This window comes from Vreelandella aquamarina (assembly GCF_044805175.1).
GTDB classification, from domain to species: Bacteria; Pseudomonadota; Gammaproteobacteria; order Pseudomonadales; family Halomonadaceae; genus Vreelandella; species Vreelandella aquamarina_B.
In genome coordinates this window covers 57672-286869 of the sequence record NZ_CP085232.1, presented here as the reverse complement: position 1 = coordinate 286869, position 229198 = coordinate 57672, and the positions used below count along the sequence as shown (strand labels likewise).

The 229198-nt window shown below is 56.1% G+C and carries 219 protein-coding genes, 4 tRNA genes, 3 rRNA genes, 1 CRISPR repeat array and 1 riboswitch (2 of these 228 only partly in view); of the genes, 89 read left to right on the top strand and 137 right to left on the bottom strand.

The features are described 5' to 3' along the window. Positions 1–853: the beginning of an AsmA family protein gene (locus tag LG300_RS01390; protein WP_404376637.1), read on the bottom strand. The gene continues 1481 nt to the left of window position 1, outside the view; the window shows 853 of its 2334 coding nt (coding positions 1–853); it begins with the start codon at positions 851–853; the stop codon falls past the left edge of the window. Then, on the bottom strand, positions 853–1335 hold the full coding sequence (locus tag LG300_RS01385; protein WP_404377956.1) for an acetyl-CoA sensor PanZ family protein: 483 nt from the start codon (positions 1333–1335) through the stop codon (positions 853–855). Before LG300_RS01385 ends, LG300_RS01390 begins: the two co-directional genes overlap by 1 nt. Positions 1336–1508: 173 nt before the next feature. On the opposite strand from LG300_RS01385, the gene hisB reads away from it, so the two are divergent. The 4 genes from hisB to hisF all read left to right on the top strand — a co-directional run bounded on the left by hisB (position 1509) and on the right by hisF (position 4384). Continuing rightward, positions 1509–2102, top strand: coding sequence for an imidazoleglycerol-phosphate dehydratase HisB (gene hisB / locus LG300_RS01380; RefSeq protein ID WP_404376635.1), 594 nt, complete (start codon positions 1509–1511; stop codon positions 2100–2102). Between the two features lie 112 nt (positions 2103–2214). After that, positions 2215–2856 carry an imidazole glycerol phosphate synthase subunit HisH gene (hisH, locus tag LG300_RS01375; protein WP_083024475.1) on the top strand — a complete coding sequence of 214 codons (642 nt, stop codon included), beginning with the start codon at positions 2215–2217 and terminating at the stop codon, positions 2854–2856. A gap of 11 nt (positions 2857–2867) precedes the next feature. After that, positions 2868–3614 carry a 1-(5-phosphoribosyl)-5-[(5-phosphoribosylamino)methylideneamino]imidazole-4-carboxamide isomerase gene (hisA, locus tag LG300_RS01370; RefSeq protein WP_404376634.1) on the top strand — a complete coding sequence of 249 codons (747 nt, stop codon included), beginning with the start codon at positions 2868–2870 and terminating at the stop codon, positions 3612–3614. Continuing rightward, complete coding sequence (hisF, locus tag LG300_RS01365; RefSeq protein ID WP_253505706.1) at positions 3611–4384, top strand: imidazole glycerol phosphate synthase subunit HisF; 774 nt, start codon at positions 3611–3613, stop codon at positions 4382–4384. Before hisA ends, hisF begins: the two co-directional genes overlap by 4 nt. A 27-nt stretch (positions 4385–4411) precedes the next feature. On the opposite strand, the gene LG300_RS01360 is transcribed toward hisF, so the two are convergent. After that, positions 4412–5020, bottom strand: coding sequence for a YjaG family protein (locus tag LG300_RS01360; RefSeq protein ID WP_404376633.1), 609 nt, complete (start codon positions 5018–5020; stop codon positions 4412–4414). Between the two features lie 140 nt (positions 5021–5160). Between LG300_RS01360 and LG300_RS01355 the strand changes: the two genes are divergently transcribed. Continuing rightward, positions 5161–5853: a type 1 glutamine amidotransferase gene (locus tag LG300_RS01355; protein WP_404376632.1), complete on the top strand. Its 693-nt coding sequence runs from the start codon at positions 5161–5163 to the stop codon at positions 5851–5853. 19 nt (positions 5854–5872) lie between these two features. Here LG300_RS01355 and mnmH read toward each other — a convergent pair whose 3' ends face one another. From mnmH to LG300_RS01335, 4 genes are all read right to left on the bottom strand, one after another. Beyond that, a complete protein-coding gene (gene mnmH / locus LG300_RS01350; protein WP_404376631.1) occupies positions 5873–6961 on the bottom strand; it encodes a tRNA 2-selenouridine(34) synthase MnmH in 1089 nt (362 codons plus the stop codon). Next, on the bottom strand, positions 6958–7998 hold the full coding sequence (selD, locus tag LG300_RS01345; RefSeq protein WP_404376630.1) for a selenide, water dikinase SelD: 1041 nt from the start codon (positions 7996–7998) through the stop codon (positions 6958–6960). Before selD ends, mnmH begins: the two co-directional genes overlap by 4 nt. A gap of 63 nt (positions 7999–8061) precedes the next feature. Beyond that, entirely contained in the window at positions 8062–9432 is a 1371-nt protein-coding gene (gene radA, locus LG300_RS01340) for a DNA repair protein RadA (protein ID WP_404376629.1), read from the bottom strand. A 106-nt stretch (positions 9433–9538) separates the two neighbouring features. After that, complete coding sequence (locus tag LG300_RS01335) at positions 9539–9988, bottom strand: copper resistance protein NlpE N-terminal domain-containing protein (protein ID WP_404376628.1); 450 nt, start codon at positions 9986–9988, stop codon at positions 9539–9541. 192 nt (positions 9989–10180) lie between these two features. Between LG300_RS01335 and hisC the strand changes: the two genes are divergently transcribed. From hisC to LG300_RS01285, 10 genes are all read left to right on the top strand, one after another. Continuing rightward, complete coding sequence (gene hisC / locus LG300_RS01330) at positions 10181–11242, top strand: histidinol-phosphate transaminase (protein ID WP_404376627.1); 1062 nt, start codon at positions 10181–10183, stop codon at positions 11240–11242. Positions 11243–11492: 250 nt separating this feature from the next. Then, entirely contained in the window at positions 11493–12866 is a 1374-nt protein-coding gene (locus LG300_RS01325) for a hypothetical protein (RefSeq protein ID WP_404376626.1), read from the top strand. Positions 12867–12954: 88 nt separating this feature from the next. Continuing rightward, entirely contained in the window at positions 12955–14160 is a 1206-nt protein-coding gene (locus LG300_RS01320) for a CaiB/BaiF CoA transferase family protein (RefSeq protein ID WP_404376625.1), read from the top strand. Between the two features lie 339 nt (positions 14161–14499). Beyond that, on the top strand, positions 14500–15630 hold the full coding sequence (locus LG300_RS01315) for an ABC transporter ATP-binding protein (protein WP_404376624.1): 1131 nt from the start codon (positions 14500–14502) through the stop codon (positions 15628–15630). 44 nt (positions 15631–15674) lie between these two features. Then, complete coding sequence (locus LG300_RS01310) at positions 15675–16955, top strand: ABC transporter substrate-binding protein (RefSeq protein ID WP_404376623.1); 1281 nt, start codon at positions 15675–15677, stop codon at positions 16953–16955. A gap of 65 nt (positions 16956–17020) precedes the next feature. After that, positions 17021–17905 carry a carbohydrate ABC transporter permease gene (locus tag LG300_RS01305; RefSeq protein ID WP_404376622.1) on the top strand — a complete coding sequence of 295 codons (885 nt, stop codon included), beginning with the start codon at positions 17021–17023 and terminating at the stop codon, positions 17903–17905. Next, positions 17902–18744 carry a carbohydrate ABC transporter permease gene (locus LG300_RS01300; RefSeq protein ID WP_404376621.1) on the top strand — a complete coding sequence of 281 codons (843 nt, stop codon included), beginning with the start codon at positions 17902–17904 and terminating at the stop codon, positions 18742–18744. The genes LG300_RS01305 and LG300_RS01300 overlap by 4 nt, the downstream gene beginning before the upstream one ends. A gap of 62 nt (positions 18745–18806) precedes the next feature. After that, positions 18807–20927 carry a DNA helicase RecQ gene (gene recQ, locus LG300_RS01295; RefSeq protein ID WP_404376620.1) on the top strand — a complete coding sequence of 707 codons (2121 nt, stop codon included), beginning with the start codon at positions 18807–18809 and terminating at the stop codon, positions 20925–20927. A gap of 74 nt (positions 20928–21001) precedes the next feature. Beyond that, complete coding sequence (locus LG300_RS01290; RefSeq protein ID WP_404376619.1) at positions 21002–21403, top strand: antitoxin Xre-like helix-turn-helix domain-containing protein; 402 nt, start codon at positions 21002–21004, stop codon at positions 21401–21403. After that, positions 21400–22080: an RES family NAD+ phosphorylase gene (locus LG300_RS01285; RefSeq protein ID WP_404376618.1), complete on the top strand. Its 681-nt coding sequence runs from the start codon at positions 21400–21402 to the stop codon at positions 22078–22080. The genes LG300_RS01290 and LG300_RS01285 overlap by 4 nt, the downstream gene beginning before the upstream one ends. Positions 22081–22093: 13 nt before the next feature. Here the strand turns inward: LG300_RS01285 and mtnA are convergent, their stop codons facing one another. Beyond that, positions 22094–23113, bottom strand: a complete 1020-nt coding sequence (mtnA, locus tag LG300_RS01280) for an S-methyl-5-thioribose-1-phosphate isomerase (RefSeq protein WP_404376617.1) — start codon at positions 23111–23113, stop codon at positions 22094–22096. Positions 23114–23217: 104 nt separating this feature from the next. Here mtnA and mtnB point away from each other — a divergent pair, with 104 nt between their 5' ends. The 3 genes from mtnB to LG300_RS01265 are packed head-to-tail and all read left to right on the top strand — an operon-like array spanning position 23218 to position 25078. After that, entirely contained in the window at positions 23218–23808 is a 591-nt protein-coding gene (mtnB, locus tag LG300_RS01275) for a methylthioribulose 1-phosphate dehydratase (RefSeq protein WP_404376616.1), read from the top strand. Beyond that, on the top strand, positions 23805–24491 hold the full coding sequence (gene mtnC / locus LG300_RS01270; protein ID WP_404376615.1) for an acireductone synthase: 687 nt from the start codon (positions 23805–23807) through the stop codon (positions 24489–24491). The genes mtnB and mtnC overlap by 4 nt, the downstream gene beginning before the upstream one ends. A 38-nt stretch (positions 24492–24529) precedes the next feature. After that, a complete protein-coding gene (locus tag LG300_RS01265; protein WP_404376614.1) occupies positions 24530–25078 on the top strand; it encodes a 1,2-dihydroxy-3-keto-5-methylthiopentene dioxygenase in 549 nt (182 codons plus the stop codon). Positions 25079–25111: 33 nt separating this feature from the next. On the opposite strand, the gene LG300_RS01260 is transcribed toward LG300_RS01265, so the two are convergent. The 6 genes from LG300_RS01260 to LG300_RS01235 all read right to left on the bottom strand — a co-directional run bounded on the left by LG300_RS01260 (position 25112) and on the right by LG300_RS01235 (position 31998). After that, positions 25112–25498 carry a hypothetical protein gene (locus LG300_RS01260; protein WP_404376613.1) on the bottom strand — a complete coding sequence of 129 codons (387 nt, stop codon included), beginning with the start codon at positions 25496–25498 and terminating at the stop codon, positions 25112–25114. A 142-nt stretch (positions 25499–25640) separates the two neighbouring features. Further along, entirely contained in the window at positions 25641–26678 is a 1038-nt protein-coding gene (locus LG300_RS01255; protein ID WP_404376612.1) for a histone deacetylase family protein, read from the bottom strand. A 9-nt stretch (positions 26679–26687) separates the two neighbouring features. Continuing rightward, entirely contained in the window at positions 26688–26963 is a 276-nt protein-coding gene (locus LG300_RS01250; protein ID WP_404376611.1) for a GIY-YIG nuclease family protein, read from the bottom strand. 9 nt (positions 26964–26972) lie between these two features. After that, positions 26973–30461: an EAL domain-containing protein gene (locus LG300_RS01245; protein ID WP_404376610.1), complete on the bottom strand. Its 3489-nt coding sequence runs from the start codon at positions 30459–30461 to the stop codon at positions 26973–26975. Positions 30462–30491: 30 nt separating this feature from the next. Further along, positions 30492–31520, bottom strand: a complete 1029-nt coding sequence (locus tag LG300_RS01240; protein WP_404376609.1) for a tripartite tricarboxylate transporter substrate binding protein — start codon at positions 31518–31520, stop codon at positions 30492–30494. Positions 31521–31542: 22 nt separating this feature from the next. Beyond that, entirely contained in the window at positions 31543–31998 is a 456-nt protein-coding gene (locus LG300_RS01235) for a YchJ family protein (protein WP_404377954.1), read from the bottom strand. A gap of 167 nt (positions 31999–32165) precedes the next feature. Between LG300_RS01235 and LG300_RS01230 the strand changes: the two genes are divergently transcribed. Further along, a complete protein-coding gene (locus tag LG300_RS01230; protein ID WP_404376608.1) occupies positions 32166–32477 on the top strand; it encodes a hypothetical protein in 312 nt (103 codons plus the stop codon). A gap of 87 nt (positions 32478–32564) precedes the next feature. Here the strand turns inward: LG300_RS01230 and argE are convergent, their stop codons facing one another. Beyond that, positions 32565–33734 carry an acetylornithine deacetylase gene (gene argE / locus LG300_RS01225; protein WP_404376607.1) on the bottom strand — a complete coding sequence of 390 codons (1170 nt, stop codon included), beginning with the start codon at positions 33732–33734 and terminating at the stop codon, positions 32565–32567. Between the two features lie 201 nt (positions 33735–33935). On the opposite strand from argE, the gene ugpB reads away from it, so the two are divergent. The 4 genes from ugpB to LG300_RS01205 all read left to right on the top strand — a co-directional run bounded on the left by ugpB (position 33936) and on the right by LG300_RS01205 (position 38164). Continuing rightward, on the top strand, positions 33936–35261 hold the full coding sequence (ugpB, locus tag LG300_RS01220; protein WP_404376606.1) for a sn-glycerol-3-phosphate ABC transporter substrate-binding protein UgpB: 1326 nt from the start codon (positions 33936–33938) through the stop codon (positions 35259–35261). Between the two features lie 86 nt (positions 35262–35347). Continuing rightward, a complete protein-coding gene (gene ugpA, locus LG300_RS01215; protein ID WP_404376605.1) occupies positions 35348–36232 on the top strand; it encodes a sn-glycerol-3-phosphate ABC transporter permease UgpA in 885 nt (294 codons plus the stop codon). A 28-nt stretch (positions 36233–36260) separates the two neighbouring features. Beyond that, the gene (gene ugpE / locus LG300_RS01210; protein ID WP_404376604.1) at positions 36261–37103 is read left to right on the top strand and encodes a sn-glycerol-3-phosphate ABC transporter permease UgpE; all 843 of its coding nucleotides are present in this window, start codon (positions 36261–36263) and stop codon (positions 37101–37103) included. A 2-nt stretch (positions 37104–37105) separates the two neighbouring features. After that, complete coding sequence (locus tag LG300_RS01205) at positions 37106–38164, top strand: sn-glycerol-3-phosphate import ATP-binding protein UgpC (protein WP_404376603.1); 1059 nt, start codon at positions 37106–37108, stop codon at positions 38162–38164. A 21-nt stretch (positions 38165–38185) separates the two neighbouring features. Here LG300_RS01205 and LG300_RS01200 read toward each other — a convergent pair whose 3' ends face one another. Continuing rightward, on the bottom strand, positions 38186–38851 hold the full coding sequence (locus tag LG300_RS01200; protein WP_404376602.1) for an SDR family oxidoreductase: 666 nt from the start codon (positions 38849–38851) through the stop codon (positions 38186–38188). 537 nt (positions 38852–39388) lie between these two features. On the opposite strand from LG300_RS01200, the gene LG300_RS01195 reads away from it, so the two are divergent. From LG300_RS01195 to LG300_RS01170, 6 genes are all read left to right on the top strand, one after another. Then, complete coding sequence (locus LG300_RS01195; protein WP_404376601.1) at positions 39389–40549, top strand: glycosyltransferase family 4 protein; 1161 nt, start codon at positions 39389–39391, stop codon at positions 40547–40549. Continuing rightward, on the top strand, positions 40512–41051 hold the full coding sequence (locus tag LG300_RS01190) for a phosphatase PAP2 family protein (protein ID WP_404376600.1): 540 nt from the start codon (positions 40512–40514) through the stop codon (positions 41049–41051). The genes LG300_RS01195 and LG300_RS01190 overlap by 38 nt, the downstream gene beginning before the upstream one ends. 938 nt (positions 41052–41989) lie before the next feature. Continuing rightward, positions 41990–42121: an entericidin A/B family lipoprotein gene (locus tag LG300_RS01185; protein WP_404376599.1), complete on the top strand. Its 132-nt coding sequence runs from the start codon at positions 41990–41992 to the stop codon at positions 42119–42121. A 5-nt stretch (positions 42122–42126) separates the two neighbouring features. Then, entirely contained in the window at positions 42127–42654 is a 528-nt protein-coding gene (locus LG300_RS01180; protein WP_404377953.1) for a YqiA/YcfP family alpha/beta fold hydrolase, read from the top strand. A gap of 96 nt (positions 42655–42750) precedes the next feature. Further along, positions 42751–42927 (top strand): DUF6435 family protein, encoded by a 177-nt coding sequence (locus LG300_RS01175; protein WP_404376598.1) that lies wholly within the window; start codon positions 42751–42753, stop codon positions 42925–42927. Positions 42928–42931: 4 nt separating this feature from the next. After that, the gene (locus tag LG300_RS01170; protein ID WP_404376597.1) at positions 42932–43798 is read left to right on the top strand and encodes a ChaN family lipoprotein; all 867 of its coding nucleotides are present in this window, start codon (positions 42932–42934) and stop codon (positions 43796–43798) included. Here LG300_RS01170 and ntrC read toward each other — a convergent pair. The 4 genes from ntrC to glnA all read right to left on the bottom strand — a co-directional run bounded on the left by ntrC (position 43795) and on the right by glnA (position 48556). Further along, positions 43795–45225: a nitrogen regulation protein NR(I) gene (gene ntrC / locus LG300_RS01165; protein ID WP_404376595.1), complete on the bottom strand. Its 1431-nt coding sequence runs from the start codon at positions 45223–45225 to the stop codon at positions 43795–43797. The two genes, LG300_RS01170 and ntrC, sit on opposite strands and share 4 nt — an antisense overlap. Continuing rightward, positions 45222–46280 (bottom strand): nitrogen regulation protein NR(II), encoded by a 1059-nt coding sequence (glnL, locus tag LG300_RS01160; protein ID WP_404376594.1) that lies wholly within the window; start codon positions 46278–46280, stop codon positions 45222–45224. Before glnL ends, ntrC begins: the two co-directional genes overlap by 4 nt. Before the next feature lie 206 nt (positions 46281–46486). Continuing rightward, positions 46487–47020 carry a DUF4124 domain-containing protein gene (locus LG300_RS01155; RefSeq protein ID WP_404376593.1) on the bottom strand — a complete coding sequence of 178 codons (534 nt, stop codon included), beginning with the start codon at positions 47018–47020 and terminating at the stop codon, positions 46487–46489. Positions 47021–47149: 129 nt separating this feature from the next. Beyond that, complete coding sequence (glnA, locus tag LG300_RS01150) at positions 47150–48556, bottom strand: glutamate--ammonia ligase (RefSeq protein ID WP_404376592.1); 1407 nt, start codon at positions 48554–48556, stop codon at positions 47150–47152. 643 nt (positions 48557–49199) lie between these two features. On the opposite strand from glnA, the gene LG300_RS01145 reads away from it, so the two are divergent. Then, positions 49200–49721 carry a hypothetical protein gene (locus LG300_RS01145; RefSeq protein WP_404376591.1) on the top strand — a complete coding sequence of 174 codons (522 nt, stop codon included), beginning with the start codon at positions 49200–49202 and terminating at the stop codon, positions 49719–49721. 69 nt (positions 49722–49790) lie between these two features. Here LG300_RS01145 and LG300_RS01140 read toward each other — a convergent pair whose 3' ends face one another. Next, positions 49791–50816 carry an acyltransferase family protein gene (locus LG300_RS01140; protein WP_404376590.1) on the bottom strand — a complete coding sequence of 342 codons (1026 nt, stop codon included), beginning with the start codon at positions 50814–50816 and terminating at the stop codon, positions 49791–49793. Positions 50817–50963: 147 nt separating this feature from the next. Between LG300_RS01140 and LG300_RS01135 the strand changes: the two genes are divergently transcribed. Both LG300_RS01135 and LG300_RS01130 read left to right on the top strand, forming a co-directional pair. Further along, the gene (locus LG300_RS01135; RefSeq protein WP_404376589.1) at positions 50964–51854 is read left to right on the top strand and encodes an alpha/beta hydrolase; all 891 of its coding nucleotides are present in this window, start codon (positions 50964–50966) and stop codon (positions 51852–51854) included. A gap of 113 nt (positions 51855–51967) precedes the next feature. After that, on the top strand, positions 51968–52279 hold the full coding sequence (locus LG300_RS01130; RefSeq protein ID WP_404376588.1) for a hypothetical protein: 312 nt from the start codon (positions 51968–51970) through the stop codon (positions 52277–52279). A gap of 47 nt (positions 52280–52326) precedes the next feature. Further along, a CRISPR array of direct repeats spans positions 52327–55895; the repeat unit is 28 nt; unit sequence TTTCTGAGCTGCCTGGGCGGCAGCTAAC. Between the two features lie 129 nt (positions 55896–56024). Here LG300_RS01130 and cas6f read toward each other — a convergent pair. The 6 genes from cas6f to cas1f are packed head-to-tail and all read right to left on the bottom strand — an operon-like array spanning position 56025 to position 64311. Continuing rightward, a complete protein-coding gene (gene cas6f / locus LG300_RS01125; RefSeq protein WP_404376587.1) occupies positions 56025–56594 on the bottom strand; it encodes a type I-F CRISPR-associated endoribonuclease Cas6/Csy4 in 570 nt (189 codons plus the stop codon). A 3-nt stretch (positions 56595–56597) separates the two neighbouring features. Then, on the bottom strand, positions 56598–57632 hold the full coding sequence (gene csy3 / locus LG300_RS01120) for a type I-F CRISPR-associated protein Csy3 (protein WP_404376586.1): 1035 nt from the start codon (positions 57630–57632) through the stop codon (positions 56598–56600). Positions 57633–57648: 16 nt separating this feature from the next. Next, positions 57649–58632: a type I-F CRISPR-associated protein Csy2 gene (csy2, locus tag LG300_RS01115; RefSeq protein ID WP_404376585.1), complete on the bottom strand. Its 984-nt coding sequence runs from the start codon at positions 58630–58632 to the stop codon at positions 57649–57651. Then, on the bottom strand, positions 58629–59975 hold the full coding sequence (gene csy1, locus LG300_RS01110; RefSeq protein WP_404376584.1) for a type I-F CRISPR-associated protein Csy1: 1347 nt from the start codon (positions 59973–59975) through the stop codon (positions 58629–58631). The genes csy2 and csy1 overlap by 4 nt, the downstream gene beginning before the upstream one ends. A 35-nt stretch (positions 59976–60010) precedes the next feature. Continuing rightward, positions 60011–63340, bottom strand: a complete 3330-nt coding sequence (gene cas3f / locus LG300_RS01105) for a type I-F CRISPR-associated helicase Cas3f (protein ID WP_404376583.1) — start codon at positions 63338–63340, stop codon at positions 60011–60013. Further along, positions 63340–64311, bottom strand: coding sequence for a type I-F CRISPR-associated endonuclease Cas1f (gene cas1f / locus LG300_RS01100; RefSeq protein ID WP_404376582.1), 972 nt, complete (start codon positions 64309–64311; stop codon positions 63340–63342). Before cas1f ends, cas3f begins: the two co-directional genes overlap by 1 nt. 406 nt (positions 64312–64717) lie before the next feature. Here cas1f and LG300_RS01095 point away from each other — a divergent pair, with 406 nt between their 5' ends. The 4 genes from LG300_RS01095 (at position 64718) to LG300_RS01080 (ending at position 68257) form a co-directional block, all read left to right on the top strand. Further along, on the top strand, positions 64718–65452 hold the full coding sequence (locus LG300_RS01095) for a metal ABC transporter ATP-binding protein (protein ID WP_404376581.1): 735 nt from the start codon (positions 64718–64720) through the stop codon (positions 65450–65452). Further along, positions 65436–66326 (top strand): metal ABC transporter permease, encoded by an 891-nt coding sequence (locus LG300_RS01090; RefSeq protein WP_404376580.1) that lies wholly within the window; start codon positions 65436–65438, stop codon positions 66324–66326. The genes LG300_RS01095 and LG300_RS01090 overlap by 17 nt, the downstream gene beginning before the upstream one ends. A 30-nt stretch (positions 66327–66356) precedes the next feature. Next, a complete protein-coding gene (locus LG300_RS01085) occupies positions 66357–67430 on the top strand; it encodes a metal ABC transporter solute-binding protein, Zn/Mn family (RefSeq protein WP_404376579.1) in 1074 nt (357 codons plus the stop codon). Between the two features lie 134 nt (positions 67431–67564). Beyond that, positions 67565–68257, top strand: a complete 693-nt coding sequence (locus tag LG300_RS01080) for a cupin domain-containing protein (RefSeq protein WP_404376578.1) — start codon at positions 67565–67567, stop codon at positions 68255–68257. Here the strand turns inward: LG300_RS01080 and LG300_RS01075 are convergent. Further along, complete coding sequence (locus tag LG300_RS01075; protein WP_404376577.1) at positions 68238–68603, bottom strand: DUF6164 family protein; 366 nt, start codon at positions 68601–68603, stop codon at positions 68238–68240. The two genes, LG300_RS01080 and LG300_RS01075, sit on opposite strands and share 20 nt — an antisense overlap. A 1-nt stretch (position 68604) precedes the next feature. After that, the gene (gene gloA / locus LG300_RS01070) at positions 68605–69138 is read right to left on the bottom strand and encodes a lactoylglutathione lyase (protein ID WP_404376576.1); all 534 of its coding nucleotides are present in this window, start codon (positions 69136–69138) and stop codon (positions 68605–68607) included. A 207-nt stretch (positions 69139–69345) separates the two neighbouring features. On the opposite strand from gloA, the gene LG300_RS01065 reads away from it, so the two are divergent. The 4 genes from LG300_RS01065 to thiE all read left to right on the top strand — a co-directional run bounded on the left by LG300_RS01065 (position 69346) and on the right by thiE (position 71787). After that, positions 69346–69720 carry a DUF2237 family protein gene (locus LG300_RS01065; protein WP_404376575.1) on the top strand — a complete coding sequence of 125 codons (375 nt, stop codon included), beginning with the start codon at positions 69346–69348 and terminating at the stop codon, positions 69718–69720. A 135-nt stretch (positions 69721–69855) separates the two neighbouring features. Beyond that, positions 69856–70200 carry a hypothetical protein gene (locus tag LG300_RS01060; protein ID WP_404376574.1) on the top strand — a complete coding sequence of 115 codons (345 nt, stop codon included), beginning with the start codon at positions 69856–69858 and terminating at the stop codon, positions 70198–70200. 63 nt (positions 70201–70263) lie between these two features. After that, positions 70264–70355: riboswitch (TPP riboswitch) on the top strand. 24 nt (positions 70356–70379) lie between these two features. Continuing rightward, positions 70380–71189 carry a hydroxyethylthiazole kinase gene (gene thiM / locus LG300_RS01055; RefSeq protein ID WP_404376573.1) on the top strand — a complete coding sequence of 270 codons (810 nt, stop codon included), beginning with the start codon at positions 70380–70382 and terminating at the stop codon, positions 71187–71189. Next, positions 71179–71787 (top strand): thiamine phosphate synthase, encoded by a 609-nt coding sequence (gene thiE, locus LG300_RS01050; protein WP_404376572.1) that lies wholly within the window; start codon positions 71179–71181, stop codon positions 71785–71787. Before thiM ends, thiE begins: the two co-directional genes overlap by 11 nt. Before the next feature lie 67 nt (positions 71788–71854). Here the strand turns inward: thiE and yegQ are convergent, their stop codons facing one another. The 49 genes from yegQ to LG300_RS00805 all read right to left on the bottom strand — a co-directional run bounded on the left by yegQ (position 71855) and on the right by LG300_RS00805 (position 109278). Continuing rightward, complete coding sequence (gene yegQ / locus LG300_RS01045) at positions 71855–73225, bottom strand: tRNA 5-hydroxyuridine modification protein YegQ (protein ID WP_404376571.1); 1371 nt, start codon at positions 73223–73225, stop codon at positions 71855–71857. A 137-nt stretch (positions 73226–73362) separates the two neighbouring features. Beyond that, positions 73363–74238: a DMT family transporter gene (locus LG300_RS01040; protein WP_404376570.1), complete on the bottom strand. Its 876-nt coding sequence runs from the start codon at positions 74236–74238 to the stop codon at positions 73363–73365. Between the two features lie 101 nt (positions 74239–74339). Next, positions 74340–75668: a serine hydrolase gene (locus tag LG300_RS01035; protein WP_404377952.1), complete on the bottom strand. Its 1329-nt coding sequence runs from the start codon at positions 75666–75668 to the stop codon at positions 74340–74342. A gap of 257 nt (positions 75669–75925) precedes the next feature. Next, positions 75926–76312: a 50S ribosomal protein L17 gene (rplQ, locus tag LG300_RS01030; protein ID WP_404376569.1), complete on the bottom strand. Its 387-nt coding sequence runs from the start codon at positions 76310–76312 to the stop codon at positions 75926–75928. 39 nt (positions 76313–76351) lie between these two features. Next, positions 76352–77347 (bottom strand): DNA-directed RNA polymerase subunit alpha, encoded by a 996-nt coding sequence (locus tag LG300_RS01025; protein ID WP_016915790.1) that lies wholly within the window; start codon positions 77345–77347, stop codon positions 76352–76354. A 125-nt stretch (positions 77348–77472) separates the two neighbouring features. Continuing rightward, the gene (gene rpsD, locus LG300_RS01020) at positions 77473–78093 is read right to left on the bottom strand and encodes a 30S ribosomal protein S4 (protein WP_404376568.1); all 621 of its coding nucleotides are present in this window, start codon (positions 78091–78093) and stop codon (positions 77473–77475) included. 12 nt (positions 78094–78105) lie between these two features. Continuing rightward, on the bottom strand, positions 78106–78492 hold the full coding sequence (gene rpsK / locus LG300_RS01015; protein WP_009723883.1) for a 30S ribosomal protein S11: 387 nt from the start codon (positions 78490–78492) through the stop codon (positions 78106–78108). Positions 78493–78531: 39 nt separating this feature from the next. Beyond that, positions 78532–78888, bottom strand: a complete 357-nt coding sequence (rpsM, locus tag LG300_RS01010) for a 30S ribosomal protein S13 (RefSeq protein WP_404376567.1) — start codon at positions 78886–78888, stop codon at positions 78532–78534. A gap of 121 nt (positions 78889–79009) precedes the next feature. Next, positions 79010–79123 (bottom strand): 50S ribosomal protein L36, encoded by a 114-nt coding sequence (gene rpmJ, locus LG300_RS01005; protein WP_031384759.1) that lies wholly within the window; start codon positions 79121–79123, stop codon positions 79010–79012. 28 nt (positions 79124–79151) lie between these two features. Continuing rightward, positions 79152–80483 carry a preprotein translocase subunit SecY gene (gene secY, locus LG300_RS01000; RefSeq protein ID WP_054640906.1) on the bottom strand — a complete coding sequence of 444 codons (1332 nt, stop codon included), beginning with the start codon at positions 80481–80483 and terminating at the stop codon, positions 79152–79154. Next, entirely contained in the window at positions 80484–80918 is a 435-nt protein-coding gene (gene rplO, locus LG300_RS00995; protein ID WP_089674586.1) for a 50S ribosomal protein L15, read from the bottom strand. 3 nt (positions 80919–80921) lie between these two features. Next, positions 80922–81104 carry a 50S ribosomal protein L30 gene (rpmD, locus tag LG300_RS00990; RefSeq protein ID WP_009723888.1) on the bottom strand — a complete coding sequence of 61 codons (183 nt, stop codon included), beginning with the start codon at positions 81102–81104 and terminating at the stop codon, positions 80922–80924. Positions 81105–81110: 6 nt separating this feature from the next. Next, positions 81111–81611: a 30S ribosomal protein S5 gene (gene rpsE / locus LG300_RS00985; protein WP_007111990.1), complete on the bottom strand. Its 501-nt coding sequence runs from the start codon at positions 81609–81611 to the stop codon at positions 81111–81113. An 11-nt stretch (positions 81612–81622) separates the two neighbouring features. Then, positions 81623–81973: a 50S ribosomal protein L18 gene (gene rplR, locus LG300_RS00980; protein ID WP_404376566.1), complete on the bottom strand. Its 351-nt coding sequence runs from the start codon at positions 81971–81973 to the stop codon at positions 81623–81625. Positions 81974–81982: 9 nt separating this feature from the next. Next, the gene (gene rplF / locus LG300_RS00975) at positions 81983–82513 is read right to left on the bottom strand and encodes a 50S ribosomal protein L6 (RefSeq protein WP_404376565.1); all 531 of its coding nucleotides are present in this window, start codon (positions 82511–82513) and stop codon (positions 81983–81985) included. A 9-nt stretch (positions 82514–82522) separates the two neighbouring features. Then, positions 82523–82915, bottom strand: a complete 393-nt coding sequence (gene rpsH, locus LG300_RS00970; RefSeq protein ID WP_404376564.1) for a 30S ribosomal protein S8 — start codon at positions 82913–82915, stop codon at positions 82523–82525. 32 nt (positions 82916–82947) lie between these two features. Then, positions 82948–83253, bottom strand: a complete 306-nt coding sequence (gene rpsN, locus LG300_RS00965; RefSeq protein WP_044628827.1) for a 30S ribosomal protein S14 — start codon at positions 83251–83253, stop codon at positions 82948–82950. A gap of 10 nt (positions 83254–83263) precedes the next feature. Continuing rightward, positions 83264–83803, bottom strand: coding sequence for a 50S ribosomal protein L5 (rplE, locus tag LG300_RS00960; RefSeq protein ID WP_044628828.1), 540 nt, complete (start codon positions 83801–83803; stop codon positions 83264–83266). Positions 83804–83821: 18 nt separating this feature from the next. Then, positions 83822–84136: a 50S ribosomal protein L24 gene (rplX, locus tag LG300_RS00955; protein WP_404376563.1), complete on the bottom strand. Its 315-nt coding sequence runs from the start codon at positions 84134–84136 to the stop codon at positions 83822–83824. A gap of 14 nt (positions 84137–84150) precedes the next feature. Continuing rightward, positions 84151–84522: a 50S ribosomal protein L14 gene (rplN, locus tag LG300_RS00950; RefSeq protein WP_146803726.1), complete on the bottom strand. Its 372-nt coding sequence runs from the start codon at positions 84520–84522 to the stop codon at positions 84151–84153. Positions 84523–84572: 50 nt separating this feature from the next. Continuing rightward, entirely contained in the window at positions 84573–84833 is a 261-nt protein-coding gene (rpsQ, locus tag LG300_RS00945; protein WP_009723897.1) for a 30S ribosomal protein S17, read from the bottom strand. A gap of 1 nt (position 84834) precedes the next feature. Continuing rightward, positions 84835–85026 carry a 50S ribosomal protein L29 gene (gene rpmC, locus LG300_RS00940; RefSeq protein ID WP_016915779.1) on the bottom strand — a complete coding sequence of 64 codons (192 nt, stop codon included), beginning with the start codon at positions 85024–85026 and terminating at the stop codon, positions 84835–84837. Further along, entirely contained in the window at positions 85026–85439 is a 414-nt protein-coding gene (gene rplP / locus LG300_RS00935; RefSeq protein ID WP_007112000.1) for a 50S ribosomal protein L16, read from the bottom strand. The genes rpmC and rplP overlap by 1 nt, the downstream gene beginning before the upstream one ends. 15 nt (positions 85440–85454) lie before the next feature. Further along, positions 85455–86159 (bottom strand): 30S ribosomal protein S3, encoded by a 705-nt coding sequence (gene rpsC / locus LG300_RS00930; protein ID WP_018917731.1) that lies wholly within the window; start codon positions 86157–86159, stop codon positions 85455–85457. 11 nt (positions 86160–86170) lie between these two features. Further along, positions 86171–86503, bottom strand: a complete 333-nt coding sequence (gene rplV / locus LG300_RS00925; protein WP_010626471.1) for a 50S ribosomal protein L22 — start codon at positions 86501–86503, stop codon at positions 86171–86173. 18 nt (positions 86504–86521) lie between these two features. Beyond that, positions 86522–86797: a 30S ribosomal protein S19 gene (gene rpsS / locus LG300_RS00920; protein ID WP_009098993.1), complete on the bottom strand. Its 276-nt coding sequence runs from the start codon at positions 86795–86797 to the stop codon at positions 86522–86524. Positions 86798–86830: 33 nt separating this feature from the next. Beyond that, on the bottom strand, positions 86831–87661 hold the full coding sequence (gene rplB / locus LG300_RS00915; protein ID WP_044628832.1) for a 50S ribosomal protein L2: 831 nt from the start codon (positions 87659–87661) through the stop codon (positions 86831–86833). A gap of 17 nt (positions 87662–87678) precedes the next feature. Beyond that, positions 87679–87975 (bottom strand): 50S ribosomal protein L23, encoded by a 297-nt coding sequence (gene rplW, locus LG300_RS00910; protein ID WP_009723902.1) that lies wholly within the window; start codon positions 87973–87975, stop codon positions 87679–87681. After that, positions 87972–88577 carry a 50S ribosomal protein L4 gene (gene rplD, locus LG300_RS00905; protein ID WP_249978952.1) on the bottom strand — a complete coding sequence of 202 codons (606 nt, stop codon included), beginning with the start codon at positions 88575–88577 and terminating at the stop codon, positions 87972–87974. The genes rplW and rplD overlap by 4 nt, the downstream gene beginning before the upstream one ends. A 15-nt stretch (positions 88578–88592) precedes the next feature. Further along, entirely contained in the window at positions 88593–89231 is a 639-nt protein-coding gene (gene rplC, locus LG300_RS00900) for a 50S ribosomal protein L3 (RefSeq protein ID WP_404376560.1), read from the bottom strand. Positions 89232–89383: 152 nt separating this feature from the next. Next, a complete protein-coding gene (rpsJ, locus tag LG300_RS00895) occupies positions 89384–89695 on the bottom strand; it encodes a 30S ribosomal protein S10 (RefSeq protein WP_009098983.1) in 312 nt (103 codons plus the stop codon). A 161-nt stretch (positions 89696–89856) separates the two neighbouring features. Further along, complete coding sequence (gene tuf / locus LG300_RS00890; RefSeq protein ID WP_404376559.1) at positions 89857–91050, bottom strand: elongation factor Tu; 1194 nt, start codon at positions 91048–91050, stop codon at positions 89857–89859. A gap of 29 nt (positions 91051–91079) precedes the next feature. Next, positions 91080–93203, bottom strand: a complete 2124-nt coding sequence (fusA, locus tag LG300_RS00885) for an elongation factor G (RefSeq protein WP_404376558.1) — start codon at positions 93201–93203, stop codon at positions 91080–91082. 167 nt (positions 93204–93370) lie between these two features. Beyond that, positions 93371–93841: a 30S ribosomal protein S7 gene (gene rpsG, locus LG300_RS00880; protein WP_016915771.1), complete on the bottom strand. Its 471-nt coding sequence runs from the start codon at positions 93839–93841 to the stop codon at positions 93371–93373. A 140-nt stretch (positions 93842–93981) separates the two neighbouring features. Continuing rightward, complete coding sequence (rpsL, locus tag LG300_RS00875; RefSeq protein ID WP_009098973.1) at positions 93982–94356, bottom strand: 30S ribosomal protein S12; 375 nt, start codon at positions 94354–94356, stop codon at positions 93982–93984. Between the two features lie 195 nt (positions 94357–94551). Beyond that, the gene (rpoC, locus tag LG300_RS00870) at positions 94552–98766 is read right to left on the bottom strand and encodes a DNA-directed RNA polymerase subunit beta' (RefSeq protein ID WP_404376557.1); all 4215 of its coding nucleotides are present in this window, start codon (positions 98764–98766) and stop codon (positions 94552–94554) included. 10 nt (positions 98767–98776) lie between these two features. Then, a complete protein-coding gene (gene rpoB / locus LG300_RS00865; RefSeq protein WP_404376556.1) occupies positions 98777–102853 on the bottom strand; it encodes a DNA-directed RNA polymerase subunit beta in 4077 nt (1358 codons plus the stop codon). Between the two features lie 361 nt (positions 102854–103214). Continuing rightward, complete coding sequence (gene rplL / locus LG300_RS00860) at positions 103215–103586, bottom strand: 50S ribosomal protein L7/L12 (protein WP_253502939.1); 372 nt, start codon at positions 103584–103586, stop codon at positions 103215–103217. 112 nt (positions 103587–103698) lie between these two features. Further along, on the bottom strand, positions 103699–104205 hold the full coding sequence (gene rplJ / locus LG300_RS00855; RefSeq protein WP_404376555.1) for a 50S ribosomal protein L10: 507 nt from the start codon (positions 104203–104205) through the stop codon (positions 103699–103701). A gap of 300 nt (positions 104206–104505) precedes the next feature. Further along, the gene (gene rplA / locus LG300_RS00850) at positions 104506–105198 is read right to left on the bottom strand and encodes a 50S ribosomal protein L1 (protein ID WP_404376553.1); all 693 of its coding nucleotides are present in this window, start codon (positions 105196–105198) and stop codon (positions 104506–104508) included. A 2-nt stretch (positions 105199–105200) separates the two neighbouring features. Next, a complete protein-coding gene (gene rplK, locus LG300_RS00845; protein ID WP_139527863.1) occupies positions 105201–105632 on the bottom strand; it encodes a 50S ribosomal protein L11 in 432 nt (143 codons plus the stop codon). 122 nt (positions 105633–105754) lie between these two features. Then, positions 105755–106288, bottom strand: coding sequence for a transcription termination/antitermination protein NusG (nusG, locus tag LG300_RS00840; RefSeq protein WP_404376552.1), 534 nt, complete (start codon positions 106286–106288; stop codon positions 105755–105757). An 8-nt stretch (positions 106289–106296) separates the two neighbouring features. Further along, positions 106297–106680 (bottom strand): preprotein translocase subunit SecE, encoded by a 384-nt coding sequence (gene secE, locus LG300_RS00835; RefSeq protein ID WP_404376551.1) that lies wholly within the window; start codon positions 106678–106680, stop codon positions 106297–106299. A 71-nt stretch (positions 106681–106751) separates the two neighbouring features. Continuing rightward, positions 106752–106827, bottom strand: a tRNA-Trp gene (locus tag LG300_RS00830). A 149-nt stretch (positions 106828–106976) separates the two neighbouring features. After that, positions 106977–107051: transfer RNA gene (locus LG300_RS00825), tRNA-Thr, on the bottom strand. A 15-nt stretch (positions 107052–107066) separates the two neighbouring features. Next, positions 107067–107140 (bottom strand) — tRNA-Gly (locus tag LG300_RS00820). 106 nt (positions 107141–107246) lie between these two features. Continuing rightward, positions 107247–107330 (bottom strand) — tRNA-Tyr (locus LG300_RS00815). 128 nt (positions 107331–107458) lie between these two features. Beyond that, positions 107459–108298 carry a type III pantothenate kinase gene (locus tag LG300_RS00810; RefSeq protein ID WP_404376550.1) on the bottom strand — a complete coding sequence of 280 codons (840 nt, stop codon included), beginning with the start codon at positions 108296–108298 and terminating at the stop codon, positions 107459–107461. Next, positions 108295–109278, bottom strand: coding sequence for a biotin--[acetyl-CoA-carboxylase] ligase (locus LG300_RS00805; RefSeq protein WP_404376549.1), 984 nt, complete (start codon positions 109276–109278; stop codon positions 108295–108297). Before LG300_RS00805 ends, LG300_RS00810 begins: the two co-directional genes overlap by 4 nt. A 163-nt stretch (positions 109279–109441) precedes the next feature. Between LG300_RS00805 and typA the strand changes: the two genes are divergently transcribed. The 6 genes from typA (at position 109442) to LG300_RS00775 (ending at position 116996) form a co-directional block, all read left to right on the top strand. Then, positions 109442–111268, top strand: coding sequence for a translational GTPase TypA (gene typA / locus LG300_RS00800; protein WP_404376548.1), 1827 nt, complete (start codon positions 109442–109444; stop codon positions 111266–111268). Positions 111269–111553: 285 nt separating this feature from the next. Beyond that, complete coding sequence (locus LG300_RS00795; RefSeq protein ID WP_404376547.1) at positions 111554–112996, top strand: sodium-dependent transporter; 1443 nt, start codon at positions 111554–111556, stop codon at positions 112994–112996. Between the two features lie 48 nt (positions 112997–113044). Next, positions 113045–113815, top strand: coding sequence for an ABC transporter ATP-binding protein (locus LG300_RS00790; RefSeq protein ID WP_404376546.1), 771 nt, complete (start codon positions 113045–113047; stop codon positions 113813–113815). 106 nt (positions 113816–113921) lie between these two features. Then, positions 113922–114650, top strand: a complete 729-nt coding sequence (locus tag LG300_RS00785) for an ABC transporter ATP-binding protein (RefSeq protein ID WP_404376545.1) — start codon at positions 113922–113924, stop codon at positions 114648–114650. A 16-nt stretch (positions 114651–114666) separates the two neighbouring features. Beyond that, entirely contained in the window at positions 114667–115671 is a 1005-nt protein-coding gene (locus LG300_RS00780; protein WP_404376544.1) for a branched-chain amino acid ABC transporter permease, read from the top strand. Beyond that, positions 115671–116996, top strand: a complete 1326-nt coding sequence (locus LG300_RS00775) for a branched-chain amino acid ABC transporter permease (protein ID WP_404376543.1) — start codon at positions 115671–115673, stop codon at positions 116994–116996. The genes LG300_RS00780 and LG300_RS00775 overlap by 1 nt, the downstream gene beginning before the upstream one ends. A 74-nt stretch (positions 116997–117070) precedes the next feature. Here LG300_RS00775 and LG300_RS00770 read toward each other — a convergent pair whose 3' ends face one another. Both LG300_RS00770 and LG300_RS00765 read right to left on the bottom strand, forming a co-directional pair. Continuing rightward, the gene (locus LG300_RS00770) at positions 117071–118279 is read right to left on the bottom strand and encodes an ABC transporter substrate-binding protein (protein WP_404376542.1); all 1209 of its coding nucleotides are present in this window, start codon (positions 118277–118279) and stop codon (positions 117071–117073) included. Positions 118280–118376: 97 nt separating this feature from the next. Further along, positions 118377–118625 carry a hypothetical protein gene (locus LG300_RS00765; RefSeq protein WP_404376541.1) on the bottom strand — a complete coding sequence of 83 codons (249 nt, stop codon included), beginning with the start codon at positions 118623–118625 and terminating at the stop codon, positions 118377–118379. Positions 118626–118691: 66 nt separating this feature from the next. On the opposite strand from LG300_RS00765, the gene LG300_RS00760 reads away from it, so the two are divergent. Beyond that, positions 118692–119495, top strand: a complete 804-nt coding sequence (locus LG300_RS00760) for a redoxin family protein (protein ID WP_404376540.1) — start codon at positions 118692–118694, stop codon at positions 119493–119495. Between the two features lie 115 nt (positions 119496–119610). Then, positions 119611–122559 (top strand): RNA polymerase-associated protein RapA, encoded by a 2949-nt coding sequence (rapA, locus tag LG300_RS00755; protein WP_404376539.1) that lies wholly within the window; start codon positions 119611–119613, stop codon positions 122557–122559. 16 nt (positions 122560–122575) lie between these two features. Here the strand turns inward: rapA and LG300_RS00750 are convergent, their stop codons facing one another. Next, on the bottom strand, positions 122576–123478 hold the full coding sequence (locus tag LG300_RS00750) for a TIGR01777 family oxidoreductase (RefSeq protein WP_404376538.1): 903 nt from the start codon (positions 123476–123478) through the stop codon (positions 122576–122578). A gap of 185 nt (positions 123479–123663) precedes the next feature. Between LG300_RS00750 and LG300_RS00745 the strand changes: the two genes are divergently transcribed. The 9 genes from LG300_RS00745 to LG300_RS00705 all read left to right on the top strand — a co-directional run bounded on the left by LG300_RS00745 (position 123664) and on the right by LG300_RS00705 (position 132656). Then, a complete protein-coding gene (locus tag LG300_RS00745; RefSeq protein WP_404376537.1) occupies positions 123664–124731 on the top strand; it encodes an NAD(P)/FAD-dependent oxidoreductase in 1068 nt (355 codons plus the stop codon). 234 nt (positions 124732–124965) lie between these two features. Then, on the top strand, positions 124966–125886 hold the full coding sequence (locus LG300_RS00740) for a MerR family transcriptional regulator (RefSeq protein WP_404376536.1): 921 nt from the start codon (positions 124966–124968) through the stop codon (positions 125884–125886). Between the two features lie 70 nt (positions 125887–125956). After that, positions 125957–127369, top strand: coding sequence for a deoxyribodipyrimidine photo-lyase (gene phrB, locus LG300_RS00735; RefSeq protein WP_404376535.1), 1413 nt, complete (start codon positions 125957–125959; stop codon positions 127367–127369). 98 nt (positions 127370–127467) lie between these two features. Beyond that, the gene (locus LG300_RS00730) at positions 127468–127899 is read left to right on the top strand and encodes a nuclear transport factor 2 family protein (RefSeq protein ID WP_404376534.1); all 432 of its coding nucleotides are present in this window, start codon (positions 127468–127470) and stop codon (positions 127897–127899) included. A 65-nt stretch (positions 127900–127964) separates the two neighbouring features. Further along, positions 127965–128750: an SDR family NAD(P)-dependent oxidoreductase gene (locus LG300_RS00725; RefSeq protein WP_404376533.1), complete on the top strand. Its 786-nt coding sequence runs from the start codon at positions 127965–127967 to the stop codon at positions 128748–128750. Next, a complete protein-coding gene (locus LG300_RS00720; RefSeq protein WP_404376532.1) occupies positions 128747–130096 on the top strand; it encodes an NAD(P)/FAD-dependent oxidoreductase in 1350 nt (449 codons plus the stop codon). Before LG300_RS00725 ends, LG300_RS00720 begins: the two co-directional genes overlap by 4 nt. Next, positions 130093–130857, top strand: a complete 765-nt coding sequence (locus LG300_RS00715; RefSeq protein WP_404376531.1) for a DUF1365 domain-containing protein — start codon at positions 130093–130095, stop codon at positions 130855–130857. Before LG300_RS00720 ends, LG300_RS00715 begins: the two co-directional genes overlap by 4 nt. After that, positions 130854–132122 carry a class I SAM-dependent methyltransferase gene (locus LG300_RS00710; protein ID WP_404376530.1) on the top strand — a complete coding sequence of 423 codons (1269 nt, stop codon included), beginning with the start codon at positions 130854–130856 and terminating at the stop codon, positions 132120–132122. The genes LG300_RS00715 and LG300_RS00710 overlap by 4 nt, the downstream gene beginning before the upstream one ends. Further along, positions 132123–132656 (top strand): DUF2878 domain-containing protein, encoded by a 534-nt coding sequence (locus LG300_RS00705; RefSeq protein WP_404376529.1) that lies wholly within the window; start codon positions 132123–132125, stop codon positions 132654–132656. It begins immediately after the preceding gene. Here LG300_RS00705 and LG300_RS00700 read toward each other — a convergent pair. Continuing rightward, on the bottom strand, positions 132653–134491 hold the full coding sequence (locus LG300_RS00700) for a putative bifunctional diguanylate cyclase/phosphodiesterase (protein ID WP_404376528.1): 1839 nt from the start codon (positions 134489–134491) through the stop codon (positions 132653–132655). The genes LG300_RS00705 and LG300_RS00700 overlap by 4 nt on opposite strands. 273 nt (positions 134492–134764) lie before the next feature. Here LG300_RS00700 and fabA point away from each other — a divergent pair, with 273 nt between their 5' ends. Further along, positions 134765–135280 (top strand): 3-hydroxyacyl-[acyl-carrier-protein] dehydratase FabA, encoded by a 516-nt coding sequence (gene fabA, locus LG300_RS00695; RefSeq protein WP_404376527.1) that lies wholly within the window; start codon positions 134765–134767, stop codon positions 135278–135280. Between the two features lie 12 nt (positions 135281–135292). Continuing rightward, positions 135293–136510 carry a beta-ketoacyl-ACP synthase I gene (gene fabB / locus LG300_RS00690; RefSeq protein WP_404376526.1) on the top strand — a complete coding sequence of 406 codons (1218 nt, stop codon included), beginning with the start codon at positions 135293–135295 and terminating at the stop codon, positions 136508–136510. Positions 136511–136611: 101 nt separating this feature from the next. Here the strand turns inward: fabB and LG300_RS00685 are convergent, their stop codons facing one another. The 4 genes from LG300_RS00685 to LG300_RS00670 form a co-directional block, all read right to left on the bottom strand. Continuing rightward, the gene (locus LG300_RS00685) at positions 136612–137346 is read right to left on the bottom strand and encodes a lysophospholipid acyltransferase family protein (RefSeq protein WP_404376525.1); all 735 of its coding nucleotides are present in this window, start codon (positions 137344–137346) and stop codon (positions 136612–136614) included. Beyond that, positions 137343–138236: a sugar nucleotide-binding protein gene (locus tag LG300_RS00680; protein WP_404376524.1), complete on the bottom strand. Its 894-nt coding sequence runs from the start codon at positions 138234–138236 to the stop codon at positions 137343–137345. Before LG300_RS00680 ends, LG300_RS00685 begins: the two co-directional genes overlap by 4 nt. An 85-nt stretch (positions 138237–138321) precedes the next feature. After that, the gene (ssb, locus tag LG300_RS00675; RefSeq protein WP_404376523.1) at positions 138322–138909 is read right to left on the bottom strand and encodes a single-stranded DNA-binding protein; all 588 of its coding nucleotides are present in this window, start codon (positions 138907–138909) and stop codon (positions 138322–138324) included. A gap of 79 nt (positions 138910–138988) precedes the next feature. After that, positions 138989–140368 (bottom strand): MFS transporter, encoded by a 1380-nt coding sequence (locus tag LG300_RS00670; protein ID WP_404376521.1) that lies wholly within the window; start codon positions 140366–140368, stop codon positions 138989–138991. Positions 140369–140538: 170 nt separating this feature from the next. Here LG300_RS00670 and uvrA point away from each other — a divergent pair, with 170 nt between their 5' ends. Beyond that, complete coding sequence (gene uvrA / locus LG300_RS00665; RefSeq protein WP_404376520.1) at positions 140539–143388, top strand: excinuclease ABC subunit UvrA; 2850 nt, start codon at positions 140539–140541, stop codon at positions 143386–143388. A gap of 125 nt (positions 143389–143513) precedes the next feature. Further along, the gene (locus tag LG300_RS00660) at positions 143514–144251 is read left to right on the top strand and encodes a Crp/Fnr family transcriptional regulator (protein WP_404376519.1); all 738 of its coding nucleotides are present in this window, start codon (positions 143514–143516) and stop codon (positions 144249–144251) included. 56 nt (positions 144252–144307) lie between these two features. On the opposite strand, the gene LG300_RS00655 is transcribed toward LG300_RS00660, so the two are convergent. Together LG300_RS00655 and LG300_RS00650 are read right to left on the bottom strand one after the other, a co-directional pair. After that, the gene (locus tag LG300_RS00655; RefSeq protein ID WP_404376518.1) at positions 144308–145066 is read right to left on the bottom strand and encodes a ribonucleoside-diphosphate reductase; all 759 of its coding nucleotides are present in this window, start codon (positions 145064–145066) and stop codon (positions 144308–144310) included. Between the two features lie 109 nt (positions 145067–145175). After that, the gene (locus LG300_RS00650; protein ID WP_404376517.1) at positions 145176–147287 is read right to left on the bottom strand and encodes an adenosylcobalamin-dependent ribonucleoside-diphosphate reductase; all 2112 of its coding nucleotides are present in this window, start codon (positions 147285–147287) and stop codon (positions 145176–145178) included. Positions 147288–147493: 206 nt separating this feature from the next. Between LG300_RS00650 and LG300_RS00645 the strand changes: the two genes are divergently transcribed. After that, positions 147494–148063, top strand: a complete 570-nt coding sequence (locus LG300_RS00645; protein ID WP_404376516.1) for a hypothetical protein — start codon at positions 147494–147496, stop codon at positions 148061–148063. Between the two features lie 2 nt (positions 148064–148065). Here LG300_RS00645 and LG300_RS00640 read toward each other — a convergent pair whose 3' ends face one another. The 27 genes from LG300_RS00640 to LG300_RS00510 all read right to left on the bottom strand — a co-directional run bounded on the left by LG300_RS00640 (position 148066) and on the right by LG300_RS00510 (position 177461). After that, entirely contained in the window at positions 148066–150063 is a 1998-nt protein-coding gene (locus LG300_RS00640; RefSeq protein ID WP_404376515.1) for a diguanylate cyclase, read from the bottom strand. Positions 150064–150086: 23 nt separating this feature from the next. Beyond that, on the bottom strand, positions 150087–150758 hold the full coding sequence (locus LG300_RS00635) for a flagellar motor protein MotB (protein WP_404376514.1): 672 nt from the start codon (positions 150756–150758) through the stop codon (positions 150087–150089). 4 nt (positions 150759–150762) lie between these two features. Further along, a complete protein-coding gene (locus LG300_RS00630) occupies positions 150763–151578 on the bottom strand; it encodes a motility protein A (RefSeq protein WP_404376513.1) in 816 nt (271 codons plus the stop codon). Between the two features lie 39 nt (positions 151579–151617). Continuing rightward, a complete protein-coding gene (locus LG300_RS00625; RefSeq protein WP_404376512.1) occupies positions 151618–152319 on the bottom strand; it encodes an RNA polymerase sigma factor FliA in 702 nt (233 codons plus the stop codon). Between the two features lie 26 nt (positions 152320–152345). Then, positions 152346–152738 carry a flagellar protein FlhE gene (locus LG300_RS00620; RefSeq protein WP_404376511.1) on the bottom strand — a complete coding sequence of 131 codons (393 nt, stop codon included), beginning with the start codon at positions 152736–152738 and terminating at the stop codon, positions 152346–152348. Positions 152739–152866: 128 nt separating this feature from the next. Next, a complete protein-coding gene (locus LG300_RS00615) occupies positions 152867–153469 on the bottom strand; it encodes a hypothetical protein (protein ID WP_404376510.1) in 603 nt (200 codons plus the stop codon). Beyond that, on the bottom strand, positions 153466–155655 hold the full coding sequence (flhF, locus tag LG300_RS00610) for a flagellar biosynthesis protein FlhF (protein ID WP_404376509.1): 2190 nt from the start codon (positions 155653–155655) through the stop codon (positions 153466–153468). The genes LG300_RS00615 and flhF overlap by 4 nt, the downstream gene beginning before the upstream one ends. A gap of 53 nt (positions 155656–155708) precedes the next feature. After that, positions 155709–157793, bottom strand: coding sequence for a flagellar biosynthesis protein FlhA (gene flhA / locus LG300_RS00605; RefSeq protein WP_404376508.1), 2085 nt, complete (start codon positions 157791–157793; stop codon positions 155709–155711). Beyond that, positions 157790–158956, bottom strand: a complete 1167-nt coding sequence (flhB, locus tag LG300_RS00600; protein ID WP_404376507.1) for a flagellar biosynthesis protein FlhB — start codon at positions 158954–158956, stop codon at positions 157790–157792. The genes flhA and flhB overlap by 4 nt, the downstream gene beginning before the upstream one ends. 133 nt (positions 158957–159089) lie before the next feature. Next, entirely contained in the window at positions 159090–159785 is a 696-nt protein-coding gene (gene cheZ, locus LG300_RS00595) for a protein phosphatase CheZ (protein ID WP_404376506.1), read from the bottom strand. A gap of 42 nt (positions 159786–159827) precedes the next feature. After that, positions 159828–160217: a chemotaxis response regulator CheY gene (gene cheY / locus LG300_RS00590; protein WP_404376505.1), complete on the bottom strand. Its 390-nt coding sequence runs from the start codon at positions 160215–160217 to the stop codon at positions 159828–159830. 53 nt (positions 160218–160270) lie between these two features. Next, entirely contained in the window at positions 160271–161959 is a 1689-nt protein-coding gene (locus LG300_RS00585) for a methyl-accepting chemotaxis protein (RefSeq protein WP_404376504.1), read from the bottom strand. A 50-nt stretch (positions 161960–162009) separates the two neighbouring features. Further along, the gene (locus LG300_RS00580; protein WP_404376503.1) at positions 162010–163071 is read right to left on the bottom strand and encodes a chemotaxis response regulator protein-glutamate methylesterase; all 1062 of its coding nucleotides are present in this window, start codon (positions 163069–163071) and stop codon (positions 162010–162012) included. A gap of 84 nt (positions 163072–163155) precedes the next feature. Further along, a complete protein-coding gene (gene cheR, locus LG300_RS00575; protein ID WP_404376502.1) occupies positions 163156–164028 on the bottom strand; it encodes a protein-glutamate O-methyltransferase CheR in 873 nt (290 codons plus the stop codon). Beyond that, the gene (locus LG300_RS00570) at positions 164025–166202 is read right to left on the bottom strand and encodes a methyl-accepting chemotaxis protein (protein WP_404376501.1); all 2178 of its coding nucleotides are present in this window, start codon (positions 166200–166202) and stop codon (positions 164025–164027) included. The genes cheR and LG300_RS00570 overlap by 4 nt, the downstream gene beginning before the upstream one ends. A 70-nt stretch (positions 166203–166272) precedes the next feature. Next, complete coding sequence (locus tag LG300_RS00565; protein WP_404376500.1) at positions 166273–167547, bottom strand: methyl-accepting chemotaxis protein; 1275 nt, start codon at positions 167545–167547, stop codon at positions 166273–166275. 131 nt (positions 167548–167678) lie between these two features. Next, positions 167679–168179 (bottom strand): chemotaxis protein CheW, encoded by a 501-nt coding sequence (gene cheW, locus LG300_RS00560; RefSeq protein ID WP_044629561.1) that lies wholly within the window; start codon positions 168177–168179, stop codon positions 167679–167681. Then, on the bottom strand, positions 168176–170257 hold the full coding sequence (gene cheA, locus LG300_RS00555) for a chemotaxis protein CheA (protein ID WP_404376499.1): 2082 nt from the start codon (positions 170255–170257) through the stop codon (positions 168176–168178). The genes cheW and cheA overlap by 4 nt, the downstream gene beginning before the upstream one ends. Before the next feature lie 43 nt (positions 170258–170300). After that, on the bottom strand, positions 170301–171221 hold the full coding sequence (motB, locus tag LG300_RS00550) for a flagellar motor protein MotB (RefSeq protein ID WP_404376498.1): 921 nt from the start codon (positions 171219–171221) through the stop codon (positions 170301–170303). After that, positions 171218–172087, bottom strand: coding sequence for a flagellar motor stator protein MotA (gene motA / locus LG300_RS00545; RefSeq protein ID WP_404376497.1), 870 nt, complete (start codon positions 172085–172087; stop codon positions 171218–171220). Before motA ends, motB begins: the two co-directional genes overlap by 4 nt. Positions 172088–172300: 213 nt before the next feature. Then, positions 172301–172825 (bottom strand): flagellar transcriptional regulator FlhC, encoded by a 525-nt coding sequence (gene flhC / locus LG300_RS00540; protein WP_404376496.1) that lies wholly within the window; start codon positions 172823–172825, stop codon positions 172301–172303. Further along, positions 172822–173154, bottom strand: a complete 333-nt coding sequence (gene flhD / locus LG300_RS00535; protein ID WP_404376495.1) for a flagellar transcriptional regulator FlhD — start codon at positions 173152–173154, stop codon at positions 172822–172824. The genes flhC and flhD overlap by 4 nt, the downstream gene beginning before the upstream one ends. Positions 173155–173261: 107 nt before the next feature. Beyond that, a complete protein-coding gene (locus tag LG300_RS00530) occupies positions 173262–173555 on the bottom strand; it encodes an EscU/YscU/HrcU family type III secretion system export apparatus switch protein (protein ID WP_404376494.1) in 294 nt (97 codons plus the stop codon). Then, on the bottom strand, positions 173539–174750 hold the full coding sequence (locus tag LG300_RS00525; RefSeq protein ID WP_404376493.1) for a flagellar hook-length control protein FliK: 1212 nt from the start codon (positions 174748–174750) through the stop codon (positions 173539–173541). The genes LG300_RS00530 and LG300_RS00525 overlap by 17 nt, the downstream gene beginning before the upstream one ends. Further along, complete coding sequence (gene fliT, locus LG300_RS00520) at positions 174747–175154, bottom strand: flagellar protein FliT (RefSeq protein ID WP_404376492.1); 408 nt, start codon at positions 175152–175154, stop codon at positions 174747–174749. The genes LG300_RS00525 and fliT overlap by 4 nt, the downstream gene beginning before the upstream one ends. Positions 175155–175161: 7 nt before the next feature. Continuing rightward, positions 175162–175578: a flagellar export chaperone FliS gene (fliS, locus tag LG300_RS00515; protein ID WP_404376491.1), complete on the bottom strand. Its 417-nt coding sequence runs from the start codon at positions 175576–175578 to the stop codon at positions 175162–175164. A 191-nt stretch (positions 175579–175769) separates the two neighbouring features. Continuing rightward, the gene (locus LG300_RS00510; protein WP_404376490.1) at positions 175770–177461 is read right to left on the bottom strand and encodes an HD domain-containing phosphohydrolase; all 1692 of its coding nucleotides are present in this window, start codon (positions 177459–177461) and stop codon (positions 175770–175772) included. A gap of 281 nt (positions 177462–177742) precedes the next feature. Here LG300_RS00510 and LG300_RS00505 point away from each other — a divergent pair, with 281 nt between their 5' ends. Continuing rightward, positions 177743–178108, top strand: coding sequence for a flagellar protein FlaG (locus LG300_RS00505; RefSeq protein WP_404376489.1), 366 nt, complete (start codon positions 177743–177745; stop codon positions 178106–178108). A gap of 144 nt (positions 178109–178252) precedes the next feature. On the opposite strand, the gene fliE is transcribed toward LG300_RS00505, so the two are convergent. Beyond that, entirely contained in the window at positions 178253–178579 is a 327-nt protein-coding gene (fliE, locus tag LG300_RS00500) for a flagellar hook-basal body complex protein FliE (protein WP_404376488.1), read from the bottom strand. A 255-nt stretch (positions 178580–178834) separates the two neighbouring features. Between fliE and fliF the strand changes: the two genes are divergently transcribed. The 13 genes from fliF (at position 178835) to fliR (ending at position 190045) form a co-directional block, all read left to right on the top strand. Further along, complete coding sequence (fliF, locus tag LG300_RS00495) at positions 178835–180598, top strand: flagellar basal-body MS-ring/collar protein FliF (protein WP_404376487.1); 1764 nt, start codon at positions 178835–178837, stop codon at positions 180596–180598. Further along, the gene (gene fliG, locus LG300_RS00490) at positions 180591–181595 is read left to right on the top strand and encodes a flagellar motor switch protein FliG (RefSeq protein WP_404376486.1); all 1005 of its coding nucleotides are present in this window, start codon (positions 180591–180593) and stop codon (positions 181593–181595) included. Before fliF ends, fliG begins: the two co-directional genes overlap by 8 nt. Beyond that, complete coding sequence (locus LG300_RS00485; RefSeq protein ID WP_404376484.1) at positions 181588–182352, top strand: flagellar assembly protein FliH; 765 nt, start codon at positions 181588–181590, stop codon at positions 182350–182352. The genes fliG and LG300_RS00485 overlap by 8 nt, the downstream gene beginning before the upstream one ends. Positions 182353–182356: 4 nt before the next feature. Beyond that, positions 182357–183745 carry a flagellar protein export ATPase FliI gene (gene fliI / locus LG300_RS00480; RefSeq protein WP_404376483.1) on the top strand — a complete coding sequence of 463 codons (1389 nt, stop codon included), beginning with the start codon at positions 182357–182359 and terminating at the stop codon, positions 183743–183745. After that, positions 183746–184198, top strand: a complete 453-nt coding sequence (fliJ, locus tag LG300_RS00475; protein ID WP_404376482.1) for a flagellar export protein FliJ — start codon at positions 183746–183748, stop codon at positions 184196–184198. A 26-nt stretch (positions 184199–184224) separates the two neighbouring features. Then, positions 184225–185514 (top strand): flagellar hook-length control protein FliK, encoded by a 1290-nt coding sequence (locus LG300_RS00470; RefSeq protein WP_404376480.1) that lies wholly within the window; start codon positions 184225–184227, stop codon positions 185512–185514. Positions 185515–185674: 160 nt separating this feature from the next. Next, the gene (gene fliL, locus LG300_RS00465; protein WP_404376478.1) at positions 185675–186151 is read left to right on the top strand and encodes a flagellar basal body-associated protein FliL; all 477 of its coding nucleotides are present in this window, start codon (positions 185675–185677) and stop codon (positions 186149–186151) included. A gap of 21 nt (positions 186152–186172) precedes the next feature. Further along, positions 186173–187228, top strand: a complete 1056-nt coding sequence (fliM, locus tag LG300_RS00460) for a flagellar motor switch protein FliM (protein ID WP_404376477.1) — start codon at positions 186173–186175, stop codon at positions 187226–187228. Then, positions 187225–187743: a flagellar motor switch protein FliN gene (gene fliN / locus LG300_RS00455; RefSeq protein WP_404376476.1), complete on the top strand. Its 519-nt coding sequence runs from the start codon at positions 187225–187227 to the stop codon at positions 187741–187743. The genes fliM and fliN overlap by 4 nt, the downstream gene beginning before the upstream one ends. After that, complete coding sequence (gene fliO, locus LG300_RS00450; RefSeq protein WP_404376475.1) at positions 187740–188174, top strand: flagellar biosynthetic protein FliO; 435 nt, start codon at positions 187740–187742, stop codon at positions 188172–188174. The genes fliN and fliO overlap by 4 nt, the downstream gene beginning before the upstream one ends. Positions 188175–188221: 47 nt before the next feature. After that, positions 188222–188950 (top strand): flagellar type III secretion system pore protein FliP, encoded by a 729-nt coding sequence (gene fliP, locus LG300_RS00445; protein WP_404376474.1) that lies wholly within the window; start codon positions 188222–188224, stop codon positions 188948–188950. A 30-nt stretch (positions 188951–188980) separates the two neighbouring features. Beyond that, positions 188981–189250 carry a flagellar biosynthesis protein FliQ gene (gene fliQ / locus LG300_RS00440; RefSeq protein ID WP_404376473.1) on the top strand — a complete coding sequence of 90 codons (270 nt, stop codon included), beginning with the start codon at positions 188981–188983 and terminating at the stop codon, positions 189248–189250. Positions 189251–189253: 3 nt separating this feature from the next. After that, positions 189254–190045, top strand: a complete 792-nt coding sequence (gene fliR / locus LG300_RS00435) for a flagellar biosynthetic protein FliR (protein ID WP_404376472.1) — start codon at positions 189254–189256, stop codon at positions 190043–190045. Positions 190046–190101: 56 nt separating this feature from the next. On the opposite strand, the gene flgL is transcribed toward fliR, so the two are convergent. The 11 genes from flgL to flgB all read right to left on the bottom strand — a co-directional run bounded on the left by flgL (position 190102) and on the right by flgB (position 200876). Beyond that, positions 190102–191343, bottom strand: coding sequence for a flagellar hook-associated protein FlgL (gene flgL / locus LG300_RS00430; protein ID WP_404376471.1), 1242 nt, complete (start codon positions 191341–191343; stop codon positions 190102–190104). Between the two features lie 18 nt (positions 191344–191361). Next, on the bottom strand, positions 191362–193320 hold the full coding sequence (gene flgK / locus LG300_RS00425) for a flagellar hook-associated protein FlgK (protein ID WP_404376470.1): 1959 nt from the start codon (positions 193318–193320) through the stop codon (positions 191362–191364). A gap of 64 nt (positions 193321–193384) precedes the next feature. After that, positions 193385–194401, bottom strand: a complete 1017-nt coding sequence (flgJ, locus tag LG300_RS00420; protein WP_404376469.1) for a flagellar assembly peptidoglycan hydrolase FlgJ — start codon at positions 194399–194401, stop codon at positions 193385–193387. After that, entirely contained in the window at positions 194401–195456 is a 1056-nt protein-coding gene (locus tag LG300_RS00415) for a flagellar basal body P-ring protein FlgI (protein ID WP_404377951.1), read from the bottom strand. The genes flgJ and LG300_RS00415 overlap by 1 nt, the downstream gene beginning before the upstream one ends. A 114-nt stretch (positions 195457–195570) precedes the next feature. Continuing rightward, positions 195571–196260, bottom strand: a complete 690-nt coding sequence (locus tag LG300_RS00410) for a flagellar basal body L-ring protein FlgH (RefSeq protein ID WP_404376468.1) — start codon at positions 196258–196260, stop codon at positions 195571–195573. 37 nt (positions 196261–196297) lie between these two features. Then, the gene (flgG, locus tag LG300_RS00405) at positions 196298–197080 is read right to left on the bottom strand and encodes a flagellar basal-body rod protein FlgG (protein ID WP_404376466.1); all 783 of its coding nucleotides are present in this window, start codon (positions 197078–197080) and stop codon (positions 196298–196300) included. A 30-nt stretch (positions 197081–197110) separates the two neighbouring features. Then, positions 197111–197869: a flagellar basal-body rod protein FlgF gene (flgF, locus tag LG300_RS00400; RefSeq protein ID WP_404376465.1), complete on the bottom strand. Its 759-nt coding sequence runs from the start codon at positions 197867–197869 to the stop codon at positions 197111–197113. A gap of 31 nt (positions 197870–197900) precedes the next feature. Continuing rightward, positions 197901–199259 carry a flagellar hook protein FlgE gene (gene flgE / locus LG300_RS00395; protein ID WP_404376464.1) on the bottom strand — a complete coding sequence of 453 codons (1359 nt, stop codon included), beginning with the start codon at positions 199257–199259 and terminating at the stop codon, positions 197901–197903. Positions 199260–199316: 57 nt separating this feature from the next. Further along, positions 199317–200006 carry a flagellar hook assembly protein FlgD gene (locus tag LG300_RS00390; protein WP_404376463.1) on the bottom strand — a complete coding sequence of 230 codons (690 nt, stop codon included), beginning with the start codon at positions 200004–200006 and terminating at the stop codon, positions 199317–199319. A 2-nt stretch (positions 200007–200008) separates the two neighbouring features. Continuing rightward, positions 200009–200419, bottom strand: coding sequence for a flagellar basal body rod protein FlgC (gene flgC / locus LG300_RS00385; protein WP_404376462.1), 411 nt, complete (start codon positions 200417–200419; stop codon positions 200009–200011). Positions 200420–200444: 25 nt separating this feature from the next. Beyond that, positions 200445–200876 (bottom strand): flagellar basal body rod protein FlgB, encoded by a 432-nt coding sequence (gene flgB, locus LG300_RS00380; protein ID WP_404376461.1) that lies wholly within the window; start codon positions 200874–200876, stop codon positions 200445–200447. 194 nt (positions 200877–201070) lie between these two features. On the opposite strand from flgB, the gene flgA reads away from it, so the two are divergent. From flgA to LG300_RS00360, 4 genes are all read left to right on the top strand, one after another. Continuing rightward, positions 201071–201787: a flagellar basal body P-ring formation chaperone FlgA gene (flgA, locus tag LG300_RS00375; protein ID WP_404376460.1), complete on the top strand. Its 717-nt coding sequence runs from the start codon at positions 201071–201073 to the stop codon at positions 201785–201787. Positions 201788–201872: 85 nt separating this feature from the next. Continuing rightward, positions 201873–202139, top strand: coding sequence for a flagellar biosynthesis anti-sigma factor FlgM (gene flgM, locus LG300_RS00370; protein ID WP_404376459.1), 267 nt, complete (start codon positions 201873–201875; stop codon positions 202137–202139). 8 nt (positions 202140–202147) lie between these two features. Further along, the gene (locus tag LG300_RS00365; protein WP_404376458.1) at positions 202148–202597 is read left to right on the top strand and encodes a flagella synthesis protein FlgN; all 450 of its coding nucleotides are present in this window, start codon (positions 202148–202150) and stop codon (positions 202595–202597) included. 71 nt (positions 202598–202668) lie between these two features. Next, complete coding sequence (locus tag LG300_RS00360) at positions 202669–203409, top strand: SDR family NAD(P)-dependent oxidoreductase (protein WP_404376457.1); 741 nt, start codon at positions 202669–202671, stop codon at positions 203407–203409. Positions 203410–203507: 98 nt separating this feature from the next. Here LG300_RS00360 and rrf read toward each other — a convergent pair. From rrf to lldD, 4 genes are all read right to left on the bottom strand, one after another. Beyond that, positions 203508–203623, bottom strand: a 5S ribosomal RNA gene (rrf, locus tag LG300_RS00355). Between the two features lie 134 nt (positions 203624–203757). Then, a 23S ribosomal RNA gene (locus LG300_RS00350) occupies positions 203758–206649 on the bottom strand. A gap of 305 nt (positions 206650–206954) precedes the next feature. Next, a 16S ribosomal RNA gene (locus tag LG300_RS00345) occupies positions 206955–208487 on the bottom strand. Together the 16S, 23S and 5S rRNA genes form the textbook arrangement of a ribosomal RNA operon. 495 nt (positions 208488–208982) lie before the next feature. Next, positions 208983–210146 (bottom strand): FMN-dependent L-lactate dehydrogenase LldD, encoded by a 1164-nt coding sequence (gene lldD / locus LG300_RS00340; protein WP_404376456.1) that lies wholly within the window; start codon positions 210144–210146, stop codon positions 208983–208985. A 340-nt stretch (positions 210147–210486) separates the two neighbouring features. On the opposite strand from lldD, the gene LG300_RS00335 reads away from it, so the two are divergent. Genes LG300_RS00335 through LG300_RS00325 form a run of 3 tightly spaced genes read left to right on the top strand, consistent with a single transcriptional unit; the run spans position 210487 to position 214548 of the window. Then, complete coding sequence (locus LG300_RS00335; protein ID WP_404376455.1) at positions 210487–211257, top strand: GntR family transcriptional regulator; 771 nt, start codon at positions 210487–210489, stop codon at positions 211255–211257. Further along, complete coding sequence (locus tag LG300_RS00330; protein WP_404376454.1) at positions 211254–213173, top strand: ATP-binding protein; 1920 nt, start codon at positions 211254–211256, stop codon at positions 213171–213173. The genes LG300_RS00335 and LG300_RS00330 overlap by 4 nt, the downstream gene beginning before the upstream one ends. Further along, positions 213166–214548, top strand: coding sequence for a sigma-54-dependent transcriptional regulator (locus tag LG300_RS00325; RefSeq protein WP_404376453.1), 1383 nt, complete (start codon positions 213166–213168; stop codon positions 214546–214548). The genes LG300_RS00330 and LG300_RS00325 overlap by 8 nt, the downstream gene beginning before the upstream one ends. Here LG300_RS00325 and LG300_RS00320 read toward each other — a convergent pair. The 3 genes from LG300_RS00320 to LG300_RS00310 form a co-directional block, all read right to left on the bottom strand. Continuing rightward, positions 214524–215195, bottom strand: coding sequence for a metal-dependent hydrolase (locus LG300_RS00320; RefSeq protein ID WP_404376452.1), 672 nt, complete (start codon positions 215193–215195; stop codon positions 214524–214526). The genes LG300_RS00325 and LG300_RS00320 overlap by 25 nt on opposite strands. Before the next feature lie 90 nt (positions 215196–215285). Continuing rightward, complete coding sequence (locus tag LG300_RS00315) at positions 215286–215837, bottom strand: gamma carbonic anhydrase family protein (RefSeq protein WP_404376451.1); 552 nt, start codon at positions 215835–215837, stop codon at positions 215286–215288. A gap of 49 nt (positions 215838–215886) precedes the next feature. Next, complete coding sequence (locus LG300_RS00310; protein ID WP_404376450.1) at positions 215887–217227, bottom strand: sodium-dependent transporter; 1341 nt, start codon at positions 217225–217227, stop codon at positions 215887–215889. A 201-nt stretch (positions 217228–217428) separates the two neighbouring features. Here LG300_RS00310 and prlC point away from each other — a divergent pair, with 201 nt between their 5' ends. The 4 genes from prlC (at position 217429) to LG300_RS00290 (ending at position 223370) form a co-directional block, all read left to right on the top strand. After that, positions 217429–219477, top strand: coding sequence for an oligopeptidase A (prlC, locus tag LG300_RS00305; RefSeq protein WP_404376449.1), 2049 nt, complete (start codon positions 217429–217431; stop codon positions 219475–219477). A gap of 53 nt (positions 219478–219530) precedes the next feature. Continuing rightward, the gene (locus LG300_RS00300) at positions 219531–219779 is read left to right on the top strand and encodes a YheV family putative zinc ribbon protein (RefSeq protein WP_404376448.1); all 249 of its coding nucleotides are present in this window, start codon (positions 219531–219533) and stop codon (positions 219777–219779) included. A gap of 301 nt (positions 219780–220080) precedes the next feature. Further along, positions 220081–221064 (top strand): TAXI family TRAP transporter solute-binding subunit, encoded by a 984-nt coding sequence (locus LG300_RS00295; RefSeq protein WP_404376447.1) that lies wholly within the window; start codon positions 220081–220083, stop codon positions 221062–221064. A 101-nt stretch (positions 221065–221165) separates the two neighbouring features. Continuing rightward, on the top strand, positions 221166–223370 hold the full coding sequence (locus LG300_RS00290) for a TRAP transporter permease (RefSeq protein ID WP_404376446.1): 2205 nt from the start codon (positions 221166–221168) through the stop codon (positions 223368–223370). 134 nt (positions 223371–223504) lie between these two features. On the opposite strand, the gene metF is transcribed toward LG300_RS00290, so the two are convergent. Further along, entirely contained in the window at positions 223505–224344 is an 840-nt protein-coding gene (metF, locus tag LG300_RS00285; RefSeq protein WP_404376445.1) for a methylenetetrahydrofolate reductase [NAD(P)H], read from the bottom strand. A gap of 140 nt (positions 224345–224484) precedes the next feature. Between metF and LG300_RS00280 the strand changes: the two genes are divergently transcribed. Beyond that, a complete protein-coding gene (locus tag LG300_RS00280) occupies positions 224485–225420 on the top strand; it encodes an AEC family transporter (RefSeq protein ID WP_404376444.1) in 936 nt (311 codons plus the stop codon). On the opposite strand, the gene ligB is transcribed toward LG300_RS00280, so the two are convergent. Together ligB and metK are read right to left on the bottom strand one after the other, a co-directional pair. After that, positions 225417–227129, bottom strand: a complete 1713-nt coding sequence (gene ligB / locus LG300_RS00275) for an NAD-dependent DNA ligase LigB (protein ID WP_404376443.1) — start codon at positions 227127–227129, stop codon at positions 225417–225419. The genes LG300_RS00280 and ligB overlap by 4 nt on opposite strands. Positions 227130–227317: 188 nt before the next feature. Then, positions 227318–228538 carry a methionine adenosyltransferase gene (gene metK, locus LG300_RS00270; protein WP_404376442.1) on the bottom strand — a complete coding sequence of 407 codons (1221 nt, stop codon included), beginning with the start codon at positions 228536–228538 and terminating at the stop codon, positions 227318–227320. Positions 228539–228784: 246 nt separating this feature from the next. Between metK and tkt the strand changes: the two genes are divergently transcribed. After that, a protein-coding gene (tkt, locus tag LG300_RS00265) for a transketolase (protein WP_404376441.1) crosses the window boundary here: on the top strand, positions 228785–229198 show its start. It continues 1578 nt past the right edge of the window; 414 of the gene's 1992 nt are visible here — the first part of the coding sequence; the start codon lies at positions 228785–228787; the stop codon falls past the right edge of the window.

The window sequence follows — 229198 nt, the reverse complement described above, 5'->3', positions numbered from 1 at the left end:
AACGGGCGACGATTTCAGACGCTTTTAAGCTGAGCTGCTGCGGCTCGCTCGCCTCGCCTTGGCGGGTGTGCGTGGTGAGCTGGGTGTTTTCAAAAATAACCTGCTCATCTTTCAGGCCTAGCCGCAGCCGAGTTTGCAGGTTTACTTCGCTGGTCATATCTGGGGCGCGTTCAAGCTCTTCGGCATCCAGGCGGTTATGCTTGGTGAGGGTGAACATGGCTTTCAGCGGGAAGGGTCGCACCGGATTCACATTGGTGCCAGAAATGTTCAGCGGTTGAACTCGCCATAGCGCTTGGTTCTGCTCATCGCGGTAGCGAATGTCAGCTTCTTTGACTTCGACACTGGCGATACTGAGCACGACAGATAAGTTGCCTGCATCGGCATTCGGGCCTGCGCTGGCAGGAGCCAAGACAGTTTCGGCAGATTCGTTGTTGTGTTCGGAGAGGCGCTCCAGTAGCGGCTGCCAGTTGCCTTCGCCTTCGGCGTTCTTCTCCAGGTTGAGACGCATGCCATCTAGCGTTAGGCCATCCACGGCAATCTCACCGCGTAGCAGCGGGGCAAAGGCAACGCTGACTTCGGCACGGTTAATGGCGGCGAAGGCGGTTTCGTCTTGTGTTTGCTCAGGCAGCCAGGCGCGGGCCTGCTCAACGCTGACGCCAATGCGGGGGTAGAACGACCAGGTAATCGGGCCTTCTAGGGCGAGGTTGAGGCCGGTTTGCTCCTCTACCACGGCGGTTAAGCGCGGTTTGAAGTCTTCCGGGTCTAAAAAGGTGGTGACGTACACCACGGCGGCTACTGCCACAATGGCTAAAATGCCCACCGCAGCCAGCAAAATGCGTAATAGCTGTTTCATTACCCTTTTCCTTGTGGGTCTAGCTCAACAAAATCACTGGCCCCCAGCATGCCCGGCGCGCAAGAGGCGGCTGCGGCAACGGGCCGATAGCCCAGTTTTGATAGCAGCACTTGATCCGCCAGCGGCAGCGTCGTGGTGGCGATACGCAGTACGCGACCATCTTGTTTGGCTTGTTCGCCTATCAGCGCCATTAGCCGCGAACCTACGCCGCGCCGCCGGGTGACTTTTCTTACACATAACTCGGAAAGCCACCAGGCGCGGTCATCGGCTTCCTGAACTGCCACCGCACCTAACAGGCGGTCGTTGAAGTGGGCGCAGGCAAAAAAATGCTGCTCCTTTAAGTGCTGCTCAATAAATGGCAAAACCGTTGGACTGGGCATACGCTCTTGAGGTGCGTCTTCATAAATGCGCACTAAGTCGATGCGCACCTGCTCTTCTGCTTCCCAACGGGCCTGGTCGACATATTGCAGTGTCACCGGCATGGTGAAATCCTCATTGCCAACGCAGCTAGGCTGCTCTGTTAGCGCCGCAAACAGCGGCGACATTTCCCGCATTGTAGCGGATGGGGGTGCCGATTCTCTATAATGGTTGTTTTGGCCGCAGCCGCCGCCCGCCGATTATTCCTCAGAGTGCGCCTCGGCGCAGGAGATGCAACATGTCAGCGCGTATTGCCACGGTAAGCCGTGACACCAACGAAACGCAGATTACGGTCAGCGTCAACCTTGATGGCGAAGGCCGCCTCCGCTGTGAAACTGGCGTTCCATTCCTGGACCACATGCTGGATCAAGTGGCGAGGCATGGAATGGTGGACCTCGATATTCATGCCAAAGGCGACCTGCATATCGACGACCACCACACCGTTGAGGATTTAGGCATCACCCTGGGCCAGGCGTTTAACGAGGCTATTGGCGATAAGCGCGGTATCTACCGCTACGGCCACGCCTATGTGCCGCTGGATGAGGCGCTCTCCCGAGTGGTCATCGATTTCTCTGGCCGCCCCGGCCTGTATATGAATGTCGAGTTCACTCGCGATACCATTGGCCGCATGGATACGCAGCTGTTCTGGGAGTTCTTCCAGGGTTTTGTAAACCATGCCCGCGTGACGCTGCATATCGACAATATAAAAGGCTTTAATGCTCACCATCAGGCAGAAACCATTTTCAAGGCCTTTGGCCGTGCGCTGCGTATGGCCGTTGCGGAAGACCCGCGCATGGCTGGGCAGATGCCGTCTACCAAAGGAAGCTTATAATGCCGAGCGTTGCGACTAGCGGCGGCTTGCCCATAGCCTATGCGCCCAAGACTCTCTCACCCACAACTATCTCGCCCACCACTCTCTCGCCTACGAATTTAAGGAGCGCTTCATGACCATTGCGGTAATTGATTATGGAATGGGCAATCTACACTCTGTGGCGAAGGCGCTTGAGCACGTCACCCATGAGAACGTGATTATTACCCGTGACCCACGTCGCATTCTGGGTGCTACCCGTTTGGTACTGCCCGGCCAGGGCGCCATTCGTGACTGTGTAGGCGAGCTTGAGCGTACCGAGCTGCGCGGGCTGGTGGATGATATTTTGACCCGCCAAGCTAAACCGCTGCTGGGCATTTGTGTGGGCCAGCAGATGTTAATGGAGCGCAGCGAAGAGAACGGTGGCGTGGATTGCCTGGGCTTTTTCCAAGGTAGCGTGGACCGCTTCCCGGCCAATATGCGCGATGCCCAAGAGCAGCGCCTGAAAGTACCGCACATGGGTTGGAACCTGGTGAATCAACACCACGACCACCCGCTCTGGGCAGGCATCGATAATAATGAGCACTTCTATTTCGTGCACAGCTATTACGTGAATGCCGCCGACGATGCCCAGGTATTCGGCACCACCCAGTACGGCAGTGTGAGCGCTCACGTGGCTATTGGCCGCGACGCCACCTTTGCCGTGCAGTTCCACCCGGAAAAAAGCTCCCGTGCGGGCCTGCGCCTGCTGGAAAATTTTGTCACCTGGACGCCCTGAGAGGTTTCACTATGTTGGTAATTCCCGCGATTGATCTCAAAGACGGCCAGTGTGTGCGCTTAAAGCAGGGCCGCATGGAAGACGCGACCTCCTACGGCGACGACCCAGTGGCCATGGCCGCGCGCTGGGTAGAAGCCGGTGCGCGCCGTTTGCACCTAGTGGATTTGAACGGTGCCTTTGAAGGCAAGCCGGTGAACGGAGAAGCGGTCACCGCCATTGCCCGCGCTTACCCGAACCTGCCGATCCAAATTGGCGGCGGCATCCGCTCGGCAGAAACCATTGAACACTATTTGAGCGCCGGTGTTTCCTACGTGATCATTGGTACCAAAGCGGTCAAAGAGCCTGAGTTTGTGGGTGAGATGTGCCGCGCCTTCCCCGGCCATATTATTGTTGGCCTGGATGCCAAAGATGGCTATGTGGCCACCGACGGCTGGGCAGAAGTCTCTACCGTCAAAGCCACCGAGCTTGCCAAGCGCTTCGCCAACGACGGCGTTTCCAGCATTGTGTACACCGATATTGCCCGCGACGGCATGATGCAGGGTGTTAATGTGGAAGCCACTGCCGCACTGGCCCGCGAAGGCGGCCTGCCGGTGATCGCTTCAGGCGGCGTGACTAACCTGGACGATATCCGCGCGCTGTGCGATGTCGCCGATAGCGGTATTTTGGGCGCGATTACCGGCCGGGCGATTTACGAAGGCAGCCTGGATGTCGCGGAAGCCCAGCGTTTAAGCGACCAGCTGAGTGGAGGTAGCGAATGAGCTTAGCCAAACGCATTATCCCCTGCCTGGATGTGGATGCCGGGCGCGTGGTGAAAGGCGTCAACTTTGTCGGCATTCGTGATGCGGGCGATCCAGTAGAGATCGCCCAGCGCTACAACCAGCAGGGTGCCGACGAGATCACCTTTCTCGATATCACCGCCAGCCACGAAGACCGTGCCACCACGGTGGATATGGTCGAGCGGATTGCAGGCGAGGTGTTTATTCCCTTAACCGTCGGCGGCGGCATTCGTACCTGCGACGATATCCGCACCATGCTGAACGCTGGGGCGGATAAGGTTTCGATCAACACCGCTGCGGTTACCAACCCTGAGTTTGTGCGTGAAGCCGCCGAGCGTTTTGGCAGCCAGTGCATTGTGGTGGCGATTGACGCCAAAAAAGTGTCTAAAGAAGGCGAGCCTGACCGCTGGGAGATTTTCACCCACGGCGGCCGTCGCCCCACCGGCCTGGATGCGGTGGAGTGGGCCAAGAAGATGGTCGAGTATGGCGCAGGCGAGCTGCTACTCACCAGTATGGATCGTGACGGCACTAAGATTGGCTTTGACCTGGGCGTCACCCACGCTATTTCTGAGGCGGTCAGCGTACCGGTGATTGCTTCCGGCGGCGTCGGCAATTTAGACCACTTGGTCGATGGCGTGCTCAAAGGCGGTGCCGATGCAGTACTGGCTGCGAGTATCTTCCACTTTGGCGAGTACACCATTCCAGAAGCAAAACGCTATATGGCCGAGCGCGGCATCGAAATGCGTTTATAAGCCGCGCGACGTTTTAGGCTGGGGCAGTTACTCTGCCCCGGCTTCCTCATCCAGTGTTAGCCCCAAATTACTAATGCCGTTATTGCGCCCAAGCGTGCGAATCTCTTTGAGTGTTGTTTTATTGATCGACCCGCTGACCGCTTCCAGCACCGCATCTTGGAAGTCGTTTTCGTCTTCCATCAGTGGGTGATCGCGAATGATCAGCGCCAATGCTTGAGCGTCCACTTCCCCTTCGGTGAGTTCGATGAACGCCCGCACACCAGCCCGCGAGGTGCGGCTGACATCCAGCACGGCTTCGGGGGATTCGCCTTGCAGCGTATCGAGTAACGCAGAGATCGACACGACCGCATCCAGCGCCCGACGTGCGCCAAAACTCTCATCGCCCTCTGGCGGCTCGCACTCGGCCAGCTTTTCCGCTTGGCGGGCAAAGTCGATGCTGGCGTTGGGTACGCTAAGGCGCTCCCATACAAGACCCAGCACAGTGCGCAGGGTGTGCCCATCGCCATGGCCGCTGGTTTGCTCATAAAGGGCGTAGTTGGGTAACAGCCGCTCGCACAGCGCTGCCATAAATGCTTGCTGGGCGGGCAGCGGCAGCAGTTGAAGCCGCTGATAAAATCCTTGGGGTTTAGCCACCATGCTGATTTCCTGGGTCACTATGTTTGTGAAGCTGAGTCTGTGAAACTGAGTTGGTGAAATGAACGCGATGCGTTATCGTCGCACCCACGCAGCGGGCGACCCCGCAGCGTTTGATGTGCTCGGCCGGCGAGGAGATTACCATGCATATTCATCTGCTACAGCACGGCCCTGACCATGGTCCCGCCCGTCTGACCGACTGGCTTGAGAGTATGGGCCATAGTTACACCGTTTTTCACCTCTACGCAGGCGAACTCACGCCTCGCCCTGGGGAGTGCGATGCGCTCATCGTGCTAGATGGCCCCGAAGCCCTGTTTAGCGAGCCTCCCGTTTGGCATAAAGCGGAGCGTAAACTGATTCATCGCTACTTGGACGGCCAAAAACCTATTCTGGGCATTGGCTTAGGGGCGCTATGGATCGCGGAAGCGCTTGAGGCGGTCGTCGCCCCTGGCACCTACCCCGAAACCGGCTGGCATACCGTCACTCTAGCCCCGGAAAGCACCTTCGACCTGCCCGAGCAGTTTGAGGCTTTTATGTGGCACCGCCTGGTATTTAGCCTACCCGATGGCGCGCTACCATTAGGCGGCAGTGCTGCATCCCCGCTACAGGGGTTTAGCTGGGATGCTGGCCGCGTGGTGGGCCTGCTATGCCACTTTGAAACGACCCAGGCCAGCGTAGCACCGCTGCTGAACGCCAACGAGCGGCCCACGGCGAAAAGCCCTTCCACCGGGCGCTTTGTGCAAACCGATGAGCAAATTCTGGAAGACCCTACGCGTTTTCAGCGCTTAGCACCGCTGCTGGATCGCGTCATGACTCAGTGGCTGAAAAGCGCTTAATCTCCTCCCACTGCCGCCGCTAAGCACTCCACTGCTTGGCAGCGGCGAGACAGCTTTCCCAATCGCCTATATGAAGTTCTGGGGGCCGGCTTCCCTGCTGTTTCTCCAAGTGGTAGCGGTAGAGCGGGTCGTAATACTCGGTCAGCAAAGGGGCAAGCCACGCTTCATGGGCCTGGATATCCCCGGCGGCATGGGCACGGAAAGCCATGGCCTGCAGACGTTTAAGCCGCTGCAAGCGGGCATTGCCCAGGCGTTTTGCCAGCCGCTCTAACGCGCTGGCTAACTGGCGTTGCATACGCTGCCAACCCTCCCGCCGACCAAAACGGTCGGTGTAGCCCTGCTCTAGCGCTTCGATATAGTCGCGGCGTAGCTGGTCTAGCCGCCAATCTAGCGGCATTTCGATGCGAATGCGCGGCGCGCGCTGTAGGGCGTGCCAAAAATCGAGTGGGATATTGGCATTGCCAATCTGCCGGGACTCATCCTCTAACACCAGCTTGCCATGCTGCCCAATCAGCCGTTGGGCAAGGGCGTGTTCAAAATCGATTTGAGTGGCGGGGTCGTCGGGCTGCCGCCCAAACGCGGAGCCTTTGTGATTGGCGCAGGCTTCCAAATCAATACCGTTGGGCAGTTGATTAATCAGCTGTGTTTTCGCGCAGCCGGTGAGCCCTGCCACCACCAGCATGGGCTGCTGTGCGGCTTCGTCAATCCGCTGGCAGAGCTGCTGGCGTAGCGCTTTCCAGCCGCCTTCAATGCGTGGCCGATGAAGCCCTGCGTCGGCAAGCCACTGCTGGGCAATTTGCGAGCGCAGCCCGCCGCGAAAGCAGTAGATAATCGCATCAGGGTGCTGGGCTAAGTAGGCCTGCCAAGCGGCGACCCGCGCTTGCTTTACTTCACCGCTGACCAGCCGCTCACCCAGTGCGATCGCGGCCTGCTGGCCCTGCTGCTTGTAGGCAATGCCGACCTGGTGGCGCTCTTCATCCACCATCAACGGTAGATTGACCGCCCCCGGCAAGCTGCCCTGGGCAAACTCTACGGGGGCGCGTACATCAATTAGCGGCGTATTTTCCGCGATAATGTCCAGTGATGCGGGTGTTGTCGGCAGGGTCATCCAATAACCTCTATCTTGGCGTCTCCCTGCGACGCTTTAAGCGTGCCGAACGGCTCAAGGGTTAAGCCGTATTCGCGGCCAATGCGTTCCACGTCATCTTCCCAGGCGGGGTCGACGCTAATCAGTAGCCCGCCGGAGGTTTGCGGGTCGCATAGCCACTGCCAGTGTGCCTCATCCATCGCGGGCAGCGCACTACCCAGCGCGTCGCGGTTGCGCAGTGTGCCACCGGGAACGGCTCCCTGGCGGCGGTAACCTTCCGCTTCGGCTAACCGCGGCAGGCGGCGAAAATCAATCTGCGCCATCACGCCGCTGGCACTGCACATTTCGGTAAGATGTCCTGCCAAACCGAAACCGGTCACATCTGTCATAGCGTTGACGCCTTTCACTTTGGCGAGTGCCACACCAATGGCGTTGGGCTTGAGCATGGTTTCACGGGCGAGGCCGTGGTGCCCGGCTTCCAGCAAGCCACGCTTTTCGGCGGTGGTTAGTAGCCCGACACCCAACGGTTTGGTGAGAAACAGCAGGTCGCCGGGTTTGGCTTGGCTATTGAGTTTCAGGTGCTCAAGATCGACCAGCCCGTTCACCGCTAGGCCAAACATCGGCTCGGGGGCATCGATGGAGTGGCCTCCGGCCAGGGCAATGCCCAGCTCACGGCAAACGGCCTGGGCACCCGCCACCACATCACCGGCAATTTCGGGACCAAGCTTATCCAGCGGCCAGCCTAAAATACCCAGCGCCATCACCGGCGTGCCGCCCATGGCGTACACGTCGCTAATCGCGTTGGTCGCGGCGATACGGCCAAAATCAAAGGGGTCATCCACAATGGGCATGAAGAAATCCGTGGTGGCAATCATACCGCGACCGTCGCCAAGGTCGTATACGGCGGCATCTTCACGCCCCTGGTTGCCGACGATGAGCCGTTGATGCCCCGCCGCAGGCCCGGCCTTGGCGAGAATGCCATCCAGTACGTCCGGAGCGATTTTGCAGCCGCAGCCCGCTCCGTGGCTATATTGGGTTAATCGGATCGAACTCATCATCCCTCTCCTTTGTTTTGAACCATGCCTGCCAGCTTGCCGACCTTTGGCTAAGTATAGCTTACGTCACAGCGCTTCTAGTGCGTCGCTCAATTTATCCACGGGGATCACTTCCATCCCTTTAGGCGCCTGCTTGGGTGCGTTGGCACGAGGCACAATCGCGCGCAGAAAGCCGTGTTTGGCAGCTTCTGCAATCCGCTCCTGACCGCTGGGCACCGGACGTATCTCGCCGGAGAGGCCCACTTCGCCAAATACGACCAGCTCTTTGGGTAGCGCCCGGTTCTGCAGGCTGGAGACCACCGCCAGCAGTACGGCGAGGTCAGCACTGGTCTCCAGCACTTTGACACCGCCTACCACGTTAAGAAACACATCCTGGTCACCGGTAAATAGCCCGCCGTGGCGGTTTAGCACGGCCAGCAGCATCGCCAAGCGGTTTTGATCAACCCCAACGGCCACGCGGCGTGGGTTGCCAAGGGCCGACTCGTCCACCAGCGCCTGCACCTCTACCAAAATCGGCCGAGTGCCTTCCCATACCACCATGACAAGGCTGCCCGGCGCCTGCTCCTCTTGGCGTGAGAGAAAGATGGCACTGGGGTTTTTTACCTCTTTCAGGCCCTGCTCCAGCATGGCGAACACGCCCAGCTCGTTGACCGCGCCAAAGCGGTTCTTCTGCCCACGCAGCGTGCGGAAGCGGGAGTCGGCGCCGCCTTCCAGCAGCAGCGAAGCATCAATCATATGCTCCAAGACTTTGGGGCCCGCCAACGTGCCGTCTTTGGTGACGTGACCCACCAGTAGCAGCACAGTATTGGTCTGCTTGGCAAAGCGGGTGAGCGCAGCGGCGGACTCGCGTACCTGGGCAACGCCACCAGGGGCAGAGCTAATATCCTCCAAATGCATGGTTTGGATGGAATCAATCACCAGTATTTCTGGCTTCTCCCGCTCGGCCACCGCGAGGATCGTCTCTACGCTGGTTTCCGCCAGCATCTTCAGCCCGTTAGTGGGAAGCTGCAGGCGGTGGGCGCGCATGGCCACCTGGGAAAGCGACTCCTCCCCTGTGACATAGAGAATACGCCGCTGCTGGGCAAGCTTGCAGGCGGTTTGCAGCAGCAGTGTCGATTTACCGGCCCCTGGATTGCCGCCCAGCAGCACGGCGGAGCCTGGCACCAAGCCGCCGCCTAGCACGCGATCGAATTCCGCAAAGGTAGAGCTAAGCCGTGGTACCTCGCTTAAATCAACATGGCTGAGGTCAACCACATCTTTAGAAAGGTCGCCTGCGTACCCGGCTCGCCCGGTCGCAGTGCCGCTACCGGGGCGGGCGCTTGTCAGCTTGACTTCCGTTAGGGTATTCCACTCTTGGCAACTCGTACACTGGCCTTGCCATTTACGATACTCTGCACCGCATTCGGTACATACAAAGGCACTTTTTGCTTTTGCCACCGCCTGTTTGCTCCTGTCTATCGCGCCACGTTGAAAAGGACTCAGAAAAGAGTGGGCAGAAATACAAAAGGCGGCCAATGGCCGCCTTTGAGCGTCGTATAGAGAATTACTGACGCTGTAGCTGCAACATCTCGCCATTCTCAAAACGGCGGCGCTCGGGGTCGATCAGCTCCAGGGTACGCTCATCGATACGCTGGAAGTAGTAGATCTGGCCATCGCCGTTTGGCGTTAGTTCGTACACTGTGGCATCGGGATCAGAGGGCGTGCCGGTCAGCACTTCCCAGTTACCGGCATAGTTTTCATCCGGCGGGGTTTGGGGGTGGTTGCGGTAGGTGGCATCCAGTGTGAAGGTGCGCTCTTCCGGGGCGCTTGACTCTTCTCCCACCAACGTCACATCCAGGTCAATGCCGTCACAGTTACGGCAAGGCAGAGTACCTTGGTAGTTCGCCTGTGAGGCGGTCATGCCTGCATCTTCGCGCTGATCCATTGGGCCAGCTGCACAGCCCGCCAACAGTGCCAACATAGCCGAACCGGCTAGCAAACTCCTGAATTGCATTGGGTGTCTCCTTATCGTGTTGGTCATACATTTCTTTTGCGCGCTTATGACAGCATAACCGCTACAAGGTGCGGCGCACACCCCTCAGCTCCCTAGAAGTAAGTTCCCTTCTAGCCTAACGGGAATGCTTGCGCTCTAGCGGCCGTCAAGCGACCATGGGGCCATTAACGCCAGAATAAACAGGTTAACTTTATGAGCCAATACTGGAGCCCCGCCGTTAGGGAGCTTACCCCGTATGTACCGGGAGAACAGCCCCGTGAACGTGTTATCAAGCTCAATACGAACGAGAACCCATATCCACCTGCCCCAGGGGTCAGCGAGGCGCTACGCAGCTATGCCGTTGACCACCTACGTCTCTACCCCGACCCAACCTCTCTGGCCCTGCGCGAAACTTTGGCAGACGCCTATGGAGTAAGCGTAGCAGAAACCTTTGTCGGCAATGGCTCCGACGAGGTGTTGGCATTCGCTTTCCAGGCATTCTTCTGTCATGGGGCCCCGCTGGATGTACCTTCTATTACCTATAGCTTCTATCCGGTATATGCCAACCTATATGGCGTGAAGCTGCGTAAGCATCCGCTCAATGATAAGTGGGAAGTCGATATAGATGCGCTTGCCAGCGCTTCCGAGCGTAGCGGAGTGATTTTTGCCAACCCCAACGCGCCGACGGGACACGCTCACTCTCTGGAGAGCATTGAGGCCCTGCTGACGCGCGTTACCGATCGCGTGGTGTTAATCGACGAAGCGTATGTGGATTTTGGTGCAGAGAGCGCGGTGGCTCTGATTGACCGCTACCCGAATCTGTTGGTCACTGGCACCTTCTCCAAGTCGCGCAGCTTGGCAGGGCTCCGCCTCGGCTATGCGATTGGCTCCCCTGAGCTGATTGAAGGCTTACAGCGGGTGAAGGATTCGTTTAACTCCTATCCAGTCGATAGCCTAGCCAGCGTGGTGGGCATCGAAGCGCTGAAAGATACCCAGCACTTCAACGCCTGCCGGGATAACGTGATCACTACCCGCGAACGTACCCGGCAGCGGCTGGAAAAGCTCGGCTTTGAAGTATTGCCTTCTAAAGCGAACTTCCTGCTGGCTCAGCACCCTGACTTTGCAGGCGCACAGCTGTTTGCAGGCCTCCGTGAGCGGGGGATTTTAGTACGTCACTTCAATACCGATGTACTCAACAACTTCCTGCGTATCTCCATCGGCACCGACGATGAGATGGATAGCTTTATCGAAGCATTAGAGGCTCTCTGCGGTTAATAAAGTGCCTATAAAAACAAAGCGCTAGCAGAGGAGTTAGCGCTTTGTCAGCAACCTGCGGCGCATTCATCATTCATAGCTGCTACAAATACTCACCATATCGACAACCCGATCACCAGTACTTCCAGGTCACTAATACGTTTACTCACCGCAGCGAACGCTAGGTATTCGCGCTCCGAAACTGCCGCCAGGCGACCTCCTTCTGCCACAGAGACTATCCCGCGGCCAGGGAGCCGAAAGAGGAAGTGTTATGACCACCGTCACACGCATTCTTCATGCAACGAGTCCGGATCTTTCGCGTTTGCTGGCGATGTGCCGGACGATGGGGTTCATTCGGGCCGACCTTTGGCGCCGGTACGGTGCCCTTGGTACCGTTGGCAAGAGCGCCAGTGCCGTTCGCAAGGAAATAACCCAGGGTGGCTGGCATACAGACTTGCCACTGGATGGCACGGTTCGCGCCGAATCCACTAAGGATGTGATCAACGACATCCTGACCTACAAGGCGGCTGCCAAGCACAAGGTGCGCCGGGCCGTGGCCGCACGCACCACGGACGAAACCGAACGCAAACACCTCTACACGCTGCTAAAACAGGACAAATGGCTAGAAGATACCTATCTGCATCGCATGATGCGCAAACATTTCAGGCATGGCAAAAGCCAGTGTAGTAACCAGTTCGTCGTCCGTTCCGACAAGCACAGTGAGCGAATCATCGACGGCCAACTGGTTATTACATTGCATCTGTCCAAAAAGGTGGGCGGCAGCATCACGCTATACACCACGACGTCAGGCAAGAACGTCAGCCTGGAAAAGAAGAATCTGCGCGTCATCGTTCGGGAGGGAAAGGTCGAGATCCATTATGCCTACGAGAAACCGCCAGGGCGGCCTCATGGGGACAAGGTAATGGGTGTCGATAAGGGCTACACGGAGGCCTTCACTGACTCGCAAGGCCAGCATCATGGCGAGTCGTTCGGTCAAGTGCTCACTGCGTACAGCCATCAGGTATCCGCCACTGGCAAGGCGCGCAATCGCCTGCACGCCCTGGAAAAGAAGCATCGGGCGGCAGGACGGATCGCCAAGGCCGAACGCATCCGCGCCAATCATCTGGGTAAGAAGAAGCAAGTGGCTCGCCGCCAGCGCACCCAGCAGCACCTTCGCACCATCGCCTATCAGGCGGCTCATACCATCATGGACGAGGCGGCGCTTCTCGCTTCGGAAGACCTGACTCAGCCCATCGCGGGCAAGGTACAGTGGCGGGATTACAACCGCCGCATGAGCCACTGGGCCAAGGGGGTGCTGGCCCAGGCGCTCGACGAAGTATCGCAGCAGCGTGGCACCCGTCACGACATCGTGAACGCCGCCTATACGTCGCAAATGGACTCGATCACGGGACGCCTGGAAGGTGAGCGCCGTGGCGACAAGTTTTACCGTGCAAACGGGGACGTGATCCAGGCGGATGTCAATGCTGCGCGGAATGTCCTGGCAAGGCTTGATGACCCCGACATTACGCGGTACATGCCGCACGGCGAGGTCAAGCGAATATTGTTGGGACGTTTCTCCGGCGCAACTGAGCGTCAAGAGGCCCGAGTTGTTTGCCAGCACGGCATGTCAACCGGGTGCGGATAAATCCTTTTTGGCCAATGATGGCCAAGCTTTAAGGAGCAGATAAACAGTTTAAGAGTGACAAAAACAAAATAAATGGAGGAAAGTCTTGATGAATGCTACCAAAGCCCGCCAGCTTCCTCTCCACGGCTTGAAAGTGCTTGAGCTTGGGCAACTGATTGCGGGCCCTTTCGCTACCAAGCTGCTGGGTGAATTCGGTGCCGATGTGATTAAAATCGAACCGCCGGGCACCGGCGACCCACTTCGCAAATGGCGAATGATAGAAGATGGCACTTCGCTCTGGTGGCACGTCCAAACCCGCAACAAGCGTTCGGTGGCGCTGGACTTGCGCAGTGAAGAGGGCCAAAAGCTGGTGCGCCAGCTCGCCGCCGAGGCTGACGTGGTGGTGGAAAACTTCCGCCCCGGCACATTAGACAGCTGGGGGCTGGGCTGGGAAGCACTCTCCACACTGAATCCACGGCTGATCATGGTGCATATTTCTGGCTACGGGCAAACGGGGCCTTACCGGGACAAACCCGGTTTTGGCGTCATAGGCGAAGCCATGGGCGGGCTGCGCTACCTTACCGGCCAGCCAGGCGAGCCTTCGGTGCGCGTAGGGGTCAGCATTGGTGACTCACTTTCCGCACTCTATGCAGTGATTGGCACTCTCTTGGCACTGCAAGAGCGTCACCGCAGTGGTCTAGGCCAGGAAATCGATGTTGCGCTGTATGAATCGGTATTTGCGATGATGGAGAGCCTGCTGCCAGAATTCGATGCCAGCGGACAGGTTCGCGAACCCAGCGGCAGCGCCCTGCCCGGCATTACCCCTTCAAATGCCTACCGCTGCCAAGGCGGTGATTACGTTCTGATTGCTGGGAATGGCGACAGTATTTTCAAGCGCCTGATGGGCGTAATTGGCCGTGACGATCTCGCCAACGATCCGGCTCTGGCCCATAACGATGGGCGTAGCCAGCAAGCTGAAATGATTGATGCCGCGATTCAAGCATGGACCGAAGAGCGTCCACGGGATGTCATTTTACAGGCCCTGGATGACGCCCACGTGCCCGCAGGCTATCCCTACACGGCCGAAGATATCGCCTTTGACCCCCACTACCTGGCGCGAGAGATGATTCAAACTTTTACACGGCCTAATGGCAAATCGCTAAAAGTACCCGGCGTACTGCCAAAGCTTAGTGCCACTCCAGGGAGAATCGGCGACGGCGGCCCCACCCTTGGTCAGCATACCGACGATGTGTTGGATGAGCTGGGTATTGATCACGAAATCCGCGCTAAGCTGCGCCAAGCGGGCATCATCTAGGGAATGTTTTGATGAAATTGGTAACACCTTGCCCGACCAAGATCGATATCAATCAAGCATTTCGATAACAGTAACAATAGCGACGTATCTACCAACGCCTCCCTCTCGACGACCTTTGGCTGCCCCTTTGCCCCTGGGGCAGCGGGCAATGTATGAACTGAAGATCTAGTGCATATGTTTGAGTCGATAGGCATCGATACAGCAGGCAAGTCGACCCGTCGCTACGAACGATAATCCACCACACTCACACGTCACTCCCCTGCCACACAAGCGTCATTCAACCGCAACACCTCCATCACATGATTAGCCTATCAACCCACGGTCAATCTTGGAGGTGCTATGCCACAACAACCGCAAATACGCCTTCAAAGCGTCTCTAAACAGTGGGGCGCGACCACGGCGGTAAACGATATCTCGTTTGATATTGAAGCGGGTCAATTTGTCATTCTGCTGGGGCCGTCGGGCTGTGGAAAATCCACCACGCTACGCATGATTGCAGGCTTAGAAGAGGCCAGCAGCGGGCAGATTTGTATTGGGCAGCAGGACGTCACGCACCTACCACCGGGTGACCGTGGGCTGAGCATGGTGTTTCAGTCCTATGCGCTGTTTCCGCATTTAAGCGTTGCCGACAATATCGTGTTTGGCCTGCGCAGCCGCAAGGTAGCCAAGGCAGAGCAGCGTGAACGGCTCGCCAAGGTCGCCGCACTGGTCAATCTCACCGATTACCTGAACCGCAAACCGGCTCAACTTTCCGGTGGCCAGCGCCAGCGGGTCGCGCTGGCACGGGCGATTATCTCCGAGCACCCTATCTGCCTGATGGATGAACCGCTTTCCAACTTGGATGCGCGGCTTCGCAGCGATATGCGCAGGGAAATTAAGGCCCTGCAATCACGGCTCAACATGACGGTGGTTTACGTCACTCACGATCAGGTAGAGGCCATGAGCATGGGAGATCGTGTCATTTTGATGCAGCAGGGAAACATCGTACAGGACGGCACACCCGACGAGCTTTATAACCAGCCCGCCAGCGCTTTTGCCGCCAGCTTTATTGGCAGCCCGGCCATGAACCTGCTGCCTCTTGTGCAAGGTGAACAAGGAGCAGTCATTGAGGGCGAATCCACTACGCCAGTGGCTCCCATGGAGGCCGCTGGTGGGCAGTTGGGTGTGCGCCCTGAAGATATCGAGCTACGCCCAGCGTCCCAGGCAGGCATCCCGGCTAAGGTACTTAATGATGAGTACTTAGGTGCAGACACCATTGCCCATGTCGCCGTTGGCAATCACACCGTGCGTGTTCGTCTAAGCGGTAAACAAACGCTCTCTGGCCAGCCTTGCAAACTTTACTGGACGCCTAATAGCGCCCATCTCTTTGATCACCAGGGTCTGCGCCAGCACGCGTTAGCGCCCATTGCATTACCCGCTTCTCATCGAAGCGTACCACGCCCGCCAGCGGTGGGTTCTTTCCAACACTGATCGCTCTCATCCTGACAACATCACAAACACTTGTGGAGTCTCTCATGCGTTCTCAGTTCTCTTTTGCAATGACCGCCCTTGCAACAGGCCTGTTAAGTGCCAGCCAAGCCAGCGCTGACGGTGTCGACTTAACGATGTACTACCCTGTGTCGGTAGGTGGCGCACTCACCGAGGTAGTGGATAGTTTGGTGGCAGATTTCGAGAGCGAACACCCAGAGATCAACGTAGAAGCCATCTATGCGGGCAACTACGATGACACCCGAATACGCGCCATGTCAGCCATGGAAGCGGGTGATACGCCCCAATTGTCGGTGATGTTCTCGATTGACCTCTATGAGCTGATCGAACAAAACGCGGTTGTCGCCTTCGATGACTTGGTCGAAACTGACGAAGAGCGCGAGTGGCTGGACAGCTTCTATCCGGGCCTGATGGAGAACGGTCAATTGGATGGCAAGACCTACGGCATCCCGTTCCAGCGCTCCACCATTGTGCTGTTCTGGAACAAAGACGCCTTTGAAGCGGCAGGCCTAGACCCCGAAACGCCACCTGAGACCTGGCAAGAGATGGCCGAAATGGCCGCCGCCGTGCGTGAGGCCTCTAATGGTGAGCAGTGGGGCGTGATGGTGCCTTCTACTGGCTACCCATACTGGATGTTTCAGGCCTTTGCCTTCCAAAACGGCCACCGTTTGATGAGCGATGATGGCACGGAAGTTTATTTTGACGACCCTGCTGCTGTTGAAGCGTTGGAGTACTGGGTGTCGCTAGCAACTGAGCACGAGGCCATGCCCAGCGGTACCATCGAGTGGGGCACTTTGCGCCAGAACTTCCTCGAGCAGTCCACCGCCATGATGTGGCACACCACCGGCAACCTGACCGCCGTGCGCAACGAGGCTAATTTCGATTTTGGCGTCGCCATGCTACCTATGAAGACCCAGCGCGGCAGCCCCACCGGTGGCGGCAACTTCTACATCTTTGAAGATACCACTGAAGAAGAGCAGCGTGCGGCGATGACCTTTATTCGCTGGATGACCGCCCCCGAGCGCGCCGCCGCGTGGTCGATTGAAACCGGCTATATGGGCGTTAGCCCCGCCGCTTATGAAACCGATGCATTGAAAAGCTATGTAGAAGAGTTCGCGCCCGCTGCTGTTGCCCGCGACCAGCTTGAACACGGCACCGCCGAGCTTTCCACCTATCAAGGCGGCCGCATTCGTCGCGCTCTGGATAATGCCGTGCAAGCGGCTCTAACCGGCCAAATGACACCGCAAGAAGCGCTCAGCCAAGCACAGCAAGAAGCCGATAGCGTGCTACGCCGCTACGCTCGATAAGCGAATTAGTCAAGGTTCAATGCTCGCCGGGGTACGCCCCGGCTTTTTCGACGCACGGCCAATCCATGACTTTAAACAACCATCGAAAAATGCAGCTTTACGGCACGCTGCTGTTGCTACCTGCCGCGGTATTGCTCGCGGCTTTTGCCTATTTGCCAACCATCACCACGCTGATTAACAGTCTATTCCTGCCTGGTTTTCGCGGGGCACCCGCCGAGTTTGTAGGTATCGAAAACTATCAGCTACTGTTTGATGACCCGACTTTCTGGAAAGTGGCCAGCAACAATCTGATTTACGCGCTGGGTACGATTCCCACATCGATTGCACTAGCTCTAGGCATGGCGCTGTTCGTCAACGGCAAGCTGCCAGGGCGTGGGCTAGTGCGTATGGCCTACTTCACGCCGACCATTCTGCCCATGATCGCCGCGGCGAATATCTGGATGTTTTTTTACGCGCCGCAAATCGGCCTGCTTAATGGCTTGCTAGCTACGCTAGGCGTTTCTGGCATCAACTGGCTGGGCGATCCAAGTATTGCGCTTGGCTCGGTCATCGTGATGTCCGTATGGAAAGAGGCCGGCTTTTTTATGATCTTTTATCTAGCGGCGCTGCAAAGTATTCCGCCAGAGCTAAAAGAGGCCTCCGACTTGGAGGGTACCAGCCGTTGGAGCTTTTTCTGGCGCGTCACCTTCCCACTACTCATGCCCACTACGCTGTTTGTATTAATCAACGCGCTGATTAACTCAGTACGGGTGGTAGATCACCTATTTATACTCACCAAGGGCGGCCCCAACAACGCCACCAACCTACTGCTTTACTACGTCTATGAGAACGCCTTTTCGTTCTTTGACCGCACCACGGCAGCCACCATTACCGTAGTGATTCTGCTAGTACTCGCGGTGGTTGCCACGCTGAAGTTCACGATTTTAGATCGCAGGACGCACTACCAATGAATACGACCACTACCTATGCGCCCCGCTCCCGTTTCTTCTCAATGCCAGCGCTGGAAACGGTGGCCGCGTGGCTGTTGGCGGTTATTTGGATTTTTCCACTGTTGTACGCCTTTTGGGCCGCCTTTCACCCCAGCGAATTTATGGCGAATTTCGAGCTTTTCGCCCCGCTCACGCTGGAGAACTTCACCAACGCCTGGGCTCAGGCACCCTTTGGGCGCTACTACCTGAATACCTTTGCCCTCGTCACTGGCGTTGTCGTTGCCCAGTTCGTGGTGTGCACGCTGGCGGCGTTTGCCTTTGCCCGTTTTCCTATTCACGGTAAGAACCTGCTGTTCATGCTGGTGCTGATTCAGCTGTTCGTCTTTCCCGAAGTGCTGATCGTCGAGAACTACCGTATCGCCAGCGATTTGGGGCTGATCAATACTATCACTGGCATTGGCTTGCCCTACGTGGCCAGCGCCTTCGGCATTTTTCTGCTGCGTCAAACCTTCAAGACCATCCCCCGAGAGCTGGAAGACGCCGCCCGGATTGAAGGCTGCGGCTGGCTGGAAATCCTGTGGAAGGTCTACGTGCCGCTGGCCAAGCCCACCTATCTGGCCTACGGGCTGGTGTCGATCAGCCACCACTGGAACAATTTTCTGTGGCCGCTGGTGGTCACCAACTCGGTGGAGAGCCGCCCTCTCACCGTCGGGCTGGGTGTTTTTTCAGCGCCAGAAACCGGCGTTAACTGGGCCACTGTCAGCGCCGCAACGCTGCTAAGTATTGCGCCGCTGCTGGTGGCCTTCCTGCTTTTCCAACGCCAGTTCGTGCAATCGTTTTTACGCGCGGGGATTCGCTAGCCCAACGGCAGCGGGTTTTCGTGCGACAATTCTCCTTCACGCACACGACAAGGAGAGCAGCGATGCACGGCGACTCGGCAGCCCTCAAGGTACTGCAGGAGGTCTTTGGCTACGACCACTTTCGTGGCCCGCAGCAGGCCATCATTGAGCATGTGATGGCGGGAGGCGATTCGTTGGTGCTGATGCCCACTGGCGGCGGTAAATCGCTGTGCTATCAGATCCCTGCGCTGCTACGTGAAGGCACCGCGATTGTGGTCTCGCCGCTCATCGCGTTGATGCAAGATCAGGTGGCCGCACTGATTCAGAACGGGGTGCGCGCCGCCTACCTCAACTCCAGCCTCGATATGCATGAGGCGATGGACGTGGAAAACCGCCTGCGCGCGGGCGAGCTGGATCTTCTCTACGTCGCGCCCGAACGGCTAGCCACGGCGCGCATGCAGATGCTGCTGGAGCAGACCCGCATTGCGCTGTTCGCCATCGATGAAGCTCACTGCGTTTCCCAGTGGGGCCACGATTTCCGCCCCGAGTATCGCCAGCTTTCTCACCTGCACCAGCGCTTTCCTCACGTGCCGCGCATCGCGCTCACCGCCACCGCCGATGTGCCTACCCGGCACGACATCATGGAGCACCTGCAGCTTCAAGAAGCCGCGCTCTACAACAACGGCTTCGATCGGCCCAACATTCGCTACCATATCGCTGAAAATCAGGGCAATGCCAAAGAGCAGCTGCTGAGTTTCATCCGCGAGCATCACGACGGCGAGGCGGGCATCGTCTACTGCCTTTCACGGCGCAAGGTGGAGGAGACCGCCGATTGGCTGGCACGTCAGGGGCTGACCGCACTGCCCTACCACGCGGGGCTGCCCGCCGAGCAGCGCCAGCAGCACCAAACCCGCTTTCTGCGCGAAGATGGCGTGGTGATCGTCGCCACTATCGCTTTCGGCATGGGCATCGACAAACCGGACGTGCGCTTTGTGGCACACCTCAACCTGCCCAAAAGCATCGAAGCCTACTATCAGGAGACCGGCCGCGCCGGACGCGATGGGCTGCCCGCCGATGCCTGGATGGCCTACGGGCTTCAGGACGTGATCACCCTGCGCCAGATGCAGCAGGATTCCGGTGCCGCCGACCAGCAAAAGCGCATCGAACAGCAGAAGCTCGACGCCATGCTAGGGCTATGCGAGATCATCAGCTGCCGCCGTCAGGCGCTGCTTCACTACTTTGGCGATTCATTAGACGAACCCTGCGGCAACTGCGATAACTGCCTCACTCCACCTGACACCTGGGAGGCTACCGTCGCCGCGCAGAAGGCGCTGTCGTGTGTTTACCGCACCGAGCAGCGCTTCGGCGTCACGTATCTGGTGGATGTGCTGCTGGGTAAGCGCAACGAGCGTATCAGCCGCTTTGGTCACGACGGTTTGAGTACGTTCGGCATTGGCAAAGAGCTCACCGCCAGCGAGTGGAAAGCACTCTTTCGCCAGCTGATCGCCAGCGGCTATTTGAGCGTGGATATGGAGGGCCACGGCGGCATCAAACTGACGGCCAACGCTAGGCCAATACTGCGCGGCGAGCGGCGCCTCACCCTCCGTAAGCCCAGCAAGGCTGCACGGCGCGGTGCCAAAGGGGCGTCTGCCGCCAAGGGCCACGGTGCGCTGTGGGAAGCGCTGCGCCAGCATCGCAAGACGCTTGCCGATGCCCAGGGCGTCCCCGCCTATGTGATTTTCAACGACGCCACATTGGCCGAGCTGGTAGAGCAAAAACCGCAGACGCTGCAGGCGCTGGGCAGTATCTCGGGCATCGGAGCACGCAAGCTGGAGGATTATGGCGAAGGCTTTCTGGCAGTGGTTCTGGCACATCCCGACGAACCCGCGGTCAGCCCCTCTGTGGGCAGCAGCGCTCTAGAATCCGCCGCGCTACTGCGCCAAGGGCTAACGCCGGAGCAGGTCGCCGAGCAGCGCGGCCTGGCCGCTAGTACCGTGTACCGCCACCTAAGCGATGTAATCCAAAGCGGCGAGCTGGCCTTGGAAGAGGTGGTCAGCCTAGACCCAGCGACCCTGGCACAGATTCACGCGGCGTTTGAGCAGTTTCCAGACCAAGGGCTGAAAGTGGTGTTTGAAGCGCTGGAGGGCCGTATCGATTATTCGGTTCTGCACTGCGTGCGGGCATCCATGGCTGCCAAGGGTTAGCGCAAACCAAATAATCGTATTTTTTAAAAATCGCTCATTTGGTGTACTCTCTATTCAAGAGAGGAGAACGCGATATGGCTATCCAGCACAAGACTGCTAGCAAGCGCCGTGACATGGGGGCCGCCGCCATGCGTACCTACCCTAATATTTCGCGTAGTTGGGGGCTAAAAGAGAGTGAAGCCGCCCTGTTACTAGGCGTACCCGACTCCACCTACCGGCGCTGGAAGCAGGCCCCCGAGCAAGCCCGCCTGGATGCCAACCATCTTGAGCGCATGTCGCTGATTCTGGGCATCTACAAGGCGTTGCATATTTTGCTTCCCAACCAGGAGGCAGCCAATAGCTGGCTGCTGAGAGCCAACAGCAACCCACTGTTTGCCGGTCACACGCCCATGGAGCGCCTGTTAAGTGGACATGTCTCCGATCTGTATGTCGTTCGACAGCATTTGGATGCCGCACGTGGAGGGGGACATGTATGAACTTCCCGCTCAACAGCGTCACATGGCGGCCAAGCTACCGCGTTATCCCTTCGCGCTTCCCACCGATTGATTTATTCGAAGGCGTCAACAGCAACACTGACGACTGGGACTTGCTCAATGAACTAGAAGGCGAAACCTCTGCCAGGCTTCGTGAAGAAGCGGGCGCGATCCATCTGGTCCGCGATGGCGACCGCCGCTATGGACCTGGATGGACACCCGTCATGGCGGCGTTTTGCCACTTTCCTGCCACCGGCTCGCGTTTTAGCGATGGCACCTTTGGGGCCTACTACTGCGCACTCACCGAAGCCACCGCCATTGCTGAAACCCTGCACCACGCAGAGCGCTTCATGCAGGAGTCCAACGAGCCACCAATGATGCTTCAGCAGCGCGTCTATCTCTCTGATTTGATGGGGCAACTGATAGACTTGCGTAGTCACCGCGATGCGCAAGCACTGCTCGCCCCTGATAGCTGGTCCGCAGGGCAATCATTGGGCAGAAACGCTTGGGAGCAGCAGGCAGATGGCATCGTTTACCCCAGCGTTCGCGACCCAGGTGGCGAGTGCGCCGCAGTGCTAAGGCCCCCGGTACTCTCCGCCACGCGGCAAGGCCGTCATCTCGGTTATGACTGGGACGGCCAGCGCATTCGTCACGTTTATGAGCTAACGCTTCTGAACTGAACCTCCCTTACCGTTAACGCCACCCCCGCAGATGCTCGCCCCGTGCAATCGCCGCTGAGTCGAACACGCCGGTATCCAGAATCCAGGCGGTGACTAGTTTGGCGGGCGTCACGTCAAAGGCTGGGTTCCACACCGGCGCATCGCTGGGCGCCCACACCACCTCGCCAAACGCCCCTGCGGCTCCGCGCACTTCCGCGCCATCGCGCTGTTCGATGGGGATTGCCGCGCCGGTCGCACAGGCGGGGTCGACCGTGGTGTAGGGGGCAACCACATAGAACGGCACCTGATGGTAGTGCGCCGCCACCGCCAGCATGTAGGTGCCCACTTTGTTGGCAAAGTCACCGTTGGCGCAGATGCGGTCCGCTCCCACCATCACTTTGTCCACCTTGCCCGCTGCCATTAAGCTGGCCGCCATGCTGTCGGTGATTAGCTGGTAGGGAATGCCTAAATCGGCCATTTCCCACGCGGTTAAACGGCCGCCCTGGAGCAGCGGGCGGGTCTCATCCACGTAGACATGCAGATCTATGCCGCGCTGTTTGGCGATGGCCAACGCGCCAATCGCGGTGCCCACACCGGCCGTGGCCAGCGCTCCGGTGTTGCAGTGGGTCAGCACGCGGTCGCCGGAGGCCAGCAGGTCGGCACCCCGCTCGGCCATGCGTTGGCACAGCGCGCGGTCCTCTTCGAACAGCGCCTTGGCACGTTCGGCCAGGGCGTCAGCGCCCTGGGCAAAGCAGGCTTCCATGGCATCCAGGCAGTACATCAGGTTCACTGCCGTAGGTCGCGTCGCCCGTAAGCGGTCGCTTACGCCCTGCCACTCGGATTCGGGATGGCGAGCGGCGTACTGGGCCAGCACGAAGGCGGCGCTTAAGCCAATCAGCGGCGCACCGCGAATGGCGAGCTGTTTAACCGCGTGCTGCCACGCCTCGGGGGAGTCGCAGCGCACCCACTCTTCGGCCTGGGGTAGCCGGGTTTGGTCCAGATACTCAAGCGAGTCGGTATACACCCGTAAACTGCGTGACTGTAAATTAACCATGAGGGGCTCCTTGGGTATTGGACGAGCAGAACAGCGGCACGGCTTATCAGGCGCGAAGCTTATCATATAGAATGGCCGCCACTAGACGAGGCGATGCTGACCCGATGAATACGTTACAAACCGAACTGCTGGACGCCATTTCCTGGGCGGCGCAGCAAGGCTGGACCCCCGCCACCGGCGGCAACTTTTCTGCGCGTACCGAGGCTGGCTATTGGGTGACCGCCTCTGGGCGGGATAAAACCCGCATCCAGGCGGATGATCTGCTGCTTTGCGACTTGGAAGGCTGCGTGCTGGAAGGCAATGGCAAACCCAGCGCCGAAAGCGACCTGCACGCTGCCCTGTACCGGTTAGATCCGAACATCCACTGCGTGCTGCACACCCATACCGTCGCCAGCACCGTGCTGTCGCGCCGCTTTCCCAAAGGCATTGAGCTAAGCGGCTTTGAGATGCAAAAGGCGTTGGCGGGTAACGTGACCCATGACGCGACGATTCACCTGCCGGTGGTGCCCAACTCCCAGGATATGGAGGAGTTAGCCGAGCACGTTCGCCAAGGCTGGCCGATGCCCTGGGGCTTTCTGGTCGCGGGCCACGGCATTTACGCCGTGGGCGACAGCATTGCCAGCTGCCGCCGTCACCTGGAAGCAATCGAATTCTTACTTGCCTGTGTACTGGAAGAGAGCCGGTGGTCCAAATGAGTAACCCAACCGTTCGCGCCATCATGACCGATATCGAAGGCACCACTACCGATATCCACTTCGTTCATAAGGTGCTGTTCCCCTACGCCTACGCCAAGCTGCCTAACTTTCTGCGTGAGAATGCAGAAACGCCAGCAGTGGCCGAGCAAATCGATGCAGTGCGCCATGAGATGCAGGACGCCGGCGCCACGCTGGAAGCAGTGATTGCTACGCTGCAGCACTGGATCAACACCGACCAGAAAGTCACCCCACTCAAAGCCCTGCAGGGCATGGTGTGGGCCGATGGCTACCAGCGCGGCGACTTTACCGGCCATTTATACGCAGATGTCGCTCCGGCGCTACGCCAGTGGCAGGCCGCAGGCGTGGCGCTCTATGTGTACTCGTCAGGCTCGGTGCAGGCGCAGAAGCTGCTGTTTGGCTACAGTGACGAGGGTGATTTGACCCCGCTGTTCACAGGTTACTTTGATACTCACATTGGCCATAAGCGCGAGGCCGTGGCCTATCAACGCATTGTCGAGGCGCTTGATCTACCTGCGGAATCGGTACTGTTCCTGTCGGATGTGATCGAAGAGCTGGATGCGGCCAAGCAGGCGGGCATGCAAACCCTGCAGCTCGTGCGCGAAGGTACCCAGGCGGGCACCGTACACGCCTGTGTCGAAAGCTTTGCTGACATTGCCCTTTAACGGCAACGTCTATCCCTTACTTCTTTAGGAGCGTCTCCATGTCACAACTGAAAGTCTTTACCGATCAAAACCCAAACGATGCCCTGCTGAACACCACGGACGGTGAACAGATTGCCGCTGAGCTGAACCGGGTGGGCGTACTGTTTGAGCGCTGGGCAGCGCCGAGTGAAATTGCCGACGATGCCACCCAGGAGGAGATTCTGGCGCTCTACCAGGAGGACATCGACCGGGTCAAAGCCAAGGGCGGTTACCAAACCGTGGACGTGCTGCACATGGTACCCACCCACCCAGACAAAGAGGCCATGCGTCAGAAGTTCTTGAACGAACACCGCCACCATGAAGACGAAGTGCGCTTCTTCGTGAAGGGCCAGGGGCTGTTCTGCCTGCACATCGATGACAAGGTGTATCAGGTACTCTGCACCCGCAACGACCTAATCAGCGTGCCCGCCAATACCCCGCACTGGTTCGATATGGGGCCAGAGCCGGAATTCACTGCGCTGCGCTTCTTCGATAACGTGGAGGGCTGGGTGCCGCACTGGACAGAAAGCGATATCGCCGGAAAGTTTGATCGTCTCGACCAACTATAAACCAGGAGAGTTGTTGCCAAAACTTGGGGGGGCCTAGCCCACGCGGTGTTGATACAGCACCTCAAGGGCTCCTTCAACCGCTTGCTCGTCGGCTGCCGGTGCTTCGGTAGGCTGTTCACTCACAGGGGGGGTAGGCGTCGTTTGCGCAACCGGCTGACGTCCGCCTACCAGCACGTACCACTCCGCTTCGGTCAGGTAGTGCTGGCACCAGCGGCTTAAACCATCTGCGACCGTTTCGCTGCTGCGCCCGCCGCTGCGAAACGCCGTCGCAAGGTGAAGTAAATCCTGACGGGCGGTGCGGGCACGGGCGTTGCCGCCATGTACTTTAGAGAGCGGGCAGCGTCGGTCGTAGGCCGCGTTGGTGAGGGCATTTAGCCAACGCTCTACTTCATGTGCCTGAATACCTCCGTAAACTGCCACGCGCCGCTCCCAACGTTGAACGATAAGGTGAAAAAGTAATAACTGCCTATAGGATAGGCCAAAAAAGCATAAGACTGCCCGAATTTCGTGCGACTGTCACCTTAATGCCTTTATTCACGCTCTATTTCTTACGTTCTAGTTCTTACGCTCTATGCGACTCCTCAAAGCCTTGCAGGACATTCACTACGTTGACACCGATATCCTCGACGGCATAACCCCCTTCCATTAAAAATACACAGGGTAGCCCGGTATCAGCGAGGCGCTTACCAAGGGTAATAAAGTCGGCGTGCTGAAAGGTAAACGCGCTAATCGGGTCGCCTTCAAAAATATCCACGCCGAGCGATACTACCAGTAGCTCGCACTCGGCTTGATGAATTCGCGCCAGCGCGTCTTCCAGCGCAGCCATCCAAGTGGCGACGGACGTACCCGGCGGCAGGGGGTAATTGATCGTGAAGCCTTCGCCTGCCCCTTCGCCGGTTTCGTCGGCGTAGCCTGAGAAGTAGGGGAAGGTGACGTCCGGGTCGCCGTGGAGCGAGGCAAACAGCACATCGTTGCGGCGATAGAAGATCTGCTGAGTGCCGTTGCCGTGGTGAAAGTCTACATCCAGAATCGCTACGCGGCGCTTGCCTGCCTCTAGCGCCCGCTGGGCGGCAATGGCCGCGTTGTTGAAAAAGCAGTAGCCGCCAAACTGATCTACCGCTGCGTGATGACCCGGCGGGCGGCACAGGCCAAAGGTAGGCTCTCCAGTGGCAAGCGTATGGTCAATGGCTGCCAGCGCGGTATCTTTACTCGCCATGGCGGCGGCAAAGGTGCCCTCTGTAATTGAGGTTTCTGCTGCCAACGCGTAATAGCCCAGCTGGCCACTCACCGACTGGGGAATGCGGTCGCCGCGCATGGTGCGGGCTGGCCAAATATTAGGAATAGCCTCACCCGCATGACCCGTCGCTTGCCACGCCTGCCAGCAGTTTTCTAAAAACGTGACGTAATCGGCATCATGCACCGCCAGCACCGGAGCTAGGCCATAATCGTTGGGCGTGCGTACTTCAAACGCTGCCTTGTTCAAGGCTGCCAGTACCAGATCCATCCGCTCGGGGCACTCAAACGGGGTGACTAAAGCACCATCGTGCAGCTCACTCTGAGCTTGGCGTAGACGGCTATCTGGGGAGAAAAACGTTAGCATGCGGGTTCCTTATTGATCGTGATACGGCCACTTGGCAGCCCAGCAACGCTTTTGGGCTGGGGTCTGCTGCTTTAATTGGTACTCTGCCCGGCTGGCCGCAGCACGGTCAGCAAAAGGCTGGGCTCCTAGCAGCGCCAGCGGCGGGTTCGCCCGAGTATAGCGCGCACCCTTACCCGTCGCGTGGGCTTGGTAGCGCTTGGCGAGGTTATTGGTAATCCCTACATAGGTACCGCGCTGGCACTCAAGCAAGTACAAATACCATTGAGAAGTGGCTGTGTTTTCCATAGCGGTTCGTTAGCTGGTCGTTTGCGTAGCTGCTTCCTGTTCGGCCATTAAGCGCTCAAGCTCCGCTAGCGGCATCGGCTTCGCTAACCCAAAGCCTTGGAATAAATCGCAGTGGTAAGCCAATAGCCGCTGATGCTGCTCCTCGGTCTCAACGCCTTCGGCCACCACACTGAGGCCTAAGTGATGAGCCATGGAGATAATTCCCTGAACAATAGCGGCGTCATCTGCGCTATGGATAAGCTCGTTAATAAAGCTACGGTCGATTTTAATCGTATTGATGGGCAGGTGTTTCAGGTAGCTTAAACTTGAGTAGCCGGTACCAAAGTCATCAATCGACACGCTGATATGCATATTGCGCAACTCATGCAAAATACTGATCGCCGTGTCCGTATTGTCCATCAGAATGCCTTCCGTCAGCTCTAGCGCTAACTGTTCAGCTGGCAATCCGGTAGCCTGCAGCGTTTGATGCAACGTCGATAAAAAGCTATCACGATGGAACTGTAGCGGTGAAAGATTGACGGCTACCCGCAACTCCCCAAGCCCGCGCTGCTTTAACTGCAGCATATCGGTACAGGCACGCTGCAATACCCATTCGCTAATTGGCATAATCTGCCCAGTGGACTCTGCCAGTGGGATAAAGCGCGCAGGAGAAATATAGCCTTTGCTGGGGTGCGGCCAACGCAGCAGCGCTTCCACGCTGACAATCTTCCCTTTGCGATTTATCAACGGTTGGTAATGTAGCTCAAAGGCGTGATGGTCGATAGCTTCCTGAAGGTCGTTACGTAAGCTGACCCGCTCACTGGCCATTTCATTGATGTCGTGGCTAAACCACGCATAAGCGTTACGCCCCTGCTGCTTCGCTTTATACATCGCCATATCCGCTTGCTGGATCAGGGTTTGCGGCTGAGGTGTATCGGGCTGGCTTATGGCAACGCCGATACTGGCAGTTAAATAAAGCTCATGACCTTCTATGCAGTATGGCCTTGCTAAGGCCGGTAATAACCGTTCGACGACCTCGATAACCTGCCCTTCCTCGGCGGTGTTGGTAATCAGCAGTACAAACTCATCGCCCCCTAAGCGGGCAACGGTATCTTCCTGGCGCACCTCAGCACTCAGACGCTTGGCGACTTCCACCAGCACTTGGTCACCCACCGAGTGCCCTAGGGTGTCGTTGATGGGCTTGAAATCATCCAGATCCACAAACAGTACACTAATCCGCCCTCCGCGCTCTTGGGCGTCAGCAAACTGTTGATGCAGCGTCTCTTCAAACATCATGCGGTTGGGTAAGCAGGTTAGGTCATCGTGGGTGGCGTGATAGGCAAGACGCGCTTCGTATGCTTTATGCTTTGAAATATCGTGCTGCACGCCTACAAAGTGAGTAACACGGCCCTCCTGATCGCGCACTGGGGCAACGTATAAATCATTCCAGAATGGCGTGCCGTCTTTACGATAGTTGCACAGTGTCACATGAACCTCACGCTGCTCCTCTATCCCCCGGCGCAGCTTGTTTACCATGACAGGGTCGCTGTCAGGCCCTTGTAAGAAGCGGCAGTTCTGGCCAAGCACTTCACTTTGCAAATAGCCGGTCATGGAGCTAAATGCTTGGTTAGCGTACACAATCGGCAAATCAGGCTGGCTGGCATCGGCAATGACCACGCCGTTAACACTCGCCTCCACACTGCGTTCCAGGGTGCGCAGTCGAGCCTGCTGCCTGCGCTTTTCTGTGACATCTTTGGCGATGCCATATACCCCCTCAACACTGCCATTCACCGTGATGGGCAGGCTGATCAGATCCAGAATGCGCGCTTGAGAATCACGGTGATTGATCGTGACTTCATAACGCTCAATACCACCTTCCAGTACGTATTTAAAATACGCGTTGATACGCTCGCGTTCATTATTCGCGAGAAAAGCAGTGAAGTGGCGCCCAATGACCTCCTCCAGCGGATAGCCGGTCACCTTGGCACAGGTTGTGTTAGCCGTTAGGAGGTAGCCGTTTTTATCTAATGAGAAAACAGCATCTGGGTGGTGAACAAACAGCGAACGGTAGCGCTGCTCGCTCTCTTGCAAGGAGTGGCGTGCCGCTGCCAACTCTCTTGCTCGAGCAGTACTCGCCCCGGCTAAGCCCACACTAAATGCCAGCAGCCAGCTCATCGCCAAGCCACCCGTTGCTACGCTGATGGGCATTACCCCTAATAAGTACCAGTTGTAGTGCTGGCCTGGGTAGGCGCGCAGCGTTAAATTAACGCCCCCTGGCAGCCCAGCGATGCGGCTCGCCAATGCCAAGGAGGGGGAGAGGGTGTCATCCCCAGCAAAGCCTGGAGGGTGCAACGTCATAAGCAGCTGCTCACTCCGGCTTACGCCTACTTGGAAGGGGCCTAGTGCCAGCCGCAGCTCACTATTCAGCAGCGTGCTTAAATCCACCGCGGCCAGCAATTGCCGGGCTTGGCTAGGCACGGAAATAGCCATTAACATCATGTTACGCTGCTGGTTATCAGGCACTAGCAGGCGCGGGCGGCCGAAGGGAATACTCAGCCAAGCTTGCACGGTAGACTTGTTAAGCTGGTTTAAAAGCCAGCCCCCGCTCTCGTTATGACGCCCCTGTGACCAGATCAGCCTGCCTTGACTATCCGCTAACGCAACCTCTACTAGGCTCAGCGTATCGCGAAAATAGTTCTGGGCATCTTCCTCAAACAGTTCAGCATTTTGGTTATCAGAGATAATGTCTAACCGCTCAGCCATGCGTTGCATTAGCTGTAGTCGCGCGGTCATGGCCTGCTCAGCATTGAGTTGCACGTTATCCAGTAAATAGCTCGCCTGCTGCTCAATGGTGTTGCGCTGCTGCATACCGAGCAACAGCCACGCCAGACTGCTTGCCAATACGCCCGCCAATCCCACCATTACCGTTAATCGCCCCGGACTTAGGCGCACAGCACGGCGCCGCCACCCCGCGACCAGCAACGCTGCTCCTAACAGCACAATAAAGACCAAAGCAGCGATAGGCGAAGAGCTAAACAGCGGCTGATAAGCTCCACCGCTGTGCCACAGGCGGGCAACCAAGAAGCCACCAAAAAGCAATAACCCTATTCCCGTTCCCCGCCATAACAAACGCCATCGTAAACTGCCAATGCCTACGCCCAAGCAAGCACTGATCCAAAATAGAAAGGACGCTGACAGCGTTGTCATACGCTGTTCGCCAGTGATGAGTGACTCACCGACTCCTTGATCAAGAAAGTTATGGGATAGGGTGTACAGCGTTAGCGCCAATAGCGCGCTGGCACTCCCCCAGCGCAGCCAAGGCCAGTGGCACAACGTCGCCAATAAGCTTGTACCGATGAATAGTGTCGCGAGCGACGCATCGGGTACTAACATGGGGCCAAAGAGTATCTTCGGTAGTACAAGTCCCACCAACAGGCTCGCCCCGCCCATTAGCAGCAGCGTTGCCGAGACCATCAGCAGCAGCGTTTCAGCTGCTAAATCACGCGTATTTAACGGCATGCGAGCCACTCGCTCCTATGCGTCACCAGCCTACTGGTGGCGTTCAAACGAAACAGCATCCGCCAGCGCTTTAAGCTGCTGGTAGTGTTCATCAAGGTAGCGCCCGTAAGCTTCTTGTGGCCGGAAGTCTACGCCGGAACCGTGGGTATGCTGCAGTGTATGGGCAAGCGATGGCTGGGCTAGCGCCTGTTCAAATGCGCCTGCCAATCGCTCAAGACGTTCTGGTGGTGTATCCAACGGGGCGAACAAGCCTCGGTCAGTCGTATTCACTAACTCAACACCTTGCTCCATAAGCGTTGGCACCTGCGGCAATGCCGACAGGCGCGTTTCGCTGGCAACGCCAAGGGGGGTAAGTGCTCCCGCTTTGAACAGCTGGCTTGCTGACGGCAAATTCAGCATAGCGAAATCCAATTCGCCGCCTAACAGAGCCATTACCTGTGCGCCGGTATCGGGATAGTGCACAAACTGCACGTCGTCGATCGAAATACCCGTTTGCTCAAAAAACTGTAACCAGAAAAAGTGATCCGTTGAGTGCGGTATCATGCCAAACAGTAACTCACCGGGCTGCTGCTCCACCATGGCGGCAATTTGGCTGGCCTGAGTAACAGAGTGCCCTGCATAGGTCGCGGGAATATTAACGGTGCGTGTTAATAGTGCCACTGGTGCAAAGGCATCGTGGTAGTAATCCGCAAAACCAGCAAAGTAGGCGAGATCAATCGTTTGGTGGCTGCCAAGCAGAGTGTAGCCATCAGCGGGCGCCTCTTTAACAAACTGCGAGCCAAGCGTTGCGCCATTGCCCGGCATATTGGTTGGCGTAATAGGCACCTCCAGATACGTTTGCGCTTGCTCAGCGATCGCCCGGAATAGCACATCTGTAGCGCCGCCTTCGCCAAACGGCACCACCAGGGTAATATCAGAAGCCGGAAAAGGGGCGCTGTTCAGCCCTGCCTGATCGCTCGCTTGGGTGCTGGCAGGCAGGCCAACGATAATAACGCTCGCCATAGCAGTGCGTAGCAGCACCCCATGAGAAATAGATAACAGTACCTGCAAAGCGCCCATTATTTCTCCTGCCTCATACTACTTAGCCCTGCTGGCAACATACCTTGAATTTTCGGCCACTACTACAGGGGCAAGGCTCATTTCGTCGCGGTTTTAAACGTATTACGCACGGAGCGCCATCCACATACCACCAGCGCCCCTCTTGCCATATAAACCGCGATACTTCCTCTAGCACATGCCAGCCATTGTGCTCACGGAAGGTAGCACGAAAATGCACCGTGCCTTGGCCATCCTGAACGGGCGGGGCGTCCTCGATAGTGAGTGCTACCCACTGGGTTCCAGCGTCAGGCAGTAGCTGTTCCGGCCGAGTAGTGGGATGCCAAGTAGCGAGCAAATAATCACGCTGATCTAACGCAAATGCGGTGTATCGTGAACGCATCAGCGCTTCAGGTGTTGGGGCGACTGCTTCACCGCGATGATAGGGTTGGCAGCAGAGTGCAAGCGAAGTACCGCTACCGCAGGGGCAACTTTTAGGCATTGTGTGAGTCATAGCAGTGGCTCTGGCTTGTGCATGTAACAGGCGGTGTAGATGTTTTGTTTCGGTATCGGCCAAGAGTTAGGTATAGTAACAGAGCAAGATCCCTAGACAGACGGAGTACGACAACACGATCGATCAATCTTTCCAAACGCAGTGGAGGTTCTCCTATGAAGGTTTACAAACCGGAATGGCAGTGCACGTTTAGCGTAAACGAAGGCGCGGAAGAATCAGCAAACTGGAAAGAGCGAATCGCGTGGCGGCTTAGAGAGTTTGCCGACCGGCTAGAAGGCGGCGGCCGCACGGTAAAAATCGACTACAACGTCTCACCCCAGGTGAGCCGTGACGAAGTGGATACCTGCTTGGGGAAAGGGTTTGAAGTCACGCAACGGCTGCTTACCCAGCTTGCCCATCAACAGGCGTGCGAAGTTGTGATGCGCCATGCGAAAGCCGAGCTTTACGAAGAGCAGCATCAGCACTAACAGCTAAACCGTAAGCGTCTTAAGAAAACACCCGCCCTTTGATCACTTCATCAGGCGGGTGTTTTTTATGGCAGGGCATGCAAAGGCTCAGCCTGAAAATGGCGCTTCCATTGCACTGCCTAGGCGTTGCATAAAGGCGGTGCACTCCTCTAGCTGCGCCGTTTCAATATACTCATCTGGCTGATGCGCCTGGGCAATACTGCCCGGCCCCAAAATAATCGCCTGTAGCCCCTGCCCCTGAAACTGCCCCGCTTCGGTGGCATACGCAACAGCGTGTTGGCAACAGCCGTTGGGTAAGTGGTCTTGTGCTAGCCGTAGGACCTGCTGGTTATCACGGTCGGCCAGGCCCGGCACCGTCACATTCAGCGGCTCAGTAATAATTTCCACGGTTTTGCCCTGCGCACTTAATGCCTCACTGAGCGTTGCACAGTAGTCGCTAAACCGTCCGTAAATCTCTTCGAAGGTTTCCGTAGGTAGGTGGCGGATTTCCCACTCGAACTGACACTCCCGCGCCATGATATTGATCGCCGTCCCACCTTTGATTTTACCCACATGCAGGCTGGTATGAGGCACGTTAAAGGCATGATCCACCCGTCCCTCTTCCACTAGCACTGCCATAGTATCTTCAATAAAGGTGACTAGCCTTGCCGCCACATGAATGGCGGACGTCCCTTGATTCACTTGGCTGCTGTGCGCTTCACGGCCAATAACGGTAGTACGCAGGTTAGTGGCCCCTTTTTGCGCCACCACCAGCTGCATACTGGTGGGCTCTCCCACAATCACATGGGCCGTGGTGGAGTAGTGTTCATAAAAGCGCTTAATCAGGCTAGGGGCACCTACGCAGCCAATCTCCTCATCGTAGGAGAAGCCGAAATAGATGGGCTGTTTGAGCGGCGCCTTCACCCAAGTGGGTACCATGGCAAGCGCACAGGCAATAAAGCCCTTCATATCGCAGGTGCCGCGCCCGTATAAGCGCCCATCGCCGCCATCGCGCAGGGTGAACGGGTCACTGCTCCACGGCTGGCCTGCTACGGGCACCACATCGGTATGACCAGACAGCATCACACCACCGGGGGCATCTGGGCCAATTCGAGCAATCAGATTCGCTTTGGTGCCGCAAGGACTCATCACACGCTCAGCGGCAACGCCATAGTCAGCTAAATAGCTTTCTACGAACTCAATCAGAGCCAGATTCGACTCACTGGAGGTGGTGTCAAAAGCTACCAGCTTGGCCAGCAGCGCGGTTGCATCGGTCATGCGTTTCCCACTCGTTAGGCTTTTTGCCACCCTAGCACTGCCTCTTTCGTTTGCCTACCGTGAGTTAACCACTGCCCTAAAAGCATGAGGCGTCATGTTAAGTTCACCGTGCATTCATGAAAACGTCATCTACACTTTTTACTGTTCAGTGCACCCAAAAAAGTTAATAAACGCACTGCGCACGACCCAAAAGGAGCCGTTATGTCTCGTTTCACGTTGCACGCGATTGCCCTCGGTGTGGCTACTGCCACGTTCAGCCTCTCTGCTAATGCCGCTACCGAAATCACTTGGTGGCACGCCATGGGCGGCCAGCTCGGCGAAATTCTGGAAAATATGACGGAGGAGTTTAACGCTTCTCAAGATGAGTACCGCGTCTCCCCGAGCTACCGCGGCAACTATACGGAAACCATGACCGGCGCCATTGCCGCCTTCCGTGCAGGCGAGCAGCCACACATCCTTCAGGTGTTCGAAGTGGGCACTGGTACCATGATGAACGCCGACGGTGCGATTTATCCGGTATACCAGCTAATGGAAGACCACGGCCGTTCGTTTGACCGTGAAGCTTTCCTACCTGCGGTGGTGGGCTACTACACCGATACTAACGGCAATATGCTGTCGTTCCCGTTTAATTCCTCTACCCCCATCATGTACTACAACCGTGATGTCTTCGAGGAAGCAGGCTTAGACCCCGAGCAGCCGCCGCAAACCTGGGGAGAAGTCGCTGAGTACGCCACCCAAATTACCGAGTCAGGCGCAGCAAGCTGTGGTTTTACTACCTCTTGGCCAAGCTGGGTGATGCTGGAGAACTTCTCTGCCATGCATAACTCGCCGCTGGGCACGCTGGAAAACGGCTTTGGCGGCCTAGAAACAGAATTTAACTTCAACAATGAGCTAGTCGCCCGCCACTGGGATAACCTGAAAACCTGGCAAGATGCCGGTGCCTTCAAGTGGGGCGGCCCTGGCTCTGGGCCCGATGCCGAACCGCTGTTTTACTCCCAAGAGTGTGCGATCTTCTTTGGTTCTTCGGCTTCTCGCGCAGATGTCGCCGCCAATGCCGACTTTGAAGTGGGCTACAGCATGCAGCCCTACTATGCCGACGTAGAGGGTGCGCCGCAGAACTCTATCATTGGTGGAGCCACACTGTGGGCGCTGCAGGGCCACAGTGACGAAGAGTACGAAGCCGTCGCCGCCTTCTTTGAGTACCTCTCTCAGCCTGAGGTACAGGCAGAGTGGCACCAGAAAACCGGCTACCTGCCGATCACTCAAGCCGCATGGGATTTAAGTGAAGAGCAGGGTTACTACGATGAGAATCCCGGCGCGGATACTTCATTGAAGCAAATGACCCTGAACGAGCCTACCGAGAACTCGAAAGGTCTGCGCTTTGGTAACTTTGTACAGATCCGCGACATCATCTCTGAAGAGATGGAAGCGGTGATGACAGGTGCTAAATCGGGCCAGGAAGCGGCGGATGACGCCGTCGAGCGCGGCAACCAGTTGCTACGCGACTTCGAATCTGCCAACCAGTAAGTTTCAGCACCCTCCTCGCCGCCTGCCTTATGGGCAGGCGGCGAAGCTGTTTTTAGTGCCGACCGTTGACGCAGGATTCGTCGCCTATGCAAACTAAACGCATGACCTTCCCTGGGCGCTTTCTGCCTTATGCGCTGCTTGCGCCCCAGGTCATTATTACGCTGATTTTCTTTATCTGGCCCGCTGGCCAAGCGCTCTACCAGTCACTGCTGCGGGAAGACGCCTTTGGACTGCGCACCACCTTTGTGGGGCTAGAGAACTTTGCCCGTCTGTTTCGCGACGGCAACTACCTAAATTCCTTATCGGTAACAGCGATTTTCGCCATTGGCACCACCCTGCTCTCCATGGCAGCCGCCCTGCTGCTCGCCTGCACGGTGAATCGCATGATCCGCTCACGCAGCACCTACACCACGTTACTGGTGTGGCCCTATGCCATTGCCCCTGCCATTGCTGGGGTGCTGTGGTGGTTTATCTTCAACCCCTCCATCGGCATTGTGCCCTATATGCTGGATATGATTGGCTACCAGTGGAACCACCGCACCTCGGGGGCGGATGCCATGCTGCTGGTGATCTTCGCCGCCGCCTGGAAGCAGATCTCGTATAACTTCCTATTCTTCCTTGCTGGCCTACAGTCGATCCCTCAGTCGCTGATTGAAGCTGCTGCCATTGATGGTGCTAGCCCCATAAAGCGCTTCTGGACAATCATCTTTCCACTGCTATCGCCGACCACCTTCTTCTTGATGGTGGTGAACGTGGTATACGCCATGTTTGACACCTTCGGCATTATTCACGCCACCACCCAAGGCGGCCCTGCCCAGTCCACCAATACGCTGGTCTATAAGGTGTACGCCGATGGCTTTGTGGGCCTGAATCTTGGCTCATCTGCTGCACAGTCGGTGATTCTCATGGCGATTGTGGTGGCGCTCACGGTAGTACAGTTCCGCTTTATCGAGCGCCGAGTGAACTACTAGCCATTGGCTGACTGTTTGGAGTCTTTTTATGGTTGAAAACCGTCCCTGGGCGAACTTTTTTGCCCACCTAACGCTGCTGATTGGCGTCGCGGTCGTGGTGTTTCCGGTGTACGTGGCGCTGGTAGCCTCTACCCAAGCACCAGGTGACCTGCTACGCGGTACGCTACCAATGTTGCCAGGTGCCTACGGCATCGAAAACTTTACCCAGATGTGGCAATCCGGCGTGTCTAACGCGGGGGCACCGCCTGCCGGCACCATGCTGTGGAATAGCTTTATTATGGCCATGGCCATTACCGTGGGGAAACTATCTATCTCATTGCTGTCGGCTTTTGCGATTGTCTATTTCCGCTTCCGCTTTCGGTTGTTTTTCTTCTGGCTCATTTTCATCACGCTGATGCTACCGGTAGAAGTACGCATTATTCCTACCTTTCAGGTGGTGGCAGACCTTCGCATGCTCAATAGCTTTGCTGGGCTTTCGATACCGCTGATTGCCTCGGCGACCGCTACGTTTCTGTTTCGCCAGTTTTTTATGACGATCCCGGAAGAGATGCTAGAAGCCGCTAGGGTAGATGGCGCAGGCCCGCTAAAGTTCTTCAAGGACATCTTGATGCCGCTTTCGATCACCAACATCGCTGCACTGTTTGTGATTATGTTTATTTATGGCTGGAACCAGTACTTGTGGCCACTACTCATCACCACTGACCCGGACTACTACACCATTGTGATGGGTATCCAGCGCATGACTTCTGAAGAGAACCCTCAGTGGAATTTGATCATGGCTGCCGTCGTCATGGCTGCCCTGCCACCTGTGTTAGTGATTCTGTTTATGCAACGCCTATTTGTGAAAGGCCTGACCGAGACGGAGAAATAACCATGGCCAGTATTACCTTGGAAGGGCTAAAAAAAACCTACGCGGGCAATGTCGCAGCGGTCAAAGGAATTGATTTACACATTCAAGATGGCGAGTTCGTCGTGCTGGTGGGGCCTTCCGGCTGCGGCAAGTCTACGCTGCTACGCATGGTGGCAGGCTTGGAGACCATTACAGAAGGCACCCTAAAAATTGGTGACCGAGTCGTTAACCAGCTAGAGCCTGCCGAGCGGGACATCGCCATGGTGTTCCAGAACTACGCCCTCTACCCCCACATGACGGTGTATAACAACCTAGCCTATGGCCTGAAAAATCGCGGTTTTAAAAAGGACGACATCGACCAGCGAGTTCGCACGGCGGCCAAAATGCTGGAGATTGAAGACTTTTTGGAACGCAAGCCGCGCAAGCTTTCCGGTGGCCAGCGCCAGCGGGTGGCTATGGGCCGGGCCTTAGTACGCGAACCTGCAGCGTTTCTGTTTGACGAGCCGCTCTCTAACCTGGATGCCAAGCTGCGCGTGCAGATGCGCGTCGAAATCAAGCAGCTTCAGCGGCGGCTAAAAACCACCAGTCTCTACGTCACCCACGACCAGCTAGAAGCGATGACGTTAGGCGACCGGCTCGTGGTGCTGAACGCTGGGCAGATTGAGCAGGTGGGCACCCCGATGGAGATCTACTCCCGTCCAGCCACCATGTTTGTGGCGGAGTTTATTGGCTCCCCCGCCATGAATATGCTGCCGTTGGCTTACCTTCAGCAGCAGGAGACCCAAGGCGTGCTTAGCCACCTGCCCAAAGAGACCGATACCGTCGGCATTCGCCCAGACGATATGCAGCTCACCCCGCCAGCCGCACCCTACATAACGCTGGACGCCACCTTGATGCTGTTTGAAGCCGCCGGGGCAGAGAGCCATCTTTACGTCAACCTCACGGGCAGCGAACAGCCCACGGTGATCCGCGCCGCAGGCCAGCCGCCAGTACGTGAAGGCGAAACGCTGCAGGTATACGTCACCAGCGATGCGCTTCACCCGTTCAACAGTGCCACCGGTAAACGCACCGGCGACGCGTAGCGAGCCATAGGCGGCGGTTCATTACCAAGGCAACATTTCGCCATTGGAGTGCCAGAAGCCGCCGCTATTCTCCAGGTTGAGCGCTTTGATACAGGCGGCAATGCCCGTCGCGGACTCCTGCGGGCTAATATGGCCGCCAAAATTGACCATTCGAGTTTTCACATAGCCGGGGTGTAGCTGCGCGACGGCGATCCCACGGGGCTTGAGGTCAATAGCCAGCGACTTACCGAACGCGTTAAGTGCCGCTTTGGAAGCACGGTAGCCATAGCGGCCGCCCGAATCATTATCGGCAATGGAGCCCATTCGGCTGGTAATATTGGCGATTTTGCTACCCTGCTTCATCAACGGCAGCAGCGCTTCGGTGACGCGTAGCGGCGCATAAGCATTGATTTCCATTTGCTGACGTAGACTATCGATCTCGATACTCCCCAGAACGTCGTCACGCAGCAGGCCCGCATTATTGATCAACAGGTCAATGGTGTGCCCTACCAATGACACTTCCAGGCGTGCGATATCATCGTCCTGGGTCACGTCAATGCCCTCTATCACCTTGCTGGCGACGCGTTCTAGCTCATCAGAAGTTTGGCGGCACACGCCAATGACGTTCCATCCTTCCTGTTGATAGTGCTCAGCAAGCGCCAGTCCTACGCCACGGTTAGCTCCCGTAATGACCACTGTCGAAGACATTGTCACTCCTTAAATGCGTTGTTCAATCGTTAAAAGCATAACGCAAAAAGCCGATGTGTCATCAACACATCGGCGAAAGATAAGCTTTCAAAACTCAATACGCTATTTTTCGAAAAATAGCGTATCTCTCTAAAGTAGCCAGTGCTTGTCAACAGCACTTCTTAGGCTAGAGTTAAAGCTATTAGATACATTTGATTGCGCGTTGCGAAGGCACAATAGAGGCATCTACTGCCTCTTCACTGGCTACCTTAGAGGCGTTATATGTCATTCTTTTTAAATTTTTATTTTATTTACCATCTTTTGTTAAAAAACATTTAAACAAAAGTGTCTTTAAAAATTAACGTTTACCTGATAATCGAAAAATACTAATAAACACTGTCCAAACACACCCTTCAGCCAATTTTCAATAGCGCTGTTTTTAATAGCACGGTTTTTAATAGTCACTGTGACTGTCATCGCTTGTTCACTTGGCTGTCTTAGCAGTGTCATTGTGCCCGCGCATGATGGCGTGAAACGTGATAAGGGGATGAATCGCTCATGCGGCTCTGTATCGTCAGCGAAACATGGTTTCCGGAAATTAACGGCGTGGCGCATACCCTTAACCGGATATGCCATGAGCTGCAGCGGCTAGGCGTTACCGTGGATGTGATTCGCCCTAAACCCAAAGCACCTGGCACTGCCGCCTATGCTGCACAGGAGCTCCAGGTGAACCATTTGGCACTGCCCGGTTACCGTGATGTGCAAATTGGCTTCGCTCGTCCATCTACCTTGCAACGTTTTTGGCAGCAGCGACCAGATGTTGTGTACCTAGCCACCCAAGGCCCGCTTGGCTGGGCAGCCCGCCAAGCAGCGCACCAGCTCAGTATCCCGCTGGTGGCGGGCTGGCATACCAATTTCGACCACTACTGCCATGATTACGGCGTTTCATGGCTCTCGGCCGCGACACGGCGCTATTTGCGCTACTTTCATAATGGCTGTGCACTCACTTTAGTGCCTACCCATCAGCAAGCCGCTGCCTTACGCCAGCAGGGTATTCATGATGTGCAGGTACTCTCGCGGGGGATTGATGGCGACAACTTCTCCCCGGCCTACCGCGATACCAAGCTTCGCAAGCAGTGGGGTGTCAGTGAACACCAACCCGTCGCTCTGTATGCCGGCCGCTTAGCACCAGAGAAGAATTTAGCGCTACTGCAGGAAACACTGCAGGCCATGCGTGACGTACGCCCCGATATGGCCCAGGTGATTGTCGGCGATGGCCCGGGGCGGGCGCAGCTAGAAAAGGCACTACCGGAGGCTCATTTCACCGGCTTTGTGGACAAGCCCACGTTAGCTTGCCACTACGCCAGTGCCGATATTTTTATCTTTCCCTCACTTTCAGAAACCTGGGGGAACGTAGTGACTGAGGCGATGGCCAGCGGATTGGCAGTTGTCGCCTACCACCATGCGGCCAGCGCAGAGCTGATTCAAAACGGCTATAGCGGCGTTACCGTAGCGCCCAAAGATGCCCACGGCTTTCAAGAAGCCGCCGTATCGCTTTGCCAACACCCCGCCGATTACGCCCGGATAGGAAGAGTTGCCCGTTTGCGCGCGCTAGAGCAGAGCTGGTCGGGCATCGCTGAGCAATTTCTGCGCTACCTAAACTATGCCCAGGAGGCCCACCATGCGAACTCGTCCGCTTGTCGTATTCGATCGTCTTGACCTGTGGGAGTGGCGGTTTTGCCAACGGGTTACCCATCTATCGCTTTATCGCCCTTGGCGGATCACGCTGCAAACAGCCAGTAAATTAGGCGATTGGCCGGTGTGGGTGCTGTTGATTGCCGCCCAGCCTTGGCTTCAGCCCGATGGCGCCTGGCGGGTGATGCAATACACGCTGATTGCCCTGGTCGCGGTAACGGTTTATAAGCTGGTTAAAACCAAGCTATGCCGAGAGCGTCCCTTTATCACTTACCTGGGTGGCGTGCACTGCGGTGAGCCCGCTCGGGACCGCTACAGCTTTCCAAGTGGCCACACTATGCATGCCGTTATGTTCAGCGTCTTGGTAGCCGCCCACACCCCCTGGTTATTACCGATAGTGCTGCCGCTAAGCCTGTTGATTGCTATTTCCCGGGTAGGGCTGGGGCTACACTATGCCAGCGATGTCTTAGTTGGGGCGGTAATGGGCTACGGCTTTGCGCTGTTAAGCCTGTCTTGGATGGGGTGAGAACAACACAGCAACGTGAAAAGCCACCAACGCGATGGCTTTTTTTATTTTGTATCAGCCGCTTACAACTTAGGCGGCATGTCGTCCCGGTCTTTTACAGCGGTCGTAAATGATGTCTTGAACACCATGTAAACCCCTACTCCCGAAAACCCTAAAAACAGCACGAACATGCATAACATCAATACTATCGCCATAGCGCTTGTCCCTGAAAGTGTGCGGCCACTGCGTTGACGTCTTCTAACCGCTGATTTTTGGTTTACCCAACAGGATAGCCCAAAAATCTTCACATATCTGTACAAGGGCTATGCGGAACACCTAAGGGAAGTATAAAATAAATAAAAATCAAACACTTAAATAAAAATCAAACGCAAAAAAACCACCTCGCAAATACGAGATGGTTATTTTGCATCGTTGCCGGTCCTTGGCCTCGATGATCAGCACGACCTTGTGCTGATAAGAGTGAGCAGGCTAAATGTCCTTTCACGTCCATGATGCTTTCTGGGCGTCCTGCCCTCCTTTACTGCCTGTTAGCCTGCTCACGCTATTGACTAGTTAATCTCTACTTGTCGGTGGCGCTTGTTAGCGGCGACAGTTAAAAATCATTGATGATGACGTTATCAGTGTTGACACCTATCACATTGCAGGCATCAGGCCAATCATGCCAATAAAAATAAAATTTCATAAATATCAATAACTTAATGTTTTATCGAAACAATCCAAACAGGCCCGAGTTGTCAAAAATGTCGAGGGAATATGGATCATATTGACACATGCGACAAACACGCACGGCTCACACCCGCCTAAGTAGAGATAAGCAACGTTGACAAAATGTTCTACCAAACGGCTACTTACCAGTGGCAAGCGATACCAACAGTGCTTATCTTACTTAACACACCATGACGCCCCAGCAGGGCACTGCTGCAGAAAGGAGAGCTTTTATGAAACGCACCATGGCGCTTGGCATACTCTTATTAGCAACGCTATTCACTATTAGCGGCTGTAATACTATTCGCGGTATGGGTCAGGATATCGAGCAAGGTGGTGAAGCCATTCAGCGTTCGGCAGAATAATAATGATGATAACCGTCTACCTTTCGCATGGCTTAGAGAGTGGCCCAGGGGCGCTGAAAATGCAGGCGCTCAAGGGCATTGCTGAACAGTTTGATGACTGTGAGCCAGTTGTCATGGATTACCGTGGTATGAACGAGCCAGCCAAGCGCTTGCAACATCTTAATGCGACCCTGCAAGCACGTGGCGATGACCCTGCTCACTGCGTATTAGCAGGCTCTAGTTTAGGCGGCTGGCTGAGTGCCGCCGTTAGCGCGCAAACACCGGTACTAGGCTGCTTTTTGCTCGCCCCGGCGTTAGGGCTGCCGAAATACCCGGAAACCTCGCCTACGATTCAAGCCCAACATACCCATATTATTCACGGGTGGCGGGACGATGTGGTCCCCCCAGGCCCGGTGATTGAGCGTGCCCGACTGCAGCGCCTTTCACTGCGGATGATTGATGATGACCACCGCCTGCATAGCAGCCTAGACACCATTCTGGCCGACTTCACACGCTTTTTAGCCCAGTGCGCTGACTCTCGGCCATCGGTTTAGCGACAATCGCGCAAAAGAAAACGAAAAGCGCGCGGAGCAGTCGACATAAGCATCCAAAACCTATACAAATAGTATACACGAAAAAGGAGGGTGATTATGTTTGGACTATTTAAGCGCGACCCGAAAAAGAAGCTTCAGCAAGCATACGAACGTAAACTACAAGCAGCGATGGAAGCTTCCCGCAACGGAGATATGCGCGCCAACGCCGCGCTGACAGAAGAGGCCGAGGCAATCCTCGCCGAGATCAACCACCTTAAGGGACAAGGGAGCTAACACAATGCGCATTGGCTTGGGGTTAGCTGCGCTGCTCACAGGCACTTTAACTGCCCATGCCTACGGGGGCTGCCCGCCCACTGGGCAGTGGTGGCAGGGTGAGCGCGCCACTACTCACCAAGCACTGCTTGCCCAAGCAGCCCAGCAGCAAGTCGTACTGCTTGGCGAGCAGCACGATGCCGCAGATCACCACCGCTGGCAGCTGCATACCCTGGCGGGGCTATATGCGCTAAGAGAGGATATGGTGATTGGCCTGGAAATGCTGCCGCGAAGCGCACAGCCGGTGCTGGATAGCTGGGTAGCAGGCCAACTCACCGAAGCGGCGCTATTAACCCAAAGCGATTGGGAAACGGCTTGGGGGTTCGATCCTGAACTCTACCTGCCCATTTTCCACTTCGCACGGCTGCACAAAATTCCGCTGATTGCCCTGAATATCTCACCGGAACTACGTCAGCAACTCTCGCAAGAGGGCTTTACGAGCGTTCCCGCCGAGCAGCGCTACGCGATTCCCCCACCGCTGCCCGCCAGCCCCGCGTATCAAACCCGGCTACAAGAAGTATTTAACCAACATGCCATGGGGCAGAGCCCGGCTATGCTAGAGCGCTTTACCCAAGCGCAGCTCACTTGGGATATTGCCATGGCCCACGGGCTAGCAGGGGCTGCGGAAACGGGAGCGCTAGTGGTTGGTGTGATGGGCCTGGGGCACGTCACGTATGGCCACGGTGTTGAGCATCAGCTTGAAGGTCTCGGTATCCGGCATACCTTCAGCCTACTGCCTTGGGAGCAGGCCGATTGCAATGCCCCCGACCCAGCGCTTGCCGATGCGGTGTTTGTACTCCCCGCCGCTGCCTCCTCCGAGCCGACAAACTAAGCGTCATCTGCCAGCGCAGGCAGCAGCGTTTTTAGTTTACGGGTGAGCGTATTGCGCCCCCAACCCAGCAGTTCGGCTGCTTCACCTTTGCGCCCGCCGGTGTGCTTGAGAGCCGTTTCAATCAGAATGCGTTCAAAGTCGGGTACCGCCTCTTCCAGCAGGTGCGTATGGCCTTCTGCCAAGGCATGATCGGCCCAATCCCGAAATGCCGAGCGCCAATCGCCGTGGGCACTGCTTTCTGTGGCGCTCGTCGAACGCAGCTCTGGCGGCAGATCCTCCACCAGGATTTCTCGGCCAGAGGCCATCACCGTTAGCCAGCGGCAAATATTCTCCAGCTGACGCACGTTGCCTGGCCACGGCAGGCGGGTTAAGTGAGCCTCTGCTTCTGGCGTCAGTACTTTAATGTCGGTGGCAAGCTCCTTCGCTGCTTCGGCTAAAAAGTGCCGGGTGAGGCGAGGAATATCTTCCCGGCGCTCGGCAAGGCGAGGGAGATGAATACGGATAACGTTCAGGCGGTGGAACAAGTCTTCACGAAAGCGCCCATCATCCACCAAGGACTCCAAGTTCTGGTGAGTCGCAGCGATAATCCGCACATCGACTTTTACCGGGGTATGCCCCCCCACGCGATAAAACTCGCCGTCGGCCAGCACGCGCAGCAGGCGGGTTTGCGTCTCGGCGGGCATGTCACCGATCTCATCCAGAAATAACGTACCACCATTGGCCTGCTCAAAGCGCCCTTGGCGCTGGGCAGTCGCCCCGGTAAACGCGCCTTTCTCGTGGCCAAACAGCTCCGACTCAATCAAATCACGGGGAATGGCCGCCATATTTAGCGCAATAAACGGCTTTCCCGCCCGCGGGCTATGCTGATGCAGCGCCTGGGCGACACGCTCTTTACCGGTGCCCGACTCACCGTTAATCAGCACCGTAATGTGCGAGTGCGATAGCCGCCCAATGGCACGGAAAACCTCCTGCATGGCGGGTGCTTCACCGATAATCTCGGCGTTCAGCCCTTCGGGCACGCTCACTGGCCGCTGGCGTTCGCGGGCATGAGCAACCGCACGGCGTACCAGCGCCAGCGCCTCATCCACATCGAACGGCTTGGGCAAATACTCAAACGCCCCACCCTGGTAAGAGGCCACGGCACTGTCCAAGTCGGAGTGGGCGGTCATCACAATCACCGGAAGGTCCGGGTGGGCCTCGCGCACCCGCGACATTAAATCCAGCCCATCGATACCCGGCATACGAATATCGGTGACCAGCACATCCGGCGGACTTTCCAGCAACCGCTTAAGCGCCGTGTCGGCACGCTCAATACACTCAACCTCCAGGTCTGGCTGCGCCAGCGCGCGCTCCAGTACCCAACGGATAGCGCGGTCATCATCGACAATAACCACCCGTGCAACCTCGGTACGTGTCGCCTCAGTCATGACGCTTCTCCGGTGCAATTAATCACTAATGGAATCAGTAAACGAAATTCGGTATGTCCTGGCCGTGAGTCGCATTCGATCAATCCTTGATGTTGGTGCAATATTGACTGAGCGATCGACAGCCCTAAGCCGCTGCCTTCCGCGCGACCAGAGACCATCGGGTAAAAGAGGGTTTCGCGTAGGCTTTCAGGAATGCCAGGGCCGTTATCAATGACGCCCACTTCACTGACCAGCCGGTGCCGCTCCGCGCCTAGGGTGAATTGGCGCCGTGCACGGGTGCGTAGGATAAGCTCCGGCGATGGCGTTCCAGCATCGCTCATGGCCTGAACGGCGTTTCTGGCAACGTTCAACACCGCTTGAATCATTTGCGACTCATCACCGGAGAGATCCGGCAGGCTAGGGTCGTAGTCGCGGTTGACAGTGACATGGGGGTGCTCTGCAAGCAGCAGTGCCCGCACCCGCTCCAGCACTTTATGGATATTGACCGGCTCGTGCTTGATGATGCGGTTGGGGCCCAGCATAGAGTCCACCAGATCCCGCAGGCGGTCGACTTCTTCCACGATGATGCGGGTAAACTCCCGCAGCGCTGGGTCGTCCAAATCCCGCTCCAAGAGCTGAGCCGCCCCACGAATGCCGCCCAAGGGGTTCTTTACTTCGTGGGCCAAGCCTCGCGCCAACACCTTGATGGTCTCTTGGCGAGTGGTGAGCGCCTCTTCCCGGGAGATCTGCATCAAACGGTCCCGCGGCTCGACCTCCAGCAGCAGCTCGTCCGCCGATAGTGGCGTCACCGTGTAATCTACCGTGAGCGGCTCGCTATTAAGCGGCGTAATGCGCGCTTCACGCTGGGTATAAGGGTGAAAAGCGTCCCGCGCCTTGGCTAACACCTCATCGATACTCTCTCCACCGCCTAGCAGAGTGTCTAAGCTAATTCCCTGCACACGGCTGAAGCTCACTGCCAGCAGCGCCTCGGCCGCTGGGTTCATCCAACGGACTCGAAGTTCACCGTCAAGCAGTAGCACTGCGGTAGTGAGGTGCTCTAATAAGCGCTGATACATGGCGTGTCCTGAAACGTCGCTCTAATAATAGGGTGATGAACGATAGCGTGATGAGAGATTTAAGAGGGAAGCTGCAAAAAGCGCGCCAATTAAGCACAAACGGCGTCATGCACGGCTAACGAGCAGCCAGTCAGGGTACCGCAAGCCGTTATCGCGCAGTGCTTGGCAATATCAGCCGCCTTAATGCACCATTATAGTGCATCGAGCTATTCAGCGATAAAAATTGTCACCGGATCGGTGCGGTGTTGAACGCGCCCTTGGCTATCCAACAGTTCGGCCTGCAGCCGGTGCTGGCCCGCCGGTAACCCCGCCAGCCAGAAAACATCGCTATGCAGTGCAGACTGGCTTAGCTCGCCATTCACCAGCAGTTGAATTTGATGGTCGTCGCGCAGCGGCGGTGAAACCGCCACCTCAACCGGCGTTGTGCCACGCTGCAGCGCCGCCCCCGCCGCAGGGCTAGCAATGGTAAAGCGGTCATAGGGCATAAACGGTTGGCCAGGATTCCCCAGAGCACGCGGAGAGGGAGAAGCAGGCCGCACCGCAGTGGGCACGCTTGGCAGTGGAGCCAGCGTAACCGCTTCGCCGCCACGCTCTGGGTTGTCGGTAAACGTCACGTTGCCCTGCGCATCCACCACGCGGTAGACCGTTTGCGCCTGCACGACGCTTACCCACAGGCCCAACAGCAGCGCAGCACCTGTGGAAAAACCTCTTTTTTGACGCAAACGCCATCTACTGATCATTACGTTCACCCTTACGTTGCTCCAACAAAAAACCCCGCCGAGGCGGGGTTTTCAGGCTAATCACACCGCAAGGGTGATGTTAGCACTCTTGTCAAAACGGTTTTTAGTAACCGTTCTTAGCAACCGTTCTTAGCAAGAGTAGTACATATCGAACTCGATCGGGTGAGTGGTCATGCGAATGCGCTCCACTTCTTCCATCTTCAGCTCGATGTAAGCATCGATCATTTCATCAGTAAATACGCCGCCTTCGGTCAGGAACGCGCGGTCGGCATCGAGTGCTTCCAGTGCTTGGTCCAGGCTGTTGGCAACGGTCGGTACGGACTTGCCTTCTTCCGGCGGCAGGTCGTACAAGTTTTTATCCATGGCATCGCCAGGATGAATCTTGTTTTTAATGCCGTCGATGCCCGCCATCAATAGGGCAGCGAATGCCAGGTACGGGTTGGCAGTCGGATCAGGGAAGCGCGTCTCTACACGCTTACCTTTCGGGCTAGCGGTGTAGGGAATACGGATAGAGGCAGAACGGTTACGGGCACTGTAGGCCAGCATAACCGGTGCTTCAAAGCCCGGTACCAAACGCTTGTACGAGTTGGTAGAGGCGTTGGTGAAGGCGTTCAGGGCACGAGCGTGCTTGATAACACCACCGATGTAGTACAGTGCCATTTCAGAAAGACCCGCATACTCGTCACCGGCGAACTGGTTCTGGCCATCTTTCCAGAACGACTGGTGTACGTGCATACCAGAACCGTTGTCGCCTACCAGCGGCTTCGGCATGAAGGTAGCGGTTTTGCCGTAAGCGTGCGCCACGTTGTGGATCACGTACTTCATTTCCTGAACTTCGTCAGCTTTCTTCACCAGCGTGTTGAATTTCACGCCGATTTCGTTCTGGCCCGCGTTGGCAACTTCGTGGTGGTGAACTTCCACGGTCTGGCCAATCGCTTCCAGGGTGTTACACATCGCACCGCGGATATCGTGGAAGCTATCGACCGGCGGTACCGGGAAGTAGCCGCCTTTAACGCGCGGACGGTGGCCAAGGTTACCGGTCTCTACTTTGCTGTCGGTCGCCCAAGCACCTTCGTCAGACGTGATTTTGTACATGGAGCCTTGAATATCAGACTTCCAGTGTACTTCGTCGAAGATGAAGAATTCCGGCTCAGGGCCGAAGAAGGCGGTGTCGCCCAGGCCAGTAGACTGCAAGTAAGCTTCTGCACGCTTAGCGATAGAGCGCGGGTCGCGGTCGTAGCCCTGCATGGTAGCCGGCTCAATGATGTCGCAACGCAGGATCAGAGTAGCGTCTTCGGTGAAGGGGTCCAAGAAACCAGTACCATCTTCAGGGCGAAGAATCATGTCGGATTCATTAATGCCTTTCCAGCCTTCAATAGAAGAGCCGTCAAACATTTGGCCGTTTTCAAAAAACTCTTCATTCACGTCGCGTGCCGGTACGGTGACGTGCTGCTCTTTACCGCGCGTGTCGGTGAAACGCAGATCTACCCACTTAACATCATGCTCTTCGATTAGCGCGAGAGTCTTGGCTGACATAGTGTCCTCCGGTATGAGCGTGGCTTAAAGCTTGTAACAGTAAGCTGTCAATAAAAGTGTTATTCAACAAATCGTTCAACACGCGTGGTGCATGTGGCGCGTTTGTCTTTTTTGTCCGCTTAACGTTTGTCTAATGATGGATAACAAAACGCACAGCGATCATTCAGACCGGCTATCGTTTTAGCACGCCATGAGGCTTCTGCCTACGACCCGCTAGCCGCTGCCAAATATAAAGCACAGAGCGTGCCAACTCTGCACCATAATGGCATCAAAAAATAGTAACCCTCTGTTTTTAAACTATGAAAACCGCCTTTAGCATGCTTCTTCCTGTAGCACATGCCACTTCACTGTGCGCAAACGCTTCATTATTTTCTTATCAGCGCACCATAAATGGGCGCAAAAAATCGCGTATGCACCAACTTGGTTCAACCATTTCCCCATACCGCTAGACACCATCAGAAAACTTTGTCTTGCTACACAAATAAACCAGCACCTACAATAAATTACATTCAGATGGATTTAATAACAAAGGAAGCCGCTTCAAATGGGTACGGTTTGCTTTATTGTTGACGCAGCGGTGACTGGAGCCTGGCTACCGCGGCACTTGCGTTCCATCCGGCAGTCAGGCTTCAGCGAACACGTAATGCCTATTATTGTGACGTGCCATCAAGTAGATAAACGGCTCTCATCTATAGAACAGCGCTACCATGTGCACTGCTTAGTCACCCCTTCCCAAACACTCGGTACACGGATCAACCGGGCGGCCTATATTAGCCAAGCCGAATGGGTGCTGATTGCGCTGGATAAACAGCCGCTGGCAGCACAGCTGTGGTCGCTCCTCTATTCACAGCTACACACCCTAGCACTGGATGCGCTCTTGCTGAGTGCTACCACACCTCGCTTCTCGGAGCGTCTGCTACAGCGCTTCATTGGCTCAGCGGTCACGGTGCCCCCCTACGTCGCCATTCGCCGCACCTGGCTAGAGCGTTTGGGCGGGTTTGACCCAGAACTTGAAGAGCCAGCGCTACTCGATTTCCTACAGCGCCTCTACGCCTGCCCAACGCGATTAAAAACCCTCAGCGGCGAAGCCTTAGGCCTTCCCCGAGGCTCACCCCATAAACGCAGCGCCAATGCTAAGTCCTCTCGCTTGCCGCCCTCCTCCTAAGCCACACCGACCTGTTTTCGCTATCAGCTTCCATTACCATCATCCGCCCGCGCCATCTCTCGCACCCGGTTATACCTTCAGCCGTTTGCCAAATAGCATTGCCCCAAACGTGGTGGTATTCACCGCTTTATTGAGCAATATCGACCCAACGCTGCCTATCAGGATCAGCAGCAGGGCATAAGCCACTAACGGCAGTGTAGAGGGCCCCACCAGCACATCGGTAATGACAAAAAACATTGGATGCGCCAAATAAATACCGAAAGAGTAAGCATTGATATAACGCACCCACCCTGGCGCTTTGCGGCCTTTCAAGCCACGCATCACCACCAGCGTAAACAGCACAAAAAAGGGGATAACCCACACCTCTTTAGAGGAAAAAGCCAGCCAGTGGGCAAAAGTCGCCAGCACAATCAGAGAGATAAACAGCAGCAACCAGCGGGGTTGAGATAAAGTTTGTAGCCAAACAGGGCGCTCATTTAATGTTGCTGAGGGCGTTAACGGATAGTAGCGCACCAGCACCAGCGCTAAGAAAAACAGATACAACCAGCCAAGCGGCGCGACCCACAGCAAATAGCCAGGCGGCTCCACCTCATACCAGTAAGCAGCCCCCCAATAAGCCATGCTCACCACGCAAGCCACCCACAGCCACGGCACAGGGTGAATACGCCACAGCTGCCAGCGGGTAAATGCCCAATATGCTGCATAAAACTGCATCGCAATAATCAGAAAATAGCCATGCCAGCCAGCGTAAATAAAGTAGGCTTTCGCGTTTTCCCAAAAGCCCACAGCGTTATTACTCCCAGCTAAACGCCACCACTCAGCGGTAGAGTAGATAAACCCATAGGCCAAATAAGGCAGCATGACGTACTTAACGCGCTGGAGCAGAAAGCCGGGCGGCACCTGCTTATCGTAACGGACAGCAAACACAAACACCGAGATAAACAGAAACACCGGTGTACCCAACACCAGCGGAATACGCATCAAATCCGTGACCACGTTATCCACCCGCTGGTTAATGTGATCCAACCAGTGAAACAAAAAAACGGCCACACAGCCGTATGCACGCAGCCAGTAAATCTCCTCGATTTTCTGCATTTACCCTCCTGCCAAACCACCACTAAGCTCATGTCAATGAACACCCCGGCTTACAGCGTTGTCCGACCTTTTAAGCGCTCGTAAATTCCTGGAGGCAATGTGCTTAAAAAACCGAGAGTAGCGCACTGCACACGCTGGGCAGGATATGTGTTTAGTTTATTTGGCTGGCTAGCGCTGAGTAACATCGCGCTGGCAGGCGACGTTTCCCGAGAGCAGTTTTTTTCATCCACGCTAGGCGACGACTACCCCTACACTCTCTATTTACCGGATAGTTATGACACGGCGGCGACCTCCCCCTACCCCGTGATTTACCTCCTGCACGGCTCGTTTGGTAACGAACGGGACTGGGTGACCCGAGGCAACCTCCCCCAAGTAGCCGACCGCCTAATTGAGGCCGGGCATTTACCCCCGGCGGTGTTTGTGATGCCCGGCAGCCGCAGCTGGTGGGTAGATGGCCACAACGAAGCAGCCCGCAGCGCCTTCTTTAACGACCTGCTGCCGCATATTGAAGCAACCTACCATGTAGGAGCCACACGCCCATTACGCGGTGTAGCCGGGCTTTCAGCGGGTGGTTATGGGGCGGTGAATTTCGCCTTAGAGCGCCCCGATATGTTTGCCGCAGCGGCCGCACTTAGCCCCGCCAGCTACGTACCCGTACCGCCTAGCAACTCCTCCGCCAACCGGCACCCAGCCTTTTTAAACGAACAGGGCCAGTTTGACCGCGCACTATGGGAACAACTGAATTACACCGCGCATTTAGAGCGCTACCGCCTTCAGGTAACGCCGCGCCCAAACGCCGAACAAAGCGATATTCCGCCCGTACCGCTCTATATAAGTGCCGGGCGCAGCGATGAGTACGATGCAGAATTTCACGCCCGCCAGCTACGCCAAGCCATCGAGCGTATTCAGCCGGGTCAAGTACGGCTGGACCTTTACCCTGGCGGCCACACCTGGCGCGTATGGCGGGCCAGCTTACCCGCGGCGCTCAACTTTATGTTTCAGTATGTGGGGTCAACCAACGCCACTGGCGACGGGTAAAGCATCGCCCAGCCTCACCCAGCGTAGGGTCTACTCACATTGGCCGACGACCGCCAACGCACACTACACTTATTGAGGCTTCTTGTTTTTCACCCACCGTAAGGATACTCACCATGCACAAGCACATTGAATGGGACGACCCCGGCAGCGCCAGCGTAGCAGCCTATTTTAAGGACGACCCCGACCACGCGCCTCCCTACCCAGGCGCCGTGCTTTCTGCCCGTTACCAAGGCCGCATTGTGCGAGTAAAAGTAGAAGCCTACCGCGAAGAAGATGCCGTGAGCATTGGCAGCGTGGCCGCTATTCTCGACCAGCACGGCCGCCGCTTTGATGCACACCAAAAACTCAACGTGGGCGATATAGTGCGACTCCCCGACGACAAACGCGCCATCGAACGCTGGGAAGAGGATGAAGAGAAGGAGTAGCTGCGGTTTTTATGGTGCTTGGCTCACACACCCAAAGGTGCCCCCACTTTCTGAGCTGCCTGGGCGGCAGCTAACTCCACCACGTCCTGGTCGTACCGAATCTTAACTTTCTGAGCTGCCTGGGCGGCAGCTAACCACGTGCGCGGGCTTTTCGCCGCTTTTGTACATTTCTGAGCTGCCTGGGCGGCAGCTAACAAGCCGCAGCTAAAGGATGCCTGCCCGTGGGCTTTCTGAGCTGCCTGGGCGGCAGCTAACACGGCCAAATCCTTTAGAGGTTTGCCCGCCCATTTCTGAGCTGCCTGGGCGGCAGCTAACGCTCATCACTTTGTACGATGCCGCAGCCTCATTTTCTGAGCTGCCTGGGCGGCAGCTAACTGTCTCGGCTCGCCTGCTGTCCCGAGGAGTCCTTTCTGAGCTGCCTGGGCGGCAGCTAACAGGATTTGCTCGGGGGTTTTGTTGTCCCAAGATTTCTGAGCTGCCTGGGCGGCAGCTAACCTGGCAGTCAGCAGGCACTAGCCGACCGATTATTTCTGAGCTGCCTGGGCGGCAGCTAACACGGCTGTGGGATGAAGTTTAACCATAGGGGATTTCTGAGCTGCCTGGGCGGCAGCTAACTGCCCATCAGCCTGGGCATTCACCGCATAGATTTTCTGAGCTGCCTGGGCGGCAGCTAACTAGACGCTCAATGGTGCGCAGACTGGTGTATATTTCTGAGCTGCCTGGGCGGCAGCTAACCAATGCAAAAGGAGCGTGATCCATATCTCCGATTTCTGAGCTGCCTGGGCGGCAGCTAACGTTTCTGGGTCAAAAATTATGTACCAGGCATTTTTCTGAGCTGCCTGGGCGGCAGCTAACGTGATCGCCACGGGCGTTCTCCTGTGTTGCGTTTTCTGAGCTGCCTGGGCGGCAGCTAACGTGCCCGGCGTGTACGCCACGCTAATATTACTTTTCTGAGCTGCCTGGGCGGCAGCTAACGGCTCGCCCTGGCTATCGCGGCGCTCCGAGTATTTCTGAGCTGCCTGGGCGGCAGCTAACGTCGCCGTGCATCGTGCCCGGCTGGTAGGAGATTTCTGAGCTGCCTGGGCGGCAGCTAACCGGGCTTCCAGTAGACGCCGCCATGCTGAAAATTTCTGAGCTGCCTGGGCGGCAGCTAACCAGTGTAGTAACCGCCGCCGAATGGCGTGCCGTTTCTGAGCTGCCTGGGCGGCAGCTAACACGTTCCAGGATGGTGATATCGACTATTACCATTTCTGAGCTGCCTGGGCGGCAGCTAACCTGCCATCGGCGCAGTATGCGTTTGATCTTGGTTTCTGAGCTGCCTGGGCGGCAGCTAACACTCGCAGCGCGTTAAAAGCGAGAACAGAGTTTTTCTGAGCTGCCTGGGCGGCAGCTAACCAATACCGCTAACGCCGCTGCTACAGCAGCGGTTTCTGAGCTGCCTGGGCGGCAGCTAACTCCAGTATCGCCGAATCCACGCTGCCCATTTGTTTCTGAGCTGCCTGGGCGGCAGCTAACGCGGGGGAAACGTTTGTTGGCGTGGCAACGTATTTCTGAGCTGCCTGGGCGGCAGCTAACGGGTGCGTAACGGTATGGTGCGAGTGGCGTCATTTCTGAGCTGCCTGGGCGGCAGCTAACTGTTGGTGCAGGCGATGATGTTTGGGCACCTTGTTTCTGAGCTGCCTGGGCGGCAGCTAACACAATGCCGCCAGTGCCGTAGCGACGTGCTGCTTTCTGAGCTGCCTGGGCGGCAGCTAACAATGGTAGGCAATGAGCTTGCGATTAATCAGCTTTCTGAGCTGCCTGGGCGGCAGCTAACCTCCTCCAGGCGTGTTAAGTCAGCGGACTCATTTTCTGAGCTGCCTGGGCGGCAGCTAACGTGTAATACCTCTCGTTATCGGGATTAAGGAATTTCTGAGCTGCCTGGGCGGCAGCTAACGCCGACGCCATTGCATCGTTTCGTAATGTGCCTTTCTGAGCTGCCTGGGCGGCAGCTAACTCGATAACGCCGTTTTCAATTTGGGAAATAGTTTTCTGAGCTGCCTGGGCGGCAGCTAACGCATCCACCCCGCAAGGAGCGTAATAAATGGCTTTCTGAGCTGCCTGGGCGGCAGCTAACGTGCCTAGCGAGTCGATACGCTCGGCTTGCTTTTTCTGAGCTGCCTGGGCGGCAGCTAACCAAACGTCATTGACCAGACCGGCGAGTATGACTTTCTGAGCTGCCTGGGCGGCAGCTAACTCAGCATGGGCGCAACCACCCCGCTGACTAATTTTCTGAGCTGCCTGGGCGGCAGCTAACGCCAGTACATGCAGCGACCCGCGCCACTTGGTTTTCTGAGCTGCCTGGGCGGCAGCTAACCCAAACGCTGCAACTACTACGACAGCGTGGCTTTTCTGAGCTGCCTGGGCGGCAGCTAACTTCACGGATCTCACGGTCTGACTTTTCGCTTATTTCTGAGCTGCCTGGGCGGCAGCTAACAAACGCGATGACCGCCGCTGTTCGTGATGTGCTTTCTGAGCTGCCTGGGCGGCAGCTAACGCAATCTAGAGCGCGAAGGCGGGCGTGCAGATTTTCTGAGCTGCCTGGGCGGCAGCTAACCGCTCAAGTTCGGTTGATTTTTCATCGGTCATTTTCTGAGCTGCCTGGGCGGCAGCTAACACGTTCCCCAAAAAATACAAGGCTCATGTAATTTTCTGAGCTGCCTGGGCGGCAGCTAACATCTATTTGTCTGAAAACATTGACGCCATAGTTTTCTGAGCTGCCTGGGCGGCAGCTAACTTAGCTACGCAGCGCCTATTGCCGCAACTGCTTTTCTGAGCTGCCTGGGCGGCAGCTAACTTGGTTGATGTATTCATTGTCGCCCATCGGGTTTTCTGAGCTGCCTGGGCGGCAGCTAACGCGGGGCGGGCGAGGCTTACACGCGCCCAGAATTTCTGAGCTGCCTGGGCGGCAGCTAACAAACCTACGGCGTAGTAGAAGGCGAAGATGCTTTTCTGAGCTGCCTGGGCGGCAGCTAACTGATGATGACGTGCAAGTGAGAGACGAGGGGCTTTCTGAGCTGCCTGGGCGGCAGCTAACGTAGGCATGAAGTTCGATGGTGAAAAGTTAATTTTCTGAGCTGCCTGGGCGGCAGCTAACTCAATACGTTCAGGTGAATTAATCAAGCCGCTTTTCTGAGCTGCCTGGGCGGCAGCTAACTTAACAGGATGCACCCTTTCCCCACACTAGGTTTTCTGAGCTGCCTGGGCGGCAGCTAACGATTGAACGTGGGCAGACACCGCCTTACCAATTTTCTGAGCTGCCTGGGCGGCAGCTAACTGCTTGTTTACTCCGGGTTTATCTGCGTAATGTTTCTGAGCTGCCTGGGCGGCAGCTAACCCTGTACCACCTGAACACAGCTACGCGGTCAATTTCTGAGCTGCCTGGGCGGCAGCTAACACGTGGAGCCTGAATCATGATCCTGTTTGATATTTCTGAGCTGCCTGGGCGGCAGCTAACGATACACCAGTGCAGCGGGTGCTTGATAAGCTTTTCTGAGCTGCCTGGGCGGCAGCTAACGCCGTTTGGTATCGCAAAGATGCGCACTCCAGTTTCTGAGCTGCCTGGGCGGCAGCTAACAAGAGCATATTATAAATAATGCACTGATTGTTAAAGAGCTTTAGGTGAAAAAAGCGGCACCACCCTTTTCAAAGTGATACCGCTAAGTGATTGATTATTCGTTGCCAATTACTTCAACGAAAAAAAGGGTCAAAACCAAGGCACCGTCGCTTGGGGGCTTAACCCATAGTGGTTGAAAGCCCCCAAAATCGCGGTATCTGCAGGCTTACTGTGCCCAATGAACAAGCTGAAACGCTGCTGAGTGGAGCGACTATTGATCGTCACAAAGGGCAGTTCAATGCGTTTGTCGGCCACTTTGGCATATAGCTGTTTGGCTTCTTCTTCCGTGATGTTGTGACGCTTGGCATAGCGTTTGGCACGGCTGGGGCTGCCCGTATTAAACTGCCGCCTCGACACATTAATGTGCTTGGCATGGTCGGGTACCGCCAGCACTTCGCTTACGCTAACGTGGTCTCGCATCCCCGTTAGCCATGCGTCACTCATCAGCTGTTTTAGACGCGCTTGAGTACCATGCAATCGCAAGTGTTCGCCCAAGCTTCGCGCGCGAACGCCGTGTTTATGCAGGGGAAAACTTACGCCGATATCGTCGCTTTCCAGGTCAAACAGCGCCCGGTGCAGTTTGTTATATAGCGCGCCCATTAGCATGGGCGGCGCAAAATCGGGGTCCGGCCTTAGCCGGATATCGATATAGTAGTCCATGGATTACCCCGCATCGCCAAACACGCCGCCGCGGATGAGGGTGGCCATCACGAAGTGCTGCTGCTCAACGGGCGGCACCTGATCCTTCAGTAGCCAATTATCCAGCAGGTTATAGAAATCCACCTTCTGTTTTGGTTGGCGGTAGGCCGTGCCTTGTGTAGTGACCGAGCCGTAGGGCTCAACAGCGATAGGGCCAAGTGTGTCACCATCCTCCGGTGCCGGGTACCAGGTATCGATAGTGCGAAGGGCATTGCCGAGCTTTTGAGAGTGAATAGCTGCTTGCTTTTCGTCTCCGATACTGTAGAGCGTTTTGCTCTTGTCGCCACGGGAACGGTCTAGGATCAATTCCTGGGAGGGGAATACTTCCTGACCAGCACCAATGCGAGCGAAAGCGACGACATCAAGCAACAGATACTGTTTGCCTGCCAGCGCCTGGGCAATGACGGCTCCTAGCTCACGAGTCTCAGCATTACCGGTAAAGTCACGGGTGGATTGTTCGAGTGCATCGAAGGTCCATGTCTTTTCAGGCTGCCCCTCTTTCATCTGGCTGACGACCACTTCGACCTCTTCGGCACCAATGCGGTTACGCCACAGGAAACGCCCGTTGGCGAGGTTGCAGGCGTAGCGGTGAGCCAACTCATCGAAGCCGTGCTCGCTCACATAGCCTGAGACCGTTTGCGCTAGCTTTTTCTGGTATTCGGCGTTGTTGCAGGCAGAAGGTGTACCGGCACCGGCCAACACACGCAGCGTAAAGCGAACCGCGAGGGTATCGGCATCATGCGGCAAGGTCGCTACATCTACCGTTTGCAGGTTGGGATTCTCGATGGCAGCGTCTAGTTTGAGGGGATCCTGGTCCTTTGCCTTCAAGCGATTGGAAATGGTGCCGCGCACCGATTTTTCGCGTACCGGTATGAGTTTCCACTGCGCTACCTGCGAGCGATCTTCCCATTGCCCTGCACGGAAAAGAGCATCGGACGGGTCTAGTTTGCGCTCGAAAGCGAGTACCGAAGCGGTTTTGAGCGTATCGTTCTTGGCCATGTCGTTTCCCCTTTGATTAGTCTTCTGTCAGCGTGTTGGCGTAGTCGTTTTGCAGGCGATAAATACCGCGATCCAGGTCGTTCTCAACGAACCACATGAGATCGTCGGGCTTTTGGAAGCGGTGTGGGCTAACCCACTCTCCCATCGAATAGAGGCTTTCCACGAACCTAAAGGGCACTTCCGCATTACGGGCGTTGGCAACGTCTCCAGGTGCGTAAAGGTCTGAGATGGCGCCGTAGCCAACTGGAATAGGCACCAGCCAGCCGGGATAGGGTCGGCGTATGCTCCATTGCACGACCTCTTTCTCCTTACCATCTTTTTCATCCTTCACTTGCTCAACGTGGCATTCGTGGTTAAGCCGTGAAAGGTCGAGCCAGGCGTCCAAGGCGGTAGCGCTGCTGTTCTGTGCTTTTAGCGTGGCAGTATGCTTAGTCAGCAGGTCATCGCGTAGCACCAGTGCAAAGCCAGGCAGAAGACGACGCTTGAGGCGCTGCCACTGTTTTGCCCTTTCCGATTCATTAACATCAAAGCTAACCAGTTCAGGGCGATAGCGCTGTTGAGCATTGAGCGCGGGGATGACACTACCCCCTGCAATACGCATACCTTGCACTTGATCGAATAGCGTCTGTGCAATGACTCGACAGCGTTCGGGGCTGCCTAGGTCATCCCCGTCCGATTCAACGCCGATTAACAGGCTGATTTCCAGATGGGCACGCCCCTCTTCGACAATGGCGGCGGTGCCGCCACTCTTGTCGACGGGGTTACGCGTCAGGTGGAACGCCTTAATGAAACTGCCTTCGGTCACTTGCGGGTCAATGTGATGGCACACCACGCCAATCTCGTTGAACACCAGCTTGATATCGTCGGGCAGGTTCCGCTCCAGGGCTTGTTGGACGCCCACGAAAGCGCTCATGGAGGGAAAGCCCCAAGTCATCGGGCTGGAGATGGTGTTCGCGTTCTGAATGCGCAGACGAGGAAGTACAAGAAGATGGTTAATCATGCGGACTCTCCTTGAAGGCTCTCATCATCGTCACGCAGGGCATCTTGCAGGTCGTCTAACTGGCGGCGGAAGTTTTTCAGTACGGCTTCGATTTGCCTTTGCCAATGATCGTGCTCTAAATCGCCAACGCTAAGAGCACTCTTGTAGTTAAGTTGACGATTTAGCCATGCCGCCGCACGGTCACTAATTGCCTCATGCCAAGGTGATCGGCGCCGAGCCTGGTCAAATTCACTATCTTGTAGTGCACGCCCAGGGTCGAGCCAATACTGCTCTTCGGGCCCAAGCTCGCACTTGTCATCGGCTGTCCAACCAGGCGCTAAAGAATGCATATCAAAGGTAAAAAGCATCAACTCATCGACCAGCATCGTGATGAAGTCATCGCGCAGGTCCCGCGTATGCATATTTTTAGCAGGGTCGGTTTCAAGAAACCGTTTCAGCTCATGAACCGTTTTCCAAACGGTAGGGCGGCGTTTGAACGCACGGAAAGCATCACGCATAGGTGGATAAATGTCGTGCGACTGCCAATGTGGTGGTAACGAGGCAAGAAGGTAGTTCTGCCCTCCCCGTTCACTATTCAACTGAGAGATATTTTGCGGTTTAGTACCGCCGAGCTTTTGGACGGCTAGGTTGAGATAGTCGCTGTAGACCCCTTCAAATGCGACGTTTTCACGGCGAGCTTTTCGACCTGCTTTGGCGTGCTCGCCAAAGCGTGCTTCGCTAAGTTGCGCATGGAACGGATGCGTCAAAGCAGTTGCGTAAAGCGGCGCTAAGAGATGATAGCTGGCGTCATCGGTAGGATCGTCACCCACTAGCCAATACATCTGTTTGCCCCGCGCGTGTGAGCTGGGTGCTCCCTTTGGCTCGACAATACTGGCAAAAGCGCTTACCCAGGCTTGCGCCTCTTCTGGATTCTTGCTGAGTGCATCGATGAACGTATCGTCATTTTCAAGCGCCAGCTCCAGCAGCGAACGCCCTTGCCATTCGAGCTTGAGGAACTTGTAAACATCAAGGGCAGCCGCGTTGCCGACTACGTCGCCTTGGAAGTCGTCAGGCAAGCAGTGGCTACCGACAAGATCACCTTGATCAAGCGTCCGTGGCTCCACATACAAGTTGGTGCCCTTGGCATCTGGGTGAATCGGCTTCAGCGAGTGTGTGACTACCTGTAGCTGGCTAACACGCCGAGCGGCATCGGCCAGCCACGTTTGAGGCGCAAACTGTTCTTGAAACTTGAGGTAAGCTGGATCATCCTTCGCCAGTTTTTCTGTCTTGGTGGCAAAGCGTTGCTGAATAAAGTCGTGAATAAGCTCTTTAAGCGACAACGATTGATGCGGTGGTTCGGTCATAACGCTCCCTTCCTTCCCTATCTCATGGCTTGAAGTTACTTGCGTCGCACAAACCCCAGTGCAGGATGAAAATGCCATCCATAAGGGGCGTAGTCGGTTTTGAGTCGAATGCGGCCAAAGCGGTTGGCACAGCGCTCTAGGCTTATTCCCATCGCGTCGGCCTGCTCGGAGAGAGCCGCCATGTAATCAGGCTCGTTCCAGGGCGTGATACGTGGGTTATGCAGCAGTTCGTCTGGCAGCCTGTCCAGTTCTCGCTCTACTAGGGTTAGCTGCTCCTCCCTTCCGTTTTTCTCAACGCGACAAAATAGGTAGTCCTCCTCCGCTTCGTCGGGTAGCAGGACAAACTCGCTCTCCTGGGCGTTATCCTCACGAAACGGCGCGTGTTGAAGGGCAAGGGCGCTTAGCGTCATCGTCGCGGGGCGGTAGAAAAGGTAAGCACCTAGATCGACTGTGGGTGTTTCGCCCCGACGCTTACGGCGTTTTGGCGCGCCTAGTGGCTCAGCACCCTCTACCATCAGCGAGGCGAGCCGCGCGTGCTCCAAATCGACCAACTTACCGGTAGGGCTGAGCGACTCGGCAGGTGTCAGGCGGGGCCGGGAATCAATCGTGTCGATCTCCTCTTCACGAAGCAGGGCGGAGAGATTGTGCGTATTCAGCGGCCAATACTGCTCGGTCTCAAAACCAGGGTGGCTAAACGCAGGCCGCCTCCCTTCCAAGTGCTTTACGTTGGTATCGAGCAGTGCAATGTTGGGCTCAGTGACGGCACTTGGCCGATGACGCCGCACTCGCCCGACCAGTTGGATGATCGAGCGCATGGAAGACGGCTCGACAACGGCCCAATCGTAATCGTGATCGCGCCCAACCTCGGTGACGGGGGAGCCCAACACAATGAACAAATGATCGACGGCGTCACCCTTCAAGCGGGCGCGTATATCTGGCAGTTCAAACACACTCAGCTCGTCGCGGCGATCCAGCGCACGGTCAAGACGAGCCTCCAGCCGCGAACGGAGCAGGAGTGGAAACTGCGAGTGATAGACACACAGGTGTATTTGCGTACCTTCGGGAATCTCCATGCGATAGAGTGCTTGCGCCACCGCGACCAGCGGCGCGATATTGGCCATACGCACCAGCCCAAAACTGGCCCGTTTGCCGCTTTGCGGAACGTGCGTATGGTGCGCTTCATGCAGCGCTAGCCCTTGCTTGATAACGGTTTTAGCTAGGTTTTCGGCAATGGCATCTAGTGATGACGGCGCTGTAAAAGGAACCAGGTAGCCCCGTCTCAGTGGCGGTTGTGTTGCGAGCCGCGATGCACGCTTGCGGGCGTAGGCAAGGTGCGCGGCATCGAAGCGTGTGCCATCGCTACAGCTTTCATGGGTGCAGCCGTGTTCATCGAACCAGGCACACACCGGCTCGACGGGGGCACCCGGCACTCCCCGGTGGCGCTGATACTCGGCGCGGCCTTCACGATAGGCATCGAAAAGCCCACGTACCAGTGCAGGTGGCAACGTGGCGGAAGAAAGCAGCACCCGCGAACCCAACATGCCCGCCCAATAAACCAATCTCGTGAGCGCTGGCAAGTCATCGATATCGAAGTCATCAGGCTCATCCAACACAAGGTCGCTGCTCATCAAGCGCAGCATGGGGGCGATTTGATGGCCTCCTCGCAGGCTCTCAGTGGCAGGCATGAGATGATCGATAGTGGAGACAAGGATAGGAGCGCTGATCAAAGCCCGAACGCGCGGGTCAGCCACGGTCTTGTTTAGAACGGGATGAGCATTAACATTGCCCTCAAAATGCACATGACTCTGCTCATCGAGAAGTTCAGCGCGGGATTCCGAGCCACCCTGAGCCTGCTGATGTTCAAACAACTCTCGGCTAGCCGCACCGCCTACGCGCACAGCAAGGTCATCGCTGCCCAGCCCCAGGCGGTCACGGTAGGCCTGCCCTGTTTGCAAGGTCAAGGTTCGAAGGCCCAGCGCGATGGAGAAACGTGCTCCAATTTCTGGCTCACTTAATCCATAAACAATACGCCCGTTGGCAATGGTTTTGCCACAGCCCGTCGACGCCATATTGATGCCGAAAAAGCCTTGTTGGCGGCTCCTCTCACGCAACCCAACGGCTAGATCGTAAGCTTTATCTTGCCAGCGAAAACGCGGGGCTTTGCTGCGCGCCTTAAAGCCTTTGTGGCCGGTAATCCCACCCATCGCGCGCACCATGTCAGGCAGACGGTGCGTTATTTCTCCTGCGGTTCGCGTGACACCAAGCAAGTGCTCAGTCAATGGCTGGCTAAGCTGGCGCTTACCTTGAATCACTGCAGTATTGGCATACAGCGTTTGCGCCCATTGGCCAGCCACCCTCCCCTGGCCAACCAAACTGGAGTAATGATGATCGGCCAGCATCAGCGACATACGTGCCAAATGCATGACATAAGGGGCATCGAGTGGCACAAACTCGCTTTGGGTTTCACCTAATTGGCGAGCCAAGCGCTGCGCCCGCTCTTGCCATGCTTTCTCGGCTATCGGTAAACCGTGGGGAAAGGTCCAATAGGGGTCGATCTCTTTCTTTGGAGCAACGTCTACCCGCTCATTCCATGCGGCGGTCATATCTCTTGGCAGAGTAGGTAAATTACCCGCATTCAGTGGTGCTTTAGCCCCTAACCACTTTTGGGTGTTGCTGCCTTCTTCATAAGCAGGCAGCGCCGGTAAGCGGTGATGGCTAACGATGAGCCAGCCAATCGCCGCCGCCAAAGGAGGTAAATGTGCAAAGGGTAGCCGCGTAGCCACTGCCTCTACTCCATCCCGTTGCAGCCGGTTTAGCCAACTGAAGTCATCGTCTGTCGAGAGATTTTCCAGGCGTGTAAGCCATGTTGCATCATCATCCTCACCCACGAAGGCTTCCAGTAAACGCAGCGACACCCATTCATGTCGATAACGGTTACGGCCTTCCAGTTTGCCCATTAAGCGCTGCTGAAACGCTTGGCTCGCTTTGCCTAAGTCGTGAAAGAGCGCAGCCATAGAAGCTAGCAAATGGATCAGGCGCCCGCTGTGCCAATCGTTCTCATCTTGCGCCCGCAAAATATTGCGCCGGGTGGCATTGGTTGGTGCCGCACCGCGCATATTAAACCGCGAGGCATCCCCCACTACCCACATCAGCTCGCTGTGGTCGTGGCCACGAATCCAGTGGCAGGCAACGGCGGTATTCTTACGGGCGGTTTTACGCAACAGCTTACGCAGCGTATCCAGCCCAGCTTGGGTAATCGGCGTTTGCCAAGTGCGGTCGCCCCGGCGCTCGGCAAACTGGTCGAGGATGCGGCGCGTTTCTTTCAGGGCATTTTTATTGCACTGGGAAATCAGCAGCACGTTCATTACTCACCGCTCCCCAGCCCGTGAGCAACTTCCTTGAGCGTATCAATCATAAAGTCGAGGGATTCGGTGCGGGTTAAGCGCTCAATGCATGCCTGGCGGAACTCTTGCTCTTCATCGCCGCGCATGGCGGAAATAAACGCCTGAGGCAGGATGACGGCGTCTTTCACTAAGTCCGCCACATCAAAAACCAAGCCGCCCCGGCGGGTTTTGCCATGAAGTACCGCTAGGCCGTGGGGAATCCCCAACACCCAAGTGGCGGTGGCTGCTAATCCGTAAGCCAAATAGTTGCCGTGATCGAGAAAGCGGTTGGCGGGGTCGGTGCCTGTGCCACGCTTGGCTCGGGTGAAATCGCCGTAATCGACTGCATTCACAGCGAGCTTAAAGAGCGTCTTGGTCAGTCGCGCTTCTAAAGTGAGTAGGTCAATCGTGCTAGGTGCTTGGCTAATCGCTTCGCGGTGATGGGCAAGGGCGCTGTGTAGGTGGTCGGTGGCAATGCTAAAGCCTGCCTCTTTCATCACACGGCTTGTCCACAGCGCTTCGATACGGGCAAGGCGCGCCTGCTGAAATGCGCGGGCGGCATCAAGACGTTTGGCATCGTCAAACCAGAAGCGCACCCAGTATTGGAGATACTCCGTGGGCCGGTACTCACTTTGTGGTGTCAGCCAAGCAACATCGACATCCACTTCATTGGCAGCAAATAGCGGTGTGCCACCGCCTCCACAGAATCCGACTAACACACCCGCTTTGGCGAGTTCACGCATGGCGGCTTGGGTAATGGAGGTTCCTGTCCCCAATAAAATCGAGGTGGTATTGGCAATGGGGATATTCCAGTAGCGGGATTTGCTGCCCTCATCGGTCACGTACTCCACTCGCCCTCCATTTACCAACACCCGGCAGTGCTGGAGGTAATAAAGGTTTGCACGCTTGGAATGCAGGATGGTTTTAAGGTCAGAAGGCGAAAAGTCATCCATGGCAGTTCTCCTGATTATCTCTACCCTAATCTAACCATCCTTCGCTTCATAACACCATACATCTTCGCCATTCTTAGCCCGCCTTTCGTGCGCCTACCGTGTTAGAAGATGACGGTACGCTGTGGCTGCCGTGTCGGGCAGCCCGCTACTTGGCATTGCTAGCGTTGTCAGCGCGCCGTGAGCGCGTAAAATAACCGCCACTTTTTTGGTTTCACCAAGTGTTATGTTATAACTTATTTATTCGGTAGCGAGGACGCTCGATGAGTGAGCATATGCATCGCCATAACAGGGAAGGCCCTTGTCATTTTTCATTGATGTCGCTGTCTGCCGCTAAGCGGCTCGGCCTTATCGCGTTCCCCTTGTTGGTACTTTGGGGGTTGGTGGTGTGGGCAGCTGGGTGGCCGCTATGAGTGCGCGTTCATCTTCGCGTTTGCAACTATGCGACCTGCACTTAGCCCAGGGCCGCCGCACGGTGTTGGAGCATGTGGACGGCGATATTAAGCGCGGCGCCATTACTGCGTTAATCGGTGCTAACGGGGCCGGTAAAAGCACGCTGATCCAGGCGATTATGGGTGAACTGCGGCCTATTAGCGGCAAGGTGGTGTGTACGGTAGATAAGGCGCGCCGGGCGTGGCTGCCCCAACAGTTGGCGTTAGACCTGACCTTCCCGATGAGTGTGGAAGAGCTGGTGATGACCGGCAGCTGGCCCAGCCACGGGGCGATGAAGGGGTACTGTGCTGCCCACTACCGCAAGGGTCGCGAGATTATGGCTCGCCTGGGGATTTCCCACTTGGCGCACCGCCCGCTGGGCGAGCTTTCCGGTGGCCAGCGCCAGCGGGCATTGATTGGCCGAACGCTGATGCAGGAAGCCGAGCTGCTGCTGTTGGATGAGCCATTTGCCAATGTGGATAGCGATACGGTGGATATTTTGATCCGCATTTTGCGCCAGATGGCTGATGAGGGCGTCACCATCATTATTGTGCTGCACGATATGGATCACCTGCGTCGCTTGGCCGATGAGGTGTTGATGTTGAGCGGCGGTCATGGCCGCTGGGTCGCACCTAGCGCACTCAACCAGCAACAGGCGCCGGCCCAAGTGGTGCCGTTCACCTTAGGAGGCCGCCATGCTGGCACTGCTTGATGCGTGGTTGATTGCGCCATTTGATTACGGCTTTATGCGCCGCGCAGTGGTGGGCGGGCTAGCGCTTTCGCTGGCAGCGCCGCCGTTGGGGGTATTTTTGGTGCTGCGCGGCATGAGCCTGATTGGCGATGCTATGGCCCACGCAATTTTGCCCGGCGTGGCGCTGGGCTTTTTACTGGCGGGCTTTTCGCTGCCGGTGATGAGCGTGGGCGGCGTGCTGTTTGGGGTGATGGTGGCCCTGCTGGCGGGGGCGGTCTCGAAAATGGGCGGCCAGCGAGAAGACGCGGCCATGGCGAGCTTTTTTATTATTTCGTTGGCAGCAGGCGTCATGCTGATCTCGATGGGCGGTAGCAGTGTGGACCTTACCCATGTGCTGTTTGGCTCTATTTTGGCGATCAACTCTTCCGCGCTGCTGCTGATTGCTTCAATCAGCACGCTGATTGTCATCACTTTGGCGATTATTTTCCGTGCCTTGGTGGTGGAGTGCCTAGACCCGCTGTTTTTACGCGGCCAAAGCCGCCGCAGCGGTTGGGTTCATAGCGTCTTTTTAGGGCTGCTGGTACTGAACTTAACTGCTGGCTTTCAAACCCTGGGCACGCTGATGGCCGTTGGCTTAATGATGCTACCCGCTACGGCAGCACGGTTTTGGAGCAAGCGGTTGGAAGGCTTGATGGGTATCGCTGTGGTGTTAGCGATGCTGGCGAGCACCGGTGGGCTGCTGCTGTCGTTCCATTTAGATACCCCCTCTGGGCCCAGCATTATTTTGCTGGCCGGGGTAGCGTATTTGTTCTCGGCGCTGTTTGGCCGCTACCACAGTTTGGCCGCTAAGCTGCGCCGCAAAACCACGCCGCTGGCGCTGGAGCAGTCGCAGTAGCGGGACGTTTTTCTTGCTTAGGAGTCTGTTATGTCGCTTTTCCCTTCACCGCGCTGGTTAGTGGGCGTGTCGGCTATGTTGGCGCTACCTGCCGCGATGGCTAACGAGCGAATCCAGGTCGTGACCAGCTTCTCTATTTTGGCGGACATGGTGGAAAACGTCGGTGGTGAGCATGTGGAGGTTACCTCCCTGGTCGGCCCCGATGGCGATGCCCACGTTTTCTCCCCCAGCCCTGGGGATGCCCGAGCACTGGCAGGTGCTGACTTGGTGGTGTTCAATGGCCTGTTATTTGAGGGCTGGATGGAGCGGCTGATTGGCGCTAGCGACTATCATGGCGTACTCATCACCGCGACGGACGGCCTGGCCCCACGCGCCTTTGCAGCGAATGGCCACGACGAGCACGGTCACGATGAACACGCACATCATGACGAGCACGACGAGCCTGAGCATGAAGAGCATCACCATGAAGAGCATGGCCATGAAGAAAACGGCCACGACGATCATGCCGTTGACGATCATAGCGACCACGATCATGGGAATGAAGACCCGCACGGCTGGCAGGACCTGCAACAGGCCAAGGTCTATGTCACCAATATTCGTGACGGCCTTATCGAGGCAGATAGCGCCAACGCAGAGAGCTACCAAGCTAATGCCGAGCGCTATCTTGCCGAGTTAGACGCCGCCGATGCGGAAATTCGCGAGCTGTTGAGTGAGATCCCCAGCTCTGCCAGCGTGATTACCGGCCACGACTCCTTTGGCTACTTCTCTAGTGCCTACGGCGTTAACTTCCTCTCCCCGGTGGGCCTCTCTACCGAAGCCGACCCTAGCGGCGCCAGCATGGCGGCTTTGGTCGATGTGATTGAGCAGGAGAACGTGCAGGCGCTGTTCCATGAAAACATGACCAACCAGGCCATTATCACGCAGCTGGCGGAAGAGACCGGCCTACCCATTGCTGGCACGCTGTATGCGGATGCACTCGCCAGCGAAGGCGATGCCAGTACCTACCTGGGCATGATGCGCCACAATGCCAAGGTGCTGCACGACGCGTTGGCGGAGCCGGATCATGACGGCCACGGCCACGACGATCATGGCCATAGCCACTGACCCATGCCATAAAGACAACAATACCGCCGACGCAAGGCGGTATTTTTTTGCATTGCATTTTGCGCGGTGGATGGGGAGACTTGCATCACCGACTTTCGTTAACGCTGTTTAAACCACTGCAAAGAGCCAATGCCATGCGCCTAAACGCCGATTTTAGCCACTTTGCCTGTGTCACGCCGGAGCAGTATCGCTGGGTGGCCTCGCCCAGTGCGGGCGTGGAACGAATGATGTTAGACCGCATTGGCGATGAGGTGGCTCGTGCCACCAGCCTGGTGCGCTATGCGCCCAACAGCCGGTTTAGCCACCACACCCACCACGGTGGCGAGGAAATTCTGGTGTTAGAGGGCGTATTTGCGGATGAGCATGGCCGCTATCCTGCTGGCAGCTACCTGCGTAACCCGATTGGCACCGGCCATACGCCGAAGATTGGCGACGAGGGCGCGCTGATCCTGGTGAAGCTACATCAGTTTGATGAGAACGACCTGCTCCAGCTGGCGATCCCAGCCCATCGCCTACCCTGGCAGCCCGACCGTCGCTCGGGCATTACATACAAAATGCTGCACACCTTCAGCAATGAGCGGGTTAGCCTGGAACGCTGGGAGAGCGATATTGCGATTGACTATCCGGCCCTGCCAGGAGGCTTGGAACTGTTTGTACTGGAAGGCTCGCTATGCGACGCGAGCAGCGAGTACCCGGAAGGCAGCTGGTGCCGCTACCCACCGGGCGCGGCACCGCAGCTGCGCGCAGGCCGGGAAGGCGTGATGATGTACGTTAAGCGCGGGCACCTATCTGACGCCCTTTCCCAGGCTAGCGCGCCAGGCCAATAAATGGCAGCAGAGTGAGCAGCGCAATCAGAACCACCGCCACCATTACCAACGTTACCTGAAACGGGTGCTCTGCTAAGCGCTGCCACAGCGTTGGCGCTTCGTTGCGGGCCAGCGCCTCCTCATGGGCTTTACGCGCCTTGGCTTGGCGTTCGGCCTGATACTGCGCCAGCACCGCTTCGGCATCATCTCGCTGTGCCGGGTTGCGCAGCCAGATCGCATCGACCCCCAGACGGAAAAAGCCCGCCTGGGTTTCGTACACATCAAAGCCATGTTCATCTAGCAGTTGGCGGACTTCCACGGCTTCCTCGTCGGTTACATGCCGCAACCGGAACAGCAAATGGGCCATCTTAGTCGCCCATGTCCGCCATGCGGTCGGCTTGGATGACTTCAATCCAGTAGCCGTCCGGGTCTTTCACGAAGATAACGTCTTTCATTTTGCCCTGGTCGGCACGCTTCACGAAGGTGACCTCGTGCTCGTCAAACCACGCCTGGGCGGCTTCTAAATCCGGCACGCTGAAGCAAATATGGCCAAAGCCCTGGGGTTCGGCGTTGCCATCGTGATAGGCAAAATCCTGCTGGGTTTCGGTGCCCCAGTTGTGGGTCAGTTCTAGCAGGCCTTTCTGGCTGAAGGTCCAGGCGGTGCGGGCTTGAGTCTCTTCCGGCACGCTGTCGCTGGCTTCCACGTTGGCGAGGAAGTAGAGCGAAAACTGCATCTCTTCAAAGTCCAGCCGACGCAGCACCTGCATACCAAGCACTTTGGAGTAGAACGCCAGGGCGCGTTCCGGGTCTTTTACCCGCAGCATGGTGTGGTTTAAGCGAAACCCTTGGGTTTGCGGGGCAACGGGGGCAACGCCTGGGTGCTGTTCACCTTGAAACGACATACAACTCTCCTATTGCGGGTTAGGCCAACATCAAAAGTACGCTGATCTAGCGCAAACTCTTTGACGAACATATTACTTTGTACAAGGCTTAGACTGCTGTCAGCGGCAAGCCTTCTCGCGCTATTAGCGTTTTGGCCATCCTGTTCACACCACACTGTTATGAGGGCGTAGGTGGTATATTTCCAGCCCTCTCCTCAAGGAGCCCCTATGTCCCGCGATCGAAACGTACTGGGTGAACCACTTACTCCCTGCTGCCACTCCCCGAAAACCGGCTTCTACCGCGATGGTTTTTGTCGCGTGGGACCTGACGACGTGGGCATCCATTCGGTTTGCGCCATGATGACCGAGGAGTTTTTAGCCTTTTCCAAAGCACAGGGTAACGATTTGGTCACCCCACGGCCGGAGTTCGATTTTCCCGGTTTGAAGCCCGGAGACCGCTGGTGCCTATGTGCCCACCGCTGGGCGGAGGCAGCCGAGGTAGGGTTGGCACCGCCAGTCATTCTTTCCGCCACGCATAAGCGCACATTAGAGATTATTTCGCTGGTGAAACTTCAGCAACATGCGCTGGATGCAGTGCATTAATTTTTACTGCCACCTATGGCTTTTATTGGTGAAAATTAGCCACTGGAATTTCTATGCAAACCTTCTACACTTCTACCTCAACAACTTTACAATTTGGTTAGCGATGCCTAACAATGGCGTCCAATGGAGTGTGTCATGACCGCAATCGATATGACCCTTGGCGACCGCCTGACGTTGAAGCAGCTGTCCCATGCCATCCAGCACGGCTTTTCACCGATTGTCGAAGTAGAATCTATGGATGGCATCTATAAGGTCCGCTTCCATCATGCCAATGGAGTATCGGATCTTAGCGACGCCGAGGGGCGGGTAAGCACCTTTTTAGGCACTGGTGAAATCCGCGATACCTTGGGCCAATTAGGCCTTACCCACGGCGTGCTCACCTTCGCTGACCAGTGCGGCGATGAGATGATCGGTGTTACTGGCCGTGCGATTACCCCGGATGAAATGCTCACCTACGGCACTCGCATCGCCTTTCGCTAATCGTTACTGACAACAGTGATTGCGCTGGGGCTTTACAGCCCCGCTCAAGGCTAGGATAGTACCCACCAACGACAGGGGCGCCGTACAGCGGCTGAGAAGCACCCTTTGAACCTGAACCGGATAACGCCGGCGTAGGGAGTCGTGGTGCTTGCCACCACCTCCTTGGCCGGGAGGACGCTATGACCCACCCCCCACTTGGCGATATGCTCGCTACTCTGCGCGGTACCACGCCGCTTGTTCACTGCATAACCAATTACGTCGCCATGAACAGTACGGCCAACCTGCTGCTGGCCACAGGTGCTTCGCCTGCTATGCTGCATGCCCCTGAAGAAGTGGCCGAATTCACCGCGATAGCGGGCGCGCTCTCCATTAACATTGGCACGATTTCCACCCCTTGGGCAGAGTCGATGCAGCTTGCTGCGCGCACGGCGAACGCAACCGGCACCCCGTGGGTGTTAGACCCGGTAGCGGTGGGGGCAACTGCCTTTCGTCAGCAGGTTTGTACTGCGCTGCTTGCCTACCGGCCTAGCGTCATTCGCGCCAATGCTTCGGAAGTGATGGCGCTTGCTGGCTTAGCTAGCCAAGGCCGCGGCGTGGATGCCACAGCCAGCACCGATGAAGCGCAACAGGCTGCGATTGATCTGGCACGACAGCAGCGCTGTATTGTGGCTATGACCGGCGAAACCGATTTTGTTACCGATGGCACCCTCCACTACCGTTTAACGGGCGGGCATCCGCTGATGCCCCGCGTCACCACCCTGGGCTGCGGGGTAAGCGCTTTGGTAGCGGCCTTTGTGGCCGCCAACCAAGCCCACCCACTTCCCGCAACGCTGGCCGCGCTGGCATGCTTCAGCATTGCTGGTAGCCGCGCGGGCGAGCAGGCCAGCGGGCCGGGTAGCTTTCAGGTCGCGCTCCTGGATGCGCTGTATGCCCTTACTCCTAACGACCTCTCCTCCCTTAGTCAGCTGGAGGCGCTCGATGCGGTTTGATCTTTCGCTCTATTTAGTCACCGATGCCGCGCTATGCGCAGAGGCTGGGCTTGAAGCAACCGTGGAAGCCGCAGTACAGGGTGGCGTCAGCATGGTGCAACTGCGCGATAAGCACGCCAGCGACGAGGCCATGATTGCCCAGGCAAAACGGCTGAAAGCGCTGCTGGAAGGAAGCGGTGTGCCCTTGATCATTAATGACCGCTTAAACGTCGCCATCGCCAGCCGTGCCGATGGCCTGCACGTTGGCCAGAGCGATACCGCCGTTCAAGCGGCGCGCCAGGCACTGGGCCAACAAGCAATCATTGGGCTGTCGATCAATACCCTGGAGCAGTTGCACAATGCCCCTGTGGCGCTGTTGGATTACGTGGGGCTAGGGCCTGTATTTGCCACTGTGAGCAAACAGGATCACGCCCAGCCGATTGGCTTCGACGGTTTAGCCGAGCTTGCCAGCGCCAGCCCACTGCCCAGCGTGGCAATTGGCGGCTTAAAAGCTGAACATTCCCAGCGGGTCAAAACAGCTGGCGCGAACGGCATCGCGGTCATTTCAGCGATTTGCGGCCAGCCCGACCCGCATCAAGCGGCCCAAGCTTTTTTCTAATCATCACCACCGGCCTGGCAGTGGCCTGCCGCTAGCAGCGGGCCACTGCGGTATGCGGTTGCCGGGCTTATGTAGCAGGTACGCCCAAGGTAGCGGAGTGGGACTGCGTGGCGGGAGCTAAGTCCCGCATGAGCAGCGCAAACTCTACCTGTTCAGGAGCTAGAGTGGCACCAGGAATCGGGATGCGCACCCGATGCCCAGACCCAGGGGCCGCACTGACGGCTTCCCCTTTCGTGTTTTCGATATGCTCCAGCACAAAGCGGTGGTTGCCACTTGGCAACATCAGCTCCATTCTGTCGCCGACTTCAAAGCGGTTTTTCACCTCGATATCCAGCGTGCGACGCGATGCATCGTAGTCGAGCACCTCACCGACAAACTGCTGGTGTACACCGATAGAGTTGCCTTGCTCGTAGTTCTGGAACTCATCGTGAACATGGCGGCGATAGAAGCCTTCGGTATAGCCTCGGTTGGCGAGGTTCTCAAGCTCATCCATTAACCCCATATTAAAGGGACGGCCCGCTACGGCGTCATCAATAGCCCGACGGTAGACTTGGGCGGTACGCGCAACGTAGTAGTGTGATTTAGTCCGCCCCTCTATTTTAAGCGATGTTACGCCCATCTTTGCCAGCTGGGCGACGTGCTGGACTGCCCGCAGATCCTTGGAATTCATGATGTAGGTGCCGTGTTCATCTTCATACACGGGCATTAGTTTGCCGGGGCGGGATACGTCCTCAATCAGTGCTGAAAGCTCATCTTGCTCGGCGTTGACATGGCTAGCACCTCCCTGAACCGCAATGAGGTCGCCGGTATCGTCGTGGGAGGCGGCCACCGTATTGTATTTCCAGCGGCAGGCGTTAGTGCAGGTGCCTTGATTAGGATCGCGGTGGTTGAAGTAACCGGACAGCAAACAGCGCCCCGAGTAGGCAATACACAGCGCGCCATGAACAAAGGTTTCGATCTCTAGGTCTGGACACTCCGCCCGTATTTCCGCGATCTCCTCAAGGGATAGCTCGCGGGACAGAATGATGCGGCGAATGCCCTGCCGCTGCCAGAATTGAGCGGCCGCCCAGTTGACGACATTGGATTGCACCGACAGGTGGATCTCCTGCTCCGGCCAGCGATCCCGCACCATCATAATCAAACCGGGGTCCGACATAATCAGCGCATCGGGGCCCGCCTCAATCACTGGCTCCATGTCCTTTAGGTAGGTTTTTAGCTTGCTGTTATGCGGTGCAATGTTGGATGCCACGTAAAACCGTTTGCCCCGCGCATGAGCGTACTCGATCCCCCGGTGCAAGTTATCAATTTTAAAATCGTTATTACGGACCCGCAGCGAGTAGCGCGGCTGCCCCGCATAAACCGCATCTGCCCCGTAAGCAAACGCATAACGCATATTTTTGAAGGTTCCCGCCGGGGAGAGTAGTTCTGGAGCTTGCATAGACAGTCACCGTTATCAAGACGATGGCACATAGCGTGCGGCGATGAGAAAGGGCTGGATTATAACCAGCCCTATCGCACTGTCTTGCCCTGTGCACTGCTTTGATGACCCACGTCAAAAAGCAGCAGTGTTTGTTTTTAAGCGGTTGGACGACGTTTTAAGGTCGTGCGCCGGTCATGATAGGCAACAGCGAGCCCACTAATCATAATTAATGTGCTACCCACCCATACCCAAAGGTCAGGCAGCTCGCCCCAGAACCACCAGCCCAGCAATACCGCCCACAGCATCGCGGTGTAATCAAACGGTGCCGCAATGGCCGCAGGCGCATAACGAAATGCTAGAGTGATAAACGCGGTTGCCCCAACGCCTAACATCCCCGATACCAGAAAACCTAGCCAGTGCCAGGGCTGCGGTGTTTGCCATACCCAGGGTAGGCTCAGGGAGGTGATCACTAGCGGCACCATGGTCATATAGAACACCATGGCCCAGAGGTGTTCATTCGCGCCATAGCGACGCGCCGTGACCATCATCAGAGCATAAAACACGGCGGCGGCCAGTAGAATCATCGCGCCCAGTTGAAATGCATCCCCACCGGGTCGAACCACCACCAGCACACCGACAAATCCTAATAGCGACGCTACCAGCACCGGCGGATCAATACGCTCTCCTAAGAGCGGGACAGATAGCAGCGTGACGAAAAGCGGCGCCACAAACGCAATGGCGGTAGCTTCAGCCAGCGGTACCAGGGTTAACCCCCACACAAAGCACACCATGGTGGCGGTGTAGATTAACCCACGCAGCAGGTGCACTCCCGGGCGCTTAGTACGCAGCTTGCGCAGCCCGCCGCTAAAGTAGGCCAACAGGGCAATCAATGGCAGCGATACCAGCGTACGGAAAAAGATAATCTGTAACGGTGAATGAACGGCCCCAAGCCATTTCGATACCGCATCCCCTAGTGCCAAAAACAGCACGCCTAAACACATGCAAAGAATGCCTTTGAGAGATGGCGTCATTAACAGGCTCCTTCTGGGTGGCTAGTGTTATGGTTTCATCGACACACAATAAAAAAACCCCGCCAACGTGCGTTTGGCGGGGCGGTATACCGCAAGTGTGGTTAAAGGCTGGCGTTCACCACCATGCAGTCCATTCCCTGTGCTTGGAGTGTTTGGCACGCTTGGCGGGCTTGAAACTCATTAAGCGAGACGACCCGAGCACGAAAGACCGTTGTTTGCCCTTGGAGCTGGTCAATCGCAACACGTCCACCGCTATTGGGCAATCGCTGTACCGCTTGGCGAGCCAGCTGCTCAGCTTGAGCGGCTTGGCGAAAGGCACCTACTTGAATGCCCCAACCAGCTGACGCCATTTGTACAGAGGGAGACGCTGCGGCCAGAACACGCTCTCGTTCAATAAACGCTTGGAGGGGGTCCGTTGCCGCTGGCGTCTCCTCACGTTCGGCTTCCGCTTGGATAAGCTGCGCCTCTACCGCTTGAGCAGGGGTACGAGAAGGCGTGGGCCGAGTAGGGGAAAGCGAGGTTACCGATACGCTTGCCAGCTGCGGACGTGATGCCGGCTGTGCGGCAGGAGGCGGCGACAGCGGCTGAGAAGACCCTGCAAAGCCCATAAATTCATTCGAGAAGTTGGTGTTAGCCAGCCATGTGCGCTGGTCCCTTAGAGAAGCCCTCATAAAGCTGCGATCCAGCAGGTCCGCCATGTGGGTGTCACGGGAAGAGGAGCTAAAGCCCCCCATCACCACCGCTACCATTCGACGGCCATCGTGCACAGCAGTAGTGGCAACGTTAAAGCCCGAGGCGCGGATAAAGCCGGTTTTCAAACCATCGGCGCCAGGGTAATCACGTACCAGCCGGTTATGGCTGGTATGCCGCGTTCCCCGGAAGGAGAACTCCTGTAAGCCAAAGTAGTGATAGTACTGAGGGAAGTCCTGCATCACCCGCACCGATAGCGTTAAGATATCCCGCGCGGTGGTGATTTGCTGATTGTCCGGCAGGCCCGAAGCATTGCGGAACGTCGTGGCACTCATGCCCAACTCACGGGCCTTTGCCGTCATCAGGTTGGCAAAGCGCGATTCGCTACCCCCCAACGCCTCAGCAACCACAACCGCGACATCGTTGGCAGAGCGTACTACCAAAGCGCGAATAGCGGTATCTACCGGGATAGAGCTACCTGCCGACAGCCACAGCTTAGTTGCGGGCATGGCCGCCGCCTGGGCCGAAACGGGAAGAGGCTGATTTAGGGTCAGTGAGCCGTTCTCAAGCGCTTCAAAAGTCAAATAGAGCGTCATCATCTTGGTGAGCGAGGCCGGGTAGCGGGGTTCATCCGCATTCTCGGCGTACATCACCTCGCCATTCTCCAGGTCTACTACGATCCCCGCATAGCGTGGGTTCGCCTGGGCAGTAGCGCTTGCGAAGAGTGTCACCACGAGCATGACGAATAGCCACTGACATACCCAAGGCGCTGCGCCCATTCCCCTTGTTGTTGCCATACTGACCCCTTGCTAACTGTTCACGCCGCAATACCATCTGCAGCTCGCTATGGCCGCTGCTTTAGCCTAGCACGCCTACCGCACAAATGGATCTGCCCTCTCATCTGTTTAGCATCAATATGCTTAAGGAGGCATAGGGTATTAACAAAAAAACCGACCCCAAAGGGTCGGTTTTCACTGTGCTAAAAAGAAAGGTAGCCTTACTCAGCTACGGCTTCTTCTTCAGCAACCGGACGATCGACTAGCTCAACGAACGCCATAGGCGCGTTGTCGCCGGTGCGGTAGCCGCACTTGAGAATACGGACGTAACCGCCCGGACGCTCGGCGTAACGCGGACCCAGCTCGTTGAACAGTTTGCCGACGGCTTCTTTAGAGCGCGTGCGGGCAAACGCCAAACGGCGGTTTGCAACGCTATCCTGCTTTGCCAGGGTAATCAGCGGCTCGATAACGCGACGCAGTTCCTTGGCTTTAGGCAGGGTTGTCTTGATAACTTCATGTTCGACCAGCGAGACAGACATGTTCTTGAACATGGCCTGACGGTGCGAGCTGGTACGATTCAGATGACGACCACTCTTACGATGACGCATGGTTGTGATTCCTTACCAAACTGGGACTCAAGTCGACACTCACGCGGAGGCCTTGTCGTCCTTCAGGCTAGCGGGTGGCCAATTTTCCAACCGCATACCGAGGGACAAGCCACGCGCCGCCAATACATCCTTGATTTCATTCAAAGATTTCTTACCGAGGTTCGGGGTCTTCAACAGCTCCACTTCTGTGCGCTGAATCAGATCACCGATGTAGTAAATATTCTCGGCTTTTAGGCAGTTAGCGCTGCGTACGGTCAACTCAAGATCGTCTACGGGGCGCAATAGGATAGGATCAACGTGATCCTCTTCCTCTTCGACTTCCTGCTCTTTGTCAGCTTCCAGGTCGACGAAGGCGGCCAGCTGCTCTTGCAGAATGGTCGCACTGCGACGGATAGCCTCTTCCGGATCCAGGGTACCGTCAGTTTCCAGGTCGATAATTAGCTTATCGAGGTCGGTACGCTGCTCAACACGAGCGGCTTCGACCGAGTAGGAAACACGGCGAACAGGGCTGAAGGTGGCATCCAGCTGCAGGCGGCCAATAGCACGGGTCTCTTCATCAGAGCCACGAGCGTCAGCCGGTTCGTAACCACGACCCAGCGCTACCTTAAGCTGAATTTTCAGCTCGGCACCTTCATTGACGTGTGCAATGACGTGGTCCGGGTTGACGATTTCGACGCTATGATCAAGCGCAATGTCGCCAGCGGTGACGACGGCTGGGCCCTGCTTGTTCAGCGAGAGCACCGCCTCATCGCGGCTGTGCATCTTGATCGCAACATCTTTCAAGTTCAGGAGGATTTCGATGACATCTTCCTGCACCCCTTCGAGTGCACTGTATTCGTGCTCTACACCGGCGATTTCAGCCTCTACCACGGCAGCGCCGGGCATGGATGAAAGCAGAATGCGACGAAGTGCATTCCCCAGGGTGTGGCCAAAGCCGCGCTCGAACGGTTCGAGGACGATTTTGGCATGATGTGCGCTGATTTCTTCGACCTTGATGTCGCGAGGACGAAGAAACTCTGTCACTGAACGCTGCATATGAACACCTTTCAGGCTGCCAAACGGATACTGAGTACTCTAAAGCACAATACTCAAGAGCATCTGGGCGGTTAGCATTGCTATCCCGCCCAGGCCTCAAGAAGCAGAAACGTAAATCAAACTGCTTACTTGGAGTACAGCTCGACGATCAGGTTTTCGTTGATGTCGGCAGTCAGGTCACCGCGTTCAGGCAGAGCCTTGAAAGTGCCTTCCATCTTCTTGGCGTCGATGTCGATCCAAGCGATGTCGCCACGGTTGGCCGCAATGGTCAACGCGTTTTGAATACGGGCTTGGTTCTTCGCCTTTTCGCGAACAGATACAACGTCACCGGGCTTCACTTGGTAGGAAGCAACGTTAACGGTACGGCCGTTCACGGCAATCGCCTTGTGGCTAACGAGCTGACGCGCTTCAGAGCGAGTCGAGCCGAAGCCCATACGGTAGACGACGTTATCCAGTCGGGATTCAAGCAGCTGCAGCAATACTTCACCGGTCGCACCTTTCAGGCGAGCGGCTTCTTTGTAGTAGTTGCGGAACTGCTTTTCGAGTACGCCATACATACGGCGTACTTTTTGCTTCTCACGAAGCTGCAAGCCGTAGTCGGAAAGACGCTGACGACGCTGGCCGTGTACACCCGGAATTTGCTCGGATTTACACTTTTTCTCGAAGGGAGTGACACCACTCTTCAGGAAGAGGTCGGTGCCTTCACGACGAGACAGTTTGCACTTCGGTCCAATATAACGAGCCATGAATCTGTCTCCTTAAACGCGGCGTTTCTTAGGCGGACGGCAGCCATTATGGGGAATGGGCGTCGCGTCTGTGATGCTTTGCACGCGGAAGCCGGCGGCATTCAGTGCGCGCACGGCGGATTCACGGCCGGGACCGGGGCCTTTGACCAGCACGTCTACGTTTTTCACACCATACTCGGCTGCAGCAGTCGCTGCACGCTCGCTTGCAACTTGCGCAGCGAACGGGGTGCTCTTACGAGAACCACGAAAACCCGAACCACCGGCAGTTGCCCAAGAAAGAGCATTGCCCTGGCGGTCTGTGATCGTCACGATCGTGTTGTTAAAAGAGGCATGGATGTGCGCTACGGCGTCCACTACCTGCTTTTTAACCTTTTTACGGTTACTACGCGGGTTAGCCATGTTGATGTCTATTCCTGTCTTTACGCCAGAACGTGCGTGTTATTTGCGGATCGGCTTACGCGGGCCCTTACGGGTACGCGCGTTAGTCTTGGTCCGCTGACCACGCAGCGGAAGACTACGACGATGACGCAGACCACGGTAGCAGCCTAAGTCCATGAGACGCTTAATGTTAAGCGTGACATCACGGCGAAGGTCGCCTTCTACGGTGAACTTACCAACTTCAGAACGCAGGGTATCCAGCTCATCGCTAGACAGATCCTGGATCTTGGTAGTCGGCGCGATACCGGCTGCAGCACAGATATGCTGAGCACGAGTACGGCCAATCCCGAAGATATAGGTCAGCGAGATCGCCGCATGCTTGTTGTCCGGGATATTGACGCCTGCAATACGGGCCATCAGCTTACTCCGAAATTTGAGCGGCTTGCTCGTTAATCATCTACAAAAGGCGCAACAGCATACCCCTTTATAAGCCCTAAGGCAAGGGGTATGCCGGCACCCGCTTAAATGCAGCCCAGGTTTAGCCCTGACGCTGCTTGTGCCGCGGTTCGGTGCAAATGACGCGAACAGCGCCATTGCGACGAATAATCTTGCAGTTACGGCACATCTTCTTTACGGAAGCTCGAACTTTCATCGTTCTCTCCAATTCGCAACGGCGCGCCTCAGCGCATGATGCCGCCGCTACCGTAGCCTTTCAGGTTGGACTTCTTCATCACTGAGTCATATTGATGCGACATGAGATGCGACTGCACCTGGGCCATGAAGTCCATGATGACCACTACCACGATCAGAAGCGATGTGCCGCCGAAGAAGAACGGTACGTTCCACGCTACGATCAGGAACTGGGGCATCAGGGAAACCGCAGTGATATACAAGGCACCGAACAGAGTGAGACGAGTCATCACTTTGTCGATATAGCGAGCGGTCTGCTCGCCGGGGCGAATGCCCGGCAGGAAAGCGCCTGACTTTTTCAGATTGTCAGCCACGTCCTTAGGGTTGAAGACCAGCGCTGTGTAAAAGAAGCAGAAGAATACCACTGCCGCCGCGAAAAGCAAGATGTAAAGCGGTTGGCCGGGACCTAACGCTTGTGATGCACGCTGCAACCACTCCATTCCTTCGCCAGCACCCACCCACTGGCCAATTGAGGCCGGGAAGAGAAGAATACTGGAAGCAAAGATAGCCGGGATAACACCCGCCATATTGACTTTCAAAGGCAAGTAGCTGCTTTGGCCTGCATACATCTTATTGCCCACCTGGCGCCGCGGGTAGTTCACTTTGAGGCGGCGTTGGCCACGCTCAATGAACACCACAAACGCAACGGTAGCAATACCTAGCACTGACAGCGCTAACAGCGGAAGAACATTCCAGGCCCCTTCATTGCGAGCAAGCTCAAACGCTTGCCCCACGGCACTGGGCAGCCCAGCGACGATCCCCGCGAAGATCAGCAGCGAAATACCGTTGCCGATGCCCTTCTCGGTGATCTGCTCACCTAGCCACATCATAAACACCGCGCCCGACACAAAGGTGATGATCGCAGTGAAATAGAAGCTGAAGTCAGCGCTGTAAGCGATGCCTTGGCTAGCCAGACCCACGGACATGCCGGTAGCCTGGACAAGTGCCAGTATCACCGTGCCGTAGCGGGTGTACTGGCTAATCTTGCGGCGGCCAGCCTCACCCTCTTTCTTGAGCTGCTCAAGATGAGGGGAGACCGCAGTCATAAGCTGCATGATAATCGACGCCGAGATATAGGGCATAATGCCCAGGGCGAGGACGCTCATGCGCTCCAGGGCGCCACCCGAGAACATGTTAAACATGCCTAGAATGGTGCCCTGTTGCTCCCTAAACAAGGCAGCAAGCTGGTCAGGATTGATACCGGGAACGGGAATGTGGGCACCGATACGGTACACCACGATGGCGAGGAGCACGAAGCGCAAACGCGCCCACAGTTCACTCAGACCGCTGCCCATCGCCGGCATATTTCCTGACTTGGCCATTTAGTCCTCTACCTTGCCGCCAGCGGCTTCGATCGCTTCACGGGCACCTTTGGTGACCTTGATACCACGAACGGTAACCGCCTTGTTCAGTTCGCCAGAAAGGATGATCTTCGCGTGTTGCGTTGCATCCTTCAGCACGTTGGCTTGCTTCAAGGTTTCCATGGTGACTTCGTCACCGGCAACCTTAGCAAGCTCGGCCAGGCGTACTTCTTCAGATACCAGCGACTTAGCAGACGTGAAGCCGAATTTCGGCAGACGACGCTGCAGCGGCATCTGACCGCCTTCGAAACCAGGCTTGACGCTGCCGCCACTGCGAGATTTCTGACCTTTGTGGCCACGGCCACCGGTCTTACCAAGACCGGAACCGATACCACGACCAACGCGCTTTTCAGCGTGTTTGGAGCCCGGTGCCGGGCTCAGGGTATTGAGTTTCATGGATTACTCTCCCTCAACGCGCACAAGGTAGTTAACCTTGTGGATCATGCCGCGTACGGCAGGGGTGTCTTCCAGCTCAACCGTATGACCGATGCGACGCAGACCCAGGCCCTTCATAGTAGCCTTGTGCTTGGGCAAAACGCCGATGGTGCTGCGGATCTGGGTAACCTTGATCGTTGCTGCCATGGTGCCTTACCCCGTGATCGCTTCGACAGACAGACCGCGCTTAGCGGCCACGTCTTCCGGTGCTTGCATGGAGGAGAGACCTTTCACAGTCGCCCGTACCACGTTAACCGGGTTGGTGGAACCGTAGCACTTGGCCAGTACATCGTGGACACCAGCCAGCTCTAGTACAGAGCGCATAGCGCCACCGGCGATGATACCGGTACCTTCAGAGGCCGGCTGCATGTACACCTTGGAAGCGCCGTGACGGGCTTTTACCGGGTACTGCAGTGTGTGGCCTGCAAGGTTAACCTTGACCATGTTGCGACGAGCTTGGTCCATCGCTTTCTGGATTGCGACCGGCACTTCACGCGCCTTGCCACGACCGAAACCGACACGACCTTTACCATCACCAACGACGGTCAGTGCGGTGAAGCCGAAAATACGACCACCTTTGACCACCTTGGCGACGCGGTTGACCTGCACTAACTTCTCTTGCAGATCGCCGCTTTGCTGTTCGTTCTTCGCCATCGTAAAACCCTTTAGAATTCCAGGCCGCCTTCACGAGCGGCGTCGGCCAGAGCCTTGACGCGGCCGTGATACTTAAAGCCAGCACGGTCGAAGGCCACCTGGGTGATGCCTGCTTCTTTAGCGCGCTCAGCAATCAGAGCACCGACCTTAGAGGCCGCTTCTGTGTTGCCGGTCGCACCCTCGCGCAGTGCTTTGTCCAGCGTAGAAGCACTGGCTAGCACTTTGCCACCATCCGGCGAGATAATCTGCGCGTAGATGTGACGCGGGGTACGGTTGACGCACAGGCGATACACGCCCAGCTCGCGGATCTTGGCGCGAGCGCGGCGGGCACGACGGAGACGAGATTCTTTCTTCGCGTTCATAACCCTGCCTTACTTCTTCTTGGCTTCTTTGCGACGCACCTGCTCGTCGGCGTACCGGACACCCTTGCCTTTATACGGCTCAGGCGGACGGAAGGCGCGGATTTCCGCGGCGCACTGGCCGAGCATCTGCTTGTCCGCACTTTTCAGTACGATCACGGTGTTTTTCGGCGTTTCCGCTGTAACACCCTTAGGCAGTTCGTAGTCGACCGGGTGCGAGAAGCCCAGTGAAAGATTGAGCGTCTGGCCCTTAGCTTGGGCACGATAACCGACGCCAACAATTTCGAGAGTTTTTGTGAAACCCTCAGATACGCCCGTTACCAGGTTCTGAACCAAGGCGCGGGTAGTACCGGCCATTGCCCAGCTCTTGGCAGACTCACTCGGGGCGAAGGTCAGCTGGCCATCTTCTTGACCAATCACCACGTCCTGGTGAATGGGCATAGACAGCGTGCCCTGGCCGCCTTTGGCGGTCAGCTGGCCAGCGTCGATTTTGATCTCGACACCAGCAGGCACTTTAACCGGATATTTCGCTATGCGGGACATTCCAGCCTCCTAGAATACGGTGCAGATGACTTCGCCACCGACGCCCGCTTGGCGCGCGGCACGATCGGTCATGACACCATTAGAGGTGGTGACAATCGCGATACCCAGACCATCGGCGACCTTGGGCAGGTTGTCCTTGCCCTTGTACTGGCGCAAAGACGGCTTGGAAACCCGCTGAATGTGCTCAATAACCGGCTTACCCTCAAAGTACTTGAGAGTTACGGTCAGCTCGGGTTTAACGCCTTCAGCCACCGTAAAGTCGGTAATGTAGCCTTCTTCCTTTAGCACGCGGGCCACTTCAACTTTCAGCTTGGAGGACGGCATAACTGCCGTCTCCTTGGTGGCCATCTGCGCATTGCGGATACGGGTAAACATATCCGCCAGAGTGTCTTGCATGCTCATTTAATGTGCGCTCCTGATGATTCTACGTGGCGTTACCAGCTGGACTTTTTCAGACCAGGGACGTCGCCACGCATGGCGGCTTCACGCAGCTTGTTACGGCCGAGGCCGAACTTGTTGTAAAAACCGTGCGGACGGCCAGTCACGCGGCAGCGATTACGCTGACGCACCGGGCTTGAGTCGCGCGGCAGTTGCTGCAGCTTCAGCGTCGCCTCGAAACGATCTTCTTCAGAAGCGTTCACGTCCGAGATGATTTTTTTGAGCTCTGCGCGCTTAGCCGCATACTTCTCGACTAGCTGAGTACGCTTGAGCTCACGCTCTACCATACTTTTCTTAGCCATGATCCAACCCTTATTTCTTGAACGGGAAGTTCAGTGCTGCAAGCAGCGCACGACCTTCCTCGTCGGTGTTGGCGGTAGTAGTGATAGTGACGTCCAGCCCCCGTACGCGATCGATTTTATCATACTCGATCTCTGGGAAGATGATCTGCTCACGCACACCCATAGAGTAATTGCCGCGACCGTCAAAAGACTTCGGGTTGAGACCACGGAAGTCACGCACGCGGGGAATCGCAATGTTTACCAGGCGGTCCAGGAAGTCCCACATACGCTCAGAGCGCAGTGTTACTTTGATACCGATCGGCCAACCTTCGCGCACCTTGAAGCCCGCGATGGACTTGCGTGCTTTGGTCACCAGCGGCTTCTGACCAGAGAGCTTCTCCAGGTCGCCGATGGCGTTGTCGATCAGCTTCTTATCGCTGACCGCTTCGCCGATACCCATGTTCAGAGTCACTTTCGTGATCCGGGGTACCTGCATTACGTTGGCGTAGCTGAACTGCTCTTTGAGTTGAGCCACCACCTCGTTTTGATAACGTTCTTTCAAGTTCGCCATTTTGCTACCCGACTCGCGTTAGGCGTCGATCTGCGTCTGCGTCGACTTGTAGATACGTACCTTGGTACCGTCTTCCTTAACTTGGAAGCCGACGCGATCCGCCTTACCGGTCTCCGAATTGAAGATGGCTACGTTGGACGCGTGAATCGGAGCCTCACGCTCGACGATACCGCCCTGATTTCCCGCCATGGGATTGGGCTTGGTGTGACGTTTAACGATATTCACACCGGACACCACGAAACGGTTTTCTAATACCCGCTTAACGGTGCCGCGCTTGCCCTTATCCTTCCCGGCGATGACGATGACTTCATCGTCACGTTTGATCTTTTGCATATCCGCCTCGCTCCTTACAGCACTTCAGGCGCTAGGGAAATGATCTTCATGAACTTCTCAGTACGAAGTTCACGAGTTACCGGCCCGAAGATACGCGTGCCGATCGGCTGTTCGTTGGTGTTGTTCAACAAAACTGCCGCATTTCCATCGAAACGGATCAGCGAACCGTCACTACGACGGACGCCACTACGGGTGCGAACTACCACCGCTTTCAGCACTTGGCCTTTTTTGACCTTGCCGCGCGGAATAGCTTCTTTCACCGTTACTTTAATGACGTCACCAACGCGGGCGTAGCGACGGTGTGAACCGCCCAGCACCTTGATGCATTGCACCCGGCGCGCTCCGCTGTTGTCGGCGACATCCAGCATTGTCTGAGTCTGAATCATCGGTTTTCTCCAAACCTAATCTGACTGCACTGGTTGGACAGACGCAGGGGTTAACCTTTGGCCTGCTCGACCACCTCGACCAGCGTCCAGGCTTTCTTCTTGGAAAGCGGACGGCACTCCTGAATGGAAACCGTATCGCCTGCCTTTGCCTGGTTCGCCTCATCATGGGCGTGCAGCTTGGTGGAGCGCTTAACGTATTTTCCGTAGATCGGGTGACGCTCACGACGCTCGATCATGACGACGATGGACTTATCCATCTTGTCGCTGACCACCTTGCCGGTCAGCGTACGTGTTTTTTTCTCTTCGGCCATCTCAATCACCTGCCTTCTCGTTGAGCACAGTCTTAACGCGGGCGATATCCCGACGGACCTGCTTGAGCAGATGAGTCTGGCTCAGTTGGCCGGTGGCCTTCTGCATGCGCAGGTTAAACTGCTCGCGGAGGAGCTCGAGGAGTTGCTCTTGGAGCTCTCCTACGGACTTTTCACGAATTTCCTGGGCTTTCATCACATCACCGTCCGTTTCGCAAAGGTGGTGGACAGGGGCATCTTCTGTGCGGCCAGTTCAAATGCTTCACGGGCCAGCTCTTCGGATACACCTTCAATTTCATACAGGACCCGACCCGGCTGGATCTGGGCTACCCAGTACTCAACTGAACCTTTACCCTTACCCATACGAACTTCGAGCGGCTTCTTGGAGATCGGCTTGTCCGGGAAAACGCGGATCCAAATTTTACCGCCACGTTTGACGTGACGTGTGATCGCACGACGGCCGGCTTCGATCTGACGCGCAGTAATGCGGCCACGACCGGTTGCTTTGAGACCGTACTCCCCGAAGCTGATCTTGCTTCCGCGATGTGCCAGGCCACGGTTGCGGCCTTTCATCATCTTGCGGAATTTCATACGCTTGGGCTGTAACATCGACTCGCTCTCCCCTTACCTGGAACCTTTCTTCTTGGGCGCGTTGCCGGCAGGCTGCTGTTGCTTAGCCTTGGCACGTACTTCCTCGATACCGCCGAGGATTTCGCCCTTGAAGATCCACACTTTGACGCCGATGACGCCGTAGGTGGTGTGAGCTTCGTAAGTGGCGTAGTCGATGTCCGCACGCAGAGTGTGCAGCGGAACGCGACCTTCGCGGTACCATTCGGTACGTGCGATTTCGGCACCACCCAGACGACCTGACAGCTGAATCTTGATGCCGCCAGCGCCAAGACGCATTGCGTTTTGCACCGCGCGCTTCATAGCGCGACGGAACATCACGCGACGCTCAAGCTGACCTGCTACGTTAGCAGCTACCAGCTTGGCATCCAGCTCCGGCTTGCGAACTTCTTCAATGTTCACGTGAACCGGAACACCCATCATCTCGGTCAGATCACGACGCAGACGGTCGACATCTTCACCTTTCTTACCAATCACGATACCCGGACGGGCAGTGTGGATAGTGATGCGGGCATTGTTAGCCGGACGCTCGATGTGAATGCGGCTTACGGAAGCGTTTTTCAGACGCTCTTCCAGGAAGCTGCGCACTTCGAGATCGTTGTTGAGCTTATCGGCATAGGCGCCGCGCTCGGCATACCAGACAGAAGCATGGTCTTTGACGATGCCCAGTCGAATGCCTGTTGGATTGACTTTCTGACCCATCTGGTCGACTCCTACTTCTCGGCTACCTTGACGGTGATGTGGCAGGTGCGCTTCAAGATACGATCCGCGCGGCCTTTGGCACGCGGCTTGATACGCTTGAGCGTCATGCCCTCATCGACGCAGATGGTCGAGACACGCAGCTCGTCGATATCCATGCCGTTATTTTCTTCCGCGTTTGCAATGGCGGACTGCAGCACTTTCTTAACCAGCTTGGCAGCCTTCTTCGGTGAGAAGGTCAGCAGGTCGAGTGCTTCGGCGACAGGTTTACCGCGCACCTGGTCAGCCACCAAACGGGCCTTCTGGGCGGATAAACGAGCGCCACGCAGCTTAGCTGTGACTTCCATCTCTCAATCCTCTCTGGCTTACCGTTTGGCTTTCTTGTCCGCCGCATGCCCGCGATAAGTGCGAGTGGCAGCGAATTCGCCCAGCTTGTGACCAACCATTTCCTCGGAAACATGCACCGGGACGTGTTGGCGACCGTTATGGACAGCGATTGTGAGGCCTACCATGTTTGGCAGGATCATCGAACGACGCGACCAAGTTTTGATCGGTTTACGGTCGTTCTTCTCCACTGCAGCCTCTACCTTCTTCAAAAGATGAAGGTCAATGAAGGGACCTTTCTTTAGTGAACGTGGCACAGCCGTTACCTCTTAATGTCTTGGCAATTTAGATCAACGTGTCTTATTACGACGACGAACGATCAGCTTGTCGGTGCGCTTGTTCTTACGCGTCTTGTGACCCTTAGTCGGCACGCCCCATGGGGATACCGGGTGACGACCACCACTGGTGCGGCCTTCACCACCACCGTGTGGGTGATCCACCGGGTTCATCGCGACACCGCGAACAGTCGGACGCACACCTCTCCAGCGCTTCGCACCGGCCTTGCCAAGTTGACGCAGGCTGTGCTCGGAGTTGCTCACTTCACCCAAGGTTGCGCGGCACTCAGCCAACACCTTACGCATTTCGCCAGAGCGAAGACGCAGGGTGGCGTAGTTACCTTCACGAGCAACCAGCTGAGCGCTAGTACCGGCACTGCGAGCAATCTGCGCGCCTTTACCCGGCTTCAGTTCGATACCGTGAACGGTAGAACCCAGCGGAATGTTGCGCAGCGGCAAGGCATTGCCTTTTTTGATGGGCGCGTTAACACCAGATTCCAGCACGTCACCCGCGCTGACACCTTTCGGTGCAATGATGTAACGACGCTCGCCATCGGCATACTTCAGCAGTGCAATGTGCGCACTGCGGTTCGGGTCGTGCTCCAGACGCTCAACAGTGGCCGGAATGCCATCTTTGGTGCGTTTGAAGTCGATCAACCGATAGTGGTGACGGTGACCACCGCCCACGTGGCGGGTGGTGATGCGACCGTAGTTGTTACGGCCACCGGACTTGGACTGCTTTTCCAAAAGCGGTGCATAGGCACGGCCTTTGTACAGTTCCTCACCAACGATCTTGACGACGTGGCGACGACCGGCGGATGTGGGTTTGGTCTTGACGATTGCCATTATCCGTACTCCTGCCCTTATTCGGCGCCAGAGAAGTCTTCGAGCGTTTCACCCGCAGCCAGGGTCACATACGCTTTGCGGTAACCCTTACGCAGGCCAACGCCGTGAGCAGTACGCTTAGTTTTACCCTTAACGTTCAGCACCTGAACGCTGCCGACCTTCTTGCCGAACAGTGCTTCAACGGCTTTCTTGATCTCGGGCTTGGTAGCATCGCTTGCCACCTTGAAAACGTACTGGTTGCGCTCGGCTGCCATCGCGGCCTTTTCGGTCACGTGCGGTCCAAGCAGAACCTTGAATACGCGTTCCTGGTTCATGCCAGCTTCTCCTCGAATTTACGCAGGGCGGAGACGGTGACCAGGACCTTATCAAAGGCAACCAGGCTCACCGGATCAGCTGCAGCGACATCCACCACGTCAACGTGGGGAAGGTTGCGTGCGGCCAGATAGAGCTTCTCGTCAACTTCTTCAGTCACGATCAACACTTTCTCAAGGTTGAGCTCTTTCAGCTTGGCAGCTACCTGCTTGGTCTTCGGCGCTTCTACGCTGAACTCTTCAACAGCGACCAGGCGCTCTTGACGTACCAGCTCAGACAGGATGGAGCGCATCGCCGCGCGGTACATTTTGCGGTTAACTTTCTGGGTGTAGTCCTGGGGACGCGCCGCGAAAGTTACGCCGCCACTGCGCCACAGCGGAGAGCGGATAGTACCGGCACGTGCACGACCGGTACCCTTCTGACGCCACGGCTTCTTACCACCACCACGTACGTCGGAACGGTTCTTTTGAGCGCGTGTACCCTGACGGCCACCAGCCAAGTAGGCGGTAACAACCTGGTGAACCAGCGCTTCGTTGAATTCTTTGCCAAAAGTGGCGTCGGCTACTTCAACGGTACCCGTGCCTGCAGCAAGATTCAGATTCATTGGTAATTATCCCCTTCAGCCAGCTTTCACGGCGCGGCGAACGATAACGTCGCTACCGGTAGCTCCCGGTACAGCGCCCTTGATCAGCAGCAGGTTACGCTCGGCGTCGACACGGACGATTTCAAGGCTCTGTACGGTGCAACGGGTGTTACCCATTTGACCGGCCATCTTTTTGCCTTTAAATACGCGACCAGGTGTCTGACACATGCCGATAGAACCCGGCGCGCGATGCGACAGGGAGTTACCATGGCTGTTGTCTTGGGTACGGAAGTTCCAGCGCTTAACAGCGCCCTGGAAGCCTTTACCCTTAGAGGTGCCGGTCACGTCAATCATTTGACCAGCTTCGAAGAGGGATACGGTGAGTTCGCCACCCACTTCAGGAGCTTCTTCGCCTTCTGCAAGACGGAATTCCATCAGTGAACGACCAGCCTCAACACCCGCCTTGGCAAACTGTCCAGCTTGCGCTTTGGTGAGGTGCTTGGCTTTACGAGAACCTGCAGTCACCTGAACCGCTGCGTAGCCGTCAGACTCAACAGTCTTAACGCGCGTTACACGGTTAGGATCAACTTCAATAACGGTCACGGGCACGGATGCGCCATCTTCGGTAAAGACACGGGTCATCCCGGCCTTTTTACCGACTAAACCGATAGTCATACTCAGTCTCCTATAGTGTACGGGGCTATCACCCGCTATGGCTGCCCTTTCCAGAGCATTCCACTAGCACATTGTGTGGCGCCTCACGGCGCGGCGGCTGCTGCTCACATACTCAAAAACGGTGAGCGCTGGGCCGCGAAGTGTCTAGTGTATTAGTCGAGCTTGATTTGCACGTCTACGCCAGCGGCGAGATCGAGCTTCATCAGCGCATCAACAGTTTTCTCGGTCGGCTCAACGATGTCGAGCACACGCTTGTGAGTACGAATCTCATACTGATCACGCGCATCTTTGTTGACGTGCGGTGAAATCAGGATGGTGTAGCGCTCGCGGTTGGTCGGCAGCGGAATCGGACCACGAACCTGAGCACCAGTACGCTTAGCGGTTTCAACGATCTCCGCTGTGGACTGATCGATCAGGCGATGGTCGAACGCTTTCAACCGAATGCGAATCTTCTGGTTCTGCATTTGCCCTAAACTCCAATGGATGTCGACGGCGCGAGCCGTCTACCCACGCATTCAAAGGATGCGCATTATAGGCACGCCAAAAGCTCATGTCAAACATTTGCGATTGGTGCGCAGAAAAGGGGGCTCACAAGAGCCCCCTCTTGAATCATCAAGCAATCAGATTACTTAACGATCTTGGCCACAACGCCAGCACCAACGGTACGACCACCTTCGCGAATAGCGAAGCGCAGACCGTCGTCCATAGCGATCGGAGCGATCAGGGTAACAACCATTTTCACGTTGTCGCCCGGCATTACCATTTCAACACCTTCCGGCAGTTCACAAGTACCCGTTACGTCAGTGGTACGGAAGTAGAACTGCGGACGGTAGCCCTTGAAGAACGGAGTGTGACGACCACCTTCTTCTTTGGACAGTACGTATACTTCAGCTTCGAAGACAGTGTGCGGGTTGATGGTGCCCGGCTTAGCCAGTACCTGACCACGCTCAACGTCATCACGCTTAGTACCACGCAGCAGCGCACCAACGTTCTCACCTGCACGACCTTCGTCGAGCAGCTTACGGAACATTTCTACGCCAGTAACGGTAGTTTTGGTGGTGTCGCGGATACCCACGATTTCCACTTCTTCACCGGCTTTAACGATACCGCGCTCTACACGACCGGTAACAACAGTACCACGGCCAGAGATAGAGAATACGTCTTCGATCGGCATCAGGAACGGCTGGTCGATAGCACGCTCCGGCTCAGGGATGTACTCATCCAGAGCTTTGATCAGGTTAGCTACCGCAGTAGTACCCATGCCGTTCTCGTCTTCACCGTTCAGCGCCATCAGGGCAGAACCAGTGATGATCGGCGTGTCGTCACCCGGGAAGTCGTACTCAGACAGAAGTTCACGAACTTCCATCTCGACCAGCTCGAGCAGCTCTTCGTCATCGACCATGTCCGCTTTGTTCAGGAACACAACGATGTACGGAACACCAACCTGACGAGACAGCAGGATGTGCTCGCGAGTCTGCGGCATGGGGCCGTCTGCAGCAGAACATACCAGGATCGCGCCGTCCATCTGGGCAGCACCGGTGATCATGTTCTTGACGTAGTCAGCGTGTCCCGGGCAGTCAACGTGAGCGTAGTGACGCTGCTCAGACTGGTACTCAACGTGAGATGTAGCGATGGTGATACCGCGCTCACGCTCTTCCGGAGCGTTATCGATGGTATCAAACTCACGCCAGTCGCCGCCGAAAACCTCAGCAGACACGCGGGTCAGGGCCGCTGTCAGAGTCGTTTTACCGTGGTCGACGTGACCGATGGTGCCGACGTTGACGTGCGGTTTGGAACGTTCAAATTTTTCCTTAGCCACTGCTATAACCTCTTTACGTTAGCTAACGGTTAACCGTTTTGGTTGATGACGGCTTCAACGACGCTGGAGGGCGCCTCCTCGTACTTCGCGAACTCCATAGAGTAGCTCGCACGGCCCTGGGTTTGTGAGCGCAGATCGGTTGCGTAACCGAACATCTCACCCAGTGGCACCGTTGCACGAATGACTTTACCAGAAGTGGAGTCATCCATACCCTGCACCAGGCCGCGACGACGGTTCAGGTCGCCCATGACGTCACCCATAAACTCTTCGGGGGTCACGACTTCGACCTTCATCACCGGCTCCAGCAGCACGGCCTTGGCCTTCCTGGCACCTTCTTTCACTGCCATAGAAGAAGCAATCTTGAACGCAGTCTCGTTAGAGTCCACGTCATGGTAGGAACCATCAAACAGCGATACTTTAACGTCGATCATCGGGTAGCCCGCGATGACACCGTTTTGCAGCTGCTCGAAAGCACCTTTCTCAACCGCAGGCACGTATTCCTTCGGAACCACACCACCTACGATCTCAGAGTTGAACTTGAAGAAGATCTCTTCTTCGCCTTCACCCTTCTCTTCTGCAGTCAGCGGCTCGATACGCAGCCATACGTGACCGTACTGACCACGACCACCAGACTGACGTACAAACTTGCCTTCCTGCTCTACGCTGCCGCGAATCGTCTCACGGTAGGCAACCTGCGGCTTACCGATGTTCGCTTCAACCTTGAACTCGCGACGCATACGGTCAACGATGATGTCCAGGTGCAGCTCACCCATACCAGAGATGATGGTCTGGCCGGTTTCTTCGTCGGTCTTAACCTGGAAGGAGGGATCTTCCTGGGCCAGTTTGCCCAGTGCAACGCCCATTTTTTCCTGGTCAGCTTTGGACTTAGGCTCAACGGCAACCGAGATTACCGGATCCGGGAACTCCATGCGCTCGAGAACAATTTTGTTATCGATATCGCACAGGGTGTCACCTGTAGTGACGTCCTTCAGACCGATACAAGCAGCGATGTCGCCTGCCAGTACTTCTTTGATCTCTTCGCGAGAGTTGGCATGCATCTGAACGATACGACCAACACGCTCTTTCTTCTGCTTAACGGAGTTATAAACGCCGTCACCAGATTTCAGAACGCCTGAGTAAACGCGAATAAAGGTTAGCGTACCAACGAAGGGGTCGGTCGCGATCTTGAACGCCAGAGCGGCAAACGGAGCGCTGTCGTCCGCTTCGCGGGTCGCCACAGTACCGTCTTTGTCGTCCAGCTCACCTTCGATTGCCTTAACTTCTGTCGGCGAAGGCATGTATTCGATGACGCCGTCCAGAACCGCCTGTACACCCTTGTTCTTAAACGCAGAACCACAGGTAACCAGAACAATTTCGTTGGCCAGCGTACGAGCACGTAGACCCGCCTTGATTTCAGCGATGGTTAGCTCGCCTTCTTCAAGGTACTTGTCCATCAGCTCTTCAGAAGCTTCAGCGGCGGCTTCAACCATCTGCTCGCGGTACTCTTCAGCGGTCTCTTGCAGTTCCGCCGGGATATCCACGAGCTCGAAGTTCATGCCCAGGCTCTCTTCGTCCCACAAGATGGCTTTCATCTCGATCAGGTCGATAACGCCTTTAAAGTCTTCTTCCGTGCCCCAGTTAATCTGGATCGGCACTGCGTTGGCACCCAGGCGCTCTTTCAGCTGGTTGACAACCATGAAGAAGTCAGCACCGGTACGGTCCATCTTGTTGACGAATACCATACGCGGAACTTCGTATTTGTTGGCCTGACGCCATACAGTTTCGGTCTGCGGCTGAACGCCGGAGGAACCGCACAGTACAACGACCGCACCATCAAGAACACGCAGGGAGCGTTCAACTTCGATAGTGAAGTCAACGTGCCCAGGGGTGTCGATGATGTTAATACGGTGCTCGTCGAACTGCTTGCTCATGCCCTGCCAGAAACAGGTAGTTGCAGCTGAGGTGATAGTGATACCACGCTCCTGCTCCTGCTCCATCCAGTCCATGGTCGCTGCACCGTCGTGCACTTCGCCCACTTTGTGAGAAAGGCCGGTGTAGAACAGTACGCGCTCAGTTGTTGTGGTTTTACCCGCATCAACGTGTGCCACGATACCGATATTGCGATAACGATTCAGTGGAGTCTTGCGTGCCACGGTGAAACTCCCGTTAGTTGGCGATGCTCGTTAATCCAGCGGTGCACTTTTTGCTTATGCCACCGCCGCCATCGATAACGATAGCGGCGGCGTGTTGCAACATGACGAAAATTTTTCTTATCACGACGCAACCAGCAAAAAGAAACACAAACTTAGAAGCGCCGAGCTTAGAAACGATAGTGAGAGAAGGCCTTGTTGGCTTCTGCCATGCGGTGCACGTCTTCACGCTTCTTAACCGCAGAGCCTTTGCCTTCAGCGGCATCCAGCATTTCACCTGCCAGGCGCTGAACCATCGTTTTTTCACCGCGACGACGCGCAGCGTCTACCAGCCAGCGCATTGCTAGCGCTTGGCGGCGTGACGGACGAACTTCAACCGGCACCTGATAAGTCGCACCACCTACGCGGCGAGACTTCACTTCAACCATCGGCTGGATGGTTTCCAGCGCTTTGTCGAAGATTTCCAGCGGCTCTTCTTTACTACGCTCGGCAACCTTGTCCAACGCACCATAGACGATGCGCTCAGCTACGGACTTTTTGCCGCTGACCATCAGGTGGTTCATGAACTTCGCCAGACGCTCACTTCCGAACTTAGGATCCGGCAGGATTTCGCGTTTAGCTACAACTCTTCTTCTAGGCATGATAAGCCCTCAATTAAGGATCCTTCAGGTAAACTCGGGACTAACTGTCGCCAATCGCGCTGCCCGACCTTACTCTTATCAGACCGTCATATTCGTGTGAAAGGTAACGCCACAGCGCCTACGCGCTGCGATAAGCCGTCTTAAGACTTCGGACGCTTAGTACCGTACTTAGAACGACCCTGCTTACGGTTCTGTACGCCAGAGGTGTCGAGGGCGCCACGAACGGTGTGATAACGCACACCCGGCAAATCCTTTACACGACCGCCGCGAATCAGAACAACAGAGTGCTCCTGGAGGTTGTGACCTTCACCACCAATGTAAGAAGAGACTTCAAAACCGTTCGTCAGGCGCACACGGCAAACCTTACGTAGGGCTGAGTTCGGCTTCTTAGGGGTAGTGGTGTAAACGCGGGTACAAACGCCGCGCTTTTGCGGGCATGCCTGAAGCGCAGGCACGTCACTTTTAGTGACGGGGCGCTTGCGCGGCTTGCGCACTAGCTGATTAATCGTTGCCATGGTGTTTAGCTGACTCCAATGGTTGCCTTAGCCTTTAACAAGTACTGCCAGCGGATGCGGGCGCACCCGCCCCACTGTTAAAGGCTGCGCATTCTAAAGGCTGACCCTAGGTGGCGTCAAGTCTTGCTGACGGATTCGCCAGCAAGACCGTGCCATAAGGCCAACAACTCGTTGTTGCTCGTTGCCTACCGGTGATTACAGATCGTCGTCTGAATCAAGGGCAGTCAACTGAGCGCCAAGCTCCTGCTCTACCTCGGTGGCCGAGGGGTTGAACAGGCGCTCTACGTCTTCGCGCTTGCGACGACGCTCTGCGTGGTGGGTTAGACCGGTACCTGCCGGAATCAGACGCCCAACCACCACGTTCTCTTTCAGGCCACGCAGGTAGTCGCGCTTGCCGGTCACCGCTGCTTCGGTCAGTACGCGGGTCGTTTCCTGGAACGACGCGGCGGAAATGAACGATTCAGTGGCCAAGCTGGCCTTAGTGATACCCAGCAGCAAGCGTTGGTACTTGGCCGGGAACTTACCTTCTTTCTCAAGCCGTGCGTTCTGCTCGAGAACGCGTACCAGCTCGGCTTGGTCGCCAGTGATGAAGTCAGAGTCGCCGGAGTCGGTGATCTCTACCTTACGCAGCATCTGACGCACGATCACTTCGATGTGCTTATCGTTGATGCCTACCCCCTGCAGACGGTAAACATCCTGCACTTCGGCGGTAATGTATTTGGCCAGCTCCGCGACACCCAGCAGACGCAGGATATCGTGCGGGTTGCTCGGGCCATCGGAAATCACTTCGCCCTTCTCGACCGTTTCACCTTCAAACACGGCGATTTGGCGCCATTTCGGAATCAGCGCTTCGAACGGATCGCCAGATTCCGGGGTAATCGTCAGACGACGCTTGCCTTTGGTCTCTTTACCGAAGCTCACCACACCGCTGATTTCCGCCAGAATGGCAGACTCTTTCGGCTTACGGGCTTCAAACAGGTCGGCAACCCGCGGCAGACCACCGGTGATGTCCTTGTTACCGGACGCCTCTACCGGAATACGTGCAACCACTTCACCCACGCCGATGGTCGCGCCATCGTCCACGGAGATGATCGAGTTACCCGGCAGCAGGTACTGAACCGGCGTGTTGGAACCGGATACAGAGACGTACTCACCAGCGGCGTCTTTCAACATCACCATCGGGCGCTTGTCGCGGCCCGCCATCGGACGTGCCGCCGACTCGATCACCTCAATAGAGGAGAGACCGGTCATCTCATCGACGCTGCGGTGCATGGTGACACCTTCGTCGAGGTCGATGAACTGCGCTTTACCTTCTACTTCCGCAATGATCGGATGGGTGTGCGGATCCCACTTAGCCACGACCGCACCGGCATCGACTACGTCGCCGTCGCGTACGGAGAGTTCAGCACCGTAGGGCAGCTTGTAGTACTCACGCTCACGACCGTGATCGTCAGCGACCGCCAAGGCGCTGGAACGCGATACCACCACCAGCTTACCGTCGGCGCGCTCAACGTGCTTGATGTTGTGCAGGCGCACTTTACCGCCGTGCTTCACCTGAACACTATCGACCGCAGAGGAACGCGATGCCGCACCACCGATGTGGAAGGTACGCATGGTTAGCTGGGTACCCGGCTCACCGATCGACTGTGCGGCGATGACACCGACGGACTCACCGATGTTGACCTGATGGCCACGGGCAAGGTCACGCCCGTAACAGGACGAACAGACGCCGTGCGCGGTGTCACAGGTAATGGTGGAGCGCACCACGATCTCGTCCACACCCATAGTGTCTAACGAGGCACACCACTTCTCGTCCAGCAGCGTGTTGCGCGGGATCAACACTTCTTCCGTGCTCGGATCGACCACGTCCTGCGCCACCACACGACCCAGTACGCGCTGAGACAGCGGTACGATGATGTCGCCACCTTCGATGATCGGGTGCAGCGTCAGGCCATTTTCGGTGCCACAGTCGGTCTCGGTAATCACCAAGTCCTGTGCCACGTCGACCAGACGACGGGTCAGGTAACCGGAGTTGGCCGTTTTCAGTGCCGTATCCGCCAGACCTTTACGCGCACCGTGGGTCGAGATGAAGTACTGCAGTACGTTCAGGCCTTCACGGAAGTTCGCCACGATCGGCGTTTCAATGATCGAGCCATCCGGCTTAGCCATCAGGCCACGCATACCCGCCAGCTGGCGAATCTGGGCGGCGCTACCACGGGCACCGGAGTCGGCCATGATAAAGACGCTGTTGAAGGAGTCCTGCTCAACTTCATTGCCGTCACGATCAACAACCGTCTCTTTCGAGATGCCGACCATCATCGCCTTGGCCACTTTATCGTTGGCCTTGGACCAGATATCGATCACCTTGTTGTACTTCTCGCCGGCGGTTACCAAGCCAGAAGAGAACTGATCTTCGATCTCTTTAACTTCCGCTTCCGCAGCATCAACGATCTCGGTTTTGGCGTCGGGGATAACGAAGTCGTTAACACCGATAGAGGCACCGGACCAGGTCGCCAGCCGGAAGCCGGTGTACATCAGCTGGTCAGCGAAGATAACCGTGGGCTTCAGGCCCGAGCGACGATATACCTCATTAATCAGGCCAGAGATCGCCTTCTTCTTCATCGGCTGATCAATCAGCGCAAACGGCACACCTTCCGGCAGGATGCGGAACAGCAGCGCACGGCCAACGGTGGTGTCGTACAAACGGCGGTGCTCAGAGCGCTCGCCGGTCTCTTCGTCAATATCCACTTCGTCCAGACGCACTTTGACGCGGGCGTGCAGCGAGACGGACTGAGTGCCAAATGCACGCTCCACCTCATTGAGGTCGGAGAACACCATGCCTTCGCCTTTGGCGTTGATCTTTTCGCGGGTCATGTAGTACAGACCCAGAACAACGTCTTGCGACGGTACGATGATCGGCTCGCCGTTGGCGGGCGACAGCACGTTGTTGGTCGCCATCATCAGCGCACGGGCTTCGAGCTGAGCTTCCAGGGTCAGCGGTACGTGGACCGCCATCTGGTCACCGTCGAAGTCGGCGTTGTAGGCCGCACACACCAGCGGGTGTAGCTGGATGGCCTTACCTTCGATCAGCAGCGGTTCGAACGCCTGGATACCCAAACGGTGCAGCGTCGGTGCACGGTTAAGCAGTACCGGGTGTTCGCGGATAACATCGGCCAGGATGTCCCACACTTCCGGCAGTTCGCGCTCGACCATCTTCTTCGCGGCTTTGATCGTGGACGCATGGCCCAGCGACTGCAGCTTGGAGTAGATGAACGGCTTGAACAGCTCGAGCGCCATTTTCTTCGGCAGACCACACTGGTGCAGACGCAGGGTCGGACCGACGGTGATGACCGAACGGCCTGAGTAGTCTACGCGCTTACCCAACAAGTTCTGACGGAAACGACCCTGCTTACCTTTGATCATATCGGCAAGCGATTTCAGCGGGCGCTTGTTGGAACCGGTAATGGCACGGCCACGACGGCCGTTATCCAGCAGCGCATCGACCGCTTCCTGCAGCATCCGCTTCTCGTTGCGCACGATGATATCCGGCGCATTGAGATCCAGCAGACGCTTCAGGCGGTTGTTACGGTTGATCACACGACGGTAAAGGTCGTTAAGATCGGAGGTCGCGAAGCGGCCGCCATCCAGCGGTACCAGCGGACGCAGGTCCGGCGGCAGCACGGGCAGCACTTCCATCACCATCCACGCCGGCGCGTTGCCGGAGTGGTAGAAGGCTTCTAGCAGCTTCAAGCGCTTGGAGAGCTTCTTGATCTTAGTTTCAGAGTTAGTCTGCGGAATCTCTTCGCGCAGGAGGTTAATCTCTTCTTCCAGATCGATATCTTTCAGCAGTTCCTGAACCGCTTCGGCACCCATACGGGCGTCGAAGTCGTCACCGAACTCTTCCAGCGCTTCGAAGTACTGCTCATCGTTGAGCAGCTGACCGCGCTCCAGCGTGGTCATGCCTGGGTCAATCACCACAAAGCTTTCGAAGTAGAGCACGCGCTCGATATCACGCAGGGTCATATCGAGGAACATGCCGATACGCGATGGCAGTGATTTCAGGAACCAAATGTGAGCCACCGGCGATGCCAGCTCAATGTGGCCCATGCGCTCACGGCGCACGGCAGCCTTGGTGACTTCAACGCCACACTTCTCACAGATGATACCGCGGTGCTTCATGCGCTTATATTTGCCGCACAAGCACTCGTAGTCTTTGACTGGGCCGAAAATCTTGGCGCAGAACAGACCATCCCGTTCCGGTTTAAAGGTACGGTAGTTGATGGTCTCAGGCTTCTTCACCTCGCCGAAGGACCAGGAGCGAATCATGTCCGGCGACGCCAGGGTAATCTTGATCGCGTCAAACTCTTCGGACTGAGATTGCGATTTGAGTACTTTCACCAAATCTTTCATTGGACGGCTCCTAGCTCTCTAACTCGATATCGATGCCCAGCGAGCGGATTTCCTTCACGAGTACGTTGAAGGATTCCGGCATGCCTGCCTGCATGGTGTGGTCGCCATCCACGATGTTTTTGTACATCTTGGTGCGGCCTTCGACGTCGTCCGACTTGACGGTGAGCATCTCTTGTAGCGTGTACGCGGCGCCGTAGGCTTCCAGCGCCCACACTTCCATCTCACCAAAGCGCTGACCACCGAACTGCGCCTTACCACCCAGCGGCTGCTGTGTAACAAGCGAGTAAGAACCGGTAGAACGCGCGTGCATCTTGTCGTCTACCAGGTGGTTAAGCTTCAGCATGTACATGTAGCCAACGGTTACCGGACGGTCAAACGCATCGCCGGTACGACCATCGTACAGCGTCATTTGGCCAGACTCGGGAATGTCCGCCAGCTTCAGCAGGTGCTTGATCTCGTGCTCTTTGGCACCGTCAAACACCGGCGTGGCCATCGGCACACCACCTTTGAGGTTCTTCGCCAGTGCGATGACTTCGTCATCGGTCAGGGAGTCGATATCCTCAACGCGGGTGCCCGGCGTGTTATAGATCTGCCCCAGGAAGTCGCGGATTTCAGCGACCTGCTGGCCACGCGCATCGCGCAGCATGGCATCGATCTTGACCCCAAGGCCGCGAGCCGCCATCCCCAGGTGGGTTTCCAAGATCTGACCGACGTTCATACGCGACGGCACGCCCAGCGGGTTGAGCACCACGTCCACCGGCTCGCCCTTCTCGTCGAACGGCATGTCTTCGATGGGCATGATCGCGGAGATAACACCTTTGTTACCGTGACGACCGGCCATCTTGTCACCGGGCTGAATGCGGCGCTTAACGGCCATGTAGACCTTGACGATTTTCAGCACGCCCGGCGCGAGGTCGTCGCCCTGGGTCAGCTTGCGCTTCTTGTCTTCAAAGCGCTCGTCCATCTCTTTACGGCGGTTTTCCAGCTGCTCGTCGGCCTGGGCCAGCAGTTCGTTGTAGGCCTCATCCTGCATACGCAGTTTGAACCACTGCTGACGGGGCAACTCATCCAGGTACGCTTCGTCCAGCACGTCGCCTTTCTTCAGCTGCGGGCCACCGTTAACTGCCTGACCGGCCAGGGTACGCTTCAGACGCTCAAAGGTGGCATCTTCGGCAATACGGTAAGTCTCCTGGAGATCCTTACGCACTTCGTCCAGCTGCATCTGCTCAATGGAGAGTGCGCGGGAGTCTTTTTCAACGCCGTCACGGGTGAATACCTGGACGTCGATGACCGTGCCCTTCATACCGGTCGGGGCACGCAGGGAGGTGTCTTTAACGTCAGACGCCTTCTCACCGAAGATGGCACGCAGCAGCTTCTCTTCCGGCGTCAGCTGGGTTTCGCCTTTAGGCGTTACCTTACCGACCAGAATGTCGCCGGGGCCGACTTCGGCGCCGATGTAAACAACGCCCGCCTCGTCCAATTTACCCAGCGCGGATTCACCGACGTTGGGAATATCAGACGTGATCTCTTCCGGCCCTAACTTGGTGTCACGGGACACACAAGTCAGTTCCTGGATGTGGATCGTGGTGAAACGGTCTTCTTGAACAACCCGCTCGGATAGCAGGATGGAGTCCTCGAAGTTGTAGCCGTTCCAAGGCATGAACGCGATGCGCATGTTCTGGCCAAGGGCCAGGTCACCCATATCCACGGACGGGCCGTCGGCGAGGATATCGCCACGGGCAACGTTGTCACCAGGGCGCACGATGGGGCGCTGGTTCATACAGGTGTTCTGGTTAGAACGGGTGTACTTGGTCAGGTTGTAGATATCAACGCCGGCCTCACCGCCAATGATCTCATCTTCGTTGACCCGAACCACGACACGACGAGCGTCGACGGAGTCGATCACGCCGCCACGACGCGCCACGGCACACACGCCGGAGTCGCGGGCAACGAAGCGTTCCATGCCAGTACCCACCAGCGGCTTGTCAGCACGCAGGGTCGGAACGGCCTGACGCTGCATGTTCGCACCCATCAAGGCGCGGTTGGCGTCATCGTGCTCAAGGAACGGAATCAGCGCGGCAGCAACCGAGACGACCTGACGCGGTGACACGTCCATCAGCGTTACCTGCTCAGGACGCATGAAGGTCGTCTCGCCACGGTGACGCACCTGCACTAGGTCGTCGGTCAGCTTGCCAGACTCGTCCACCGCCGCAGAGGCCTGGGCGATAACGTAGTCGCCCTCTTCAATCGCGGAGAGGTGCACCACATCGTCGGTGACCTGGCTGTTGACGACCTTACGGTAAGGTGTCTCCAGGAAGCCGTAGCTGTTAGTGTGGCTATAGGTTGCCAGCGAGTTGATCAAGCCGATGTTCGGACCTTCCGGCGTTTCGATCGGACACAGGCGGCCGTAGTGCGTGGCGTGTACGTCGCGCACTTCGAAGCCTGCACGCTCGCGGGTTAGACCACCCGGGCCAAGTGCAGAGACGCGGCGCTTGTGGGTCACCTCGGAAAGCGGGTTGTTCTGGTCCATGAACTGGGAAAGCTGGCTGGAACCAAAGAACTCTTTCACCGCCGCCGCCACGGGCTTAGCGTTGATCAGGTCTTGCGGCATCAGGCCTTCGCTTTCCGCCATGGAAAGACGCTCTTTCACCGCGCGCTCAACGCGCACCAGGCCAACGCGGAACTGGTTTTCGGCCATTTCGCCTACGCAGCGAATACGGCGGTTACCCAGGTGGTCGATATCGTCTACGTCGCCGAAGCCGTTACGGATATTGATCAGCTCGCGCAGGACATCGAGGATGTCCTTGCGGTCCAGTACGCCGGAGCCAGTGTCGGATTCACGACGCAGGCGACGGTTGAACTTCATCCGACCAACGCCCGACAGGTCGTAGCGGTCTTCGGTGAAGAACAGGTTATGGAACAGCGTCTCGGCAGCCTCTTTGGTGGGCGGCTCGCCGGGGCGCATCATGCGGTAAATCTCGACCAACGCTTCCAGCTGAGAGCTGGTGGTATCCAGCTTCAGGGTATCGGAAATGAACGAACCACAGTCGAGGTCGTTGGTGTAGAGGGTTTCAATATGCGTGATACCACCCTGGGCCATGCGCTCAAGCACTTCCGGGGTGATTTCGGTGTTACACGGGCAGATCAGCTCGCCAGTTCTAGTATCGATCTGATCTTTGGCCAACGTTTTGCCGAACAGGTACTCCATTGGCACTTCCAGACGCTCAAGGCCCGCTTTTTCCAGCTGGCGAATGTGCTTCTGGGTAATCCGGCGGCCTTCTTCCACAATCACGTTGCCTTCGCCATCTTTGATGTCGAAGGTGGCGGTTTCACCGCGCAAGCGTGACGGCACCAGCTCCACAGAGAAGCCGGTCTTCTCAATGTGGAACTTGCTGGTTTCAAAGAACTCAGCCAAAATTTCTTCGGTGCTCATGCCCAGCGCACGCATCAATACCGAGGCCGGCAGTTTGCGGCGGCGGTCGATACGCACAAAGACGTTGTCTTTTGGGTCGAACTCGAAGTCTAGCCAGGAGCCGCGGTAAGGAATCACGCGAGCAGAGTAGAGCAGCTTACCAGAGGAGTGGCTCTTACCTTTGTCGTGATCAAAGAACACACCGGGCGAGCGGTGGAGCTGGGAAACAATAACCCGCTCAGTACCGTTGATCACAAAGGTACCGTTCTCGGTCATCAGGGGGATTTCCCCCATGTAGACTTCTTGCTCTTTGATATCCTTGATTGCCTTGTTCGAGGAGTCGCGATCATAGATGATCAAGCGAACCTTGACGCGCAGCGGTGCGGAATAGGTCACGCCACGCAGCTGACACTCTTTGACATCGAACGCTGGCGTACCAAAGCGGTAGCTAACGTACTCCAGGGCCGCATTGCCGGAGAAGCTCTCGATCGGGAACACGGACTTGAACGCCGCGTGCAGGCCAACCTCGTGGCGCTCGTCGGGCGAACGATCCTGCTGGAGAAAGTCGTAGTAGGAATCAAGCTGGATGGCCAGCAAGTAAGGCACATCCATCACTTGGGGCAGTTTGCCGAAATCCTTGCGGATGCGTTTTTTCTCAGTATATGAGTAAGCCATCTGTATTCCCCAGCTTGTTCACCATGGGTGACCGATGCGTGGTCATCTGCCCCGCGGGCGTTTCAGACGCAGACAGCAAGCTCCTAAATCGGTAGCTCGCCGTCAAAAATCTTGATAGATAACAGTGTTACAGTAGTGCTGTTCGCGCTTTGCTGTCGCTTGCTAACATCACTCGCGCTTCACAACTTACGCGTTACAACAACGTACGCTTCACAACAACGGTCTTACTGTTTTGCTGCTTTTTACCGCAGCGCTTCTGCTGTTGCCTTGCAGCATACTACAACAGAAAAAGGCCGGCAGCGGGATAGCCCGCCGCCAGCCGTGGAAGCTTACGCAGCGCGTAAAGCCATCAGCACAAGGATTACTTGAGCTCGACGGTTGCGCCCGCTTCTTCCAGCTTCTTCTTAGCTGCTTCAGCGTCGTCTTTAGACATCGCTTCTTTGATGGTCGCCGGCGCGCCGTCAACGGCACCTTTGGCTTCTTTCAGGCCAAGACCGGTGATTTCACGAACAGCTTTGATGACGTTAACTTTCTTGTCACCAGCAGAAGCCAGTACCAGGTCAAATTCAGTCTGCTCTTCAGCAGCTGCTTCGCCGCCAGCAGCCGGGCCAGCCATCACGGCTGCCGCTGCAGAAACGCCGAACTTCTCTTCCATTGCTTCGATCAGCTCGACAACTTCCATTACGGACATGTCGGCTACAGCATTGATGATATCGTCTTTGGTCAGTGCCATTGTTTCATTCCTAACTTTGCGGGAGTCTCGGTCGGCCGAGGACTCGGGATTTATTGCTTGGTTCAGGCAGCGTATCGATAAAATCGTTCACGCCACTTGCAAGAAACGCTGCTTAGGCAGCTTCGGCTTCTTGCTTCTGGTCGCGCAGGGCGGCCAGAGTACGAACCAGCTTGCCAGCGGAGGCTTCTTTCATTACCGACATCAACTTGGCAATTGCCTCGTCGTAAGTCGGCAGGGTTGCTAGACGATCGATGTCAGCAGCCGGAATCAGCTCACCTTCGTAGGCCAGCGCCTTAACTTCGAAGTTCTTCTCTTCTTTAGCAAAATCTTTGAACAGACGAGCAGCAGCGCCCGGGTGCTCAGTAGAGAAAGCCAGCAGAGTAGGACCAACAAAGCTCTCGTTCAGACACTCCCACTGAGTGCCTTCGAGTGCGCGGCGAGCCAGCGTGTTACGTACAACACGAAGCTCAACACCGTTCTCACGGGCCTGCTTACGCAGATCGGTCATTTTGCTGACCGTAACGCCACGAGAATCGGCAACTACGACGGAGAGTGCGCCCTTGGCCGCTTCACTGACCTCGGCAACAATCGCTTTCTTGCCTTCAAGTGCTAGTGGCACAGTGATCACTCCTTCGTGCCGGAACCCATAAAGGCTCCGGTGGTTACCATCTCTTCCAAGTGATACAGCTCACCTTGGAAGCCTTAGGGGATGGTGCTCACCAGAAAGCGGCTTGCGAAAAGCGTTAACCAACTGGCGGCCACACCATCTGCGCAGGCGCTCTAGGGCGATTAAGCCGCCCAATCTTTAGAAGAAAAGGCGGCACCTGCGGTCTTTGACGGCGCCTCGCTCGGCTTACTACCAGACGAGGGACCGCAAAGTTCTTGCTCGGTACTTACTAAAAATCTGCCGACAACTCGCTTATACCAGCGCAGAGTGGTCGATAGTTAAACCCGGGCCCATGGTAGTGGACAGGGTAATCTTCTTAAAGTAGATACCTTTAGAGGAGCTCGGCTTGAGCTTCTTCAGGTCAGCCACGAGTGCTTCCAGGTTGCCCTGGATAGAGGCTGCATCAAAATCAACTTTACCCAGCGTGGTGTGGATAATGCCGTTTTTGTCGGTACGGAAACGCACCTGACCTGCTTTGGCGTTCTTAACCGCAGTCGCCACGTCAGGCGTTACAGTGCCAACTTTCGGGTTCGGCATCAGGCCGCGCGGACCAAGAATCTGGCCCAGCTGACCCACAACGCGCATCGCATCTGGAGAAGCGATAACGACGTCGAAGTCCATCTGGCCTTTTTTGACCTGCTCAGCCAGCTCTTCCATACCCACGATGTCAGCGCCGGCTTCTTTAGCAGCATCAGCGTTAGCACCCTGGGTGAAGACGGCTACGCGTACGTCTTTGCCAGTACCGTTAGGCATAACGGTGGCGCCACGTACAACCTGGTCAGATTTACGCGGGTCAACGCCAAGGTTGATTGCCACGTCCAGAGACTCTTTGAACTTAACGGTAGACAGCTCGGAAAGCAGCGCAACGGCTTCTTCCAGAGAGTATGCTTTGTTCGGGTCTACTTTCTCGCGAATAACCTTCGCGCGCTTAGACAGTTTAGCCATGATCAGAGACCCTCCACGTTTAAGCCCATGCTACGAGCGCTGCCAGCGATGGTACGCACCGCGGCGTCGAGATCAGCAGCCGTCATATCCGGCTCTTTGGTCTTGGCGATCTCTTCGAGCTGCTCGCGAGTCACGGTACCAACTTTCTTCTTGTTCGGCTCACCGGAACCGGACTTGATGCCTGCTGCTTTTTTCAGCAGAACGGCAGCCGGGGGTGTTTTAGTGACGAACGTGAAGCTACGGTCGGAGTAGACAGTGATCACGACAGGCGTCGGCAGGCCAGGCTCAATTTCTTGAGTGGCCGCGTTAAACGCCTTACAGAATTCCATGATGTTCACGCCGTGCTGACCCAGCGCAGGGCCTACGGGCGGACTCGGGTTGGCTTTACCTGCAGCAACCTGCAGTTTGATATAAGCCTGTACTTTCTTGGCCATGGTAAATACTCCAGTTGGGTGATAGCGCCTGACGGCTCCCCGGTACGCGTAAAGCAGCGCGGGGCTGCTTTACATGAATCCAGGGTGGCGCGCATGGCGCACCACCCTGCAACATTAGAAACTTACTCTTTTTCCACCTGAGAGAACTCAAGCTCAACAGGCGTCGCACGACCAAAGATCAGCACGCTGACCTGCAGTCGACTCTTGTCGTAGTTCACCTCTTCAACAACACCGTTGAAGTCAGCAAACGGACCATCAATAACGCGGACGGACTGACCCGGCTCAAACATAGTTTTGGGCCGCGGCTTGTCGGCTCCATCTTTCACGCGGCGCAGAATCGCTTCTGCCTCGCGAGTAGTAATCGGCGCTGGCTTCTCTTTAGTACCGCCAATAAAGCCCATGACGCGCGGCGTTTCATTCACCAGGTGCCAGGTCTCATCGGCCATTTCCATCTCAACTAGCACGTAGCCGGGATAGAACTTGCGCTCACTCTTGCGGCGCTTACCGTCGCGCATCTCAACCACTTCTTCCGTCGGCACAAGGATTTCGCCAAAGCGATCTTCCATGCCATACATCTTCACACGCTCGATTAGCGAACGCATGACATGCTTTTCAAAGCCGGAATAAGCGTGGACGACGTACCAACGTTTGGACATGAATGCTCCTAACCAATGACGCCGGACATCGCCCAGCCAAGAAGAGTATCAATCAACCACAGCATCAAACCCACCACCAATACAGCTACCAGCACAATGGCGGTTGTCTGAATGGTTTCGGGGCGGGTCGGCCATACAACGCGCTGAATCTCTTTCTTGGCGCTTATGGCAAGCTCGACTAAATCGCGACCTTTGGTAGTTGTTAGCGCAATCAAACCAGCGACCACACACAACACCACCACACCCAAGACGCGGTAGAGCAGGCCAACATCGGCGAAATAGGTATTACCAACGACTGCAACGACAAGCAGCGCCACAACCGCCGCCCACTTGAGCCCGTCATGGCGCGTCTGTTGCACCTCTGCGCCGTTTTTTACGGAACTAGGCTTCATAAAAACGAGACTCCTAAGGGTGCAGCGAGCGACAAAGGAATTCTAGAAAGACATACCAACCTGGGGAAGGTTGGCAGGCCAGGAGGGAATCGAACCCCCAACCTGCGGTTTTGGAGACCGCTGCTCTGCCAATTGAGCTACTGGCCTGTATCGTCATGTGCGCAGACAGATGCCTACGCAACAGCGGGCGCCATGATAGCGGAGAAACCTCCACCTGACAACCCTTACTTTTACTCTTCACAGCTCGCGAGGAGTAAAGACAAAAAAAGCGAGCATCGCTCGCTTTCTTCGCAATATGGAGCTCATGGACGGAATTGAACCGTCGACCTCACCCTTACCAAGGGTGTGCTCTACCCCTGAGCTACATGAGCTAAAACACATCAAACTGGAGCGGGCGGCGGGAATCGAACCCGCACCATCAGCTTGGAAGGCTGAGGTTCTACCATTGAACTACGCCCGCCGAACTTGCCTATAGAATGACAATCCGTTGCACGAGAAACAGTAGCTAATGCCCGCTTACCGGCTTTTCATTCCCAAACACTGAGCAACTCAGCGCCTGAACAATCTGGTGGAGAGGGAAGGATTCGAACCTTCGAAGCTTTCGCGGCAGATTTACAGTCTGCTCCCTTTGGCCACTCGGGAACCTCTCCATCTGTGGCGGCACATTATGCCAGCCTCCAAAGCGGTGTCAAGCCTGCAAACTCTTTATTTATCAAAGCTTGCTGTGAGGCTGCGCTTTATCAAGCGCCACTTCCGCCCTGGAACGCGCTGCATTCTGTCAAAGCAGCATGGAAAATGCAAGACCTGCGCGAATTTTTTCTAACGACACCGGCTCAGGAACTCGAGGAGCCCCGGACATTTTGCCTGCCCGCTCGGCAAAGGTCAGCGGAAAACTGGCCTCTAACCCGCCATATACCATATCGGGCCATACCGCATGGGGCACCTGCACCCCGCGGGAAACGACTCTGGCATCACCGCCGGTGAGCAGCACCGGTAGCGCTACGCCTTGTTGATCGCACACTTCACTGTAGATGCGGTTAATCGCGCTTACGGCTGCCATATAGATACCATGATTCACCGCATCTACCGTGCGCCGCCCAGGCTCCAGCAGCGCATCAGCTTCGCTTTCCGGGTCAATGGCGACGTTACGGGTTCCCAGCTTCAGGCTCTCTTTCATGAGCCGCAGGCCGGGAATAATAAAGCCGCCTAGGTGCGCCCCCCCCGGCAGCACGAAGTCAATGGTGATGGCACTACCGCAATCTACTGCGCAACAGCCACCCGCGAGCTGGTAGCCCGCCAGCGCTCCCATCCAGCGGTCAACGCCTAACCGACCGGGCTCTTCATAACCATTAATCACGCCAAGTGCCTCTGGCGTTGAGCGAGCCACATAAACGTGACGCACCTGGCGACGCAGTAAAGCAACAGTCTCATCCAGCACGGCTGCCCTGGCTACGCTGGAGATGCGCACGGCTTCAACGACTTCCAGGTTGGGGATATCCGCTCCTGGGCGCCACTCCTCCCGTGTCCATACGGCACCTCGCGAGCGAATCTCGCTACTCTCGGCATCTTTAAGCCGCCACTTCGACAGCGTGTTGCCGATATCCAAATCCAAAATCATAGGCGCCTACGTACGCTGATCTCACCGCCCGACAGGCGTCGCGAGTGACCGTTTTCAGTAACCCACAGGTTACCACTCTCATCTACATCGCCCGCTACGGCATCACTTGAACGCTCACCCTGAAGCACGCGAATAGGCAGGCCTGCATAGGCATGACGCTGGTTCCATGCCTCAAGCCAAGGCGCAAAACCGCTACTCTCAAAACCTGACAGCATGTTCAACAAACCCGCTACCATATCGGCTGCGAGCTGGTTGCGAGAAATACCCGCTTTGACATCAAACAGCGCTGCCACCGGCTGGTCAATAGCAGCACGTAGGCTATCCGGTAACGATAAATTCATACCGATACCAATCACGACCTCGCAGGGGCCTGCCGCATCGCCGGTCACCTCGATCAAAATGCCTGCCAGCTTGCCTAACTCATCGCCTTGCTCGGCCAGCAGTACATCGTTGGGCCACTTCAGTTTGGGCGAGACACCGTACTGCTCTAGCACCTGGGAAACCACCACACCTACCGCCAGACTGAGCCCTTCCAATGCGTTAACACCCGACTCAAAGCGCCAGCCCGTCGACACCATCAGACTTTGCCCCCAGGGCGTCGACCACACGCGGCCACGGCGGCCACGCCCGGCGGTTTGTAGCTCGACAAAACACACTTCGCCATGGCCCGCTCCTTGAGAGAAGCGCTCGCGCAGGTATTCATTACTGGAAGGGAGCTGGTCTTCAACAAACAGCCGCGCCAGCAAATGGCGTGCATCGGCGGGCAGACGCTCAACGATTTTGGCGCCATCCAGCGGTTCTAACGGGTGGGCCAACCGGTAGCCACGCCCTTTGACGGCTACCAGTTCTACGCCTAGCGCCTCTAATTTTTTTAGCTGTTTCCACACGGCGGCTCGGGAAACGCCCAGCGCTTCGCCTAATTGTTCACCGGAATGAACTTCGCCATCGCTTAACAAACGCATCAGGTTACCGATGGTCATGTGCTTGCCCCAACTGGGAAAACGCCTATCTTAACGGAAGCGTCACAACAGCGAAAACTGCCGCGTTTAGGTTATTGACTTGCCGCTTTGTTTAAGACAGTGCTGGTAGTGGACCACCCCCAGACCCTATAATGCCGCCCTATTTTTCCAGCAGGATCGCGTCGTGATCGAGAATCTTCGCAACATTGCCATCATCGCCCACGTTGACCACGGTAAAACTACCTTGGTAGACAAACTGTTAAGCCAGTCCGGCACGCTTGACCGTAAGGCCGAAGGCCAAGAGCGTATCATGGACTCTAATGACCAGGAGAAGGAGCGTGGTATTACCATCCTGGCCAAAAACACTGCTATTCAGTGGCAAGATGGTAATGGCAAGGATTACCACATCAACATCGTGGACACCCCTGGGCACGCCGACTTCGGTGGTGAAGTTGAGCGCGTTATGTCCATGGTGGACTCGGTTCTACTGCTAGTTGACGCCGTTGACGGCCCGATGCCGCAAACTCGCTTCGTTACCCAGAAGGCTTTCTCTCAGGGCCTGAAGCCGATCGTTGTTGTCAACAAGATTGACCGCCCCGGCGCCCGCCCCGATTGGGTTATCGACCAGATTTTCGATCTATTCGACAACCTGGGCGCCACCGACGAGCAGCTCGACTTCCCGATTATCTACTGCTCGGCGCTGAACGGCATTGCCGGCATGGACCCGGAAGAGCTGGCCGACAACATGGACCCGATGTTCCAAGCGATTGTGGATATCGTTGAGCCGCCGAAGGTAGAAGTCGACGGCCCCTTCCAGATGCAGATTTCTGCCCTGGATTACAACAGCTACGTTGGCGTTATCGGCCTGGGCCGCATTAAGCGTGGCTCCGTTAAGCCGAATCAGCAGGTCTCGGTCATTGGTGTTGATGGCAAGGTACGCAAGGGCAAAATCGGCCAGGTAATGACCCACATGGGCCTTGAGCGGGTGCAAACTACCGAAGCGACTGCGGGCGACATCGTCTGTGTCACCGGTATCGAAGAACTCGCCATCTCCGATACGCTGTGCGACCCAAGCGCTGTTGAAGCGCTGCCGCCGCTGTCCGTTGATGAGCCAACCGTGTCTATGACCTTCCAGGTCAACGACTCGCCGTTCGCCGGTAAAGACGGCAAATTCGTCACCAGCCGTAACATCAAAGACCGTCTGGATCAGGAGCTGATCCACAACGTGGCGCTGCGCGTTGAGCAGGGCGAAACACCCGAGAAATTCAAAGTCTCTGGCCGTGGCGAACTGCACCTCTCGGTACTGATCGAAACCATGCGTCGTGAAGGCTTCGAGCTGGCCGTTGGCCGCCCGGAAGTCATCATCAAAGAGATCGACGGGGTTAAGCAGGAGCCCTACGAAGAAGTCATCATCGACTGTGAAGAGCAGCACCAGGGCTCAATCATGGAAGAGCTTGGCTACCGTAAAGGTGAAATGACCAACATGAACCCGGATGGTAAAGGCCGCGTTCGTTTGGATTTCATCATCCCCGCCCGTGGTTTAATCGGTTTCCGTGGCCAGTTCCTGACCCTGACCTCTGGCACCGGCATTCTGACCAGCCGCTTTGACCACTACGGCCCGCTGAAGCCTGACGCCGCCATCGAGCGTCGTAACGGCGTGATGGTCTCCATGGTAGACGGTAAGGCGCTGGCCTACGCGCTGTACACGCTGCAGGAGCGTGGCAAGCTGATTATCGATCACGGCACCGAAGTGTACGAAGGCATGCTGATCGGTATTCACAGCCGTGCCAACGACCTGGTGGTTAACCCCACCAAAGGCAAGAAGCTGGATAACATGCGTGCCTCGGGTAACGATGAAAACATCGTATTAACACCACCGGTGAAGTTCACCCTTGAGCAGGCTATCGAATTCTTGGATTCCGATGAGCTGGTCGAGGTAACGCCGAACTTTATCCGCCTGCGTAAGAAACTGCTAAAAGAGAACGAACGCAAGCGCTCCAGCAAAAAATAAGCTGACCGCTGCTTCTCCAAAGCCCGCCGCCGTGCGGGCTTTTTGATGTAACGTCGCCATGCCACAACATTTTTTTGCTAGACAACCAATCGACCGCAACCAGCGGTTTGTCGCCAAGCGAGCCCACTAACGCAACCTAAACGCTAGCGCGCTGGAAAGCACGGGCGTTCTATCGCAAAGTAGCGCTAATCTCAGCATGCCCACGGGCTGTTGACACGCCACAATTCATACAAGTGTTTGGATACCTACCCCCATCCTGACACCCCTACATGGACACTCCTTCACATGAGCGGTCATAACGTCTGGACGCATAAAGGCACTTTCTTGCTGGCAGCGGTTGGTTCTGCCGTTGGTCTCGGTAACCTCTGGCGCTTTCCCTACCTTACCGGTGAAAACGGCGGCGGCGCGTTTATCCTGATTTACGCGCTAACCATCTTTGCCGTGGGTATTCCCATCCTCATCGCTGAAACCATGCTGGGGCGCACCAGCCGCCGAAGCCCAATCATGGGCATGCGCCACTTAACCAAAACCCATAAGACCTCCCGGGCATGGGAGTCGATTGGTTGGCTAGGCGCAGCGTCTGCCTTTTTGATTCTCAGTTTCTATTCGGTTATTGCTGGGTGGGCACTGCACTATACCTGGTTGATGCTCACCGGTTCATTGGCAGGAGCGGACGCCCAAACCATTAGCGACGGCTTCAACGCCCTACTCGCCTCTCCTGGGCTGATGACCCTGTATCACACGCTGTTTATCGTCGGCTCAGCGCTGATCGTTGGCATGGGGATTCACAAAGGAATCGAATCGGGCCTGCGTATCATGATGCCTGCACTATTTGTCATCCTAATCGTGGTGCTGATTTACGGCATCATCAACGGTGATGTGGGCGCTGCGGCCAGCTTCTTGTTCACCTTCAACATTGGCGACCTCAGCCTGGAAGGCTGGCTGCAGGCCATGGGGCAATCATTCTTCACCCTAAGCCTCGGTATGGGCGCCATCATGGCCTACGGCGCTTATATGTCTAGCGAAGCCTCGCTGACGCGCACCGCCATTGCCGTGGCCTTCGTGGACACTGCCGTGGCCATGGTAGCGGGTCTAGCGATCTTCTCGCTGGTATTTGGTGCAGGACTGGAGACCGGCCAAGGCCCAGGGCTGATGTTTGTGACGCTTCCGCTGGCCTTTGCCGAAATGCCGTTTGGTGCATTAGTAGGCGGTGTGTTCTTTATCCTGGTGCTGGGCGCGGCGATCAGCTCGTCGATCTCACTGATTGAGCCAGTCGCAGCGTTCTTGGTGGAGCGTTTTGATATGACCCGCCCCCAGGCAGTGACCATCATGGTAGTCGCCGCTTGGGCCATGGGCCTGCTGACCGTAGTGAGCTTTAACGTATGGGCCGAAGGCACGATTTTCCACAGCCTGTTCGGGCGCAGCGCCTTTGAGTTTATCGAACTGCTGACCAATATTTTTATGCCCTTGGGCGGTTTGATGATCGCGCTGTTTGCCGGTTGGGCGCTCACTCAAAGCGAAGTAAAGAAAGAGCTTGGTTCCCATGCCACCTGGTTTACTATTTGGCGCTTCCTGGTGCGCTTTGTCGGCCCGGCCGCAGTATCATTCGTTTTTTTACGCACGATTCCCCAGGTAGAGGGGTATCTCATCCCCACCCTGGGCGCACTGATCATCGTTGCTGCTTTTGCGCTTAGCCAGCGGCTACGCCAACCTAAAACATCATCATAATATCCATACTGCAGGCGGCTGAGAGGCCGCCTGCCTTACGAGGACACCATGCAACCGCTTATCGAAGTACAACACGTGAATAAAGCGTTCGGTGGGCTACACGTCATCAACGACTGCTCCATCCGAGTGGAGAAGGGGTCGATTACCGGCATGATTGGCCCTAACGGGGCCGGTAAATCAACGCTATTCAACCTGATCGCCGGGGCGCTGACACCCGACAGCGGCCACATTCTACTGGATGGCGAAGACATCACCTCGTTAAGCGCCGACCAGCGCTTTCACAAAGGGTTGCTGCGTACCTTTCAAATTGCCCACGAGTTCAGCCAGATGAGCGCGCTGGAAAACTTGATGATGGTGCCCCCCCACCAGGCAGGCGAAAGCCTGTTCAACACCTGGTTCAAGCCAGGGCTCGTGCGCCAGCAAGAGGCCGAGGTGCGCCGCCGAGCGCTGGAAGTGATTGACTTTGTAGGCTTGCACCACGTGCGCAACGAACTGGCGGGCAACCTCTCCGGCGGTCAGAAAAAGCTGCTGGAGCTGGGTCGCACCATGATGACCGATGCCAAGGTCGTGCTGCTGGATGAAATTGCCGCCGGGGTGAACCGCACCCTGCTGGGCGATTTGATGAGCAATATCGAGCGGCTCAACCGCGAAATGGGTTACACCTTCCTGGTCATTGAGCACGATATGGATATGATTTCACGGCTCTGCGACCCGGTGATTGTGCTGGCCCAGGGCAGCGTGATGGTCGAAGGCCATATCGAAGAGATACAGAACAACCCAGCGGTTATTGAAGCCTATTTCGGCTCTGATGCCGCCTAAATAACAGTGACTCACTGACCAACATCACAATAAATAGCCACACAACTGGTAACAACAACATGATCGCGGCTGGACACCCCAGCGCGACGCTTGCTGAGACGCGTTTATGTCATCGACACCGGCATCACCCCAGCCACTGCTTGAGGCACGCGACGTGCACGGCGGCTATGGCAGCATGAATATCTTAAATGGGGTCAACATGACCCTGTATGCCGACGAGGTCGGCGTCATCGTTGGCCCCAATGGCGCGGGCAAATCCACCATGCTCAAAGCGGTGTTTGGGCTGTTGAACGTTAACCAGGGCGAGATCCTGCTTAACGGCCAGCCGATCCACAACCTGCCGCCCAACCAGCTGGTGGAGCGTGGCATGGGCTTTGTTCCCCAGGAGAAAAACGTTTTCCCCAGCCTCTCGGTGAAAGAGAACCTGGAGATGGGTGCCTACCTGAAGCCGCAGAACGTCAAACGTATGCTGGAGCAGGTCTACGACTTCTTCCCACCGCTGGTGGAGAAACGCCACCAGCCTGCCGGCGAGCTATCCGGCGGCCAGCGCCAGATGGTCGCTATGGGCCGCGCGCTGATGGCAGAACCCAGCCTACTGCTGCTGGACGAGCCGACGGCAGGCCTGTCGCCACTCTATATGAACGAGATTTTCGACCGCGTGAAAAAGATCAACGCCGCCGGCGTGGGTATTTTAATGGTCGAGCAGAACGCCAAGCAGGCCTTGGCCATTGCTGATAAAGGCTTTGTCCTGGCGGCAGGCCAGAACCGCTTTACGGATACCGGGGCGGCCCTACTTGCCGACCCTGATGTCGCCAAAAGCTTTTTGGGCGGCTAGCCCGGGGGAGAAACGCGTGAACGAACTGGCTTTTTTTATTAATAACGTGGTGATTGCGGGCAGCGTCACTGGCTCGATTTATGCCATTGGCGCGATTGGCGTGACGCTGATTTTCAGCATTATGCGCTTTGCCCACTTTGCCCATGCCGACATGATGACCTTCGGGGCCTTTATGGTGCTGCTGCTCACCACGGCCTTTCCCGCCGTCGGCGCCAGCATTGGCGTGCCTACGGCACTGATTATGCTGCCCCTGGCGATGCTGCTGACCGCCCTGCTAGCCGTCGGTATCGACAAGGCCTTTTATAAGCCGCTGCGCGCCCACGGCGTGAAGCCCATCGTTATGGTGATTGGCTCACTGGGCGTCACGCTGATGCTCCAGGGGCTTATCCGGCTATTTTCCGGCACCGGCGGGCAGAGCCTCTACGTGGATGACCGCAAAGAGATTTTTCGCCTAGCACTGCCATTTGAAGGCGCCCGTGCCCCGATTGTGGTTACCGAACCGCAAATCTACCTGTTTGTCATCACCCTGGTAGCGGTCATCGCGCTGCACCTCTTCCTGAACCGCTCGCGTTTAGGTAAGGCGATGCGCGCCATGTCGGATAACCCGGAGCTGGCCCAGGCGTCGGGGATTAATACCAACACCATCGTGGCGGTCACCTGGGTGATTGCGGGCGGTTTGGCAGCCATTGCTGGCACGCTGCTCTCGCTGGACGTGACCTTCAAACCGGACCTGAGCTTCTTCCTGCTGCTGCCGATTTTCGCAGCGGCGATTGTGGGCGGGGTGGGCCACCCCTACGGCGCCATTGCCGGAGGGTTTGTGGTGGGCTTTGCCGAAACCTTAGCGGTGTTTAACTGGCACGTGCTGCTACGCCCCTTTCAAGACAGTTTCCCGGAGTGGCTGACGCTGCCATCGAACCTCGCCTTCGTGGGCACCGAATATAAGATTGTGGTGCCGTTCTTTATTCTGGTGGCCATCCTGGTGTGGCGCCCAACCGGTCTGTTTAAGGGTAAGGTGATCTGATGAGCCATCCAACCAACACACGTAACCCTGCCTACACGCCGAAAGACGCTACTCCAACGCGCCGTTTTCCGCTGCGCGAGCTGGTGCTGTTTGGCGCACTATTTGCCGCCGTACTGGGGGTGTACGCCCTGATGGGGGCAGCCTACAGCACGCGCATGCTAGTGGAAGCCGCCTGTTACGCCATTTTAGCCTTGGGCCTGACGATCCAGTGGGGCTACGCGGGGCAGTTCAATGCCGGGGTGATGGGCTTTGTGGCCCTCGGCGGCTTCTGCGCCATGCTGTTTAGCGTACCGGTCAACGACGCCTTCTGGGGCACGGAGCTACCGGGCGAGCTGGGCCAAGTGCTGCTCTACGGCCTCGCGGCCACGGTCGTCGTCATCGGAGCCACCAAGCTCGACCGGCTGGGCGTGCCGAAAACGCTGCGCACTGTGATCGCCGTGGTATTGGCGGTGGTGCTCTATCTGGTGGTGATCAGCCTACTGCGCGACGTAACCAGCCAAATCCAGTCCCAGGCGGGATTTATTGGCGGGTTTGGCCTGCCCGCATGGGTAGGCTGGATCGTTGGCGGTGCGCTGGCCGGTGGCGTGGGCTACTTTATCGGCCATGTGTGCCTTGGCCTACGCAGCGACTACCTGGCCATCGCCACCCTAGGCATTGCCGAGATCATCAAGGCGTTTTTGAAAAACTCCGACTGGCTCACCCGTGGCACGGCGACAGTCTCCCCGCTGCCCTGGCCAACTCCTGGCCCTGCCGAGCTCGGCTTTACCCTCTCCCGAGCGATTTACCTGTCGGTGACGGCGGTGGTCATTGCGGTGATCTTCTTCCTGCTGCATCGCGCTTACCACGCCCCTTGGGGGCGGATGATCCGCGCGATTCGCGATAACGAAGTCTCATCAGCGGCCATGGGTAAGGACATCAACAAACGCCGCCTGGAGATTTTCGTGCTGGGCTGCATTTTGATGGGCCTGGGGGGCGGCATGCTGGGCACGTTCAACAGCCTGTTCGACCCGCAGGGCTACCTACCCCTTAACCACACCTTCCTGGTGCTGGTGATGGTCATCCTCGGCGGCCCCGGCAATAACCTGGGCACCATTTTTGGTGCCGTGGCGGTCTACATTATCTGGATTATGTCAGAGCCGCTGGCGCTGTTTTTAATGGAGCTGTTTGTCGCGTTTGGGGAAGGCGCCTTTGGCTGGGAGGCTCCCAGCAATATGGACAGCCGAGCACTGCAGGCAAGGGTGCTGGTGATCGGCATGCTGATTACCCTAGTGCTGCGCTTTGCACCCAAAGGCCTGCTGCCTGAGAAGATCAAAAGCCACGGCTAACACCGTGAGCGTCACCAAAAAAACGCCCCCGCTCGATGAGCGGGGGCGTTTTACTAGTGCGTGATGTCAGCGGTTTACAAGTCCACCTGGCCTTTGCTGGTAAAGGTGCCGTTCTCAACGGCCATCTCAACCACAACACCAGGGACATCGCCATTATCGTCAAACTCATGGGTACCGGAGGCGCCTTCGTAGTTAATATCGGTACCCGCAGCGATCAGCTCCACCGCTTTTTCCCACTCGCCGGGCAGGATCACTTCACCCGGAGCACTCGCAACGCTACGTAGTGCTTCCGATAGCCTTTCGCGATCCGCACTGCCGTTCTGCTCAATAGCTAGCGCAATTAGGAAGGCTGCATCGTAAGCCTGAGCCGCAAACACGGCGCTGGGGTCGATGTCAGCTTCCATCGCTGCGTTGTTAAATATTTCAGTGCCAGGTAGCTCTGGGCTGCCAGGACGAGTGGCAATCATGCCATCCAACACGTCAGCGCCAATTGCTTCTACCAGGCTATCGCCCACCATGCCGTCCGCCCCCACGTATTGGGTGAACATGCCGCTCTCATAGGCTTGGCGCAGCACCGTTTGGCCCGAGGTGTCTGCGTAAGCCAGCACGACCAGGGTATCCGCGCCGCTGGCAGAGAGTGAGCCCAGCTCCGAGCGATAATCAGCACGGTTATCTTCGTGGGCTAGGTTGGCCGCTACCTCACCGCCACCGGCGGTAAACGCCTCACTAAAGGCATCGGAGAGGCCACGTCCATAGTCGTTATTCACAAAGGTAACGGCAACGTAGTTGATGCCTTTATCCAGCAGCAGCTTAGCTAGGATTTCGCCCTGGAAGGCATCTGACGGCACGGTGCGGAAGACTAGGTCGTTATCCTCTAGCGCAGTGACCGCCGGCGCTGTTGACGCGGGTGACACCATCAGCACGCCGCCAGGAATAGCGGCATTGTTGGCAGCCGCAATGGTTGCCCCGGTACACAGTGCCCCGACGATGGCGGTCACGTTTTCAGAGTTCACCATTCGGTCTGCCGCGTTAGACGCTGCCGACGCGTCGGAACAGGTTGTATCGCCGGAGGGCATTTCCAGGGTTTGACCGCCCAAGATGCCACCCTGCTCATTAACCTGAGCGACCGCTAATTGAGCACCGGCAAAGATCGGCGGTGTCAAACTCTCAATTCCCCCGGTAAAGCCGCCCAAGAAGCCAACTTTGACCTCCGCCTGGGCCATCCCGGTTAAGGCAAGTGATGAGGCCGCTACGGCAATGGCTAATGCGCGCTTATTAATCATATTATTTGTCGCTCCCAGTAGGTTGAGTGCCCCGACTGTCCAGCGCAGGGCTACCCTTAATCTGGAACCGGAATGCAAAAAACACAAGCAACGCTTTCTAACGCTTGGTGTTTTTAGAGGCTGGCGTTTCTAAACGTTCGGCCAGTCGCTTCTGGCGGCGTTTGCTGCGGTAGAGCCGCACCAGGGCAATCGCCAGGGCTGCAGCCACCATGGCTGCCAGCACCACGCCCTGCCAAGGGCGCGCACTATCGCCCAGCACGGTTTCTAAAGTGATAATCAGCGTAAGGCCTAATGCCTGGGTGCCAATCGCCAGCGCGCGCAGCGTGTCAAAAGAGGATTGCGGCATCGACATCTCCGTCGTGTGTAGCGTGCATGGTATGGTGGCTTAGTGTACCTGCTTATTGGAACCACTATGAATGCCATTGCCCTTGGTCCACTGCTGATTTCTACTCCCCGGCTCTACGCATTTATCTGTGCGCTGCTGCTACTTTTTAGCAGCCGCTACCTACTGGGGCTGCCCGCTAAGCAGCATGGCCGCTGGTTTAATGGCTTGCTGGTGGCGTGGCTGCTCGGAGCACGAATAACCTTTGTAGCGCTTAACTGGGAGAGCTACAGCGCCAACCCGCTCGACACCCTGAAAGTGTGGCAGCCGGGCTATCACGCTCTCGGCGGGCTAACCGCTGGCTTGCTGTGGACCGGCTGGACGCTGCGCGCTCGGCTGCTGGCACTGCTCGGCGGGCTTGCCATGACGCTGGGGGCGGTTAGCCTCTGGCTGGTACTGGTTACCCTGGCACCGCTCGGCCAGCAGTTTGCCGTGGCGTCGCTACCCGACGTTACCCTAGAGGATGTTGACGGTAATGCGGTTCACCTCCCCTCGCTGGCGAATCAGAATGAGCTGATTATCGTGAATTTATGGGCTACCTGGTGCCCGCCTTGCCTGCGCGAGATGCCGTTGCTGGAAGAGGCTGACCAGCGCGACGGCGTCACCGTTGTGGCGGCTAACCAGGGGGAAGACCTGCTCCCCATCGTGCGCTATTTAGACGAGCAGTCGCTCGCCTTACGCTACCCGCTGCTTGACCCACAGCAAACCCTAACAGCACGGTTCCAAGCGCCAGGCTTGCCCACCACCATTCTGTTTGACCAACATGGCAAGACGTTGGATGTTCACGTTGGCGAACTAACCAGCGCACAGTTAGAGCGCTGGCTGAGCGATTGACCACGATAGACCTTAATCCCCCCGCTGCTTTGCGTTAGAATCCCCCGCCCTGTTTGTCGCCGGTGACCTGCCCCGGCGGCGTGCGACCCGATTTTGACGACTTCCTCGAGGCATCATGAGCGATTTTTCTCCCGGCCAGCGCTGGATTAGCGACGGCGAGGCCGAGCTTGGACTCGGCACCGTGCTTAACTGCGACGCCCGTAGCGTTACCATTTTGTTCAGTGCTAGCCAGGAAACCCGCACCTACAATACCCGCCAGGCACCGCTAACCCGCGTGATGTTTGGCAGCGGCGACCGCGTGCTCTCTGCCGACGGTTGGCAGATGATCGTTGATGACAGTAAAGAGAGCCGCGGTCTAATCACCTACATCGGTGAAGACAGCGAAGGCAACCTACGCGAACTGCCCGAGGCCAAGCTGGCCGACACCATGCAGTTCGACCAGGCCCGTGACCGCCTGCTCACCGGCCAAGTGGACCGCAACGACTGGTTCGACCTGCGCTTTCGTACCCTGCACCACTACCAGCGCATCGAGCAGCACAGCGCGCTGGGGTTTTCCGGCCCGCGTATCGATCTGATTCCCCATCAGCTGTATATCGCCGACGAAGTCGCCGGTCGCCATGCGCCGCGCGTTCTGCTAGCCGATGAGGTAGGGCTGGGTAAAACCATTGAGGCAGGCCTGATCCTCCACCGCCTGCTGCTGGCAGGGCGGGTAGAGCGTGCACTAATCCTGGTGCCCGACAGCCTGACCCACCAGTGGCTGGTGGAGCTGCTGCGCCGCTTCTCACTAAACGTGACACTGCTGGACGAGCACCAGAGCCAAGCCCATGGCAGCGCTAACCCGTTCGAGAGCGCGCAGCTGGTGCTGGCCAGCCAAGGCTGGCTGTTTGCTAATATTCATCGTCAGGATCAAGCCCTGGCCAGCCGTTTCGACCTGCTGATCGTCGATGAAGCCCACCATCTGGACTGGAGCCCGGAGAAGAGCGGCCCCGGCTACCAGTGTGTAGAACAGTTGGCGGCCGAGATTCCCGGCCTGCTGCTGCTCACCGCCACGCCGGAACAGATGGGCCTGGAGAGCCACTTTGCCCGCCTGCGCCTGCTGGACGCCGAGCGCTACCACAACATCGAGCGCTTCAAAGAGGAAGAGCAGCACTACGTCGCGGTCGCCGGTGCCATTGATGCCCTGGAAGAGCTGCCCCATACCGCGAGTGCCCGCGAACGCGTCGCCGCCGTGGCCGACGACCGGGACAGCCAAGCGCTGCTTGCTACGCTGTGTCACCCAGAGGCAAGTCCCGAGCAGCAGGACGCCGCCCGCGCCCAACTGCGCGATGCGCTGCTCGACCGTCACGGCACCGGCCGCGTCATGTTCCGCAACAGCCGCCGCCATGTGGGCGGCTTCCCTGAGCGCCGCCTGCACCTGGCCGAGCTGGAATTGCCTTCGGCCTATCGCCGCGTGCTGCGCCGCTTGGAGCGCGACGACGACTACCTGGACGAGCTGCTGATCGAAACCGGCATGGATCACCCGGACGTGCTGATCTACCCGGATGCCATGTACCGTGAGCTCAGCAACGATCCGCTGAACACCGAGTCCTGGTGGCATATCGACCCACGCGTTAACTGGCTGCTGGAGAAGCTTAGCGACGACAGCGAAGCGGGCTTTGCCAACGACAAAGTGCTGGTGATTGCCCACCACCGCGAAACGGCGGAAGGGCTGGCGGAAGGTTTACGGGTGCTGGGCGGCTACCATGCACCGGTTTTCCACGAAGGGCTGTCGCTCGTCGAGCGCGACCGGGCCGCCGCCGCGTTTGCCGACGAAGAGGATGGCTGCCAGGTATTAGTGTGCTCTGAAATTGGCTCCGAGGGGCGCAACTTCCAGTTCTGCCGCCACCTAGTGATGTTTGATATGCCACAGCACCCCGACCAGCTAGAGCAGCGCATTGGCCGCCTAGACCGGATCGGCCAGCGCCACGCCATCGAGCTGCACGTGCCCAACTTCACCGGCAGCCCCGGCGAGCGCCTGTTGCGTTGGTACCACGAAGGTATGGACGCCTTCAGCGCGCCCCACGGCATTGGCAGCGACCTGTTCGACGCCTTTGGCGATGCCCTGGCCGATGCACTGCTCGACGACGAAGCGCTCGACGAGATCATCGAAGAGACCCGCGAGATGTTCACCGCCAAACTTGCCGAGCGGGACGCGGGCCGCAACCGCCTGCTAGAGCTTAATGCTTGTCGCCCAGCACGAGCGCAACAGGTGATCGAGGCGGTGCGCGAGCTAGACGAGGACCCGGCGCTGCCCCGCTACGTGGAGCGCGCGTTAGATATCTTCGGGGTCGATAGCCAGGAGATCGGCAACGGCCTGCTGCATCTTCAACCCAGCCAGCACATGCTGGATGGCCTGCCGGGGCTGGTCAAAGGCGAAGAGGGCTTCTCCGCCACCTATAGCCGCGCCCAGGCGCTGGCGCGGGATGACGTACAGCGGCTCTCCTGGGAGCACCCGCTGCTGCGGGAGATGATGGGGCGTATATTAGACGGCACCATGGGCAACACGGCGCTGGCGCTGCTGCGCCATCCGGCGATCCCCAGCGGCCGCCTAATGGCCGAGCTGGTGTTCCGTACCCACTGCCCGGCGCCCAAATCGTTGCACCTGAACCGCTTTTTGCCGCCTACCGCCGTGCGGGTACTGCTGGATGAGTCGGGCGCGAATCTGACCAGCAAGATCTCCTTCACCGGGCTGGGCAAAAACCTGCAAAAGGTGAATAAGTCGCTGGCGCGGGATTTGATTAAGAGCCGCCATGACCAGCTACGCGAACTGCTCACCCAAGGGGAGGGCGAAGCCGAGCGGGAACTGCCAAGCATCGTGGAAGCTGCGGAAACCCGTATGCGCGCCCAGCTGGATGCTGAACTAGCCCGCCTGACGGCGCTGGCAGAGCACAATCCGGCGGTACGCAGCGAAGAGCTGGAAGCGCTGCAGCAGGAGCGCCAAGCGCTGAGCAGCGCGATCGAGAACACCCGCCTGCGGCTTGATTCCGTGCGGGTGATCATTACCGTCGACCCTAACGCGAGCTAATGCCCGCCGCTGGCGGCTATAAAATAGCCGCCAGCGCTTTTGAAAGCGTCGGGTACTGGAAGTGAAAACCTGCCTCGCTCAAGCGTGCCGGGCGCATATCCGCACCGGTGAGCAGCAGCTGCGACATCTCCCCAAAGCCCGCTTTCAGCACGAAAGCAGGCACCGGAAAGATGGCCGGACGATGCAGCTGCTTGGCCAGCGTTTGGGTAAATTCAGCGTTGGTTACCGGATGCGGCGCGCTGCCGTTAAAAGCGCCTGACAGCGTTGGCTCGTTGATCAGAAAAATGATCGCCGCCACCAAGTCATCCCGATGAATCCAGGGCATAAACTGTTGGCCATCGCCAAATCGCCCGCCTAAGCCCAGCTTGAACGGTGGCAGCATTTTCTGCAGCGTGCCGCCCCCCGCCTCCAGCACTAAGCCAATACGCAAAATAGCTAGCCTGACGCCCATGGCTTCAATGGGCTTGGCCGCCGCTTCCCACTGGGCACACAGCCGATGGGCGAACTCATCATGGGGCGGTGTGGTTTCATCCACCACGTTACTGCCCTGATCACCGTAGTAGCCCATGGCTGAACCGCTCACCATCACTTTCGGTAAGGGCTGACCGTTGGCCGCCAGCTGCTCACAGAGCGCAATCAGCTGCTGGGTACTTTCCACCCGTGAACGAACCAGCCGCTCTTTCTGCTCGGCGCTCCAACGCTTCGCCGCGATGGGTTCCCCCGCCAGGTTCACCAGTGCATCCGGCGGTGTGTCCACAAAGGCTTGAGCGCTATCGCGGATATCGCACGCCTTGGGTAGTTTTCCCCGCACCTGATGCGGCGCCCGAGACACCACCTGCACCTCGTGCCCCTGGTCAATAAGCTGTTGGCAGAGCCGTTGACCCACAAAGCCACTGCCCCCGGTAATTAGTACCCGCATGGTGTCACTCCTTTGGCGTTGGACGTCACTTGCGCCAGCGTGGTCGCCGCTACTGATTGATCAAATGGTTGATATCAAAAAGTGGTGCCAACACCGCCGCGCACGTTGCATATCGCTTAATTGTACGATATCTATACACAACTGCTACAGATAATTTGATTAACGCTACCCCACCGCGAGGATTTATGGCTGAACCGGCGAACGTAACGTCCCCACTTTCTAACGCGTCCACCGTGGCGATTATTGGTGCCGGTTTATCTGGACTAGCCTGTGCCCATCGGTTGGCACAACACGGCGTTAATGTTCAGCTATTCGATAAAGCGCGCGGCCCGGGCGGGCGGATGTCCAGTAAGCAGCGCCCTACGGCCACACTCGATTTAGGCGCTCAAACGTTTACCGTGCGCGATGCACGCTTTGCTCACAAAGTCGCTGAATGGCAAGCTGCAGGCTGTGTGGCTATGTGGCCGGTGCATCGCTATCAGGCTAGTGCATCCGGCTGGCAAATACACGATGATGGGCAAGTGCGCTACTGCGGGGCACCGCGTATGAGCGCCATTACCCGCCACCTCGCCGATACGCTGAGCACGTTCCATCACGCCTCTATATCGCTTGAAACGCACATCGCGGCACTGGATAAAATAACGCAAGGTTGGCAGCTCAAAGATACTAACGGCGAGCAATACGGCCCCTTTGACCACGTCGTCATTAGTGCACCGCCCCCGCAGGCGAAAGCGCTACTCGCAGGCTGGGAGCCGACGCTCTCCGCCGCCTGTGAAGCGCGCCCACAGCGAGGCTGCTGGGCGGCGTGGGCTATCTTTGACTCGCCGTTTCCGACCCTATCGGGCGTCGATACTGACTGGCAGAGCCTGCATACCCAGCACCCTGCGCTGCGTTTAGTCTCCCGCAATCACACCAAACCAGGCCGGGAGTCCCAGCCCGAAAGCCTGAGCCTGCTTGCCCAGCTAGACTGGAGCGATGCCCATATTGAATTAGCACCGGAAGACGCCGCACAGCAGTTGCTGGATGCCTTTACCTCGCTCATGCCCGAGCAAACGCCGCTGCCCGGGCTAGTTGATTTGGGTGCTCATCGCTGGCGCTACGCCCAGCCCGCTATTGCCGGTAGCCAATCTTTCTTGTACAGCGAGAGCGGTTTATCACTATGTGGTGACAGCTTTCGCGGGAGCCGTGTAGAGGATGCCTGGCTATCCGGCGATGGGTTAGGAGAGGCATTATTAGGCCGGTCGGTCTATTAACAGCCATCGATCAGGCACACCAGGAGAGAAACAGCAAAGGTTGTACCTAGCAGCCACAAGTTGTACAAAGGTGCCTATAATAGCGTGACGCTATCTTTTCGATTAGACGCTATTCATCGAACCGTTAACCGACTCAGTGGCACAGCGCCGTTCCGGCAGCCTACGAGTGCCGCGGCAATTATTGACAGACCCCCTGCAGCCTCCGCTGCAGGCAACCAAGAGGCAATGGCGCCCATGAGCAACAAGGCGACCCACCCACCCGATACCCCGCTCTATCCGATTCGGGAAGTTTCCCGCTTAACGGGTGTGAATTCGGTCACCCTGCGCGCCTGGGAGCGACGCTACGGTTTAATTCGCCCACAACGCACCCCTAAAGGGCACCGGCTTTACGCCCAGGACGATATCAGTCGTATTGAACGTATTTTGCAGTGGCTCAACCGGGGCGTGCCGGTCAGCCAGGTTGCCGACCTGCTTGATCAGCCCGACACGGTCGAGGCACCTGCCCCGGATGCCGGTGATTGGGCTAGCCAGCGCCAGCAGCTCCAGGCAGTGATTGAAGCCGTCGACCTGCCCAAGCTAGAGGCGCTCTATCACCAAAGCTTGGCACTCTACCCGCTAAGCATCGCCATTAACGAGCTGTGGCAGCCGGTGATCCTGACCCTAGAAGCTAAATGGGCAGTGCAGCCGGACGACTTCGTGCGCCGCACGTTTGAAGCGTTTTTACGCAGCCAGGTAGGGATTCGCCTGCACTACGCTAACCAGGCGACTCGTGGCCCGCTGATTCTACTCAGCGCCATGCCCGACGACCCAGGCCCACTGTGGGTGCTGATGTGTGCGCTGATGGCCAGTGAACAGGGCTACCGGGTGCAGCTCTTCGACCACTCGCTGTCACTCGACGACCTGCCGCAAGCGGTGTCGCGTCTGCACTCGTCGATGGTGCTGCTCTCCAGCGGCCAGCGGGAAAGCGACCACTACATTCGGGTTGACTTACCCAAAGCGGCTGAAGCGCTAGGCGTACCGATCGGTGTGTGTGGCGAAGTCGCACGACTGCGCGAGAACGACCTGCGCGACGGCTCCGTGCATATGCTGGGTGACGACCTACCCCAAGCGATTGCCCGCCTGCGCCCGCTGCTGCGTGAATCTGGCATTCTGTAAATCCAAGGGCAACCGGCCAACTTAAGGCATGTTTCAAGGACCTTCTTAAGGGCTTTCTTAAGGACTTTGCATGAACCTGCAGCTTGTTTGGTTTCGCAGCGATCTACGTATTCATGACAATTCCGCCCTCGCCGCTGCTGCCGCCAAAGGGCCGGTCGTGGCGGTTTTTTTGCGCAGTATTGAGCAGTGGCGTGACCACGGCCACGGCGCGAATAAGCTCGATTTCTGGGCACGTGGCGTCAGCGCGCTCAAGGCGTCGCTCAATGGCTTGAATATTCCGCTGCTGCACCGCGATATTGGGCATTTCGACGAAGCCCCCAACGCGCTTCTGGAGATTGCCCGCGAGCATGGTGTCAATCAGCTTCACTTCAATTACGAGTATCCGCTGAACGAGCAGCGCCGCGATCACGCGGTGCTGGACGCGTTCCAGCAGGCAGGCATTAACGCCCAGGGCCATCACGACGCCGTTGCGTTTGTCCCCGGCAGCCTACTCACCGGCAAGGGTGACTATTACGGCGTGTTCACGCCCTTTTCCAAGGCGTGGCACAAGCAGGTGACGGCTGAACAGCTTGCCCTGCGTGACACGCCCACCGTACAGTCGCCGCTGCCCATTGAAAGCGATCCGCTACCGGCGCTCCCTACGCTAGAAGACGAACCACTGGATGGCCGCCACTGGCCCGCCGGTGAGAACGCCGCCAGCGACAACTTGGAGCGCTTTTTGCGCTTTCGGGGGCGGCACTATAAGGACCAGCGCGACTTCCCCAAGGTGCGGGGTACCAGCGAACTGTCACCGTATTTGGCGCTGGGGATGATCTCTCACCGCCAGTGCCTGCAAGCGGTTATGAGCGAGAACGGCGGGCATCTTGCCAACGGCGACGCAGGCCTCACCACCTGGGTGAACGAGCTGATCTGGCGTGAGTTTTACCAACATGTGGCGGTGGGCTTTCCCCAGGTATGCCGCTACCAGCCGTTTCAAGCACATACCAAGCAACTCAACTGGCGGGATGACGACGAGGGATTTGCCGCCTGGTGCGAGGGCCGCACCGGCTACCCTATTGTGGATGCGGCCATGCGCCAGCTAGTCGCCACCGGCTGGATGCATAACCGTTTGCGGATGATTACCGCCATGTTTCTAAGCAAGCACTTGCTGATTGACTGGCGGCGGGGCGAAGCCTTTTTTATGCGCCACTTGGTCGATGGCGAGTTTTGCGCCAATAACGGCGGCTGGCAATGGGCAGCGTCAACGGGTACCGATGCGGCACCCTACTTCCGTATTTTTAACCCCACCACCCAGTCCACGCGTTTCGACCCAGACGGCGAATTTATTGCCCACTGGTTGCCCGAGCTAAAAACACTGCCCGCCAAGGCGCGCCATGCGCCCCCCAGGGACATGCTGAACCCCATCGACTACCCAGCCCCCATCGTCGACCACAAAGCGGCGCGCCAGCGGGCGCTGGATGCCTTTAAAGCGCTTCCCAAATAGCGACCTACCACCCGAGGTAGCGGCGCAACGCCGCTACCTCGCCAGCCAATCCGCCGCCTCTCTTCCCCACACACAACGCTTCCGGCAAGGAGTCCGTGATGACCAACGAGCAAGCGCTGGCGAACTTTTGCGCCTTCTTCAATAAACTAGACAACACCTGTACAGAAAAGCTATACGAGGTATATACTGACGATGTTGTTTTCAACGATCCGCTACATCACATTGAAGGTCGCGAAGCGCTTGAACGCTATTTCGCCACCATGTACGAGAACGTTGAGCGCTGCCGGTTCACCTTTCACACGCAGCAGTGGCAGGAAAATCAAGCGTTTGTGACGTGGACCATGGAGTTCGTTCACCCTCGCTTAGCCCGCGGCAAGCCGGTGAGCGTGGAGGGTTGCAGCGCTTTGATATTCGCCGAGGACGGCAGAGTATCGAACCACCGCGACTACTTTGACGCTGGCGCCATGCTGTATGAACACCTCCCTGTCATGGGGCGCGTTATACGCTGGTTAAAGCAGCGCCTTGGCTGAAAGGAGTGTGACCTCGTTTATACGCACGCAGGTTGCGTGCTAACAGGCCGCTACAGGAGAGCAGGATGAGCACATGGAAAACGCCCCAGCGCATCTGGTTGACCGGCGCGACTTCCGGCATTGGCGAAGCGCTGGCCCAGCAGCTGATTGCCCAGGGCCACCAAGTGGTACTCAGCGCCCGCAATGCAGATGCCCTAAACGCACTATGTGATGGCCATGCGAATGCCTACCCGCTGCCGCTGGATATCAGCGACCGCCAAGCGGTACTGGCCGCCGGTGAACAGATCAGTAAGTGGCTGGGCGCGCTGGACGTGGCGCTGTTCAACGCTGGCACCTGTGAATACCTGGATGCACAGCACTTCGATATAGGCCTTGTAGAGCGCGTTTTTACGCCCAACTTGTTTGGCACCCTCTACGGCGTCGAAGCCGCCCTGCCGCTGCTGCGTGCCGCCCGCAAAGAGGGCAAACCTGCTCGGTTGGCGGCCACTTCCAGCGCATCGGCCTACCTGCCACTGCCCCGCGCCGAGGCTTACGGTGCCTCGAAGGCAGCGGTGAGCTACTTTTTGGAATCCCTGCGCCTCGACCTTCATCAAGAAGGCATCGACGTGAGCCTGATCCATCCAGGCTTTGTGAAAACGCCGCTCACCGACCGCAACGACTTCCCCATGCCCATGCAAGTCACTGCCGAGGCAGCCGCCAGGGCGATCATTGCCGGGTTGGCCAAAGGGCGTCTGGATATTCATTTTCCGCGCCGCTTCACCTACATCGTTAAATGTTTAGGCATTCTGCCCCCCGCCCTACGGCGGTGGATTGGCCTGCGTATGACGCGGCAAACCGAGGAGACACCATGAGCGGCACGGCTTCACAGCGTATTGCGATTATTGGCAGCGGCATCAGCGGTATGGCGGCAGGGTGGTATCTCTCTTCACGCCATGAAGTGACGCTGTTTGAAGCGGATAGCCGCCTAGGGGGCCACACCGCCACAATGGATGTCGCGGTCAACGGCACACAGTACGCCATTGATACGGGGTTTATCGTTTTCAACGACTGGACCTACCCGCACTTCCAGCGCCTGCTAGCCACCCTCGGCGTACCCAGCCAAGCCACCGAAATGAGCTTCTCGGTGCATGAGACCGCTGCGGACTTTGAGTACAACGGCCACACACTCGCCTCCCTGTTTGCCCAGCGGCGCAACCTGTTTAGCCCCTCGTTTTATCGTCTGCTCAGCGACATTTTGCGCTTCAATAAGCAAGCTACCGCCGACCTAGAGAGCAAACGGCTACCTGCCGACATGACGCTGGGAGAGTATCTAGACCAGCACGGTTATGGTGAAGCCTTCCAGCGCCGCTACTTGTTGCCTATGGGCGCGGCAATCTGGTCGGCCAGCATTGGTGACCTGCGCGCCTTCCCCCTGACGTTTTTCGTGCGCTTTTTCCGCAATCACGGGCTGCTGTCGGTCAATCACCGCCCCCAGTGGTACACCCTGGTGGGTGGTTCAAAGCGCTACATTCCTGCGCTTACTTCGCCCTACGCATCGCGCATTCGCCTCAATACGCCGGTCAGCAAAATTACCCGCAGCGATACCGGTGTGATGATCACCACCGCCCAGGGCAGCGAGCATTTTGATCAGGTGGTGCTGGCTTGCCACGCCGATCAAGCGCTGGCCATGTTAGGCGATGCGACACAGGCCGAGCGTGAGATTCTGGCGGCAATGCCTTACCAGGATAACGAGGTGGTGCTGCATACCGATACCGCCCTGCTACCCCGCCGCCCGCGTGCCTGGGCAAGTTGGAACTACCGGCTGGATGGCCGTGGGGCCGATGAGCGAGTCTCGGTCACTTACAATATGAACATCCTGCAGCGCCTGGAGGCAGATACCACCTTCTGCGTCACGCTGAACGACTCCGACAGCATCGACCCCGCCAAGGTGCTGGGGCGCTATACCTACGCACACCCCCAGTTCACCCTGGCGGGTCAGGCTGCCCAACTGCGCCACGCCGAGATTTCCTCAGTAGCGCGGCGCACCCACTTCTGCGGCGCCTACTGGCGCAACGGCTTTCATGAAGATGGCGTGTGGAGCGCGCTGCGCGTAGCCCAGGCATTGGGTTGTGATGAAGCCGCCGAGCCGCCCACCACACCAACGGCGCTACCGGCCCATGAACTAATGCCCAACAGCGTTGGGGAGGGGCTGGGATGATTGCCGCGCCGCGTTCGCGCATCTATCACGGTACGCTACGTCACCGCCGCTTTACGCCGAAAACACACGCGTTTAGCTACCAGGTGTGGATGGCGTGGCTCGACCTGGATGAGCTGCCGACGCTGTTCGACGGTGTGCCCGGATTTAGCGCCCGCAAGCCGGCACTGGTGCGCTTTCGCCGCGAAGACTACCTTGCCCCCACCGACCGGCCGCTGCGTACCGCCGTGCGCGAAGAGCTAACCCGCCAGCTGGGCAGCGCGCCCAGCGGGCGAATTTTCATGCTGACCCAGTTACGCACCCTCGGGATGGTCTTTAACCCGATTACGATGTATTACGCCTACGACGAGCATGGCCGCTTAGCGGCTGTCCTCGGCGAAGTCACCAACACCCCCTGGCGGGAGCGCACCTGCTACGCCTGCCACGTTGATACTGGCCGCCATACCCATCAGGCAAGTTTTGCCAAAGCGATGCACGTATCGCCGTTTAACCCCATGGAAATGACTTACCGCTGGAAGTTCAACGACCCCGGCGAGCAACTCTATCTACACATGGAGAACTGGCAGCACGAGCAGCTCCATTTTGATGCCACGCTCACCCTTGAGGCAGCCCCTGCCACTCGCGGCGTGCTGCTGGCTACCCTAGCCAGGCACCCTTGGATGAGTTTGAAAACGGTCGCGGGAATCCATTTTGAAGCGCTTCGCCTGTGGCTTAAGCGCGTCCCCGTTTATAACCACCCCAAGCGCAAGGAGACTTCAAAGTGACCACCCTACATACCGCCCCCCCGCATAGCCAGATGGCTCGTCAGGATCGCCTTACCCGCTGGCTTAAGCCACGCCTAATGGCGCAGTTGGATGCCTTTCGCGGCGGCCGTATTACGCTGATTGAAGGCAATCAGTGCCACCATCTGGGTCAGGAAGGGCCGCTTCAGGTCACCGTGGTGATACGCCACTCCCGCGCCTGGAAACGGCTTGCCTTTGGCGGTACGGTCGGTGCGGCGGAGTCTTATATGGATGGCGACTGGGACGCCGATGATCTGGTGGCCTTGGTGCGCCTGTTTGCGGCCAACCTGGAACACGTTAACGGCAAAATGGAGAACGGCAGTGCACGCTTTACCCGTTGGCTATTAGGGCTTGCCTACCGCTTCCAGCGCAACAGCCTGTCCGGCTCCAAGCGCAATATCGCCGCTCACTACGATATCGGTAACGACCTGTTTGCGACGTTCCTGGATAAACGCCACTGGATGTACTCCAGCGCCGTGTTCCCCTATCCAGAAGCCAGCCTGGAAGAGGCCTCCACCTATAAGCTCGATATCATGCTAGAGAAGCTGGATGTGCAGCCTGGGCATCACTTGCTGGAAATCGGCACCGGCTGGGGTGGGCTTGCCATCCATGCGGCCAAAACCCGTGGCTGCCGCGTGACCACCACGACAATTTCCGAGGAGCAGTACGCGCATACCGCCCAGCGCATTAAAGAGGAGGGGCTGGAAGATAGAATTACCCTGCTGAAGCAGGATTACCGCCAGCTGTCCGGGCGCTTTGACCGGTTGATTTCCGTGGAGATGATCGAAGCGGTTGGCCACCAGTATCTCAATACGTATCTGGAGAAGGTAGACAGCCTGCTCACCGACGATGGGCAGGCCATGCTGCAGGCCATTACCATCCGCGACCAGCGGTTTGAAGAGGCCAAGCGGGACATGGACTTTATCAAACGCTACATTTTCCCCGGCGGTTTTTTACCCTCCCACCACGCCATGCTAACTAGCATAATGCGTAAAACGTCGCTCAACGTGGTCGCCCTTGACGAGATTGGCCAGCACTACGCCCGCACACTGCGGGAGTGGCGCCACCGCTTCGAGGCGAGCCTCGACCAAGTACGCAGCCAGGGTTACGACGAACGCTTTATCCGCATGTGGCGTTACTACCTGTGTTACTGCGAAGGAGGCTTTATTGAGCGCTCCATCGGCACCTGCCACCTGCTACTGGCGAAGCCTGCGGCCAAGCCCGTGCCGCTGACTGGGGCACTGTAAATGGTAGCGCCGTCTGCACCACGGCAAACGCCGCTACGCGCGATGCTGTTCAACGCACTGCGCTTTGAGGCAGGCTGGCTGCTGTGTGTACTGGGCGGCTCTTGGATCGCCGCGCTAACGGGGGCGGTACTGCTTGGCTGGCACTTCTGGCGCTGCGCCCAACCGGGCGAATGGCGCTTTATCGCAGCGTTTGCTCTGCTAGGATTGGGTGTAGACGGCGGGCTGCATTTAGTAGGCGGCTTCGACTTTGGCGAGCAAACGCTAATAGCAGGCTTGTTACCGCTGTGGCTATGGATGTTGTGGCCGCTGTTTGCCACCTTGGTATTCCACTCGCTGGCATGGCTGTGGCGCTACCCACTGGTAGCCGCTGCGTGCGGTGCCCTTGGCGGGCCGCTCTCCTACCTAGGCGGTGCAGCGCTGGCTAACGTAAGCTTAGCGCCGTGGTTGCTACCGGTACAGGCGGTCATCTGGGCAGTGCTCTGCCTGGGTATTAGCCGTTATGTACAGCGTTTTTCAATAACACGCCATCATTAACTGACACCCTCTGCGAGTGGAAGAGGCACCCATTTTTCTTCTAATTCCGAGGCCGGTAGCGGTTTGGCAAAATAGAAGCCTTGCACCATCGTGCAACCTGCTTTCACTAGAAACTGGCACTGAGCCTGGGTTTCAACCCCTTCGGCAATGACTTTCAGCTCCATGCCTTTTGCCATGGCCAGCACTGCTGTCACAATTGCGGCATCGGCTTGGTCGTTGGGCAATTCACGAATAAAGGCGCGATCTAGTTTTATTTTATCCACCGGTAGTCGCTTCAAATACGCTAGCGACGAGTAGCCGGTGCCAAAATCGTCGATGGCAATAGAGTAACCAAGCTCGCGAAGCGCCTGCAGACGAGGCCTCATATCCCCTGCTCGCTCGTCCAGCAGCACCGATTCGGTCAGCTCCAGACCAATTTGTGTTGGCTTTAACTGGTAACGTTTTACGCAGGTCGTCAACTGCGTTTCTAAGTCGCCCTGGAAGAGCTGCAGGGCGGAGATATTGATCCAGACAATCGTCTTGGGCATGCCGCTATGTTGCCAATGAGCTTGCTGGGCGCAGGCTTTTTCGATCACCCAGCTGCCCAGCTCAGACATTAGGCCGTGACGTTCAGCCAGAGGAATAAAGTCACCAGGCGAGACCATGCCTTCTCGCGGATGCCGCCAGCGCAGTAGAGCTTCCATTCCCACAAGCTCCCCAGTGCCCGGGTGGTGTTGCGTTTGGTAATGAAGTTCTAGCTGGTCGCCAGAGATCAGTGCAGCTCGCAGGTCGCTGACGAGAGCCAGCTGGGGATTATCCTGCTTGTCCAGCGCGGGGCGAAACCTCAAGCTATGGTTGCGGCCCAACCGTTTAGCGTTGTAGAGCGCCGACTCTAAACGCTGGAACAGCACGCCGGAATCCCGACCGTCTTCTGGGGCGCGACAGCTGCCAATCGTTAGACCTAGGCGTAGCGACTGCTCGTTAATCTCAAAGGGGCTACACATGTGATCCCGCAAATTGACGATCCACTTGTCGTGATCATCAAAGGTAGTGGTGCGGATAACCATGAACTCATCCCCCCCCAAGCGCCCTACTACGCTGCCCGCCATATAGCTGGTGAGCCGCTGGGCAAACCTAGCGAGCAAGCGATCTCCCTGCTCAACCCCCATGCTGTCATTCACCGACTTCAGCCCATCAATATCAATGAGGGCGATATCCAAGCTCTCGCCTGCACGCAGATGGCGAAGTCTTGATGACATTAAATCGTGCAGACGACGACGGTTAGGCAGACCCGTTAACGGGTCTTCATAGCCGATGCGGCGTAGGTCGCGCTCACGCGCTTTTTGCGCTGAAATATCAGTAAATAGACTAATGAAGTGGGTAATTTTACCGCGCTTGTCCGTCACCGCCCGTACTTTGAGCCATTCGGGGTACTCATCACCGTGTTTACGACGATTCCATATTTCGCCTTCCCAGTGGCCAGTCGCTTTTAGCGTACTCCAGAAATTCTGGTAAAACGTTTTATCATGACGTGGTGCGGCTAGCGTTTCTAACTTACGACCCAGCATCTCTTGGCTGTCATAGCCGGTAATATCGGTAAATGCCGGGTTAACTGCCAAGACGCGATTTTGGACATCGCTGATCACCATGGCATCCCCCGCCAATCCCATGGCGTCTTGAGCAAGACGCAAACGCAGGCGCTGTTGACGCACTTGGTTCCAGGCATCCCACAAACCAAAAGCAACCAGGCAGGCAGCTACCGTGCGTAAAGCCGCATCAGGAATCCAAACACAGGCAGGTAGCGCCATCAGCGCTATCCATACCATTGGGCGATTAAGAGAAACAGGCAGCCACATGGCGATTCTTGTTGTCCTATCAGTCGTCACTAACAAAAAATAAACGGCACCGACATCATGCCGCCTCAACAAAATCCTGGGTAGAGCATATTACGTCAACAGGCCGTTTATTGTGCGAATTCGCCAACACATACGTCACAATAAGGTAACCTGTGTTATTCGCAACATGTTAAAAAGCATTAGATCATCACGATAAGGCGCCCGCAGCGTGCATTAAGAGGTTTCGGGAAGTAGACTAGGCGCAACAACCATTTTGATACTCGGAACGATTCAGTGACCAAGCAACATTCCTTTGATCGCGAAGAACTGCTGGCCTGCTCGCGCGGCGAGCTATTTGGCCCCGGCAATGCACAGCTGCCGGCTCCTAACATGCTGATGCTTGATCGCATCACGCACATTCACGAAGAAGGCGGTGAGCATGGCAAAGGCGAGCTGATCGCCGAGCTGGATATCACGCCAGACCTGTGGTTTTTTGATTGCCACTTCCCAGGGGACCCAGTGATGCCTGGCTGCTTAGGGCTAGACGCCATGTGGCAGCTCGTAGGTTTCTACCTGGGGTGGCTTGGTCATCCTGGCCGTGGCCGTGCGCTAGGCTGCGGTGAAGTGAAGTTCACCGGCCAAATCTTACCCGATGCGGACAAAGTGACGTATCGCATCAATATGAAGCGCGTTATTACTCGTCGGCTTATTCTAGGTATTGCCGACGGCACTGTGTCCGTTGACGGACGCGACATTTACCAGGCTAATGACCTGCGCGTTGGCCTATTCACCTCCACTGCGAATTTCTAACAGGAGGCTCCCATGCGACGAGTGGTAGTCACCGGCCTTGGCATCGTGTCGTGCTTAGGCAACGACCAGCAACAGGTCCTCGACGCGCTCAAAAACGGGCGCAGCGGTATTCGTTTTAAGGAAGAGTACGCTGAGCGTGGCTTCCGTAGCCATGTGGCGGGTAGCGTTGATATCGACCTCGATGCGCTGATTGACCGCAAACTGCGCCGCTTTATGGGTGACGCAGCGGCCTATGCCTATGTCTCGATGGCCCAGGCCATTGAAGACGCAGGCCTAACGGAAGAGCAAGTCTCTAACGTACGTACAGGGCTGATTGCAGGCTCAGGCGGCGCTTCTAGCGCTAACCAGGTAGAAGCCGCTGACCTGATGCGCGAAAAAGGCCTGCGCCGTGTAGGCCCCTACCGCGTTACCCGCACCATGGGCAGCACGGTATCCGCTTGCCTGGCCACGCCGTTTAAAATCAAAGGCGTTAACTACTCGATCTCCTCTGCTTGTGCGACCTCTGCTCACTGTATTGGCAACGCCATGGAGCAGATCCAGCTAGGCAAACAGGATGTGGTATTTGCCGGCGGCGGTGAAGAGGAGCATTGGACGCTGTCGTGCCTATTTGACGCAATGGGTGCGCTCTCTACCCATTACAACGATACGCCGGACAAAGCCTCTCGCCCTTACGACCAAGCGCGCGATGGCTTCGTGATTGCAGGCGGCGGCGGCATGTTGGTACTAGAAGAGCTTGAACATGCCAAAGCCCGCGGTGCGAAGATTTATGGCGAGCTAGTAGGCTATGGCGCAACGTCTGATGGCTATGACATGGTGGCCCCCTCCGGCGAAGGCGCAACGCGCTGTATGCATCAGGCGATGGCTACCGTGCAGGGCAATATCGACTACATCAACACCCACGGCACCTCAACGCCGGTAGGCGATGTAGCAGAGCTAAAGGCCATTCGCAACGTCTTCGGCAACTCAACGCCCGCCATGAGTTCGACGAAGTCGCTGACTGGCCACTCCCTGGGCGCTACTGGCGTGCAAGAAGCCATCTACTCACTGCTGATGATGCAGCACAACTTTGTGGCTGCTTCGGCGAACGTTGAACAGTTGGATGAGCAGGCTGATGGCTTCGATATCGTGACCCAGCGTCGTGATGACGTTACCATCGACCGCGTGCTGTCTAACAGCTTTGGCTTTGGCGGCACTAACGCTTGTTTAGTCTTCCAACGCTATAGCGATTGATAGGCGCTGCGGCTGATAGCAATGTTAGCCGTGGCCAACAACGTAAAAAACAAAAACGGCGCCCGAGTGGCGCCGTTTTTGTGACGGTTTCATTCCCATCATTAGCGGGAGGCTGGCCGAGGTACGTCTGAGATCTCTTGCAGCTCCGCCTCAATCCAAGCTTCGACATCCTCAAGCACTTCGTCGGGGGTGCGCCCTTCGGTCTGAATGGGCGGGCCAATGCGTACCCGTAGCACCCCAGGACGCTTCACCCAATGCCGTCCGGGCCAACGCTCCCCAGCGTTGTGGGCCACGGGCAACACTGGCACACCTGCCCGGCAGGCTACGACGCTACCGCTTTTGTTGTAACGCTTACGTACACCAGGGTCAACGCGGGTGCCTTCAGGAAAGATTAGCACGGAAAGACCGGTGCCTAAACGCTCTACCCCTTGCGTCAGCACTTGCTTCATGGCTCTCGCGGGTTTTGAGCGGTCAAGGCTGATCGGACGCAGAAGCCGCAGCCCCCAGCCAAAAATAGGAATGCGCAGCAGCTCCTGCTTTAGCACGGTACATACCGGAGGCTTCATCACTTGCAGGAATACGGTCTCCCACTCGCACTGGTGGTTCGCCTGAATCACGCAGGGCCCTGAAGGAATATTCTCCCGCCCTTGAATGTCGTAGCGAACGCCACAGGCAATGCGAAACCAAACCACCAAAAAGTAGTTATAGAGGTTTAGCAGCCGATAGCGTGCCGCCAGTGGCAGAAACGGAGCGATGGGTAAAAACAGAACGCCAATAAGCAGCATGGCAGAGAAATAACCCGCATAGAACAACAGGCTGCGCACCACATTGATCAAACTGACTCTCCTGTCCCAGCGTCATTACGCTGCTGGTCTCGGGTTAAGCACCAAGCATCCAGCATACGTCCTACTTCCAGCCGCCACGGCTTTTGGTGGACACCAAACACATCCAGCACCCGACGGCAGTTCAACACCCGACGCAATTTCGCATCATGGTGATGGTTAAGGGCCTGGATCTCCCCTAGGGTGATCTCTTCGCCACGCCCTTCAAGGTGGGTAGCTAGCTGGGTGCGCACCATCGATGTAAAAGTGAATGCGCTCACCGGCTCGGTGCCTGCCAAGTGGTAGGCTCCCCAGGCATCAGCGCCACAGGCCTGTTGCTGCAACATGCCAATGAGCGCCATGGCTACCGCATCGGCGGACGTTGGGCAGAACACAACATCTTCTGCAGCGCGCACCGTTTGCCCCGTGACGAAGCTATCGATAATTTCACTTAACCAGGCGTGGCTACCCTCCAAGGCAAACAGCGGCCCCAAGCGCACAATCAAGTGACGCTGATGCTCTGCACGGATACGGTCACCTGTTTGTACCAGGCGGCGCAGACACTCATCGCGCGGCGCAGGCACAACATGCTCATCAATCGGGATCTCAAACCCATCTTCGTAGAGCTGGTCGGAGACACACCAAACAAGCGCCACGCCTTGAGACTGACAAGCATCCACGCAGCGCTCTACGGCATCCGCATGAGCTTTCACCTCCGCAGGCGTCATACTCAGCGGATGCGCCAGAGGTGGAATAATCACCGCGTCGGGCGCTATCGCCTGCAGCTGGCTCGGTGAAAGCGCAAGGCCTTGTTCAATGACTAGCTCGGTGTCAGTGCGTCGGCTCGCTTCACGGGCTAGCGCTAAGCTCAAGCAGTGCCCGGCATCTAATATCAGCAGCTTCAAGACAGCCCTCCCCTCAAACCCGAAACGCGGCGGTTGCTCCGCCTGCGGTGCTCCCACCCGTTATCAACAACACCGTCGAAAGGCGCTAGAACGGAATTTCGTCGTCGAAATCGTCGAAGTTGCCCGGATCGGGGGCTCCGTAGTTGCTGTTTTGGTGATGCTGTGCCGGTGGCTGCGGCGCAGGCTGTCCACCGCGCTGGGGCGCTCCACCTTGCGGCGGATAGCCACCCTGCTGGGGCGGGTTCTGGCCATAGTTCTGCTGGGGAGGTGCTTGCTGTGCCGGAGCCTGCTGGGCGTAGCCACCCTGCGGGGCACCACCACCTTGGAAATCTCCGCCACGGCTATCTAGCATCTGCATATCGTTAGCCACGATCTCCGTGCTGTAACGATCCTGGCCGTTCTGGTCTTGCCACTTGCGTGTTTGCAGGCGGCCTTCGATATATACCTTCGAGCCTTTTTTCAGGTACTGCTGGGCAATCTCGGCGGTTTTATTGAACAGCACGACGCGGTGCCACTCAGTACGCTCCTGGCGCTGGCCGCTTTGGCGGTCCATCCAGGTGTCGGAAGTGGCCAGATTCAAGTTCGCCACTGCCGTGCCGGAAGGCGTAAATCGTACTTCAGGGTCTTGGCCTAAATTGCCAATCAAAATGACTTTGTTAATACCGCGCGCCATGAGGTCGCTCCTTTTCGTAATCAGTCATATAACTTAGCGGGCCGCTATCTACCCTCTGTTGTAGATTAGCGCTAAACCTTTAGGGTCGCGGCGGTGGAATCAGCTTTGCCAGCGCCGCTTGGTCGAGCTCTTTACGGTTCACCTTTAAATACACAAGGCGCTCCTCAGGCACAACCATCACATCTTCCACGCCGACAACGTCAGCAAGATGCTCCATCAACAGGTTGACCGCATCGGGCTGCGTATCGTGCAGCGCCACCACTTCACTGGAGAGCGGCGGGGGCGATGGCATCCGCCACATAGCTAACCACCAGACCAGCGCCAGCAGCGCACAGCCAATAAATACGGCATTCAGCCCCCAGGTATTCGCCAACAGCCCACCCAGCGTGCCGCCTAAAAAGGCCCCAAGAAACTGGCTGGTGGAGTACACCCCCATCGCCGTGCCCTTGGCTCCGGCGGGCGCCAGCTTACTGAGCATGGAAGGCAGCGTTGCCTCCAGCAGATTAAATCCGGTGAAGAAGATAAACAGCCAAATAAACAGCCAATACCCCTGGGAGAGCGGTAGCCCCAGGCCCGCCAGGCTGGCCGCAATCGCGCCTATCGCCATCAGGCACATCAGCCTCATACGCTGACGCTTTTCCGCCACAATCACCAGCGGCACCATTGCCACAAAGGAGAGCGCCATAATGCCTAGATAGGCTATCCCATGGTACTCCACCGCCACTCCGGCGTTGAGCAGTAGAAAGGGAACAGCCACAAAAATCGCCATCAGCACTAAATGGAGGGCAAAAATCGATAGATCCAGCCGCCACAAGTCTGGACGGGTAATCACGCTTTTAAACTGCTTGCGATCCAGCCCTACATCACGGTGGCGTAACCGGCGTGGTGCAGGCGGCACCCAGCGCCAAAGCACTAACAGCCCCACCAGCGTTAATAGCGCGGTGAACCAGAACACTCCTGAAAGCCCAGCCCAGGTCGCTAGCCAGGGGCCAAGTACCATGGCGATGGCAAACGATACGCCAATCGACAAGCCGATAGTGGCCATGGCCGCCGTGCGTACCTGCTCACGGGTCTGGTCAGCAAGCAGTGCCATAATGGCCGCTGCCACGGCACCGCCGCCTTGCAAAGCGCGCCCTGCGATCACCCCGCCAATCGTATCTGCCATGGCCGCTACCACGCTGCCGAAGGCAAAGATCAGCAGCCCCATGGCAATCACCCGCTTGCGGCCAATACGGTCAGAGAGCAAGCCGAACGGGATTTGCAGCGCTGCCTGAGTTAATCCATAAATGCCTAACGCTACCCCGACCAGCAGCGGCGTGGCACCGGCTAGCGTGTCGGCATACAGCGCCAACACCGGCAGTACCATGAATAGCCCCAGCATACGAGACGCATAAAGGCCGGCCAAGCCGCTGATTGCACGGCGTTCAGCGGCCAGCAGCAGTGCAGAAACCTTGCGCATAGTGCCCTTGTGTATGGTGGATGGGCCGAACGGCCTGAGATAGCCGCCCATTCTAGCGCTTTGTCACCACGCTGGAAACGCCAAGCATGGCTGCAAAGGCAGAGACAGTTTTGCCGGGAAGGCGACAGCAAACGTATAATCGCACTTTTGCCACGCGATTCGAGGTGTTGATGGACAGCATTCTGGTCAGGGGTGCCCGCACCCACAACCTCAAGCAGATCGATGTGGAGCTGCCCCGCGATAAACTTATCGTCATTACTGGTCTCTCCGGTTCCGGTAAGTCATCGCTGGCGTTTGACACGCTCTATGCCGAGGGCCAACGTCGCTATGTAGAGTCGCTCTCTACCTATGCGCGCCAGTTCCTCTCCATGATGGAGAAGCCCGATGTGGACCATATCGAAGGGCTCTCTCCGGCGATCTCTATTGAGCAGAAGTCCACCTCCCACAACCCGCGCTCGACGGTGGGTACCATTACCGAAATTTACGACTACCTGCGTCTGCTGTTTGCCCGCGCGGGAACGCCCCGCTGCCCGGAACACGGTGAGGACCTAGAAGCCCAGACCATTTCGCAGATGGTCGATCAGGTGATGAACCTCGCCGAGGGCACCAAGCTGATGCTACTGGCCCCAGTGGTCAAAGGCCGCAAGGGTGAGCACCTACAGCTGCTGGCCGAACTGCGCGCCCAGGGGTTTGTACGGGTGCAAATCGACGGCCAAGTGCTGGAATTAGACGACATTGCGCCGCTGGATAAGCGCAAAAAGCACGATATCAGCGTGGTGGTTGACCGCTTTAAAGTACGTGACGATATCGCACAGCGCTTGGCGGAGTCGTTTGAGACCGCGCTGAACCTGGCCGACGGTACAGCGATGATCCACTTTATGGATGGCGAGCAAGAAGACCTCGCCTTTTCGTCGCGCTTTGCCTGCCCAGTGTGTGGCTACTCGCTCTCCGAGCTGGAGCCGCGCATGTTCTCCTTCAACAACCCCGCCGGCGCTTGCCCCACCTGCGACGGCCTGGGCGTTCAGCAATACTTCGACCCGGACAAGCTGATTAGCCACCCGGAGCTCTCTCTGGCGGAAGGGGTGATTAAGGGCTGGGACCGGCGCAACATTTACTACTTTACCCAGCTGCAGGCGCTGGCTAAGCACTACCGGTTCGAGCTGGAAACGCCCTGGCAGGAGCTGGCGCGCCACGAACGTGACATTATCCTCAACGGCAGCGGCAACGAACAAATCCCGTTTGTGTACGTGGGCGACCGAGGCCGCAAGGTAACCCGCGAGCACGCCTTTGAGGGCGTTCTGCCCAATATGCAGCGCCGCTATCGGGAAACCGAATCCAGCATGGTGCGTGACGATCTCGCTAAGTATATCGCCGTACAACCCTGCGCTACCTGCGGCGGTTCACGGCTGCGTAAAGAGTCGCGCCATGTCTACGTGGATGACCACACTATTGCCGATATTGTCCATCTGCCGATTGGCGAGGCGTGGCGCTACTTTGCCGAGCTGGCTCTGCCGGGGCGTAAAGGCGAAATTGCCGATAAGATCGTCAACGAGATCCATGCCCGCCTGGAGTTTCTGGTCAATGTGGGCCTGGATTACCTAAACCTGGAGCGCAGCGCCGATACCCTCTCTGGTGGCGAGGCCCAGCGCATCCGCCTGGCCAGCCAGATTGGCGCGGGACTGGTGGGCGTGATGTATATCCTGGACGAACCCTCCATCGGCCTGCACCAGCGGGACAACGACCGCCTGTTGAAAACCCTGGAGCGCCTACGCGACCTGGGCAATACCGTGATTGTGGTCGAACACGACGAAGACGCCATTCGCGCGGCGGACCATGTGCTGGATATCGGCCCCGGTGCGGGCGTGCACGGCGGTGAAATCGTCGCCCAAGGCACGCCCCAGCAAGTGATGGACAACCCCAACTCGCTCACCGGTCAGTATCTTTCCGGCACCCGTGAAATCGCCGTGCCGCCCTACCGCATTCCCGGCAATCCAGAAAAGCAGCTGGTGGTGCGCGGCGCAACGGGCAATAACCTGCAAAACGTTAAGCTCAGCTTGCCCTTGGGGCTGTTTATTGCCGTGACAGGGGTTTCCGGTTCGGGTAAATCAACGCTGATTAACGGCACGCTGATGCCGATTGCAGCCCGTGAGCTTAACCGTGCCACCACCCTCACCCCGGCACCTTATGAAAAGGTAGAGGGGCTTGATCAGCTCGATAAAGTGATCGATATCGACCAGAGCCCTATCGGCCGCACGCCGCGCTCCAACCCTGCGACCTACACCGGTATTTTCACCCCGATACGCGAGCTGTTCGCTGGCACCCAGGAGGCGCGCTCTCGGGGGTATAAACCAGGCCGCTTCAGTTTTAACGTGAAGGGCGGGCGCTGCGAAGCGTGCCAGGGCGAAGGCATGATCAAGGTAGAGATGCACTTTCTACCGGATATCTATGTGCCCTGCGATGTGTGTAAGGGCAAGCGCTATAACCGCGAAACGCTGGATATCCACTATAAAGGCAAAACCATCCACGAAGTGCTGGAGATGACCGTGGAGGATGCACTGGAGTTCTTTAGCCCAGTGCCCGCCATTGCGCGGCGGCTGCAAACGCTGATGGATGTTGGCCTTTCCTATATTCGCTTGGGACAAAGCGCGACCACGCTTTCCGGCGGTGAAGCGCAACGGGTAAAACTAGCCCGCGAGCTGGCCAAACGCGACACCGGTAAAACGCTCTATATTCTCGATGAGCCCACCACCGGCCTGCACTTCGAGGATATTCGCCAACTGCTGACGGTTCTCCACCGGCTGCGCGACCACGGCAATACGATCGTGGTGATTGAGCACAACCTGGATGTGATCAAAACCGCCGACTGGCTGATTGACCTTGGGCCAGAGGGGGGTTCCGGCGGTGGGCAAATTATTGCCGAGGGCACCCCCGAGCAGATTGCCAAACAGGAGGTTTCCCATACGGGCCGCTTCCTTGCCCCACTGCTTGAGCGAGGCAATCGCGCGCCGTCCACCTCCTAATGCCTAACCCACACTCCCGGCAACCAATGCCGGGAGGCTCGAAAGACAAGGCAAGACCGTCACTGACTGCTTATAGTAAGTAGCGACGTTTAACAAAGGTGGATTGCAACGAGGAGAAGGACGCTGTGGATCAGGACAAGAGCTGCATTATTCGCCACTTTAGCCACTACTGCACGCTAACAGACGACGAAAAGCAGTTGCTCAGCTCGCTAGAGGAGAGCCCGACCGAGCTCAAATCTGGCTCTCTGCTCTGGGAAGTGGGGTCGCCCGCCAACGAGTTTTGCACGCTGCGCAGCGGCTGGGCGTACTCCTACCGTCACCTAGAAAATGGTGACCGTCAGATTCTGGAAGTGTTTCTCCCCGGGGATATTATCGGCCTGCGGGAGTTTGCCTTTTCCCAGCGCCTTGAAAACGTTCGCATGATTACCGATGCGGTGGTGTGCCACTTCCCTCATAAGCGCATGCTGGATATATTTCGCCAGTCACTGCCGCTCACCTCGGTGATGTTTGCGATCAGCAGTCGTCAGCAGGCGCTGCTCACCGAACGCTTGGTTAACTTGGCTCGGCGCAGCGCGCGCCAGAAGATGGCCCACTTTCTCCATGAGATGTACCTGCGCCTGCGTCAAACCAACAACGATATCAGCGGGCAGTTTCGTCTTCCGCTCTCTCAGGAGCAGCTCGCCGATATTTTAGGCTTAAGCCCGGTACACGTGAGCCGCACGTTTAGCGCGCTGAGCGAAGATGGCTTGGTCTTCCGCGACCGCCATCACGTCTCGATTCCAGACCTTGAGGCGCTGGCCACGGAAGGGGAGTTTGATGACTGTTACCTGACCGACAACGTTCGGCCCCTTCTCAACGATTAGTGCCTCGCGGAGCCCCTCCTCCGCACTACGCCAGCGCGAAGGAGGGGGGTAAGGCGCTAGCCACACTTGGACCAGCCGCAACCGGCGTAGCAGGTGGGGCAGCCATCCATCATGATTAAGTCCCCTCGGCATTCAGGGCAGGTGCCCACAATCGCGGGGCCATCTTCCGAAGTGGATGAGGAGAGCCCCGCTGCCGCGGTCGTTTCAGCCACTGGACGCTCTTCCGGCTGCCAGGCATGGCCATGCTGCATACGGTGGGCGTAGCGGGCAACCAGGGTCTCTACCGGCACTTGGTTGCCGTCCTGGTCCAAAAAGCCGCGCCGATAGAGAATCTGCTGAATTGACCAGGCAATCGCCGCCACTTCCGAGTCGTGGAACATCGGCTTATTCCAGCGGTTCATGCCGCAGCGTACCAGCCCCTTATCCCACGCTACCTTGCGTAAGTCCGCCACGGCCTGGGTGACATACCCCCCGCGCGCTGCCAGCGACAGGCTGCGCATGGTAGCGGTGATCCACTGGTGCTCGCTGGAGAGCTGACCAGAGGGGAAGAAGAATTCCACAGGGCGCTCAATCACTACCCGCTGCCCGCCAACAACCCCTTCCACTGGCATAAACGAGACCAATAGATAGACCTTCTTACGCCCTTCTGCCCCCACATAGGAGATTTTCTCCGACACCGCTTCCAACGTACCTTCAGGACGCGACGGAATGCGGACTGTCAGCGGATCTTCATCGGGAAGTTCTGGCGCAGGCACGGACTGCTCCTGCTGCTTAATCCGGTAACCGACAATTTTCGAGGTGATCTCAACAGCCATCATGTTCTCCCTAAGCGCTTAAAACAGTTTCTAAGACAGTTCTTTGAGAAAGTTCTTCGAGAACGCTCCTCAAGACCGGCCATCAAGGCCGTCCTTGTAGCGCTCGCCTTTACCACTTTCCGTAGGTGCCCTCTTTTAGAGCATCAAATAGGTTGGCAGCGTTATGCTCTTCTCCGTCATAGATCACCTTCTCATCGCCGGTTAACTCAAGAGTTTCACCGTTTTCCAGCTCAAACACGTAGGTGGTGTTTTTCAGATCATCCTCACGCACCAGCACCCCCTGGAAGGCTTCTGGATTAAAGCGGAAGGTGGTGCAGCCTTTTAGCCGGCTCTCGTACGCCTGCAGGTAGAGGTCTTGGAACTGCTCAAAGGGAAAATCAGTGGGCACGTTGACCGTTTTGGAGATCGCCGAGTCTACCCACTGCTGGGCCGCCGCTTGCACGGCAACGTGCTGCTCGGGAGTGACAGCGTCAGCGGTAATAAAGTAGTCAGGCAGGTCGCTTTCAACCGCATCAGAAGCAATAAAGTGGCGGTAGGCCGCTAGCTCAAACGACACCACCTCCACCTGCTCCTTGGTCTTTTTACCCGACTGGATGATGTTGCGGAAATAGCGGTGGGAGAACGACGGCTCAATGCCGTTGGAAGCGTTGTTGCCCATGGAGAGCGAGATAGTACCCGTGGGCGCAATGGAGCTGTGGTGGGTAAAGCGCGCACCGTGCTCGGCCAGCTGCGCCACCAGCTCCGGCTCTAGCTCGGCCACTTTGGCCATATACTGACTGTAGCGGGCGTGCAGGATCCGCCCTGGCACTTTATCGCCTACCTCGTAGCCGTCGTTGGCGAGCTGGGGGCGCTCACGCATCATCTTGGGCGTAATGGTGTGCTCCTCTTCAAGCACCGGTGCCATTCCCTTCTCTTTAGAAAGCTCCAGCGCCTGCTTCCACCCTTCCAGCGCTAAGTGGCGGCTCACCTCTTCGGTGAATGCCAGTGAGGCTTGAGAGCCGTAGGGGATTTTCAGCATCGTTAGCGTCGAACCAAGCCCCAAAAAGCCCATCCCGTGGCGCCGTTTGGCTTCGATTTCGCGCTGCTGCTGGGGCAGTGGCAGCCCGGCAATTTCCACGACGTTGTCGAGCATACGGGTGAAAATTGCTACGACTTTGCGGTAGCGCTCCCAATCGAAGCGCGGGTTATCACCGAAGGGGTCAATCACAAATTTCGTTAGGTTGACCGACCCTAGCAAGCAGGCGCCTTCCGGCGGTAGCGGCTGCTCGCCGCAGGGGTTAGTGGCGCGGATATCTTCGCAGAACCAGTTGTTGTTCATGCGGTTGACTTGGTCGATCAGGATAAAGCCCGGCTCGGCGTAGTCATAGGTGGAGGCCATGATCGTGTCCCATAGCTCCCGAGCTTTAATCACCTCGACAATACGGCAGGCCACGCGCCCCTCGTCATCCACCGTATAGCCCTCTTCCACCACCGGCCAGTCGCGGTAAATGATGTCGGCGGCGCTCACATCCTCTTTTTCACCTGGGTGCAGCGGAAAAGCCAAAGGCCAGTCGGCATTATTTTTCACTGCTTCCATAAACTCATCGGTGATGAGCAGGCTCAGGTTGAATTGACGCAGCCGTCCCGCTTCGCGTTTGGCTTGAATAAATTCGCGCACATCCGGGTGGCCCACATCGAAGGTGCCCATCTGGGCACCGCGGCGGCCTCCAGCAGACGCCACGGTGAAGCACATCTTGTCGTAGATATCCATAAACGCCAGCGGGCCATTGGTACCTGCCCCTGCGCCAAACACAAAGGCGCCTTTATGGCGTAGCGTTGAGAAGTCGTAGCCGATCCCAGCCCCAGACTTCAGCGTCATTCCAGCATCGACTACCGAATCGAGAATATCGCGCATGGAGTCGCGGATAGTGCGAGAGACGGTGCAGTTAATTAGGCTGACGGCGGGCTTATAGGCATCGGCTCCGGCGTTGGAAAGGATTCGCCCGGCGGGAATAGCACCGTTTTCTAGCGCCCAGCGAAATTTAGGCAGCCACTCATCCGCTTTTTCCCCTTCCACGGCAGCCAAGGCACGGGCCACACGCTCAAAGGTCGCTGCGACATCCTGATCCACCGGCTGGCCATGGCGATCTTTCAACCGATACTTGGCATCCCAGATTTCCCTGGACGGGGCCTGCAAAGGAACCTCATTGGAGGTCTTCATCGCCTTGGCTGCGGTACTCATGTCGCAAAACTCCTTCACTGCGGGGTGAATATAGCGCTTAAAACGCACCGATTATACGGCGCATAAAAAGGAAGTATAGCCTTGACTTACTACCACATAAGCCAATCAACATTGAAAAAATTACTAGATATAGAAAAATCAGCACCTTACCTTTTGCTTATTCCCAACACACTATAGGCTTAGGGTTTTCAATGACGGTACGACCTATGGCCCGTTTCAAAACCTCCATTTTCGTAGCCGCTGCCATGCTGCTGGCCACGGCACCGCCCGCGTTGGCCGCGACCTTTAATGTGGAATCGATGGAAACCCACAGGCACTGGCAATCGATGTCGCTCACCTTAGGCGAAGAGCGCCACTTCCGCGCCGTCGAGACCCATAGCTACACCGATGCCACCCTAAGCCTGAACACGACTCAAGGGGTATGCGATTTACCGTGGCTGGAGATGCGTGTCTCCCTAGCGCAGCAACAGGGGGAGAGCCGCGCGGTAAACCTAGTGCCCACACGGCTACGGATTGATGACCACCCTATCGTCGATACGATGGCGGAGTTTATTACCGAGCGGGGCGACAACGGTTTTTACGCTCATTTTTACTTGAGCGATATGACCACACTGATTGCTGAGATGCAGGCGGGCCAACAGCTATTTTTAGGTTTCGACCAGAATGAGCAGGAACCGTGGTACATGACCTTTAGCCTGGAAGGGGCTGGCGATGCCATTGAGCGTATGCAGTCGCTGTGTCGTGGCGCCTCGCTTCCAGAGGCACCTGATCGCTAGCGCTAAAACGCGCTCTCTTCCGCAACCTCGACTCGGTTACGGCCGCTGTGCTTGGCTTGATACATAGCGGCATCAGCTCGGGCCATTAGCGTTTTACAGCTATCGCCTGGCTGCCAGACAGCAACACCAATGCTAACGGTAATCGGCTGCTCAACACCCTCCACTTGTAGGGTCGCCACCAAGCCACGCAGGCGCTCGGCAAGCCCTACCGCCGCTTCCATGTCAGAGTGAGTAGCCAGTACCACGAACTCTTCACCGCCCCAACGGCCCAGGTGATCGCAGCCACGCAGCGAACTTTCCACTAGGCGAGCCAACGACACGAGCACGTCGTCGCCTATATGGTGGCCATGGGTGTCGTTAATTTGCTTGAAACGGTCAACATCAAACAGTAACAGAGCAAACGTGGCCCCATAGCGTTTAGCGGCAGCCAGCTCGGCATCAATAGCCTGTTCAATACGGTAACGGTTCCATACCTGGGTAAGTGGATCAAAATGCGCCAGTTGCTCTAGGCGCTGGTTGGCATCAGCTAACGCTTTGCGCTCTCGCTCCAAGTGCATATTCAACATGCTAATTTCGTAGGCGGAAATCGCCAGGGTTAGATCCTCCCCCAGGTCCTTGGCAGCAAGACGCTCAACACGCTGCCACGCCTCACTTTTGCCCACCACTTCTTCACGCCAGGCGGCGGAAGGCGCCATCATAACGGCAGGCTGCGGCACCGTGGCTGGCTGCATCGCCCAATACAGGGTTTCTACCTGCTCTGGGCGAAAGAAGAGTAACCAGCCACGCTGTGCCGGGTTCATCGGCAGCGGCACGGCGAGAATACCGCACTGTTCAGGCATACAAAGTGATGAGGTGAGCGGCTCAGCCGCAACCCCTCGCGTACACCAGGGGCCACTGTGCTGATGCGCTTTCTCAAGTCGCTTAACAAACTGGCCAATGGTGGGTGAATCCGGTGTATTTCCACTTGTGTATACACTGCCTTGCAGCCATAACGCGACCCCGTGGGCACGAAATAGCAAACGCCATGTTTCAGCCTGCTGATGAATGATTTCCTGGGGGCTTTGTGGCTCTAAACGGGCGTTAGCCGACAGTACCAAGCTCTCCTGAACGCGCTGTAGATAGCGCGCTTCTTGACGCGCCCTAAGCAATAGCAGCCGCTGGGTGGCTATTTGCACCAGCGCGCGTACCGCATCTCGCACCGGCGGTGCAACGGGATGGGGAGCGGCCGAGTGACAAAACAGCAGCCCCCACAGGCCGGTATCCCCCTGCATAGCCATACTTAGCGCTCCTCGCACACCGAGATGCCGTAAACAGCGCTGACGGGCTGGAGCGGGCGCGCGTAGGAAGCAGTGGCGCAGATTGACGCCTATATCACTTGGTACCAGCCGCTCGCTAGGCGCATCAACATCTTCGATAAGCCGCACCGGATGGTGTTCATAGGCGCGCCGTAGCGTAAGGGGAAAATCACTGGCCGGAAAGCGCTGCCCTAGCAGGGCAGGCAGCTGTTTTCCTCGCGTCTCTGCAACAATCAATCCATGCCAGTCGGTATCAAAGTGGCAAACAGAGACACGATCATGGCCAGTTAGCTGCTGCACCGCCGTTACCAGGTAATCCAACAGCTCTTCTTGCTGGGTCGCTTCAGCAAGGCGCATTAGCCGCTCGTTAACCGTACCCAATAAGCGACGTTTGCCCAGCGGGCTTAACGGCTCAATCTCGACTACCACGCTACCGTCAGTACGGTAAGCGTGCAGTTGAAAGCGGGTTGTGCCACGGCTAAACGCCAATGGCCCCGTTAATCGCTGTTGCCCCTGAAGCTCTTTGCATAGTCGCTGGCTTAGCCGTTTGCCCAAAACATCACTTAATGTGAGTTGTTGATGCGGTTGTTCGGACATACACAGCAACTGGGTGAGATTGTTACTCACCGCTTGAATGTGCCTGCACTCCTCATCCAACACCATAACGGCGCCAAACGACTGAAGTAGCGAACGTTGCTTCGACACGAAGATAGCCTCGAGATATCTCTTTACCCCTCGACCTGTTGCTTCAGCAACAGCTCAACGCGTCGGTTGGCAGCTCGTCCTTCCGCAGTAGCGTTACTTTCCATGGGTTGGGTGTCGGCATAGCCGACGGCCCGCATACGTGAAATGGCAATACCTTGCCGCTCTAACTGGCGTACCACTGCGATGGCTCGCCCTACTGAGAGTTCCCAGTTAGACGGAAATCGAGCGGTCGAGATCGGTACATTGTCAGTGTGGCCTTCAACAGAGATTTGGCCATCAAAGCTCTGTAGCACCGAGGAGAGCCGTTCTAACACAGCTTGCCCCTGGGGCGTTAGCACATCATTGCCACTGGGGAATAAAAGACTATCATCAATGCGTAGCGTGACCCCTTCCTGCCCCTGAGAAACACTGACCCCTGGTATATCGAGCCCCGCCATTTGGGGCTGTAAGCCGTCATGGCGAGGGTGTATGCCGGTGGCTAAACTCGCCAGCGGTAGTGACATGACAGCACTCGCGGGCTCCATAGCACTACTCTCACTCCCTTCACCACCGCCAGACGGTGTAAGCGCCAGCAGTAGTACAAACAGGGTGATCAGCAGCGTTAATACATCCAGATAACTGGTGAGCCAGCTCTCGTCACCCTCTCCTGAGGCGTCGGGAAGCTCCAAAGCGTGCCGTGAGTCGCGGTCGAGCATGGCGCTACCCTTTTAGTGCAGAACCCATATCGGGCCGAGGCTTAACGTTAGGATCACGGATTTCGTCGTGGTAGTTGGCCACAAAGGAGTTCAGCGTCTCTTCAATAAACGACGGCAGACGGCGCTTCGTGATGAGCGAAATACCTTCTAGCACCATGTTCATGGTAATGAGGCGCTCTTCGGTACGCCGCTCTAGCTTTACGGCTATCGGTTTAAACACCAAGTTGGCCAGCAGAATGCCATAGAAAGTGGTCAGCAGGGCCACAGCCATTCGTGGTCCTATCACTTCTAGGTCACCCGCATCCATAACTTCCAGCATGTTGACCAAACCCACTAGAGTACCAATCATGCCGAAGGCCGGCGCATAGGTCGCCATGGTGCGAAAAATCTGGGCTTCGGCATGTTCACGGGCTTTTAGCCGTGCGATACGCCAGCGCAGCATGTCGAAGATTTCATCCTCTTTGGTGTTAGCAATCACCAGTTGGATACCAGTACGCAAAAACGGGTTGCGGGTGTGTTCCAACTCTTTCTCAACCGCTCTTACATCCCCCTTGAACCATAGCCGCGACATGGCCACCAGTTCGTTGATATCGTCACGGACGTAAGTATTTTCACGCCGGAACACCAAGCCTACCAAACGTACAACACGCAGCACTTCCTTCAGCGGGTAGCTGATGAACGTCGCCGCCAGCGTACCGGTGATCACAATGGCAAGCCCCGGGAGGTTAAGAAAGCTCTCGGGCGACTCTGCGGTAAAAAATAGAACGCTTACCAGCAGCAGCATGCTGGCAAATATACCGATCAGCGTAGATGGATTCATCAACGGCTCCTCGCCGGTTATGGTTAGTGAGTGAGAGGGTTAATTCGTTTCGTGCAAACGGGCGCGCAGCCGGCTTACCGCTTGGCTGTGAAGCTGCGATACCCGTGATTCAGTCACGCCTAGCACGGCACCTACTTCTTTTAAGTTCATCTCTTCTTGGTAGTACAGCGCCATTAGCAACTTTTCCCGCTCAGGCAGTGCCTCAATGGCTTCAATCAGCGTTTGCCGCTGTTGCTCATCGAGCAGTTGCTCAAAGGGGCGGCTATGTGCTTCATCCCCCGCAGGCTCACAGCCATCAGCGATCAACGCTTCAAACGGCAGAAGCTGCCCACTGTTAGTGTCGTTGAGCAATTGCTGATACTCACTTAGCGGCATTCCCAGCTCACGGGCGATCTCCCCCTCTTCCGGGGGGCGTCCATACTGCTGCTCTAAGCGACGCACGGTATCATCTACCGCTCGCGCCGAGCGGCGCACGCTGCGGGGCAGCCAGTCGCGGGTACGTAGCTCGTCCATCATCGCGCCACGGATGCGCTGGCTAGCAAAGGTGGCAAATGTTGCCCCTTGAGCCGCGTCGAAGCGCCCTAGCGCCTCTAATAGCCCCACCATGCCTGCTTGGATTAGATCATCAAGTTCAATACTCGCGGGCAACCTTACCTGCAGCGTTAAGGCTTGACGTCTCACCAGTGGCATGTATTGGGTTAACAGCTCACTCTGTTTGATCTTGCCTTGTGCTGTATACATCCTCGCGCCTCGCGGCTTAACAACCTTTACTGGTAGTTCACAATCACTTGCAACCCCTGTATTCGTACAGGACGCTGCCCTGGCTGCAATGCAAACCGGAAGTGCAGGGGTGCATTGGCCTGCATGCCCGACAACGCCGTGGTACTACCACGCATGCTAGTCAGCACAACACACTGCTCTGGGTGGCATAACCATGCGTTGATAGGGGTTCCCGGTGGTGATTCAAAACGCCATTGAATTCGTGTCAGCGTGGCTTCGTTAAGCTCTATTGTCTGCGGTGGTAAAATAGACTGGCTACTGCTAGTACGATCACTCATTGCTACCAGCACGCTGGGCACTTGACGACTCCAGCTACCCGTTGCCGCTTGAGCACTCAGTACAGTACTCCCTAACCCTACCATTAGTAGCGCGCAGCTCACTCTTTTTACTGTTATCAGCTTCGCTATTTTTATCAATGCCTTTAATGCGGTGACATTAGCGTTGACTTTCCCACTTCCCCAACTCTGCATTGCGCTCCCCTTTAGCGAAAGCCTTCCTCAGCCCAGCGCTAACGCGCCAGCAGCAGTAGCTCAATATCTAAATAGTGGGCGGCGGCATCCCGCAAATTATTCAGCAGCCCCTGGCGCGGCAAATGGGGTTCGTGCAGGGCCAGTAAGTGCTGCGGGCCACCATGCTCACGTAATTGGCGCAATGCACGGTACATGGTGGCAAAGGCGTCAGCATCACTGTTTACCCATAGCGCCCAGCGAGTGTAACGCTCGGCTAAGTCGGCCAGCGAGTCGCTATCCGGCATGGCGATGTGAATATCCCAGTCCTGCGGGTCGCCAGCCCACTGCCGCCCTAGCGCGGACCACTGACCAAGCCGCCCTCGCACTTTATCCACCTGAGCGGCCCCCTTATAGGGCAAACCTACCACTACTAATGGCCTTTTAGGCTTAGGTGGCGCGACCGTCGCTGACTCCGTTGCTGCAGCCACCGTGGGTGACATAACCTCTTGCGCGTGGGCGGAGGCCTCCTCAGCACTCACCGGTTCTGCAGCGGGTATCTCCTCGTCAGATAGCGTGGTGTCGGCACCCTCCTCCGCATCACGCTGCTGGCGCTGTAAATCAGCCCATTTGCGCAGGCCGGCCGCCTGATCCTGGCCACTCATATCAGGCCCTCACGACTTACGCTACCTAGCTGGCGAATAGCATCGCGGGCCATTAACACATGTACCAAAGCATCTAGTAGTGCGGTGTCGCGACGCTTTCTACGAGTACCTAGCAAGCGCAACAGATCGGCCCGTAGTACCTGGGCATCCTCATCGTCAGCGATATCTAAATGCCCTGCTACTGCGGCTGCGCCACTGGCCATTAACAGACGTAGCTCGCTGCTGACTTCACCACTATCAGCGTCTTTGAGTTGCTGCCAGGCACGCTTAGTGAGCGGTGCTAACCCTTCGCTCTGTAACTGTGTTATCAACAGCGTTAGTACATCACTGCCCAGGTGCGCGGGGGTTAGCCAGTAGCGCCGTGCCACGCGTTTGGCGCTTTCAGGGTCGCGTATCTCACCAACCCATGCCAGCACGGGGTTACCTGACATACCCTGCGCTTCCACATAGGCACTGGATAACTGCATCTGTTGCCCACGGAAACGAATGTCAACGCTATGAGTTAACGTGCTCTCTTGGAATAGCGTCCGTAGGGTTTGGCGCTCGCCTTGGCAGTGTATACGCTGGCTGGCGGGCACCATGCTGACCCATGTCAGATGCTGGGCGGTTAGCCAAGACAGCGCCTCAGCGTCTGGCAGGATGGGTAGCAGATGAACTGCAACATCTCCCGCGCAGTTGGCTAAGCGCGGCTGCCAGCCCGCTGGTTGGCGGTGCTGTAAACGAGTTAGTGCCAGCCAAGCCCCTTGTTCGTTAAGAGAGACATCCGGCATCGACCAGTCGCAGCCACGCTCGTTGCGGCGTGGTGACCAGACAATACCCAGTGCACTGTTGGCAGCGTCAGCTCCTGCCAATAGCTCATCTAAGCGCTGGTCTTGTATTACCCCTGGCAGTGAGGCGATGTCCCAAGCAGCTTCCAGTAGTTGAAAATCGGCAACCCGCTGGCGCAGGCGCGACAGCACCGATGAGAGCCGGCGCCCCTGGCCCAGTACATCCCGCGACCAGCGCGGCAGGCCAACCGGGCCGGGGGCAGGGGTACGTTCAGCTCCTGCCGTGCGTGCTGCCAGCGCCTGGTCAACCAGCGCTTGTGGTGTTGCAACGGCCATATCTTCCGGCACCTGCTGCCCATACGAGCCAAATAGCACCCGCATACCGTGGCGCATGACAATATCCAATACCGGCGCCAGCCGCCCCGCTTCATCTTGCTTTGTAATGATGCAGTCGTCTAACTCAGCGCCAGCGGCCCTCGCCGCTTGGCGGTAGCGCAGCACGACCTCTTCCAGCGTTTCAGGTTGGCTGGCGGCATTCAGCAGCAGTACCAGCCGCACGGTAGACTTGCCACCCTGCAAATGAGCTATCTGCTCAATCACCCGTTGATCACGCTGGCTCATCCCCACGGTATCGATAATCACCCACTGTTTGCCTTGCAGCCGACCAACCAGTTCATCAATGGGTTGCTCAGCATCCAGGGCGTACATTGGCGTATCCAGGAGCCGTGCATAAATACGCAGCTGCTCATGAGCACCGATACGGAAGCTATCCGTGGTCACCAGCGCCACTGGACGGGTGCCGTGGCGCATCACGAAGCGAGCCGCGAGTTTGGCGGTGGTGGTCGTTTTACCTACCCCCGTAGGGCCAACCAACGCAACGATGCCCGTCTGATCAAAGAAGCTCTCTTCGTGCTTGAGCACGTTAAGCCGCGCCATGAGCTGTTCGCGCAGCCAGTTCAGCGGCACATCATCGGTAGTCTGCGCGCTCAGCGCATCTGGCAGCGCTTCCAGTACTTCTTCGCTTAGCTCAGCGCTAAAGCCAATTCGCACCATCAGCTGCCGCAGGTGCTCATAGGTCGTGTCTGCACCGCTTTGTGCCGTTGGCTCCAGCTGCCGGCGGGCCAGCAGTTCGCGCATATCCTGCATTTCCCGCAGCAGGCGCTCACTCATCGCTTCAAGAGGATCTGGCTGCTTCGGTAGAGAAAAGGTGGGAGCGGGTGTAGCACTAGCCTTCGGCTCAGCCGCTGGCGTAGAAGGCGACGGGTCGAATTGATCCACCGCATCGTCCGCCATGGCGAGAATTTCAACGCCGCCTTCGGTGCGGCGATTTGCAACTATTAATGCATCTTCGCCTAACACTTCGCGCACTTGGCGCATTACGTCGCGGCTGTTTGCTCCGACAAAACGTCTAACGCTCATGTTTCACCTGTTGCCTAAACGTGAAAGGCTACGGACAGTATGGAGAGATGTCATTAGCGACCACCCACTAGCGTGGTGACCCGCAGCGTGCGGTCGTCGGGAATTTCCGCCTGGGACATCACCACTAAATGGCGCAAGCGCCGTCGTAAGAAGCGTGACAGCACAGCGCGCAGAGAGTGCTGAACCACTAAGACAGGGGCTTCACCGCTACTTTCATGACGCTCAAGCGCCTGCTGTGCCTGGTTCATCAGGGTATCCGCAAGACCTGGTTCCATAGCACCATTGCCATTCATCGCTTGCAACAGCACTTGCTCTAGCTGAGCATCCAAGCCCATCACGTGCAGCGTATCCTGGCCAGCGAACCACTGCTGAGTAATGGCCCTACCTAGCGCAATACGCACCAACGCCGTCAGTTCGTTGGGGTCTTTCTGCTGGCCTGCATACTCGGCCAGGGTGTCGAGCACGGTGCGCATATCACGAATTGAGACATCTTCATCCAGCAAATTCTGCAAAATGCGCTGCAGTACGGTGAGAGAAATGGCCTTTGGCACCACCTCTTCGACCAGCGACTTTTGATCCTCGCCCAGCTTGTCGAGCAGCTTTTGCACCTCCTGGCGCCCCAACATTTCTGGTGAGTGGCGATGCAGCAAGTGATTCAGATGCGTCGCAATCACGGTGCTAGCATCTACTACTGTGTAGCCATATACCTGGGCGTGTTCCCGCTGGCTAGCGTCGATCCATACTGCGGGCAGGCCAAAGGCAGGGTCTTGAGTAGGTGTGCCCTGTAGCTCCCCAGAGACCTGACCAGGATCAATCGCCAGCCATTTGCCGGGCTGCGCCTCTGCACGGCCAATTTCAGCACCTTTCAGCGACAGCACATAGGTATTAGGCGGCAGCTCTAAGTTATCGCGGATATGCACCACTGGGGGCAGAAAGCCCACTTCTTGGGCAAATTTCTTGCGCACGCTTTTAATACGACCCAGCAGCTCTCCCTTCTGGCGGGAATCCACCAGCGGGATCAAGCGATGCCCCACCTCTAAACCGAGCGTATCTACCAATTGAACGTCTTCCCAACTGGCTTCGGGCGTTTCTTGCACAGGTGGTGGAGCTGCTGCGGAGATCTCCTCCTTGACCAGCGTCTGCTCTTTTCTGCGAATCAGATACCAGGCTAAGCCACCCAACAGCGCCGTAAAAATCAGGAAAACAAGATTAGGCATACCGGGAACAAGGCCTAATAGACCCATGACCATAGCTGCCAGAATCATCACCTGAGGGTTTACAAACAGCTGGCTGATCATCTGCTGACCAACGTCCTGCTCGGTATTTACCCGTGACACGGTCACGCCCGCCGCGGTGGAAATCACCAGTGCCGGAATCTGGGCGACGAGGCCATCGCCAATCGTTAGCAGCGTGTATGTGCGGGCGGCATCGGCAAACCCCAGGTCGTGCTGCATCATACCGATCAGCAGGCCACCAATAATATTCACCACCATGATAACCAGACCTGCCACGGCATCGCCGCGGACGAACTTACTGGCACCGTCCATCGAGCCGTAAAAGTCCGCTTCTTGAGCGACTTCAGCGCGGCGTTTTTTCGCATCATCTTCGCCAATCAGGCCGGCATTCAGGTCGGCGTCGATGGCCATTTGCTTACCAGGCATGGCGTCTAGCACGAAGCGAGCGCCTACTTCAGCAATACGACCGGCCCCCTTGGTGATTACCATAAAGTTGATAATCACCAGGATGAGGAAAACGACCAGGCCTACCGCAAAATTACCGCCGACCAGGAAGGTACCAAAGGCTTCTATAACCTTTCCGGCGGCATCTCCCCCTTCGTGCCCCTCCATCAATACGACACGGGTCGAGGCGACGTTCAGTGAAAGACGCAGTAGCGTGGTAAACAGCAGCACGGCCGGAAACGCGGCGAAGTCCAGCGGTTTCTCAGCAAACATGCTGACGAGCAGCACCATAATCGAGAGCGCGATGTTGAAAGTAAACAGTAAATCCAGCGCAAACGGTGGCAGGGGCAGAATCATCATGCCCAGGATCATCAAGATCAACAGCGGACCGGCGAGCAGTTTCATGCTCACATCGTTCATCCAGTCGCGCTGATTAATCAGCTGGCTTAAGCCTTTCATGGTTGCGCCTCATTGCCATCGGCACGGCGGCCGGGACTGTCCATTTCCGGGGGGACCGGTAAGTTATCAGGTGTGGGGGGCACTTCACCTCCTTCTTTTGCAACATGCTTCAGGCGGTAGGCCCAGGCCATGACTTCGGCCACGGCGGTGTATAGTTCAGCGGGCACTTCGGCCTCTAAGTCGACATGATGATACAGAGCACGAGCCAGAGGTGCCGCTTCCAATTGCGGGACGCCAGCCTCCTCACCAATCTCACGGATACGGGCAGCCACCACATCGGCCCCTTTAGCCACCAGCCGAGGGGCGCCCATACGCCCCTCTTGGTATACCAACGCAACCGCATAGTGGGTCGGGTTGGTGATAATGACATCCGCTTCAGGGACTTTGCTCATCATGCGTCCACGGGCCATCGCTTGCTGCTGCTGGCGAATACGGCCCTTCACCTGGGGGTCGCCTTCAGAATCTTTATGCTCCTGCTTCACCTCTTCTTTGGTCATGCGCAGCTGTTTAGCGTTATTCCACAGCTGGAAGGGCACATCAATGAGAATGACAACAATCAATGCCAGTACCATTAGGCCTGCCGCTAAGGCCGACATATTCAAGGCACTGACCAACGCCTGCTGTACGGGCTGATCCATTAGCCCTAACAATTTGCCAATATTAAAATATAAAAAGCCAGCGGCCACACTGCCGACCAAGATGGATTTGGCAATCGCTTTGGCAAGCTCCGCAAGCGCTTGAGCAGAAAAAAGGCGTTTTAGTCCTGACACCGGATTTAGTTTTGAGAACTTGGGCTGCAACGACTTCGCCGAAATAAGCCACCCTCCCAATAGCGCGGGTGCAATCAGCGCAATCACTGTTAGCAGCAGAAAAAGCGGCAGCATAGCGATAAGAGTACGCTGCCCAAGGTCTAATGCATTGACTAGCATGGGAGTGCTTTCCATGGCATGGCGGCGCTCAAACAAAAATGCCTGCTCCATCACCATCCCGAGCTGGTCATAAAGCATTTTCCCCATGCCCCACAGCCCAATCACGCCTCCCAGGAGCATCATGAAGGTCGTCAGCTCACGGGATCGGGGTACCTGCCCCTCATCCCGAGCTTTTTCTAGTCGCCTGGGTGTGGCCTCTTCGGTTTTTTCCTGATCGCTGTCGTTATCTGCCATGCTGTTATCCGGCTGACAAGTGGTCAGTTGACCAAAATAGGGCATACCATAAATTCAGCCGCCCTAAAGGACGGCTGAACAGTTTACCTATTGTGCCAGATGCAGCAGGTTACAATGTGCTAATAACCCAGCATTAAAAGCCTAATTCGTCCAATAAGTCGTCTACCTGATCTTGGCCGGTCACCACATCGGGAGCGTTATCTTTTACCTGCGGCCCATTCAGAAGCTCCTCATTGCGGCGGGCTTTCTCGTTTTTCCACTGATCTTCGGCTTTGCGCTGCATCGATTCACGAGCCTCAACACCGGGCACGTTATCGATCAGTACCTGTACCAGCTGATGTTCGATCTCGCGGATCACGTCCATCATTTTTTTGATGACTTGGCCAGTGAGGTCTTGGAAGTCCTGCGCCATCATAATATCCAACAGCTCTTTGTTCGTCGCTGCGGTGATTTCCGGCACATCGCTCAGGTAAGTGCGCGTCTCTTTAACCAGCGTCTTAGCGTCGTCTAACTCCTTGGGAGCTTCAAACCACTCAGCCCACTGCTTATCAAGTGCTTCGGCACGTGCTGACAACTGATCTTGCAATGGCTGAGCTCGATCAATGGCATTTAGCGCACGGTCAGCGGCCTGTTCGGTCATCGTCGCGACGTAGTGCAGTCGGTCGCGGGCGTCCGGAATTGCCTCAGCAGCCTTCTCGATCTCCTTATCTAGGCCCAGCTCCCGCATATTGTCACGCAGCATGCGGGTAAGCTTACCAATGCGAAAGATCAAGTCTTCAGCGGCTTCTTCGGACAGTTGGGCAGAACCACCCTGCTCATTCTGGCTCATTATGTTATCTCCTCGTTAACCGAGCACCTTGGCTCAGCCGCTTCATTTACCCATTTTCTCGAAGATTTTATTCAGCTTCTCTTCTAGGGTAGCGGCCGTGAACGGCTTGACGACATAACCGTTAGCACCTGCTTGAGCGGCGGCAATAATATTCTCTTTTTTTGCTTCGGCCGTTACCATCAGTACCGGCAGATCTTTCAGCGCATCGTCCTGGCGTATCTCTTTCAGCATTTCCAAACCGTCTAGGTTGGGCATGTTCCAGTCAGAAACCACAAACTCAAAGTTACCTGCGCGCAGCTTATTAAGCGCATCCTGACCATCTTCAGCTTCTTCAACGTTGGTAAAGCCTAGCTCTTTCAGCAGACTGCGGACGATCCGGCGCATGGTGGGGAAGTCATCTACTACCAAGAAACTCATGTTCTTATCGGCCATTGGTCATCCTCTCAATAACGACATCTATTGGGTGACTGTCAATTCAGTCAGGGTTAAAACTCTTCCCACTCTTCGTGGTGCTGTTGGTTAGCTGCTCGACGAGCAGGCGGAGCTACCATTGAAGGAGCAGCCGATACTCTAGGAGCGGGCGAACGCGCAGGCTGTGCTTCTATTGCCTGCTGCGCCCCTAGCACCTGAAACACCGCGACCGCTTCTTCTAATCGGTTGGCCTGCTCTTCTAGTGATGCAGCGGCGGCGGTTGCCTGTTGCACCAGCGCAGCATTCTGCTGCGTGACCTGGTCCATCTGGCCCACCGCTTGACTCACCTGCTCTATACCGTCGCTCTGCTCCTGAGAAGCTGCAGAGATTTCGTCCATGATATCAGTTACTCGCCGCACGGCAGTCACCACATCCGTCATGGTACGACCAGCCTGTTCTACCAGAGACGAACCTTGGTTAATCTGGCTAACAGAAGTCTCAATGAGGGCTTTAATCTCTTTCGCCGCCTCCGCACTTCGGCTCGCCAAATTACGAACTTCTCCCGCTACTACCGCAAAACCACGCCCCTGCTCGCCAGCTCGCGCGGCTTCCACCGAGGCGTTAAGCGCCAGAATATTGGTCTGGAAGGCGATGGAGTCAATCACGCTGGTAATATCCGCCACTTTTTGAGAGCTGGTAGAAATACCGTGCATGGTTTGCACCACCTGCTCAACAACCTGGCCACCCTGCTCGGCCGTGGTGGAAGCATCAGCCGCCAGGGTACTGGCTTGACGGGCATTATCGGCATTCTGCTTCACGGTGGCCGTCATCTGTTCCATGCTGGCAGCCGTTTGCTCAATGGAGGCAGCCTGCTGTTCGGTGCGCGAGGAGAGATCGGCGTTGCCACTAGCGATTTCCCGGGTGCCGTGGTGTATTTCTCGGCTGCCTTCACGCACCCGTGCCACCGTAGCACTGAGGTTTTGCTGCATGGTGGCCATGGCCGCAAATAAACGGCCAATTTCATTTTTTCCGGCATCTGGCAGCGGCTGCGTTAAGTCTGCCTCAGCGATACGATCAAGCCGCTGCACGGCGTTGTTGAGTGGCGCGATCACTGTGCGGCGCAGGCCGATATAAATCGCCAACGTTATCAACAGCGCTAAACCTACCGCTGATGCACTAATTAATGTGAACACATCACCTTGAGCCTCAGCATCCATACGGATGGCCTCAACACGCTCAAAGCCATAATCCACAAAGGCATTAATACTCTCAGAAAGTGCGTTGAGTGGTTCAGCTAGCTCGACGCGTAGCTGGTTAAACGTATTAATGTCCATAAACTCAAAACTAGCGTGCTGTTGCTTTACGAGGGCAAGTACCGTGCGGAAATTTTCATTGACCTCATTACTCAGCTCTTCACTTTGAGACGTAAAAGCTGACGCTAAGTATAAATCGAAACGGCGCTCTGCTCGCTCAATACGCTCTGCTGCAAACTCTACCTGTCTGTTAGATTCGCGTGTTTTTCCTACCATCAACAGGTTAGAGGCAGTTTCCATCGCAAGCATGGCTTGGTTAAGCAGCGAATCGGCGCGATTCAGCTCATTGAGCTGTTCGTTGCCGATAAGATGCAGCTCAGCTAAATTACTCTGGGCATTACGGTCGGCTAACACCCCAAGGCCAGCCACAACTAGAATCAGCGCCACCAGGCAAGTTAGTGCCATTACCACGGTCGCATGAATACTTAAATTGCGCAGCATACGCGTCATTGTTATGGCTTCCCTTAGTTAATAAATGAGCCGAGAAGTACTTCCGGTACTTAAACGCGCTGGGCGCGCCCTGAAGCCGCCACCAGGGCCATCAGCCGTGATGGTATATCGTCTAGAGCAGCAACTTCGACAGCACCGCCGATAGCAATCGCTTCTCGCGGCATGCCAAAAACGACGCATGTCTCTTCGTTTTGCGCGATCGTTGGTGCACCAGCTTGACGCATCTCTAACAGGCCTACGGCACCGTCTTTGCCCATGCCGGTCAGAATAACGCCAATGGCGTTTTTACCCGCATGCTTTGCAGCAGAGTGGAACAGTACATCCACCGAAGGACGATGACGATTGACCGGGGGGCCATCATTTAGACGTGCCACATAGTTAGCGCCACTGCGGGCAAGTTCCAAATGCTGATCTCCCGGCGCGATGTAAGCATGTCCGGGCAAAACTCGCTCACCATCCGTAGCTTCCTTGACGGTAATGCGGCACAGCCGGTCTAGGCGCTCGGCAAAAGAGCGTGTGAAGCCACCGGGCATATGCTGGGTAATCAGAATGGCCGGTGCATTAGCAGGTAGTGGCTCTAATACAGCACGAATCGCTTCAGTGCCTCCCGTGGAGGCACCAATGATGATCAGCTTTTCACTGGATACCATCGGTGCTTTTAGTTGGCTCGGTGGCGGGGTGTTTTTATGGCGCGCCTGACGCGGGCGCGAACGAGCAGCAGCACGTAGTTTTTCAGCAATTTCGTTGGCGTACTCCATCATGCCGTTGCGAATGCCTAGGCTGGGCTTCGCCACAAAATCCAGCGCACCAAGCTCCAGCGCGCGCAGAGTAATTTCCGAGCCGCTCTGGGTCAGTGATGACACCATGAGCACTGGCATAGGGCGCAAGCGCATCAGGCGCTCCAGAAAGTCGAGGCCGTCCATCCGCGGCATTTCGACATCAAGTGTCAGTACATCAGGGTTATGCTGCTTGATCAGATCTCGGGCAGCGATAGGATCAGGCGCAACAGCGACAACTTCCATGTCTGGCTGTGAGTTAATGATTTCGGTCAGCAAATCGCGAATCAGCGCCGAGTCATCGACGCACAACACTTTGATCTTGGCTGCGCTCAAAGCACGCCTCCTCTTACGTTAGCCATTGCGGCATCGCTCCCTGCGGACAAGTGCCCTGGGCGGAGCTGAGCTCACGTCTATTGTTCACTTTTTAGCGAGGGTATAAACCGTTTGCCCACGCAACTTAAACGCATCGCTGATATACGAGAAATTCTCCGAGTGCCCTGCAAACAGCAAGCCATCCGGTTTCATCAGCGGCGCAAACCGCTTCAAAATCTTAGCCTGCGTCTCTTTGTCAAAGTAAATCATGATGTTACGACAAAATATCGCGTCAAAAGGGCCTTTGACTGGCCACTGAGGGGCCAATAGATTAAGCGGCATAAACTCCACAAGCGCCGAGACTTCAGGCCTTACACGGGCAAGGCCAATATGGTTGCCAGTGCCTTTTTGAAAGAACCGCTTCACTCGCGCTTCATCTAACTTGCGCACTTGCTCTTGGGGATAAATCCCTTTGCGTGCTTTAGCGAGCGCCTCGGTATCAATATCCGTCGCAATCACCTTCGCCTGCGATGCTTTCGCACCGAGCGTCTCTAGCAGCGTCATGGCTATCGAGTAGGGTTCCTCCCCCGTCGAGGCAGCTGAACACCAGATGGTTACCGGCTCCTGCTTATGCTTAACATGCTCTGCCAACAACGGGAAGTGATGCGACTCACGGAAGAAGGCGGTTAAGTTGGTGGTCAAAGCGTTGGTAAACGCCTCCCACTCTTTTGCGTCAGGCTGACGCTCCAACCGCGACAGGTAGTCGGTAAAACGCGTCATGCCGTGGTGGCGCAGCCGCTTAGCTAAGCGGCTATAGACCATCTCGCGCTTATGCTCAGCCAATACAATGCCAGCACGCTGGTAAATCAGCTCTCGAATGCGCGAAAAATCAGCATCAGTCAGCACCAGATCTCGTTCGATCTGCCCACTGGACGCCCACTGGCTAGCGTCAACTCCCCGTTCGCGTTGGTCTGTCAAAACTCTTCCCACTCCTCTACAGAGGCCGTTTGCCGTTTCTTAGCCGGCTCAGGCGGTGTGGCACTGCTGTTATGTGCAGCCCCCGTCGGCAATGCTTTCGCCTTAGGAGTTGCCGCTAACTGCGGCTGTAAACCAGCGGGTGCCAACGGACTTTGATTAAGCCGAAACGCTTCGACGGAAAGCGACAGCAGCCCTGCCTGCTGCTCTAGTTCAATCGCTGCCCGTGCAGTTTCCTGAACTCTTAGGGCGTTTTGCTGTGTCGCTTGATCCATTTCTGCAACGGCCTGGTTCACTTCCGTAATGCCGTTACTTTGCTCCTCAGAAGCCGCCGAGATGTCGTGCATAATCTGAGTGACATTGCGTGCGGCTTCCGCAACCTCACTAATTGCTGCCTCAGCTTTTTCAACTAAGCCAGCTCCTACGCTCACTTCCTGGTTCGAACCATCAATTAACGTGCGGATTTCCTGTGCAGCCCCGGCACTACGCCCGGCAAGTTTACGCACTTCGTCTGCAACTACAGCAAACCCACGGCCATGCTCGCCCGCCCTGGCTGCTTCCACCGACGCGTTCAGTGCCAAAATATTGGTCTGAAAAGCAATCGAATCGATGACATTGATAATATCAGTCATTTTTTGCGAACTTTTTGTAATCCGCTGCATATTATCAACTAGTTGTGTCATCAACTCGCCAGTTTGTGTAACCATAGTTGCATTACTATCGGCCAGACGACGTGCTTCTTGAGCGTTTTCGCTGTTTTGACGTACCGTGGCAGTCATCTCCTCCATACTCGATGCGGTTTGCTGCAGTGAAGCCGCCTGCTGCTCAGTTCGTGTAGAGAGTGCTTCGTTACCGCTTGCAATGCCTTTAGCCGCTGGGGTCACGACATCAATGCCGCTTTTTACATCGCTAATGATGTTACTCAGGCTCTTCCGCATCGTGTTGAGAGAATCCATCAATTGGCCAATTTCATCGCGACGTTTGGCCGGCACACGGGCTGCCAAGTTGCCGCCGGCGATCTGCAGCGTAAAGCGCGATGCACGCTTCAATGGCATAATGATAGAACGCAGCGTCAGTATGCTAATCAGCACGAGCAATACCAGTCCTGCGACTAACACACCGGCCTGTACGCTAAGCATGGTAGTTTGCCCACGCTCTGCCTCTGCCGCCATCGCTTCAGCCGCATCTCGCTTTTGAGCAATCAGCTGATTTACCAAAGAGGATAGCTCTCTACCCTCCTCGTTCATGACGCGGATAACACTATCCAAGCCAGTAAATGCTTGGTAAGTCTCTTCAGCCTGCAACACACTTGCCGCCCGATTCATACCCTCAGTCAGAAAGGTCTGCAGCTGATCGTTGAATGTGGTGTCTAACGGCGTTGTATTGACGCCACGACTGTAATACGCCTGCCAGGTTTCAGCGATCTCAGTCGCACGCTCCTCAACGGTTTCGCCCATCTCGAAACGCTGCCTAATCAGTTCCATTCGCTCAGGTTCAATCATGGCCTGGCGTGTGCGCGCAATCGTTTGGTCAATTTTCTGAAGCCGGATAACATCTCTTAAGCCATCGTTATTCAGCTCACCTAGTCGCTCTCCCGCCACGTTTAGGCCATACAGACCAACGCCGCCGCTTGCCACCAGCAAGGCCCCTGCCACGATAACCATGCCAATTAATTTGGCACGAATCGTGTCAAGGCGAATGCGTTTAATACGCTGTAATACACCCTTTTGACGCACACGCCCTTTATCCAGATAGAGTCGCTTATTACGCCCTTCGCGTATCTCGGCATAGCGCTGCTCAGCCTGCGCAATCGCTTCACGACTCGCCTGAACCCGCACAGAGGTGTAGCCAATGACTTGATCGTTTTCCACAATCGGTGTCACGCTGGCATCGACCCAGTAATGATCACCGTTTTTACAGCGGTTTTTTACCAGCCCACGCCACGTATCCCCCGCCTGTATCGTTTTCCATAAATTTTCAAATGCCGGCGGTGGCATATCAGGGTGGCGTATCAGGTTGTGAGGGGCGCCTATCAGCTCTTCATGTTGATAGCCGCTAATCTTAATAAACGCCGGATTTGCATAGGTAATACGCCCTTTTAGATCCGTGCGTGAAACAAGAAAGTCGTCTTGTTGAAGCTCAACTTCCCGTTGAGTCACTGGCTGGTTATTACGCATTTTACTGCCTTATTGTTTATGTTTTGACGCGGTCACCACTGGGGGCCTTGCACAGCTGCAGCCCACGGGGTCAAAACTCCTCCCACTCTTCCGATACTTTTTGTTTCGGAGTGGCGGGTGGATGCTGCTGTGCTGTTTGCGTAATCAGGGGGAGATTAGGCGCGCGTGACTGTGGTGCGTCTTGACTTCCGGCCACGCGGAAGCGCTCGACCGCTTCGCGTAGGCGGGCCGCCTCACTTTCAAGTTCATTGGCACTGCGTGCTGCCTGCTGGACTAGCTGTGCGTTTTGCTGCACCACTTGGTCCATTTGGGCAACCGCTTGGTTAACCTGACCGATACCATTGCTTTGCTCTGCGGAGGCTGAGGCGATCTCGTCCATAATGTCGCTAACCCGTTGCACCGCAGCCACCAAATCTTGCATGGTCTGCCCTGCCTGGTTAACGCGCTGTGTCCCAGCATCTACTTTGCCTAGGGACGCATCAATCAGCGTGCGTATCTCTTTGGCGGCATTCGCACTGCGACTTGCTAGGCTGCGTACTTCTTGGGCAACGACAGCAAACCCTTTACCATGCTCGCCTGCCCGCGCGGCTTCCACTGAAGCGTTAAGAGCCAGAATATTAGTTTGGAAAGCAATATTATCGATAACCGTAATAATATCTGCGACCTGATGGGAGCTGGCACTTATGTCTTGCATGGTTTCAACGATGTGATCAACCTCTTCACCGCTACGATGTGCCGTGAGCGTGGCCTCTTCAGCAAGCTGGCTCGCCTGCCGTGCATTGTCGGCATTATGACTCACAGTAGAGGCAAGCTGCTCCATGCTGGAAGCCGTCTCTTCAAGAGAGGAAGCTTGCTGCTCTGTGCGGGAAGAAAGGTCATTATTGCCACTGGCAATATGCTGAGAGCGCTCAAAGATTGTCGTACCGCTATGCCGGACAACACTAACCGTCTCAGACAGTGAGGACTGCATGTGGGTCATAGCACTGTACAGCTTGCCGATTTCGTTGTTGCCAGGCACGGTAATCTGCTGACTGAGGTCGCCTTGTGCCATGCGCTCAAAATAACCGACTAGCTGATCCAGTGGACGCAGTACGTTGGCCGATACCCCCCACACCACAACCACCATCGTGCCGATGGTCATCAGCACTACCCCACTCAGCACCCAGCGGATGCGGTCAGCAAAAGTGATAAACGCAACCTGCTGCGCTTGAAGCTCACTGGCACTCTGAACGATGGTTGTCCCGTGGTGTAGTACGTAAAAGCCGATGCCACAGGCAATAATCACCAGCAGGAAGAAGGTGGCCAGCACTAGCCCCCAACTAAGACGCACGGTCATGTTACTCATCAGTTGACGTACTAGCCGTATCACACGCATTACTCCAAACACAACCGTATTAGCTAGTGCTATCCTTTGCACCAGAACGGGTTGCTTCTTGGCTCGGACGGGCACGCTCCCTGTGCCCCATGGCGGGTCGTTTAGCGGTTACTAGTGCTATCTACTAGGGCCATCTCTTCGCTGGTAAGCAGCTTATCGATATCTACCAGCACTAGCATCCGGTCATCCAAGCTGCCCAGACCACTCAAGAAGTCCGATGAAAGGGTTACACCAAACTCTGGTGCGGGTTTGATCTGGTCGGGAGTGAGTGTCATTACGTCAGATACACCGTCCACCACAATACCCACAATACGATCAGCCACATTGACGACGATGACCACGGTTTGGCCGCCATATTCAACGTTGTCTAAATGGAATTTGATGCGTAGGTCAACAATCGGAACGATCACGCCGCGTAGATTAGTGACCCCTTTGATAAAGTCAGGTGCGTTCGCAATTCGGGTAACATTTTCATACCCACGAATTTCCTGCACTTTCAAAATATCAATGGCGTACTCTTCGTCACCGAGCGAGAACACCAGAAATTCGCGATTTTCCGCTTCTGCGGCGGCTAGCACCGCCTCATTAGATGCTTGACTCATGAGGGCTCAGCCTCCTTGTAATAAGAGAGATGTGGTTGGTTAGCGGCTTTCCCTGCTTCTTTTTTCGCACGGCTTAAACGGTGTAAGCCTGTGATATCCAGAATTAACGCAACGCTACCATCGCCCAGAATGGTAGCCGCCGATACGCCAGGCACTTTGCGGTAATTATCTTCGAGGTTCTTAACCACCACTTGCTGCTGGCCAATGAGCTCGTCGACCAGCATGGCATAGCGGCGCCCCTCACCCTGCACAATCACGGCAATGCTCTTAGTGGGATCCGTAATGGCATTCTCCACGTCAAGCACCTCATGAATGGCGATAACGGGTAGATACTCGTCGCGTACTTTGAGTACCACATCATCACCTGCCATGGCATACATATCGCCCTTAGCAGGCTGTAGTGACTCAAGAACAGTTGAGAGCGGTAAAATAAATGTTTCGCTGCCGACTTTGATCGACATGCCGTCAAGAATGGCAAGCGTCAGCGGCAGCACAATGCGCGTGTTGGTGCCTTCGCCTTTCTTTGACTGAATTTCAACGCGCCCGCCCATCCCCTGAATATTACGCTTAACAACATCCATACCGACGCCGCGCCCAGATACGTCGGTGACTTCTTTCGCAGTTGAGAAACCAGGCGCAAAAATCAGTTGAAAGACTTCTTCATCTGACATGGTATCAGAGACATTAAGGCCATTTTCGCGGGCCTTCGCTAGTAGGCGATCACGGTCCATGCCGGCACCGTCATCGCGTACTTCAATTAAAATATTGCCACCCTGGTGCCGGGCAGCTAGTACCAACTTGCCCGTACGTGGCTTGCCCAATGCTTCACGCTCATCGGGCATTTCAATCCCGTGGTCTAAGCTATTGCGGACCAGGTGTGTCAACGGGTCGGTAATCCGCTCTACAAGGCTTTTATCTAGCTCAGTAGATTTACCTTCGGTAATCAGCTCGATCTCTTTACCCAGCTTGCCAGCGGTATCACGCACTACCCGGGGGAAACGGCTGAAGACGAACTCCATTGGAATCATACGGATTGACATGACCGCTTCCTGAAGGTCACGCGCATTACGCTGTAACAGGCTCATGCCGTTCTGCAGTGAGCTGTTGCCTACCGACTGATCATCAAGATCACTAACCGTTTGGTCCAACATCGACTGGGTGATGATTAGCTCACCAACCAAGTTGATGATTTGGTCAACTTTGTCGACAGACACACGGATAGAGGAGGATTCTGCGGCTGCTTTTTTAGGCGCTGCCTTGGCGGGTTTACTGCTTGCGGGCGCTTTGCTGGCAGGAGCTTTTTCAGCCGCTGGCGCAGCAGGCTTTTCTTCTGCTACGTCTGCAGGCGCGGGTGCCTTAGCAGCAGGTTCTGCCGCTGGCGCAGGCTCACCTGCAGCTACCGAGGTAATTTCAACTTGCTCGGATTCGATAATAAAGCACATCACGGCTTCAATATCGTCTGCACTAACGCTACCTTTTAGGATGACTTCATAGCGCTTCTCATCACCTGACTGAGATTGAATATCGCCCAGCTGCTCAAGCTCTTCTACCAGCAAGGTACGGTCTTTCTCACCTACATTGAGCAGCGCCACTTTAAGGTGTTGTTCACCTGCACCCGCTGGCTCTTCCTTTGGAGAAGGCTCGCTTGGCTTGGGTGCTGGTGCCGCAGCGGGCGCATCAAGCGTTTTACCAATCTCTTCGAGCGCAATTTGCTGCAGTGTTTGGCAGATCCGCTCATACGCTTCTTGATTGGGTTCTTCCTCGTTGCGGTAGGCATCGAGTTGATCATGCATGATGTCTTTAGCCTCTAAAAAGGTATCAACGAGGTCAGCACGTAGGGTTAACTCCCCTTTACGCGCGTGATCTAGCAGGTTTTCGAAAATATGCGTGGTTTTTTGCAGCACGCTAAAACCGAAGGTCCCTGCACCACCTTTAATAGAGTGGGCTGCGCGGAAGATAGCGTTTAACTGCTCACCATCCGGATCATCGACATCCAGTTCCAGTAAGTGCTGCTCCATATCAGCCAGCAGCTCTTCAGCCTCTTCAAAAAAGGTGTCAAAAAAATCCGCTATATCCATGCACCGCTCCACGTGAACGTCGTATTTTTGTGACAAGCCATGGTCATTGCTCGTCGTTGGCTTGTGGCGTGTTTTGTGGCAATAGCTCTTCTGGTTCAGCACCCTCAGATACTTCAGTATCGGGCGCTAGAATACCGGGGTTACGAATCGCTTCTGCAATTTCAGGCAGGAGTACCACCAGCTCAATGCGTCGATTTATTGGGTCAGTTGGAGCAGTGTCTTTCAAGAGGACACGGTCAGCAAAGCCCGATACGCGTAAAAGCTGATCTGGGTCAAGCCCACCTGCAACAAGCTCTCTGCGAGAGGCATTCGCGCGGTCATTAGAGAGCTCCCAATTGCTATAGCCACGGTATCCCCCTGCATATGGAACGCTATCCGTGTGCCCACTAATGCTTAAATCATTAGGCAGCTCATTGAGAAGTGGTGCCATAGTACGCAGTAGACCGCGCATGTACGGGGCAACTTGGTCACTTCCCAGTTCGAACATAGGACGCTGCTCGGTATCTAAAAGCTGAATTCGTAGTCCCTCACGCGTTAGATCAAAGCGCATCTGATTGCGTAATTCACGTAACTCAGGATCGCGCTCTATCGCAAGCTCAATGCGCTCTTGTAAATCATTAAAAAAGCGCCGCTCTTGAGGGCTGGGCCGGGAATGCTGCAACACATCAATACGCGCTCGCTCTCCATCACTATGCGTAGGATCAGGGCCGCCTCCTGGGATAACGCTCGTACTGCCTGACATATCACCGCCGGTAATAGCGGTGACTAATGGGGTGCTAAAGTATTCCGCCACTCCTCTCCGTGTTTCTTCACTTGAGACGCTGAGAATCCACATCACTAGAAACAGCGCCATTAGCGCGGTCATAAAGTCTGCCAGGGCAATCTTCCAGGCACCACCATGGTGGGCATGGACAACCTTTTTGCGCCGAATGACGATTGGGCGCTTGTCCCCACCTTTACTCATGCACTGCCGCCTTTTTTGGCGTCGCGCACATACTCTTCAAGCTCATTGAAACTTGGGCGCTCGGCGGTGTGCAGCGCCTTACGACCAAACTCAACGGCTAACTGAGGCGCATAGCCGTGTAGACTAGCCAGCAATGTTACGCGAATGCACTGCAGCATTTTTTCCGCTTCTTTCGCTTGACGCTCAGCATAGCTAGCCACTGGGCTGATAAAGCCATAACCCAGCAGAATCCCTAAAAAGGTGCCTACTAGCGCTAGCGCAATCATCTCACCCATTTGGGCAGGGGTGGCATCAGCGTAAGTTAATGCTTTGATGACTCCCATCACCGCGGCGACGATACCAAATGCTGGCATCGCGTCTCCCACCTTAGAAATTGCATCGACAGGAATATGGGCTTCTTGCTCGAAGGCCTCAATCTCATGAAGCATAAGTTCATCAATTTCCATTGGCTCCATGCCACCACTGACCATCAAACGTAGATAGTCCGTTAAAAAGTCCATGATGTGTGGATCCGCCAGCACAGTGGGATGCTCTTGAAAGAGTGGACTCTCTTGCGGGTTGTCGATGTCGCGCTCAATCCCCAGCATGCCCTCACGACGTACTTTGGAAAGTATCTTGTACTGCAGCGCCATTAACTCCATGTACAGCGCTTTATTGTATTTTTTGGTTCGCTTGAGCTTGGGCAGTATTTTGAAGGTAGCTTTAATAGCCTTACCATTATTCGCGGCAATAAAGGCACCCACCCCAGCACCACCAATCATAAGCAACTCTGTAGGCTGATAAAGCGGCCCCAAGCTACCACCGGCTAGCATGTAACCACCAAATACCGATAGCAGTACGACGATATAACCTAAGGGAATCAGCACAGGCAGTGTCCTTGCGATATCAGTTTTTTTACCAACGAAGCCACGTCCGATGCTTCACTAAAAAGCATGGAGGACTCCATACTAGCGCAGCTTACCCACATCATACTAAGGCGCATGCTCTGTTCAATGAAAAAGTAACAATGTCTTTTACTGCTCAGGGGGTAGTGTATCTGTTCTATGCGCTGCCGCTAGTGGCGTGACAATTTTCTACGTTCAGCGCTGTGCTTTACGTGTTTTACCGGCGCGCGAAGGCGGTTGGCATATTCCACACACATAATCATGGGTTGGGCTGTGAGCGTGGGCAACAAAGTGGCCTTCACAGCGCGTGCAGGTAGTTAATTGTAATAAATCACTTTCAAAAAAGCGCACCAGCGTCCAAGCACGGGTGAGGCCTAATACTGGCTCCACCCCTTCGAGGGAAATCTGCTCTTCGTACAAACGGTACGCTTTAACAAACGCATCGATGCGTTCGCAATCGGCCTCTTTCAGCAGGCCTCTATAGATATTGTAAAAAAAGGATGAGTGCACATTAGGCAGCCATGTCACGAACCAGTCGGCTGAAAATGGCAACATCCCTTTCGGCGGAGACATGCCACGCACTTCCTTATAGAGCTTAATTAGCCGGGTGCGGCTTAGCTCTGTTTCCGTCTCCAATACCTGTAGCCTTGCACCTAACTCAATCAGCTCAATGGCCAGCTGTACTTGGTGCATCTCATCAACCAAGCTCTTCTGGCTCACTTCGACTCTCCTGGGGTTAACGTTTCCAAGGGTTCACAGGCCGAGAGCAGAGATGCATGCAAACCAGACAAACCTTGATCTCTGGGGTTTTCTAAAATTTGACGCAACCGCTGCCCACTTGTGTGACTGAACCGACAGATCAATTGGTTACTCCGCGCCAGTTTAGTGAGCTGCCAAGCATTGAGCGAAACCAGCAAGTCGGCCAGTTCCCCATCAATTTTTAGGCGAAACATAGCTGCTTCACGATCCTCGCTCAGCAGACGCTGCGCTAAAAGCAAATACGCCAGGTTAATTTCTTGGATTTCATCGAGAAAGCTTGTTTGACTCATAGTGTCCCATCGAACGACACAGGCGCGACATTGTGACCATTATACTGGCGCCATTGATGACTTTTTTCATTACCTAGCATCATGGTTGCATACAACGCTTGTATTGGCTACTTGAGCCTCTCACGATGACCCAGCCCATCCTTTGATAGCTCAAATACCCAGACAAGCAGCTCAGCGACGACTTGATATAAGCTCGCGGGAATCTCCTCATCAAGATCTAACTGCATCAGCAGCGCCACTAATTCCGGTGCATCGTGCACATAGATACCCTGGCGCCGAGCCTCTTCCATGATTCGCTCTGCCAGCTCACCATACCCTTTAGCGACCACCCGTGGCGCCTGCTCACCTTCTTGATATGCAAGCGCAACTGCCTGGCGGCGACGCTCACCCGAGGTCATCATGATGGCGCTCCAATGTTACGAATCTAGCCTTGACTTGAACTTTATGAAAATCAAGGGCGTTTAAGCGCTGCTCCAGCGAGCCAATCCCCTCCTCAAGATGCTGATGCGTGACAGCATTGTCAGTGGTTAAGTCAATACTCAGCGTTTTTTGATGCAGCCATATTGCTACGCTAAAGCTACCCAAGTTGGGCACCTCTAACTGCATTTCCGAGCGCCAGCTCTCCTCTGCACCCTCTTCTCCCGACGCCCCCTCTTTTCCCCCTTCACGCCCTGGCAAGTTAACCACCAACGCCATAAAAATACCCGCCCACACATCTCCTTCCCAACGAAGAGTCGGCATCACCAGCATTTCCAATTGCTGACGAACGATGCCTTGCAAGCTCTCATGGACGATCTCGCGTGAGCCACGACTAGACGTTTCTAGCTCGCTAGCCACCGGCAATGTCAACGAAGCTGGACTAACCTCTCGTCGTTCTGCCGCCACTGGCGCAGGTGAATTAGAAGCGGGGAGTATTACCGCTGGGCGCTCCAACAGCAGCTGTTTCTCGCCACTCACAGGCACCAAGGGCGTATTAGGTAAAATGCCAGGCGTTGTGATGAAGCGCGGAGCTGACGCTGAAGGTGACATGGGTGGTGTTGTAGACAGAAAATTAGGTACAAAAGCAGCGGCAGGACGAGGACCAGGCTGCATTTGCGGCTCTCGCAAAAGCTGCTGCCGAGACACTTCGCCTTGAAACCAGCGTTTCAGATGCGACTCATAAAATAAACCGCTATCGCGAATACTTGCTTCTAAGCGGTTTGCCAGTACTGGCGCCGATGGCGCTTCTTGCATAGACATGAGAGGTGCTGGCGGCTTCATCACCGCTGGCGGCCCTGGAAAGCGTAATAACACATCTGCAATCGTACGCGCGGCGGGGCTAAAGTGCGTTTGTGTGGAACTAGGGGCTTCTCCTGTCACTCCTCCTGGTAGCGGCTGACGCAGCCCCTCGGGTGTACCAGGTAGTCGCTTTAAATCACCAAGCGGAGAGGAGAGTGGACGGCCGTCTAGCCCTGCATCTCCTTGCAAAGCTCGCGGGCCTTCTCCCGGTAACACAGGCTGAACAGGCGCATTAAGCGCACGTTGCGAGGACACCTCTCCCTGGCGCCCAAGTACTTGGTGTAAGAGGGTGTCGATAAGTGGCGTAATGCCACTCACGATGCCCCCTTATTCTGAGAAGCGTCACTATCAAAGACGTTGTAGGCACCCTGCTGGGGTGCATAGGCCCGGTGTAGGTCGCGCTGGCGCTGAGTAACGCCAATCAGCTTGCCAAGCTCATCACGCCTTGCTACTAGGCGACGGCGAATTTCGACGTCATGCTCTAGAATATGCTCAAGCAACTCTGTTTTACGCTGCTTCCCTGCCGCATCGAGCGTAACGTTAGCGTCTAGCTCACGGAGTTCTTCAACCAGCACTACATAGTTACTGCGCTGCTCAATCAGCTCTGCCCACTGCTCTGCATCAGCAAGCTCATGCATGTGGTTCACGCGGACAAGCAGTTTTGCATACGCATCTAACAGCAATTTCTGTGAATTACTATTGGCTGTTTCGGAAGCTGCCATGCTTGCCTCATGCACTTTGCTGTTGACCAATTTCACGCCATGCAGAGGCGATGTCCTCAAGCAAGCGCTCGGCTTGATTGAGACTCTCCTCATCGTTACGCAGGTTAGCTGTCAGCAACAAGCGTGCAATGTAGTCGTATAACGACGCAAGGCGCTCGGCAATATCACCTCCTTTCTCTTGATCAAGCGCGGCGGCTAAGCCGTTATTGATAATATCAAGAGCTTTTGAGATTGATTTACCTTTTTCAGCCCTGTTGTCAGCCTGCATGTGAATACGCGCTGCACGGATTGCCGCTTGAGCGCCATCAAACAGCATCACGATAAGCTGATGGGGATCAGCTGACATGACACCACTTTCAACGCCGACGCGGGCATAGGCATGTGCACCTCGTCCGTTAGCGGCGCCACCGCGAGTGTAGGTCATTAGCGGGCACTCCTATGTAGGGTGGAACAACAGCCAAGGCGAAAAGCCATGTTGCGCTGTTTACTATTCAAGATTGAGCGTATTTGCTCAGCTATCAAATATATCGGCGCATCAGCAGCGGACTTTAACATCTGATGACTTTTTAATTTTAAGCGCATGTCATTTTGAAGCCACGCTCGATATTTATCCGCTTAGGTAGAAACCGCCACCTCTCGGACAGGCTTACCAAGCCGTTCAAACACATCGCCACGCACGACACGCCCTAAGTTTTCACGCATTGGGGGTTCTGGCTGCTGGGTAAGCACAACCTCTGCGGGGGCACCTTGGGCGTCAAGGCGAAGAATCCAGGCTAGCTGCTCGCTGGAAAACAGTGCCAGCGAACCTACGGGTAACACTTTAAAGTGTTCGATGTAGCGCTTAATCCACCTAGGATCGAACTGGTGTGGGTGAGCCAACAGGTGGCGATAAATTTGCTGCGCCGTGCGGCCCGGGCGGTCTGGGCGATCACGGCGCATTGCCTCCACCACATCTACCACTGCGCTTGCCTTTGCTAACTCGTTGATATCGCTCCCAGTCAACCCTTCAGGGTAGCCACTACCATCAAGTCGCTCGTTAATTCCACCAATGACCGCCTGCGCGACAGAAGCAGAGAGCCATTGGCACGTGTGCAGCCGAGCCAACAGTAGCGAGACATGCTCACTCAACGCCTGTCGGTGGGTCGCTTCGAAATTAGGTGCTTTAAAGATGACTTGAGGGATAAGCGCTTTACCCAGATCGTGTACTAAGCCACTGGCCACTATTGCTTTGCGCACATCCCGCGGCATATTAGCGCCCACCAGATCCAACAGATGGATTGCAACAGCGATGCCATGGCGTACTAACAGAGGCTCTAACGATAGACAGCGGGAAGCGAATAACAAGGCTTCACGATCTTCTTCATGCAGCATCAGTAAGCGGTCAGCGTTACGGGAGAGCTGTCTTGAGTCTATATCGCTCCCCTTCTGAAGCAGCAATAACTGGGCATCGAGGTAAGCAGCTACCTTAACGAGACGGCGTGCCATCGGCGTCGCATAGCGGCGGATATCACGTCGGCCAATGTGCTCAGTGTCCGGCGTACGTTTGCCCGGTTGCTCAAACAGTGGCGACGGCTGTCGCTCCTCTTGAGCTTCTTTTTTATAACGCGCTGCTTCACGCTCAATCTCACAGACAAAGTACCAAAGTTGACGCTCCTGTTCTGAGGTGCAGCCTGCAAAGCGAAAACCAACCCGCAACAAGTGCCGCTCAGGGTCTGTTTTTTGATGGCGCGCGACACCGTGCACCTCAAAGTAAGTGCCGTTTGGAAATGTAAAGGCAAGTTTTAGTGGATTATCCGTTTCTGTCAGCACACCACTCGCGGTTAATGGCAGCTCAATCTGGCAGCCATCCTGGGAGAGATCACGTAACTCTCCTTGTGCTTCTGCCCCATCCTCCCCAAAGACACTTGCAGAAACGACCATCCCCATACGCAATTCAGCACGATAAGACTCACGCCGCTGCAGTACATCAACTGATGCTGGGTAGTCACTACAGCATAGAAAACGCCCGCCGGAGCGACGTGTTTCCGTCAAGGACAACAGTGGTGTACGTACCACCTTCCCCTGGGATTGACCACGCAAAAAGAACTGCTCACCTTGTTGTAAACGGCTGAGCAGATAGTCTACCGACGAAAGATCCAGCACGAGCGTCTCGCCCTCGTGCTGCTCCATCAAGACGACAGGCTCTGGGCGTGCATCAGGCGTTGCCAAACAAAGCGACACCCCGCCGCTCTCAATCATTGTGTTTAAGAGAGAACTAATCGCCGACGGACTCGTGATGCTTTCGTACTCATCTTGCTGAACTACCATGCGTGCCTCGCTTTCCCTAACGCGTTATTTGTTAACGCCCACCACAAAGCGGCAGAGCATAACAGAAGCTTTTAGCGAGCCACATGCCCGCAATAGGAGAGATGCCCCTTGCCTTTTCGTCTATAGTGAAAAGGGTAAAGTTTTTGGCAAACGTGCCGATAGGTCAAAAAGGCCTGCCACCGAAGCCACCTTCCACTGAAGCCAGAAGGTAAAAAGGCCTTTCTGCATTTGCTCGTTTACGTTACCCAGCCCTTAGGCTTACCTAAAGAGGAACGTTGTTTATGGGCCCACTGCCAATCGACTCAACAACGCCAACTATGGCAGCAACCACTATCTCTGTGCAGGATCGCCTCTCGCGGCCTCTTGAACACTCAACACTGTACGACCTTTCCATTAGCGAAAGCGAATCAACCTCACCCCAAGAGATAACTCAAGAAGCCCTGGCCGAACCCATTCAGCGCATCAATAGTGTTCTTAGACCACGGGGCCTAGAGTTCGATATTAGCGAACAATCGAAGCGCGTTATCACTCGCGTTATCGATCGCGAAACGGGCGACGTGATACGCCAAATACCGGCAGAGGAAGTACTGCTAATGGCGGAGCGGCTTGAGGAGCTACAAGGAAGGTTGATTTCCCTTAAAATATAGCAGGGTGTGAACATAGGCAGGGGGATGCCTTCTGTACAGCCAAAAAGAATGATAAAAACCCTCCCTAGCGTTTACACCTCACTCTCCACAGCGCTCTCACAGTGCGCACAGCCCAGGACGCTCACAGCACAGGAGTTGCGTGCCTTATACCTGCATATTCATTACATCACGATAAGCGGTCACTAGGCGATTACGCACCTGCATCCCCATTTGAAAGGCGACGCTGGCTTTCTGCATATCAACCATGACATCATTGAGTTCAATATTGGGTTCGCCCGCTTGAAACGCCATTGCCTTAGCATTAGCTGCCTGCTGTAAGCGGTTGATCCGCTGAATGGAAGCCTGCAGCTCACTACCAAAACCCGTCTGCCCAACCGCTGCTGACACGTGCTCTCCCTTAATGGGCTGAGCCGCTTGAGCTGCCAGCCCTTGCATCTGTTGCAGCGCAGACTGTATTGAAGGTGAACTCATACGCATGCCTCATTCGCAGGAAATTGTTTAGTGCTAAAAGCCTACCACTAGTAGGAAAAACGTCATACGTACAAATGCGCGCAAAAAGCCAAGCTTTTCGTTCATTTATGGTCGACTTGCCACCGGATAATGGCGTCCATCACAATTCCGCTTTATTTTCCCTGCGGATAACCGCGATTGACGGATATAGCCTATGCCTTCTTTGGTGATGCGCCTGGGCCGACACCCGTTTTGCCTGCCCTTATGGAGGGACGCATGAGCGAAACTGGTGCTACGGCAGGCCGTCAAAACAGCTCGACAACTAATGCCCCCAATAGCGGCGAGGCAGAGAACGCACCTAACGGCTCATCAGCGTTTGAGCGCACTCTAAAACAGCTGCGCGGCAACCCGCTGGTAGTCATATTAATCGCGGCAGCGGCATCTATCGCCATTGTTGCCGCACTATTTATGTGGGCAAGCAGCCCTGAGTACCGTGTTCTCTATAGCAACCTTAGCGAAGCGGATGGCGGGAGAATTATTTCGGAGCTAGATAGCCGAGGCGTACCCTATGAATTTAGCCAGGGGGGCCAAGCTCTACTGGTGCCCAGCGATCAGGTGCATACCCTCAGACTCCAATTGGCAGAGCAGGGGTTGCCTCGCGGTGGCAATCTAGGCCTGGAGCTAATGGAAACTCAGGCGTTCGGCATTAGCCAGTTTGCGGAACAGGTTAACTTTCAACGTGGGCTGGAAGGCGAGCTGGCACGCTCTATTGAATCACTAGGCCCCGTCGAAAGTGTGCGCGTACACCTATCGATGGCAAAGCCATCTGTGTTTATCCGTGACCGTGAGCCTGCCAAAGCTTCGGTGGTGCTAACGCTTCTGCCAGGCCGTGTCCTTGGGGAAGGGCAAGTCAGCGCCATTGTTCATATGGTATCTAGCAGTGTGCCTGAACTCGCCACAGAAGATGTCACGGTCGTCGATCAGAATGGCCGCCTACTCACGGCTAATAGCGCTCAGGGTAACGATCTAGACGGCACGCAGTTAGCATACATCGGCGAAGTAGAGCGCTCTTATCAGCAGCGTATTGAAAATATTCTTTCGCCTATCGTGGGCAGTGACAATGTGCGCGCCCAAGTAGCTGCACAAATTGATTTTTCACGCCGGGAAGAGACTTCTGAGCGCTATACCCCTAACCAGCCCCCTAATGAATCCGCCGTACGCAGTCGCCAAATTAACCTCTCTTACGACGGCGAAGACCCGTTGGCCACCGGTATTCCAGGCGCACTGAGCAATACACCGCCGGGCGTTGCTCCATCACTCATCAACCAGCCTGATGAAGAAAATGGGGCAAATGATGAAGAGGTTGAGCCCGGTGCCTTACGCAGCCTACGCCAGGAAGATGTTATTAACTACGAAGTAGATCGTAGCATCGAGCACATTCAGCACCGGCTCGGCCAGATACAGCGGCTGTCAGCCGCCGTTGTTGTGAACTTCCGCAATGTCACCAATGAAGAGGGTGAGGTTGAGCAGGTAGCACTCAGTAATGAAGAGATTGCCCAAATTGAGCGCTTGGTACAGCAAGCAATGGGCTTCTCTGAGCTACGCGGCGATCAAGTTGAAGTGGTTAACACACCCTTCGCTGGCGATGATGACACCCGAGTCGAGCCGGTTTGGTGGCAACATCCCGATAACCTAGCAATAGCCGCCAACCTTGGACGCTACTTATTGGTTGCCCTAGCGGCATTGTTACTCTACCTGCTGATTTTGCGACCGCTCATCAAGCGCTATACCCAGCCACCAGTGATGGCAGCCACAATGCCAGGTGGCACGTTAAGCACCAGCGTGGGTGGCGATGAGGATGATCAGGAGGGCGAAGGAGCCGAGGCATCCGATGACGAGGATACCTACAGCAGCAAGCCCAAGCGCCGCCGCAAAACGTCGCTTTACGAACACAATCTTAACGACCTGCGAGAAATGGCCCAGGAAGATCCTCGTATGGTCGCTATGATTATTCGCAGCTGGATGAACGCTAATGACTAGCATTGCCGAAATGAGCGGCGCTCGTAAAAGCGCCATTCTCCTGCTGGCGCTTGATGAAGACAGCGCTGCCGAAATTTTTAAGTTCCTTAGCGCCAACGAAGTACAAGAGATCAGTATGGAGATGGCACGGCTTCACCAAATATCTCATGAAGATATGAAAGCCGTACTTGAGGCTTTCCATCAAGAAACCGAAGAGTTCGTAGCACTTAACCTCAACTCCAGCGAACACATTCGCTCGGTACTCACCAAAGCACTGGGCAGTGAGCGTGCTACCAGCTTAATTGAGGACATCCTTGAAACAACCGGTGAAAACTCAGGCATTGATGCGCTCAACCTGATGGAAGCCTCCATGGTATCGGAGCTGATCCGCGACGAGCATCCGCAGATCATCGCCACCATCCTGGTACACCTGGATCGCCATCAGGCTGCGGATATTCTCGAACTATTCGAAGAGAAGCTACGTAACGACGTGGTACTTCGGATCGCTACCTTTAGCGGCGTACAACCTGCTGCCTTGCAGGAGCTTACCGAAGTGCTTACCAGCATGCTGGACGGCCAGAATCTCAAGCGCAGCAAAATGGGCGGCGTAAGAACAGCGGCAGAAATCCTCAACTTGATGAACTCTTCTCAAGAAGAGGTGGCTATCGAAACCGTTCGTTCGCACAGCGAAGACCTTGCCCAGAAGATCATCGACGAGATGTTCCTCTTCGAGAACCTGCTCGATCTGGACAATCGTGCTATTCAGATGGTGCTTCAGGAGGTGGAAACCAATTCACTGGTGGTAGCGCTCAAAGGAGCACCGGACGCCCTGGTGGACAAGTTCCTGCGCAATATGTCGCAGCGTGCCGCCGACCTAGTGCGCGAGGACATGGAGGCACGTGGCCCCATCCGTGTCTCGCAAGTGGAAACCGAGCAAAAAGCTATCCTACAAATCGTGCGCCGCTTAGCAGATTCTGGAGAGATCGTCCTAGCAGGCGGAGACGACGAGTATGTCTAGTACTCACTCACCCAAATTTGATCGCCACAAGGAGTGGCGGCGCTGGCAAATGAACGAACTGGCAACACCAGCCAGTGACACGTCCCAGCGGCATGCACCAGGCCCTACCGCTCACCAGCGCAAAGTGGAAGCCGCCCAACGTGCCGCCGAAGAAGCAAGAGCTCGTGAGGAAAAAAAGCGGCAAGAAATTTATGAACAGCTTCGCCAAGCAGCCGAGGAAGAGGGCTATCAAGCGGGTTTGAAGCGCGGTCACGAAGAGGGGCTTGCTCAAGGGCTGAGCGAGGGTCGCGAACAAGCGGCCAAAGAGCTTAAAGAGCAAGTTCGCCAAACAGTTGCACCGCTTGAGGCGCTAGCAAAGCAGTTTACAGATGCCCTTGAGCAGCTCGACGACACCATCGCCCACGACCTCGCTGAGCTTGCCCTGGCAACAGGCAAACAGCTGGCAGGAGACGCACTAGAGGCACACCCTGAGCATATTTTGTCCATCGTTCGCGAGCTACTGCATACCGAGCCGCCATTAGTCGGCAAACAACGCCTATGGCTTAATCCGACAGACCATACCCTGGTTGAAGAGCACCTTGGCGGCGAACTAGAAGCAGCAGGCTGGGTGCTACAACCCGATGACCAGCTGGCCCGTGGCGGCTGCCGCGTCACCAGTGCCCAGGGTGAACTAGACGCCACGTTTGAGAGCCGCTGGCAAAGTATTAATGCACAGCTGCGCAAACGACATGGCAACAACGCGACGCCCTCCGAGTAACGCGATGAACCACGTCACCTGTCCTCATCAACACCGCTGGCGCAAGGCACTGCAGCGCACTACCCAGCGAGTCGACCGCCTGCCCCGCTATCGCACCAGTGGGCGGGTAGTACGCGCAACGGGGATGGTCATTGAAGTCGTCGGCTTACGGGTGGCTGTAGGTAGTGCTTGTCATATTGAACTGCCAGGGGCTGATGGCCGACTCAACGATAGCCAAAAACATGCAGAAGCTGAAGTGGTCGGTTTTGCTGGTGAAAAGCTGTTCTTAATGCCTTTAGAAGAAATCTCTGGACTCATGCCTGGGGCACGCGTCACTCCCTTAGTCGATGGCAGTGGCCATAGTGCTCGGCGCTTCCCGATTGGTGATGATCTTCTAGGCCGCGTATTGGATGGAAATGGCAACCCGCTGGATGACCGTGAAGGTGTGGAGGATGCGCCACGTACAACCCTACAAGCTAGGCCACTTAACCCTCTTTCACGCGCGCCCATTGATACTCAAATAGATGTTGGCATCCGGGCCATTAATGCCCTTCTCAGCGTGGGCCGTGGCCAGCGCATGGGGCTATTCGCAGGCTCAGGTGTGGGTAAGTCGGTGCTGCTAGGTATGATGGCACGCTATACCCAGGCAGATGTGATCGTTGTTGGCTTAATTGGAGAGCGTGGCCGCGAAGTACAAGACTTTATTGATAATATCTTAGGCCCTGAAGGCAGGCGCCGCGCGGTCGTGGTCGCAGCCCCCGCCGATACGTCACCACTGCAGCGCCTACAGGGGGCAGCATACGCCACGCGTATTGCCGAAGGTTTTAGGGATGCTGGCCGCAATGTACTATTGATAATGGACTCTCTAACGCGTTACGCCATGGCGCAGCGAGAGATCGCGTTAGCTATCGGCGAACCCCCTGCCACGAAAGGGTATCCACCCTCGGTCTTTGCTAAGCTACCCGGCTTGGTTGAACGAGCTGGCAATGCTGAGCGCGGCGGCGGTTCTATTACTGCGTTTTACACCGTCCTGACCGAAGGCGATGACCAGCAAGACCCCATCGCTGACTCAGCCAGGGCTATTTTAGATGGTCATATTGTCCTCTCTCGTGCACTGGCAGAAGCAGGACACTATCCAGCCATCGATATAGAAGCATCTATTAGCCGTGCAATGACGGCGATAGTGTCACCTGAACAGCAACAGAAAGCGCGCACCTTTAAGCAAATTTTTTCTCGCTATCAGCGCAATCGAGACCTGATTAGCGTAGGGGCCTACAGCCCCGGGCATGACCCGCGGCTTGATGAAGCAGTAAACCGTTTTCCTGCTTTAGAGCGGTTTCTTCAACAGAACATTGATGAATGTGCAACGCTTGAGGAATCACACCAAGCGTTGCGCACGGTAGTGGGAGGCTAAATGAGTCGCAACCAGCTCGACATGCTGACAGACCTGGCCCGTGATGCCCGCGACCAGGCAAGCAAACTGCTAGCCCAAGAGCGTCAAACCCAGCAGCAGACAGAAGCCCAGCTGCAGTCACTCAACCGCTATCGCGTTGAGTATGCAGAGCGTTTACAGCACGCCATGCGTGACGGCATTGACCCCGCTACCATGTATAATTATCAACAGTTCTTAGCCTCGCTGGATGCTGCCCTCGTCCGAGCAAGACAAGCATTGGCTGCACAGCAAAAACGCGTTCAACAAAGCCAGCAGCATTGGCAGCAAGAGCAGCGAAAACTCTCCTCTTACGATACACTGGCCTCACGGCGGCTATTAGAGGAGCATCGCCGCCAAGCGCGTCACGAGCAAAAAACCACAGATGATTTAGTTACTAGCCGTTTGGCTCGTCAGCAGTCTGATAAACCACTTTAAGCGCCCTACCGGGAAATAATATATCTATGAATATCCAGATGTTACTTTCTGCGAACCAAAGCCAAGGTAGTGGCGCGTCAACCTCACCAACGACGGGCACACCAAGCTTTTCAAACGGGCTTTTTCGGCAGGCAATGATGCAGGCCACCGATTCCCAGCCACGCCTATCAAACGGGACCTCCACCGCTCCCACCGGTATCAGCGAAAACGCAACGCATAAGTTTGCCACACTGCTAGAGTCGTTAGGTATTGAACTAGACGAAGGTGCGCTTGCCGGTCTATTTGAACAATTGCAGCAGCTAAGCCAGCCGCCGTCGGAGCAGCTTGGCCTAACCACCGAATCAGGTGATACCGCAGGCATGCCTCTGACTGCGCTACAAGAAATCTCTAGCCGCCTCTCGCTAATGGCAGCGTTTACTGGCGAGACTGCTACCCCGAAGCCTACACCTAAAGAGGCTACTTCTGCAGAAGCCATTGCAAGCCAATTGTCGATTAGTGAGCAGGAAGCTGCTTTGCTTATCAGTGCTTTCAGCACTTTACAGGGCAGTACACCTAATAACGCAGGCTTCAGTACTTCTGCCGAATCACTAAGCCAAAAAATAGCTAACTTGATGCCTGCTAGCGCCGCGAATACGGCTGCAGACCATAAACTGGCAGCACCTACTGCTCTGAATGCGCCTTCAACTTATGACACGGCAACTAGTATGGTTCGCCTAACTAGCGAAGCGTTAGCCAGTGCAGCAGCCGTTGGTGGCGCTACAACTGACTCTGCTCCACGTATGGCTGCTCATAATGAGGCTGCGCTAAATTTGCCCTCTGCTGCGCCACAGCAAGCACTCACGTCTAGTGCACCAGGCACAGTCTCTTTGCAAACGTCATTGAACACCCCTGTTACTAACCCCGCATGGCCATCACAATTAGGCCAGCAGCTTGTTCAATTTGCCCAGCGAGGGGGAGAGCAGCATGTGCAAATGAAACTGCACCCTGCTGAGCTTGGGCCACTCTCTGTCTCATTAAAAATGACCGAGCATGGCGCACAAGCTCACTTTTTATCTGCTCACGCCCAAGTCCGACAGATCATTGAACAGGCAATCCCTCAACTGCGTGAAGCACTGGCCGAACAGGGTATTTCACTGAGCGACACGTCTGTGGGTGAGCAAGGCTTCTCTAACGAGCGAGAAGCATTTGCTCAGCAGAGCACAGGTGCAGGCTCTACTGGTGACAGTGGAAGTACTGGCATTGAGAGCGAGATTGGAGCACCCACACCTGAAGGTACCTCTATCACGATAGACGGGCGCGTTGACCTTTATGCTTAAATTATAGCTTGTTCACCGTTATGATTTGAGTCGTACCGGCAGTATTAACTAGCTAAACCAAAAGATAGGCTCTCCAAGGGAGCCTGTTCGTTTCTTCATTATCACCCGCGTTAGGCATAATGCTTGGCTAGCGTCATGCGTGAACATCATGGGAACAACAATGGCAGAATCAAGCGGCGGATCTAAAAAACTGCTTTGGGTAATGATTATCCTCGTACTGCTCTCTTCAGCAGGAGCAGCAGCGGCTATTTATTTGGTGCTTGACCAACGGGGAAGTAACGGCGGTGGCGAGGCCCAGCAGCAGACTGTCGAGCGCATCCCCCCCGTATTCACTCATATTGAGCCATTCACCGTTAACTTATCTGACGACCGCTATGGATCACGCTTACTCTATACGGGTATTACGCTACGTGTTGGCAACGAGCAAAGCAAAGTCATTATCGAAGAGCATATGCCGCAGGTTCGCAGCCGCTTGTTAATTCTATTATCTGGCAAGCAAGCTGACGAACTGACCTCGACAGAGGGGAAGGAACAGCTGGCCCAGGAGATTATTAACCGCTTGAGCGTGCCTCTCACCGAAAATCAGCCGCCTCTCGATCTACGGGAAGTGCTGTTTACCGAATTTATCGTGCAATAATCTCGGGAACCGGAGCCGTTCATGTCACAGGACGATCTACTGTCCCAGGAAGAAATTGACGCCCTCCTAAAAGGGGTCAGTGGGGATGACGAACCTTCAGCATCGTCGTCTCAGTCAAAAGAAGAAACACGTATTCGCCCGTATGACCCGTCAACTCAGCACCGGGTTATTCGCGAACGCCTACACGCACTCGACTTTATCAATGAGCGTTTTGCTCGGTATTTTCGCAACGGCTTATTTAACTTGATTCGCCGCAGCTCAGATATCACGGTGGAATCGGTTCGCTATCAAAGCTTTAGCGATTTTTCACGCAACGTTCCAGTACCGACCAACCTCAATATTGTGTCAATGAAGCCGATGCGAGGCTCTGCATTGGTGGTGTTCCCACCCAATCTCGTGTTTATGGTGGTAGATAACCTGTTCGGTGGCGATGGGCGCTTTGTCACCAAATCAGATGGGCGTGAGTTTACGAATACCGAACAGCGTATTATCCAACGCCTGCTCAACCTTGCCATCGACGCTTACCAAGAAGCCTGGAAAGTGGTCTACCCAATCGACGTCAACTTCTTGCGCTCCGAGGTACAGTCTAAGTTTGCCAATATCACTAACTCACCCAATGAGATCGTGGTAAATACCAAGTTCAATATTGAAGTAGGCAATCTATCGAGCAGTTTTCAGATATGCATGCCCTACGCAATGATCGAGCCACTACGCGACCTGCTGGTTAACCCGATTAACGACAGCAACCACGATAGTGATGGCTCTTGGTCACGACGTATGGCTAGCGAGCTGCGTCAATCCGAAGTCGAGCTGGTCGCAGAGTTTACTCAGATCCCTAGCCGCATTGCCCATATCATGGGGTTAAAGAAAGGGGATGTCCTGCCGGTGGAGATTCCCAGTACGATTACCGCCAACGTTGACGGCGTCCCAGTGATGGAGTGCGAATACGGTAGCCAGCGCCAGCAACGCGCCCTGCGTGTTCTGAGAATGATCGACCATGCTGCTATGAATAACGTATCGTCCAAGGACTTTATTAAAGGTTCAACGCGACAGAAAGCCAAGGAACCCAAAGCATGACTGACCCTAACAAACCCGATCAAAAAGTCTCTGATGACGATTGGGCGGAAGCCATGTCTGAGCAAGAGGATACATCATCCAGCGCCGACGCAGCGAGCGATGAAGATGACCCCTGGGCGGCTGCTATGGCAGAGCAAGAGGCAGCTGAACAGTCCGAAGCAGAAGATGAACCTGAGCCAGAGGCACCGCAGGCCAAGCCCGCCAGCGATGAAGTATTTCGCCCTTTGAACGCAGAAAAAGGCAGTACGCAGCCCCGTGATCTTGAAATGATCATGGATATTCCAGTCAAGCTTACGGTGGAATTAGGGCGTACTAAGCTGACAATTAAGCAGCTCCTTGAGCTTGCTCAAGGCTCTGTCATCGAGCTTGAAGGATTGGCCGGTGAACCGATGGATATCCTAATCAATGGTTATCTAATTGCCCAAGGGGAAGTAGTCGTTATCGAAGATAAATACGGCATCCGTATCACTGAGATTATCACGCCCTCTGAGCGCATCCACAAACTAAACCGATGAGTGTCGTGCCCCCCCAGACTCCCATTGATGCGTTAAGTAACGGTGGCGGTGATGCCTTAGTTGGTATGGCAGCACTAGGTAAAACAGCGGCCGCGCTAGCGCTGGTGATAGCAATCATTCTGCTGTGCACCTCTGTGCTCAAACGTTGGCAGCAACACCGCTACGATCAGGGTGCTCGATTGCGCATAGTAGGAACTACCGCCGTGGGTAACCGTGAGCGCATCGTCGTTGTTGAAATTGAAGATACGTGGCTTGTGCTAGGCGTTAGTGGCGGCCGTATTAGTAAACTGCATGAGCGCCCAGCGCCCGCTGACCGCACATCTACACCACCCAATCCGCCGAATCGCTTCTCACAACGCTTAGCTAACGCTATCGCCAATAGTCGCAGCAAAGGCGATAGCACTTCCTCCGACTCTCAACATACCTCATGAAAACCGCTCAGCATTTTGCCTGGTTCTCTTCGCGTCACTGGTGGCTGATGAGTATTCTCATCATCGGCTGCCTGATGGCTTTTCCCAGCCACGCTCAGCAGCTGCCAGGGTTAGTTTCACAACCCACAGAAGACGGTGGCCAGCAGTGGTCTCTCTCCCTACAAACACTGCTGTTTTTAAGCTCCCTGGCGTTTTTGCCAGCGATGCTACTGATGATGACCAGCTTTACCCGCATCATTATTGTACTCAGCCTGCTGAGAACAGCGATGGGCACCCAGGCCACACCGCCCAACCAGGTACTATTGGGTATCGCGCTCTTCTTAACGTTTTTTATTATGTCCCCCGTACTCAACCAAGTATATGATACCGCCTGGGTGCCACTAACGGATGAAGTCATCAACTTTGAGGAGTTCCTACTTCGCGCGCAGTTACCCTTTCGCGAATTCATGCTGGCTCAAACGCGTGAGCCAGACTTGGCACTCTTCGTTCGGCTAGCCGACGTAGGCCCCTTACAGGGGCCGGAAGAGCTACCAATGCGCGTCTTGCTGCCTGCCTTTGTCACCAGTGAACTTAAGACCGCCTTTCAAATTGGCTTTACCATCTTTATCCCTTTTTTAATCATTGACCTTGTAGTGGCCAGTACGCTGATGGCGTTGGGTATGATGATGGTGCCGCCAATCACTATTTCGCTGCCATTTAAGCTCATGCTCTTTGTGTTGGTTGATGGTTGGCAGCTTATTATAGGTTCGCTGGCAGAGAGCTTTTATATGATTTAATGTCGCGGGGTGCGACGAGGAGCACTAATCATGACACCCGAGATGGTGATGAGCGTTGCTTATCAGGGTATGCGCGTAACACTTTTTTTAGCTGGCCCGATGCTATTAGCGGCGCTGTTTACAGGCTTAATTATTAGCCTATTCCAGGCTGCTACCCAGATAAATGAAATGACGCTAACGTTTATCCCAAAAATCTTAGCGGTGTTTGCCGTATTGGTCCTCGCGGGCCCGTGGCTCATAGGCTTAATTACTGACTTCACGATACGGCTCTTTACCAATATTCCCGCGATGGTGATGTAGCCTGTGGTTGAGGTAACTTTTGCCCAGCTCCAGGGGTGGCTGGTGGCCTTTTTTTGGCCCTTTGTGCGCATTACTGCTTTTATGTCAGCAACACCGCTATGGGGGCACTCAAGCATTCCTAACCAAGCAAAAGTGGCATTGGCTGCCGTTATTGCGGTGGTCATCGCCCCGGTGCTTCCCCCAATGCCAGAGATACCCCTTATGTCTTGGGCTGGCCTGGGCATTATCATTGAACAAATATTGATTGGTATTGCGATTGGGCTAGTTATGCATATTGTCTTTGCCGTCGTTCAAGCGGCGGGGGAATTTATTGGTTTGCAGATGGGCCTCGCCTTTGCGAGCTTCTTCGATCTCTCTAGCGGCACCAATATCATGGTGCTGTCGCGTATTCTTTATATGATCACCCTACTGATGTTTCTCGCCTTTAATGGCCATTTAATGGTTTTAGAAACGTTAGTCATGAGCTTTGAAACACTGCCGATTGGTATTGGCGGTCTTAACCCTAATGCATTTGAGTTACTGGCACGCTATGCGGGCACTATTTTCGCTGCCGGGATGCTGCTTGCTCTGCCGCTGGTCGCCTCGTTGCTTATCATTAGCTTGTCGCTGGGTATTCTTAACCGTTCAGCGCCACAGCTCACCGTGTTTAATATTGGTTTCCCCACTTCGCTCACCGTCGGTATCATATTGCTCATGGTATTGATGAGCGATATTGGCAGCTTTCTACAGCAGCTATTTAGCCAAGGGATTAACTTTATTCAAAGCCTGATTGAAACTATGGCCCCATTAAACTAATGCCTCGGCAAAAAGCCGGGGCATTAGTTTCACACTGTGGAGGTAGTTAAAAAAACCTACATATAGTCAAATAGTGACATCCCTTTAATATCAACAAACGCTTTCTGAGACGCTTGGAGGCCGACCTGGCGCAGGCTGTACTCTGAAATAGCATCTGCGTAATCCAAATCAACCAAATCGGACAATGTCTGTTCGTAGTTAAGCATCCGATTACTGCCGACTGCGTCTACAACGTCTAGTTCATTCAGCCTTGCCCCTGCCGAAGCACGCACTGTTAAGACATTATCCAAAGCATTATCTAGATCTCGCATAGACGTATTCATCGTATTACGCAGCGCTGCTTTTTGGCTGTCATCTTCAACCGGCGTTTCTAAAACATTAATAGCCGCTTCCATGGTGCGGAATAGATCGGCAGGACGCTGAGCGCTACCTGACTGGGCGACGAGAATTTCATCACCAGGCTTTGAATCTCCCTTGAGGGTAATATTAAGCCCACCAAAACTAAGTTTTTGCTCATTTGCGTTATACTTTTTATTAGTAAGCGCCGGATTGAAATCGTCCCATTTGGTACCATCAAATTTTTGAACACTATAAGTGGGGTTGTCAGCGTCGCCGCCAAACACTATAAGAAAGCTTTCACCATAGCCAGGATCATTAACGTCACTAATTTGTGGGCCACTGAATGTCACGCTGCCTTGGTTGGCATTATCAGCTTCAGCGATATAGCCCGCGCCGCTCGGCACGCTTTGAAAAATCGAAATACCATTTTCAGTGACGGGCATTAACCGCGAGGCATCAACACGCTGTTCCCGAGCATTTGCATCGCCTTTATATTCGATGCTGCCTTCAGCATTTTTTACAAACGGCGGAGCGTTATCTGCATAGCCACCAAACAGGTAGCGCCCGTTACCATCGGTCGCATTCGCTTGGCCAATCATTGTCTCGTAAATGCCTCTCAGCTCACTGGCAATTGATTCACGGTCAACATCACTCAGCGTATCGCTGGAGGCTTGTACCAATAGTGTTTTGGCACTCACTACTGAGTCGCTGATACTGTTTAAAATACTCTCCGTCTGAGCCAGCGAGTTGCGCGCAGAAACCCGGGCATCCGCATACTGCTGGGTAATTGCTTGAGATTGATCTACCCGAACCGCTCTTGAAGCAGCCTGTGGGTCATCGGAAGGATTCACAACTCGGCGGCCGCTAGCAATTTGTTGGCTGACTTTTAAGAAATCACTTTGCTGACGGTTAATTGAAGCCGTACTTTGTTCATACATGGTAACGCTGCTAATACGCATGAGGCAGACTCCTAACCGTTAGCTACGTAAGCCTAAGATAGTATCAAAAATGGTAGAGGCCGTATCAATCGCGCGCGCATTCGCTTGGTAGAACTGTTGGTAGCGAATCAGGTTGGCCGCTTCTTCGTCCAAGCTAACGCCGGACTCCGATTGCTGAACCGCACGCAGCTGGTCTGTTAAGCCCTGGCGTGCATCTAAATTAACCTGAATAATATTGGTACGATTTCCCACATCACTAACCATCGCGCCATAAGCACCGCTGACCGTTGCGCTACCACCCACGATAGATTGCGACTGTAGATTTTGAAGTGCTAAAGCGTTGCGGTTATCGCCGGAGGAGGCAGCACTTGGCGAAAGCTTTAGATTAGTCTCACCTGCAACAGGCAGCTCATTTATATTAAAACTCAATAACAGCTCATCGTTAAATATAATGTTTACTTTATCACCTGGCTCTAGAGTGTCGCTGCTTTGGTCAAATGCTTCCGGGGTGCTTTGTGGGGGGCTATCTTCGCTAATACGCGTAACGGTCACATCTGCGGGAAGCCCTGACAGTTTACCAGCTGCATCAAGCGTTAACTCTAACTTATCGCCGGTGTCTAGTCCTCCACTAACTGCCGCATCAATAGCGGCTAATGAACCACCTGTAAACCGTAAATTACTTACAGCCATATCGCCACTACGCTCATACATAGAAGCAGCCGCGATTTTATCTAAATCGCTGATATTAGCCTCCATGCCTGCGCCAGCTCGACGAACGGGCTGCACTTCAAAGCGATCGCCGGCCGCAGGAGCGCTATCGAAGCTCATCGCAATACCACCAAATGAAAGGACGCCATCCTCCCAGTCAGAATCAACACCAGCACCATTATCATTGCGTGTTACCACAGGCTCAGCAGGGGTACCCTCAAAGCGCACGGTGTAGTCAGTCGCTCTCAGCTGGTCAATATTTGCCGTATCGAACTCAATAGATGCCACGTCTGCACTATTGCTGCTACGGCTATACGCTTGAGGCGAGCGTACGTTGAAAAAATCGACACCCTGCTCACCATTAAGGTCTACACCCTGCTTATGCTGTTCGTTAAACGCCACAGACAGCGAGACCGCCAGCTGGCCAATTTGATTCTGTGTCTTATCTAGAGTTTCTGTGCGGAAGGACATTAGGCCACCTAACGCACCACCAGAAATCACATTTTCGCTGAGTGCAGAGGTGTTGCCCCCACCATCGGTATAGCCCACCACAATCCGCTGCGGATCGTTAGGGGAAGCCACAGCCTCTAGCTTGAAAGAGTCCGTCCCCGTTACTAGCGGTTGGCCGTTGGGCAGGCTGATGTTATAGGTTTTACCATCTTGAATATTGAGACGGAGATCCATCCGCTCGTTCAGCTCAGAGACAAGGTGATCCCGCTGGTTCAGCAAGCTATTAGGCGCTTCGCCTGTACGTGCACGCGCCAGCGCTATTTCACGGTTTAAGCCCGCAATCTGCTCAACCGTATTATTGACCTGGGTGATTTCGTCTTTAATTTGGTTATTGATGTTGCTCTGCATATCCTGCAGATAGCCATCAAATGAGCGAAACTGGGCGCTTAATGTGTTAGCCGTACCCAATACGCCCTGGCGGGCAGCCGGGTCTGAAGGGGCACTTGCTAAGTCTTCCAACGAAGAGAAGAAATTCTGCATCAGTGGGGCAAGACCGGCTTCACGGTCAGCGAGCAGGTTATCGATCTGTGAGACCTGGTTATTGTAAGTCTCTAACGCACTGGATTGGGTCTTGGCGTTGTTTAACTGACTAGCCACATAAGTATTGAACTGACGCTCGATATCATCAACGCGTACGCCTCCACCAACACGCCCCTCACCAAGCTGGGTTAGTTCACGGTTATACCCTGGTGTATAGACATTACTAATATTATTGCTAGTCGTATTGAGGGCACTCTGCGCCGCGTTGAGGCCGCTTAAGCCGATCGAAAACATGCTCATGGTTTAATTCCTTAGGCCGATTCTCTACCTATCGGCAGTACGCAGAAAAACTTGAATAAGTCGCCTAGCGAGAATCCGCCAACAGGCTACCCCCGGCGCTCAGCGGCCCCATGGTATGCATCACTGAGACCAGTTTCTCCGCATAGCGCGGGTCAGTGGCATAGCCGCCTCGCTGTAGCTCTCTCGCCGCCTGCTCTGCGTTGGCCGCTTGTACAACGCCTGCGTAGCGTGGATTGTTGCCAATCAGGTTGGCGTAATCGGTAAAGGCATGCTCAAAAGAGTCATAGACACGGAAAGTATCCACTACTTGGGTACGGCGACCGTTCACATACTCGTGGGTCACGATATCGGTGGTTTTGCCTTGCCAATGACTACCTGCCTTGATGCCAAAAACGTTATAACTGTTTTGCCCCTGCTGAGTCGCTATCTCATGGCGCCCCCAGCCCGTTTCCAGGGCCGCCTGGGCAAGAATCAGCTCAGCAGGTACACCCGTTGCCGCACTAGCAGCCTGGGCCGGTGCTGCCAGCGTTTGCACAAAGCGCTCAACATGGTCATGTGATGAAGCAGGGCGAGGGGCTTCTGCCAGCATGGCGGGTGCACTACTGTTTTCTTGCTGCTGGATAGCGTCCAGCTCATTATAAAAACGACCACTCCCTATGCTTGTAGGCGCTTGGTCACTAGGTGGCCGCAAGGGGCTATCCAGCACACGAGGAGTGCCCCTCGGGATACCGGCAATCAGTGTTTGGAGCTCTTGGTCTGGATTCGCTACCTGTTCAATGGCCCCTTGCCGCTGAAGCTGCTCCACCAAGGCATCGGCTAAGCCGATACCACGGGAAGCCATCACTTGCGACCACTGCTGGTCGAGCATTGACTGATAAAACGTCGTATCACGGCTATCCAGTAGGCCAGACGTTGGCGTCGCATCGCGCATACTCTTCACCATCATCTGGATGAAAAGCGCTTCAAACTGCTGTGCTGCTCCTTGCACGCCCGCTTCAGGGTCCACGCGCGCATTATGCTGCAACCGCTGGAAGCCACTCATATCCAGCGCGAACTGGCTGGTCATATCGCCCATGCTCATCAGATGATCTCCAACTCGGCACGCAGGGAGCCAGATGCTCTTAAAGCTTCAAGAATCGACATCAGATCTTGCGGGGTCGCCCCTAATGCATTGAGCGCATTGACCACCTCCGCCAAATCAGCACCTTCGACCATTTGCAGGTAGGCTTCCTGCTGCTCAATATTAATATCCGTGTCAGGCACCACCACGGTTTCACCCTCGCCGAGCGGGTTAGGCTGGCTAACGCCAAATTGGGTATCAATCATAATCGAGAGATTACCGTGGGCTACTGCGGCTCTACGCAGGGTAACCGCGCTGTTCATAACCACGGAGCCTGTACGCGCATTGAGCACCACTTTGGCGGGTGCCTCGGTCGGCGTCACCTGTACGTTTTCAACCCGGGCCATAAAATTGACCCGCTCATTGGCATCTATTGGGCCGTCTAGGGCAATCACCCGGCCATTGCGAGCATAGGCAACAGACTGGCCAAACTCATTGTTAATCGCCGTGACCATTCGTTGCACGGTACCGAAATCAGCGTCGTTCAGCTGCAGCTCTAGCACCCCGCCGTTGCCACCAAGGTTGAGCGGCACTTCACGCTCGACCAAAGCCCCATTGGGAATACGCCCGGATGCCTGCTGGTTAATTTGTACACTGCTCCCCCCCGCTTGGGCACCGGCACCGCCCACCAGCATATTGCCTTGGGCAATCGCATAGGTATCACCATCGGCACCTTTCAGTGGCGTCATCAATAGCGTGCCACCACGCAGGCTGCTGGCGTTAGCAATCGAAGACACAACGATATCGAGACGTTGCCCTGGACGGGAGAATGGCGGCAGATCTGCAGTAACCATCACAGCAGCTACGTTACGCAGCTGAAGGTTAGTGCCAGGCGGCACGGTTACGCCTAGCTGCGATAGCATGTTGGTTAAGCTTTGGCTGGTAAACGGCGCCTGAGTAGTTTGGTCACCGCTGCCATCTAACCCCACCACCAAGCCATACCCAACAAGCTGGTTATCACGAACGCCAGCAAAGCTCGCTAGCTCGCGCACCCGCTCGGCGTGTGCTGGCAGCATCACAAAACAGAGAGCCAACAGAGTCGCGAAGCGCGCGGTTGCTTGAATCCGTTGATACACCTTCCACTGCATAGCCATTTCACCAGGTCTCTGTTGTCGAACTTATTAACACGCCTAGAACGGCGACACATTGAGGAAGAAGCGCTGCAGCCATCCCATATGCTGCGCTTCATTGATATAGCCATCGCCAACGTACTCAATTCGGGCATCGGCCACTTGAGTGGATGGCACCGTATTTTGTGCCGTGACGGTACGAGGGTTTACCACACCCGAAAAGCGGATAAACTCAGTGCCCTGATTAATAGCAATCTGCTTTTCACCGCGCACGCGCAGATTGCCGTTATTCATCACTTCCAGTACCGAGACGGTAATCGTACCTGTAAACGTATTGTTTGCTTGGGAGCCACCACCTCCCGTAAAGTCATTAGCACCTTCTATATCAAAGCCATATTCCGCCAAGGTATCTAACACATCAGGTAACTGAGCAAGCTCTAAACTAGCACTACCCGCGCGATTGGCGTTGGACTGAGAGTTCTTACTAGCACTGACCTCTTCATCCAGCACAATCGTTAGAATATCCCCCACAGCACGCGGGCGACGATCTTCAAAAAGCGGCTGATACCCTCGGCGTGCCTGATAGATAGAGCCGTTAGGTACCGGCGGTGGCCGGTCAACAATGGTGATTTGCTCTTGCTCACCAACAACTGAAGCACGCGGTATCTGCGCGCACCCCGCCATGACCAAAACGACCAACGCTAAACCAGCGAGTAGGCCGCGGCGTAAAACAACGTGTAATTCCAACATGGCGCGACCCGTTAGGTAGCTCTTGTGAATAATGACATTAGAGCTGACTCAGCCGCGCTAGCATTTCGTCACTGGTGGATACAGCCTTGCTATTAATTTCATAAGCGCGCTGTGTTTGGATCATATTCACCATTTCTTCCACAACATTCACGTTTGAGGTCTCTACATAACCTTGAAAGAGTCGTCCGGCACCGTTATTACCAGGCGCATTTTGGTTAGGGGCTCCAGAAGCACCGGTTTCAAGATAGAGGTTACCGCCAATGCTTTCTAAGCCGGCCGGATTAATAAAGGACGCCACATTAATTTGGCCAATTTCAGCATCCTGGGCAATGCCGGGTTGGCGCACGCTTACGGTACCATCTTCACCAATAGTCACGGAGAGCGCATTGGCCGGAACAAAAATAGCAGGCTCCAGCGGGTAGCCATTCGCTGTTACCATCTGGCCATTCTCATTGAGCTGGAAACTACCGTCGCGGGTATAGCCAAGCGTCCCGTCTGGCAGCAACACCTGGAAAAACCCTTCGCCGTTAATCGCTAGATCACGAGAGTTACCTGTCTCCTCCAAGTTGCCTTGCGTATGCAAACGCTCGGTGGCAACGGCACGCACCCCCGTACCAATCTGCATACCTGACGGTAGGCGGTCTTGGATGTTGTTCTGGGCGCCTGGCTGACGCATATTTTGGTAGAGCAGGTCTTCAAATACCGGGCGCGAACGTTTAAAGCCGTTCGTGCTGACGTTCGCCAAGTTGTTTGAAATAACATCTAGTTTGGTTTGCTGAGACTCTAGCCCGGTCTTGGCAGTCCACAAAGACTTAATCATACGTATATTCCTTTGGCTGAGTGGCTGCGGTTAGCCCTGAATAGATAAAATACTGTTAGCTCGCTGAGCATTTTCGTCCGCTGTACTCAGCACTTTCATCTGCATATCGTAGCGGCGCGCCACGTCAATCATGGAAACCATGGCGTCCACGGCACTGACGTTACTACCCTCTAGAGCCCCACTTACCAGGCGAGCCTCCTCATCAGCCTGAAGTACGCCTGGTGCACCATCATCGCCAGGGGGCGCCCTGAACAAACCATCCTCACCACGCTCCAGGGCCTGCTCATCCGGTGTGACGAGTTTAATGCGGCCAACATCCACCATCGCTTCTGGGCCTTCGCCTTGAGGGATGGCACTAATCGTGCCATCTGCCCCTAATGAGATTTGCGCGCCCTGTGGAACAGCAATCGGCCCAGCATCACCCATCACGGGGCGGCCCACGCTTAGCAGCACGCCGTCGCTATCGAGCTGCAGGTCACCGCGACGGGTATAGGTCTCTGTGCCATCTTCTGCTAACACCGCCATCCAGGCGTTTCCCTGCATGGCCACATCCAGCATACGCCCAGTGCGCTCGATAGGGCCTTGTGAGAAATCCGTACCCGGCGTGGTTGTCACCGCCGATACCCTTGTTGGCAGGGCGCCCGCGCCTTCAATGGGTACCGAGCGCGCAGCCTGCAGCTGGGCACGAAAACCAGCGGTGGATACATTCGATAGGTTATTACTCACTACCGACTGCTGATCCATCGTGTGTTTAGCGCCGCTCATAGCGGTGTATAGCATACGATCCACGACGTTTACTCCTTACCCGTTGGCCCACTCATTAGATATTAATGATGGTTTGCAGGAGCTCGTCCTGGGTACTGATGGTCTGTGAGTTAGCTTGGTAGGCACGCTGGGCAACAATCATATCGACGAGTTCGCGTGCCATATCGACATTAGAAGTTTCAATCGCACTGGCCTGAATTAATCCACGCTGACCGGTACCTGGAGCACCTACCAGCTCAGGGCCAGAGGAGGCCGTCGCCGACCACAGGTTATCACCCGAGGGGTTCAAACCTTCAGGGTTACGGAAGCTCACCATCGCAATCTGGCCCGCCGCGCGTGACTGCTCGTTGGAGTAGTTCATCATCACGGTGCCGTCTTCTTCGATGGTGGTGCCAACTAGCACACCGGAGGTATAGCCGTTTTGGTTGATGTCGTTAACGGTAGACTGGTTAGCAAACTGGGTAGTGCCAGCAAAGTCGATTTTTACTGTCTGCTTAGCCAGAATCGTATCATTAAACTCATTATTTGTGCTTCCATTCTCTACACTGCTTACTGTCGCTACATTAGTAGCATCTGTACTAATTACTAAGTCAAAAGGCTCAAATGCATCTACAAGCTGCCCGTTAGTTGTAAATTTAAAATTTTCACCAGCTATATTAGCAAACCCGTAATTAGGTGCGCCGTCTGGACCACCCGAAATACGCGCATCCACACGCCAGTCATTGTCGCCCATTTTGGTAAAATACATCGTCATGTTACGTGCATTACCTTGAGAGTCGTAAATCGTAGCGTTAGTTGAATAAGAATATTGATTCGGGTTCAACCCACTTGCCACCGCCTCAGCTGTCTCAGCTGCATTAAAGCCCGTTGGGGGCTCATTATTGGGGTTATCGTATACAGCAAAAGGTGGATTATCATTTTCATCTGCCAAGCTCTCTTCGCCAGCATCTAGGTTAAGCGATACATCAAGCTCATTTGTAGCACTTGCCGCTAAGTCGCCAGCGGGTACAGTCAGCGGCTCAACATCCCCGCCTGCTTGAACTTCACCTTCTTCAGCAGGAAAGCCCATAATCTGAGCGCCCTGAGAGTTCACCAAGCGGCCATCCGCGGTCAGGTTTAGCTGGCCGTTGCGAGAGTAGCCAATATCGCCGTTGGGGAGCTGGAAGCGAAAGAAGCCTTCGCCGGCAATCGCTAAGTCCAAGTTGCGGCCTGACGACTCAATATTGCCCTGGGTAAAATCCTGTAGGGTCGCGGAGACCCGCGTACCTAGCCCAACCTGCTGGGCATAGACATCAGCAAACTGCACGTTAGAACCTTTAAAGCCCACTGTTTGGGAGTTAGCAATATTATTGCCGGTAACGGCGAGTTTAGATTGCTGTGCGTTTAGACCACTGAGTGCTTGTGAAAAACTCATGCTGTTCCCCTGAATTTAGTAATCTGATGCGTTGTACTTACACTTGGCGCAACACAATCAAAGAATTTGTTTCACTTGGTCGAGTGTCACCTGACCATAAATGGCGCCTAAATCCAGGCGCACCTCTTGACCTTTCTCTTGCGGCGTCACGCCCTGCACCAAGGCATAGTTCAGTGGCTGGGCACTTATCTCGTTGCCTTCTGCATCTTTAGCAGCATAGCTAAGGTGGTAGTCGCCAGCGGGTAGCGCTTCGCCATCGTTAGTTTCGCCATCCCATTGGAAGGATTCAACGCCCGCTTTCACTCCGCTCACTTCATTGCGGTACACCACCTCACCAGCACGGCTACGTATAATGATTTCGACGCTTTCAGCCGGTTTTTCAAGCTCAATACCAAACGGCGTGGCAAAGCTATTACCTTCATCATCAATATTGACTTTAATGTTGTTACCCGGCACCAGGACGGCATTACCAATTAAGCCGGATGCCTGAATCATCTTAGAGGCGTTCATCTGTTCGGTAATGCCGTTGAGCGTATCATTGAGTTGCTCAATTCCGCTTACCGTATTGATTTGTGCCAACTGAGAGGTCATTTCCGCATTTTCCATCGGATTCAGCGGATCTTGGTTCTTCAGCTGCGTAATCAGCAGCGTCATGAAGCTATCGCGCAGTTCGGCTGACTGGCGGGTTGATAGGCCAGTAGTGGAGTTATTGTTAATACTATTAAGTACACTATTATCAATATTCATGATCAGCCCTCACCGAGCGATAGAGTCTGAACCATCATCTGCTTGGTTGTGTTGAAAACCTCGACGTTGGCCTGATAGGAGCGCGATGCCGAAATCATATTGACCATTTCATGGACCGGCTCAACATTCGGCTTAGCAACGTAGCCATCTTCATCAGCCGCTGGGTGGTTCGGCATATACTCCATGCGCAGCGGTGAATCGTTTTCCACGACCTCAGTAACCCGGACGCCGCCAATACCGTAGCGGTTAGACTGTGCCTGGGTTTCAAACATCACCTGCTTTGCGCGGTAGGTTTCACCACCGGGCCCTGCCACGCTGTCGGCATTGGCCATGTTGCTTGCCGTTACATTCATACGCTGCGCTTGGGCGCTCATCGCAGAACCGGCAATATCAAACGCTGAAAACATCGACATCGCTTATTCTTCTCCTATCACTAGGTTATTCAGGTTGCATCGCATTTTTCAGGCCCTGAATACGACGGTTCATAATGGTGAGCGCCGCCTGGTAGCGCACCGCGTTATCGGCGAACTGTGTCCGCTCGCGATCCATATCGACGGTGTTACCATCCAGACTCGGCTGATCAGGAATACGGTAGAGCAGCTCGGTACTTCCAGCACCACGCCATGCAGGGCCTTCTCCTGCTAAGTGCTGTTCGGAGGTGCGCGCTAACGCCAAACCGCCATTTTGCTGCTGTTGAGACTGACCGCCTTCAACGGCTTTTTTAAGCTCGCTAGCAAAGTCAATGTCCCGCGCCTTATAGTTGGGCGTATCTGCATTGGCAATGTTAGCGGCTAGCACTTGGTGACGTGCTTGACGCAGGCCTAGCGCCTGCTGGTGAAAATTAAAGGCAGATTCAAGCTGATCAATCATGCCGACCCTCGCTCGCTGAGAGGCAGAAATAAATCGGGAATTATTGATGATGAATAATATGCTCCTCGCTTTCATCCTAAAGCAGGGAACAGCTACCGTTTACGCCAGCATTTCCCATGATGCGAGGTAAATTTTTGCATTAAACTGCACGCCTGATGTTTAACATCTGATTTTCCACACTGAGCGATTTTTTCATGCGCCACTTGCTGCATATTGCTGCACGCTGCTCAGCAGTTCTTAAGCCCTTGTTATTGCTTCTATGTTTCAGCTTTTCCCACTCCACCTGGGCACAAACGAACAACCAGCCACTCGTCGATACCGTTCAGCAATTCCTATATCAGGAAGCACAAGCCTTGGGGCAAGAGGCGGTCATTAATATCGCACCGCCATCCCCCCATTTGCCACCTTGTATACAGCCAACGCCTTTTCTGACTAACCCTAACCAAGCCCCTATTGGGCGTGTTTCTGTAGGAGTTAGGTGCGGCGCTGACGGGCGTCAAGTACGCTACCTGCAGGCAGAAGTAGATGTCATTGGTAGCTACGCTGTGGCGAGCCAAGATATTGATAGAGGTACGCTTATTACCGCCGCCATGCTTGAACAGCGAGAAGGCAACCTTAGCGATCTATCTAGCCAAGCGCTGACCAATGAGGATGACATAGTTGGCAAAGTGGCTCAGCGGCCTATCCGCCGCGGCAGCACCTTCCAGGCGCACTTTCTGCAAGCTCCTAGCCTTGTGGAACGGGGCCAACGCGTTACGGTCATCGCGGAAGGGGCTGGATTTCGCGTGTCGAGGGAGGGTGAGGCATTAGCAGATGGCGCTCAGGGCGAAACTATCCGCGTCCGTTTTGGCCCTCGTGAAATCATGAATGCCCGGGTGGTTGGCCGAGGAACATTAATGGTGGATTTTTAGCCAAACGCCTAAAGTGTTTAGCATCCAGGCCGATAGTGAGTAATACAGCGCAGGGCACCTTAACGTTGACGATGAGGCCAACAACGTGAAAATTGACAACCTTAATCCGCTGCTTCGCAATACCCAAGCGCAGCAGCGTGACGACGTACAGAAAGTAAGCGGAGCAAAATCACCTGAAGCGAGCAACACCACTCGTGAAGCTACTCAGCTAAGCCAATCTAGTATCGATAGCAGCCAGGATATCGATACAGCTAAGGTTCAAGAAATCCGTGACGCCATTCGCGAGGGACGGCTCGAAGTACGTGCTGACCGCATTGCGGATGGGCTAATTGCTAACCTGAAAGATCTGTAAATTCTTTTATGAGCCTTTCACGCCTACTCTCCAGCCAGCTGCAGCGCCTTGAAGATTTGGTTGCCTTGCTTTCTAGCGAGCAAGAGCAGTTGACCAAAGGAAATATCGATGGCGATGTGCTGACAGATATCGCGCATAAGAAGCAGGCACTTTTAGAAGAGCTAGAGCGCATGGAAGTATTACGCCGCAGCGTACAAAAAAAGCTCGGCTACCCAGAAGGTGCTCATGGTGCAAAGCAGGCAGCTATGGATGCCGATTGCCTAGCGACTTGGGAAAGCTTGCTAGAGAAGAGCGAGCGCGTATCACGAATGAACGCACTTACCGGACAAATGCTCTCGCTGCGTATGAAGCATAATCAGGAAATGCTGGACTATATTCGCCAAATTGCCGAAAAAACGCTCTACAAGCCCAATGGCCGCAACAGTGCTCAGCCTGGACGAATTAACGCCTCTGCCTAGCAAGCAAACATAGACAAATACTATACAACACGCTTCAATGGAAACGATATCGTTCACCATTGGAGTTTTCCATGTTGCCTCATCTTCCCGATCACTTTACCGCCGTTGTAACAGGGGCGAATGGCGGTATAGGCAGTGCCATACTGCAACGCCTGCTCTCAGCCACGCAAACAGGGCATGTTATTGCGGTTAGCCGCACCCCCATTGCCGATGAGCACCCTAAGCTCGACACAGTCATAACAGACATTACCACGGCCGATGGGCGCGAAGCGCTTTGTAAAAGGTTGAACGGCCGACCTGTCCACCTGTTCTTTAATTCGATAGGGGTACTGCATAATTCGCCGCAGAGCGTGCAGCCAGAAAAGCGCTTAGAACAATTGGATGAAACAGCTTTTGCTCAAGTGATGCATATCAATGCGGCAACACCAGCCCTGCTATTATCTGCTATCAAGCCATCCTTACAAGGCAAGCACCCTACCATTATTGCCAGCCTGTCAGCCCGCGTAGGCTCTATTACTGATAACGGCTATGGTGGCTGGTACAGCTACCGCGCCAGTAAAGCTGCGCATAACATGCTGATGAAAACGGCAGCTATTGAACTCACTAGGCTCAATAAGCAGTCGGTTGTCCTTTGCCTGCACCCCGGTACGACAGACACATCCCTTTCAAAACCGTTTCAAGCCCGTGTTCCTACCGAGAAGCTCTTCACCCCTGAGTTTGTTGCCGAGCGGCTCATTGACGTGATGGCCAAACGCACTACCGAAGATACCGGCAGTTTTTGGGACTGGGCAGGCAAACCTATTCCCTGGTAAACCCATAAAGCAAAAGCCCCGAGCACGCTATGCTCGGGGCTTTTGTTGGGTACCAACAAAAAACCCAGCCGTTTGGCTGGGTTTTTTGTGGAATAGGTGCCTGACGATGACCTACTCTCGCATGGGGAGACCCCACACTACCATCGGCGCTAAGCGGTTTCACTGCTGAGTTCGGCATGGGATCAGGTGGTTCACGCGTGCTATGGTCGTCAGGCGTAACGGGTAATGCATATCATGCTGTGTTAAGTGACGTCTCTTTGGCAAGCCTTCGCTGGCTTGTGCGTATCCGGTGTTCTGAGTGGCTGTCCACTCGTCGTTATCATCGCGCCCAGACCCCTTGGGTGTTATAGGGTCAAGCCTCACGGGCCATTAGTACACGTTAGCTCAACGCCTTGCAGCGCTTCCACACCGTGCCTATCAACCAGCTGGTCTCGCTGGGCCCTTTAGGAGGCTCAAGGCCTCGGGGATGTCTCATCTTGAAGGGGGCTTCCCGCTTAGATGCCTTCAGCGGTTATCCCGTCCGACCATAGCTACCCGGCAATGCCACTGGCGTGACAACCGGAACACCAGAGGGTCGTCCACTCCGGTCCTCTCGTACTAGGAGCAGCTCTTCTCAAACATCCAACGCCCACGGCAGATAGGGACCGAACTGTCTCACGACGTTCTAAACCCAGCTCGCGTACCACTTTAAATGGCGAACAGCCATACCCTTGGGACCGACTTCAGCCCCAGGATGTGATGAGCCGACATCGAGGTGCCAAACACCGCCGTCGATGTGAACTCTTGGGCGGTATCAGCCTGTTATCCCCGGAGTACCTTTTATCCGTTGAGCGATGGCCCTTCCATACAGAACCACCGGATCACTAGAACCTGCTTTCGCACCTGCTCGACGTGTCTGTCTCGCAGTCAAGCACCCTTATGCTCTTGCACTCATTGCACGATGTCCGACCGTGCTGAGGGTACCTTCGTGCTCCTCCGTTACGCTTTGGGAGGAGACCGCCCCAGTCAAACTACCCACCACACACTGTCCTCGATCCGGATCACGGACCTGAGTGAGAACGCCAATGATGCCAGGCTGGTATTTCAAGGTTGGCTCCACCCGAACTGGCGTCCGGGTTTCCAAGCCTCCCAGCTATCCTACACAGGCAACATCAGCGTCCAGTGTGAAGCTATAGTAAAGGTTCACGGGGTCTTTCCGTCTAGCCGCGGGTACACCGCATCTTCACGGCGATTTCAATTTCACTGAGTCTCGGGTGGAGACAGCGTGGCCATCATTACGCCATTCGTGCAGGTCGGAACTTACCCGACAAGGAATTTCGCTACCTTAGGACCGTTATAGTTACGGCCGCCGTTTACCGGGGCTTCGATCAAGAGCTTCGGCCGAGGCCTAACACCATCACTTAACCTTCCGGCACCGGGCAGGCGTCACACCCTATACGTCCGCTTGCGCGTTAGCAGAGTGCTGTGTTTTTACTAAACAGTTGCAGCCACCTGGTATCTTCGACCGGTTCGGGCTGAGGAAGCAAGTTCCCTTACCCTACGCCGGCGTGCCTTCTCCCGAAGTTACGGCACCATTTTGCCTAGTTCCTTCACCCGAGTTCTCTCAAGCGCCTTGGGATTCTCACCCTGACCACCTGTGTCGGTTTGGGGTACGGTCGCACATGATCTGAAGCTTAGAGGCTTTTCCTGGAAGCGTGGCATCAATGACTTCGACACCGGGGTGTCTTCGTCTCGTCTCTCGGCCTTGGCGTCCCGGATTTACCTAAGACACCAGCCTACTGACTTTCACCAGGACAACCAACGCCTGGCTCACCTAGCCTTCTCCGTCCCCCCATCGCAATCATGTCCGGTACGGGAATATTGACCCGTTTCCCATCGACTACGCCTTTCGGCCTCGCCTTAGGGGCCGACTCACTCTGCTCCGATTAGCGTCGAACAGAAACCCTTGGTCTTCCGGCGAGGGAGTTTTTCACTCCCTTTATCGTTACTCATGTCAGCATTCGCACTCGTGATACCTCCAGCATGCTTCTCAACACACCTTCATTGGCTTACACGACGCTCCTCTACCGCTCATCCAGAGGATGAACCCGTAGCTTCGGTACCTGGTTTAGCCCCGTTACATCTTCCGCGCAGGCCGACTCGACTAGTGAGCTATTACGCTTTCTTTAAAGGATGGCTGCTTCTAAGCCAACCTCCTAGCTGTCTGAGCCTTCCCACATCGTTTCCCACTTAACCAGGATTTGGGGACCTTAGCTGACGGTCTGGGTTGTTTCCCTTTTCACGACGGACGTTAGCACCCGCCGTGTGTCTCCCACGCTGGCACTCACCGGTATTCGGAGTTTGCCTCGGGTTGGTAAGTCGGGATGACCCCCTAGCCGAAACAGTGCTCTACCCCCGGTGGTGATACGTGAGGCGCTACCTAAATAGCTTTCGAGGAGAACCAGCTATCTCCGAGCTTGATTAGCCTTTCACTCCGATCCACAAGTCATCCAAATCTTTTTCAACAGATCCTGGTTCGGGCCTCCAGTTGATGTTACTCAACCTTCACCCTGCTCATGGATAGATCGCTCGGTTTCGGGTCTATATCCAGCGACTGTGTCGCCCAGTTAAGACTCGGTTTCCCTACGGCTCCCCTATACGGTTAACCTCGCCACTGAATATAAGTCGCTGACCCATTATACAAAAGGTACGCAGTCACGGAACAAAGTCCGCTCCTACTGCTTGTACGCACACGGTTTCAGGATCTATTTCACTCCCCTCTCCGGGGTTCTTTTCGCCTTTCCCTCACGGTACTGGTTCACTATCGGTCAGCCAGGAGTATTTAGCCTTGGAGGATGGTCCCCCCGTCTTCAGTCAAGGTTTCTCGTGCCCCGACCTACTCGATTTCACGTGATCAGATTTTCGGCTACGGGGCTATCACCCGCTATGGCCGTGCTTCCCAGCACGTTCGCCTAATCCGTCACACGCTTAAGGGCTGGTCCCCGTTCGCTCGCCGCTACTAGGGGAATCTCGGTTGATTTCTTTTCCTCAGGGTACTTAGATGTTTCAGTTCCCCTGGTTCGCCTCCTACGCCTATATATTCAGCGTAGGATACTCAGCTGGTGCTGAGTGGGTTTCCCCATTCAGAGATGTCCGGGTCACAGGTTGTTTGCCACCTCACCGAACCTTATCGCAGGCTACCACGTCTTTCATCGCCTCTGGCTGCCTAGGCATCCACCGTGTGCGCTTCATTGCTTGACCCTATAACCCGAAGGGGTCTGGATTTCGCAATGATAACGATTGCCGGATACGCTTGAGACGTATCACTTAACAATTTACGTAAGAACGTTCGAAAACGTTCTTGTCAGCATGATATACATTGTTAAAGAGCGACTGCTATAAGCAGTGATAAACGAATCGTATTGTCACCATCAAAAGAAAAAGAAAGGGCTTTAAAAAGTCTTTTCTCTTTTTTTAATATGAAGAAAACGCTTATCACTGCGTACCAACAGCATTCTGATCAGGTAATTCATTGTGAGCGCTTACCGCGAGGATGAGTCATCGATTAAGGAGGTGATCCAGCCGCAGGTTCCCCTACGGCTACCTTGTTACGACTTCACCCCAGTCATGAACCACACCGTGGTGATCGCCCTCTTGCGTTAGGCTAACCACTTCTGGTGCAGTCCACTCCCATGGTGTGACGGGCGGTGTGTACAAGGCCCGGGAACGTATTCACCGTAGCATTCTGATCTACGATTACTAGCGATTCCGACTTCACGGAGTCGAGTTGCAGACTCCGATCCGGACTGAGATCGGCTTTTCGGGATTGGCTGACTCTCGCGAGCTCGCAACCCTTTGTACCGACCATTGTAGCACGTGTGTAGCCCTACTCGTAAGGGCCATGATGACTTGACGTCGTCCCCACCTTCCTCCGGTTTGTCACCGGCAGTCTCCTTAGAGTTCCCGCCATTACGCGCTGGCAAATAAGGACAAGGGTTGCGCTCGTTACGGGACTTAACCCAACATTTCACAACACGAGCTGACGACAGCCATGCAGCACCTGTCTCTGCGTTCCCGAAGGCACTAAGGTATCTCTACCGAATTCGCAGGATGTCAAGAGTAGGTAAGGTTCTTCGCGTTGCATCGAATTAAACCACATGCTCCACCGCTTGTGCGGGCCCCCGTCAATTCATTTGAGTTTTAACCTTGCGGCCGTACTCCCCAGGCGGTCGACTTATCGCGTTAACTTCGCCACAAAGTGCGCTAGGCACCCAACGGCTGGTCGACATCGTTTACGGCGTGGACTACCAGGGTATCTAATCCTGTTTGCTACCCACGCTTTCGCACCTCAGTGTCAGTGTCAGTCCAGAAGGCCGCCTTCGCCACTGGTATTCCTCCCGATCTCTACGCATTTCACCGCTACACCGGGAATTCTACCTTCCTCTCCTGCACTCTAGCTTGACAGTTCCGGATGCCGTTCCCAGGTTGAGCCCGGGGCTTTCACAACCGGCTTATCAAGCCACCTACGCGCGCTTTACGCCCAGTAATTCCGATTAACGCTCGCACCCTCCGTATTACCGCGGCTGCTGGCACGGAGTTAGCCGGTGCTTCTTCTGCGAGTGATGTCTTTCCTAGCGGGTATTAACCGCTAGGCGTTCTTCCTCGCTGAAAGTGCTTTACAACCCGAGGGCCTTCTTCACACACGCGGCATGGCTGGATCAGGCTTGCGCCCATTGTCCAATATTCCCCACTGCTGCCTCCCGTAGGAGTTCGGGCCGTGTCTCAGTCCCGATGTGGCTGATCATCCTCTCAGACCAGCTACGGATCGTCGCCTTGGTGAGCCGTTACCTCACCAACTAGCTAATCCGACATAGGCTCATCCGATAGCGGGAGCCAAAGCCCCCTTTCTCCCGTAGGACGTATGCGGTATTAGCCTGGGTTTCCCCAGGTTATCCCCCACTATCGGGCAGATTCCTATGCATTACTCACCCGTCCGCCGCTCGTCAGCATCCAGCAAGCTGGATCTGTTACCGCTCGACTTGCATGTGTTAGGCCTGCCGCCAGCGTTCAATCTGAGCCATGATCAAACTCTTCAGTTTAAGATCTATGCGGTTCTTGCCTGTCGCCGTAGCAACAGAAGCGAACCAAACTTGGCTCAAGGGTCAAACGAATTCATTCATTAGGCCGAAGCCTGTTTGACGAGTCGCTTGCCTTGATGTTTTGGTGATTTATCACCCTCATCGGCAAGCGCCCACATGAATTACCTGATCAAATTGTTAAAGAGCTGTGTCGCTGCGCGGGCTCGATGACCTGAACCGTGTCGCCTCAGCGAGGAAGGCGTATTCTACGCATTCCGTGGTGTTTGTCAACCGCTGTTTTTAGCGAGGGAAGTAAGCGATTTCATCTCTAACAAGACGGCGCTAACCTCCTGACAAACCAGAGGTTTTTCACCTCTTGCACCGCTGGTAACGCTTGGCGTCCCCGGCAGCGGATGCGTACTTTACGGATTCGCGGCCGGGTTGGCAAGAGGGTTTTGTAAAAAAACTCCAACTTTGTTCCGGAAAGCTACAACACTATATTTCCAAACCCCGCTATCAAGCAGGATTATTCATAGCGGCGATGGCACCGGATACCAATGACTCCGAGCTAAGATCAGCAATCGTACGCGCACCAGTCAGCGTCATCGCTACCTTCATCTCTTTCTCAAACAGCTCTAGCAGGTGAGTAACACCCGCCTCTCCTGCCGTTGCCAGTGCATAGATGAATGCGCGACCAATTAAAGCAGTATCAGCTCCCATGGCAATCATTCGCACCACATCCAACCCACTGCGTACACCGGAGTCCGCCAAAATCGCTAGGTCGCCTTTAACAGCGTCGGCAATCGCGGGCAGCGCCCGAGCGGTGGAAGGCACACCGTCCAGCTGACGGCCACCGTGATTAGAAACCACAATACCATCGGCACCAAAACGAACGGCGTCTCGGGCATCTTCAGGATCTAAGATGCCCTTGATAATCATCGGGCCATCCCAAAACTCACGAATCCATTCAAGGTCTTTCCAAGAAATAGCAGGGTCGAAGTTATTGCCCAGCCAAGCAATATAGTCTTCCAGCTCCGTTGGCTTGCCGCGATAGTCGGACACATTACCCAGGTCATGGGGGCGCCCGTGAATGCCGACATCCCATGCCCATAACGGGTGCATAGCCGCCTGGAGCACGCGCCTCGTCGGCCCATACTTACCGCTCATACCGGAGTGGGCGTCGCGGTAGCGGGCACCGGGTACCGGCATATCGACAGTGAAAACCAGCGTTTTCACACCTGCTGCTTTAGCTCGCTCTAGCACATGCTTCATAAAGCCCCGGTCTTTCAGCACATAGAGCTGAAACCAGATGGGGCGGTCTACTGCCGATGCCACTTCCGCAATTGGGCACACCGATACGGTAGAAAGAGTAAACGGTACGCCTTTCTTAGTTGCCGCACGTGCTGCCTGCACCTCACCGCGCCTTGCATACATACCTGCCAAACCTACCGGAGCCAACGCCAAAGGCATCGCTAGCTTCTCTCCAAACAGCTCGGTTTCCAGGGAGAGCGACGACATATCCTTCAACACGCGCTGCCGCAGCGCCACATCGCGCAGATCATCGACATTACGCCGCAGCGTATGCTCTGCATACGACCCGCCATCGGCATAGTGAAAGAGAAAGGGAGGAAGGCGACGCTTGGCAGCTTGCCGATAGTCCGTGGATGCTGAAATGATCATGACGGGCCCTATGCAGTGGTGGCGTTATTGTAAGTAGCCATTAAAGAACAGGCGCTAGCCGGTGAACGACAATTTCAGGGTCATCTATGCCGCCAACACGCATGCACTTCTGGCCAAACAGATATTGGTAATACCAATTTACAAGATATGCTCAACAACGTTAATAAGATGCTATGGGCGTGTCAAACTAAGATGGCGACCAAACACGCCCGACTGCCTATACTTTAGTTTAAATGCCTTAATAACTCGGGAAAAAGACACTCTCCTCTTTCACCCTCCACTTGAGCAGGCCAAAGAATCAACCTATTATTGGTCTTACCAATTAAAGGAGCATTCATCAATGACCTACCCCCCGCTCCGCCAGCAGCGTCTCGCCGACGTGATTACTGAACGTCTAGAAGCTATGATTCTGGAAGGCAGTTTAAAACCTGGCCAGCGCTTGCCACCGGAAAGAGAGCTTGCCGAACGCTTTGGCGTTTCGCGCCCATCGCTACGAGAGGCGATTCAAAAGCTAGCGGCTCGTGGCCTGCTTATCAGCCGCCAGGGCGGTGGCACTTTTGTCAATGAAACGCTAAATAGCGGCTATACCGACCCTCTCTTAGAGATGCTATCCCGCCACAATGAATTCCACCTGGATTTACTGGAATTTCGTGACGCCATGGAGGGTATTTCTGCCTACTATGCCGCCCTGCGCTCTACGCCTGCCGATAAAGCCGTGCTTATCCAGCGCTTTGAAGAGCTCGATGGAGGCTTTGTCGGCGCAAACCCTGCCCAAGAAGCAAAACTGGATGCGGCCTTTCACCTAGCAATTGCCGAAGCCGCCCATAATGTCCTGCTTCTGCATACCATTCGCGGCATCTTTCATCTTTTGGAGCAGAGTATCGTCGACAACCTGGCACACCTATTTGCCAAGCCCGACTCCCGCACTCAGCTGATGAGACAACACCGTGCTTTGTTGGATGCCATTTTAGAGGGACGCGCCGAAGACGCTCGTGCTCGCGCCCATGAGCACCTAGTTTATGTGGAAGAGGGATTGCTGGAGATGGCCAGAGCCGAAACCCGCGCCCAGCGCGCCCTGCGACGTGCCCAGGGCACCAGCAGCCCCGCATGAGCAGTAGTATCCATAATGCCAGTCGGCGTTGGCGGCTGTTATGGCTGATCGCCATTCCCATCGGCCTGTTGCTATGCATGTGGCAGGCCGCCCAGCTAGCTCGTGAACAGGCACTCTCGAACCTGCAAGATGATGCCGAGAACGAGCTGCGTCTTTCAGCGGCCAACTTAAACGGTTACCTGCTGCGCTATGACTACCTGCCGCAAATGCTCGCCACACGAGAAGGCGTGCAACGCTTTTTAGATTCTCCCGATAGCCAAGACCCCATGCCGCTCAATATGCTGCTGGATCGCTTCCGGTTTACCTCCGGCGTTTCAGATGTCTATTTGCTGGATCGTGACGCCAACACCATCGCGGCCAGCAACTGGCATCGCCCTAATACCTTTATCGGCCAGAATTACGCTTTTCGCAGCTACTACACAGATGCCATCGCCGGTGGTCAAGGGCGCTTTTTTGGTTTGGGAATCAAATCCCTGGAGCGCGGTTACTACTTCTCCTCACCGGTATGGCTAGATGACACCTCCCCCGATGCTAAGCCCGATGGCGTTATCGTCGTCAAGGTGCTGCTGGATGACGTAGAAGAGAGCTGGGCGGAACAAGATGCCGAGCTATTTGTGACCGATAGCGACAACATTATTTTTATGGCCAGCCACCCAGAGCTGCGGATGAGCGCCCTCCATCCGCTTAGCGAGGAGCAACGAGAGGCATTACGGGCCACTCGTCGCTATGCCATGGAGCCTTTGGCCCCCTCAGGGATACAGCTTGAGACTCAATACGGGCCGGGTAGCCACTTGGTCAGCTTCGCTCATGGGCCGCTCAGCGGCGGGCGTTATTTAAGCCTCACCCGCCCAATCCCTGAATTCGGCTGGCAAATGCATATCCTCAAGCCGCTGACACCGGTGATGAATGCCCAATGGATAGCCGCGCTGATGGCGGGCGGCCTGTATAGCGTGGTGGTGTTAGCCGGTGGCATTGGCTGGCAACGCCTGCGGTTGCGCCGTGAGCGAGAAGCCTTTGCCGAACGCGAACGCCAAACCCTGGCGAGAGTACGTGACGAACTTGAAGAGAGCGTCGAACGACGCACCCGCGACCTAGTCGCCAGCAACCAGCGCCTCTCGGATGAAATCGAAGAGCGCCGTCGGGCAGAGGCCAACTTACGCCAAACCCAGGATGAGCTTATTCAAGCCGCGAAGCTCGCTGTGCTCGGACAGCTGGCCGCAGGGATTAATCACGAGCTTAACCAACCCCTAGCAGCGATTCGTGCCTATGCCGAAAACGCACGGCGTTTTATTGAGCTCTCACGGATCGAGCGAGCCGATGCCAACTTGGCACAAATCGTCGAGCTGACCCAACGAATGGCGGATATCAGTGCCCAACTGCGCCAATTCTCCCGTAAAAGCAGTGAGCGCCAAGAGACCATTTCCGTACAGGCCTGCATGGAGTACGCGCTGCGTCTGTTCCATAGCCGCTTGCGTGATGATGGCGTTAACGTGGTTCAGCAGTGGCCCGAAGAGACGCTCTGGGTGAAAGGCGATTTAGTACGCCTTGAGCAAGTATTGGTCAACCTCATCGGTAATGCCGTGCAGGCAATGAAAGAGACTGACACCCCTACCCTAACGCTTAGCGCCCAAGTAGCTCACCATCAAGTGCGTATCAGCGTTGCGGATAACGGCCCTGGCATCGCTGCCGAGCATCTCGGGCGTATTTTTGAGCCTTTTTTCACCACCAAAGCGCCTGGAAGTGGGTTAGGACTAGGACTCTCCATTTCCTCGCGTATTATGGAAGACCTAGGGGGCAAGCTACAGGCTACGAACCAAGCGGAAGGCGGTGCCTGCTTTACCATTACCCTGCCACGCTCATCGGCACCCGAGCCATCTGGCTCCCGCATCGAACAGGAGAACCCATACCATGCATGAGCCGTCGACGCTGCCGGTCATGGTGATCGACGACGAACCGCATCTGCGCATCACCGCCAGCCAAACGCTAGAACTTGCAGGCTACACGCCCCACTGTTTTGAATCAGCCGAGCAAGCGCTAGCCGCTCTGCCGCCTGATTTTCCTGGTGTGATTGTGAGTGATATCCGCATGCCCGGCATGGATGGCATGTCTCTGCTTCATGAGCTGCGTAGCCGCGACGCTACCCTGCCGATTATCTTAATTACCGGCCACGGCGATATTTCCACAGCGGTAGAGGCCATGCGAGCAGGTGCCTGGGACTTTCTGGAAAAGCCCTTCGCTGGCGACCAGCTGCTGGACGTGGTGAGGCGGGGCATTGAAAAGCGCCAGCTCAGCCTAGAGAACCTGCGCTTGAAAGCAGAGCTGGAGGTTCAGCAAGCCGCACTCGGCCCACGCCTGGTAGGGCGCACTCCGGTGATTTCACGGCTCGCCGCGATGATTCAACGCATCAGCCAAGTCGAAGCCGACGTGCTGCTGTTTGGCGAAACGGGCACCGGCAAAGACCTGGTGGCTCGCGCAATCCACGAGCGCAGCGCTCGGCGCAATAGCCCCTTTATGGCCATCAACTGCGGCGCGGTGCCGGAAAATACCATTGAGTCCGAACTGTTTGGTCATGAGAAAGGCGCATTTACCGGTGCCGTAGAGCGGCGCATTGGCAAATTTGAACATGCCAACGGCGGGACGGTCTTTTTGGATGAGATCGAATCAATGCCGCTGGCCCTGCAGGTAAAGCTGCTGCGTGTCCTTCAAGAGCGCAGTATCGAGCGTTTGGGTGCCAACGAAGCGGTGCCGCTCGATATCCGCGTGATCGCCGCGACCAAGGTAGATCTCAAAGCAGCCGCGGAAGAGGGACACTTTCGCGAGGATCTTTACTACCGGCTCAATGTGGTCACGCTCCCGCTACCCGCCCTGCGGGAGCGGCGGGAAGATATTCCGCTACTCTTTCAGCACTTCGCCGTGGTGGCCGCCAACCGCAGCGGACTGGAAGCGCCCACCCTCGATAGCCACGCCGTAGCGGCTCTGCTGGCCCACGACTGGCCCGGCAACGTCCGCGAGTTGCGTAACCTCGCTGAGCGCTACGTGCTGCTAGGGGCGGCGTTTGACTACCGCCTGGACGTGCTGCTGGAAGGCGTCGCAGCGGATACCCAAGAGCCTACCCTGCCGCGACAGGTAGAGCTATTTGAGAAGAGCCTGATTAGCCAGTCCCTAGCCCGCCACCACGGCCGTGTCACTGATGTCTGCCGCCACCTGGGCATCCCCCGCAAAACCTTTTACGACAAGCTGAAAAAACATGGCCTCAGCGCCGACGACTACCGCCATAGCAGCGACCCCTGATGGAAAAGCTCTAGCAGCACGCTCCAGGGCGGCACCCAGGGGGCCAGCACCAGCAGGGCGATCAGCATCAACAGGTTAGAGAGTGGGCGACGGCTATCGCCCAGTTTCAGCGCCGTACCAAAGGAGCGCTTCAGCCGCGCGCCTTCTAAATCAACGCTAAACAGCTCATCCAACCCCAGGTGGATAATAAAGCCCAGCAACACCGCCGCCCCGTGGGACCACGCCAGCCAAGCAGGCTGCGCCAGCAGGTGATAGCTAAGTGCGGCGGTAGCCAGCGAGCATAGCCCTGCCGCCATCAGCGAGTGCCAGATGCCTCGATGAACGGTCAGGCGTGAAAACAGTACCGCCGCTAAGTAGCGCACCGAAAAGTAGATGCCGCCACAAGCCACCAGCAGCAGGCCAGGGGTTAGCCAGGGCTGTAGCAAGAGTACGCCCAGCACCAGGGAAGGCACTGATAAAAGATTAAAAATCAGTCGGATAGAGCGGGAACGGTCAGCATCAATGTCGGGCAAAATGCCGCCAAAGGCCACCAGGGCAATCACCAGCAGCGCTTGTGGGGCGGGCCACCACTGAGCCTGCCAGCCAGCGTAGGCCATTAGCGTGCCGCCCGCTGCTGCCACTGTGATATGCGTGCGAAAATTAGCCATGTTACGGCACCCTGGAAAACTGGATAAATTACCAGATTCTCAGCGGACACAACATGGCTGTGTCAGAAAAAAGAGTGGATAGGCAACCGCTTAGCGTGCGCCAGCGGCTTCTTCAAGGAACCGGTCTTTTAACTTAACGTAATTACCCGCCGTGTAGGGGAAGAAAGCGCGCTCTTTCTCTTTGAGCGGGCGCAGCGCCTTCGCTGGATTACCGGCATAGACATAACCACTCTCCAACCGCTTACCCGGCGTCACCACCGCCCCAGCGGCAATAATCACCTCATCCTCGACAACTGCGCCATCCATCACAATCGCGCCCATTCCCACCAGGATACGGCTGCCTAGCGTGCAGCCATGCAGGATAGCTTTATGGCCAATGGTGACATCATCACCAATGGTGAGCGGAAAGCCATCAGGGTTGAAGTCGCTGGCATGGGTAATGTGCAGCACGCTGCCATCCTGAACGCTGGTACGCGCCCCGATGGTAATACGGTGCATATCGCCGCGGATAACGGTCATCGGCCACACCGAACAGTCATCACCTAGCGTGACATCACCAATCACCACGCTGGCAGGGTCGATATAGACCCGCTCGCCCAGTTGAGGCGACATCCTCTGAAACGTTCGTAAGGCACTGCTCATAGCACTCTCCTTTCAAGCATATAGCGTCGAATCACTCACGATGACAGGACTATAGCAACCCACCAAGCAGAACAATAAACGTCAGCGGAATCGACACCCAGCGCACGAGGTTGCGCCATGCTATATAGCCGCCTTCACCCACGCCTAACGCTTTCACAACCAGCGCCTGCGGCATGACCCAAGCGGCAAACGTCGCAATTAACAGGCCGCCCAAGGGTAGGAAGATATCCGGCGGTATGCTGCTGACCAATTCAAACACGTTGCGGCCAAACAGCGGCCTGAACTCTGCCAAGGTAGAGAACGAGAACGCTGACAGTAGGCCCAATAACCATACACTAATGGCCACCACTGCCGTGGAGATACTACGCCGCCAGCCCATGCCCTGCAGCGTGGCAACCATCGGCTCGGCCAAGTTGATCGCCGAGGTCCACGTCGCCAGCAACAGCAGTAGGAAAAATACGCTGAGCCAGAGCGACCCCCACGGCAGCCCGGAAAACGCAATGGGCAGCGTAACAAACATCAACCCTGGGCCATCGGCGGGGTCCATGCCTTGGGCAAATACCACCGAGAAAATTGCGATACCCGCCAGCAGCGCCACACTAATGTCCAGCACCGCCACCGCCAGGGCCGCTTTCGGCAGGCTCTGCTCATCGGGCATATAAGCACCGTAGGCCATCAAGGCACAGGCGCCCACCGCCAGGGTAAAGAACGCATGGCCCATGGCGTGCAGCACAACCGCTGGCGTCACGTCCTCAAACGAGGGCAGGAAAAGCCACGACAGCGCGGTGCCGAAGCCCGTAGTGGTAGTCGCATAAATGGCCAGCAGCAACAACAAGCCATAGAGCAGCGGCATCAGCAGGTTATTGAGCCGCTCAAGCCCCTTAGCCACTCCGGCCGCCACCACCGTCATGGTCATGAATAGAAACAGCGAGTGGTTAAAGACCAACAGCCCTGGGTTAGCCAAAAACGCGTCGAAACCAGCGCCGATCTCGGCCGCGCTGGCACCGTCAAAGTTTCCGTTCACTGAGGCAACCAAAAACTCAATCGACCAGCCGGAGACCACCGAGTAAAACGATAAAATACAGAATACGGTGAACGCGCCGAACAGCCCCAGCCAGCGCCAATGCCGCGAGGCGCCCGCCTCCGCCGCCAGCGCTCCCAGTGCCTGCATCGGCCCGCGCCGTCCGGCACGCCCAATCAGTATTTCTGCCATCATCACGGGAATACCCAGCAGCAGCACAAAGGCTACGTAAATCAGCAGAAAGGCCGCTCCGCCATTCTCTCCCGCTACATAGGGAAAGCGCCAAATGTTGCCTAGCCCAACTGCAGCACCTGTTACCGCCAAGATAAAGGCCCGTTTCGACCCCCAGCGCTCTAGCGTTTCACTCATTATTTGCTCCTGCCATGGGTGGCACTCATTGGTAACACTCGCTTAATACTGACACCGAAAAGCGGCAAGACTAGCAGGCGCTTGCCCCCAGGCCAAACGCTAGCGGTGGGTCAAGCATTGAAACGGCGCCCCACTGCCCGCACTGTGTCATGATCAGCGCATGTTACGTGCGCCCTTCACGTTATTGCTACCGAGGTGCCTATGTCCCGCAACCCGTTGCTAGAGAGCCATGAGCTTCCCCCCTTCGCCGACATTCGTGCCGACCATGTACTGCCAGCGGTGGAAACGCTGCTTGACGAGAGCCGCGAAGCCATTGACTGCCTTGCCCAGCAGGCCGCCACAACGCCCCCAACGTGGGAAAATTTTGCCGCCCCGCTGGAAGCAGTGAATGATCGCCTGTCCCAGGCTTGGTCGCCGGTATCCCACCTAAACGGCACCATGAACACCCCTGAACTGCGCGACGCTTACCAAGCCTGTCTGGAAAAACTCTCGGCGTTTGGCACCTGGGTTGGCCAGCACGAAGGGCTGTTTAAGGGCTGGCAGGCGCTCAAAGAGAGCGACGCTTGGGCAGCACTGAGCACCGCTCAACAGCGCACGGTGGATAACGCCCTACGCGATTTCCGCCTAGCCGGGGTAGACTTGCCAGCGGATAAAAAGGCCCGTTATGGCGAGATCCAGTCCCGCCTCTCGACCCTTTCCAACCAGTTCTCTAACAACGTGCTAGACGCCACCCAAGCGTGGCATAAGGATATTCAGGATCGGGAAGAGCTGGCAGGCGTCCCCGAGAGTGCCCTAGAGACGCTCAAGGCTCTTGCGGAAGCCAAAGGGGTCGAGGGCTACCGTATTACGTTGGATTTCCCCAGTTTCTTCCCGATCGTCAGCTACGCCGACAACCGCGAACTGCGCCAGGAAGTGTATACCGCCTTTGTGACCCGCGCCTCCGACCAAGGGCCTGATGCAGGAAAGTTCGATAACGCACCGATTCTCGAAGAGATTCTCGCGCTACGCCAGGAGTTGGCACACCTGCTTGGTTTCGACACCTATGCCGACTACTCGCTGGCCACCAAAATGGCGGACTCCCCGACCCAGGTGCTGGACTTCCTGGAAGACCTTGCCCGCCGCGCCAAGCCGCAAGCGGAGGAGGAGTTTGCCGAGCTGAACGCCTATGCCCACGACGAGCTGGGCATCGACGCCCTCCAGCCCTGGGATGTTGCCTACGCTAGCGAGAAGCTGCGCGAAGCGCGTTACGATATTTCTCAAGAGCAGTTACGCCCCTACTTCCCCGCCCCGCGGGTAGTCGATGGTTTATTCCAGGTCGTCGAGCGTCTTTACAACGTTCAGGTAGAAGAGGACAAAAGCGCAACGAGCTACCACAGCGATGTGCGTTTCTTCCGTATTACCGAGCAGGGCAAGCCGATCGCTGGTTTCTATCTGGACCTCTACGCCCGCGAAGGTAAACGTGGCGGCGCGTGGATGGCTGACTGCCGAGTACGCCGCAAAACCGAGCACGGCGTGCAACTGCCCGTGGCATTTTTGACCTGCAACTTCACCGCACCAGTGGGCGGCAAGCCTGCGCTACTCACCCACGACGAAGTGACGACGCTGTTCCACGAGTTTGGCCATGGCCTGCACCATATGCTGACCAAGCAAGAAGTAGCCGATGTGTCAGGCATCAACGGCGTTGCCTGGGATGCCGTCGAGTTGCCCAGCCAGTTTATGGAGAACTACTGCTGGGAGCGGGAAGGACTCGACCTACTGGCGAAGCATGTGGAAACCGGCGAACCGCTGCCGGAAGCGCTCTTTGAGCGCCTGCAGGCGGCAAAGAACTTCCAATCGGCAATGGGTATGGTGCGCCAAATCGAGTTTTCACTGTTTGATTTGCGCCTACACCACGAGCTGGAAGCGCCTTCGGCCAGCGATGTGCAGGCGCTGCTGGACGATGTGCGCAGCCAAACCTCGGTGGTGCCTGTGGTTGATTTCAACCGCTTCCAGAACAGCTTCAGCCATATTTTTGCCGGTGGTTACGCTGCAGGCTACTACAGCTACAAATGGGCAGAAGTGCTCTCCGCCGATGCCTGGAGCGCCTTTGAAGAAGCCGGGATTTTTGACCCAGACACTGGCCAACGCTTCCGTGAAGAGATCCTGGAGCAGGGTGGTGCCCGCGATGCCGCCGAGCTGTTCCGTGCCTTCCGGGGGCGCGAACCCAGCGTAGAGCCGCTGCTGCGCCATAGTGGAATCCGCGCCGCCTAGGCTAGTCGTTTTTATCCGGTGCGGCAGCGCCGCCGCACCCTAGGAGTGTATTGATGTCGAGTGTTAAACGTTTTATTGCGGGCGTCACCTGCCCCCGGTGTGCCGCTATGGATCGTATTCGTGCCTGGGAGCAGAACGGTATCCGCTACCGTGAATGCGTAAGCTGCGACTTTTTTGAACAGTTACCCATTGAGGATGAATCAATTCCCGAGCTCTCTACCCGCGTGAACCAAGTGCGTGAAGAACAGAAAGTTCAGGATATACAGCCCGTCCGCATTCTTGACCCTGGCAAACGGAAGTAGCGCCTTTCCTCACCCCATCAGCAGCCGTTGATTGATGGTAATACAACGGCTGCGTCACAAGCCCTTTGAAAATGTGCGGAAATCCGCACACTCTTCCCTCTGAATCGTGCGAAAAGCCGGACACTTCGCACTTTTTAATATTCAACCAAAGTTTAAGATTAAATTTTTAAAAAATTGATTTTTAAATAAAAAACAAAAAATGGCACGAGTATCGCTGTGTATAAGCTGCTTAATGATGAAGCACTGGTCGTGTTCTGACACGCCGGACGATAACCCCAATAACAGCTTAGGAAATATCGCCATGCGCAATACGATGCCAAAAACCATCGCTCTGCTCGCAGGTAGCGCACTACTTGCTGCGGGCACTGCTGCCCATGCGGACCGCTCCGAGTGGCCCACTAACTTCACCGTTGGTACGGCAAGCCAAGGCGGCACCTACTTCGTTTATGGCTCTGGTTGGGCTAACTTCATTGCTGACGAGCTAGATGTTTCTGGCGGCGGCGAAGTTACCGGCGGCCCGACTCAAAACCTAGCACTGGTACACAGTGGCGACATGGCATTTGGCCTAACCACCATGGGCCCGGCTTCTGATGCGATTCAAGGCAAAAGCCCGCTGGCCCCCGGCCTGGTGATGGACAACGTCTGCGCGTTGTTCCCGATGTATGAAACTCCGTTCTCCATTGCCGCCCTTTCTAGCTCCGGTATTGAGTCCATTTCCGACATTCCTGACGGTGCCCGTATCGGCTTTGGCCCGGCCGCTTCCACTTCTGACACCTACTTCCCGGCTATGCTGGAAACCCTGGGTGTGAACTTTGAGCGTCGTAACGGCGGCTGGTCTGACCTGGGTGGTCAGCTTCAGGACGGCCTGCTGGACGTAATTGCCTTCGCTGCGGGTATCCCGATTCCGGCGGTTAGCCAGCTGGAAGTACAAACCGATGTGAACATCATCGAGTTTACCGAAGAAGAGATGGCTACCGTGCTGGAAAACTATCCGGTAGCTGAGTTCACCATCCCGGCGAGCACTTACACCACGCTGGAAGAAGATGCCCGCGCTGTTTCCATGTGGAACTTCGCTATTGCTGGCTGTGACCTACCGGAAGACTTCATTTACGAAGTCACCAAAGCCACTATGGAAAACAACGACCGTATGCGTGAAGTTCACCGCAGTGCTGAAACCAGCATTCCGGAAAACATCGTGCATAACAACGTTCTGCCTTTCCATCCGGGCGCAGCACGCTGGTATGAAGAAAACGGTTATGACATCTCTGATGACATGATTAAGTAAGTTATATGCCCTACCGTGCTGCCCCGCTGCCGACCCCGTCGGGCGGGGCAGCACTCGCTACTGCCCCCCTTTCTCTGCTTTTGCTGTGAGGGTGACCTCTAATGAGTCACAATACCGACCAAGATCCCAACGGCCTCAAGGATGACGCCTTAGCTGCTTCATCAACGCCAGAATCGATTGCTAATGGCGTCGATGAGGAAGTTGTTGAGCCAAACCGCCGCCTGTTCGTTGGCTGGCAGTTCCTTTTATTTGCAGCACTGGCGATTGCCTATTCAGGCTTTCACCTGTTTTCGCTCAACGTGTACCCCATGGAAACCTGGTCGTTTCGTATCGTACACATCGCCGGTGCACTCATTTTGGGTTACGGGCTATTTGCCGGTGCCCGCTTCGCTGAGGATGACCAGCAAGCTTCTCCCGCTTGGTTTAAGTGGGTTAGCTATGCGCTTTTAGCACCAGCAGTGTATTCACTGGTACAAGTGTTCTTGATGCAGCAGGCGATCAACGGCGGAGCGATGCGTATCGACCCGGCCATTGAAACGCTGCACTTTGGCTATCCGCTGATGGCGACAACTGCCGTGGCGATTGTGATGTCCTGGTTTTACCGTCAAGCACGCCACCGCTTTAACCCTGCCGACTTAGTGCTCATGGTGTGTGCACTGGCGAGTGCCGGCTACCTGCTAATGGCGTTTAACACCAATATGCGGATGTCTACCGGCACTTCGTTTGCGCCTCCTGGCATCTCCTGGGCAGCGATTGCTGGCTCCCTGCTGATTCTGGAGCTTACCCGCCGCGTGGCAGGCCTGGCGCTGGTCGTCATTTCCGCGGTATTCCTCACCTACGTATTTGCAGGCCCTTACCTGCCCGGCTTTTTGGGTTACCCAGGCCTGTCGCTGCAGCGCTTCTTTAGCCAGGTCTACACCGATGCGGGCATCCTTGGCCCGACCACGGCGGTATCGTCCACGTATATTATTCTGTTCATTATTTTTGCCGCTTTCCTCCAGGCGTCTAAAGTGGGCGACTACTTCGTCAACTTTGCCTTCGCAGCAGCAGGCCGTGCCCGTGGCGGCCCAGCGAAAGTGGCTATCTTTGCCTCCGGCTTAATGGGCATGATTAACGGTACCTCCGCAGGTAATGTTGTCTCCACCGGCTCCTTGACCATTCCGCTGATGAAGAAGGTGGGCTATCCCGCCCGCAGCGCAGGCGCGATTGAAGCCGCTGCCTCGACCGGTGGCCAGATCATGCCGCCGATCATGGGTGCAGGCGCGTTTATCATGGCGGAAGTAACCGGCATCCCCTATACCGAAATCGCCATTGCCGCCGTTATTCCGGCCATTCTCTACTTTGCCTCGATCTACTTTATGGTGGATTTCGAAGCCGCCCGTAAAGGCATGCGCGGCATGCGCAAAGATGAGATTCCGCTATTCTCCAAGTTGGTGAAGCAGGTTTACCTATTCGCGCCAATCATTATTTTGATCGTGGCGCTGTTCATGGGCTACTCGGTGATTCGTGCGGGCACCTTAGCCACAGCGTCGGCAGCGGTGGTGAGCTGGTTGTCACCGAATAAGATGGGCCTGCGTGCGATCTTAAAAGCACTGCAACTGGCGGGCACCATGTCCATCCAGATTATTGCGGTCTGTGCCTGTGCGGGCCTGATCGTCGGCGTTATCTCGCTAACCGGTGTTGGCGCGCGCTTCTCTTCGCTACTGCTAGGCTTGGCGGGTGTTAGCCAACTGCTGGCGCTGTTCTTCGCCATGCTGATCAGTATTCTGCTGGGAATGGGTATGCCCACCACGGCGGCCTACGCGGTGGCGGCATCGGTTGTTGCACCGGGCTTGATCAACATCGGCATCGAGCCGCTGATTGCCCACTTCTTCGTATTCTACTTCGCAGTGGTCTCGGCCATTACCCCGCCGGTGGCACTGGCATCTTACGCGGCAGCCGGTATCTCGGGGGATAACCCGATGGGCACTTCGGTGGCATCGTTCAAGATTGGCCTAGCGGCGTTTATTGTACCGTTTATGTTCTTCTACAGCCCCGCCATGCTGATGGAAGGTTCCACCATGCAGATTCTGCGCGTCGGCCTCACGGCGACACTGGGTATCGTGCTGCTCTCGGGCATGGTACAGAAGTGGTTCTTCGGTCCGGTAAACCAAGTACAGCGCTTGGTAATGCTGGTGGGTGCGCTCTTCCTGATTTACGGCGGTATCTATACCGACGTAGCGGGCCTGGCGATCGGTGCAGCGCTCTTCATCATGCAGCGCAAGCAGCATGGCGGCAAAGGGAATACAGCGGCGAACGCCACCTAAGCACTCCCCTATAGCACCGCTCTTAAAAGCTGGAACCGAAAGGTTCCGGCTTTTTTTATGGCACTGGCCCAGCGCGCCATAAAAAACCGGCCTGCACCAGAGGCACAGGCCGGTATGACTAACTAATAGTAGCGTTAGCTGAGGTTATCCACCACTTTCAGCACCGGCGCCGCCTGGTTCAGCGTGTAGAAGTGCAGTCCTGGTGCGCCACCGTCCAGCAAGCGTTCGCACAGCCGGGTCACTACATCAGTACCAAAGGCAGCAATAGCATCGCTATCGTCGCCATAGGCTTCTAACTGCTTGCGAATCCAGCGGGGAATTTCTGCCCCACAAGCATCAGAGAACCGCGCCAGCTTGGTGTAATTGGTAATCGGCATGATGCCGGGAATAATCGGCTGCTCAACGCCCAGCGCCCGCGCTTTGTCGACGAAATGGAAGTAGGCATCGGCGGTAAAGAAGTACTGGGTAATCGCCATGTTAGCGCCCGCTTTCATCTTACGGGCAAAATTTTCCACATCCTTATCGAGGCTGGGGGCCTGGGGGTGGGATTCTGGATACGCAGCCACCGCGATATCGAAGTGATCACCCGTTTCGTTGCGGATAAACTCCACCAGCTCGTTGGCGTAGCGCAGCTCACCGATGCTAGCCATACCTGAGGGCATATCACCGCGCAGGGCCACCAGGCTGTCGACTCCCTCTTCCCGGTACTGCGCCAGTAAGTCGCGCAGCTGAGCCTTTTCGCTGCCGATGCAGGAGAGGTGCGGCGCTGTGCTAATGCCGCTTTGGCTCACGGTGCGGACGACTTCCCGGGTACGTGCCTGGGTAGAGCCGCCGGCCCCATAGGTGACGGAGAAGAAACGCGGGTTACGAGTAACCAGCTCATCACGCACCTGAATTAGCTTCTCCCGGCCTGCGTCGGTATTGGGCGGAAAGAATTCAAAGCTAATACCTAACGGATGCTCTTGGCTGCTCATGGTTTATCCTCGCAGTACGGTAACGTAATCATTAATTAGGGTATTCTCGCTGCTTCGCCGCACAGCGGCTAATGAAAGTTTCCACGGTCGACCTTCAATTCGGCTCATGTTGGCACTACCGCGTCTATCAAGGAGGAGAAATGGACTTAGCACCCAGCGCTTTAATGGGCCCCCTGCTCATGCTATTAGGCTATGTGGGGTTGGGCTTTATTGCCGCCCAGCGGCTGAAAATCGACCCGCGCCCCATCGCCACGCTGCTGGTGTACCTGATTGCGCCGCTGACGATCTTCCGAGCGCTAATGAATGGTGGCCCCACCGCCGAGTACCTTGTCCTTACCTTGGCAATGTTTCTGTTAGTCAGCACCATGGCGCTGGCGGTGCGCCGGGTAACCCAGCACCGCTTTGGCCCACAGGAAGGCGCGCTGCTGGCGTTCTCCTCTGGCACTGGCAACACCGGTTACTTTGGGCTGCCTGTGGCGCTGATTCTGCTGCCACCGGAAGGGGTGACGCTGTATCTTTTCTGTATGCTGGGCATCAATCTGTATGAGTTCACGGTGGGGTTTTACCTAAGCGCCCGGGGCCATTTCTCGGTACGCCAGAGCTTGGCAAAAATTGTTCGTCTGCCGCTGGTCTATGCGTTTCTCTTGGCGCTACTGTTAAGCGCGCTTAACGTGACGCTACCTGAACCACTGATGGGCTCGTTAGCGGTTTTCCCCGCCACCTATACGCTGCTGGGCATGATGATTATCGGCATGACGTTAAGTCAGGTCACTCTGGCGGCGTGGGATTCACGCTTTGTGGCTGCCTGCGTGGGGCTTCGCTATCTGCTGTGGCCGCTGGTGATGCTGGGTGCCGTTTGGCTGCTCCAACAGCTCACGCCGCTCGCGCCTGAGCTTGCGATGGCGCTGCTGCTGTTGGGCGTGGTGCCGATGGCCTCTAACGTAGTGGTGGTGGCCATGGAGCTGGGTATTCAGCCACAGAAAGGCGCGCTGGCGGTACTCACCACCACGCTGCTGGCACCGCTGTTGATTCCACTCTACTTGGGCCTGATGCTGCTCTTAACCGGGCTGGGTTAAAAACCGTCGACCCCCGCCTGCTGCAGCTGGCGGGCCATGCGAAGCACGTCTGGGTGGCTGAAGAAGGCCACAAGCGCTTCGGCACGCACCGGGCCAACGCCAGGTACGGCTTGCCAATCGGTTCGGGTGTACCCCGCCAGGGTGTACCAATCGCCTAGCCGGGCATCGCCTCCTGGCGGCATCCCTAGCGCCTTCAACCATGTTGCATACGGCGCTTGGCGGGCCGCGTTGAATTGCGCCATTAGCGCTGCGGCGGTGGTCTCGCCAATACCGTGAGCCTGCTGCAGTTGCTCCGGCGTCAGCGCCAACCAGCCCAGCATTTCTGTGACCACACCGGCCTCCATCAGCGCCTGCCAGGTACCTTCGCCGATCCCTCGCATGCCCAGCTGCTCGCTGAGATAGGTCAATCGAGCGAGCAGCTGGGCGCTGCACTCTGATTTTTGCTCTGGCGTTAGCGTAAAGCAGCTCAATAGATGGTAGCGCTCGGGTGAGGGTGGGTTAAGGGCGGCTCTTTCGCGGGCTTGCCACACCACGCTGGATACCTGGGGAATCGTCAAGCCCGCCAGCGTCACCGCCACCTGATCCCCTGGGCGCACGTCCCACTCTTGCCAGCGCTCCAGCGAACCAAGCGATACGCGGCTGATACGCCGCCCCTCCAGGGTGACCGGGTAGAGCCACAGCAGCGGCGTCACGCGCCCGGTTCGCCCCACCCGAAACTCGACTCCGCGCACCTGGGCAAGTGCCTGCTGGGCGGGATACTTCCACGCTACCGCCCACTCAGGAGGCGATGACGACCAGCGGCGCACGCCGGGGCGCTCCGCCTGTTTCAACACCACGCCATCGGTGGCAAACGGCAGCGGGCCGTTAAACCATCGTTCGCGCCACTCAGCGGCCTCCTCCTGACCATTGATCGGGTGGGTGTAGTCGGCCGTATCGAACCCCAGCACCGTCAGTCGCGCCAGCCGCTCTGTCATCTGCGTCGGGCCATCCGGCCAATCCCACACAAATAGCCCGATGCGGTTGAGGGTCTCTTGGCTGGGCGCTTGCTGCGCCATGGCTCCCACCACGGCTCCTCGGGCACCTGAATCGGGCTGGCGCGCTTGAACGTGGTTCTCCAACCGCCAGTAGAGCTCACCCTGCAGCACCGCCGAAAGCGGCTCTGGAAGTGTTGTGGGTACGGCGGGCAGTTGCTGGGCACGTGCGGTCCAGTCCTGCCCCCGCTCGCCGTCCCCACGGCTAACGGCTTCCACTAGCTCCCCATTCTGATAACGCAGCGTCACCGCCACGCCATCTACCTTGGGCTGTATCCACAGGTCGCTGCGACGGCTAGTAAAGCGTCGAATGCCTTCGTCGTCCGCTTTATTGAGCCCAGTTTGGGCGGCGGGATGCGCGCGGGTGCCACTGCTGCTCGTTACACGGGTGAGCGGCCGGTGGGGGGTCGTGTCGCCTTGGCAGGCCTGCCAGCTCTCCAGCCGCGCTAGCGCTTGATCATACAGCTCATCGGCAATCAGCGATTCGCCACCATCATGGTAAGCGCGGTCCCATACCTCGATATGTTCGGCTAACGCTTGGGTTTCCAGCGCCAGCCGCTCGGCGGGCCAGTCGGGGCAGGTGTCTGTAGGTACGGAGTCTGCGTGTGCGGGAATGGTGACGCCTATTAACCAGGCTGCCACCAAGCCAAACGTCACGGTAATTCGCCATCCTCGCATAGGCGCTCTCACATAGTGAACGAAAGACATCAGCACTTACTTAAATTTAATTTATATGAAACTGGCGGATATGCAATGCTCGGTTAGCCACGCTTGATGCCGTATCCAACCAATAAAAAAACGCCCCTTGGCAAGAGCCAGGGGGCGCTTTCAGCTAACCCATTGCGCTTATCGCGCTAGCGGAAAGCTTACAGACCGGCGGCCTGACGCAGCGCATCCGCTTTGTCAGTTTTTTCCCACGGGAAGGCGGTGAAGGTCTCTTGATGCTCTTCACCTTTGTCATCCACCCACGTGTAGCTGTGCTCAAACGGTGCGCGACCGAAGTGGCCATAAGCAGCTGTCAAGCGGTACATCGGGTGCAGCAGGTCAAGCATTTTAGTGATCGCGTAGGGGCGCAGATCGAAGTGCTCGCGCACCAGCTCAACGATTTTCGCGTCGTCGATTTTACCGGTGCCGAAAGTATCGATAGACACAGAGGTAGGCTCTGCCACGCCGATAGCATAGGAGACCTGAATCTCGCACTTGTCCGCCAGGCCCGCGGCTACCACGTTTTTGGCCACATAGCGGCCCGCGTACGCGGCGCTGCGGTCTACTTTCGACGGGTCCTTACCAGAGAACGCGCCGCCGCCGTGACGGGCCATACCGCCGTAGGTATCGACGATGATCTTACGGCCAGTCAAACCACAGTCGCCCACCGGGCCACCAATCACGAACTTACCGGTCGGGTTGATGTGGTACTGGGTATTGGCATCCAACCACTCAGCGGGAATCACTTGCTCAATGATTTCACGCTTGACCATTTTACGCAGGTCTTCCTGGTCGATCTCCGGGTCGTGCTGGGTGGAGAGCACCACGGCATCGACGCCGCAGGGCTGGCCTTCGGCGTTATAGCGGAAGGTCACCTGGCTCTTGGCATCCGGGCGCAGCCACGGCAGCAGGCCGTTTTTACGCAGTTCCGCCTGACGCTCAACCAAACGATGCGAGTAGTGGATAGGCGCTGGCATGAACGAATCCGTTTCGTTCGTCGCGTAGCCAAACATTAGCCCCTGGTCGCCAGCCCCCTGATCTTCCGGTTTGGAACGATCAACGCCCTGAGCAATATCGACACTCTGCTTGCCAATCAGGTTAATCACGCCGCACGTGCCACCATCGAAGCCCACCTGGGAGGAGGTGTAGCCGATATCGGTAATCACATCACGCACCAGCGTTTCGAGATCCACCCATGCAGACGTGGTGATCTCACCGGCAATAATGGCAACACCAGTTTTCACCATCGTTTCACAGGCAACACGGGCCTGTTTATCTCGGGCGATAATGGCATCTAGCACCGCGTCTGAAATCTGATCGGCAATCTTATCGGGATGGCCTTCGGAAACGGACTCGGAGGTAAACAGGGAATATTCGCTCATCGCGCACTCGACCCTCTGTATGACGGCTGCTTCATTATGACCGCAGCATCAGCAGGAAATCATGGCAGGAAGTTCCCTGCCCGTATAAAGAAGCGGCACTATCACTTTCACCACCACTTCGGGGGGCAGAGTCTACACGCTGTTGCAAGTTCTTCCCAGAACGTGCCCCTGAGAATTTGCCGCCGCCGGGGAAGTCAGCGACAATAGCGCCTTTATTCTTTCCGTTTTCAGGCGAGGAGCACCCCCATGCCGTCCCGTTTTGAGCTGGCCAATGCCATTCGCGCCCTTTCCATGGATGCTGTTCAGAAGGCCAAATCCGGCCATCCTGGCGCCCCCATGGGTATGGCTGATATCGCCGAGGTGCTGTGGAATGACTACCTCAAGCACAACCCCGAAGACCCGAAGTGGGCCGATCGTGATCGGTTCGTGCTGTCGAATGGCCACGGCTCCATGCTGCTCTATTCGCTGCTGCACCTGAGTGGCTATGAGTTAAGCCTGGAACAGCTGCAAAACTTCCGCCAGCTGCACTCGCCCACCGCAGGCCACCCGGAGTTTGGCTACGCCCCCGGTATTGAAACCACCACCGGCCCGCTGGGCCAGGGCTTTGCCAACGCGGTCGGTTTCGCGATTGCTGAAAAAACCCTGGCCGCGCAATTTAAC

What these genes read in the sequence shown, in the direction of transcription:
- LG300_RS01385 (WP_404377956.1), bottom strand. Translation starts at nt 1,335, where the DNA reads ATGCCGGTGACACTGCAATATGTCGACCAGGCCCGTTGGGAAGCAGAA.
- hisB (WP_404376635.1), top strand. Translation starts at nt 1,509, where the DNA reads ATGTCAGCGCGTATTGCCACGGTAAGCCGTGACACCAACGAAACGCAG.
- hisH (WP_083024475.1), top strand. Translation starts at nt 2,215, where the DNA reads ATGACCATTGCGGTAATTGATTATGGAATGGGCAATCTACACTCTGTG.
- hisA (WP_404376634.1), top strand. Translation starts at nt 2,868, where the DNA reads ATGTTGGTAATTCCCGCGATTGATCTCAAAGACGGCCAGTGTGTGCGC.
- hisF (WP_253505706.1), top strand. Translation starts at nt 3,611, where the DNA reads ATGAGCTTAGCCAAACGCATTATCCCCTGCCTGGATGTGGATGCCGGG.
- LG300_RS01360 (WP_404376633.1), bottom strand. Translation starts at nt 5,020, where the DNA reads ATGGTGGCTAAACCCCAAGGATTTTATCAGCGGCTTCAACTGCTGCCG.
- LG300_RS01355 (WP_404376632.1), top strand. Translation starts at nt 5,161, where the DNA reads ATGCATATTCATCTGCTACAGCACGGCCCTGACCATGGTCCCGCCCGT.
- mnmH (WP_404376631.1), bottom strand. Translation starts at nt 6,961, where the DNA reads ATGACCCTGCCGACAACACCCGCATCACTGGACATTATCGCGGAAAAT.
- selD (WP_404376630.1), bottom strand. Translation starts at nt 7,998, where the DNA reads ATGATGAGTTCGATCCGATTAACCCAATATAGCCACGGAGCGGGCTGC.
- LG300_RS01335 (WP_404376628.1), bottom strand. Translation starts at nt 9,988, where the DNA reads ATGCAATTCAGGAGTTTGCTAGCCGGTTCGGCTATGTTGGCACTGTTG.
- hisC (WP_404376627.1), top strand. Translation starts at nt 10,181, where the DNA reads ATGAGCCAATACTGGAGCCCCGCCGTTAGGGAGCTTACCCCGTATGTA.
- LG300_RS01325 (WP_404376626.1), top strand. Translation starts at nt 11,493, where the DNA reads ATGACCACCGTCACACGCATTCTTCATGCAACGAGTCCGGATCTTTCG.
- LG300_RS01320 (WP_404376625.1), top strand. Translation starts at nt 12,955, where the DNA reads ATGAATGCTACCAAAGCCCGCCAGCTTCCTCTCCACGGCTTGAAAGTG.
- LG300_RS01315 (WP_404376624.1), top strand. Translation starts at nt 14,500, where the DNA reads ATGCCACAACAACCGCAAATACGCCTTCAAAGCGTCTCTAAACAGTGG.
- LG300_RS01310 (WP_404376623.1), top strand. Translation starts at nt 15,675, where the DNA reads ATGCGTTCTCAGTTCTCTTTTGCAATGACCGCCCTTGCAACAGGCCTG.
- LG300_RS01305 (WP_404376622.1), top strand. Translation starts at nt 17,021, where the DNA reads ATGACTTTAAACAACCATCGAAAAATGCAGCTTTACGGCACGCTGCTG.
- LG300_RS01300 (WP_404376621.1), top strand. Translation starts at nt 17,902, where the DNA reads ATGAATACGACCACTACCTATGCGCCCCGCTCCCGTTTCTTCTCAATG.
- recQ (WP_404376620.1), top strand. Translation starts at nt 18,807, where the DNA reads ATGCACGGCGACTCGGCAGCCCTCAAGGTACTGCAGGAGGTCTTTGGC.
- LG300_RS01290 (WP_404376619.1), top strand. Translation starts at nt 21,002, where the DNA reads ATGGCTATCCAGCACAAGACTGCTAGCAAGCGCCGTGACATGGGGGCC.
- LG300_RS01285 (WP_404376618.1), top strand. Translation starts at nt 21,400, where the DNA reads ATGAACTTCCCGCTCAACAGCGTCACATGGCGGCCAAGCTACCGCGTT.
- mtnA (WP_404376617.1), bottom strand. Translation starts at nt 23,113, where the DNA reads ATGGTTAATTTACAGTCACGCAGTTTACGGGTGTATACCGACTCGCTT.
- mtnB (WP_404376616.1), top strand. Translation starts at nt 23,218, where the DNA reads ATGAATACGTTACAAACCGAACTGCTGGACGCCATTTCCTGGGCGGCG.
- mtnC (WP_404376615.1), top strand. Translation starts at nt 23,805, where the DNA reads ATGAGTAACCCAACCGTTCGCGCCATCATGACCGATATCGAAGGCACC.
- LG300_RS01265 (WP_404376614.1), top strand. Translation starts at nt 24,530, where the DNA reads ATGTCACAACTGAAAGTCTTTACCGATCAAAACCCAAACGATGCCCTG.
- LG300_RS01255 (WP_404376612.1), bottom strand. Translation starts at nt 26,678, where the DNA reads ATGCTAACGTTTTTCTCCCCAGATAGCCGTCTACGCCAAGCTCAGAGT.
- LG300_RS01250 (WP_404376611.1), bottom strand. Translation starts at nt 26,963, where the DNA reads ATGGAAAACACAGCCACTTCTCAATGGTATTTGTACTTGCTTGAGTGC.
- LG300_RS01245 (WP_404376610.1), bottom strand. Translation starts at nt 30,461, where the DNA reads ATGCCGTTAAATACGCGTGATTTAGCAGCTGAAACGCTGCTGCTGATG.
- LG300_RS01240 (WP_404376609.1), bottom strand. Translation starts at nt 31,520, where the DNA reads ATGGGCGCTTTGCAGGTACTGTTATCTATTTCTCATGGGGTGCTGCTA.
- LG300_RS01235 (WP_404377954.1), bottom strand. Translation starts at nt 31,998, where the DNA reads ATGCCTAAAAGTTGCCCCTGCGGTAGCGGTACTTCGCTTGCACTCTGC.
- LG300_RS01230 (WP_404376608.1), top strand. Translation starts at nt 32,166, where the DNA reads ATGAAGGTTTACAAACCGGAATGGCAGTGCACGTTTAGCGTAAACGAA.
- argE (WP_404376607.1), bottom strand. Translation starts at nt 33,734, where the DNA reads ATGACCGATGCAACCGCGCTGCTGGCCAAGCTGGTAGCTTTTGACACC.
- ugpB (WP_404376606.1), top strand. Translation starts at nt 33,936, where the DNA reads ATGTCTCGTTTCACGTTGCACGCGATTGCCCTCGGTGTGGCTACTGCC.
- ugpA (WP_404376605.1), top strand. Translation starts at nt 35,348, where the DNA reads ATGCAAACTAAACGCATGACCTTCCCTGGGCGCTTTCTGCCTTATGCG.
- ugpE (WP_404376604.1), top strand. Translation starts at nt 36,261, where the DNA reads ATGGTTGAAAACCGTCCCTGGGCGAACTTTTTTGCCCACCTAACGCTG.
- LG300_RS01205 (WP_404376603.1), top strand. Translation starts at nt 37,106, where the DNA reads ATGGCCAGTATTACCTTGGAAGGGCTAAAAAAAACCTACGCGGGCAAT.
- LG300_RS01200 (WP_404376602.1), bottom strand. Translation starts at nt 38,851, where the DNA reads ATGTCTTCGACAGTGGTCATTACGGGAGCTAACCGTGGCGTAGGACTG.
- LG300_RS01195 (WP_404376601.1), top strand. Translation starts at nt 39,389, where the DNA reads ATGCGGCTCTGTATCGTCAGCGAAACATGGTTTCCGGAAATTAACGGC.
- LG300_RS01190 (WP_404376600.1), top strand. Translation starts at nt 40,512, where the DNA reads ATGCGAACTCGTCCGCTTGTCGTATTCGATCGTCTTGACCTGTGGGAG.
- LG300_RS01185 (WP_404376599.1), top strand. Translation starts at nt 41,990, where the DNA reads ATGAAACGCACCATGGCGCTTGGCATACTCTTATTAGCAACGCTATTC.
- LG300_RS01180 (WP_404377953.1), top strand. Translation starts at nt 42,127, where the DNA reads ATGATAACCGTCTACCTTTCGCATGGCTTAGAGAGTGGCCCAGGGGCG.
- LG300_RS01175 (WP_404376598.1), top strand. Translation starts at nt 42,751, where the DNA reads ATGTTTGGACTATTTAAGCGCGACCCGAAAAAGAAGCTTCAGCAAGCA.
- LG300_RS01170 (WP_404376597.1), top strand. Translation starts at nt 42,932, where the DNA reads ATGCGCATTGGCTTGGGGTTAGCTGCGCTGCTCACAGGCACTTTAACT.
- ntrC (WP_404376595.1), bottom strand. Translation starts at nt 45,225, where the DNA reads ATGACTGAGGCGACACGTACCGAGGTTGCACGGGTGGTTATTGTCGAT.
- glnL (WP_404376594.1), bottom strand. Translation starts at nt 46,280, where the DNA reads ATGTATCAGCGCTTATTAGAGCACCTCACTACCGCAGTGCTACTGCTT.
- LG300_RS01155 (WP_404376593.1), bottom strand. Translation starts at nt 47,020, where the DNA reads ATGATCAGTAGATGGCGTTTGCGTCAAAAAAGAGGTTTTTCCACAGGT.
- glnA (WP_404376592.1), bottom strand. Translation starts at nt 48,556, where the DNA reads ATGTCAGCCAAGACTCTCGCGCTAATCGAAGAGCATGATGTTAAGTGG.
- LG300_RS01145 (WP_404376591.1), top strand. Translation starts at nt 49,200, where the DNA reads ATGCCTATTATTGTGACGTGCCATCAAGTAGATAAACGGCTCTCATCT.
- LG300_RS01140 (WP_404376590.1), bottom strand. Translation starts at nt 50,816, where the DNA reads ATGCAGAAAATCGAGGAGATTTACTGGCTGCGTGCATACGGCTGTGTG.
- LG300_RS01130 (WP_404376588.1), top strand. Translation starts at nt 51,968, where the DNA reads ATGCACAAGCACATTGAATGGGACGACCCCGGCAGCGCCAGCGTAGCA.
- cas6f (WP_404376587.1), bottom strand. Translation starts at nt 56,594, where the DNA reads ATGGACTACTATATCGATATCCGGCTAAGGCCGGACCCCGATTTTGCG.
- csy3 (WP_404376586.1), bottom strand. Translation starts at nt 57,632, where the DNA reads ATGGCCAAGAACGATACGCTCAAAACCGCTTCGGTACTCGCTTTCGAG.
- csy2 (WP_404376585.1), bottom strand. Translation starts at nt 58,632, where the DNA reads ATGATTAACCATCTTCTTGTACTTCCTCGTCTGCGCATTCAGAACGCG.
- csy1 (WP_404376584.1), bottom strand. Translation starts at nt 59,975, where the DNA reads ATGACCGAACCACCGCATCAATCGTTGTCGCTTAAAGAGCTTATTCAC.
- cas3f (WP_404376583.1), bottom strand. Translation starts at nt 63,340, where the DNA reads ATGAACGTGCTGCTGATTTCCCAGTGCAATAAAAATGCCCTGAAAGAA.
- cas1f (WP_404376582.1), bottom strand. Translation starts at nt 64,311, where the DNA reads ATGGATGACTTTTCGCCTTCTGACCTTAAAACCATCCTGCATTCCAAG.
- LG300_RS01095 (WP_404376581.1), top strand. Translation starts at nt 64,718, where the DNA reads ATGAGTGCGCGTTCATCTTCGCGTTTGCAACTATGCGACCTGCACTTA.
- LG300_RS01090 (WP_404376580.1), top strand. Translation starts at nt 65,436, where the DNA reads ATGCTGGCACTGCTTGATGCGTGGTTGATTGCGCCATTTGATTACGGC.
- LG300_RS01085 (WP_404376579.1), top strand. Translation starts at nt 66,357, where the DNA reads ATGTCGCTTTTCCCTTCACCGCGCTGGTTAGTGGGCGTGTCGGCTATG.
- LG300_RS01080 (WP_404376578.1), top strand. Translation starts at nt 67,565, where the DNA reads ATGCGCCTAAACGCCGATTTTAGCCACTTTGCCTGTGTCACGCCGGAG.
- LG300_RS01075 (WP_404376577.1), bottom strand. Translation starts at nt 68,603, where the DNA reads ATGGCCCATTTGCTGTTCCGGTTGCGGCATGTAACCGACGAGGAAGCC.
- gloA (WP_404376576.1), bottom strand. Translation starts at nt 69,138, where the DNA reads ATGTCGTTTCAAGGTGAACAGCACCCAGGCGTTGCCCCCGTTGCCCCG.
- LG300_RS01065 (WP_404376575.1), top strand. Translation starts at nt 69,346, where the DNA reads ATGTCCCGCGATCGAAACGTACTGGGTGAACCACTTACTCCCTGCTGC.
- LG300_RS01060 (WP_404376574.1), top strand. Translation starts at nt 69,856, where the DNA reads ATGACCGCAATCGATATGACCCTTGGCGACCGCCTGACGTTGAAGCAG.
- thiM (WP_404376573.1), top strand. Translation starts at nt 70,380, where the DNA reads ATGACCCACCCCCCACTTGGCGATATGCTCGCTACTCTGCGCGGTACC.
- thiE (WP_404376572.1), top strand. Translation starts at nt 71,179, where the DNA reads ATGCGGTTTGATCTTTCGCTCTATTTAGTCACCGATGCCGCGCTATGC.
- yegQ (WP_404376571.1), bottom strand. Translation starts at nt 73,225, where the DNA reads ATGCAAGCTCCAGAACTACTCTCCCCGGCGGGAACCTTCAAAAATATG.
- LG300_RS01040 (WP_404376570.1), bottom strand. Translation starts at nt 74,238, where the DNA reads ATGACGCCATCTCTCAAAGGCATTCTTTGCATGTGTTTAGGCGTGCTG.
- LG300_RS01035 (WP_404377952.1), bottom strand. Translation starts at nt 75,668, where the DNA reads ATGCTCGTGGTGACACTCTTCGCAAGCGCTACTGCCCAGGCGAACCCA.
- rplQ (WP_404376569.1), bottom strand. Translation starts at nt 76,312, where the DNA reads ATGCGTCATCGTAAGAGTGGTCGTCATCTGAATCGTACCAGCTCGCAC.
- LG300_RS01025 (WP_016915790.1), bottom strand. Translation starts at nt 77,347, where the DNA reads ATGCAGCGTTCAGTGACAGAGTTTCTTCGTCCTCGCGACATCAAGGTC.
- rpsD (WP_404376568.1), bottom strand. Translation starts at nt 78,093, where the DNA reads ATGGCTCGTTATATTGGACCGAAGTGCAAACTGTCTCGTCGTGAAGGC.
- rpsK (WP_009723883.1), bottom strand. Translation starts at nt 78,492, where the DNA reads ATGGCTAACCCGCGTAGTAACCGTAAAAAGGTTAAAAAGCAGGTAGTG.
- rpsM (WP_404376567.1), bottom strand. Translation starts at nt 78,888, where the DNA reads ATGGCCCGTATTGCAGGCGTCAATATCCCGGACAACAAGCATGCGGCG.
- rpmJ (WP_031384759.1), bottom strand. Translation starts at nt 79,123, where the DNA reads ATGAAAGTTCGAGCTTCCGTAAAGAAGATGTGCCGTAACTGCAAGATT.
- secY (WP_054640906.1), bottom strand. Translation starts at nt 80,483, where the DNA reads ATGGCCAAGTCAGGAAATATGCCGGCGATGGGCAGCGGTCTGAGTGAA.
- rplO (WP_089674586.1), bottom strand. Translation starts at nt 80,918, where the DNA reads ATGAAACTCAATACCCTGAGCCCGGCACCGGGCTCCAAACACGCTGAA.
- rpmD (WP_009723888.1), bottom strand. Translation starts at nt 81,104, where the DNA reads ATGGCAGCAACGATCAAGGTTACCCAGATCCGCAGCACCATCGGCGTT.
- rpsE (WP_007111990.1), bottom strand. Translation starts at nt 81,611, where the DNA reads ATGGCGAAGAACGAACAGCAAAGCGGCGATCTGCAAGAGAAGTTAGTG.
- rplR (WP_404376566.1), bottom strand. Translation starts at nt 81,973, where the DNA reads ATGAACGCGAAGAAAGAATCTCGTCTCCGTCGTGCCCGCCGCGCTCGC.
- rplF (WP_404376565.1), bottom strand. Translation starts at nt 82,513, where the DNA reads ATGTCCCGCATAGCGAAATATCCGGTTAAAGTGCCTGCTGGTGTCGAG.
- rpsH (WP_404376564.1), bottom strand. Translation starts at nt 82,915, where the DNA reads ATGAGCATGCAAGACACTCTGGCGGATATGTTTACCCGTATCCGCAAT.
- rpsN (WP_044628827.1), bottom strand. Translation starts at nt 83,253, where the DNA reads ATGGCTAAGAAAAGTATGGTAGAGCGTGAGCTCAAGCGTACTCAGCTA.
- rplE (WP_044628828.1), bottom strand. Translation starts at nt 83,803, where the DNA reads ATGGCGAACTTGAAAGAACGTTATCAAAACGAGGTGGTGGCTCAACTC.
- rplX (WP_404376563.1), bottom strand. Translation starts at nt 84,136, where the DNA reads ATGCAAAAGATCAAACGTGACGATGAAGTCATCGTCATCGCCGGGAAG.
- rplN (WP_146803726.1), bottom strand. Translation starts at nt 84,522, where the DNA reads ATGATTCAGACTCAGACAATGCTGGATGTCGCCGACAACAGCGGAGCG.
- rpsQ (WP_009723897.1), bottom strand. Translation starts at nt 84,833, where the DNA reads ATGGCCGAAGAGAAAAAAACACGTACGCTGACCGGCAAGGTGGTCAGC.
- rpmC (WP_016915779.1), bottom strand. Translation starts at nt 85,026, where the DNA reads ATGAAAGCCCAGGAAATTCGTGAAAAGTCCGTAGGAGAGCTCCAAGAG.
- rplP (WP_007112000.1), bottom strand. Translation starts at nt 85,439, where the DNA reads ATGTTACAGCCCAAGCGTATGAAATTCCGCAAGATGATGAAAGGCCGC.
- rpsC (WP_018917731.1), bottom strand. Translation starts at nt 86,159, where the DNA reads ATGGGTCAGAAAGTCAATCCAACAGGCATTCGACTGGGCATCGTCAAA.
- rplV (WP_010626471.1), bottom strand. Translation starts at nt 86,503, where the DNA reads ATGGAAGTCACAGCTAAGCTGCGTGGCGCTCGTTTATCCGCCCAGAAG.
- rplB (WP_044628832.1), bottom strand. Translation starts at nt 87,661, where the DNA reads ATGGCAATCGTCAAGACCAAACCCACATCCGCCGGTCGTCGCCACGTC.
- rplW (WP_009723902.1), bottom strand. Translation starts at nt 87,975, where the DNA reads ATGAACCAGGAACGCGTATTCAAGGTTCTGCTTGGACCGCACGTGACC.
- rplD (WP_249978952.1), bottom strand. Translation starts at nt 88,577, where the DNA reads ATGAATCTGAATCTTGCTGCAGGCACGGGTACCGTTGAAGTAGCCGAC.
- rplC (WP_404376560.1), bottom strand. Translation starts at nt 89,231, where the DNA reads ATGACTATCGGTTTAGTCGGTAAAAAGGCCGGGATGACCCGTGTCTTT.
- rpsJ (WP_009098983.1), bottom strand. Translation starts at nt 89,695, where the DNA reads ATGCAGAACCAGAAGATTCGCATTCGGTTGAAAGCGTTCGACCATCGC.
- rpsG (WP_016915771.1), bottom strand. Translation starts at nt 93,841, where the DNA reads ATGCCTAGAAGAAGAGTTGTAGCTAAACGCGAAATCCTGCCGGATCCT.
- rpsL (WP_009098973.1), bottom strand. Translation starts at nt 94,356, where the DNA reads ATGGCAACGATTAATCAGCTAGTGCGCAAGCCGCGCAAGCGCCCCGTC.
- rpoC (WP_404376557.1), bottom strand. Translation starts at nt 98,766, where the DNA reads ATGAAAGATTTGGTGAAAGTACTCAAATCGCAATCTCAGTCCGAAGAG.
- rpoB (WP_404376556.1), bottom strand. Translation starts at nt 102,853, where the DNA reads ATGGCTTACTCATATACTGAGAAAAAACGCATCCGCAAGGATTTCGGC.
- rplL (WP_253502939.1), bottom strand. Translation starts at nt 103,586, where the DNA reads ATGGCACTGACCAAAGACGATATCATCAATGCTGTAGCCGACATGTCC.
- rplA (WP_404376553.1), bottom strand. Translation starts at nt 105,198, where the DNA reads ATGGCTAAACTGTCTAAGCGCGCGAAGGTTATTCGCGAGAAAGTAGAC.
- rplK (WP_139527863.1), bottom strand. Translation starts at nt 105,632, where the DNA reads ATGGCCAAGAAAGTACAGGCTTATATCAAACTGCAGGTTGCTGCAGGT.
- nusG (WP_404376552.1), bottom strand. Translation starts at nt 106,288, where the DNA reads ATGTCCAAACGTTGGTACGTCGTCCACGCTTATTCCGGCTTTGAAAAG.
- secE (WP_404376551.1), bottom strand. Translation starts at nt 106,680, where the DNA reads ATGAAGCCTAGTTCCGTAAAAAACGGCGCAGAGGTGCAACAGACGCGC.
- LG300_RS00810 (WP_404376550.1), bottom strand. Translation starts at nt 108,298, where the DNA reads ATGATTTTGGATTTGGATATCGGCAACACGCTGTCGAAGTGGCGGCTT.
- LG300_RS00805 (WP_404376549.1), bottom strand. Translation starts at nt 109,278, where the DNA reads ATGACCATCGGTAACCTGATGCGTTTGTTAAGCGATGGCGAAGTTCAT.
- LG300_RS00795 (WP_404376547.1), top strand. Translation starts at nt 111,554, where the DNA reads ATGAGCGGTCATAACGTCTGGACGCATAAAGGCACTTTCTTGCTGGCA.
- LG300_RS00790 (WP_404376546.1), top strand. Translation starts at nt 113,045, where the DNA reads ATGCAACCGCTTATCGAAGTACAACACGTGAATAAAGCGTTCGGTGGG.
- LG300_RS00785 (WP_404376545.1), top strand. Translation starts at nt 113,922, where the DNA reads ATGTCATCGACACCGGCATCACCCCAGCCACTGCTTGAGGCACGCGAC.
- LG300_RS00775 (WP_404376543.1), top strand. Translation starts at nt 115,671, where the DNA reads ATGAGCCATCCAACCAACACACGTAACCCTGCCTACACGCCGAAAGAC.
- LG300_RS00770 (WP_404376542.1), bottom strand. Translation starts at nt 118,279, where the DNA reads ATGATTAATAAGCGCGCATTAGCCATTGCCGTAGCGGCCTCATCACTT.
- LG300_RS00765 (WP_404376541.1), bottom strand. Translation starts at nt 118,625, where the DNA reads ATGCCGCAATCCTCTTTTGACACGCTGCGCGCGCTGGCGATTGGCACC.
- LG300_RS00760 (WP_404376540.1), top strand. Translation starts at nt 118,692, where the DNA reads ATGAATGCCATTGCCCTTGGTCCACTGCTGATTTCTACTCCCCGGCTC.
- rapA (WP_404376539.1), top strand. Translation starts at nt 119,611, where the DNA reads ATGAGCGATTTTTCTCCCGGCCAGCGCTGGATTAGCGACGGCGAGGCC.
- LG300_RS00750 (WP_404376538.1), bottom strand. Translation starts at nt 123,478, where the DNA reads ATGCGGGTACTAATTACCGGGGGCAGTGGCTTTGTGGGTCAACGGCTC.
- LG300_RS00745 (WP_404376537.1), top strand. Translation starts at nt 123,664, where the DNA reads ATGGCTGAACCGGCGAACGTAACGTCCCCACTTTCTAACGCGTCCACC.
- LG300_RS00740 (WP_404376536.1), top strand. Translation starts at nt 124,966, where the DNA reads ATGAGCAACAAGGCGACCCACCCACCCGATACCCCGCTCTATCCGATT.
- phrB (WP_404376535.1), top strand. Translation starts at nt 125,957, where the DNA reads ATGAACCTGCAGCTTGTTTGGTTTCGCAGCGATCTACGTATTCATGAC.
- LG300_RS00730 (WP_404376534.1), top strand. Translation starts at nt 127,468, where the DNA reads ATGACCAACGAGCAAGCGCTGGCGAACTTTTGCGCCTTCTTCAATAAA.
- LG300_RS00725 (WP_404376533.1), top strand. Translation starts at nt 127,965, where the DNA reads ATGAGCACATGGAAAACGCCCCAGCGCATCTGGTTGACCGGCGCGACT.
- LG300_RS00720 (WP_404376532.1), top strand. Translation starts at nt 128,747, where the DNA reads ATGAGCGGCACGGCTTCACAGCGTATTGCGATTATTGGCAGCGGCATC.
- LG300_RS00715 (WP_404376531.1), top strand. Translation starts at nt 130,093, where the DNA reads ATGATTGCCGCGCCGCGTTCGCGCATCTATCACGGTACGCTACGTCAC.
- LG300_RS00705 (WP_404376529.1), top strand. Translation starts at nt 132,123, where the DNA reads ATGGTAGCGCCGTCTGCACCACGGCAAACGCCGCTACGCGCGATGCTG.
- LG300_RS00700 (WP_404376528.1), bottom strand. Translation starts at nt 134,491, where the DNA reads ATGTGGCTGCCTGTTTCTCTTAATCGCCCAATGGTATGGATAGCGCTG.
- fabB (WP_404376526.1), top strand. Translation starts at nt 135,293, where the DNA reads ATGCGACGAGTGGTAGTCACCGGCCTTGGCATCGTGTCGTGCTTAGGC.
- ssb (WP_404376523.1), bottom strand. Translation starts at nt 138,909, where the DNA reads ATGGCGCGCGGTATTAACAAAGTCATTTTGATTGGCAATTTAGGCCAA.
- LG300_RS00670 (WP_404376521.1), bottom strand. Translation starts at nt 140,368, where the DNA reads ATGCGCAAGGTTTCTGCACTGCTGCTGGCCGCTGAACGCCGTGCAATC.
- uvrA (WP_404376520.1), top strand. Translation starts at nt 140,539, where the DNA reads ATGGACAGCATTCTGGTCAGGGGTGCCCGCACCCACAACCTCAAGCAG.
- LG300_RS00655 (WP_404376518.1), bottom strand. Translation starts at nt 145,066, where the DNA reads ATGGCTGTTGAGATCACCTCGAAAATTGTCGGTTACCGGATTAAGCAG.
- LG300_RS00650 (WP_404376517.1), bottom strand. Translation starts at nt 147,287, where the DNA reads ATGAGTACCGCAGCCAAGGCGATGAAGACCTCCAATGAGGTTCCTTTG.
- LG300_RS00645 (WP_404376516.1), top strand. Translation starts at nt 147,494, where the DNA reads ATGGCCCGTTTCAAAACCTCCATTTTCGTAGCCGCTGCCATGCTGCTG.
- LG300_RS00635 (WP_404376514.1), bottom strand. Translation starts at nt 150,758, where the DNA reads ATGCTCGACCGCGACTCACGGCACGCTTTGGAGCTTCCCGACGCCTCA.
- LG300_RS00630 (WP_404376513.1), bottom strand. Translation starts at nt 151,578, where the DNA reads ATGAATCCATCTACGCTGATCGGTATATTTGCCAGCATGCTGCTGCTG.
- LG300_RS00625 (WP_404376512.1), bottom strand. Translation starts at nt 152,319, where the DNA reads ATGTATACAGCACAAGGCAAGATCAAACAGAGTGAGCTGTTAACCCAA.
- LG300_RS00615 (WP_404376510.1), bottom strand. Translation starts at nt 153,469, where the DNA reads ATGAGTGGCCAGGATCAGGCGGCCGGCCTGCGCAAATGGGCTGATTTA.
- flhF (WP_404376509.1), bottom strand. Translation starts at nt 155,655, where the DNA reads ATGAGCGTTAGACGTTTTGTCGGAGCAAACAGCCGCGACGTAATGCGC.
- flhA (WP_404376508.1), bottom strand. Translation starts at nt 157,793, where the DNA reads ATGAAAGGCTTAAGCCAGCTGATTAATCAGCGCGACTGGATGAACGAT.
- flhB (WP_404376507.1), bottom strand. Translation starts at nt 158,956, where the DNA reads ATGGCAGATAACGACAGCGATCAGGAAAAAACCGAAGAGGCCACACCC.
- cheZ (WP_404376506.1), bottom strand. Translation starts at nt 159,785, where the DNA reads ATGAGCCAGAATGAGCAGGGTGGTTCTGCCCAACTGTCCGAAGAAGCC.
- cheY (WP_404376505.1), bottom strand. Translation starts at nt 160,217, where the DNA reads ATGGCCGATAAGAACATGAGTTTCTTGGTAGTAGATGACTTCCCCACC.
- LG300_RS00585 (WP_404376504.1), bottom strand. Translation starts at nt 161,959, where the DNA reads ATGACGCGTATGCTGCGCAATTTAAGTATTCATGCGACCGTGGTAATG.
- LG300_RS00570 (WP_404376501.1), bottom strand. Translation starts at nt 166,202, where the DNA reads ATGCGTAATAACCAGCCAGTGACTCAACGGGAAGTTGAGCTTCAACAA.
- LG300_RS00565 (WP_404376500.1), bottom strand. Translation starts at nt 167,547, where the DNA reads ATGAGTAACATGACCGTGCGTCTTAGTTGGGGGCTAGTGCTGGCCACC.
- cheW (WP_044629561.1), bottom strand. Translation starts at nt 168,179, where the DNA reads ATGAGTCAAGCATCTAATGAGGCGGTGCTAGCCGCCGCAGAAGCGGAA.
- cheA (WP_404376499.1), bottom strand. Translation starts at nt 170,257, where the DNA reads ATGGATATAGCGGATTTTTTTGACACCTTTTTTGAAGAGGCTGAAGAG.
- motB (WP_404376498.1), bottom strand. Translation starts at nt 171,221, where the DNA reads ATGAGTAAAGGTGGGGACAAGCGCCCAATCGTCATTCGGCGCAAAAAG.
- flhD (WP_404376495.1), bottom strand. Translation starts at nt 173,154, where the DNA reads ATGAGTCAAACAAGCTTTCTCGATGAAATCCAAGAAATTAACCTGGCG.
- LG300_RS00530 (WP_404376494.1), bottom strand. Translation starts at nt 173,555, where the DNA reads ATGATGACCTCGGGTGAGCGTCGCCGCCAGGCAGTTGCGCTTGCATAT.
- fliT (WP_404376492.1), bottom strand. Translation starts at nt 175,154, where the DNA reads ATGGCAGCTTCCGAAACAGCCAATAGTAATTCACAGAAATTGCTGTTA.
- fliS (WP_404376491.1), bottom strand. Translation starts at nt 175,578, where the DNA reads ATGACCTACACTCGCGGTGGCGCCGCTAACGGACGAGGTGCACATGCC.
- LG300_RS00510 (WP_404376490.1), bottom strand. Translation starts at nt 177,461, where the DNA reads ATGGTAGTTCAGCAAGATGAGTACGAAAGCATCACGAGTCCGTCGGCG.
- LG300_RS00505 (WP_404376489.1), top strand. Translation starts at nt 177,743, where the DNA reads ATGGGCCCACTGCCAATCGACTCAACAACGCCAACTATGGCAGCAACC.
- fliE (WP_404376488.1), bottom strand. Translation starts at nt 178,579, where the DNA reads ATGAGTTCACCTTCAATACAGTCTGCGCTGCAACAGATGCAAGGGCTG.
- fliF (WP_404376487.1), top strand. Translation starts at nt 178,835, where the DNA reads ATGAGCGAAACTGGTGCTACGGCAGGCCGTCAAAACAGCTCGACAACT.
- fliG (WP_404376486.1), top strand. Translation starts at nt 180,591, where the DNA reads ATGACTAGCATTGCCGAAATGAGCGGCGCTCGTAAAAGCGCCATTCTC.
- LG300_RS00485 (WP_404376484.1), top strand. Translation starts at nt 181,588, where the DNA reads ATGTCTAGTACTCACTCACCCAAATTTGATCGCCACAAGGAGTGGCGG.
- fliI (WP_404376483.1), top strand. Translation starts at nt 182,357, where the DNA reads ATGAACCACGTCACCTGTCCTCATCAACACCGCTGGCGCAAGGCACTG.
- fliJ (WP_404376482.1), top strand. Translation starts at nt 183,746, where the DNA reads ATGAGTCGCAACCAGCTCGACATGCTGACAGACCTGGCCCGTGATGCC.
- LG300_RS00470 (WP_404376480.1), top strand. Translation starts at nt 184,225, where the DNA reads ATGAATATCCAGATGTTACTTTCTGCGAACCAAAGCCAAGGTAGTGGC.
- fliL (WP_404376478.1), top strand. Translation starts at nt 185,675, where the DNA reads ATGGCAGAATCAAGCGGCGGATCTAAAAAACTGCTTTGGGTAATGATT.
- fliM (WP_404376477.1), top strand. Translation starts at nt 186,173, where the DNA reads ATGTCACAGGACGATCTACTGTCCCAGGAAGAAATTGACGCCCTCCTA.
- fliN (WP_404376476.1), top strand. Translation starts at nt 187,225, where the DNA reads ATGACTGACCCTAACAAACCCGATCAAAAAGTCTCTGATGACGATTGG.
- fliO (WP_404376475.1), top strand. Translation starts at nt 187,740, where the DNA reads ATGAGTGTCGTGCCCCCCCAGACTCCCATTGATGCGTTAAGTAACGGT.
- fliP (WP_404376474.1), top strand. Translation starts at nt 188,222, where the DNA reads ATGAGTATTCTCATCATCGGCTGCCTGATGGCTTTTCCCAGCCACGCT.
- fliQ (WP_404376473.1), top strand. Translation starts at nt 188,981, where the DNA reads ATGACACCCGAGATGGTGATGAGCGTTGCTTATCAGGGTATGCGCGTA.
- flgL (WP_404376471.1), bottom strand. Translation starts at nt 191,343, where the DNA reads ATGCGTATTAGCAGCGTTACCATGTATGAACAAAGTACGGCTTCAATT.
- flgK (WP_404376470.1), bottom strand. Translation starts at nt 193,320, where the DNA reads ATGAGCATGTTTTCGATCGGCTTAAGCGGCCTCAACGCGGCGCAGAGT.
- flgJ (WP_404376469.1), bottom strand. Translation starts at nt 194,401, where the DNA reads ATGAGCATGGGCGATATGACCAGCCAGTTCGCGCTGGATATGAGTGGC.
- LG300_RS00415 (WP_404377951.1), bottom strand. Translation starts at nt 195,456, where the DNA reads ATGCTGCCAGCACACGCCGAGCGGGTGCGCGAGCTAGCGAGCTTTGCT.
- LG300_RS00410 (WP_404376468.1), bottom strand. Translation starts at nt 196,260, where the DNA reads ATGTTGGAATTACACGTTGTTTTACGCCGCGGCCTACTCGCTGGTTTA.
- flgG (WP_404376466.1), bottom strand. Translation starts at nt 197,080, where the DNA reads ATGATTAAGTCTTTGTGGACTGCCAAGACCGGGCTAGAGTCTCAGCAA.
- flgE (WP_404376464.1), bottom strand. Translation starts at nt 199,259, where the DNA reads ATGAGTTTTTCACAAGCACTCAGTGGTCTAAACGCACAGCAATCTAAA.
- LG300_RS00390 (WP_404376463.1), bottom strand. Translation starts at nt 200,006, where the DNA reads ATGAATATTGATAATAGTGTACTTAATAGTATTAACAATAACTCCACT.
- flgC (WP_404376462.1), bottom strand. Translation starts at nt 200,419, where the DNA reads ATGTCGATGTTTTCAGCGTTTGATATTGCCGGTTCTGCGATGAGCGCC.
- flgB (WP_404376461.1), bottom strand. Translation starts at nt 200,876, where the DNA reads ATGATTGATCAGCTTGAATCTGCCTTTAATTTTCACCAGCAGGCGCTA.
- flgA (WP_404376460.1), top strand. Translation starts at nt 201,071, where the DNA reads ATGCGCCACTTGCTGCATATTGCTGCACGCTGCTCAGCAGTTCTTAAG.
- LG300_RS00365 (WP_404376458.1), top strand. Translation starts at nt 202,148, where the DNA reads ATGAGCCTTTCACGCCTACTCTCCAGCCAGCTGCAGCGCCTTGAAGAT.
- LG300_RS00360 (WP_404376457.1), top strand. Translation starts at nt 202,669, where the DNA reads ATGTTGCCTCATCTTCCCGATCACTTTACCGCCGTTGTAACAGGGGCG.
- lldD (WP_404376456.1), bottom strand. Translation starts at nt 210,146, where the DNA reads ATGATCATTTCAGCATCCACGGACTATCGGCAAGCTGCCAAGCGTCGC.
- LG300_RS00335 (WP_404376455.1), top strand. Translation starts at nt 210,487, where the DNA reads ATGACCTACCCCCCGCTCCGCCAGCAGCGTCTCGCCGACGTGATTACT.
- LG300_RS00330 (WP_404376454.1), top strand. Translation starts at nt 211,254, where the DNA reads ATGAGCAGTAGTATCCATAATGCCAGTCGGCGTTGGCGGCTGTTATGG.
- LG300_RS00325 (WP_404376453.1), top strand. Translation starts at nt 213,166, where the DNA reads ATGCATGAGCCGTCGACGCTGCCGGTCATGGTGATCGACGACGAACCG.
- LG300_RS00320 (WP_404376452.1), bottom strand. Translation starts at nt 215,195, where the DNA reads ATGGCTAATTTTCGCACGCATATCACAGTGGCAGCAGCGGGCGGCACG.
- LG300_RS00315 (WP_404376451.1), bottom strand. Translation starts at nt 215,837, where the DNA reads ATGAGCAGTGCCTTACGAACGTTTCAGAGGATGTCGCCTCAACTGGGC.
- LG300_RS00310 (WP_404376450.1), bottom strand. Translation starts at nt 217,227, where the DNA reads ATGAGTGAAACGCTAGAGCGCTGGGGGTCGAAACGGGCCTTTATCTTG.
- prlC (WP_404376449.1), top strand. Translation starts at nt 217,429, where the DNA reads ATGTCCCGCAACCCGTTGCTAGAGAGCCATGAGCTTCCCCCCTTCGCC.
- LG300_RS00300 (WP_404376448.1), top strand. Translation starts at nt 219,531, where the DNA reads ATGTCGAGTGTTAAACGTTTTATTGCGGGCGTCACCTGCCCCCGGTGT.
- LG300_RS00295 (WP_404376447.1), top strand. Translation starts at nt 220,081, where the DNA reads ATGCGCAATACGATGCCAAAAACCATCGCTCTGCTCGCAGGTAGCGCA.
- LG300_RS00290 (WP_404376446.1), top strand. Translation starts at nt 221,166, where the DNA reads ATGAGTCACAATACCGACCAAGATCCCAACGGCCTCAAGGATGACGCC.
- metF (WP_404376445.1), bottom strand. Translation starts at nt 224,344, where the DNA reads ATGAGCAGCCAAGAGCATCCGTTAGGTATTAGCTTTGAATTCTTTCCG.
- LG300_RS00280 (WP_404376444.1), top strand. Translation starts at nt 224,485, where the DNA reads ATGGACTTAGCACCCAGCGCTTTAATGGGCCCCCTGCTCATGCTATTA.
- ligB (WP_404376443.1), bottom strand. Translation starts at nt 227,129, where the DNA reads ATGCGAGGATGGCGAATTACCGTGACGTTTGGCTTGGTGGCAGCCTGG.
- metK (WP_404376442.1), bottom strand. Translation starts at nt 228,538, where the DNA reads ATGAGCGAATATTCCCTGTTTACCTCCGAGTCCGTTTCCGAAGGCCAT.